170 protein-coding genes, 2 tRNA genes and 2 pseudogenes (1 of these 174 cut by a window edge) are annotated in these 172,572 nt (G+C 67.4%); 100 read left to right on the forward strand and 74 right to left on the reverse strand.

Features of this window, described 5'->3' with window-relative positions; translation table 11 throughout:
* Nucleotides 1-725: the 3' portion of an alpha/beta fold hydrolase gene (locus ACFQ9K_RS32015; RefSeq protein WP_378724687.1), read on the forward strand. It extends 181 nt beyond the left edge of the window; 725 of the gene's 906 nt are visible here — the last part of the coding sequence; its start codon lies beyond the left edge, outside the window; its stop codon occupies nt 723-725.
* Nucleotides 726-748: 23 nt separating this feature from the next.
* Here the strand turns inward: ACFQ9K_RS32015 and ACFQ9K_RS32020 are convergent, their stop codons facing one another.
* From ACFQ9K_RS32020 to ACFQ9K_RS32030, 3 genes are all read right to left on the reverse strand, one after another.
* The gene (locus ACFQ9K_RS32020) at nt 749-2,308 is read right to left on the reverse strand and encodes an FAD-dependent monooxygenase (protein ID WP_378724689.1); all 1,560 of its coding nucleotides are present in this window, start codon (nt 2,306-2,308) and stop codon (nt 749-751) included.
* Between the two features lie 55 nt (nt 2,309-2,363).
* Complete coding sequence (locus ACFQ9K_RS32025) at nt 2,364-2,978, reverse strand: TetR/AcrR family transcriptional regulator (RefSeq protein ID WP_378724691.1); 615 nt, start codon at nt 2,976-2,978, stop codon at nt 2,364-2,366.
* A 115-nt stretch (nt 2,979-3,093) separates the two neighbouring features.
* Nucleotides 3,094-3,435: a DUF1844 domain-containing protein gene (locus ACFQ9K_RS32030; RefSeq protein ID WP_378724692.1), complete on the reverse strand. Its 342-nt coding sequence runs from the start codon at nt 3,433-3,435 to the stop codon at nt 3,094-3,096.
* Between the two features lie 368 nt (nt 3,436-3,803).
* Between ACFQ9K_RS32030 and infC the strand changes: the two genes are divergently transcribed.
* The 4 genes from infC to ACFQ9K_RS32050 all read left to right on the forward strand — a co-directional run bounded on the left by infC (nt 3,804) and on the right by ACFQ9K_RS32050 (nt 6,121).
* A complete protein-coding gene (infC, locus tag ACFQ9K_RS32035; RefSeq protein WP_378724693.1) occupies nt 3,804-4,517 on the forward strand; it encodes a translation initiation factor IF-3 in 714 nt (237 codons plus the stop codon).
* A gap of 59 nt (nt 4,518-4,576) precedes the next feature.
* Nucleotides 4,577-4,771, forward strand: coding sequence for a 50S ribosomal protein L35 (gene rpmI / locus ACFQ9K_RS32040; protein ID WP_040689021.1), 195 nt, complete (start codon nt 4,577-4,579; stop codon nt 4,769-4,771).
* A gap of 133 nt (nt 4,772-4,904) precedes the next feature.
* Entirely contained in the window at nt 4,905-5,285 is a 381-nt protein-coding gene (gene rplT / locus ACFQ9K_RS32045; RefSeq protein WP_107655317.1) for a 50S ribosomal protein L20, read from the forward strand.
* Nucleotides 5,286-5,323: 38 nt separating this feature from the next.
* Entirely contained in the window at nt 5,324-6,121 is a 798-nt protein-coding gene (locus ACFQ9K_RS32050) for a TrmH family RNA methyltransferase (RefSeq protein WP_378724696.1), read from the forward strand.
* Between the two features lie 79 nt (nt 6,122-6,200).
* On the opposite strand, the gene ACFQ9K_RS32055 is transcribed toward ACFQ9K_RS32050, so the two are convergent.
* A complete protein-coding gene (locus tag ACFQ9K_RS32055) occupies nt 6,201-6,779 on the reverse strand; it encodes a TetR/AcrR family transcriptional regulator (protein WP_378724698.1) in 579 nt (192 codons plus the stop codon).
* Nucleotides 6,780-6,884: 105 nt separating this feature from the next.
* Between ACFQ9K_RS32055 and ACFQ9K_RS32060 the strand changes: the two genes are divergently transcribed.
* The 3 genes from ACFQ9K_RS32060 (at nt 6,885) to pheT (ending at nt 12,435) form a co-directional block, all read left to right on the forward strand.
* The gene (locus ACFQ9K_RS32060) at nt 6,885-8,312 is read left to right on the forward strand and encodes an MFS transporter (RefSeq protein WP_378724701.1); all 1,428 of its coding nucleotides are present in this window, start codon (nt 6,885-6,887) and stop codon (nt 8,310-8,312) included.
* Nucleotides 8,313-8,835: 523 nt separating this feature from the next.
* Nucleotides 8,836-9,897 carry a phenylalanine--tRNA ligase subunit alpha gene (gene pheS / locus ACFQ9K_RS32065; protein ID WP_378724703.1) on the forward strand — a complete coding sequence of 354 codons (1,062 nt, stop codon included), beginning with the start codon at nt 8,836-8,838 and terminating at the stop codon, nt 9,895-9,897.
* Between the two features lie 33 nt (nt 9,898-9,930).
* Nucleotides 9,931-12,435 (forward strand): phenylalanine--tRNA ligase subunit beta, encoded by a 2,505-nt coding sequence (pheT, locus tag ACFQ9K_RS32070; protein WP_378724705.1) that lies wholly within the window; start codon nt 9,931-9,933, stop codon nt 12,433-12,435.
* Between the two features lie 59 nt (nt 12,436-12,494).
* On the opposite strand, the gene ACFQ9K_RS32075 is transcribed toward pheT, so the two are convergent.
* Nucleotides 12,495-12,863 (reverse strand): hypothetical protein, encoded by a 369-nt coding sequence (locus ACFQ9K_RS32075; protein WP_378722641.1) that lies wholly within the window; start codon nt 12,861-12,863, stop codon nt 12,495-12,497.
* Between the two features lie 177 nt (nt 12,864-13,040).
* On the opposite strand from ACFQ9K_RS32075, the gene ACFQ9K_RS32080 reads away from it, so the two are divergent.
* From ACFQ9K_RS32080 to ACFQ9K_RS32130, 11 genes are all read left to right on the forward strand, one after another.
* On the forward strand, nt 13,041-13,463 hold the full coding sequence (locus ACFQ9K_RS32080) for a hypothetical protein (RefSeq protein WP_378722639.1): 423 nt from the start codon (nt 13,041-13,043) through the stop codon (nt 13,461-13,463).
* A gap of 34 nt (nt 13,464-13,497) precedes the next feature.
* Nucleotides 13,498-14,265 carry an alpha/beta hydrolase gene (locus tag ACFQ9K_RS32085; RefSeq protein ID WP_378722637.1) on the forward strand — a complete coding sequence of 256 codons (768 nt, stop codon included), beginning with the start codon at nt 13,498-13,500 and terminating at the stop codon, nt 14,263-14,265.
* 26 nt (nt 14,266-14,291) lie between these two features.
* Entirely contained in the window at nt 14,292-14,810 is a 519-nt protein-coding gene (locus ACFQ9K_RS32090) for a hypothetical protein (protein ID WP_378722636.1), read from the forward strand.
* A gap of 79 nt (nt 14,811-14,889) precedes the next feature.
* Nucleotides 14,890-15,912 (forward strand): hypothetical protein, encoded by a 1,023-nt coding sequence (locus ACFQ9K_RS32095; RefSeq protein WP_378722635.1) that lies wholly within the window; start codon nt 14,890-14,892, stop codon nt 15,910-15,912.
* A gap of 467 nt (nt 15,913-16,379) precedes the next feature.
* The gene (locus tag ACFQ9K_RS32100) at nt 16,380-19,085 is read left to right on the forward strand and encodes a nitrate- and nitrite sensing domain-containing protein (protein ID WP_378722634.1); all 2,706 of its coding nucleotides are present in this window, start codon (nt 16,380-16,382) and stop codon (nt 19,083-19,085) included.
* Between the two features lie 41 nt (nt 19,086-19,126).
* The gene (locus tag ACFQ9K_RS32105) at nt 19,127-19,510 is read left to right on the forward strand and encodes a roadblock/LC7 domain-containing protein (protein WP_378722643.1); all 384 of its coding nucleotides are present in this window, start codon (nt 19,127-19,129) and stop codon (nt 19,508-19,510) included.
* Between the two features lie 44 nt (nt 19,511-19,554).
* Nucleotides 19,555-19,953, forward strand: a complete 399-nt coding sequence (locus ACFQ9K_RS32110) for a DUF742 domain-containing protein (RefSeq protein ID WP_378722633.1) — start codon at nt 19,555-19,557, stop codon at nt 19,951-19,953.
* A gap of 49 nt (nt 19,954-20,002) precedes the next feature.
* Nucleotides 20,003-20,545, forward strand: a complete 543-nt coding sequence (locus ACFQ9K_RS32115; RefSeq protein ID WP_378722642.1) for an ATP/GTP-binding protein — start codon at nt 20,003-20,005, stop codon at nt 20,543-20,545.
* Nucleotides 20,546-20,630: 85 nt separating this feature from the next.
* Nucleotides 20,631-21,188 carry a sugar O-acetyltransferase gene (locus ACFQ9K_RS32120; protein ID WP_378722632.1) on the forward strand — a complete coding sequence of 186 codons (558 nt, stop codon included), beginning with the start codon at nt 20,631-20,633 and terminating at the stop codon, nt 21,186-21,188.
* 32 nt (nt 21,189-21,220) lie between these two features.
* Nucleotides 21,221-22,354: an AAA family ATPase gene (locus ACFQ9K_RS32125; RefSeq protein ID WP_378722631.1), complete on the forward strand. Its 1,134-nt coding sequence runs from the start codon at nt 21,221-21,223 to the stop codon at nt 22,352-22,354.
* Nucleotides 22,355-22,421: 67 nt separating this feature from the next.
* Entirely contained in the window at nt 22,422-22,841 is a 420-nt protein-coding gene (locus ACFQ9K_RS32130; RefSeq protein WP_378722630.1) for a VOC family protein, read from the forward strand.
* A gap of 39 nt (nt 22,842-22,880) precedes the next feature.
* Here ACFQ9K_RS32130 and ACFQ9K_RS32135 read toward each other — a convergent pair whose 3' ends face one another.
* A complete protein-coding gene (locus ACFQ9K_RS32135; RefSeq protein ID WP_378722628.1) occupies nt 22,881-23,378 on the reverse strand; it encodes a nitroreductase/quinone reductase family protein in 498 nt (165 codons plus the stop codon).
* 102 nt (nt 23,379-23,480) lie between these two features.
* On the opposite strand from ACFQ9K_RS32135, the gene ppc reads away from it, so the two are divergent.
* On the forward strand, nt 23,481-26,255 hold the full coding sequence (gene ppc / locus ACFQ9K_RS32140) for a phosphoenolpyruvate carboxylase (protein WP_378722627.1): 2,775 nt from the start codon (nt 23,481-23,483) through the stop codon (nt 26,253-26,255).
* A gap of 4 nt (nt 26,256-26,259) precedes the next feature.
* Here the strand turns inward: ppc and ACFQ9K_RS32145 are convergent, their stop codons facing one another.
* Nucleotides 26,260-27,159 carry a LysR family transcriptional regulator gene (locus ACFQ9K_RS32145; RefSeq protein WP_378722625.1) on the reverse strand — a complete coding sequence of 300 codons (900 nt, stop codon included), beginning with the start codon at nt 27,157-27,159 and terminating at the stop codon, nt 26,260-26,262.
* A gap of 71 nt (nt 27,160-27,230) precedes the next feature.
* Between ACFQ9K_RS32145 and ACFQ9K_RS32150 the strand changes: the two genes are divergently transcribed.
* From ACFQ9K_RS32150 to ACFQ9K_RS32180, 7 genes and pseudogenes are all read left to right on the forward strand, one after another.
* Nucleotides 27,231-29,012, forward strand: coding sequence for a gamma-glutamyltransferase family protein (locus ACFQ9K_RS32150; RefSeq protein ID WP_378722624.1), 1,782 nt, complete (start codon nt 27,231-27,233; stop codon nt 29,010-29,012).
* Nucleotides 29,013-29,175: 163 nt separating this feature from the next.
* On the forward strand, nt 29,176-30,807 hold the full coding sequence (locus tag ACFQ9K_RS32155) for an ABC transporter substrate-binding protein (RefSeq protein ID WP_378722623.1): 1,632 nt from the start codon (nt 29,176-29,178) through the stop codon (nt 30,805-30,807).
* 183 nt (nt 30,808-30,990) lie between these two features.
* Complete coding sequence (locus tag ACFQ9K_RS32160; RefSeq protein ID WP_378722622.1) at nt 30,991-32,622, forward strand: ABC transporter substrate-binding protein; 1,632 nt, start codon at nt 30,991-30,993, stop codon at nt 32,620-32,622.
* An 18-nt stretch (nt 32,623-32,640) separates the two neighbouring features.
* Nucleotides 32,641-33,585, forward strand: a complete 945-nt coding sequence (locus tag ACFQ9K_RS32165; RefSeq protein ID WP_378722621.1) for an ABC transporter permease — start codon at nt 32,641-32,643, stop codon at nt 33,583-33,585.
* On the forward strand, nt 33,582-34,496 hold the full coding sequence (locus ACFQ9K_RS32170; RefSeq protein ID WP_378722620.1) for an ABC transporter permease: 915 nt from the start codon (nt 33,582-33,584) through the stop codon (nt 34,494-34,496). The genes ACFQ9K_RS32165 and ACFQ9K_RS32170 overlap by 4 nt, the downstream gene beginning before the upstream one ends.
* Nucleotides 34,497-34,506: 10 nt before the next feature.
* Nucleotides 34,507-35,409: pseudogene (locus ACFQ9K_RS32175) on the forward strand (ABC transporter ATP-binding protein); the annotation flags it as partial.
* 12 nt (nt 35,410-35,421) lie between these two features.
* Nucleotides 35,422-37,116 (forward strand): ATP-binding cassette domain-containing protein, encoded by a 1,695-nt coding sequence (locus ACFQ9K_RS32180; protein ID WP_378984002.1) that lies wholly within the window; start codon nt 35,422-35,424, stop codon nt 37,114-37,116.
* A gap of 93 nt (nt 37,117-37,209) precedes the next feature.
* On the opposite strand, the gene ACFQ9K_RS32185 is transcribed toward ACFQ9K_RS32180, so the two are convergent.
* The 3 genes from ACFQ9K_RS32185 to ACFQ9K_RS32195 are packed head-to-tail and all read right to left on the reverse strand — an operon-like array spanning nt 37,210 to nt 39,430.
* Nucleotides 37,210-37,617, reverse strand: coding sequence for a RidA family protein (locus tag ACFQ9K_RS32185; protein WP_378725863.1), 408 nt, complete (start codon nt 37,615-37,617; stop codon nt 37,210-37,212).
* Between the two features lie 2 nt (nt 37,618-37,619).
* Entirely contained in the window at nt 37,620-38,390 is a 771-nt protein-coding gene (locus ACFQ9K_RS32190; protein ID WP_378725864.1) for an IclR family transcriptional regulator, read from the reverse strand.
* Entirely contained in the window at nt 38,387-39,430 is a 1,044-nt protein-coding gene (locus ACFQ9K_RS32195) for a sugar kinase (protein ID WP_378725865.1), read from the reverse strand. The genes ACFQ9K_RS32190 and ACFQ9K_RS32195 overlap by 4 nt, the downstream gene beginning before the upstream one ends.
* A 105-nt stretch (nt 39,431-39,535) precedes the next feature.
* Here ACFQ9K_RS32195 and ACFQ9K_RS32200 point away from each other — a divergent pair, with 105 nt between their 5' ends.
* From ACFQ9K_RS32200 to ACFQ9K_RS32220, 5 genes are all read left to right on the forward strand, one after another.
* The gene (locus tag ACFQ9K_RS32200; protein WP_378725867.1) at nt 39,536-40,870 is read left to right on the forward strand and encodes an amino acid deaminase; all 1,335 of its coding nucleotides are present in this window, start codon (nt 39,536-39,538) and stop codon (nt 40,868-40,870) included.
* Nucleotides 40,871-40,883: 13 nt separating this feature from the next.
* Complete coding sequence (locus tag ACFQ9K_RS32205; protein WP_378725869.1) at nt 40,884-42,497, forward strand: amidohydrolase family protein; 1,614 nt, start codon at nt 40,884-40,886, stop codon at nt 42,495-42,497.
* Nucleotides 42,494-43,114 carry a bifunctional 4-hydroxy-2-oxoglutarate aldolase/2-dehydro-3-deoxy-phosphogluconate aldolase gene (locus ACFQ9K_RS32210; protein ID WP_378725871.1) on the forward strand — a complete coding sequence of 207 codons (621 nt, stop codon included), beginning with the start codon at nt 42,494-42,496 and terminating at the stop codon, nt 43,112-43,114. The genes ACFQ9K_RS32205 and ACFQ9K_RS32210 overlap by 4 nt, the downstream gene beginning before the upstream one ends.
* A gap of 10 nt (nt 43,115-43,124) precedes the next feature.
* On the forward strand, nt 43,125-44,591 hold the full coding sequence (locus ACFQ9K_RS32215; protein WP_378725873.1) for a GntP family permease: 1,467 nt from the start codon (nt 43,125-43,127) through the stop codon (nt 44,589-44,591).
* A 195-nt stretch (nt 44,592-44,786) separates the two neighbouring features.
* Nucleotides 44,787-45,656: a helix-turn-helix transcriptional regulator gene (locus ACFQ9K_RS32220; RefSeq protein ID WP_378725875.1), complete on the forward strand. Its 870-nt coding sequence runs from the start codon at nt 44,787-44,789 to the stop codon at nt 45,654-45,656.
* An 8-nt stretch (nt 45,657-45,664) separates the two neighbouring features.
* Here ACFQ9K_RS32220 and ACFQ9K_RS32225 read toward each other — a convergent pair whose 3' ends face one another.
* Entirely contained in the window at nt 45,665-46,627 is a 963-nt protein-coding gene (locus ACFQ9K_RS32225; protein ID WP_378725877.1) for a helix-turn-helix transcriptional regulator, read from the reverse strand.
* A gap of 82 nt (nt 46,628-46,709) precedes the next feature.
* Nucleotides 46,710-47,678, reverse strand: a complete 969-nt coding sequence (locus ACFQ9K_RS32230) for a helix-turn-helix transcriptional regulator (RefSeq protein ID WP_378983980.1) — start codon at nt 47,676-47,678, stop codon at nt 46,710-46,712.
* Nucleotides 47,679-47,740: 62 nt separating this feature from the next.
* On the opposite strand from ACFQ9K_RS32230, the gene ACFQ9K_RS32235 reads away from it, so the two are divergent.
* Nucleotides 47,741-48,232: a pyridoxamine 5'-phosphate oxidase family protein gene (locus ACFQ9K_RS32235; protein WP_378719081.1), complete on the forward strand. Its 492-nt coding sequence runs from the start codon at nt 47,741-47,743 to the stop codon at nt 48,230-48,232.
* Between the two features lie 4 nt (nt 48,233-48,236).
* Here ACFQ9K_RS32235 and ACFQ9K_RS32240 read toward each other — a convergent pair whose 3' ends face one another.
* Nucleotides 48,237-49,139, reverse strand: coding sequence for a LysR substrate-binding domain-containing protein (locus ACFQ9K_RS32240; protein WP_378719080.1), 903 nt, complete (start codon nt 49,137-49,139; stop codon nt 48,237-48,239).
* 109 nt (nt 49,140-49,248) lie between these two features.
* Here ACFQ9K_RS32240 and ACFQ9K_RS32245 point away from each other — a divergent pair, with 109 nt between their 5' ends.
* On the forward strand, nt 49,249-49,956 hold the full coding sequence (locus ACFQ9K_RS32245; RefSeq protein WP_378719078.1) for an SDR family oxidoreductase: 708 nt from the start codon (nt 49,249-49,251) through the stop codon (nt 49,954-49,956).
* Between the two features lie 19 nt (nt 49,957-49,975).
* Here ACFQ9K_RS32245 and ACFQ9K_RS32250 read toward each other — a convergent pair whose 3' ends face one another.
* From ACFQ9K_RS32250 to ACFQ9K_RS32270, 5 genes are all read right to left on the reverse strand, one after another.
* Nucleotides 49,976-50,659 carry a Clp protease N-terminal domain-containing protein gene (locus ACFQ9K_RS32250; RefSeq protein WP_378719077.1) on the reverse strand — a complete coding sequence of 228 codons (684 nt, stop codon included), beginning with the start codon at nt 50,657-50,659 and terminating at the stop codon, nt 49,976-49,978.
* Nucleotides 50,660-50,780: 121 nt separating this feature from the next.
* Nucleotides 50,781-52,013 (reverse strand): RNA polymerase sigma factor, encoded by a 1,233-nt coding sequence (locus tag ACFQ9K_RS32255; RefSeq protein ID WP_378719075.1) that lies wholly within the window; start codon nt 52,011-52,013, stop codon nt 50,781-50,783.
* Nucleotides 52,014-52,355: a YciI family protein gene (locus ACFQ9K_RS32260; protein ID WP_378719072.1), complete on the reverse strand. Its 342-nt coding sequence runs from the start codon at nt 52,353-52,355 to the stop codon at nt 52,014-52,016.
* Nucleotides 52,356-52,476: 121 nt separating this feature from the next.
* Nucleotides 52,477-53,256, reverse strand: coding sequence for an isocitrate lyase/phosphoenolpyruvate mutase family protein (locus ACFQ9K_RS32265; RefSeq protein WP_378719071.1), 780 nt, complete (start codon nt 53,254-53,256; stop codon nt 52,477-52,479).
* A complete protein-coding gene (locus tag ACFQ9K_RS32270) occupies nt 53,253-53,942 on the reverse strand; it encodes a hypothetical protein (protein ID WP_378719068.1) in 690 nt (229 codons plus the stop codon). Before ACFQ9K_RS32270 ends, ACFQ9K_RS32265 begins: the two co-directional genes overlap by 4 nt.
* Nucleotides 53,943-54,006: 64 nt before the next feature.
* Here ACFQ9K_RS32270 and ACFQ9K_RS32275 point away from each other — a divergent pair, with 64 nt between their 5' ends.
* On the forward strand, nt 54,007-54,768 hold the full coding sequence (locus ACFQ9K_RS32275; RefSeq protein ID WP_378719066.1) for an ArsR/SmtB family transcription factor: 762 nt from the start codon (nt 54,007-54,009) through the stop codon (nt 54,766-54,768).
* Here ACFQ9K_RS32275 and ACFQ9K_RS32280 read toward each other — a convergent pair.
* Complete coding sequence (locus tag ACFQ9K_RS32280; protein WP_378719064.1) at nt 54,719-54,919, reverse strand: hypothetical protein; 201 nt, start codon at nt 54,917-54,919, stop codon at nt 54,719-54,721. The genes ACFQ9K_RS32275 and ACFQ9K_RS32280 overlap by 50 nt on opposite strands.
* Before the next feature lie 267 nt (nt 54,920-55,186).
* Here ACFQ9K_RS32280 and ACFQ9K_RS32285 point away from each other — a divergent pair, with 267 nt between their 5' ends.
* Nucleotides 55,187-55,546 (forward strand): hypothetical protein, encoded by a 360-nt coding sequence (locus tag ACFQ9K_RS32285; protein ID WP_378719062.1) that lies wholly within the window; start codon nt 55,187-55,189, stop codon nt 55,544-55,546.
* Between the two features lie 99 nt (nt 55,547-55,645).
* Here the strand turns inward: ACFQ9K_RS32285 and ACFQ9K_RS32290 are convergent, their stop codons facing one another.
* Nucleotides 55,646-56,389, reverse strand: coding sequence for a phosphotransferase (locus tag ACFQ9K_RS32290; protein ID WP_378719061.1), 744 nt, complete (start codon nt 56,387-56,389; stop codon nt 55,646-55,648).
* A 366-nt stretch (nt 56,390-56,755) separates the two neighbouring features.
* Here ACFQ9K_RS32290 and ACFQ9K_RS32295 point away from each other — a divergent pair, with 366 nt between their 5' ends.
* Complete coding sequence (locus tag ACFQ9K_RS32295; RefSeq protein WP_378719058.1) at nt 56,756-57,691, forward strand: hypothetical protein; 936 nt, start codon at nt 56,756-56,758, stop codon at nt 57,689-57,691.
* A 237-nt stretch (nt 57,692-57,928) separates the two neighbouring features.
* On the opposite strand, the gene ACFQ9K_RS32300 is transcribed toward ACFQ9K_RS32295, so the two are convergent.
* Nucleotides 57,929-58,504, reverse strand: coding sequence for a hypothetical protein (locus tag ACFQ9K_RS32300; RefSeq protein ID WP_378719057.1), 576 nt, complete (start codon nt 58,502-58,504; stop codon nt 57,929-57,931).
* Between the two features lie 271 nt (nt 58,505-58,775).
* Nucleotides 58,776-58,847: transfer RNA gene (locus ACFQ9K_RS32305), tRNA-Val, on the reverse strand.
* Between the two features lie 103 nt (nt 58,848-58,950).
* On the opposite strand from ACFQ9K_RS32305, the pseudogene ACFQ9K_RS32310 reads away from it, so the two are divergent.
* Nucleotides 58,951-59,151: pseudogene (locus tag ACFQ9K_RS32310) on the forward strand (hypothetical protein); the annotation flags it as partial.
* A 19-nt stretch (nt 59,152-59,170) separates the two neighbouring features.
* On the opposite strand, the gene ACFQ9K_RS32315 reads toward ACFQ9K_RS32310, so the two are convergent.
* Nucleotides 59,171-59,863, reverse strand: coding sequence for a winged helix-turn-helix transcriptional regulator (locus ACFQ9K_RS32315; RefSeq protein WP_378719055.1), 693 nt, complete (start codon nt 59,861-59,863; stop codon nt 59,171-59,173).
* Nucleotides 59,864-60,047: 184 nt separating this feature from the next.
* Here ACFQ9K_RS32315 and ACFQ9K_RS32320 point away from each other — a divergent pair, with 184 nt between their 5' ends.
* From ACFQ9K_RS32320 to ACFQ9K_RS32355, 8 genes are all read left to right on the forward strand, one after another.
* Nucleotides 60,048-60,854 (forward strand): alpha/beta fold hydrolase, encoded by an 807-nt coding sequence (locus ACFQ9K_RS32320; protein ID WP_378719090.1) that lies wholly within the window; start codon nt 60,048-60,050, stop codon nt 60,852-60,854.
* Nucleotides 60,855-61,017: 163 nt separating this feature from the next.
* Complete coding sequence (locus ACFQ9K_RS32325; protein ID WP_378719053.1) at nt 61,018-61,272, forward strand: hypothetical protein; 255 nt, start codon at nt 61,018-61,020, stop codon at nt 61,270-61,272.
* Between the two features lie 593 nt (nt 61,273-61,865).
* A complete protein-coding gene (locus tag ACFQ9K_RS32330) occupies nt 61,866-63,053 on the forward strand; it encodes a glycosyltransferase family 4 protein (RefSeq protein WP_378719052.1) in 1,188 nt (395 codons plus the stop codon).
* 193 nt (nt 63,054-63,246) lie between these two features.
* Nucleotides 63,247-63,627, forward strand: coding sequence for a hypothetical protein (locus tag ACFQ9K_RS32335; protein WP_378719051.1), 381 nt, complete (start codon nt 63,247-63,249; stop codon nt 63,625-63,627).
* A 110-nt stretch (nt 63,628-63,737) separates the two neighbouring features.
* Nucleotides 63,738-64,298 carry a hypothetical protein gene (locus ACFQ9K_RS32340; RefSeq protein WP_378719050.1) on the forward strand — a complete coding sequence of 187 codons (561 nt, stop codon included), beginning with the start codon at nt 63,738-63,740 and terminating at the stop codon, nt 64,296-64,298.
* Nucleotides 64,295-65,812, forward strand: a complete 1,518-nt coding sequence (locus ACFQ9K_RS32345) for a glycosyltransferase family 25 protein (protein WP_378719048.1) — start codon at nt 64,295-64,297, stop codon at nt 65,810-65,812. Before ACFQ9K_RS32340 ends, ACFQ9K_RS32345 begins: the two co-directional genes overlap by 4 nt.
* Nucleotides 65,813-66,238: 426 nt before the next feature.
* Nucleotides 66,239-66,409 carry a polymorphic toxin type 30 domain-containing protein gene (locus ACFQ9K_RS32350; RefSeq protein WP_378719087.1) on the forward strand — a complete coding sequence of 57 codons (171 nt, stop codon included), beginning with the start codon at nt 66,239-66,241 and terminating at the stop codon, nt 66,407-66,409.
* Between the two features lie 173 nt (nt 66,410-66,582).
* Nucleotides 66,583-66,921 carry a hypothetical protein gene (locus ACFQ9K_RS32355; protein ID WP_378719047.1) on the forward strand — a complete coding sequence of 113 codons (339 nt, stop codon included), beginning with the start codon at nt 66,583-66,585 and terminating at the stop codon, nt 66,919-66,921.
* A gap of 383 nt (nt 66,922-67,304) precedes the next feature.
* On the opposite strand, the gene ACFQ9K_RS32360 is transcribed toward ACFQ9K_RS32355, so the two are convergent.
* The gene (locus tag ACFQ9K_RS32360) at nt 67,305-67,874 is read right to left on the reverse strand and encodes a hypothetical protein (protein ID WP_378719046.1); all 570 of its coding nucleotides are present in this window, start codon (nt 67,872-67,874) and stop codon (nt 67,305-67,307) included.
* A gap of 263 nt (nt 67,875-68,137) precedes the next feature.
* A complete protein-coding gene (locus tag ACFQ9K_RS32365) occupies nt 68,138-68,614 on the reverse strand; it encodes a hypothetical protein (protein ID WP_378719045.1) in 477 nt (158 codons plus the stop codon).
* Here ACFQ9K_RS32365 and ACFQ9K_RS32370 point away from each other — a divergent pair.
* Nucleotides 68,596-68,922, forward strand: coding sequence for a DUF6193 family natural product biosynthesis protein (locus ACFQ9K_RS32370; protein WP_378719044.1), 327 nt, complete (start codon nt 68,596-68,598; stop codon nt 68,920-68,922). The two genes, ACFQ9K_RS32365 and ACFQ9K_RS32370, sit on opposite strands and share 19 nt — an antisense overlap.
* Before the next feature lie 215 nt (nt 68,923-69,137).
* Here ACFQ9K_RS32370 and sigJ read toward each other — a convergent pair whose 3' ends face one another.
* From sigJ to ACFQ9K_RS32390, 4 genes are all read right to left on the reverse strand, one after another.
* Nucleotides 69,138-70,058, reverse strand: coding sequence for an RNA polymerase sigma factor SigJ (gene sigJ / locus ACFQ9K_RS32375; RefSeq protein ID WP_378719043.1), 921 nt, complete (start codon nt 70,056-70,058; stop codon nt 69,138-69,140).
* Nucleotides 70,055-71,248: an NAD(P)/FAD-dependent oxidoreductase gene (locus ACFQ9K_RS32380; RefSeq protein ID WP_378719042.1), complete on the reverse strand. Its 1,194-nt coding sequence runs from the start codon at nt 71,246-71,248 to the stop codon at nt 70,055-70,057. The genes sigJ and ACFQ9K_RS32380 overlap by 4 nt, the downstream gene beginning before the upstream one ends.
* A 302-nt stretch (nt 71,249-71,550) precedes the next feature.
* Nucleotides 71,551-71,742, reverse strand: coding sequence for a hypothetical protein (locus tag ACFQ9K_RS32385; RefSeq protein ID WP_378719041.1), 192 nt, complete (start codon nt 71,740-71,742; stop codon nt 71,551-71,553).
* A gap of 428 nt (nt 71,743-72,170) precedes the next feature.
* Entirely contained in the window at nt 72,171-72,989 is an 819-nt protein-coding gene (locus ACFQ9K_RS32390; RefSeq protein ID WP_378719040.1) for a class I SAM-dependent methyltransferase, read from the reverse strand.
* 583 nt (nt 72,990-73,572) lie between these two features.
* On the opposite strand from ACFQ9K_RS32390, the gene ACFQ9K_RS32395 reads away from it, so the two are divergent.
* From ACFQ9K_RS32395 to ACFQ9K_RS32415, 5 genes are all read left to right on the forward strand, one after another.
* Nucleotides 73,573-74,151, forward strand: a complete 579-nt coding sequence (locus ACFQ9K_RS32395) for a hypothetical protein (RefSeq protein WP_378719039.1) — start codon at nt 73,573-73,575, stop codon at nt 74,149-74,151.
* Between the two features lie 353 nt (nt 74,152-74,504).
* A complete protein-coding gene (gene zomB, locus ACFQ9K_RS32400) occupies nt 74,505-76,406 on the forward strand; it encodes a flagellar motor control protein ZomB (RefSeq protein ID WP_378719085.1) in 1,902 nt (633 codons plus the stop codon).
* A gap of 170 nt (nt 76,407-76,576) precedes the next feature.
* Nucleotides 76,577-77,398, forward strand: a complete 822-nt coding sequence (locus tag ACFQ9K_RS32405; protein ID WP_378719037.1) for a CPBP family intramembrane glutamic endopeptidase — start codon at nt 76,577-76,579, stop codon at nt 77,396-77,398.
* A 30-nt stretch (nt 77,399-77,428) separates the two neighbouring features.
* Nucleotides 77,429-77,815 carry a MerR family transcriptional regulator gene (locus tag ACFQ9K_RS32410; protein WP_378719036.1) on the forward strand — a complete coding sequence of 129 codons (387 nt, stop codon included), beginning with the start codon at nt 77,429-77,431 and terminating at the stop codon, nt 77,813-77,815.
* Nucleotides 77,816-77,928: 113 nt separating this feature from the next.
* Nucleotides 77,929-78,852: an NADP-dependent oxidoreductase gene (locus tag ACFQ9K_RS32415; RefSeq protein ID WP_378719034.1), complete on the forward strand. Its 924-nt coding sequence runs from the start codon at nt 77,929-77,931 to the stop codon at nt 78,850-78,852.
* 49 nt (nt 78,853-78,901) lie between these two features.
* Here ACFQ9K_RS32415 and ACFQ9K_RS32420 read toward each other — a convergent pair whose 3' ends face one another.
* Both ACFQ9K_RS32420 and ACFQ9K_RS32425 read right to left on the reverse strand, forming a co-directional pair.
* Entirely contained in the window at nt 78,902-79,579 is a 678-nt protein-coding gene (locus ACFQ9K_RS32420; protein ID WP_378719033.1) for a VOC family protein, read from the reverse strand.
* A gap of 155 nt (nt 79,580-79,734) precedes the next feature.
* Entirely contained in the window at nt 79,735-79,944 is a 210-nt protein-coding gene (locus tag ACFQ9K_RS32425) for a hypothetical protein (RefSeq protein ID WP_378719032.1), read from the reverse strand.
* 194 nt (nt 79,945-80,138) lie between these two features.
* Here ACFQ9K_RS32425 and ACFQ9K_RS32430 point away from each other — a divergent pair, with 194 nt between their 5' ends.
* Nucleotides 80,139-80,615: a hypothetical protein gene (locus tag ACFQ9K_RS32430; RefSeq protein WP_378719031.1), complete on the forward strand. Its 477-nt coding sequence runs from the start codon at nt 80,139-80,141 to the stop codon at nt 80,613-80,615.
* A gap of 141 nt (nt 80,616-80,756) precedes the next feature.
* Here ACFQ9K_RS32430 and ACFQ9K_RS32435 read toward each other — a convergent pair whose 3' ends face one another.
* Nucleotides 80,757-81,647: a LysR family transcriptional regulator gene (locus ACFQ9K_RS32435; RefSeq protein ID WP_378719030.1), complete on the reverse strand. Its 891-nt coding sequence runs from the start codon at nt 81,645-81,647 to the stop codon at nt 80,757-80,759.
* A 125-nt stretch (nt 81,648-81,772) separates the two neighbouring features.
* Between ACFQ9K_RS32435 and ACFQ9K_RS32440 the strand changes: the two genes are divergently transcribed.
* Both ACFQ9K_RS32440 and ACFQ9K_RS32445 read left to right on the forward strand, forming a co-directional pair.
* Entirely contained in the window at nt 81,773-82,963 is a 1,191-nt protein-coding gene (locus ACFQ9K_RS32440; protein WP_378719028.1) for an NAD(P)/FAD-dependent oxidoreductase, read from the forward strand.
* A 6-nt stretch (nt 82,964-82,969) separates the two neighbouring features.
* Nucleotides 82,970-83,875, forward strand: coding sequence for a sigma-70 family RNA polymerase sigma factor (locus ACFQ9K_RS32445; RefSeq protein ID WP_378719027.1), 906 nt, complete (start codon nt 82,970-82,972; stop codon nt 83,873-83,875).
* On the opposite strand, the gene ACFQ9K_RS32450 is transcribed toward ACFQ9K_RS32445, so the two are convergent.
* Together ACFQ9K_RS32450 and ACFQ9K_RS32455 are read right to left on the reverse strand one after the other, a co-directional pair.
* Nucleotides 83,841-84,344, reverse strand: a complete 504-nt coding sequence (locus ACFQ9K_RS32450) for a hypothetical protein (RefSeq protein WP_378719026.1) — start codon at nt 84,342-84,344, stop codon at nt 83,841-83,843. The genes ACFQ9K_RS32445 and ACFQ9K_RS32450 overlap by 35 nt on opposite strands.
* Nucleotides 84,345-84,512: 168 nt before the next feature.
* The gene (locus ACFQ9K_RS32455) at nt 84,513-85,100 is read right to left on the reverse strand and encodes a TetR/AcrR family transcriptional regulator (protein WP_378719025.1); all 588 of its coding nucleotides are present in this window, start codon (nt 85,098-85,100) and stop codon (nt 84,513-84,515) included.
* A gap of 111 nt (nt 85,101-85,211) precedes the next feature.
* Here ACFQ9K_RS32455 and ACFQ9K_RS32460 point away from each other — a divergent pair, with 111 nt between their 5' ends.
* A complete protein-coding gene (locus tag ACFQ9K_RS32460; protein WP_378719023.1) occupies nt 85,212-86,297 on the forward strand; it encodes a Gfo/Idh/MocA family protein in 1,086 nt (361 codons plus the stop codon).
* A 192-nt stretch (nt 86,298-86,489) separates the two neighbouring features.
* Here ACFQ9K_RS32460 and ACFQ9K_RS32465 read toward each other — a convergent pair whose 3' ends face one another.
* Nucleotides 86,490-87,509 carry a GlxA family transcriptional regulator gene (locus tag ACFQ9K_RS32465; RefSeq protein WP_378719022.1) on the reverse strand — a complete coding sequence of 340 codons (1,020 nt, stop codon included), beginning with the start codon at nt 87,507-87,509 and terminating at the stop codon, nt 86,490-86,492.
* A 254-nt stretch (nt 87,510-87,763) separates the two neighbouring features.
* On the reverse strand, nt 87,764-88,114 hold the full coding sequence (locus ACFQ9K_RS32470; RefSeq protein ID WP_378719021.1) for a hypothetical protein: 351 nt from the start codon (nt 88,112-88,114) through the stop codon (nt 87,764-87,766).
* A 255-nt stretch (nt 88,115-88,369) separates the two neighbouring features.
* Between ACFQ9K_RS32470 and ACFQ9K_RS32475 the strand changes: the two genes are divergently transcribed.
* On the forward strand, nt 88,370-89,275 hold the full coding sequence (locus ACFQ9K_RS32475; protein WP_378719019.1) for an aldo/keto reductase: 906 nt from the start codon (nt 88,370-88,372) through the stop codon (nt 89,273-89,275).
* Between the two features lie 904 nt (nt 89,276-90,179).
* Here the strand turns inward: ACFQ9K_RS32475 and ACFQ9K_RS32480 are convergent.
* From ACFQ9K_RS32480 to ACFQ9K_RS32495, 4 genes are all read right to left on the reverse strand, one after another.
* Complete coding sequence (locus tag ACFQ9K_RS32480; protein ID WP_378719018.1) at nt 90,180-90,839, reverse strand: DUF4360 domain-containing protein; 660 nt, start codon at nt 90,837-90,839, stop codon at nt 90,180-90,182.
* 979 nt (nt 90,840-91,818) lie between these two features.
* Nucleotides 91,819-92,400: a dihydrofolate reductase family protein gene (locus tag ACFQ9K_RS32485; protein ID WP_378726180.1), complete on the reverse strand. Its 582-nt coding sequence runs from the start codon at nt 92,398-92,400 to the stop codon at nt 91,819-91,821.
* 63 nt (nt 92,401-92,463) lie between these two features.
* Nucleotides 92,464-93,303, reverse strand: a complete 840-nt coding sequence (locus ACFQ9K_RS32490; protein WP_378726182.1) for a helix-turn-helix domain-containing protein — start codon at nt 93,301-93,303, stop codon at nt 92,464-92,466.
* 435 nt (nt 93,304-93,738) lie between these two features.
* A tRNA-OTHER gene (locus tag ACFQ9K_RS32495) sits at nt 93,739-93,799 on the reverse strand.
* 382 nt (nt 93,800-94,181) lie between these two features.
* Between ACFQ9K_RS32495 and ACFQ9K_RS32500 the strand changes: the two genes are divergently transcribed.
* Entirely contained in the window at nt 94,182-94,628 is a 447-nt protein-coding gene (locus ACFQ9K_RS32500) for a hypothetical protein (protein ID WP_378726184.1), read from the forward strand.
* 402 nt (nt 94,629-95,030) lie between these two features.
* On the opposite strand, the gene ACFQ9K_RS32505 is transcribed toward ACFQ9K_RS32500, so the two are convergent.
* Nucleotides 95,031-95,585 carry a hypothetical protein gene (locus ACFQ9K_RS32505; RefSeq protein ID WP_378726186.1) on the reverse strand — a complete coding sequence of 185 codons (555 nt, stop codon included), beginning with the start codon at nt 95,583-95,585 and terminating at the stop codon, nt 95,031-95,033.
* A gap of 1,102 nt (nt 95,586-96,687) precedes the next feature.
* Here ACFQ9K_RS32505 and ACFQ9K_RS32510 point away from each other — a divergent pair.
* Nucleotides 96,688-96,846 (forward strand): hypothetical protein, encoded by a 159-nt coding sequence (locus ACFQ9K_RS32510; protein WP_378726188.1) that lies wholly within the window; start codon nt 96,688-96,690, stop codon nt 96,844-96,846.
* 331 nt (nt 96,847-97,177) lie between these two features.
* Here the strand turns inward: ACFQ9K_RS32510 and ACFQ9K_RS32515 are convergent, their stop codons facing one another.
* Entirely contained in the window at nt 97,178-97,543 is a 366-nt protein-coding gene (locus tag ACFQ9K_RS32515; protein WP_378726190.1) for a VOC family protein, read from the reverse strand.
* Between the two features lie 96 nt (nt 97,544-97,639).
* On the opposite strand from ACFQ9K_RS32515, the gene ACFQ9K_RS32520 reads away from it, so the two are divergent.
* Together ACFQ9K_RS32520 and ACFQ9K_RS32525 are read left to right on the forward strand one after the other, a co-directional pair.
* Nucleotides 97,640-98,605 (forward strand): helix-turn-helix transcriptional regulator, encoded by a 966-nt coding sequence (locus ACFQ9K_RS32520; protein ID WP_378726192.1) that lies wholly within the window; start codon nt 97,640-97,642, stop codon nt 98,603-98,605.
* A 120-nt stretch (nt 98,606-98,725) separates the two neighbouring features.
* Nucleotides 98,726-98,953, forward strand: coding sequence for a hypothetical protein (locus ACFQ9K_RS32525; RefSeq protein ID WP_378726194.1), 228 nt, complete (start codon nt 98,726-98,728; stop codon nt 98,951-98,953).
* Between the two features lie 223 nt (nt 98,954-99,176).
* On the opposite strand, the gene ACFQ9K_RS32530 is transcribed toward ACFQ9K_RS32525, so the two are convergent.
* The 3 genes from ACFQ9K_RS32530 to ACFQ9K_RS32540 all read right to left on the reverse strand — a co-directional run bounded on the left by ACFQ9K_RS32530 (nt 99,177) and on the right by ACFQ9K_RS32540 (nt 101,835).
* Complete coding sequence (locus ACFQ9K_RS32530) at nt 99,177-99,857, reverse strand: hypothetical protein (RefSeq protein WP_378726197.1); 681 nt, start codon at nt 99,855-99,857, stop codon at nt 99,177-99,179.
* A gap of 471 nt (nt 99,858-100,328) precedes the next feature.
* Nucleotides 100,329-100,892, reverse strand: coding sequence for a hypothetical protein (locus ACFQ9K_RS32535; RefSeq protein WP_378983987.1), 564 nt, complete (start codon nt 100,890-100,892; stop codon nt 100,329-100,331).
* 634 nt (nt 100,893-101,526) lie between these two features.
* The gene (locus ACFQ9K_RS32540) at nt 101,527-101,835 is read right to left on the reverse strand and encodes a hypothetical protein (RefSeq protein ID WP_378721542.1); all 309 of its coding nucleotides are present in this window, start codon (nt 101,833-101,835) and stop codon (nt 101,527-101,529) included.
* A gap of 208 nt (nt 101,836-102,043) precedes the next feature.
* On the opposite strand from ACFQ9K_RS32540, the gene ACFQ9K_RS32545 reads away from it, so the two are divergent.
* A complete protein-coding gene (locus ACFQ9K_RS32545; RefSeq protein WP_378721543.1) occupies nt 102,044-102,199 on the forward strand; it encodes a hypothetical protein in 156 nt (51 codons plus the stop codon).
* An 88-nt stretch (nt 102,200-102,287) separates the two neighbouring features.
* On the opposite strand, the gene ACFQ9K_RS32550 is transcribed toward ACFQ9K_RS32545, so the two are convergent.
* The 3 genes from ACFQ9K_RS32550 to ACFQ9K_RS32560 form a co-directional block, all read right to left on the reverse strand.
* The gene (locus ACFQ9K_RS32550) at nt 102,288-102,764 is read right to left on the reverse strand and encodes a DUF6228 family protein (RefSeq protein ID WP_378721545.1); all 477 of its coding nucleotides are present in this window, start codon (nt 102,762-102,764) and stop codon (nt 102,288-102,290) included.
* 206 nt (nt 102,765-102,970) lie between these two features.
* Nucleotides 102,971-103,240 (reverse strand): hydrophobin family protein, encoded by a 270-nt coding sequence (locus tag ACFQ9K_RS32555; protein ID WP_378721546.1) that lies wholly within the window; start codon nt 103,238-103,240, stop codon nt 102,971-102,973.
* Nucleotides 103,241-103,501: 261 nt separating this feature from the next.
* A complete protein-coding gene (locus tag ACFQ9K_RS32560; protein WP_378721548.1) occupies nt 103,502-104,068 on the reverse strand; it encodes a dienelactone hydrolase family protein in 567 nt (188 codons plus the stop codon).
* Nucleotides 104,069-104,161: 93 nt separating this feature from the next.
* Here ACFQ9K_RS32560 and ACFQ9K_RS32565 point away from each other — a divergent pair, with 93 nt between their 5' ends.
* Entirely contained in the window at nt 104,162-105,115 is a 954-nt protein-coding gene (locus ACFQ9K_RS32565) for an NAD(P)-dependent alcohol dehydrogenase (RefSeq protein ID WP_378721549.1), read from the forward strand.
* Between the two features lie 25 nt (nt 105,116-105,140).
* On the opposite strand, the gene ACFQ9K_RS32570 is transcribed toward ACFQ9K_RS32565, so the two are convergent.
* The 6 genes from ACFQ9K_RS32570 to ACFQ9K_RS32595 all read right to left on the reverse strand — a co-directional run bounded on the left by ACFQ9K_RS32570 (nt 105,141) and on the right by ACFQ9K_RS32595 (nt 111,679).
* Nucleotides 105,141-106,352: a cytochrome P450 gene (locus ACFQ9K_RS32570; protein ID WP_378721551.1), complete on the reverse strand. Its 1,212-nt coding sequence runs from the start codon at nt 106,350-106,352 to the stop codon at nt 105,141-105,143.
* A gap of 96 nt (nt 106,353-106,448) precedes the next feature.
* Nucleotides 106,449-107,411, reverse strand: coding sequence for a hypothetical protein (locus ACFQ9K_RS32575; protein WP_378721552.1), 963 nt, complete (start codon nt 107,409-107,411; stop codon nt 106,449-106,451).
* 36 nt (nt 107,412-107,447) lie between these two features.
* The gene (locus ACFQ9K_RS32580; protein ID WP_378721553.1) at nt 107,448-108,833 is read right to left on the reverse strand and encodes a cytochrome P450; all 1,386 of its coding nucleotides are present in this window, start codon (nt 108,831-108,833) and stop codon (nt 107,448-107,450) included.
* A gap of 22 nt (nt 108,834-108,855) precedes the next feature.
* Nucleotides 108,856-109,923 (reverse strand): polyprenyl synthetase family protein, encoded by a 1,068-nt coding sequence (locus tag ACFQ9K_RS32585; RefSeq protein ID WP_378721554.1) that lies wholly within the window; start codon nt 109,921-109,923, stop codon nt 108,856-108,858.
* A gap of 278 nt (nt 109,924-110,201) precedes the next feature.
* Nucleotides 110,202-111,113 (reverse strand): NAD(P)-dependent oxidoreductase, encoded by a 912-nt coding sequence (locus tag ACFQ9K_RS32590; RefSeq protein WP_378983990.1) that lies wholly within the window; start codon nt 111,111-111,113, stop codon nt 110,202-110,204.
* Entirely contained in the window at nt 111,110-111,679 is a 570-nt protein-coding gene (locus ACFQ9K_RS32595; protein ID WP_378721556.1) for an NADPH-dependent FMN reductase, read from the reverse strand. Before ACFQ9K_RS32595 ends, ACFQ9K_RS32590 begins: the two co-directional genes overlap by 4 nt.
* Nucleotides 111,680-111,776: 97 nt before the next feature.
* On the opposite strand from ACFQ9K_RS32595, the gene ACFQ9K_RS32600 reads away from it, so the two are divergent.
* Both ACFQ9K_RS32600 and ACFQ9K_RS32605 read left to right on the forward strand, forming a co-directional pair.
* Nucleotides 111,777-112,226 carry a MarR family winged helix-turn-helix transcriptional regulator gene (locus ACFQ9K_RS32600; RefSeq protein WP_378721557.1) on the forward strand — a complete coding sequence of 150 codons (450 nt, stop codon included), beginning with the start codon at nt 111,777-111,779 and terminating at the stop codon, nt 112,224-112,226.
* A gap of 65 nt (nt 112,227-112,291) precedes the next feature.
* Nucleotides 112,292-112,567 (forward strand): hypothetical protein, encoded by a 276-nt coding sequence (locus tag ACFQ9K_RS32605; protein WP_378721559.1) that lies wholly within the window; start codon nt 112,292-112,294, stop codon nt 112,565-112,567.
* A 24-nt stretch (nt 112,568-112,591) separates the two neighbouring features.
* Here ACFQ9K_RS32605 and ACFQ9K_RS32610 read toward each other — a convergent pair whose 3' ends face one another.
* A complete protein-coding gene (locus tag ACFQ9K_RS32610) occupies nt 112,592-113,476 on the reverse strand; it encodes an EamA family transporter (protein ID WP_378721560.1) in 885 nt (294 codons plus the stop codon).
* A 169-nt stretch (nt 113,477-113,645) separates the two neighbouring features.
* Here ACFQ9K_RS32610 and ACFQ9K_RS32615 point away from each other — a divergent pair, with 169 nt between their 5' ends.
* From ACFQ9K_RS32615 to ACFQ9K_RS32625, 3 genes are all read left to right on the forward strand, one after another.
* On the forward strand, nt 113,646-114,458 hold the full coding sequence (locus tag ACFQ9K_RS32615) for a MurR/RpiR family transcriptional regulator (protein WP_378721578.1): 813 nt from the start codon (nt 113,646-113,648) through the stop codon (nt 114,456-114,458).
* Between the two features lie 171 nt (nt 114,459-114,629).
* Nucleotides 114,630-115,499, forward strand: coding sequence for a sugar nucleotide-binding protein (locus tag ACFQ9K_RS32620; RefSeq protein WP_378721561.1), 870 nt, complete (start codon nt 114,630-114,632; stop codon nt 115,497-115,499).
* 165 nt (nt 115,500-115,664) lie between these two features.
* Nucleotides 115,665-116,216: a dihydrofolate reductase family protein gene (locus ACFQ9K_RS32625; RefSeq protein WP_378721562.1), complete on the forward strand. Its 552-nt coding sequence runs from the start codon at nt 115,665-115,667 to the stop codon at nt 116,214-116,216.
* Here ACFQ9K_RS32625 and ACFQ9K_RS32630 read toward each other — a convergent pair whose 3' ends face one another.
* A complete protein-coding gene (locus ACFQ9K_RS32630) occupies nt 116,217-116,687 on the reverse strand; it encodes a YfbM family protein (RefSeq protein WP_378721563.1) in 471 nt (156 codons plus the stop codon).
* 172 nt (nt 116,688-116,859) lie between these two features.
* Here ACFQ9K_RS32630 and argC point away from each other — a divergent pair, with 172 nt between their 5' ends.
* Genes argC through ACFQ9K_RS32660 form a run of 6 tightly spaced genes read left to right on the forward strand, consistent with a single transcriptional unit; the run spans nt 116,860 to nt 122,796 of the window.
* The gene (gene argC, locus ACFQ9K_RS32635) at nt 116,860-117,933 is read left to right on the forward strand and encodes an N-acetyl-gamma-glutamyl-phosphate reductase (RefSeq protein WP_378721564.1); all 1,074 of its coding nucleotides are present in this window, start codon (nt 116,860-116,862) and stop codon (nt 117,931-117,933) included.
* Nucleotides 117,930-119,150, forward strand: coding sequence for a bifunctional glutamate N-acetyltransferase/amino-acid acetyltransferase ArgJ (gene argJ / locus ACFQ9K_RS32640; protein WP_378721565.1), 1,221 nt, complete (start codon nt 117,930-117,932; stop codon nt 119,148-119,150). The genes argC and argJ overlap by 4 nt, the downstream gene beginning before the upstream one ends.
* Nucleotides 119,147-120,076 carry an acetylglutamate kinase gene (gene argB / locus ACFQ9K_RS32645; RefSeq protein ID WP_378721566.1) on the forward strand — a complete coding sequence of 310 codons (930 nt, stop codon included), beginning with the start codon at nt 119,147-119,149 and terminating at the stop codon, nt 120,074-120,076. The genes argJ and argB overlap by 4 nt, the downstream gene beginning before the upstream one ends.
* On the forward strand, nt 120,076-121,299 hold the full coding sequence (locus tag ACFQ9K_RS32650; protein WP_378721567.1) for an acetylornithine transaminase: 1,224 nt from the start codon (nt 120,076-120,078) through the stop codon (nt 121,297-121,299). Before argB ends, ACFQ9K_RS32650 begins: the two co-directional genes overlap by 1 nt.
* Complete coding sequence (gene argF, locus ACFQ9K_RS32655) at nt 121,296-122,252, forward strand: ornithine carbamoyltransferase (protein ID WP_378721568.1); 957 nt, start codon at nt 121,296-121,298, stop codon at nt 122,250-122,252. The genes ACFQ9K_RS32650 and argF overlap by 4 nt, the downstream gene beginning before the upstream one ends.
* 28 nt (nt 122,253-122,280) lie before the next feature.
* Nucleotides 122,281-122,796 carry an arginine repressor gene (locus ACFQ9K_RS32660; RefSeq protein ID WP_135236098.1) on the forward strand — a complete coding sequence of 172 codons (516 nt, stop codon included), beginning with the start codon at nt 122,281-122,283 and terminating at the stop codon, nt 122,794-122,796.
* Between the two features lie 6 nt (nt 122,797-122,802).
* Here the strand turns inward: ACFQ9K_RS32660 and ACFQ9K_RS32665 are convergent, their stop codons facing one another.
* Entirely contained in the window at nt 122,803-122,955 is a 153-nt protein-coding gene (locus tag ACFQ9K_RS32665; RefSeq protein WP_378721569.1) for a hypothetical protein, read from the reverse strand.
* A 258-nt stretch (nt 122,956-123,213) separates the two neighbouring features.
* Between ACFQ9K_RS32665 and ACFQ9K_RS32670 the strand changes: the two genes are divergently transcribed.
* The 3 genes from ACFQ9K_RS32670 (at nt 123,214) to argH (ending at nt 126,864) form a co-directional block, all read left to right on the forward strand.
* Complete coding sequence (locus tag ACFQ9K_RS32670) at nt 123,214-124,416, forward strand: argininosuccinate synthase (RefSeq protein ID WP_378721570.1); 1,203 nt, start codon at nt 123,214-123,216, stop codon at nt 124,414-124,416.
* A gap of 112 nt (nt 124,417-124,528) precedes the next feature.
* On the forward strand, nt 124,529-125,446 hold the full coding sequence (locus ACFQ9K_RS32675) for an SAM-dependent methyltransferase (RefSeq protein ID WP_378721571.1): 918 nt from the start codon (nt 124,529-124,531) through the stop codon (nt 125,444-125,446).
* Nucleotides 125,443-126,864, forward strand: coding sequence for an argininosuccinate lyase (gene argH / locus ACFQ9K_RS32680; protein ID WP_378721572.1), 1,422 nt, complete (start codon nt 125,443-125,445; stop codon nt 126,862-126,864). Before ACFQ9K_RS32675 ends, argH begins: the two co-directional genes overlap by 4 nt.
* Before the next feature lie 21 nt (nt 126,865-126,885).
* On the opposite strand, the gene ACFQ9K_RS32685 is transcribed toward argH, so the two are convergent.
* The gene (locus tag ACFQ9K_RS32685) at nt 126,886-127,557 is read right to left on the reverse strand and encodes a hypothetical protein (protein ID WP_378721573.1); all 672 of its coding nucleotides are present in this window, start codon (nt 127,555-127,557) and stop codon (nt 126,886-126,888) included.
* A 126-nt stretch (nt 127,558-127,683) separates the two neighbouring features.
* Between ACFQ9K_RS32685 and ACFQ9K_RS32690 the strand changes: the two genes are divergently transcribed.
* The 5 genes from ACFQ9K_RS32690 to ACFQ9K_RS32710 all read left to right on the forward strand — a co-directional run bounded on the left by ACFQ9K_RS32690 (nt 127,684) and on the right by ACFQ9K_RS32710 (nt 131,654).
* Entirely contained in the window at nt 127,684-128,007 is a 324-nt protein-coding gene (locus tag ACFQ9K_RS32690; protein WP_378721574.1) for a DMT family transporter, read from the forward strand.
* Between the two features lie 300 nt (nt 128,008-128,307).
* The gene (locus ACFQ9K_RS32695) at nt 128,308-129,114 is read left to right on the forward strand and encodes an ATP-binding cassette domain-containing protein (protein WP_378721575.1); all 807 of its coding nucleotides are present in this window, start codon (nt 128,308-128,310) and stop codon (nt 129,112-129,114) included.
* A gap of 43 nt (nt 129,115-129,157) precedes the next feature.
* On the forward strand, nt 129,158-130,216 hold the full coding sequence (locus ACFQ9K_RS32700) for an ABC transporter permease (protein WP_378721576.1): 1,059 nt from the start codon (nt 129,158-129,160) through the stop codon (nt 130,214-130,216).
* Between the two features lie 42 nt (nt 130,217-130,258).
* On the forward strand, nt 130,259-131,233 hold the full coding sequence (locus ACFQ9K_RS32705) for an ABC transporter substrate-binding protein (RefSeq protein WP_378721577.1): 975 nt from the start codon (nt 130,259-130,261) through the stop codon (nt 131,231-131,233).
* A 274-nt stretch (nt 131,234-131,507) separates the two neighbouring features.
* A complete protein-coding gene (locus tag ACFQ9K_RS32710) occupies nt 131,508-131,654 on the forward strand; it encodes a hypothetical protein (protein ID WP_378719845.1) in 147 nt (48 codons plus the stop codon).
* 105 nt (nt 131,655-131,759) lie between these two features.
* Here the strand turns inward: ACFQ9K_RS32710 and ilvA are convergent, their stop codons facing one another.
* Together ilvA and ACFQ9K_RS32720 are read right to left on the reverse strand one after the other, a co-directional pair.
* A complete protein-coding gene (gene ilvA, locus ACFQ9K_RS32715; protein ID WP_378719847.1) occupies nt 131,760-132,989 on the reverse strand; it encodes a threonine ammonia-lyase in 1,230 nt (409 codons plus the stop codon).
* Nucleotides 132,990-133,075: 86 nt separating this feature from the next.
* Nucleotides 133,076-134,245 (reverse strand): serine hydrolase domain-containing protein, encoded by a 1,170-nt coding sequence (locus tag ACFQ9K_RS32720; RefSeq protein WP_378719850.1) that lies wholly within the window; start codon nt 134,243-134,245, stop codon nt 133,076-133,078.
* Nucleotides 134,246-134,404: 159 nt separating this feature from the next.
* Between ACFQ9K_RS32720 and ACFQ9K_RS32725 the strand changes: the two genes are divergently transcribed.
* From ACFQ9K_RS32725 to ACFQ9K_RS32735, 3 genes are all read left to right on the forward strand, one after another.
* Nucleotides 134,405-135,127, forward strand: a complete 723-nt coding sequence (locus ACFQ9K_RS32725; protein WP_378719852.1) for a GntR family transcriptional regulator — start codon at nt 134,405-134,407, stop codon at nt 135,125-135,127.
* An 86-nt stretch (nt 135,128-135,213) separates the two neighbouring features.
* Nucleotides 135,214-136,722 carry an NCS1 family nucleobase:cation symporter-1 gene (locus tag ACFQ9K_RS32730; protein ID WP_378719853.1) on the forward strand — a complete coding sequence of 503 codons (1,509 nt, stop codon included), beginning with the start codon at nt 135,214-135,216 and terminating at the stop codon, nt 136,720-136,722.
* On the forward strand, nt 136,722-137,465 hold the full coding sequence (locus ACFQ9K_RS32735) for an aspartate/glutamate racemase family protein (protein WP_378719854.1): 744 nt from the start codon (nt 136,722-136,724) through the stop codon (nt 137,463-137,465). The genes ACFQ9K_RS32730 and ACFQ9K_RS32735 overlap by 1 nt, the downstream gene beginning before the upstream one ends.
* 66 nt (nt 137,466-137,531) lie before the next feature.
* Here the strand turns inward: ACFQ9K_RS32735 and ACFQ9K_RS32740 are convergent, their stop codons facing one another.
* Nucleotides 137,532-137,882, reverse strand: coding sequence for a hypothetical protein (locus ACFQ9K_RS32740; RefSeq protein ID WP_378983994.1), 351 nt, complete (start codon nt 137,880-137,882; stop codon nt 137,532-137,534).
* Between the two features lie 266 nt (nt 137,883-138,148).
* On the opposite strand from ACFQ9K_RS32740, the gene ACFQ9K_RS32745 reads away from it, so the two are divergent.
* Nucleotides 138,149-138,673 (forward strand): hypothetical protein, encoded by a 525-nt coding sequence (locus ACFQ9K_RS32745; RefSeq protein ID WP_378719858.1) that lies wholly within the window; start codon nt 138,149-138,151, stop codon nt 138,671-138,673.
* Here the strand turns inward: ACFQ9K_RS32745 and idi are convergent.
* The 4 genes from idi to ACFQ9K_RS32765 all read right to left on the reverse strand — a co-directional run bounded on the left by idi (nt 138,651) and on the right by ACFQ9K_RS32765 (nt 143,005).
* Nucleotides 138,651-139,223 carry an isopentenyl-diphosphate Delta-isomerase gene (gene idi / locus ACFQ9K_RS32750; protein WP_378719860.1) on the reverse strand — a complete coding sequence of 191 codons (573 nt, stop codon included), beginning with the start codon at nt 139,221-139,223 and terminating at the stop codon, nt 138,651-138,653. The genes ACFQ9K_RS32745 and idi overlap by 23 nt on opposite strands.
* Nucleotides 139,220-140,092 (reverse strand): geranyl diphosphate 2-C-methyltransferase, encoded by an 873-nt coding sequence (locus tag ACFQ9K_RS32755; protein WP_378719862.1) that lies wholly within the window; start codon nt 140,090-140,092, stop codon nt 139,220-139,222. The genes idi and ACFQ9K_RS32755 overlap by 4 nt, the downstream gene beginning before the upstream one ends.
* 82 nt (nt 140,093-140,174) lie before the next feature.
* Nucleotides 140,175-141,578: a family 2 encapsulin nanocompartment cargo protein terpene cyclase gene (locus ACFQ9K_RS32760; RefSeq protein ID WP_378719863.1), complete on the reverse strand. Its 1,404-nt coding sequence runs from the start codon at nt 141,576-141,578 to the stop codon at nt 140,175-140,177.
* Nucleotides 141,579-141,598: 20 nt separating this feature from the next.
* The gene (locus tag ACFQ9K_RS32765) at nt 141,599-143,005 is read right to left on the reverse strand and encodes a family 2B encapsulin nanocompartment shell protein (RefSeq protein WP_378719865.1); all 1,407 of its coding nucleotides are present in this window, start codon (nt 143,003-143,005) and stop codon (nt 141,599-141,601) included.
* A 490-nt stretch (nt 143,006-143,495) separates the two neighbouring features.
* Here ACFQ9K_RS32765 and ACFQ9K_RS32770 point away from each other — a divergent pair, with 490 nt between their 5' ends.
* Both ACFQ9K_RS32770 and ACFQ9K_RS32775 read left to right on the forward strand, forming a co-directional pair.
* Nucleotides 143,496-146,468 (forward strand): acyl-CoA synthetase, encoded by a 2,973-nt coding sequence (locus ACFQ9K_RS32770; protein WP_378719867.1) that lies wholly within the window; start codon nt 143,496-143,498, stop codon nt 146,466-146,468.
* Nucleotides 146,469-146,597: 129 nt separating this feature from the next.
* A complete protein-coding gene (locus tag ACFQ9K_RS32775; protein ID WP_378719869.1) occupies nt 146,598-147,206 on the forward strand; it encodes a class I SAM-dependent methyltransferase in 609 nt (202 codons plus the stop codon).
* Between the two features lie 27 nt (nt 147,207-147,233).
* On the opposite strand, the gene ACFQ9K_RS32780 is transcribed toward ACFQ9K_RS32775, so the two are convergent.
* Complete coding sequence (locus ACFQ9K_RS32780; RefSeq protein ID WP_378719871.1) at nt 147,234-148,472, reverse strand: alpha/beta hydrolase fold domain-containing protein; 1,239 nt, start codon at nt 148,470-148,472, stop codon at nt 147,234-147,236.
* 134 nt (nt 148,473-148,606) lie between these two features.
* Here ACFQ9K_RS32780 and ACFQ9K_RS32785 point away from each other — a divergent pair, with 134 nt between their 5' ends.
* A complete protein-coding gene (locus ACFQ9K_RS32785) occupies nt 148,607-149,149 on the forward strand; it encodes a dihydrofolate reductase family protein (RefSeq protein ID WP_378719873.1) in 543 nt (180 codons plus the stop codon).
* Nucleotides 149,150-149,269: 120 nt separating this feature from the next.
* Here the strand turns inward: ACFQ9K_RS32785 and aat are convergent, their stop codons facing one another.
* Genes aat through ACFQ9K_RS32800 form a run of 3 tightly spaced genes read right to left on the reverse strand, consistent with a single transcriptional unit; the run spans nt 149,270 to nt 152,295 of the window.
* Nucleotides 149,270-150,007, reverse strand: coding sequence for a leucyl/phenylalanyl-tRNA--protein transferase (gene aat, locus ACFQ9K_RS32790; RefSeq protein ID WP_378719875.1), 738 nt, complete (start codon nt 150,005-150,007; stop codon nt 149,270-149,272).
* A gap of 55 nt (nt 150,008-150,062) precedes the next feature.
* Nucleotides 150,063-151,202, reverse strand: coding sequence for a dTDP-4-amino-4,6-dideoxygalactose transaminase (rffA, locus tag ACFQ9K_RS32795; protein WP_378719876.1), 1,140 nt, complete (start codon nt 151,200-151,202; stop codon nt 150,063-150,065).
* Complete coding sequence (locus ACFQ9K_RS32800) at nt 151,192-152,295, reverse strand: glycosyltransferase (RefSeq protein WP_378719878.1); 1,104 nt, start codon at nt 152,293-152,295, stop codon at nt 151,192-151,194. The genes rffA and ACFQ9K_RS32800 overlap by 11 nt, the downstream gene beginning before the upstream one ends.
* Nucleotides 152,296-152,703: 408 nt before the next feature.
* Between ACFQ9K_RS32800 and ACFQ9K_RS32805 the strand changes: the two genes are divergently transcribed.
* The 4 genes from ACFQ9K_RS32805 to ACFQ9K_RS32820 all read left to right on the forward strand — a co-directional run bounded on the left by ACFQ9K_RS32805 (nt 152,704) and on the right by ACFQ9K_RS32820 (nt 159,544).
* On the forward strand, nt 152,704-154,890 hold the full coding sequence (locus ACFQ9K_RS32805; RefSeq protein WP_378719909.1) for a hypothetical protein: 2,187 nt from the start codon (nt 152,704-152,706) through the stop codon (nt 154,888-154,890).
* A 15-nt stretch (nt 154,891-154,905) separates the two neighbouring features.
* Nucleotides 154,906-157,152, forward strand: a complete 2,247-nt coding sequence (locus ACFQ9K_RS32810; protein ID WP_378719911.1) for a hypothetical protein — start codon at nt 154,906-154,908, stop codon at nt 157,150-157,152.
* A gap of 1,378 nt (nt 157,153-158,530) precedes the next feature.
* The gene (locus ACFQ9K_RS32815; RefSeq protein ID WP_378983999.1) at nt 158,531-159,307 is read left to right on the forward strand and encodes a GtrA family protein; all 777 of its coding nucleotides are present in this window, start codon (nt 158,531-158,533) and stop codon (nt 159,305-159,307) included.
* 9 nt (nt 159,308-159,316) lie between these two features.
* Nucleotides 159,317-159,544 (forward strand): Trm112 family protein, encoded by a 228-nt coding sequence (locus ACFQ9K_RS32820; RefSeq protein ID WP_378719882.1) that lies wholly within the window; start codon nt 159,317-159,319, stop codon nt 159,542-159,544.
* A 1,625-nt stretch (nt 159,545-161,169) separates the two neighbouring features.
* Here the strand turns inward: ACFQ9K_RS32820 and ACFQ9K_RS32825 are convergent.
* The 4 genes from ACFQ9K_RS32825 to ACFQ9K_RS32840 form a co-directional block, all read right to left on the reverse strand.
* A complete protein-coding gene (locus ACFQ9K_RS32825) occupies nt 161,170-161,811 on the reverse strand; it encodes a TetR family transcriptional regulator (protein ID WP_378719884.1) in 642 nt (213 codons plus the stop codon).
* Complete coding sequence (locus ACFQ9K_RS32830; protein WP_378719886.1) at nt 161,808-162,602, reverse strand: ABC transporter permease; 795 nt, start codon at nt 162,600-162,602, stop codon at nt 161,808-161,810. The genes ACFQ9K_RS32825 and ACFQ9K_RS32830 overlap by 4 nt, the downstream gene beginning before the upstream one ends.
* Nucleotides 162,603-162,654: 52 nt before the next feature.
* A complete protein-coding gene (locus tag ACFQ9K_RS32835) occupies nt 162,655-163,386 on the reverse strand; it encodes an ABC transporter ATP-binding protein (RefSeq protein ID WP_378719889.1) in 732 nt (243 codons plus the stop codon).
* Between the two features lie 166 nt (nt 163,387-163,552).
* Nucleotides 163,553-165,076 (reverse strand): multicopper oxidase family protein, encoded by a 1,524-nt coding sequence (locus ACFQ9K_RS32840; protein ID WP_378719891.1) that lies wholly within the window; start codon nt 165,074-165,076, stop codon nt 163,553-163,555.
* 224 nt (nt 165,077-165,300) lie between these two features.
* Here ACFQ9K_RS32840 and ACFQ9K_RS32845 point away from each other — a divergent pair, with 224 nt between their 5' ends.
* The 5 genes from ACFQ9K_RS32845 (at nt 165,301) to ACFQ9K_RS32865 (ending at nt 169,598) form a co-directional block, all read left to right on the forward strand.
* Entirely contained in the window at nt 165,301-166,500 is a 1,200-nt protein-coding gene (locus ACFQ9K_RS32845; RefSeq protein ID WP_378719894.1) for an NAD(P)/FAD-dependent oxidoreductase, read from the forward strand.
* A 4-nt stretch (nt 166,501-166,504) separates the two neighbouring features.
* Nucleotides 166,505-167,389 (forward strand): RNA polymerase sigma-70 factor, encoded by an 885-nt coding sequence (locus ACFQ9K_RS32850; protein ID WP_378719895.1) that lies wholly within the window; start codon nt 166,505-166,507, stop codon nt 167,387-167,389.
* Nucleotides 167,390-167,446: 57 nt separating this feature from the next.
* Entirely contained in the window at nt 167,447-168,595 is a 1,149-nt protein-coding gene (locus ACFQ9K_RS32855; RefSeq protein ID WP_378719897.1) for a low temperature requirement protein A, read from the forward strand.
* Between the two features lie 79 nt (nt 168,596-168,674).
* Nucleotides 168,675-168,956, forward strand: coding sequence for a DUF3761 domain-containing protein (locus tag ACFQ9K_RS32860; protein ID WP_378719900.1), 282 nt, complete (start codon nt 168,675-168,677; stop codon nt 168,954-168,956).
* A gap of 15 nt (nt 168,957-168,971) precedes the next feature.
* Nucleotides 168,972-169,598 carry a DNA-3-methyladenine glycosylase gene (locus ACFQ9K_RS32865; protein WP_378719902.1) on the forward strand — a complete coding sequence of 209 codons (627 nt, stop codon included), beginning with the start codon at nt 168,972-168,974 and terminating at the stop codon, nt 169,596-169,598.
* 124 nt (nt 169,599-169,722) lie between these two features.
* Here ACFQ9K_RS32865 and ACFQ9K_RS32870 read toward each other — a convergent pair whose 3' ends face one another.
* Nucleotides 169,723-170,049, reverse strand: a complete 327-nt coding sequence (locus tag ACFQ9K_RS32870; RefSeq protein ID WP_378719903.1) for a hypothetical protein — start codon at nt 170,047-170,049, stop codon at nt 169,723-169,725.
* A gap of 91 nt (nt 170,050-170,140) precedes the next feature.
* On the opposite strand from ACFQ9K_RS32870, the gene ACFQ9K_RS32875 reads away from it, so the two are divergent.
* Nucleotides 170,141-170,782, forward strand: a complete 642-nt coding sequence (locus tag ACFQ9K_RS32875; protein WP_378719905.1) for a TetR/AcrR family transcriptional regulator C-terminal domain-containing protein — start codon at nt 170,141-170,143, stop codon at nt 170,780-170,782.
* A gap of 82 nt (nt 170,783-170,864) precedes the next feature.
* Complete coding sequence (gene tyrS / locus ACFQ9K_RS32880) at nt 170,865-172,142, forward strand: tyrosine--tRNA ligase (RefSeq protein WP_378719907.1); 1,278 nt, start codon at nt 170,865-170,867, stop codon at nt 172,140-172,142.
* Nucleotides 172,143-172,572: the final 430 nt, after the last annotated feature.

Consider the following 172,572-nt stretch of genomic DNA (forward strand, 5'->3'; position numbering starts at 1 on the left):
TGGTCTCCGGCCCGGAAGACGCGCCGCCGCTGGTGCTGCTGCACGGCTCGGGCGCGAACACATCGATGTGGCGTGGCGACATCGGTTCCTGGGCAACGCATTTCCGTACCTACGCCGTCGACCTCGTCGGTGAACCCGGCGCCAGTGCGCCGTCCCGGCCGCCCCTGGACTCCGACCGGCTCGCGCTGTGGCTCGACGATGTGCTGGACGGCCTTGGCCTGGAAGACATCTCGGTCGTCGCCGCATCCCTCGGCGGTTGGGTCGCGGTGGACTACGCCATTCGCAGACCGGGCCGGATAACCCGGCTCGCCCTGCTCTGCCCGGGCGGCATCGGCGCGCAGACGATGGGCTGGCTGCCGAAAGCGTTGTTCCTGCGCCTCTTCGGACATCGCGGCGTCCGCCGCACCGCCGCCATCGTCACCGGCCTGGACGCCCCGATGTACCGGGTGGCCCTCGACGACGTGGTCCTGACCTTCACCGAGTTCAAACCGCGCACCGAACGCCTGCCCGTCTTCCCCGACGATGCCTTGCGCGGCCTGACCATGCCGCTGCTGGTGATCGTCGGCGCCCGCGACGTCATGCTCGACTCCGCGGTCACCGCCGACCGCGTCCGCCGCTGCGTCCCGAACGCGACAGTCCACGTCCTACCGGACGTCGGCCACGCAATCCTCGGCCAAACCGACACCGTCGCGAAATTCCTCCTCGACGAGCCGCCCACCCAGTAACCGCGCAACGCCGCGCCCATGCGCTATCCGTTGGCGGCGGCGGGCATCGGTGTGCCGAACCAGTGGGTCAGCGCTGTGTGCAGGCGGTCTGACGTGGACTGGTCGGTGTCGTCGGCGGCCCAGGCTACGTAGCCGTCCGGTCTGATCAGTAGTGCGGTGGCGGGTGCGTCGTTGCTGGTTGCGGTGATGACGTCTACTCGGTCGCGCCATGCTTTCGTGATATCGGGGAAGGTCGGGTTGCCGGTGAGCATGAGCAAGACAGGTCGTGCCTTGCGCATGAGTTCGGCGACTCGTTTTGTGCCGTCCGGGGTTTCGAGGGTCAGGTCGGGGACCATGCGGCCGGCGAGCGGGTGTGGGTCTCCGGTCTCGTAGCGAGTGTCGGAACCGGACATCAATCGGGCGATGTATTCGGTGTTCTCCGGTCGCTCCAACAGCTCGCCGAGCAGGGTGCGCAGCGCCGTGACTTCGGGTCCGGGCGCGAAGAGGGCGGTTTGGGCCAGCGAGCTCATCATTACCCGGACTCCGACCGGGTGCCGCTCGGAATGGTAGGTGTCCAGCAATCCGGCCGGCGCCCAGCCGTTGATCTCCGCGGCGAGCTTCCAACCCAGATTGGCCGCGTCTTGCAAGCCGAGGTTGAGGCCGGGGCCACCCATCCCGGAATGCACGTGCGCGGCGTCGCCGAGCAGGAACACATTACCCGCCCGGTATCGGTCGGCCTGCCGGGTGTTCTGATTCTCGATGCGGCGCAACGCATGTGGGCCCGGTCCGCGTGGCGCCTCCAGCGGCAGGTCGACGCCGAGCACCCGGTGCACACTGTCACGCAGTTCCGCGATGGTCATCGGGGTGCCCTCAGGCATCGCTTCGACGCCGAATTCCATGCTCGCGATGAGCGGCCGGCCGGGCTCCAGCTCCGCGAAGACGAACCCGCCGCGTTCTAGTCGGTTGTGTCCGGCGGGAAGTCGCCCGAACCCGGGAATTTCGATGCCGCCGTCACTGGTCCGCAACTCATCCGGAAGCCAGGCATGTCCGATCCGCACCACGCTGTCGGCCGCGGTGTAGCCGGGGAAATCGATGCCGACCTGTTTGCGGACGGAACTCTTGCCACCGTCGGCGCCGATCAGGTATCGAGCCCCGACGCGATAGTCACCGTGGGGCCCAGCGACCGTGATGTCGACACCGTCGTCGCGCTGGGTCAGCTCATCGAGGCGGTTTCCCCACCTGATGTCCACACCCAGCTCGGCTGCCCACTTTTCCAGCAGCCGAACGAGTTTCGGCTGCGGAATGCCGAGCAAGGTCATCGGATTGTCCGCCAGCTCGGCGAAGGACAGCGGCAGCCCGCTGAAGATATAGGCGGGCAGCGGCTGCGGCGCACCGGGCGCGCCGCCGAACTCGTGGTAGAGCCCACGCATGTCCAGCAGCCGAATCACCTGCCCGACAAGGCCGTTCGCCTTCGGCTGGTCGCTGGGCTCGGGTAGTTCGTCGAGCACGATGGCGTGCACTCCGCCCAGTGCGAGTTCGCCGGCGAGCATCAGCCCGTTGGGTCCGGCACCGGAAATGACTACGTCGACAGAGTTTTCGGGCATGACAAATACACCTCTTGTTCGATGGTGGGGTCAGTGCGGCGTCAGCGCGGTCAGGTCAGCGCGGAGGTTCGGGTAGTCCGGCAGTCACCTCGGCGAGGGCCTGACGGAGCAGCGTGGTGATGTGGACCGGCGGATCGGCATTGGCGTACGCCACCATGACCGCTTCGGCGATGGTGGCTACGGTGCCGGCGACCAGGCGCGGATAGATGTCGCGCAACGGGTCGGTGCCGGTGCGTTCGGCGATCAACTCGAGCCACTCGTCGGAGATCTCCCGGAACAAGGCGTGCCGCAGTTCCGGCACGTCGAACAGCTTTCGGATCTCGGCCAGTTGCGCCGGACTGGGCGGCGTGAACTGGGTGCGGTCGGCCTCCAGCGGCTCGAGCATTGCCGCGGTGATCGCGGTCCAGAGCGGTTCATCCGCCGGACGCTCCCGCAATATCGTGAGGCTGCGCCGGATTCGCATCGATTGCCGATAGACGATCGCGTCGTGCTTACCGGTGAAGTAGTTGTTGAACGTCCGCACCGACACTCCGGCCCGCGCCGCGATGTCCTCGCGGGTGACGTTCTCCAGCCCGCGCTCGAAGGCCAGTTCCAGCGCGGCGGTACTCAACGCCATGCGGGTGTCGAGCTTCTTGCGTTCGCGCAGTCCGAGCACTTCCTCCTCCGGCATGACCACAGCGTACCGAAAAAACGTGCCTGGTGGGAAAAATTTCCTACCGGGAAAAATTAACGGCAGCGCGACTGGTGAAGGCCGGGTCAGCGCTGCCGTGCGGCGTTGCGGGGGATCAGTAGACCGGTCCGGTGTACTTCTCGCCCGGTCCCTTGCCCGGCTCGTCGGGATGTGCCGACGCCTCCCGGAACGCCCGCTGCAACGACTGCAACCCCTCGCGAATCGGCCCGGCGTGCGGCCCGAGGTACTCCACCGACGCGGTGACCAGGCCGGCCAGTGCGGTGATCACCCGGCGCGCCTCGTCCAGATCGCGGCGCGCGCTGGTTTCCGGGTCCTCGTCCGCGAGCCCGAGCTTCTCCGCGGCCGAACTCATCAGCATCACCGCGGCCCGGCTGATCACCTCGACCGCGGGGATGTCGGCCAGTTCGCGCACGGAGTTGTCGAGCTCTTCTGTCATGCTCATCAGGCTAGCGACGCGGCCGGCGGCCACGGGAATCGGCCGAGCTCGACGCGCACGCACCGGGCCGATTCGGCGATAGCCGAACAGAATGTTAGACTTTCCGCTGACGACCGCCCCAGGTTGTGTCTTCTTCCAAGATTTCGAGCCCGGGGCTGATAAGTGGAGCCCGACTCCCACCGTTGCCGACGAGCGATCGTCAGGTCAAACGGTCCGGTCACCCGCCTTCTCGGAGGCGGGTTTCTTGTGCCGGGGTTCTCTCGCGAGAGCCGCGCATAAGATCGCACGCGAGGTTTTGGCGTGCGCCGACCGGTCGACTCGGGCCCCGCAGCGGAATACCGCTTCGGGGCTTTTGTGTTGAACAGGGGTTGCAGTTATTGCGCGCGGTCGTCCTGACGACACCGCTTGACCTAGGAGGCCCCATCAGCACTGAGACCCGCATCAACGATCGCATCCGTGTTCCCGAGGTCCGGCTCATCGGACCCAGCGGCGAGCAGGTTGGGATCGTGCGTGTTGAAGATGCACTACGCGTCGCCATGGAGGCAGATCTCGATCTCGTCGAGGTCGCTCCGGATGCACGTCCGCCGGTCTGCAAGATCATGGACTACGGCAAGTTCAAGTACGAGACGGCGCAGAAGGCGCGCGAGTCTCGGAAGAACCAGGTGCAAACCGTGATCAAGGAGCAGAAGCTCCGCCCGAAGATCGACGACCACGACTACGCGACCAAGAGGGGCCATGTCATGCGCTTCCTCGAGGCGGGGTCGAAGGTCAAGGTCACCATCATGTTCCGTGGACGTGAGCAGTCCAGGCCCGAACTGGGCTACCGGCTGCTGCAGCGCCTCGCGGCGGACGTGGCCGACTTGGGGTTCGTCGAGACCTCGGCCAAGCAGGACGGTCGCAACATGACCATGGTCCTCGCGCCCCACAAGGGTGCGAAGACGCGAGTGAAGGCACAGCAGGAGTCCGCAGCTCCGCGGCAGCAGCAGCCCGCTGCGCAGCCGAGCCCCGCGCCCGCTGGGACCGTCGCCGCAGACACGACGCCCGCCGCGGCTCCGGCCGAGCAGGCCGACCCGCCGCAGTAATACCGATAAGAGCCGGCGGTCCGTAAGGGCCGCCGGGACGAGACAGATTAGAGGAATCCATGCCGAAGATGAAGAGCCACAGCGGCGCCTCGAAGCGATTCAAGGTGTCGGGCCGAGGCAAGCTGCTTCGCCAGCAGGCGAACCGTCGCCACCTGCTCGAGCACAAGTCGACCCGCCGGACTCGTCGTCTGGATGGCACGGAGGCCGTCGCGTCCGTCGACGTCCCGCGCGTGAAGAGGCTGCTCGGTCTCTGAGAGACCAGCAGCGCTTGCTCGCCGGCCGCTCGAAAGAGCCCGCGAGCGAACCGCGTTCCGGATTCCGGACGCCGACCAACTGACCAACCTCCGGGTGCCGCATGCGCCCCCTAGATCGACAAAGGACTGACCCATGGCACGCGTCAAAAGGGCCGTCAACGCTCAGAAGAAGCGTCGTTCCATCCTCGAGGCATCCAAGGGCTACCGCGGCCAGCGCTCGCGCCTGTACCGCAAGGCCAAGGAACAGCAGCTGCACTCGCTCACCTACGCCTACCGGGACCGCCGGGCGCGCAAGGGTGACTTCCGCAAGCTCTGGATCGCCCGCATCAACGCCGCGGCGCGCCTGAACGACATCACCTACAACCGCTTCATCCAGGGCCTCAAGGCCGCTGGTGTCGAGGTGGACCGCAAGATCCTCGCCGAGCTCGCGGTGTCCGACGCCGAGGCGTTCGCCGGTCTCGTCGCGATCGCCAAGGCCGCCCTGCCCCAGGACGTCAACGCGCCCGCCGCGTAAGTCACCGGGTGACAAGCGAATACCTTTCGGAACGACCCGTGGACGCGCTCTCCGAGCGCAATCCGCGGGTCGTTTCGGCTGTCAAGCTGCAGCGCGGTGCGCAGCGGCGCAAGGCCGGGCAGTTCCTCGCCGAAGGCGCGAATTCCGTTGCTGCCGCGCTGGATACGGGGCGAGTGCAGGAGTTGTTCTACTCCGCGGGCGCCGCCGCGCGGGAGCACGAGCTGGTCTCCACCGCCGCGGGGATGGGCGTGCGGACCACGCTGGTCAGCGCTCGGGCCGCTCAGCAGCTCGGCGAAACCGTCACCGCGCCAGGACTTGTCGCGGTGTGCGCACTGATCGACGTGCCGCTGGCCGATGTGCTCGCGACGCGACCGCGGATGCTCGCCGTGCCGGTCGAGATGGCCGAACCCGGCAATGCCGGAACCCTCATCCGGGTCGCCGATTCCGTCGGCGCCGACGGGGTGGTGCTGGCCGGTGACTCGGTCGACCCGCACAACGGAAAGTGCGTGCGCGCCAGCGCGGGCAGCCTGTTCCACGTCCCGATCGCGCGCCATCGCGACGTCGGCGAGACGCTGGATTCCCTTGCGGCGGCGGGCATCACGATCCTGGCGACCGCCGCGAACGGCGAGGTCGACCTGGACGACGCCGACGAACTGTTCACCGGCCCGGTCGCCTGGCTGTTCGGCAACGAGGCGCACGGACTGGACCCCGCCGTCACCCAGCGCGCCGACCACCGCGTCCGCATCCCCATCCGCGGCCGCGCCGAAAGCCTGAACCTGGCCACCGCCGCCGCCATCTGCCTGTACGCGAATTCCCGCGTCCGCTACGCAAACTGACCAGCCGCACGCCCTCTGATTTCCCACACCCAAACTTGCCGCGCTGACACGCGTGCGTATGTCAGAAGTGGTGCGCGGGTTACTCAGGGGGTTGGGTGCAGTCGTTGAGGAGTTCGATTGCCCAGGGGGTTGGGGCTGCGTCTGGACCCGCCACCTGGATGGCGCTCAGGACGGTGAGGAGCATGCCGGTGGCCATGAATTCGCGCGTTTCGTGGATGCCCGCTCCGGTGAGGTCGCGCACCAGCTGGTAGATCTGGCCGAAGCGGGCGCGGACCTCGTCGCCGATCGCCGCCTCCCCGCTCGCCGCGAAGCCGTGCAGGAACAGCTGCAGCAGTTCCTTGTCGGCCAGGAAGATGGCGAAGCCGTGGCCGAGCGCGTGCAGCGCTACCTCCGGTGTCGCGTCGGGGGCCGCCTCGGCGCGGGCCGCCCGGAACACCTCTTCGATCCGATCGCACACCCGATGCAGCGCACTGATGAAAAGGTGCTGCTTGGTGCCGAACAGCCGGATCACGTACGGCTGGGAAACCCCTGCGCGCCTGGCGATTTCGTCGGTGCGAGTGGCGGCATAGCCGGATTCGGCGAAGGCGGAGACGGCTGCCCGTAACACCTGCTCGCCGCGCTCGGAGGCGCTCATCCGGACTCTGGTCGGACTCGACATCGTGCTCCATTCCGTTCGCCCCACCCCCTCCGGCATTGACATGTTATCAGTCGATGCATACTCTTCGGTCACTAGTTATCAGTCGATTACAACTAAGGGCCGGTCATGACCGAAACTCTCGAACCCGCCGCCGCGTCGGCGACCGTCGAGCCCACCGCACCCACGAGCGGCCGCGCGGTCGCGGCCGTCCTCGCCGCGGTCGGCATCCCGATGTTCATGGTCACGCTGGACAACCTGGTGGTGACCAACGCACTGCCGGTCATTCGCACCGAACTCGGCGCCTCGCTCTCGGACCTGCAGTGGTTCATCAACGCCTACACGCTGTCCTTCGCCTCGCTGCTGCTCACCGTCTCGGCGATCGGTGACCGGCTCGGCCGCCGCCGCGTCTTCCTGGCCGGCATCGCGCTGTTCACGGTCGCGTCGGCCGCGTGCGCGCTGGCCACCGAGCCGTGGATGTTGATCGCTGCCAGGGTGGTGCAGGGCTTCGGCGGCGCGGCGGTGATGCCGCTGTCGCTGACCCTGCTGTCGGCGGCCGTGCCGGAGCGGATGCGCAGCGCCGCGATCGGCATCTGGGGCGGCATCGCCGGACTGGGCGTCGCGGTCGGGCCGCTGGTCGGCGGGGCGGTGGTCGACGGGCTGAGCTGGCAGTGGATCTTCTGGCTGAACGTGCCCATCGGGCTCGTCATCGTGCCGTTCGCGGCCAGGGCGTTGCGCGAGTCGTACGGCGGCACCAGGCGACTCGACCCGATCGGCCTGGTGTTGTCGGCGAGCGGTGTGCTCGCGGTGGTGTGGGGCGTGATCCACGGCGCCGACGACGGCTGGACCTCGGGCACCGTGCTCGGCAGCCTGATCGGCGGCGCCGTGCTGCTGGCCGGTTTGATCGCGTGGGAGCTGCGCACGCCCGACCCGATGCTGCCGCTGCGCCTGTTCCGCTCGCGGGCCTACCGGATCAGCAATGCGACGAGCTTCACCTTCGCCATGGGCGTCTTCGGGTCGATCTTCTTGCTGGCGCAGTACTTCCAGGTGGTGCAGGGCTACAGCCCGCTGGAATCGGGCGTGCGGACCATGCCGTGGACGCTGGCGCCGATGGTGGTCGCGCCGATCTCGGGTCTGCTCGTCGACCGGATCGGCGCGCGCACGCTGCTCGCGTCCGGTCAGCTGCTGCTGGCGGTCGCGCTCGGCTGGATGGCGGCGATCACCACCGTCGATGTCGGCTACTCCGCGTTCGTCGGACCGTTTCTGCTCGCCGGGATCGGCATGGGCCTCACCCTGCCGCCCAGCGCGTCGGTCGTCATGGCCAGCGCCGCCGCGGACGATCGGGCGATGGCCTCCGGCACGAACAGCACCCTGCGGGAAGTCGGCGTCGCGCTGGGCATCGCCGTCCTCGCCTCCGTATTCGCTTCGCACGGTTCGTATCTGAGCCCGCAGGCCTACGTCGACGGCCTGGTCCCGGCGATCTGGGTCGGCGCCGCCATAGTCGCCGTGGGTGCCGTCTTCTCCGTCCTGCTGCCCGCCAAGATCACCCAAGCCTGATCCCGACCCGAACGCGCACCGGGGGAGTGCGCACCGAGGCCGACCGACTCCAGCAGCCGGTCGGCCTCGGCGGTGTCGAACGCAGGTCAGTTGTGCTGACGGGTTCGGCAGCCCGACACTCGGCGCTCGGAAGCCGACTGCGAATGTGCCCGGAGGATGTTCTCGTGGATTTCGGACCGGTGTCGCGGACGGCCCTACGCATTTCCTGCGGAACCTCGGTGCGGTGCGGTGCGCGCCGCCTCTCCTTCTATCTGCGCAAAGACTGCCAGCTGAACGGAAGCTCACAAGGCCGGCCGCGACAGTCGGCATAGGACTCGCCGACATGTCAGCACGTCGGCACGGCGCGGTCGGCACGGCAACCCGCCGCCGACCGAGCCGACCAGCGGCGCAACGGCGGTTCACCGGGCAGTGGGGAATCCGGGTGAATCGGAGATGACGCATCCCATAGGATTCCACCAGCAGCAATGTGGGTAGGGAACCAGCCGTACCCGCGAACCGATCCCCAGGGGAGAGTCGAACCATCGTGGCCGACGACAACGACGCAGTCGAGCAGAACGCGACGCTGACCGAGGAGGCACTGGCCGCCGCGGCGGCGGCCGCCGAGAAGGCGTTCGCCGCTGCCGCCGACCTGGATGCGCTCGCGGTCGCGAAAACCGAGCACCTCGGCGGCAAGGCGCCGCTCGCACTGGCGCAGCGCGCGCTGGGCAGCATCCCGAAGGCGGAGAAGGCCGAGGCGGGCAAGCGGGTCAATGTCGCCCGAGGGCGAGTGTCGGAGGCATTCGAGGCACGGCGCGCGGCGTTGCTCGCCGAGCGGGACGCGGCCGTGCTCGTCGCCGAGGCGATCGACGTGACGTTGCCCGCGCGCAGGCACCCGTTCGGCGCCCGGCATCCGATCACCGTCATCTCCGAGCAGGTCGCCGACGTGTTCGTCGCGATGGGCTGGGAGGTGGCCGAGGGCCCCGAGGTGGAGACCGAGCACTTCAACTTCGACGCGCTCAACTTCCTGCCCGACCACCCGGCCCGCACCATGCAGGACACCTTCCACATCGCGCCCGAGGGCTCGCGCCAGGTGCTGCGCACGCACACCTCCCCGGTGCAGGTGCGCTCGCTGCTGGAACGCGACCTGCCGATCTACGTCGTGTGCCCCGGGCGCACCTTTCGCACCGACGAGCTCGACGCCACGCACACCCCGGTGTTCTCCCAGGTCGAGGGCCTGGCCGTGGACAAGGGCCTGACCATGGCGCACCTGCGCGGCACGCTGGACGCGTTCGCCCGGGCACTGTTCGGCCCGGAGACGCGAACCCGCATGCGCCCCAACTACTTTCCGTTCACCGAGCCGTCCGCCGAGGTCGACGTGTGGTTCGCGGACAAGAAGGGCGGCGCGGGCTGGGTCGAGTGGGGCGGCTGCGGCATGGTGAACCCGAAGGTGCTGATCGCCAGCGGGATCGATCCCGAGGTGTACAGCGGGTTCGCGTTCGGCATGGGCCTGGAGCGGACCTTGCAGTTCCGCAACGGCATCCCGGACATGCGCGACATCGTCGAGGGCGACGTGCGCTTCACCCTGCCCTTCGGCATCCGGTCCTGACCCCACCCTTCGATCGAGAGAGCGAAACGTCAAGTGCGAGTAGCGCAATCCTGGCTGACCGACATCATCCAGCGCACCAACCCCGACTGGTCGGTGACGCCGGAGGAACTCGACGCGGGGTTCGTCCGTGTGGGTCTGGAGGTCGAGGAGGTCGACCGGCTGGAGCGGATCACCGGTGACATCGACAAGCCGCTGGTCGTCGGCCGGGTCGCCGAGATCACCGAGCTGACCGAGTTCAAGAAGCCGATCCGCTTCTGCAAGGTCGACGTGGGTAACCCCGATCTTCAGGAAATCGTCTGCGGCGCAACCAACTTCGCCGTCGGCGACCTGGTCGTCGTGGTACTGCCCGGCGGCGTGCTGCCCGGTGGCTTCGCGATCTCCTCGCGCAAGACCTACGGCCACGTCTCCAACGGCATGATCTGCTCGGTCGCCGAACTCGGGATCGGCAAGGATCACGCGGGCATCCTGGTGCTCGAGCCGGGCACCGCCGAGCCGGGCGCGGACGCGAACGAGCTGCTCGGCCTCGATGACACGGTCATCGAGCTCAACATCACCCCGGACCGCGGCTACTGCTTCTCGGTGCGCGGCCTGGCCCGCGAACTCGCCTGCGGCTTCGACCTCGACTACGCCGACCCGGCCGTGCGCACGCTTCCGGACGACGAGCCCGAAGCCTGGTCGATCACCCTCGAACCCGACTCCAAGTGCACCCGCTTCGCGGCCCGCCGGGTCACCGGCATCGACCCGAACGCGGTGAGCCCCTGGTGGTTACAGCGCAGGCTGCTGCTGTCCGGGGTGCGCCCGATCTCGCCGGCCGTCGACGTCACCAACTACGTGATGCTCGAACTCGGCCAGCCGCTGCACGCGTTCGACGCGGCGAAGCTGTCCGGCGGCCTGGTCGTGCGCACCGCGAACCAGGGCGAGACGCTGCGCACCCTCGACGAGGTCGAGCGCACCCTCGACGCCGAGGACGTGGTGATCGCCGACGATTCCGGCGTGATCTCGCTGGCCGGTGTGATGGGCGGTGCGACCACCGAGGTCGGCGCCGAAACGACGGACATCCTGCTCGAAGCCGCCACCTGGAACCCGCTGCTGGTCTACCGCACCTCGCGCAGGCACAAGCTGGTGTCCGAGGCGGGCAAGCGCTACGAGCGGGTGGTCGATCCGGAGATCAATGTCGCCGCGCTCGACCGCGCCGCCACCCTGCTGGCCGAAATCGCCGGTGGCACAGTCGAACCCGCGCTCTCCGACGTCCGGGTCCCGGTGCCGCCCGCGCCGCCGATCCGGATGGACATCGACCTGGCCGACCGCGTCGCCGGCGTCACCTACCCGACCGGCACCGCCGCCCGCCGCCTCGCCCAGATCGGCTGCACCGTCGAGGTCGCCGTGGACGAGACCACCGGGCACGGCCAGCTCGAGGTCACCCCGCCGAGCTGGCGGCCCGACCTGGCCCAGCCCGCCGACCTGGTCGAAGAGGTGCTGCGGCTGGAGGGGCTCGAGCAGATCCCGTCCGTGCTGCCCACCGCGCCCGCCGGGCGTGGCCTCACCGCCACCCAGCGTCGTCGCCGCGCGGTCGGCCGGGCGCTGGCCCTGGCCGGGGCCGTCGAGGTGCCCGCGTCGATCTTCATGTCCGGCAGCGTCTTCGACACCTGGGGGCTGGACGCCGACGACCCGCGCCGGACCACCACCCGGGTGCTGAACCCGCTCGACGCCGAGCGCGCCGAGCTGGCCACCACGCTGCTGCCCGCGCTGCTGGAAGTCGCTTCCCGCAACATCTCGCGGGGTGCGCGCGACCTCACCATCTACGGCATCGCGCAGGTGGTGCTCCCCGGTGACAACGTGCACCCGGTCGAGGCGCTGCCGGTGGACCGCCGTCCCACCGACGAGCAGATCGCCGACCTGCTCGACTCGCTGCCCGCGCAGCCGGTGCACGTCGCAGCCGTCCTCACCGGTCGCCGCGAACCGCGGGGACCCTGGGGTCCGGGTCGCCAGGCGGAGGCCGCCGACGCGTTCGCCCTCGCCGACGCGATCGCGGACGCGGCGGGCGTCACGATCGAGCGACGTCCGGCCGCGTACCTGCCGTGGCATCCGGGCCGGTGCGCCGAGCTGGTCGTCGACGGAAAGGTCGTCGGCCACGCGGGCGAACTGCACCCGGCCGTGCTGGAACGCTCCGGCCTGCCGCCGCGCACCTGCGCCGTCGAACTCGACCTCGACGCCCTGCCGCTGCTCGAATCCCGGCCCGCCCCAACGATTTCCCCGTTCCCGGCGGTGTTGCAGGACGTCTCGGTCAGCGTCGAGAAGACCACCCCCGCGGCGTCCGTGGAATCAGCCCTGCGCGCCGGCGGCGGCGAACTGCTCGAGGACATCGCCCTGTTCGACGTCTACGAGGGCGCCCAGGCGGGCGAGGGTCGCAAGTCCCTCACCTACGCCCTGCGCTTCCGCGCCATCGACCGCACCCTGACGGAGGACGAGGCGAGCGCCGCCCGCGACGCCGCGGTCGCCGCGGCCGCCGACGCGGTCGGCGCGGTCCTGCGCGGTTAGCCCGATCCGCGATCAGGCCCGGAAGCCGAAGCTTCCGGGCCTGATTCATGGAACGAGAGCTAGCTGGTGCGGCACGCCTGGTCGAGGGCCGACATGGCGTTCTGCAATTCCTGGTCCTGGAGCACGGCGCCGAGCTGGTCGTCCGATGCCGTGGCCGCCTTGTTCATGTACGGCACCGCGCCCGCGATGGCGGTCTTCACCGGGCCCTCGTCGGCGTTGGCCGCGGCCGCGTCCAACTTGCCTGCCGCGCTGCCGAAGGCCGCCTTCACCTCTGCCGCGGACCCGCCGCCGTTCGCCTTGGACGCATTGATTCCGGTGGTCAGCTCGTTGGCCGTCGCGCTGACGGACGCGCAGGTGTCCGCATCGCTCACGGCGCCCGCGGGCCCGGCTGCGGCGGTGAAGCCGGCGAGCGCCGTCACGAGAGTCACAGTCGCGAGAATCGTTGTCCGCATAAAAGACGTTCCCTTTCGTCGGTTGACAATCCCCGCCCTGTATACCCGTTCCGGCGGCGTCCGAAGCGGCCCGATTCCGGCGAGTCGCAGAGCTGCACGGTCGTGCAGATCGCTCAGGCCGGCTCGGGAAGCGCCCGCCGTTCAGTCGCCGAAATGCGCTCGACCACTGGTTTCTTCGCCGTCGCGACCAGCGCGGCACCGCCGGCGAGGACCGGAACCGCGTATGCCGACATCGCGGCGAAACCCAGCGACGTCCCCATGGCCAGCGTGAATACCGCGAGCAATCCGGCGGCACCCGCGGCCGGTTTCGACGATGTCCGCGCGGCGCACGCCCCGGTCTTCCAGCTCATCGACCCGGCCGACCGCCGGGCCCGGCTGGTCCGGCTGACCAGGCGTGGCTGGGCCGTCGTCGACGCGGGCGTCGGGGTGGTCGAGCGGTTCGACCGCCACCTGGACGAGATCGTCGGCGCCGATGAGATCGCCCGCCTGCGCGACACGCTGCTACGGATCATCGGCGGCGCGGGTTCCAGCTACGCCACCGGCGCGCAGGACCCGAAGGTCATGCGGGTCGAGTGACCAAAAGTGCCGGGGGAGGGGTAAGAACGACATCATGCGACATCCGGCGAGTCCGATCCTGAACGCGCTGACCTACCTGCCCGATCGGCGGATCGTGCAGACGCCCGCCGTGCTCGGCATGCGGTACACCGATCTGTCGATCAGCACGGCCGACGGCGAGACGCTGCACGGCTGGTGGGTGCCCGCGCCGAAGTCGATCGGGCACATCCTGTTCGCGCACGGCAACGCGGGCAATGTGGGCGATCGGATCGCCCTGTTCGCGCTGCTGGTCGAGGCGGGATTCGACGTGCTCGCGTTCGACTACCGCGGCTACGGGCGCAGCACCGGCCGCCCCACCGAGCACGGCACCTACCTGGACGCACGGGCGGCCAGGCGGGTGCTGCTCGAGCAACCCGGCGTCGATCCGAATCATGTTCTCTACCTTGGGAAGTCGCTCGGCGGCGGAGTCGTGACCGAACTCGCGCTCGCGCATCCGCCCGCCGGGCTGATGCTGATGTCCACCTTTTCCGGCCTGCGCGATGCCGCCAGATCCGTCTACCCCTTCCTGCCGAGCCCGCTCGTCCCCGACGCGTACCCGAACGAAAAACGCATCCGCTCCCTGCGCGTGCCGGTCCTGATCATGCACGGCGACCAGGACGAGCTCCTCCCCTTGCGGCACGCCGAACGCCTCTACGCCGCCGCCCGCGAACCGAAGAAACTGAAGGTCTTCCCGGGGGCGGGCCACAACGATCTGCTCATGGTGGGCGGCTCCACCTGGTTCGAGCTGGTGCGTGACTGGGCAGGCGCCATCGTCCTGGCGTGAGGTCCGCGCCTGCGTAGCCTGGTGCTATGACGGAAAACAGCGAGATCGCGGCCCGTTTGGCCGCACTGTCCGACCGCGAGCTGGCCGGCGTGCTGCTGGTCGCCACCGCGGAACGGCCAGGCTTCGAGGTCGTGCACGCCGCCCTGCTCGGGCTGCTGGAAACCGGTGATGCGACAACCATCGGCGGTGTGACTCCTGCCACGCCGCTCGCGCCGGTGCATGACGCGCCGCCGCTGCACGATGTATCCGGCCAGGTCGGAGGCGGTTCTGCGGTACCCGCGGTACCGGTACCGCCGACCGGTATCCCGGCGCCGACTGAGACAGGCGGATATTCGCCCTCCGGTGTCCCTACTTGGGGGTCAGTTCGCGATAAGGTCGAGCAGCGCTTCGGCACCGCGCAGGGCATGGGCGAGCTGGATCAGCAGACCCCGGCGGGCCGCAGCGTCGACGAGCAATGGGACGCGCGCGAGCGGGCAGCGCGTGAACGCCTGGACCAGATTCGGAAGTCGTTGCGCGGCAACGATACCGAAACACACGGACGGTAATCTGGCCGGGCGGCCTCGCGCATCCGTGCTCGCGAGCGCGCTGAGCGCACCGGACTACGACTGTGATGGGTGGAACACGATGACGGAGCCGCGCGAGATCGCCGAACGGCTACTCGATGCCCAGGTGGAATTCCTGCTCGCCGAGGTCACCGGCGAACGCTTCGCGGAAGTTGTTGCCCGCGATGTCGATTCGGTGCTCGGCGTCGCGGATACGCTGATCTTCCGGGACATCGTCGAGGTCGATCAGGCCAAGCAGACCGTCGCGACCATCATCGATCTGATCGGCGGCAGCCCGGTGATCGCCGACATGGTCGGGGTTTTCGCCGATTCGATCTACGACAACATCGCCGCCAATAACGACTACACCCTCGGCCAGGTGGTCGACCGCGAACCGGTCGAGGCGCTGCTGGAGAAGATCTTCGGCATGCACCAGGCGCAGGAGCGCATCCTGGACCGGCTCACCGAGAGCCCGCTGGTCGCCACCGTCGCGTCGAAGTTCGTGGACAAGCTGATCTCCGACTTCATGGAGGCGAACAAGCAGATCGCCGGCAAGATCCCCGGCGTCTCCTCGCTGATCTCCATGGGCCAGTCCGCGGCCAAGACCGCGAAGAAGGCGACGGAGAGCACCTTCATCGGCGACATGGCAGGCAAGGGTGCGGTGTTCGCGCTCAAGCGGACCAACAACGCGATCCGCGAAATGCTGCGGGACGCACCGGTCCACGACGCCGCCATGGAATTCTGGGATCTGCACGCCGACGAACCGGTCAGCGGCCTGCGCGATTATCTGTCGCAGAAGGACCTGAACGAGCTGGTGCTGATCTGCTACGAAATCGCGGTCACCACACGGGAGAAGGAATACTTCGGGCTGCTCGTCGACGAATGTGTCGAGGTGTTCTTCACCAAGTACGGCGATTACACCCTGGCGGCCATGTTGCCGGAGCTGGGACTGTCCGCCGCCGACATCAGCACCGAAATCTTGCGCTACGGCCCCGCGGTCATCGAGGGGGCCAAGCGAAACGGCGTGCTGTCCACGTTGATTCGGGAGCGGCTCGAGCCGTTCTACACCTCGGAGAAGGTACTCGCCATTCTCGGCGGCGCGTAACCCCCCACCCTTCGCTAGCTGAGCGGTTGCCGACTGTGCGCAGGTCACTGCGCGCGGCGGCGCGGGCGCGGTCGCGCGCACGAGGTGCGTGAACGACCGCGACTCGGCTACGATCCGTAGGCATTTCGGGCCGGCGCCCGGATGCCGACTGATCTCCTGATGACCCGGCCGGCCAGGTCGGGCTATTAAGTTCTGCTTCAACGTTGTACGACCTTTCTGTCCCGAACCGGACAGTGGGTGGCACCGGGTTGCAGCGTGGGTTGAAAAGTATGAACAAAGTTCCCTATTCGGGGTTCTCGAGTTGACGCCGGACCGGGCATATGGGATTTTGCTCGGAGACTTTCCGTGCGCTCGTCGTGGAGCTGTCACGGCCGGCTTTTCGGAGGAGTAGCAGGTTGGTGCGTTCACGTCTACGGCAACCAAAGCCCGGGGACACACCGGATCTCACTATTGCGGTTCCCTCCGCGTTGCCAAGCGGGAGAATTGCGGCCATCGCGCGGCCGCGCACCATCGGCGGTCAGCTGACCCGAATTCTGGCGCTCGCGCTGATTCTGGTGCTGGCCTTGCTGGGAGTGACTGTCTACCGCGAACTCTCGGACTACCGCGAGTCCAACGACACGGTGAAGGCCGTCTCGCTGGCGCTGAACGTGCAAGACCTCACCAACCAGATCCAGCGTGAGCTCGGTCTGAGCAACGGCCTGCTCGGCGGCGACAACCGCCTGCAGCAGCCGCTGCTCGATCAGCGCGGCAAGGTCGACGTCGCGCTCGGCTCGCTGACCAGCGCCGCGGCCGGGGATGCCCCTGGCGCGGACCAGGTTCGGGCGGCGCTCAGCCAGCTGAACCTGCTGGCGAACACGCGCACGCAGATCGACTCGCGCCGGGTCAGCCGCCAGGTGGTGTTCCAGTTCTACACCGACGCGGTCACCGCGCTGAACCGCCTCGCGCTCGGCCTCGACCAGGCCCGCGACCCGCAGATCCAGCGCGGTCTGCAGGCGCTGTACGCGCTCGGCGCGGCCAAGGAGGAGGTCGACAAGGAGCGAGGCTTCCTCAACGGCGTGTTCACCGCGGGCCGGTTCAACGGCGGCGAGTACGTGCAGTTCATGGAGATCCGCTCGACCAAGCTCGCGGGCTTCACCGCGTTCTCCCGCTACGCGACCAAGAGCCAGCAGTCCAAGCTGGACGCGGCGATGCTGAGCGAGAACGCCACCAAGGCAGACCAATCCGAGAGCATCGCGATCGCCTCCAGCGATGGGCCGCTGGTCCGCGAGGTCGACCCGATGACCTGGTGGACGCAGATGTCCAGCGTCCTCGACGAGCAGCGCGCCGTGCAGCAGGCCGTCGGCGACGACGTGCAGGCCCGCGCGGACAGCCTGCGCGCCGCCGCGGCCACCAAGCTGATCGGCTTCCTCGTCGCCGCGGCCATCGCCATCGCCGCGATGATCGCGCTGGTGATCACCTCGGTGCGGGCCATCGTGCGGCCGCTGGCCGCGCTGGCCGGCGAGGCCGACGACGTGGCCTCGCGCCGACTACCCCAGGTCATCGAGGCCTGGTCGCGGGCCGACGACAGCAGGCCGGAGGCGCCGATGCCGGTGCTGGCGCCCGCGGGTGCGAGTACCGAAATCGCCGCTCTGGCAGGCGCGCTCAACCGCGTGCAGACCACCGCCTTCGAGCTGGCCTCGCAGCAGGCGCTGGTGCGCCGCAACACCACGGAGTCGATGGCCAACCTGGCCCGGCGCAACCAGAACCTGGTGCGCCGCCAGCTCGGCCTGATCAGCGAGTTCGAACGCGAGGAACTCGATCCCAAGGGTCTGTCCAACCTGTTCGAGCTCGACCACCTGGCCACCCGCATGCGCCGCAACGCCGAAAGCCTGCTGGTGCTCGTCGGCGAGGCGAGCCCGCGCCGCTGGGCGCAGCCGATCGCGCTGAGCGACGTCATCCGGGCTGGCCTGTCCGAGGTCGACGATTACCGCCGGGTGGTGCTGCGCCGGGTGGACGACGTGATGATCACCGGCGCGGTGGTCAGCGAGCTGGCGCACATGCTGGCCGAGCTGATCGAGAACGGACTCGCCTTCTCCCCACCGGATCTCGAGGTCGAGATCTACGGCCGCCGGGTGCCGCACGGGTACCTGCTTGCCGTGGTCGACCACGGTGTCGGCATGCCGATGGACCAGCTGGCCCAGTCCAACGCCAGGCTGCGCGGCGAGCAGGACTTCATCGTCGCGCCGACCCGCTACCTCGGCCACTACGTGGTCGGTCGGCTGGCCGAGCGGCTCGGCATCGACGTCGAGCTCAATGTCTCGCCGGTCAGCGGCATCGTTGCCCGGATGTCGCTGCCGCTGGAAATTCTTGTCCAGGAACAAGATCGACGCCCGGCCGCGGTGCAGGCGAAGATCTCCGGCACCGGGCTGGAACGGTCATGGGGCGCCGATTCGGAGTCGAGCAGCGTGCCCGAACTGGAGCAGGCGCCGGATGCCAACGGCGCCATGAACTCTCCGGCCGTGCTCCGCGGCAACACCGCGCCCGAACCGATCCCGCCGAGCCCGCGCGGTCCCGCCCACGCGGCGCCTGCCCTCTCGTCGAGCGAGCAGAACGGCGCGGAACGCCGGGCCGAGGGACCGTGGACCGCGGCGCAGCGTGCGGTACCGCGCGAGGACCAGTACAACGGTCCGCAGCATGCCGCTCCGAGCGCACCCGCGCCCTCCGCGTACTCCCAATTCGTGTCCCCGCCAACGGTTTCCACGCCGCCACCGGCGGCTCCGGCGCAGTCGGGCAACCTGACCGACACCGGAACCTGGCGACTGCCCGATTCGCCGGACGGGCACTACGGTGTCGCCGAAAGCCTGTACAGCGGCAACGGATCGGCCACCGGGAACTCCGGCCAGCGCACCACGCGCAACGGACTTGTCAAGCGCAACAAGAAGTCTCGTACCGCGGGCACCGCGCCGGGCGCGGATCCGCGGCGCGACGCCAACGGTGCCACCGAACGTCCGGATCGGGCGCCGATTCCGGAACGCTCGCCGGAGGAAACCCGTAGCATGCTTTCGTCGTTCCGGGCCGGACACGAGCGCGGCGCCCCGCCGCCGCCGTCGACCACCCGTCCGTATGTCGGTGCCCGCGACCACGACACCCGCGCCGACGATCAGGCTCAGACCATCGCAGAGGAGAACCGGTGACCACTCACTTGCCGAGCGCCGACCCGCACACGTTCAACTGGATGCTCGCGAACTTCGTCCGGGAGACCGACGGTGTCCGCGACACCGTCGCGGTCTCCTCGGACGGTCTGCTCATCGCCATGTCGGACGGACTGGACCGCACCTCGGCGGACCGCCTCTCGGCGATGGTCTCGGGGCTGGCCAGCCTCGCCAAGAGCGCGTCACGCAGTTACTCCTTCGACGGACTCAAACTGATCATGATCGAGATGAAGCGGGGCTTCCTGCTCGTCTCGGCCATGGGTGACGGCAGCTGCCTCGGCGTCATCGCCGACGGCAGCTGCGATGTCGGCCTTGTCGGCTACGAAATGGCCGTGCTGGCCGAACGCGCCGGGTCGCTCCTTGACCCGGCGTTGATATCCGAGTTGCGAGAGACGTTGCGAAGATGAGAGATCCTGACCGGCCGAGGCTGCCGGACCCGCGGATGATCCCGATGAACCAGATGTTCGGGTGGTTCGATCCGGACCGCCCAGGCCAGCAAGAACCGCCGGCCGAAGAACTTGTCGACAGTGATGAACAGTTTGTGCGTCCCTTTGTCGTCACCGCGGGGCGCACTACGCCGTTGATGGACGGTTTGCGCATCGAGACCCTGGTGCAGGCGCCGCCGTCGGCGCTGTCCGCGCCGCTGCAATTCGAACAGCGCACCGTGGTGCAGTTGTGCCAGCAGCCCCATTCCATCGCCGAAATCGGTACCGCGCTGCGCGTTCCGGTCGGTGTAGCGAAGGTCGTCGTGAGCGATCTCGTCGCCGGTGGGTATGCGACCGTGCGCGAGGCCGATCAACTGTCCACCGCTGCCATCGAGAGGATCAGGGACCTTGTACGGGCACTCTGACATGAACACTGCGCCGCCACCGCCGACGATGCCGTCGTCGGTGAAGATCGTGATCAGCGGCGGATTCGGTGTCGGCAAGACCACCTTCATCGGCGCGATCTCCGAGATCGAACCGCTGGTCACCGAGGCCGCGATGACCGAGGTGTCGGTCGGCATCGACGACCCGGGCCGGCGCGCGGACAAGACGCAGACCACGGTCGCGCTCGATTTCGGCCGAATCACGTTGGACCGCTCGCTGATTCTGTACCTGTTCGGCACGCCCGGCCAGGACCGCTTCGTCTTCCTCTGGGACGACCTGGTGGACGGCGCGCTCGGCGCGGTGATCATGGTGGACACCAGCCGGATCGGCGACTGCTACCCGGTGCTGGACTACTTCGAGGAGAAGCAGACGCCGTTCGTGGTGGTAGTCAACCGCTTCGACAACGGCGTGCACTTCGACCTCGGCGAGGTGCGCGAGGCGCTGGAGCTCGACGACTGGATCCCGGTCCTGGAATGCGATGCGCGCAACCGTGAGTCGGTCAAAGACGTGCTCGTCGCCCTCCTGGAGCAGGTCCTGTTCCACCGACTATCGGTGCAGGGACTGCCTGCCTGACGTTCTCCTGGAACGGGACACGACCACGGCGGCCGTCGAAAAGCGGGGCCGGGTTGTGTCCCGTTCGGCGTCTAAGGTGGCGGGGGTGGGCGAGCAGAAGGAGCGGATGCTCCGCGGGGAGTTGTACCGGGACAACGATCCCGAGCTGAAGGCGGAGCGGGAACGCGCGCAGCGGTTGTGCGACGAGTTCAATCGCAGCGAGGCCGGGGACCGGGCGGGGCGGGAGGCGACGCTGCGGGCGCTGCTGGGGAAGTTCGGCGAGGGGTCCTGGATCAGGCCGCGATTCCAGTGCGACTACGGGTACCTGATCGAGATCGGCACGAACAGTTTCCTGAATTTCGATGCGATCCTGCTGGATTGCGCGCCGATCAGCATCGGCGACGACGTGTCGATCGGGCCGCGGTGTCAGTTGCTGACCGCGTTGCATCCGATGGAAGACCACGAATTGCGCAGGCAGCGCTGGGAGACGGCCGCGCCGATCCGGATCGGGAACAACGTGTGGTTCGGCGGCGGGGTGATCGTGTGCCCGGGGGTGACGGTCGGGGACGACACCGTGGTGGGCGCGGGCAGCGTGGTCACCAGGGATCTGCCGCCGAAGGTGTTCGCCGCGGGCAATCCGGCGCGGGTGATCCGCGAGCTGTGATCGCTGTCGTAGCGGATCGTTAGCCTGGGGTCATGTTGCGGACCCTGGCTGTCGAGAACTACCGGTCGTTGCGGCAGGTGATCATGCCGTTGGGCCGGCTCAATGTGGTGACCGGGGCGAATGGCAGCGGCAAATCCAGTCTGTACCGGACGCTGCGGCTGCTGGCCGACTTCTCCCGCAACGGGGCGATCGCCGCGCTGGCGCGGGAAGGGGGAGTGGCCTCCACCCTGTGGGCGGGTCCGGGTGGCAGCGGAATGTCCACCGGCGATTCGGCGGGCGTGCGGGTCGGGTTCGCCGGGGAAGACTTCGGGTACGCCGCCGAGCTGGGCATGCCGGTGCCCGATGCGACCTCGATGTTCAACCTCGATCCGGTGATCAAGGCCGAGGCGGTCTGGGCCGGACCGGTGCTGCGCCCCGCCACCCTGCTGGCCGACCGCGGCGGTCCGGTCGTGCGACTACGCGACGACGACGGCGGCTGGGCGATGGTGCCGCACGCACTGCGACCGTTCGACAGCATGCTCAGCGAGCTGGCCGATCCGCAGAGCGCGCCGGATCTGCTGGTGCTGCGCGAACGCATCCGATCCTGGCGGTTCTACGACCACCTGCGCACCGATGCCGACGCGCCCGCCCGATCACCGCAGATCGGCACCCGCACGACGGTGCTCGGCCACGACGGCGCCGACCTCGCCGCGGCCCTGCAAACCATCCGCGAGATCGGCGACGCGCACATCCTCACCCAGGCGATCGACCGCGCGTTCCCCGGCAGCGAGGTCGAGATCGTCGACCGCGACGGCAGATTCGAGCTCGCGCTCTATCAGCGCGGCCTGATCCGCCCGCTCGGCGGCGCCGAACTCTCCGACGGCACCCTGCGCTACCTGCTCCTGGTCGCCGCCCTCCTGACCCCGCGCCCACCCGAACTCCTGGTCCTCAACGAGCCGGAGACCAGCCTGCACCCCGAACTGCTCGCCCCGCTGGCCGAACTCATCGCCACCGTCGCGGCGGACACCCAGGTGGTGGTCGTCACGCACGCGCGGCCGCTGGTCACCGCGCTGACCGCGAGCGCGCCGGAGCTGCACACCGTCGAGCTGGTCAAGGACAACGGCGCGACGACCATCGCGGGCCAGGGCAGGCTCGATCAACCGCCCTGGTACTGGCCGAAACGCTAGCGGCCGATGATTTCGCCGCACCCCCGCCGTCAGTAGTGATGCCATGCCTACTTAAGGAGAACCAACAATGAGCAACGGCAAAGATCTCGCACTCACCCACGTCGCCATGCTCGTCGGCGATCAGGATCGGGCGCTCGAGTTCTATCGCGACGTGCTTGGCCTCGAGGTCCGTCAGGACATGCCGTTTCCCGGCGGGCGCTGGCTGACCGTCGGACCGGTCGGCCAGCCCGGCCTCGAATTCATTCTCGAGGTGCCGGAGATGAACCCGGACGCGGCGGCGCGCGAGGCGGCGCAGGCGCGGCTGAACAACGGCGCGGCGGGCACGTTGATCTTCACCGTCCAGTCGGCCGACGACACCTTCGCCCGGCTGCGCGACGCCGGCGTCGAGGTCACCCAGGAACCGATCAGCCAGCCGTACGGCATGCGCGACTGCGGCTTCCGCGATCCGTGGGGCAACCACCTCCGGTTCTCCGAGGTTCTCGGCTGAGTCAGCCGAAACCCGTTGACCCCCTGGGCTTCCCCGGGGTCAACTGGCGCGGCTGAGCACCGCGATGGGCAGCTTGCGCGAGGTGAGCGCCTGGTAGGTCGCGAAATCCGGGTACTGGGCCACCAGCTTGCGCCAGTACCCGGCGTGCTCGGCCGGATCGGTGATCACCCGCGCGGTCACCGCCCAGCTCTCCCGGCCGACCCGGGCCTGCCCGCCGCCCGCGGCGACCAGATTGCCCCACCAGGCCGGCGGTTTCGGGTTGCCGCCGTAGGACCCGGTGACCAGCAGATCGTCGCCGTCGCGGACCAGCATCAGGATCACCGGGCGCGGCTCGCCGGTCTTGCGTCCGGGCACGGTCAGCTGGAATACCGGGCGGCCCATGAACTTTCCGAGCACCGTGCCGTCGAAACGTTGATACACCGCGTTGTGCAGCCGGCTCTGCCAGCGGCTGATCGCGTTCAGCCTGGTGGTGCCGAAATGCGCGAACCGGCCGCTGAGGCTGAGCGCGGCGGGACTGTCGGGGGTGTTCTCGGCCATGGTCGTCCTCCCGTGTGCTGCGATGCCGTTGGACGGCCCGCGGCGACACGGTGTGGGCGGCGTCGCATACCAACGGGGACCGGACGGCAATACTGTCTGATCATGGGTGAATCGACGAGCGAGACGCAACACGACGACGCCATCCGGCCGCTACGCGACGACATCCGGTTTCTCGGCGGGGTACTCGGCGACGCCATCCGCGACCACGAGGGTCCCGAGGTATTCGACCTCATCGAGCGGGTGCGCATCGAGGCCTTCCGGGTGCGCCGGGCCGAGGTGGAGCGCAGCGCCGTGGCCGAGATGCTCGACGGGGTCGACATCGCGGTGGCACTGCCGCTGATCCGTGCGTTCAGCTATTTCGTGCTGCTGGCCAACCTGGCCGAGGACATCCAGCGTGATCGCCGGCGCAAGGCGCACGAGGCGGCCGGTGAGCCGCCGCAGGATTCGTCGCTGGCCGCCACCTATCGCAAGCTCGACGCGGCGGCGCTGGACGGCGCCGAGGTCGCCGACCTGCTGGCCGACGCGCTGGTCTCGCCGGTGATCACCGCGCACCCCACGGAAACTCGCCGCCGCACGGTCTTCGACAGCCAGACCCGGATCACCGAACTGATGCGGCTGCGTCAGCGCTACACCGAAACCGACCGCGAGCGAGCCGAATTCGAGCAGCAGATCCGCAGGCAGGTGCTCAGCCTGTGGCGCACCGCGCTGATCCGGTTGCAGCGCTTGCGGATCCAGGACGAGATCTCGGTCGGCCTGCGCTACTACGACATCACCCTGTTCGACGTGATCCCGGCGATCAACGCCGAGGTGCGCGCGGCGCTGCGCTCGCGCTGGCCCGGTGCCGAACTGCTGCCCCGGCCGATCCTGCGCCCCGGCTCCTGGATCGGCGGCGACCGCGACGGAAATCCCTACGTCACCGCGGATGTCGTGCGCCAGGCCGGACACCAGGCGGCGACGGTCGCCTTCTCCCGCTACCTGCGCGAACTGGTGGAGCTGGAGAAGGCGCTGGCCCTCTCGGCGCGGCTCGTTCAGGTGACACCCGAGGTGGCCGCCCTGGCCGAGGCCGGATACCCCGATCCCGCCACCCATGCCGACGAGCCGTATCGCCGTGCGCTGCACACCATTCGAGGCAGGCTGACCGCGACCGCGCGGCGCGCCCTCGGTGAGATCCCGCCGGACGGACTCGAGCTCGGCGCGGAACCGTACCCGACCCCGCAGGCCGTGCTCGACGACCTCGACGCGGTGGACGCCTCCCTGCGCCGCAGCGGCGACGACCTGCTCGCCGATGACCGGCTCGCCGCGCTGCGCCACGCCATCGAGACCTTCGGCTTCCACCTCCAGGGCCTGGACATGCGGCAGAACTCGGAGGTGCACGAGCAGGTCGTCGCGGAGCTGTTCGCCTGGGCGGGAGTGCATCCGGACTACGCGAACCTGTCCGAGCCGGAGCGCGTTGCGCTGCTCGCCGAGGAACTGCGCACCCGTCGCCCGCTGCTCGGGCCGCACGCCAGGCTGAGCGAACTGGCCCGCAAGGAGGTCGATATCGTCTGCGCCGCACGCGATGTCGTCGACACGTTCGGCATCGAAGCGGTGCCCAACTACATCATCAGCATGTGCACCTCGGTCAGCGACATGCTGGAGGCGGCGCTGCTGCTGAAGGAGGGCGGCCTGCTCGATCCCGGCGAGCCGGATGGTCCGCCGCACTGCTCGGTGGGCATCGTCCCGCTGTTCGAGACCATCGAGGACCTCGGCGCCGGAGCGGCGACCTTGGCTGCCGCACTGGATGTTCCGGTGTACCGCGACCTGGTCGCCGCGCGCGGGATGCGGCAGGAGGTCATGCTCGGATACTCCGACTCCAACAAGGACGGCGGCTACCTCGCGGCCAACTGGGCGCTGTACCGGGCCGAACTCGACCTGGTCGAGGTGGCCCGCAAGGCCGGCATCCGGTTGCGGCTCTTCCACGGTCGCGGCGGCACCGTCGGTCGTGGCGGCGGCCGCAGCTACGACGCCATTCTCGCCCAGCCGGCCGGCGCCGTGCGCGGCTCGCTGCGGCTGACCGAGCAGGGCGAGGTGATCGCCGCCAAGTACGCCGAACCCGGTGCGGCGCATCGCAACCTGGAATCCCTCATCGCGGGCACCCTGGAGTCCACGCTGCTCGACGTGGAGGGTCTCGGCGCGGACGCGGAACCGTCCTACGAACTCATGGACGAACTCGCCGACCGGGCCCGCGCCGCCTACGCCCGCCTGGTGCACGAAACACCGGGATTCGTCGAGTATTTCCGCCAGTCCACCCCGGTGGCCGAGGTCGGCGACCTGAACATCGGCAGCAGGCCCGCCTCGCGCAAGCCGACCAACTCGGTCTCGGACCTGCGCGCCATCCCGTGGGTGATGTCCTGGAGCCAGGCCAGGGTGATGCTGCCCGGCTGGTACGGCACCGGCACGGCGCTGGAGGAATGGATCGGCGGCGATCCCGAACGCCTCGCGACGCTGACCGACCTGTATCGGCGCTGGCCGTTCCTGCGCACCGTGCTGTCGAACCTGGCGCAGGTGATGGCCAAGAGCGACCTCGACATCGCCGCTCGCTACGCCGAGCTGGTCGAGGACGTGGCGCTGCGCGAGCAGATCTTCGGCATGATCCGCGACGAGCACGCCAGGACCATCCGGATGCACGCCGCGATCACCGGCAACGATCACCTGCTCGCCGACAACCCGTCGCTGGCCGAGTCGATCCACAACCGCTTCCCGTACCTGGAGCCGCTGAACCAGATGCAGGTGGAGCTGCTGCGCAGGCTGCGCGCGGGCGACGATTCGGAGCTGGTGAAGCGCGGCATCCTGCTGACCATGAACGGCCTGGCCACCGCGCTGCGCAACTCGGGCTAGCGGGTCACCGTGCCGCGCGCGCCCGTTCGGCCTGGGCGAGCGTGGTGGCGACGAACGCCTGCGCCGCGGCGGTCAACGGGCCGCCGCGGTGCACCAGCCACTGCGGCAGCTTCTCCGGCGGATCGAACCGATAGACCTCGGCCCCCGCGCGCAGGGCCAGGTCGTGCCAGCCGTCCGGCATCAGCCCGGAGCCGATGCCGCGCAGCACCATCGGCAGCACCACGCTGCGGTCGCCGACCTCGGCCGCGATGTGCAGATCGCCGACGGTGGCGGCGAGCCGGTCGAAGCGCGCCCGGACCGCGGTGGCCGGCTGGGTGATGACAAAGCTCATGCCGCGCAGGTCTTCTGGCGTGACTGTGCCATCGGTGCCGATCTTCGTGCCCGGGGGAGCGACGAGCAGGAACTGTTCGTCGCGCAGGTGATGGGCCACCAGACCGCGCCCCGCGGGGCGTTCCGCGCTACCGCAAACCCCGGCCTCGCAGCGCCCGCGCAACACCATGGCGACCACCTCGGCGGCGGACAGTGCCGACCAGGTGCCGACCGTCAGCCCCGGGTGATGCTCGCGCAGTTCGGCGATGGTGCTGATCACCGGCTCCAGCGTGGAGGATGAGGTGGCCGCCACATCCACCCGCCCGACCACGCCCTCGCCGACCGCCTGCGCGGCCGCCCGCAGCGCGTCCAGATCCCGCAGCACCTGCCGCGCCCGGTCGGCCATGAACTCGCCCGCGTTGCTGAGCACCGCGTTGCGCCCGACCCGGTGAAACAGCGCCACCCCGAGCTCGCGCTCCAGCTTGCCGATCGCCCGCGACAGCGACGGCTGGGCTACCCGCAACGCCCGCGCGGCATGGGTGAACCCGCCGTGCTCGACGATGGCGACGAAGTACTCGAGCTGCCTGCGTTCCATAACCATAGGCTATCGGTTTGGTGCCATAGATGTCTTGGACGTACGTACCGCTCTAAGGCGATACTCGGCAGGTGTTCACCACGCGTCCTACCTTGCAGGGCACCTTCGGGATGGTGTCGTCAACCCACTGGCTCGCCTCGGCCGCCGCGATGGCGGTGCTCGAGAACGACGGTAACGCGTTCGACGCGGCGGTCGCCGCGGGGTTCGTGTTGCACGTGGTCGAGCCGCATCTGAACGGCCCGGCCGGCGAGGTGCCGATCATTCTCGCACCCGCGGGCCTGCCGCCGCGCGTGCTGTGCGGCCAGGGGCCCGCCCCGGCCGGCGCCACCATCGCCCGCTACAACGCGCTCGGCCTGGACCTGGTGCCCGGCACCGGTCCGCTCGCCGCCGCGGTCCCCGGCGCGTTCGACGCCTGGATGGTGCTGCTGCGCGACCACGGCACGAAGCGGCTGTCCGAGGTGCTGTCCTACGCGATCGGCAACGCCGAGCGCGGCCACCCTGCGGTGGAGCGGGTCGGCGAGACCGTCGAGACGGTCGCCGAGCTGTTCGAGAACGAATGGACCACCTCCGCCGAGCTGTACCTGAAGGACGGAAAGGCCCCTGCCGCAGGCGCATTGCTGCGCAATCCGGTGCTCGCCGCGACCTGGCGCAGGTTGATCGCCGAGGCCGAGGCCGCGAGCTCCGACCGGGACGGGCAGATCGAGGCCGCGCGGCGGATCTGGCGTGCGGGGTTCATCGCCGACGCGCTGGCCGCCGCCGCCGCGCGCCCGACCATGGACACCTCCGGCGAACGTCACGTCGGCTGGCTGACCGGTGACGATCTCGCGAATTTCAGTGCGACGTACGAGAATCCGGTCACCTACACGTGGAACGGCTGGACCGTCGCGAAGCCTGGCCTGTGGAGCCAGGGGCCGGTCCTGCTGCAACAACTCGCGCTGCTGCCGGAGCGGCTGGAATACGGCACGCCGGAGTACTACCACACGCTGATCGAGGGCTCGAAGCTCGCGATGGCCGACCGGGAGGCGTGGTACGGCGACAGCACCCAGGTCTCGCTGTCGACCCTGCTTTCCCCCTGGTACAACGCGCAGCGCAGCGCGCTGATCGGACCGCAGGCCTCCTACGAACTGCGCCCCGGCAGCCCGGACGGCCAGCGGCCGCGGCTGAGCGGCTACGTACAGACCAATTCCGTTGGGGCCGTTGATGCCGCGGTGGGCGCGGGCGAGCCGACGGTGGCCACCTCCGGTGCCACCCGCGGCGACACCTGCCAGCTCGATATCGTCGATCGCTGGGGCAACATGATCGCGGCGACGCCCAGTGGTGGCTGGCTGCAATCGAATCCGGTGGTCCCCGAGCTCGGCTTCCCGCTCGGCACCCGACTACAGATGTCCTGGCTGGAGCCGGGACTGCCCAACTCGCTCGCGCCGGGCCGCCGCCCGCGCACCACGCTCAGCCCGTCGCTGGCGCTGCGCGACGGTGAGGCGGTGATGGCATTCGGTACGCCGGGCGGCGATCAACAGGATCAGTGGAGCCTGCATTTCTTCCTTGCGGTCGCGCTGCGCGAGAAAGTGCGGGGCGGACTCGATCTGCAAGGCGCCATCGATGCCCCGAACTGGCATCAGGAAAGTTTCCCCGGCTCGTTCTATCCGCGGGCGATGAGCCCGGGTGCGGTGATCGTGGAGTCGCGCATCGGCACCGAGGTGATCGCCGACCTGGAGCGACGCGGACACAGCGTGACCGTGGGCCCGCCGTGGTCGGAAGGCCGCTTGTGCGCGGTGGCTCGGGACCGGGAGAACGGTGTACTTTCAGCTGGAGCCAATCCACGGGGCATGCAGGGCTACGCCGCGGGACGATAACTGAACGACTGAAATGGAGAATAGCGGTCCGGTTACGCCGGACCGCTATTTGTCGTGTCATTTGGAAGTTCTCGCCGATTCGCGTGATGTCGTGCGCAAGAACATTCTACGAAAAGGAATACCCGGCGAGAAAAGTGCGAAACGTTGAAGTATCTTGTAGCGCATGCTCGCTCGCTTCACACGGATGCTGGTGCTCGGCGTCACCGCCGTCGCCATCGCTTCCTGCGCACCGGTACAGCACCCCGCTGGGACCGCAACGCACACAGATGATTACGGCACACCCGTGGGATCGCAGCCGGTACGTGAGGGCGGCGACCTGGTGATGGGCCTTTCCTCCGAACCGGACAAGCTCGACCCGACCACCTCCAGCTCCCTCTACACGCGTTACGTCATGAACTCGATCTGCGAGAAGCTCTATGACAACGACGCGTCCGGAAATCTGGTGCCGCAGTTGGCTACTGCGATGCCTACCGTCTCCGAGGACGGCCTGACCGTCACCATCCCGGTGCGTACCGGAATCAAGTTCGCCGACGGCGCCCCGTTCGACGCGGCCGCCGTGCAGACCAGCCTCCAGCGGCACTTCAGCATGAAAACCTCGCAGCGGACCAGCGAAATGGGTCCGGTCGCTTCGATCGAGACCGCCGATCCGACGCACGTTGTGATTCGCTACAAAAAGCCCTTCGCGCCGATCACCGCCGCGCTCGCCGACCGCGCCGGAATGATCATGTCCCCGGTCGAACTCGCGAAGGACGAGGGCAAGAACTTCGCCGATCACCCGGTGTGCGTCGGACCGTTCAAGTTCGTCAAGCGCATTCCGCAGACCTCGATCATCGTCGAACGCGATCCGCTGTACTACGACGCGAAGAAGGTGCACCTCGACACGGTCACCTACCGCATCATGATCGACGCCAATATTCGCGCGTCGAACCTGCGCTCCGGTGACATCCAGGTCGCCGACACCATCTCCCCGCAGGACGTCGACGCGCTGGCCAAGAACCCGGATCTGCGCCTGCTGCAATCGGGATCGCTCGGTTTCCAGGGCATCTACCTCAATATCGGCAACGTCGACGGCGTCGGCAAGCCGGCCAAGCCGATCGATACCCCGCTGGCGAAGAACGCGAAGATCCGCGAGGCGCTCTCGCTGAGCGTCGACCGGCAGACCCTGGTCAACACGGTATTCAACAACTGGTACGAGCCCGCGTGTTCGGGGATCGTGCCGAAGAGCACCTATGCCACCCCGGCCGGAATCGCGTGCCCCACGTACGATCCGCAGAAGTCGAAGCAATTGCTCATCGAGGCCGGCGTGCAGCTGCCGTACCCGATCACCATGCAGGTCACCAATTCCCAGGATCAGCTCCGGTACGCCCAGGCGTTGCAGGCCAACGTCGCCGAGGGCGGATTCGACCTGAAGATCGTGCCCACCGAATACTCGACCCTGCTGGACGTGCAGAAGCGCGGCACCTACGAGGCGCTGTTCCTCGGCTGGTCCGGCCGGCTCGACCCGGACGCCAATATCACCCGATTCATGACCACCGGTTCGGGCGGTAACTACGGCGGTTTCAGTTCGCCTAAACTCGACGACTTGCTCGCCAAGGCCGCGCGCACCACCGATACCGCGCAGCGCGCCGAACTCTATGGGCAGTCGACAAAGGTGATCCAAGAGGAGAACCCGTACATCTACACCTACCGAATCCGCGTGCTGACCGTGCACACCGCGCGGGTGACCGGCATCGAGGCGTATGCCGACGGTGTGGTCCGCCTCGGTAAGGCCGCCTTCACGGACGAGAAGAGCTGAATAGGCGCGCGGTAGCGCAATAGCCGAACACCGACGAGGAATAGCGGTCCGGATTCGCCGGACCGCTATTTTCCGTATCGATTTCCGGTCGCCGTGATTTCTACCGGTGGCGGCTAAGAGAACAATGTACAAAAAGAAACGGTGGTGGCGAAAAATGCACCGTGTTGAAGTATGTTGTAGCGCATGCTCGTTCGCTCCACTCGGATGGCGGTCCTCGGTGTCGTCGCCGCCGTCCTCGCTGCCTGCGCACCGACGCAACACGCCACCCCGCCCGCGACGCACGTCGACGATTACGGCACGCCCATCGGTACGCAGCCGGTGCGTGAGGGCGGTGACCTGGTGATGGGCCTGTCGAACGAACCCGACAAGCTCGATCCGACCACCTCCAGCTCGCTCTACATGCGTTACGTGATGAGCACGATCTGCGAGAAGCTCTACGACAACGATGCCTCCGGAAATCTGGTGCCGCAGTTGGCCACCGCGCTGCCGGACATCTCGTCGGACGGGCTCACCGTCACCATTCCCGTACGCAGCGGGATCCAGTTCGCCGACGGCACCCAGTTCAACGCCGCCGCGGTCGAGACCAGCCTGCAGCGGCACTGGAAGATGGAGGGTTCCCAGCGTACCGGCGAGATGGGCCCGATCGACGAGATCGAGGCCGTCGACTCGACGCACGTGACGATCAGGTACCGGGAGCCGTTCGCGCCGCTCACCGCCGCGCTCGCCGACCGCGCCGGGATGATCATGTCGCCGGCCGCGCTCAAGGAGTCGGAGAAGAACTTCGGCGATCACCCGGTATGTGTCGGGCCGTTCAAGTTCGTCAAGCGGGTCCCGAACACCTCGATCCAGGTGGCGCGCGACCCGCTGTACTACGACGCGAAGAACGTGCACTTCGATTCGATCACCTATCGGATCATGCCGGACGCCAAGACCAGGTCGGCGAACCTGCGCTCCGGTGACATCCAGGTCGGCGACACGATGTCCCCGATGGACATCGACAGCCTGGTGAAGTTGCCGCAGCTGCGAGTCCTGCAATCGGGATCGTTCGGTTTCCAGGGCCTGTATCTCAATATCGGCAACGTCGACGGCGCGGGTAAACCGGTCAAGCCGATCAACACCGCCATCGCCAAGGACGCCAGGGTGCGGCTGGCGTTCTCGCTGGCCACCGATCGGGAGACCCTGGTCAAGAAGGTGTTCAACAACTGGTACGACCCGGCCTGCACGCCGATCGCGCCGCGTACCTCGTACGCGACGCAGGCGAGCACCGCCTGCCCGCTCTTCGATCCGCAGCGATCCAAGGCGCTGCTCGAGGAGGCCGGCGTGCAGCTGCCGTACCCGGTCACCATGCAGGTCACCAACACTCAGGACTACCTCCAGTACGCCGAAGCGCTGCGGGACAGCGTCGCGCAAGGCGGGTTCGATCTGCGGATCGTGCCGACCGAGTACTCGGCCATGCTGGACGCGCAGAAGCGCGGCACCTACGAGGCCCTGCTGCTCGGCTGGTCGGGCCGGCTGGACCCGGACGGCAACACCGCCCGGTTCCTGACCACCGGCTCGAGCGGTAACTACAGCGGATACAACTCCCGGGAACTGGACGAGATCCTCGGCTGGGCCGCACACAGTACGAGCGCCGCGCAACGCGGTGCGCTTTATGAGCAGGCGGTGCGGTTCATCGCGCGGGAAAACCCGTTCATCTACACCTACCGGCTGCGTAACTTGACCGTGCACTCGACATGGGTGACGGGCATCGAGGTGTATGCCGACGGCGCTGTCCGGCTCGGCAAGGCCGCGTTCGTCGCGGATCGGAAGGGCTGAAAAACCATGTTGCAGTATGTGTTTCACCGTCTGTGGCAGTCCGCTGTCACGTTGGTGCTCGCCTCGATCGTGGTCTTCATCGGGGTGCGCGCGCTGCCCGGTGACCCCGCCACGACCATGGCGGGCGAGCAGGCCGACCCCGCGGCCATCGCCGCCGTGCGCGCCGATCTCGGGCTGGACCAGTCGCTGCCGGTGCAGTACTTCCAGTTCGTCTGGCACGCGCTGACCGGCGACTTCGGCCGGTCCATCCGCACCGGAACCCCGGTGATCGACATGATCGGCACCACGCTGCCGGTGACCGTGCAGCTCGCGGTGTACGCGATGATCATCGCGGTGCTGGCCGGCGTGATCGGCGGCGTCATCGCGGCGGTCTACCGCGGCCGCTGGCCCGAGTGGGTGGCCAACGGGTTCTCGCTGGCCGCGCTGTCGGTGCCCACGTTCTGGGTCGGCATCCTCGCGGTGCTGTATCTCTCGGTGCAGCTCAACTGGTTCCCGGCCTCGGGCTACGTCTCGCCGTTCGAGCATCCGCTGCGCGGCCTCTACTTCCTCACCCTGCCCGCGATCATCCTCGGCCTCGCGCACGCGGCGGTGGTGCAGCGTCAGACCCGCTCGTCCATGGTGGAGACGCTGACCGCCGACTTCGTCCGCACGGCCAGGGCCAAGGGCCTGAGCCGCCCCGCGGTGATCTTCCGCTTCGGCCTGCGCAACAGCCTGATCGTGGTCACCACGATCGTCGGCCTGCAACTCGGCGGGCTCATCGCCGGCGCGGTGGTCACCGAGCGCATCTTCAGCCTGCCCGGCATGGGCAAGCTGACCCTCGACTCGGTGTTCACCAGGGACTACCCGGTGATCCAGGCGGTCATCATGGTGATCGCCACCGCCTACATCGTGATCAACCTGCTGGTCGATGTGCTGTACACGGTGATCGACCCGCGCGTGCGAGTGTCCGGGAGGGCGCAGTGACCATTACCGATACTCCGGCCGTCGAGACCAGTCCCGGCGTCGAGAACAAGCCGCTCGAGACCCCGCCGCTGACCGCGGTGCGCGGGCGGGTGCTGCGCCAGCTGTGGCGCAACCCGCTCGGCATGGTCGGCGCGGTGCTGCTGCTGATCGTGATCTTCGTCGGCGTGTTCGCGCCGCTGCTGGCGCCCTACTCGCCGAGCGAGGTGCACTTCTCCACCCCGTTCCAGCAGCCGGGCACCGTCGGATTCCTGCTGGGCACCGACGATCTGGGCCGCGACATCCTCTCCCGCGTGCTCTACGGCACCCGCGCCTCGCTCGAGGTCGGCGTGCTGTCGGTGCTGTGCGCGGTGTTGATCGGCGTGCCGCTCGGCCTGCTCGCCGGGTACTGGCGCACGCTGGACATGATCCTGTCCCGCCTGTCCGACGTGCTGCTCGCCTTCCCGTTCATCATCCTCGCGGTCGGGCTGACCGCGATCAACGGCGGCGGTCTGGCCGACGCCGCCATCGCGCTCGGCATCGCCCAGGTGCCGATCATGATGCGGGTGGTGCGCGCGGAAACGTTGCGGCTCAAGGAAACCGACTTCGTGCTCGCCGCGACCACGATGGACGTGCCGTCCTGGCGCATCCTCGGCGAGCACATCCTGCCCAACTCGCTGGCCCCGATCATCGTGCAGGCCACGGTGATCATGCCGACCGCGGTGATCGGCGAGGCGATCCTGTCCTTCCTCGGACTCGGCATCAAGCCGCCCGCGCCCAGCCTGGGCATCATGCTGTCCGACGCACAGCAGTACCTGCTCCGCACGCCGTGGCCGGGCATCTTCCCCGGTGTGGCGCTCGCGATCATCTGCTTGGGATTCAACCTCTTCGGCGACGCCCTGCGGGACGCGCTCGACCCGAAGACACGGCGCTGAAGGAGCCCGAATGAGTACAGTTTCGCAAGGCGATTCAACCAGGGGCGGCGCTCGGGTGGCAGGCGGTCCGGAACCACTCTTGGAGATCAGCGATCTGCGCGTGTCCTTCGGCGCGGTGAACGCCGTCAAGGGCGCGGACCTGGTCGTGCAGCCGGGGGAGCGGGTCGCGGTGGTCGGCGCCTCCGGATCCGGCAAATCCACACTGGCCCATGCGATCATCGGCCTGCTGCCCGGCTCGGGCGCGGTGACCGGCGGCAGCATCCGGTGGCGCGGCGAGGACATCACGAACGCCGAGGAGAAGCGGCTGCGCGCGTTGCGCGGCAAGGAGATCGGTCTGGTCCCGCAGGACCCGATGTCGAACCTGAACCCGGTGTCCCGGGTCGGGCGGCAGGTCTCGGAAACCCTGCTGGCACACAAGATCTGCTCGCGCGGCGAGGCGAAGGAGCGGGCCATCGAGCTGCTCGGCCAGGCCGGGTTGCCCGAGCCCGCGCGGCGGGCGCGGCAGTACCCGCACGAGTTCTCCGGCGGTATGCGCCAGCGGGCGCTGATCGCCATCGGTCTGGCCTGCCGACCGGATCTGCTGATCGCCGACGAGCCGACGTCGGCGCTGGATGTGACCGTGCAGCGGCAGATTCTGGATCATCTGGAGAAGCTGACCCAGGAGCTGGGTACCGCGCTGCTGCTGGTGACGCACGACCTCGGGCTGGCCGCGGAGCGCGCGGATCGGGTCGTGGTGATGTCGGACGGACGGATCGTCGAGTCCGGTCCGGCTCGGCAGGTGCTGACCGATCCGCAGGAGGAGTACACGCGGCGGTTGGTCGCGGCGGCGCCGGCGTTGATCGCGCCGCGCCGGGCCGATCCCGATGTGGTGGACGAGGTGCTCGAGGAGCAGGCCGCGGTCGGCGCGGAGGCGGCCGTCGAGACGGTGGTTGCCGAGACCGCCGTCGCCGAGCCGGCCGCTGACGAAAAGCCCGCCGGCGGTGCGGATGCCGAGGAGAAGGCGGTCGAGGGCAGCGTCGTCGATGAGGGCGACGCTGCCGCGGAGAAGGCTGCCGAGGAGGAGGCTGCCGCGGAGAAGGCGGTCGAGGAGAAGGCCGTCGAGGGTGGCGCCGCCGTCGCGGCCGCCGCAAATGGCAAGTCCGCCAAGGGCACCGAGAAGGTTGTCGCCGAAGCGGCCGAGGCCGAGGTTGCCGAGAAGTCCGCCGCCGCCAAGGCTTCCGCCGAGGACGTCGTCGCGGAGCAGGCGGCCGAGAGCACATCGGCCACTACGACGGACAAGGCCGCTGCCGAGGAGACCGACGGCAAGTCGTCCGGCACGGGAACCGCCGACGAGAAGACCGCCGGCACGGATGCCGTCGCCGAGAAGGCGGACGGCAAGTCGGCCGAGGCGGAGGTCGCGGACGGTCAGGCTGTCGTCGAGAAGGCCGATGACAAGCCGACCGAACCGGGGGCCGCCGAGGATAAGGCCGCCGACGATAAGGCCGATAGCGAGTTGGCCGCCGACAAGGCTGCCGATGCGAAGGCTGACGGCGAGTCGGCCGAGGAGAAGGTCGCCGACGCGAAGGCCGACGGTGAGCCGTCTGTCGAGGAGAACGCAGCCGGCGACGAGATCGCCGACAAGGCAGTCGATTCCACGCCGCAGACCGCCGTTGCCGAGGGTGGCGAGAAGTCGGCCGACAACAAGGCCGCCGAGCCGAAGATGTCCGCCGAGCAGGTCGCCGAGGCCGAGACCGCGATTGCGGAGCCGGCCAAGGCGGCTCCGATCCTCGAGGTCTCCGGCATCAGCAAGGAGTACAAGATTCGCGGTCGCGGCGGCGTGCTGCGCGCGGTCGACAACGTGTCGTTCTCGATCGCCCGCGGCCGCACCACGGCGATCGTCGGCGAGTCCGGCTCGGGCAAGACCACGACCGCGCGGATGGTGCTCGGCCTGGTGTCCGCCACCTCCGGCACGATCAAGCTGAACGGTGTCGACATGGTCGGCCTCAGCGGTGCGCCGTTGCGCGCGGCGCGGTTGTCGATGCAGCCGGTGTTCCAGGACCCGTACGCGTCGCTGGATCCGATGTGGACGGTCGAGCGGTTGATCGCGGAACCGTTGCGCGCCTTCGGGATCGGTGATCGTGCGGCGCGCCGCAAGCGGGTTTCCGAACTGCTGGAGCAGGTCGCGCTGCCCGCCGCCATGGCGCACCGCTACCCGAACGAGCTGTCCGGCGGCCAGCGCCAGCGGGTCGCGATCGCCAGGGCGCTGGCCATCGAGCCGCAGCTCGTGGTGTGCGACGAGGCGGTGTCCGCGCTGGATGTGCTGGTGCAGGACCAGATTCTGACGCTGCTCGCCTCGTTGCAGGAGCGGCTCGGCGTCAGCTACCTGTTCATCTCGCACGACCTCGCGGTGGTTCGTGCGCTGGCGCACGACGTCGTGGTGATGCGGGACGGCCGAGTGGTGGAGCAGGGTCCGGTCGAGGAGGTCCTCACCGCGCCCGCCGACCAGTACACGCGCCAACTGCTGGACGCGATCCCCGGAACGGGCGTTCTCGGCGGTGCCGTGCCGGACAAGGCCGACAAGAGCGACGAAGCCGACGAGGTCGAGGCTTCCGTCGACAGTGAACTGGCTGCGAAAGTCTAGGGCCCGCAGCCGAACCCAGGCCCCGCGTCGTGGCTGACTACACGGCGCGGCACCAGCCGCCCCGGCCTTCCGGCCGGGGCGGCTGCTTCGTCTCTACTCCGTGACGATCGCGATCGCGTCGATCTCGACCAGCATCTCCGCCCGCGGCAGCCCCGTGAAAACGGTGGTGCGGCTGGGCAATACGTCACCGGTGGTGTTGGCGTCGACGAACTCCCCGTAGGCCTCGTTCATCGCGCCGAAGTCGTCGCGGGTGGTCAGGTAGACGCGCAGCATCACCACATCGTCGAACGTCGCCCCGCTCGCGTCGACGATCGCCTTCACATTCTGCAGCGTGCGGATGGTCTGCGCCGCAGCGTCGCCCGGGTACAGGTACTCGTTGGTGATCGGGTCCACCGGACCCTGCCCAGAGACCTGCACGAACGGTCCCTTGCGCACGCCCTGGGAGAACGTGTGCGCGGGTGCGGGCGCGTCGGTGGTGCGGACGGCGATCTTCTCACTCATGGTCAGCCTTTCGTGGGGGTGGTTGCGCGGCCGGGAATCCAGCCGAGCTCGGCGGAGATGGCGTCGGCGGCCGCGCGAACCCGCGGCAGCTCGGCCAGCACCTGGTCGTGGTCGAGCAACATGTCCGGCACCGACATGGAGACCGCGGCGACCACCGCGCCGGTGCCGTTGCGCACCGGGACACCGATGCAGTTGACGAAGCTCTCGTGCTCCTCGTGGTCCTCCGCATAGCCCAGCGCGGCAACCTTTTCCAGTTCGATCAGGTAGCGCTCGGGGGTGCGGATGGTCCGCTCGGTGAACGGATGGAAGTCGATCTTCTCGGCGATGGCCCGCCACTCCGCGCGGGGCAGCGCCGAGATGAGCACCTTGCCGACGGCGGTGCAGTGCAGCGGCGCCGGGCGGCCGATCCTGGAGTACATGCGCACGCTCTGGGTCGCGTCGAGCTTGTCGATGTAGACGACGTCGCCGGATTCGTAGGTGGCGAGATGGATCGTCTGCTTGGTATCGGCGTTCAACGCGCTCAGGTGCGGCCGCGCGAGGGTGCGCACGTCGCGCTGCTCCAGGGTGCGATTGGCCAGCTCGAACAGCCGCGACCCGAGCACGTACCGGTGCTGGCTGTCGTGGGTGACGAAGCGCTGGGCCTCCATCGTCTGCAACAACCGCAGCACCGTCGACTTGTGCACGCCGAGCTGGGTGGCCAGCTGGTCGAGCGAGCGCGAATCTTCGCCCAGCGCGACGAGAATGGTCAACGCGCGCGACAAACTCTGACTCATGAGGCCACCTCCTGGATGACACTGTCGTTGTAATGCAGCCCGGCCCAGTCGATTTCGTCCAGCACGGCCAGGCGTTCCAGGATCGCGGTCGCGGGCAGTTCGGCTCCGTCGCCGGTTCCGGTCAATGCCGCCGCCGCGCAGAGATGCCCGAATCGCAAGCGCTGCACCAGCGGCCGGCCGTGCAGCAGTGCGGCGAGATAGCCGCCGGCGAACGCGTCGCCCGCGCCGATCCGCTCGGTGATCTCCAGCCCGAGCGCGGGCACCTCGACGCGTTCGGCGCCGGCGAATCCGGTGACCGTGTGCGCGTCGTTCTTGACGATCAGCTGCGCGGGTTCGGGGAACCGGGCGCGCAGTTCGTCGGCGTCGTCGGTGCCGAAGACCGCGCCCGCCTCGTCCGCGCCGAGGAAGACCACGTCGCTGCCGCGCACATGCCGGGCGAGCACCTCGGCGGCGAGTTCGCCGCGGCCTGCCCACAATGCGGGTCGGAAGTTCAGGTCGAAACTGACCAGCCTGCCGTTGCGGGGCAGCGCGAGCAGTGCCTCGGTGAGCCCGGTCGCCGACGCGGACAGCGCGGTGGTGATCCCGGTGAAGTGCACCAGGTCGCAGTGCGCGAGCAGATCCGCCGCCGCGGTCGCCGCGAGATCGGCGGGCGAGAGCGCGCTGGCCGCCGAGCCGGTCCGGTAGTAGAGCATGCGACTGGCCCGCTCGGCCAGATCGGTGGCCTTGCCCGAGCCGCTCCCGCGTTCCTTGACGTACACCGCGGTCGGCCTGCCCGGATCGGTGACCACCGCCGACACGTCGACGCCGTGCGCGGCCAGGTGCGCGACGAGATAGCGGCCGAAGCCGTCGTCGCCGACCCTGGACAGCCAGGCGGTGTCGACCCCCAGCTGGCGCAGCACGGTGGCCACGTTCGCCTCCGCGCCGCCCGCGGTCCGTTCGAAGATCTCCGACTCCTCCAGCGGTCCCGGCTGCGCCACCAGCACCGCGAGTCCCTCGCCGACAGTTACCGCCCGTGAGCGGGTCGACGTAGGCCACGTCACACCGATCTCCTTCCTGTGCTTGCGGCCACCGGCCATCCCGTGCAGAATAACCACACGAAACACGATGCGCAACAAGCATTGCAAAATATGCAATAGCAAGAGGCTATGCATAATGAGGTGCACTCGCTGGGAAGGAATGCCGTGGCGATCGACGAAGACGTCGTAGCAGGACTCGGAGACCGGACGATCGGTCCCGAGCACAAAGGGCTGCCGCCCGCTGCCTGGGGTCGCACCGTGCGCGAATTCCTCGCCACCGCACCGAATCTCGACCAGTTCGAGACGCCGCTGCTGACCATCGACCGGTCCGCGGTGGACGCGAACGTCGCCCGCATGGCGGACTGGGCGCGCGCGGCGGGCGTGCAGCTCGCCCCGCACGGCAAGACCACCATGTCGCCCCAGCTGTGGGCGCAGCAGCTGGCAGCGGGATGCTGGGGCATCACCCTCGCCACCATCTGGCAGGTGCAGGTGGCGCGCTCGTTCGGGGTCGCTCGGATACTGCTGGCCAACGCGCTGGTCGATCCGGTCGGATTGCACTGGGTCGCCGCCGAATCGGCGAAGGACCCGGACTTCGAGTTCGTCTGCTGGGCGGACAGTGTCGAGACCGTGGAGTTGATGGACGAGCACCTGCGCTCCGCGCCCGGCCCGGCGCAGGTCCGGGTGCTCGTCGAACTCGGTGGGCCGCATGGACGTACCGGTGCGCGCACCGTCGAGCAGGCGCACGCCGTCGCCGCGGCAATCGTCGACGCGCAGCGGCTGACGCTGGCCGGAGTCGGCGGGTACGAGGGGGCGCTGGCGCACGACCGGACCGCCGAGGGGGTCGACACCGTGCGGCACTACCTCGATGAACTCGCCCGCCTGCATCGGGAAATCGCCGCCGCCGGGCAGTATTCGGACGGCGCGATCGTGACCGCCGGCGGCAGTGCCTACCCGGACCTGGTCGTCGAGCGGCTGGCCGGCCTGGCCGACGAGCAAGGCGCACAGGGTGTTCCGACCTCGGTGGTGCTGCGTTCCGGGGCGTACATCATCCACGACGACGGGTTCTACGCGGGCATCTCCCCGTTCGCCGCGTCGCGCAGTGACCATCCGCTGCGCTCGGCCATGCACGGTTGGGCGCGCGCCGTCTCCCGTCCGGAGCCGGGATTGGCGCTGCTGGACGCGGGCAAGCGCGACCTGCCCTACGACGAGGGGCTGCCGGTGCCGCAATTCGTTGCCGGAAAAGGCGGTTCGGCCCTGGACCCGGCGGCGACGGTCTCGGCGCTCAACGACCAGCACACCTTCCTGCGGCTGCCCGAGGGCAGCGAGCTCGCGGTCGGCGCGGTCGTGCGATTGGGTCTGTCGCACCCGTGCACCGCGTTCGACAAGTGGCGGCTCATTCCGGTGATCGATGACGCCGACGCCGAGTCGCCGCGGGTCGTCGACCTGCTGCACACGTTCTTCTGACGAGCCGAAGACCATGACGGACTTACTCTTTCGCGACATCGACATCATCGATGGCACCGGGTCGCCGCGGTTCCGCGGTGACGTGCTGGTCGATCGGGGGCGCATCGCCCGGATCGCCGAGCCCGGCAGCATCGCCGACGCCGGCCGGATCATCGACGCGGGGCCCGGTGCGGTGCTGTGCCCCGGCTTCATCGACATGCACGCCCACTCGGATCTGCATCTGCTCACCGAGCCGGGGCATTTCCCGAAGATCAGCCAGGGCATCACCACCGAGCTGATCGGGCAGGACGGGCTGTCCTACGCGCCGATCGACGACGCCACCCTCGCGGTGGTGCGCCGCCAGATCGCCGGGTGGAACGGCAATCCCGCCGATCTCGATTTCTCCTGGCGGACCGTCGGGGAGTACCTCGACCGGCTCGACCGCGGAATCACCCCCAACGCGGCCTATCTCGTGCCGCAGGGCACCTTGCGGTTGCTCGTGGTCGGCTCGGAGCAGCGTGCCGCGACGGCGGCGGAGATCCACCGGATGCAGGAACTGCTCGCGCAGGGGCTGCGCGAGGGCGCGGTCGGGATGTCGAGCGGGTTGACCTACACGCCCGGAATGTATGCCGACACCGGGGAATTGGCGGCGCTGTGCACGGTGGTCGCCGAATTCGGCGGGTTCTATGCGCCGCATACCCGCTCCTACGGTGCGGGTGCGCTCGAGGCGTACGCGGAGATGATCGAGCTGGCCAAGGCCACCGGGTGCGCGCTGCACCTCACGCACGCCACGATGAACTTTCACGTGAATGCCGGGCGCGCACCGGAATTCCTGGCGCTGATCGACGCGGCGCGGGCCGAGGGGTGCGACATCACCCTGGACACCTACCCGTATCTGCCTGGTGCGACCACGCTTTCGGCCTTGCTGCCGAGCTGGGCGATGTCCGGCGGACCGGACGCGGCGCTGGCGCGCCTCGACGACGACCGGACGCGGGCGCGAATCACGCTGGACGTGAACGTGAACGGGTCCGACGGCTGTCACGGCGTGACCGTCGAATGGGAGACCATTCAGATCAGCGGTGTCGCCAACCCGGAACTCGACGGATACGTCGGCAAGCGGTTGAACGAGATCGCCGCCGAACGGGAAATGGCGCCGGTCGAGGTGTTCTTCGATCTGCTGCGCCGGGATCAGTTCGCGACCAGCATCCTGCAGCACGTCGGGCACGAGGAGAACGTGCGTGCGATCATGGTGCACCCTGGGCACATGGGCGGCAGCGACGCGCTGCTCGCGCCGGCCCGGCCGCATCCGCGGGCCTGGGGCACCTTCCCGCGCTACCTCGGGCACTACGTGCGCGAACTGGGCGTGCTCGAACTCGAGGACTGCGTGCACCATCTGACCGGCAGGCCCGCCGATCGGTTGCGGTTGCGTGATCGCGGGCTCGTCTTCACCGGGTATGCCGCGGATCTGGTCGTGTTCGACCCGGCGACCGTCGTGGACACCGCGACGTTCGACAACCCGAAACAGCAGGCGCGCGGCATCCGGCACGTGCTCGTCAACGGTGAGTTCGCCATCGAGAACGGCGCGCCCACCGGCAATCTCGCCGGACGTGCGCTGCGCATGGACGCCTCACGGAAGGAGACATATTGACCACGGCCCTAGAGGTGATCCGTGCCGATCGCGTGCTGAGCGTGGTCCGGGCACCGGAGATCCCCGATCCGGTCGCGCTCGCCCAAGCGCTGGCGTCGTCCGGGATCCGGGCGCTGGAGCTCACCTTCACCACGCCCGGTGTGCTCGGCTATCTCGCCGCGGCGAGCGCCGCCGAGGGCGCCGTGGTCGGGGTCGGCACCGTGCTGACCGGCGAACAAGCCGAGGCCGCCATCGACAGCGGCGCCCAGTTCCTGGTCACGCCGGGGCTGCGCGCCGACGTCGCGGAGGTCGCCGCCCGGCACGACATTCCGGTCGTGATGGGCGCTTTCACGCCGAGCGAGGTGCTCACCGCGCTGGATCTCGGCGCGGCCGCGGTGAAGATCTTCCCCGCCAGGGCCCTCGGCCCCGGCTACCTGAAGGACCTGCGTGGTCCGTTCCCCGACCTGGCGCTCATCCCTTCCGGGGGCGTCAATGCGGGTAATGCCGCCGAATTCCTCGCTGCGGGCGCGATTGCCGTCACCGCGGGAACCGACGTCGTTTCCCCTTCCGATGTCGCCGCGGGCCGTTGGTCCGATATCGCTTCCCGCGCGGCGTCGTTCGTTCGATCCATGAATTGAGAGGTCCACCATGGGCGCTACCGTTGATTGGCTGCGCACTACCACCCCGGGGCTGCTCGTGCTCTGCGGGCTCGCGATCGCGGTTTTGCTGTTCGCCATCATCAAGGTCAAGCTGGAGCCGTTCATCGCGCTGCTGCTCACCGGTCTGGCGCTGGCCCTCGCCGCCGGGCTACCGGTGTCGAAGATCGTCGGCACGGCGATCAAGGCCGGTGACTCCATCCTGGAGACCGGATTCGGTGGCATCCTCGGGCATATCGCCGTGATCATCGGCCTCGGCACGGTGCTCGGCGCGATCCTCGAACGATCCGGCGGCGCCGACGTTCTGACCGGCAAGCTGCTGAATCTGTTCGGCGAGAAGGGCGCCCCGGTCGCCATGGGCCTGCTCGGGCTCATCTTCGGCATCCCGGTGTTCTTCGACATCGGCATCTTCGTGCTCGCGCCGCTGATCTACGTGGCCGCCAAGCGCGGCGGCCGGTCGCTGGTGCTCTACGCCATGCCGATGCTGGCCGGGTTGTCCATGACGCACGCGTTCCTGCCCCCGCACCCGGGTCCGGTGGCGCTGGGCGGCCTGCTCGGGGTGAGCCTCGGCTGGCTGATCCTGATGGGATTCGTCTGCGGCATACCGGGATTCATCGCCGCCGGCATCGTCTGGGGCAGCTACATCGGCAAGCGAATCCAGGTCGAGGTGCCGGACGAGTTTCTCGTGCGCAAGGACGAGGAGAAGGAGACCGCTCCCGATGAGGGGGAGCGGGTTTCCGACGGTTCCGGCGGCGTCGCGACCAAGCGGCCCGTGACGACCACGCCGCCGTCGGTCGGGCTGATCGGCGCGATCATCGCCATCCCGCTGGTGCTGATCCTCGGCGCGACCTTCGGTACTCAGCTGCTGGACAAGAACTCTCAGCTGCTTCAGGTGCTGACCTTCTTCGGCACGCCCGCGGTGGCGCTGCTCATCGCGGTACTCATCGCCTTCTACGTGCTCGGCGTCCGGCGCGGGTCCACCGTGCAGGAGCTCAGCGAGCTCACCGCGGAGTCGTTGCGCCCGGTCGGCATGCTGCTGCTGGTGGTCGGCGCGGGTGCGTTCTTCGGCAAGGTCATCTCCGCCACCGGGATCGGCACCGCGCTCGCCGACACCATGTCCGCGGCGGGGCTTCCGGTGATCGTTCTCGCCTACATCATCAGCTGCGGTCTGCGGATCGCGCAGGGTTCGGCCACCGTCGCCATCGTCACCACCGGTGGCATCGTGGCGCCGCTGGTGACCGGGCACGATTACTCGCAGATGTCGATCGCGCTGATCGCCATGGCGATCGCGGCGGGGTCGATCATCCTCAGCCACGTCAACGACGGCGGGTTCTGGATCATCGCGAAGTTCTTCAACATGACGGTGAAGCAGACGCTGCAAACCTGGACCGTCCTCGAAACCATCCTGTCGGTGGTGAGTTTCGCGGTCGCTGCGGTGTTGTTCGCCATCGTCAGCTAGCGGTAGGTCCTTCGAAACCCCGCGGGGCCGGACAACTGGTGGTCATTGCCCGTCGAGACAGTCGACGAGCGCGGCCGTCGAGTCCGGCCCCGCATCGGTGTCTCCGTTCGCGCGCGAGCCGCTGAACCCGCTGGTCGCGGTGCGGGGTACCGGCAGGACCTCCTTCTGCTCGTGGACAGGGCCTACGGTGGAGGAGTGGCCACGAGAGATCCGCGCACCGAGATCAAGGAGTTCTTGCGCTCGCGTCGGGCGCGGATCGCGCCTGAGCGGGCCGGACTGCCCGCCTACGGCGGCAACCGCCGGGTCGCGGGTCTGCGCCGCGAGGAGGTAGCGCTGCTGGCGGGGGTATCGGTCGACTACTACGTGCGGATGGAACGCGGCAGCCTGTCCGGCGCCTCCGACGGGGTGCTCGACGCGGTGGCCGCCGCCTTGCAACTCGACGAGGCCGAGCGCGACCACCTGTTCCACCTGGCGCGGCAGTCGAAGGCGCCCAGCGGTTCGCGTCGGCGGCGCAGCGCCGGGCCGGTGCGTCCGGCGCTGCAGCGGGTGCTCGACGCCATCACCGATGCGCCGGCGTGGATCTGTACCGGACGTTTCGACGTGCTGGCCACGAATCACCTTGCCCGCGCGCTCTATGCACCGGTGCTGGCCGACCCGCGACGACCGGCCAACACCGCGCGGTTCGTGTATCTGAATCCTGAAGCGGCACAAGCGTTCTTCGTCGACTACGACCGGATCGCCCGCGATGTGGCCGCGAAGCTGCGGATGGAGGCCGGCCGCGATCCGCACGACGCGGAGCTGATCGCCCTGGTCGGCGAATTATCCACCCGCAGTGAACTATTCCGGCAGCGGTGGGCCTCCCAGGATGTCCGGCTGCATCGTTCCGGACGCAAGCGTCTGCACCACCCGGTGGTGGGCCGGCTCGACCTGGACGTCGAGTCGATGGACCTGTCCGCCGAACCCGGCCTGATCCTGAACGTCTACACCGCGCCCGCCGGCACGGCGACCGCGGACGGCCTGGCCGTATTGGCGTCGTGGGCGGCCAGCCAGGAGACGTCGCGGTAGCGGAGAACTCAGGGGAATCGGCTGAGGGCGTTGTGACAGCGGGCGGCTTGGGTGCGCAGGGCGGTGGCCAGTTGCGGTGAGCCGGCGAGCAGGGTGAAGTCGAGGTCTACCGCGGTGATCATCCAGGCGAGGGCTTCCGGGGACTCGGCGCCCAGGTGGAGGTGGCAGCTGGTGGGGTCGACGGGTTCGAGGACGCCCATGCCCGGCCAGACGTTGGGCGCGGCGGTTTCGGCGGAGGCGTGCAGCAGGACGGTGGCGCGGTGCGGCCAGGCGCGGGTGGAGAGTTGGTGGGAAAGGTAGGTCGCGACATCGCCTTCGGGTGGGTCGCGGGGCGGGAAGCGGGGGCCGGTGGGGGTGCGTGGCGTGATCCGGTCGGCGCGGAAGGTGCGCCAGTCGGCACGGTCGGCGTCCCAGGCGACCAGGTACCAGCGGCGGCTGAAGTGGACCAGGGTGTGGGGTTCGACGGTGCGGACGGTGGTGGTGCCGTCGTGGGCGCGGTAGTCGAAGCGGAGACGTTCATGGCGCTGGCAGGCCTCGGCGATGGCCATCAGGGTGTCCGGTTCGACGGGGCTGCCGGGGGCCGCGACGCGGAGGGTGGCGCCGCGCAGGGTACGGACTCGGTGGCGCAGCCGCGGGGGCAGCACCTGCTCCAGCTTGGTGAGTGCGCGCAGGGAGGATTCTTCGATGCCCGCCACGGTTCCGTCGGATGCGCTGCGCAGGCCGACCGCGACCGCGACCGCCTCGTCGTCATCGAGCAGCAGCGGCGGAAGTGCCGCGCCGGCGCCGAGGCGGTAGCCTGCGGTGCCCTGGGTGGCGTTCACCGGATAGCCGAGTTCGCGGAGGCGATCGACGTCCCTGCGCACGGTCCGCCCGGTGACGTTGAGTCGTTCGGCCAGTTCGGCGCCGGTCCAGTCGCGGTGGGTTTGCAGCAGGGCGAGCAGTTTGAGCAGCCGCGCCGAGGTTTCCAGCATGTGATCCAGAATGGCAGATGGTTAGGAACAGATCTGTCCTAAGTGCGCGGCCCTGAACCGACCCGTTCCTTGCCCGCGGTCGTCAGCCGTTGTAGCGGGCATGCATCCGGGCGGCGGTCTGCGCCATGTGTGCCCGGAGTTCGGGCGGATCGAGTACCTCGCAGTGTTCGCCGAACGGGAGGATGGCATGGGCGAGGACCTCGTAGGACTCGGAGGGGAGGGTCAGTTCGACCCATCCGTCGGCGTCGGGTTCGGTCGCCGAGGCCAGTGCCTCGGCGACCGCGACGGGTTCGTGCCACAGGCGGAGCATGCGCAGGTGGGTGGCCGGCATCCGGCAGCGGGCGCGGACCCGCAGCATCGAGAGCGCGAAATCGTCCGCCGAACTGGACCAGTGCGCGGCCAGGTCGAAATCGCCAGGGCGGGTGAAGGATTCGGCGCTCGGTTCGGCGGAGCGGATTCGGCTCACCCGGTAGGAACGGATCGCCGCCCCGTCTCGGGCGACCAGATACCAGGTGCCTGCCTTCAGCACGAGGCCGAGCGGGTCGAGGCGGCGATCCACGATCTTGTCTTTGCGTCCGTATCGAATCCGCAATCGCCGGTCGTGCCAGAGCGCGTCGGCGACGATGTTCAGCGTGGGTGTCTCGTCTGGCGGGTGGAACCAGCCGGGGGCATCGATGTGTACTCGCTCGGCGATTCTGGTCGCGCGGCCGCGCAATTCGGGCGGCAGCGCGGCGAGCACCTTGAGCTGGGCGGTGGCGAGCACCGTACCGAGCCCCAGATCGGCTGCGGCGCCGGGCAATCCGGCCAGCAGAACGGCATCGGCCTCCTCGGTCGTGAGCCCGGTCAACCGGGTGCGGTAGCCGTCGACCAGCTGCACGCCGCCCGCCCGGCCCTGTTCGCTGTACACCGGCACCCCGGCCGCGGACAGCGCCTCGACGTCCCGATACACGGTGCGCACCGACACCTCGAGCTCCTTGGCCAGCTCGCCGGCCGTGGTCCGCCCGCGCGTTTGCAGGATCAGCAGCAACTGCACCAGCCGGCTCGCTCGCATAGAACGAGATTAGCCGCGAAATATGACAGAAGATGTCAAGGATCGACCGTATCTTCGGCGATATGACCACGTGGAGTGAATTCGCCGCAGAAGCACCGCGCATCGCCGACCTCTTCGTGCGCAGGCACACCGCCACCGGCAACCTGTGCATGCTCGGCACCCTCCGCTCGGACGGGTTCCCGCGGATCAGCCCGGTGGAACCGCGGTTCTTCGAGGGCATGCTGGTGATCTCGGGCATGCCCGGCACGACCAAGTTCCGCGATCTGGCCCGCGATCCGCGGTTCTGCCTGCACACCGCGACCGTCGACACGAAGGTCAGCGACGGCGACGCGAAGCTGTTCGGCACCGTCGTCGACCTGCCGGACCCGCAGGTGCACGCGCGGTTCGCGCAGCAACTGTTCGACGACACCGGGTTCGATATTCGCGGGCGGGAGTTCGACCACTTCTACGTAGCGGACTTGAGCAGCGCTTCCACGGTCGAGGTCGTCGATGACCACCTCGACATCACCATCTGGAAGCCGGGTCAGGGCGAACGGGTCGTACGCAAGCACTGAGCGTTCAGCGCCGGGGCGTGAGCTGAGCCGCGATCGCCACCGGGACCGGGACGCCGCGTTTGCGCACCTCGTGTTGAAACCGTTGCACCAGTGGGTCGTTCGGCGTGGTGGTCAGGCACACGACGTCGCGGAAGAGCGGCGGGTGCAGGCTGCGTACGACGCCGGGAAAGGTCGCCGACAGCGCGGAGGTCGGCACGAGCGCGGCACCGAGACCGGCGGCGGCGAGTTGGGCCGCGGTGTTCGCCTGCCTGGTGCGGGTCGCGGCGGTGAGCGTGACGCCGCGGTCGGCGGCGATCTCGTCGAGCCAGGCGCCGAGGCCGTTGTCCGGGTGGTAGTGCACCATCGGTTCGGCGGCAATGTCGTTGAGGGTCAACGGGTTCGCGGTGTCCACCGCGGCGAGTGCGACGACGATCTCCTCGCGGCCGATCACCTCCAGGTGGCCGTCCCAGCGCGTCGGGCGCGGTCCGATGCCGAGGTCCGCGGTACCCGCCCGCACCAGTTCCGACAGTGCGTCGGCACTCGACATCTCGGTCAGCGTGACGTGCACGTCGGGATGTCGCCGCCGCCACCCGCGCAATACCGGCGCGAGCAACCCCGCGGTCATGCTCTCGGCGCAGGCGAGGCGCAGCTGCCCCTGCGCGCCGGCCGCGACGGCTCGCCCGGTGGACACCACGCGCTCGGCCGCGGCCAGCGCCGCCCGCGCGTCCGCCACGATCGCCCGCCCCGCGGCCGTCGCTCGCACCCCGCGCGGCAATCGCTGCACCACCGGCGTGCCGATCTCCCGCTCCAGCGCCACGAGCTGATGCGACAGCGCGGGCTGCGACATGTGCAGCCGCGCCGCCGCCTCGGTCACCGAGCCGAAGTCGAGCACGGCCACGAGACATTCGAGCGCGCGCAGGGTTGCCATTCGCAAACCCTATCGGAAAGCCATAAACAATCGATATTGCGACGGGATTGTCCGGTGGAACGGCCGCGTTGGCACTCGGTGTAGGTCAACGACAACCGAGGAGACAGCCATGACAGGCGCGCTGGACGGCAAGAGATTGGTCATCATCGGCGGCAGTTCCGGCATCGGACGGCAGATCGCCGCCGACGCGATCGCCGCGGGCGCGACGGTCGTACTGGCCGGGCGGAACCCGGACGCGTTCGCCGATCTCGGCGATCGCGCGAGCGCCGCGGCCGTCGATCTGGGTGACGAGGAATCGATCGCCCGGCTGGCGGCGCGGGTCGGCGAGGTCGACTACCTGGTGTCCGTCGCCGCCGCGCACGCCAACGGACCGGTGACCGGCCTGGACCGGGCCGCGGTGACGCGGGCGTTCGACGCCAAGGTGATCGGACCGATCATGCTGGCCAAGCACTTCGGGCCGCGCCTGCGCGAAGGCGGTGCGGTCCTGCTGTTCTCCGGCTTCGCGGCGTGGCGGCCCGCACCCGAACGTGCGGTGATGGCGACGACCAACGGTGCGGTGAGCTTCCTCGCCCAGGCGCTCGCGGTGGAACTCGCGCCGATCCGGGTCAACGCGATATCGCCGGGCATCGTCGACTCCGGCGTGTGGGATCGCCTGGGGGAGGCGAAGAACGACTTTCTCGCCGGTGTCGCCGCGGCCAATCCCGCGCGCCGCGTTGGCAATCCGGCCGACATTTCGGCGGCCGCGTTGCTCACCCTCACCAATCCATTCGTGACCGGCACGACAGTGCATGTCGACGGCGGCGGCCGCCTGGCGTGAAATCCGTTCGGTGAGCGGGTTATTTCGCGCGTGGCAGCCGGTTGCGTATTTCGGCGGCCAACTGCTGGGGGTCGATGCCGAGCGCTTGTAGCGCGGGATGGACGACCTCGTCCTCCTGCACGAGGAGCCCGAGCAGCACGTGCCCGGTATCGACGCCGACGCCGGTGGATGCGCGCGCTTCGAGATTGGCGCGGGCCAGGGCCTGCTGGGCTTTGGTCGTGAAGTGCGGGGTGATCGAGGGCGCCTGGTAGGTCGCGCCGACGCGCAGCGCCCGCCGCAGCTTCTCGTGCGTCAACCCGAGCGCGGTGACGGCGGTCCCGATCGGGGTTTCGGGATCGTCGTCGGCGGTCCTGGTCAGGGCGAGCAGCAGGTCGCTCGGTTCGATGTGCGCGTGGTTGAGCGCCCTGGCTTCGCGCAGGCTGTTCTCCATCGCCTTTCGGGCCTGCTTGGTGAACGGGATGTGCCCGGATGCGCTGTGCTCCGCGGTCCCCGGCGGCAGCGCGATCTGTGCCTTGGCCGTCGGCGGATCGATTCCCAGCTCGGTCAGCGCGCGGGCGGTGGTGGCCGCGGAACCGATCTCGCAGGCGCGCAGGACGGCGAGCAGCATGTGTTCCGCGCCGATGTAGTCGTGGCCGCGCTCGCGCGCCTCTTCCTGGGTCAGGACGATTACCCGGCGGGCTTGATCGGAGAATCTCTCGAACACAGCGACCCCCTTTCGGCCATCGGCCGCTGATTTCGATGGTAGTCAACAATGCGCGGTGGCTGGTCGATATGCACCGGTCGAGTGCAGGAAACGCGGCGTGAACGGCGTGGTTGCGCGGAATTCATTCCCGTGCGGTCAGCGATGCGCGGCGCCGGGCGAGGAAGGCGCGTTCGGCGGCGTTTCTGGTACGGGTGATCGCCGCGTCGAACGCCGCGGCGGCTTCCGTTGCGCGGCCGAGGCGTTCGAGCAGGTCGGCTCGAATCGCGTGGAACAGGTAGTACTTTTCCAGGCCGAGACCGTCGAGCAGCGCGAGTGCGGTTGCGGGGCCGTCGACTTCGGCCACGGCGACGGCGCGGTGGAGTGCGACGACCGGGCTCGGCGTGTGAGCGGTCAGTTGGTCGTAGAGTCGCACGATCTGCGGCCAGTCGGTGGCGGCGGCGGTCGGCGCGTCCGTGTGCACGGCGTTGATCGCGGCCTGGATTTGATACGGCCCAGGTTGGTTGCGGCGCAAGCATTCTCGGACGATCGCGTGCCCTTCCGCGATGTGCTTGCGATCCCATCGGGTGCGGTCCTGCTCGGGCAGCGGCACCAGGGATCCATCCGCCGCGGTGCGGGCCGGGCGGCGGGCCTCGGTCAGCAGCATCAACGCGAGCAAGCCCGCGGCCTCCGGCTCAGCGGGCAGGAGGTCGGTGAGCAGGCGGCCGAGGCGAATCGCCTCGGCGCACAAGTCCGCTCGGACGAGCCGGTCGCCGGACGTCGCCGTGTGCCCCTCGGTGAAGATCAGATAGACGACCGCGAGCACGGTCTGCAACCGCGCAGGCAGCTCGGCGTCGGCGGGTACGCGGTAGGGGATGCGGGCGTCGCGGATCTTGCCCTTGGCGCGGACAATCCGTTGCGCCATGGTCGATTCCGTGGTCAGGAAGGCGCGGGCGATCTCCGGTGTGGTCAGCCCGCCGAGGAGCCGCAGGGTGAGCGCCACCTGTGCCGGGCGGGCCAGCGCGGGGTGGCAGCAGGTGAAGATCAGCCGCAGTCGGTCGTCGCGCACCGCACCCTCCGGTTCGGCCGGTTCGTCGTTGGCGTGCAGCAATGCCGCCTGTGCGTAGCGGTCGGCGCGGGAGGCCTCGCGGCGGAGCCGATCGATCGCGCGGTTGCGGGCGGTGGTGATGATCCAGCCGGGCGGGCTCGGCGGCAGCCCGTCCGCAGGCCAGCGCAGCACGGCCGCGGTGAACGCGTCCTGCACCGCGTCTTCGGCGATTCCGATATCGCCGAAGACGCGGATCAGGCCGGCGACCGCGCGACCGTAGTGTTCGGTGAACACCGCCTCGATGACCGCGGCGGTCACGGGTTCGGCCATCTAGCTGTCCCGGAGCGGGCGGACCTCGATCGGCAGCGTGATCGCCTTGGTCAGCCGGCGACCCCACGCCAGCGCCTCGTCCAGATCGGCGGCCTGGATGATGGTGAATCCGCCGATGTGTTCCTTGCCCTCGACGTACGGGCCGTCGGTGATCAGGACGTCGTCGCCCTTGGCGTGCACCACGGTCGCGGTGCTCGGCGCGTGCAGCCCCGCCGCGAATACCCAGGCTCCGGCGGCGCGCAGGTCGGCGTTGACCGCATCGAGGTCGCGCAGGATCTCGTCGATATTGTCCGGCACGCCTTCGCCGTCGGGCTGGTAGATGCTGAGCAGATACTGCGGCATCGTGATTCTCCTCATCCGTGCTGGTAGGTGGCGATGGTGACGCTCGTTTGCCGGGCGTCACCTACTACACGAACAACACCCCATCAAATCGACACGGGTCGGATGGTGAGTACCCGGGCGGTCAGGCGGGGTTGGTCAGGGCCTGGATTTCGGTGTAGGGCGGGGCGGCGACGGGGATCGGATGGTCGTGGCGGACCGCGCGGGCGGTGTCGAGCGCCACGGTCAGGGCGGCTCGGTAGAGGAGGGAGCCGGTGCTCACCCGGCGGACGCCGAGGTCGGTGAGGGTGGCGAGGGAGGGACCGGCGGGGGAGTAGAGGATGTTGATCGGCAGGGGGATGGCGGTGACGAGTTGGGTGATGCCTTCGGGGTCGGTCAGCCCGGGGACGAAGATGCCGTCGGCGCCCGCGGCGACGTAGCGCTCGGCGCGGGTGAGGGTGCGGGCGATGTCGTCTTTCACCCAGTAGGTGTCGACCCTGGCGTTGAGGAACAGGTCGGGCACGCGCTGTTTGATCGCGGTGATCAGCTCGGCCTGGTGCTCCGGGTCGGCCAGGGTGTTTTCCGCACGGCCGTCCTCCAGGTTGATGCCCGCGATCCCCAGGTCCGCCAGCTGGGCGGCGTATTCGGCCACCGCGGTGGGGTTTTCGCTGAAACCGCCCTCGATGTCGACGGTGACCGGGACGGGCAGGCCGGCGAGCAGGGTGGCCAGTGCGCGGGTCGTTTCGCCGGTCACGCCGGTGCCGTCGGGCAGGCCGGCGGCCACGGCGACGCCGAGACTGGTGGTGCCGATCGCCGGAAAGCCTTCGGCGGCAAGCAGTGCCGCGGAACCGTAGTCCCACGCGTTCGGCAGGACCAGCGGTCGGTCGCCGTGATGTAGTTCGTGGAATAGCTTCGTCTTGTTCATTCGGACCCCTCGATGATTCCGGTGGCGGTGGCGATGGCGTGCGCTCGGCCGGGGCAGGCATGCGGGCCTGCCCCGAAACCTAGTCCAGGGTGGCGCAGGTCGAGTTCGACGAGCTCGCCGTCGACGACTCGTCTGGTCGACCGCAGCGGTGGGTTCTCGTCCATGGTTCGTTCGATGAGCTGTTCCGCGGTGCCCGGTGCGTTCAGTTGTCGCGCGTTGGCGACCAAGGCGCTCGTCGCGGCGCAGGCCTGAACCAGCAGGCAGATCCGGGCCGCCGTGACGTCGTCGGCGGCGCCGCCGCAGGCCGCGACCAGTTCGATGACCGCGTCGTCGGCCGCCGGATTGTCCGGCTCGAACGGCTGATAGTGCGCGGCGACCAAGGCGACCGCGTCCACGGAAATATCGTGCAGGCCAAGAGCTTCCGCGAGGGCACGGACGTGTGGCAGCGGCCCGTCGGCGGTCCGCGCGCGCTCCCGCAGGTCGGCGGGGGAGAGTCGATCGAGTTCCGCGGTGACCAACGCGCGCAGCCGCCGATGCTCGGAACCGGTGCTGAAGCGCGGCACGTGCGCGCGCAACCAGGCGATGCCTACCGGCGCGTCCACGGCGGGTACGGCGGGTACCGGTGCGTCGATCAAGGTCGCGCGCACCTGATCGGGGTCGGTGATCAGCGGAACTGTCCGATTCATGCGGTGACCGTAACTCCCGGACGTTTCGGTGGCCGCCGAAACGTTCGCCCACCATCATGGGGTGATGTCATCCAGAGGAGCCGAGCTGGCCGGCCTGGCCGCGTTGCTCGCCGACCGCACCCGCGCCGACATGTGTCTCGCGCTGGTCGACGGCCGCGCCTGGACGGCGGGCGAGCTGGCTCGGCACGCCGGGGTGGCCGCGTCGACCGCCACCGAACATCTCAACCGCCTGCTCGACGGCGGGCTGCTCGTCGAACGCAGGCAGGGCAGGCATCGCTATGTGCAGCTCGCGGGCCCGCAGGTGGCCGAGCTGCTGGAGTCCATGGTCACCCACCTCGACCCGCCCCGCCCGGCCGTGACCAATCTCCGAACCGCTACTGTCGCTGCGGCTTTGGCGCGCGGCCGGACCTGCTACGACCATCTGGCCGGCCGCCTCGGCGTGGCCATCACCGACGCGATGACCGCGCGTTCCCTGCTCGATCAGAACGGTGGTTTCGCGCTCACCGAGGCCGGCCTGTCCTGGCTGACCGGACCCCTGGGTGTCCGCCCCGCCGATATGCGCGCCACCCGTCGCCCGCTGGCCCGCGCCTGTCTCGACTGGACCGAACGCCGCACTCACCTCGGCGGCGCCGCCGGCGCGCACCTCTGCCGCCGCCTGCACGAACTCGACTGGATCGCCCGCGTCGGCACCGGCCGCGCCATCCGCGTCACCCCGAAGGGCGAGTCCGGCCTGCACGCGCTGCTCGGCATCGAGCCGCCCGACCTCGAGCCGGCGCCTACGCCGGATCCCGCAACTGCCGGAGCCGGTAGGCGACCCGCGAGATGATCCCCGCCATCATCCGGGCCGCCGATTCCAACCGATCCAGCAACTCGACCAACTCCTCCTCGGTGGCCCGCGAAACGTCCAGCCCGCGCAGCGCGGCCACCGCACGCTCCAGCGCGCTGACCTGCTCCTCAAAGGCTGTGTTCGAACGCATGTTCTAATGATAGCGCATCTACTGCGTCATCAAACTCCTCCGCTGACACGCCCGATACAGATCGAAGAGCGTTCGCCCCGAATTGAGTCCTTAGGGACGACTCAGCGCGGCACCGTCGGAGCTAGCGCAGTCGGTCAAGCTCGCATGTCGGCAGTAGAGGATGTTCTGCGCGGCAGTCGTTCTCGCCGCACACAACATGCGCGCGGCGGCATAGGCGGACGCTTGAACCGATCGCCGAATCTCCCTGAGCTACGGCATGATCGGTGGATGGAGTTCCAGCTGACAGTGTCGGCGCCTGCTGGCAGCCACCGGTTCGTCGTCGTGATCGAGCCAGAGGCGATGCACTATGAGTTCCCGAGAGAAGGCAAGGTTCTTCTGACATTCCGCGGGCCCGATTCGATGGCCGCCGAGCTGTCTCACTATCCGGATGCCGTGGTCATCTGGCGGCCAGCGGATACGCAGGTCTACGCCACGACGGTCGATGGGCGTTGTGAGCAGATCGCGGGATTCGACGATAATCCGGCGCCCGGCCTCGATGCCGGCGGAAAGCCTCTGGATCGGCCCGCGAAGGAACTGCTCGAACAACTCTTCTACAACCGATCCGCTCCGAGTGATCCGCACGGTTGAGCAATCCCACCTCGGCTTCACGATCGAATCGGCGCTGTCACTTGCACACGGCACTCGGCACTATTGGATGTTCTGCGCGGCAGAAGCGGACGCGGCTCTTCACAGCTGAATTCGCCTTGCCTGAGCTCTGAGTACGTCGACTTCGCGCCCCGGCGAGGTGGGGTCGAATCCGTGATCGATCAGCCAGCGCACGCCGCGCAGACTTCGTACCGACCACCAAGCCCGGATCACGTCGAGGTCCACACCGATGCCATAGCCTGACACCACATCATCGACGCGCCCGGGATGACCGAGTGTCAATGTGGCGAGGTCATACATAGCGTCCCCCTGAGCCGCCTCGGACCAATCGATCACGCCAGTGATGGCGTCCCCCTGAACGAATACGTGCTCCACCTGCAAATCCCCGTGTGTAAACGCTGGTATCCACGGCCGGAGCGCGACCTCAGCGATCCGGCGGTTGCACGCGATGACATCAGCGGGCAAGACGTTGTTCTCGCTCAACCACGCGCATTCGGCATCGAGTTCAGCCGCGAGGTGCTCGGGAGGGCGAGCGGGCCGCGCCGGCAACGGCGCTTCATGCAGTATTCGAAGCGCCGACCCGGCCGCTGCCCACGCCGCCGAGGATGCGGACGACGGTTCCCCGAGCCGGCCGAGCGCGGTCCCAGGTAGAGCGGCGATAGCGAGCACAGAGGGCTTGCGCCACAAGATCTTCGGTGTCGGTATCGGCGCAGCCGTCATCGCCGCAACCTCTGCGTCGATGCGCGCCTGATCGCTGTCGATCTTCAGAAACGTGTCACCGACCCGCACGGTTGCGCGTTGTTGATGAGCGACAACGATCTCCACAGCTTCCACGCTGGCTATTCTCCCGCGACGAGGGAGGATGCCCGACATCCTCGAACTGCCCGATATTCGGCACGATCGGACATTCTGTGCGGCAGTCGATCTCGCCGCTGAGAACACCCGCCCAGCGGCATTTCCGTGCGTTGGAGTCCCGCGGATCTGCTCCTGTCCGGCCCGGCACCGGGTCGGCGCTACCTGGAACATCGTTCACGGCCTCATCGCGTGCCGGTTGATGGCTTGGATAGGCGCTGCCGAAGAGATGACCTACTCGTCATTTCCTCGGCAGCTCGTATCCGAACAGGTACAGAATCGGAGGGTGGAGCAGCGAAAAGTGTTGCGGCGCGGGTGGGTTCGCCGGATGATCGACGGGTGAGCACAGAGAGGGAGGCTGCCACGCCGGCGGATCTGTCGTGGCTGCGGCGATCGCGCGGCGTGATCTTCGTGGCGCAACTGCTGGTCAGCCTGCCGCTGGTGGTGGTGACGGTACTGCTGCTGGCGTGGCTCGACCGGACGTTGGGGTGGCCGCAGTGGATTCTTCCGGTGGCCTGGCTGATCTGGTGCGTGATCGCCCGCTACCGGCCTGTCCGGGTCCGGTTTGCCTCGCGGCTGCGCTCACCGACAGCCGAGGAGGCCGCGCTGCTCACTCCAATATGGACGACGGTCGCGCGCGCGGCTGGGGTGGACGGCGCGAAGTATCCGTTGGTGGTGCTCGGCGATTCCATGAGAACGGGTCTGTTTCTCCGCCCGCGGGCGGAGATCGAAGTGGACGGCAAGGACTTGATCGAACCGGCGCCTCGTGGCCTGTCCATGCGGTGCGCCTGGGGACTGGGCCTGCTCCTGATCGGCCCGTGGCTCACCCGTCGGCTGCCGGCCCTGTACAGCAGGCCAGCCTCGGTCATGGCGGGGTTGGCCGCGGCGGTGGTAGCGGCGGGGACGGTCGTGGCCTCGGCCGTAACAGCTCGTGGCAGGGCCAACATGGAGGACGGCGTGTCCAAAGTGCACTTCGTGGTTGCGGAGATCCTGACGATCGGGGCCATCGCCGGGCCGTTGCTGCTCGTGATCGGCCTGCCGGGTGCCGTGGTGATCACGATGGCGTGTGTCCTGGACTCCTACGGGAAGGAGTTTCTGGGGCTTTACAGCCTTATCGTCGCCGATCGCGTCGCGGTCTGCCTCGGCTACGGCCGGGAACTGCGCGACGACCTGGCAGTGCATCCTAAACAGGATCGCTTCCGGCGTGCCAATCCGTGGATCCGCGGCCGCCTCTGGCATCTGGATCGGCGAATGTCTACCGAGACAGTCGCATAACTGACCCGCCGTGTCGTCACGGAGGCGGTTGGGCGTGCGTACTGCGTGACGATCTACCGCCAGATCGCTTCCACGACATAGGCTCGCTCGGCGTCATCGAGCGCGTGCGCGGCGGAAATGCCATGCCAGCGCGCGAGACAGGGCGGTCGAGACAGGACGCGATGCCATCGGAGCGCGCTCGCCGGTACGCCAGTCCAGAGCCGCAGCGCACCGCCGACGAGCAGCGCGGCGCGCGGCTTAGCGCGGGCAACGGCCAGTAAGCTCGCTGTCGGCGGTGGCGGCAGGGCCACATCGACCAAGATTCTTCATCCGGCGAAAGGTGCCGTCAACGCTCCCATGACGCCACCCGCCGGTGCGCTGCGCCAGGTGACGACCGCATACCGATGCTCGGTGCTGATACAGCACGACCGCAGCGACGTTCGGGCTCTGCTGGGCGGTGGTCACTTTTACCTCGTCGGCGACCAGCTCTCCGACGATGTCACGGTTGCTCTCGTCGCGTTTGCTCAAGCCCACTACGACGTGCAGGGTGCCGTCCTCGCTGGTTCGGATGCTGCGTACTTTGATCTCCGCAGTTTTGAACTTTCCATCACACACCGTGTTCCCAAAACCATCGGACTCGTCCTTCTGGTCGTTGATCAGGTGGACGTATATGTACCTGACCTGCTCGCAGGCATAACCAACGGTGACATAAGTGGACTCACCTTTTTTGGTGACCGGGCCGATTTTGTTGATTCCGGTCAGGGCGTTGGCAGGTGCGGCAGCCAACAGTCCGGCCGCACAGAGGGCAACGGTGTAGGCGCTGAGGCCGGCCATGGGCCTACTGCTGAGAGTCAGCACAACAAGTAATCGTTGCCGCTGGTACTCCCGGATGGGACCAAGTGCGTTTCGCGTGGCATGTCGCAGCGAACCAGGCGTTCGGCTGCCCGTGTCAGCCGGGCCGACTGTGCGCGAGCCGACTCGCTCATCGGCAACGGCGGACGTCCGGGACGGGTCAGTTCGGCACGGCCGGTTGATCTTCCGCCGCGCCGCGCTGGCCGCTTCGGTCAGCGCGGAAGCGGCATTATCGTGCGTTGGAAGTTCGGGGCCACGGAGGCGGGGTTCGAACCCGCGACCTCCCACGTGTCGTGCCGGTGATCTACCGCTGATCTACTCCATGGCCGTCCGCAAGTCTACGGATGTGGGCAAGAGGGCGAGACAAATACGGGCCGTGCGTATTCCGGCTGCCCAGCGCGGACAACCTCGGGCGAGCTGAATGCGGCATGAGCGTGCGTTTGTCGAAGCCGGTCCGCACCCACTTGGGTGCGCGGTGGGCTGTTCGATGTCTCGCCGGGACCGATCCGACGCACACTGCCGTGGTGGCAATCGACGGGGTGGAAGTAGCGCGGCAGCTGATTATCCAGGACTTCCCGCGTGCGCGGGCAGCATGGTTAGGTGGCAGCGTAGCTCTCGGAACAGCAACGGCGACTTCCGATTTGGATATCACAGTACTGTTGTCTGGTTCACCGGCGCCGGATACCGCACGGCTGCGGGAAAGCAGCGCAGCAGTGCGGCGAGTCGCGCGGTATCGCCCGCCACCTCGGTGTCTGCCCGCTCGACGGCGTCGTGCAGCGCCGCACCGGCGAACACCAGATCGCGCAATGTCGCCGCCTCCGGCACGGTCAGCCACGCCTCGGGTTCGGCGTGCTCACCACGGTCCAACTCAAGGCGCCCGCCCGCAACGGTGATGCGGAACCGATCACCCGCGACGTCCAGCTGGCAGCGCAGCGACAGCTCGCCCGCCAGTGCCGGATCGAAGGTCGCGCGCAGAGCGAACAGCAGCGCGTCGACGCTCAGTTCCGCCGCGCCGTCCTCGGGCAGCGGTGCGCGGCTGCCCCAGTGGGCGAGCGCGCGGAGCACGGGCTCCAGTTCCTGCCCGCGCTCAGTGAGTTCATACACGGCGGCGGGCGCAGGCGGTCCCAGGCGCCTTCGCCGCACCAGGCCGTCGGCTTCGAGCTCGCGCAGCCGCTGCGCGAGGACGTTCTGGCTCATCTGCGGCAGCCCGCGGTGCAGGTCGGAGAAGCGCTTCGGACCGAAGACCAGCTCCCGCACGACGAGCAACGCCCACCGCTCGCCGACCGCATTCAGCGCTCGCGCGATGCCGCAGGGGTCGTCGAACAGCCGCTTCTTGCTCATTCACCCGATTGTACTTGCACAACAGGTGTGGATGCTCCTAAATTAGGAGTGTGAACGTGGCCTCCGTCGACGGAACCGTCATCGGCTACACACGGCACGGCGACGGGGCCCCGGGTGGTCCTTGGTCGACATACTCCGACGGTGACGATCACGCATCGAGAAATGGAGAGAAGCAGTGAACGAGATGACACTTCGTGTGACGTCCGCCGACGGTACGAGGATCGCCTACGACCGGAAAGGCGCTGGCCCGGCGGTGATCCTCGTCGGCGGGACCCTAGACGACGGCGCTGAGAACGCGCCGCTGGCCCGGCTCCTTGCCAACCATTTCACGGTCTACAACTACGCACGACGCGGTCGGGGCGACAGCGGCGATACACCGCCGTACGCCGTGGCGCGGGAGGTGGAAGACCTCGACGCGCTGATTGCGACAGCCGGCGGCTCGGCTCACGTGTACGGCGCCTCATCTGGCGGCGCCCTCGCGCTGGAGGCAGCAGCGGCAGGTTCGGCGATCGACAAGATCGCGGTGTGGGATGTGCCGTACGTGATCGGGGACGATCTGTGGCCGAGGTTCAACCAGTACATCGCGGACACCCACGAGGCATACAAAGCCGGCCAGGACGAGGAGCTCCTGGAACTGTTCATGAGGCTTACCGGCGGACCCGACGCGGACATCGCGGCTGGCAAACAGCACCCGCTCTGGGCCTGGTCCGTCGCGCTCGCCCACACGCTCGTCAAGGACGCCATGGTCCTCAATGACTACAAGATCCCGACAAACCGACTTGCCCGCATCACTCAGTCGGTCCTGGCGACCACTGAGGGTCCGACCACCCAGCCCCAGTTCGCAGGCCTCCCGACCGACTTCTTCGACCGCGCCGCGAAAGCGATAATTGCTGCCATCCCCCAGACCGAACGACACACGCTCGACGGACAGGGACATGTCGTCGACCCCGAACTCATGGCCCGTGTACTGAAGACGTTCTTCAACCAGTAACCCGCCGACTGATCAGGTCGCTACCGTGGGTCGCTTCGGAACGCAGGCCCATCGGCCACGTCAGCATCGGTCGGCGAGCGGCGACTCCTGAGTTCCGGCAGTCCACTCGCTTGGCTGCCACCGGCCACGGGTGCCCGACCGGTTGGTGTTCTGGGGAATCTTGATGGCCATCGAGTTCCAACGCGTGCGTTCGAGAACAGGACTCCTCGCGAATCTCGAATCGCTGCCCTGGCCGTTCCCAGAGAGTGTTCAGGTATTGATCCACGATGAAGAAGATGACTGCTTCGGTCTGTGGATGCTCCACGATGGCAAGTTGGTCGAGATAGAACTCCCTCGTACACAACGACACTATGCACCAGCCCCACTGTCTGATGAGTTCGCTCCGGAGCCGGGCATCCTGGTGCGGACGGATTTCTGACCCCGCAGCTTGATCTCTGTCCCGAAGGACATGAGCGATCCGCGACCCGCGTGGTAGCGGAACGAGATCCTGTGTAGCAACGGACTACGCGCAGGCACACACTCGCAACTCGGCAGTTGCGGACGTGCGCGAGATCGCTCGCGCGGGACAACGATCGTGCTCACACGAACGCTCGCGCAGCGGCTACTTAGCATTGGCGGCAGGGCCCGTTCCCGGCCAGGATCGGGCCCAGGTGCCCGGCGGGAGGCTCTCCAGCGGCTGCCTACCTGACTTTGGCGTGGCTCTTTAATGGCTTGCGTCCCACCGGGTGCCGTGCGGGCGTGGCTGAAAAGGGGAGCCATTATCGCTCACTCACCCCGACTGAAGTCAGCATGGGTTAGCGCAGGATAAATACGGCCGTATGCCGATGCGCAGAGACTGGTTTCAGGTGGACGCAGGCGACATCTGGCCCATCCGGCCTGGCCGTAGGTCCGAATACTTGACGGGATCTTGGCCTGGTGGCTGGTATCAACCCGGTCTGACCCGCACCAGGTTTATGTTCGCGCTCTGCTCTTCTCGCGGGCACCAACTAATCCTGAATATCAAGGAGGGCCGTGCATCTCGCGTTGTTGACACCCGAGTGGTGGTACGAGTCCAGTCCCGGCGGGATCGCCACCTACTGCCATACCCTGGCCGCTCAAGCGGCGAGCCTGGGCAACGACGTCACTGTGTTCACGGCCGGCCGGGGCACTACACCTGCCTCGACCGACCGGGTTCGTGTCATCACGGTCGTCGCCGCTTCACCGACTCCTCGGGGCTACGCCGAAGCGTTCCGCGATGCTGTGAACGCCTGGATCCAGCAGGGCCATCGCCTCGACTATGTCGAGGCCGCAGATTACCTGGGCTTCGCCGCTCTGCTCGATGAGTCGGTTCGGGTGGGGACTCGCCTGCACACGCCCTACACCTATCTGCTGGCACGCAGAGGCAGTGCAGAGAGCGCGTCCGACCGCGAAGTGCTCGACCTGGAGAAAATGCAGATTGATCGTTCGGCTCTGGTGACCAGCCCCACCGTGTGGCTGGCCGAGGTCGCCACCCGGTTGTGGGATTTGCCGTATCAGCCCTCAGTGATCCCCAACCCGATCCAGCTCCCGACGGTCGCCCAGGACACGTCGCCGGATCCGCATATGGACACCGACTCGCCATTGCGCGTGCTGTACTTCGGCCACTTGGCTGAGCACAAAGGTGTGTTCACACTCGCGCACGCGCTGCGGAGCTGGTTCGACCAGGGCGCGGACGCGACGGTGAGCTTCGTCAGCCAAGAAGCGCCATGGAAGAGCGTGGCCGAATCGCGGATGCGGCAGATCCTGGGCCGCCACGCGGAACCACCCCTATGCCGGTTCCTCCCGGAACAACGCGGCGAGCAGTTGCAGCGCACGATCGCCGCCGCAGACCTGGTTGTACTGCCGTCGCACGCCGAAGCTTTCGGCTACACGGTGGTCGAGGCGATGGCACACGCCAAACCTGTCATCTCCACCACCGGCGCCGGCTCTGCCGAGATCATCGACCACGGCAGTACGGGGTTCCTCGTCGCTCCCGGCGACGCTGGCGCCCTGACCGACATTCTCGCCGAGGTCAGCACCGACCGTGCTGCGCTGACCGCGATCGGACAGCGTGCGCAGGCGTCCCTGACGCGGTACTCGAGCCAACAGACCACCGCTCGTCTCCTTGACCTTTACACGCACGCGATCGATGCGGGACGGAGTACCTCTCGATCGCGGAAGGGATTGCCGACGCACCGCTGATCTCAGTCCGGAAGTTTCAGCCACATCGATGGCACGGCACCGGACGGTGCATGTGTCGGATGTGCCGGAAGACTTGCCGCGTGATGCGCGGTTCCATCCGGAAGGTACACGGCTACGAATACTGGTTCGGTAGAGCGACCACCAGCGAGGACCTGCCTTCGAGGAAGGCCCTCGGGCAACGAAAGGACAGTCGATGAATCGAACAGATCTGGGCAAGCGAATCGCAGCCTTGGCAGGTACTGCGGCTGCGGTCACCGTGGCCGGAGGAATGCTTCCGGCGGCCGCGAACGCTGCCAGTGGAGAAGTCACAGTCACCACTAATATCGGGAATGTGACTTACAAGATCGCCGAACATGAGGGTGACGGTCGCTGCATCGGTATTGATATCTTTTCGCCGGAGCCTACCGATGTAGCTATCAAGAACGAAACCGACAAGCCGCTGAAATACTACGCGGACAGTTTTGACTGCGGAAAAACGAGCAAGAAGCAATCGGTTGACGCTCGGAAACTTGAGCCCGGAGAAGCAAAAGACGAAAAAGTGCAATATGGGTTCTCTTTCGTTGTTCCCAAGTAAGAAGCCTCTCGGCTGTTAATTATCAGCGAGGACCGAACACGCCTGATCGGCCCGTAGGTGGATCGGGTGCCGCTCTGTCACGAGTGATGGTGGAATGGGAGTCGGGTCGGATGATTGCAACGCTGGCGTCTCCATTGTGCAGTTTCCGTGACTTCCTCGGTGTTGAGGCAGCGGACCGCCTGCTCGAACAGTTCACGGCGGCTCTGGCCGGACCAGACCGCCCGGAGCCGGATGGTGTCGGAGACCTGGCCACGGCTGTAGATCAGGTCACCGGCACGGTCTGCGATCTCTTGGGCGTGGCGTCTTCCGATCGTCCCAGGCTGACGTTCTCCGTACAGACCGGTGACGATCAAGGTCGACCAGACGCAAACGAGGCCACCTCGGCGGCCGGCTCACCGCAGGTGGCTTTCTTGTACTGGCTCTATGCCAGACCTCAGCGATTCTGCGGTGGAGCGTTGCGTGTCTACGATGTCGCCATCCGCGATGGGCAGCCGGCACTAGATGCCGGATATCGAGACTGCCCGGTCGAACATGACAGCATTGTCTTCTTCCCCGCCTGCTTCTGGTCCGAGCTTCGCCCGGCGAGACGACTTGCCGGGCGGGGGCCGGTGAACTCTCAGTCCGCGGATCCATCAGGCGCCCGTTTTGCGATCCGCGGGTGGATCGCATGACCAACCTAGAAGCATCTGGCGCCTCGACCGCGGCGGTAGCCGTACCCGCAACTATTCGCCCGCTGCTCACCGTCGGGATCGTCATCGATGATGGGCAACTCCCCCGAAACATGCTCGCTGTGGGCGACATCGGCCACATCGAGCAGCTCGAAATCCTGTTGGTCACGAGCTCGGCACAATGTCAACCCGTCTTCGACGCAATATCCGCACAGTTTCGCCGAACCGGGGACATTCGGGTTCGAGTTCTGCCCTGGCAGCCTGGGACCGCGGCGTTGAATGCGATCTTCACCTGCGCTCAGGCTGACTGGGTCGTGTATCTGCGGCCAGGGACCCGCCTCGAGAGTGGGGCACTCAGTGACCTAGTGAAGTTCACCACGAAAAATCCTCACTGCCTCGATCTTCTCCAAGGTCCGATGAGGGGAACCACGCTGGGTCAGGACCTCGTCCAGTTGGACCCGGTATGGCATCAGGGAAAGTTCGGCGTTCCCGGCGGCGATCTTCGCGCCATCTCACCCTTCGACGCCCCGGTGGAGATTGGGCTGCACCACCTCGATGTATTCGCCTGCCGCAAAGCATGCTGGCCTGGAATCCATCCCCGGCTGGGCATGAGCGAGGGACCTGCCGGCTACCTGCATAAAAAGTTCCGGGCGCGGGGAGGACGTACGTTATGCCTGCCATTTCTACGGTGGAGCAATACGGCCGATGATCGTCCGGAGGGCCTAGCCTGGGAAACGACACAATTCTTCGAATATCTACTGTGTTGGGAAGACAACGGTGAAGCCGTCGAGCCGATTCTCGACCATTACACCGAAGGACGCGGAGCCCCCTGGCTCGACCACCACCTTGCCCACTGGCACGCAGCGCGCAACAGCCCCTTCGATGCCTTCGATGCTATTGTCTGCATCAACTCCGACCGCCAACCCGACCGATGGACTCGCATCAATGCGCGCTTCGCCTCTTTAAATATCTCGGACAAGGTCCAGCGCCTGCCCGCGACTCTGACACCGGAGCGGTATCCAATCGGCTGTGCCCTGTCCCACCGACGCATTATAGAAAAAGCCCGCAAAAAAGGCCTCGACAGCGTCTTGGTCTTTGAGGACGACGCTGTGTTCCTGCACGGTGCGATCTGGGTGTTGCGTCACAGTGTCCGCGAACTGATGAAACTGCCCTGGAAACTGTTTTACCTGGGCGGTTTCTACTCCGACCAAATGAACCCTCTTGGCATCGACAGCCCAGTACCAGGGGCAGCGTTCCTGCGCCACGCGCGTGGTTTGGTCACCACCCACGCCATCGCCTATCACCAGCGAGTCTTCGATCAGATCCTCGATGAACTACCTGCTGATCCTGAATCCATGGGCGATTTCCTCGCCGGCCACGGAGGTCACGTCGACGTCTACTACGCCGAGACGTTCACCGAGGGCGTGTACCGATGTACTCCCACCATCGCCAGCCAGGAAAGCTACATCCATTTGGAGCATCCAGACCTGCGCGACCAGTTCCCAATAACTCCATGACCCGCTCGAACGCCGTCAATGACCAGCAGAGGTCAAGCCGATCACAGCATCCCACTGTCGGTGACGATTTCCGGACGTCTAGTCCGGCGGCCGGATGACGGGCCATTGGAGAACACGCACGTCGGCAATACAGGATGTTCTGCGCGGCAGTCGATCTCGCCGCTGAGAACGCCCGCGCAGCGGCATTTGCGGACATTCGGTCTTATGAAACCTGCTGGTGATCGCTGGACCGCGAGAGAAGAGTTCGACTCGACTTGGTGAACACCGCTCCCACATGTTCGCTCTCGCAAACCTTGCTGCTGAGCCTGACACGCCGGCGTCCCGCGCCCGTGGGTGGGCCTCGACATCGCCACCGCCCTCATCGGCGGCGAAGGCGCTGGTGCGGCCCGGCTGTTCCTCCGTGCCGGTGACGAAGCCGCAGAGGGAATGGGTGCCAGCATCAAACAACCGTCAGGAACCGCACAGAGCCCGAACCCGTTGGAGATAGTTCCCGGCGACGCATCTGTCCGCATATTGACGCCAAGCCAGTATGGAGGTGTGCAAGAAGGTATCGAATACAGCTGGAGAAATGAGGGCGGTCAGAAGATGCGACTATGAATTCACGGACCCGATGGCACCGCACCCGACGGCTCCAACTCTGCTGTTTGGCCTACCTATAGACTTCAGGTCGGCGGCCGATAACCCCAATAGCCCGAACTATGATTTCGGCGGAGCAATGCAACTCACATACCGTGGCCTGAAGACTTACCGCTGCTATGGAAGGAATGCATATGCAAATACGAACAGTTGAGTTTATCTCCTTGCTTAGGAAGCTGCTCAGCGAATCCGCAGAAACTCGCGCTCGGGCCAGCGACGCCACAACCGACTGGGTCAGCGAATACTCTCGCCAACAAGCCCACACGGTAGTGTCGATATTGCTCTGGCTGGCCGAGCAGGAATCGGACGAAAACGCGCTTGAAACCGAACTGAACGCCGCCGCTGAACTTGCCGGAAACAGAGAAATAGATCGGGAAACTTTGCTAGCAACTACGGCCATAGACCCGCGCAAGCTGACCGGATCTTCGATTGAGCACTACGACTATCTTATTTCACTACTCGACACCGCCTAGTATCACGAGGACGGTCGGACCGCCGCCGTCACTACCGCATGGAACGCGGCATCCTCAGCTGAACAGGCCAAAGCCACGCTGTCGATCAGAGGCCAGTAGCGGGGACGCGGACTCGGGACCGCCTGAGCCCGCAGGCATTACAGCGCGTCGGTCAGTTGTCGCCGGGGTGCATTGGTTGATCTCGACCCGTTGAGCTTCCGGTGACCCGCGCTGGCCGAACGGCCAGCGCGGGGAGCGGACATGCGGGGATGTTGACCAGCATCGAACTCCGTCCGCCCTGCGGTAGTAAGCATCTGTTCACCAGGGGCGGAACCCTCTAATTGTTGATCGACCCGACGTCAGCGTGAAGATCTACGGCGCCTCGTTTGCCCGCGGCACCTCGGTCAGGGCGCGGGTTTGATAAACCACTGGTAGCCCAGGGCGTCGGCGTAGGACAACGGCACCCGGTCAAGGACGGGGGTGCCCTGTGTGCCGCTCAGTAGGAAGTCACCATCTTTGATCACGACCGCGCCCTTGGGCGCGCCTTTCGGCGCGGCTTCTACTGTCAGATGGGCAGCGGTCTTGCAATCACCCGCAACATACCGGCTGATCGGACTTCCGGGTCCCGTATGCGTATCTCCGTTTTCTGACGACTCGGTCTTCTTCTCTTCTTTCCATTGCAGGCAGTCGCCCAGTTCGACGTTGCGGAAGGCGAGACTGCCGTCATCGAGCTTCTGAGCGGTCCACTTGTCTCCTTCGCTGTTACAACCGCCATCCCCGGCCAGCCGGCCGGACGGTTCGCCCTCGTAAGGCACCAATTCCCTGATGCAGGCCCCGGTGTTGCCCTTGTAGAGGGCTGGTGTGAATACGAACGGACCTTTCGGAACGAGATCAGCTGCCGAGGCGGGCCCAGCAAGCACCGCACCCGCCGCACACGCGGCCAGGACGGCAGACATCACGACGATCTTGCGCACGAGCAGTCAACTCCCTCTATGTCGTAGAGCACGGAGCGAAATCACCGTACGGCCGGGTATTCGTTCCACTCGGCAGCGGCGGATGGGACGGCGAGCCTGGCACTTCGGTGATGCTCAGCCGGGCTGGAGTCGGGATTCGCTGCATCGTTCACTTATCGGAGGTCAGCGTCGGACGACACCAACATCTGCTCATCGGCATGAGGGTGTGTTCGGCCGAGCCTCACGGCCTGATCAGCAGGCACTGAAAACGAGCTACTCCCATCTCAATTCGATGGCATTTCCTCAGTCCGGAGCTTGGTCTGGCTTTGTGGGTGGATGCTGGCGGCGGCACGGGTAACTTGGACGGCATGGGGGAATCGCCGTACTAGGACCTGGTCGACGCAGGTGGCCTCAGGGCCGTACTTCAGGCCGCGTGTCCCGACTGCGATATCGATATGAACGACGCTCCAGGCGCCTTCGGCGGCTTCGTGGCCACGGTCAGCAAGCGCGATCGCGCCGTGTACGTCATACCGCTTGTAGGCGAACGCCTGTTCCGCGTGCGGCACAAGCTGCGGGCGACGTATCTGAGCTGGCTCGCTACGACCGAGCTGGCGGAGGTCACCGGATCTGCTGCGGCCTGGCTCGGCGGCGCCACCGCGCGGGAGCTGGCCGCTGCGTGGCCGTTCGCCGACTTCGTCGACATCGCCGACGCGTACGACAGTGGCGATCGAATCGAGTTCGCGTGGCAGATGTCCGCGCATACGGGCAGCACGGCCTGGGCGAGTTCATCGAGGCAGCGATGCGGGAGCCGCGGTTGCGGCGGATGTACCCGTTCACGTCGATGTGGTGGATGTCGTTTCGGCCGACCGCGGACGAGTACCGGGTGCCCGGACCGTGGGTGCGGTCGGCTGGCGACGGACGGTTCACGGTCGTTGCGGATCGGCGCGTGGAACCCGACATCACGTACGACGCCGCTGAGGCGGTCCGGGTGTGCCTGGCCGAGATGGACCGCCTCGGCGTGCCGTCGCACGAGGAGCTCCATAGCCGTCCGCCCCAACCGGACGTGTAGTTAGGTTCGTCTCAGAACGATGGCCAATTGGCCATCGAGTGGCCAATTCTGAGATTTGACCACGACTTTGAGACCCTACAGCGCCATGTAGGGTCCTGAAAGTCATGGCGGACCGCCAGCTGGCTGACCTGGCCGTTTCCGGGTTGGTCTCACGTCGCTGGCCGACCGACCTCCACTGGGCGGTTCGCTCGATAAGCGGCCATGTGCGGGTGGGGTTATGGGGTGGGTGTTTCGGTGCGGCTGATTGCGCGTGGGATGTCGAGGGCGGCCAGTTTGTCGGGGTTGCGGATGCCGTAGCCGTTGATGATCTTGTCGTCGGCGATGTCGAAGACGAGCAGGGCTTCGAGTTTGTCGTCAACGTAGCAGGCGAGTGCTGGTTGGCTGTTGCAGTTCACCGTCTCGATTCGTACCTGGGGTCGCCGCTGCGCGTATCGGAAGACCGCCATGAGAATCGTGCCCACCCGGTCGGCGCCGGCCATGACCAGTTCCGGCAGCGCGGTCACCTTGCCACCGCTGTCGGTGGTCCAGGTGATCTCGGGTGCGAGCAGCGACAGCAAGCCCTCCATGTCCCCGGTGGTCGCGGCGGTGATGAAGCGTTCGGTGACCGCGGCGGTCCGGGCGGTGTCCACGGGGGCGTAGCGCTTGCGCCGGGCCTGCACGTGGTTGCGGGCGCGGCGTGCCGTCTGATGCGCGGCGTCGACGGATTGGCCTGTCGCGGAGGCGATTTCGTCGTAGTCGAAGCCGAATACCTCGCGCAGCACGAAGACCGCCCGCTCGAGCGGAGTGAGCGATTCCAGCACCACCAGCATCCCCATCGAGACCGACTCGGTGAGTACCACATCGCTCGAGGCGTCGCCGTCGGCGAGCAGTAGCGGCTCGGGCAACCACGGGCCGACGTATTCCTCGCGGCGACTTGCGCTGGCCCGCAACACATTCAGCGCCTGGCGGGTGACCAGTTGGGCCAGATAGGATTTGGTGTCACGCACGGTGGTCAGGTCCACCCGTCGCCAGCGCAGATAGCTGTCCTGTAGCACGTCGTCGGCTTCGGTTGCCGAGCCGAGGATTTCGTAGGCGATGGTGAACAGCAGCGGTCGCAGGTGCACGAAACGCTCGGTGTGCTCGTCGAGGGAAGTCACGGCGCCACGATTCCCTGTGGCTCGGCTGCCCGCAAATCTTTGCGTTTGCCCAGGCCAAGGAAGGTGGGGATCGCGCCGGGCTTGCGGGCCTCCTTGCGGATGGTCTCGATCGGCCCTGCGAGACCCACTCGCTCCTTGATCTGCCCGGCGACCCGCCCGCCGAGGTACATCGGTACAGGTGTGTCGTCACGACGGCTGAACTGCATCACACCTGCGCGGCTACCCAAACCCAAGGTGCACGCCGCGAAGGCCACGTCCAGCACGCTGGGTTGCGACCCCGCGATGCGGGCCAGCACGTTGCCCGCCGCCTGCGCCCCCAAAGGCTGTGCGGCATAACAGCTCATCCGCAGCGGCCGGCCCGAGGGCGCGACCGCGTCCCCGGCGGCGACGATGCGATCATCGTCGATACTGGTCAACGTCTCGTCGGTCAGCAACCGGCCCAGTTCGTCGGTGCGCAGCCCACTGCGCACCGCCAGCTCGGGCACCCCGAATCCGGCGGTCCAGATCGTGAGCGCGCTGGGCAGCACATCGCCGTCGGCCAACACGACTCCGTCGCGTCGCACCTCGCGCACCCGCGCCTGCTCGCGCACCTCGACTCCGTTGTCCGCCAGCCACTTCGCCACCGACCGCCGGGCCGGGTTCGAGAAGTTCCCGGCCAAGCTGCCGCCGCTTACGAGCGTGACGGTGCGACCCTGCTCGACGAGTTCGGCGGCGGTCTCGATGCCGGTGAGCCCGCCCCCGACGACCACGATCGGCGCCTGCGCGGGCAATTCCCCCAAGGCGGCGCGCAGCCGCTGTGCGTGTTCGTATTCGGCTATCGGATAAGCGAACTCGGCCGCGCCGGGCACCGACGCGGGCACCGCGGCGGTGCTGCCGACCGCGTAGACCACATACTCGTACCCGAGCGTGCGGCCCGAACCCAATTCCACTGTGCGCGCGGCGGTATCGATACGGACGGCATGGTCCACGATCAACCGCACCCCCGCGCCGAGCAGCGTCTCGTAACCGATCGCGGCCTCATGAGTACCGGCGGCGAACTGGTGCAGTCGCATCCGTTCGACGAACTCCGGACGCGGGTTGACCAACGTGATCTCGACATCGCGACGTAGGCGCAGCCGATTGGCCGCCACGGTGCCGGCGTAACCGCCGCCGATGACGACCACTTTGGTGCGGGAATTGATGTCAGTCATACCCCCAAGACACCCGCCACCCCGCAGATCTGACAGCAAGTGACGCCCGTCACCTTCCCGCACCGCGCGAGCATCCGCATGCGGCCCGACCCAGGACGGATCGCGAAGCGCGGACGTCGGCATTGCCGCGCGTTCTCCGGGGCGGCCCGACACAACGGACTCACCATCGCAGCCTGCCATCGGGTTGACGCAAGACACGCGTCTACTGTGTCATCCCCTCGCCAGGTCACGACCGAACGTCTGCCAGACCGATCCTGGCAGACGCCCGACAGTCGACCTCGCCAAATACTTCTGTCCCGCTCCTAGTTAGGGCGATTGGCATTCTCCCACTCGATCACGTCGTGGACGCATTTCTTGAAGGCGTCGTAGTCTTTCGACTTCTCGGAGCACTTCGCGATTGCGACGGCGTCGATCGCGGTGGCGGGGCCCGCCAGCACGACACCCCCCGCGACGAGGACGGCCAGCGCGGCGGTGGTGCCCGGAACCTTGCGCATTCGATCTCCCTTCCAGATTCATGGACCCGTCCGCGACGAACAAACCCCTGGAAACTCCGGGTGTTCATCATCGGTGGTCGGGTTGCCAAACCAGTAGTTGCCGTCCAGCATTCGTCACCGGCACTATTCGCGGATGGAACCAACCACGGGTGGCGTGTCGACCCACCGCGTCCGCCGGTCCCATCCACTCCTCGACACGCCGACCTCGAGCGCCACACACCCGGTCCCCCGGTAACCTCCAGCCAAACCGTTCGCCGTTGCCGAAACCTAACTTGCCTTCACATGCTGCCAAGGGGTTGACGCAAGACACGCATCCGTTGGTTCGATTGGCGTCCGGAATCGGCAGCGACCAAACGCCCTACCGGTCGGGGCGGACTTTGTCAGTGATCGTGGAGGGGTGGGGGTTGCCGGACGTGACCTGCGCTCGCTCAGGTGACTCGTGCGGTCACCAGGGTCTCGAAGGTATAGGGCCGGACGCCATCGGTGCGGTCGGCGAAGTAGCGCTGCCGGAGGTCTGCACCGGTGGGATGGTCCATGACCTTCAGCCCGCAGCGGCTGACCAACCGCTCGATCTCGGATACCGGCCAGCCCGGCTGAAGAGGCTCGCCGACCGAGGCCGCGATCGGCGTGTAGATCCGGGCGAACTCCGTGCTCGCGTCATCTAGTGCGGCATCCTCGGCCCGGTAGGAGAACACCACCTCGGACCCGGGCGCAGCCGCCGCGATTGTGCGCAACGTCGACTCGATCGCCTGTGCCGTCAGATAGGGAGCGACGCCCGTCCAGCAGAACATCGTCGGCTGCGCCCAGTCGAACCCGGCCGTGCCCAGTGTGTCCCGAACCGATTCGGCCTCGAAATCGGTCGGCACGAATACCTGCGAGTCGCTGAGCGGCAGACCGAGCTCGCGGACCCGGTCGAGCTTCCAGGCATGGGAGGCGGGGTGATCAACCTCGAACACCGTCAGCGAGCCGAGCAGATCCGGCCGCCGCCACGCGAACGAGTCAAGCCCCGCGCCGAGAATCACGTACTGCGTGAAGGCGCCGGCAATCAATCGATCCTCGACATACCGGCTGCGGGTGCAGACCGCCGCGCGCGATTGGCGACGGACCGCGTCGGGGAACAGCGGATCGAACCGATCTCGCAGCTGCTCCCACACCGGGCCGACAAGCACCAGGGCCAGCACGTCGTCCAGTACCCACGGCGCCGCCGTCTCCAGTCGAAACAATCCACGCGACACGGCCGCGAACATCGCAGTCCTGCTTGGCGCGCTCTCCATACGTCCCTCCTAGCCCGCCGGAAACCCCGCACGCCGCCCCGCTCACCCGCCCCGCGCACTTCCCAGAATGCGCCGTAAGCGCCCGGACCGCCACCGTCAAATACACCCGCCCGCCAAGATCCCTCCCCACCGGGACGCACCAAACGGCCGTGAGCCCCCGCATCCCAACCGCGCGCACACCACCACCCCGGGACGCCACCAGCACCGAGGCGGACGAACATCCGGCATTCACACGCGCGCTGTCACCGCCCCGGCCAAGGGCTCGGGGGCGATCATTCTGCTGTGTTGAAGACCGTTGCCCACTAAGTCGATCACCGTGTTCGCGCCGAAATCGGTGCTCACCGGTAGCGGGTCGACGTCGCGCGAGTCGCGGCATTCTCCGGACGGGCCGGTGACGGAGGGCGAAATAGATTACAGCTCAACGAGATCCGGCCGGCGGATGATGGCGCTAGGCTGGCGGGCGAGTTCCGGAGATGGATTGCGCGAGTTAGGTCGGCCGTTGGTAAAGCAGACAATTGCCGCGCCGGGTAGGCAGGGAGGCACGGCCACGGGTGGAGTGCCGCGCCGTCAGCTGATCGCCTGGTTGCTCGCGGTCGCCGCACTGTTGGTGGCGGCCCCCACGGCAGTATTGGCGATCTACCATTCGAACCGTTTCTATCGGCTCCAGGTGGTACCCGGTTGGGTTCCGCTGGTGTGCCTGATCGCAACGGCGGCGCTGCTTGTTCTCTCCTCGAGGAAGGGTTGGCGGCGCACGTGGGTCTGGTTCGTGGCCGCCGCAGTCCTGGCCTCGGAGTTGGTGCCTGTCCTCGGGCTGACGATGGCGTGGGCGGCTTTCGGTTCGGATGACAGGGCGGTCGTGACCGTTGCGATCAGTGCGGACGGTCGTCACGATGTCGTCACGCACAACGTGAATGCCGTGATCGACACCCTCTGCGGCGTCAGGCTGCGGGAGCGCGACGGCCTCTTCGGCAGGCAAGCCGAGGTGTGGACGGCGCCTGAGGGTGAGCGATGTCCGAAGAGTGTGTCCTTCACGGGAAACACGACGATCCGCATCGTCGATGCGCGCGGCCGGGAAATCACGGTGCACTTCGACGCCGACCGGATGCAGTTGACGCAACTCGTGCCACCGCTGTGACTCGAATCTGCGTTGCTCGGCTACCGCGTGCCGACGGGTCGCCGGCCGGACGTTCGTTCGGCGGCCGGCTGAAAGCGGTTGCGTGCGAGGGATCATCGACGTAGAGCCGGTCGGTGGGGAGACCCCAAGATTGCTGGGTCGTCGCTCATCGGTTCGCGCGGTATGGTTCGCCCGTACCAGATGAGGGGGATCCAGTGAGTTACCTTTTCGAGCGGGCCGGACAGCGTGGTGGTCTCGTGCCCGACGGCCGCCTACTGAGCGAGGTATCGGTCGGAATCCGGCCGCCTGCGGCCGGTTCTGCGCGTCGTGGCGTTCGGCTCGCATAGGTGACGCTGACCATCTCGCCCGACCTGGTGGTGGGCGAAGAACTTGTTGCTGTGCCGACGCGGCGACGGTCCCGCGCTGTCTTCATCAGCGGAATGGTGTTCACCGCTGCGCTTTTCGCGATCGGTGGCTGGCAGCGGCGCTGGATCGCCGACGACGGCTTGACTGTGTTGCGGACGGTGCGGAACCTGTTGGCGGGCAATGGCCCGGTGTTCAATGCGGGGGAGCGCGTCGAGGTCAATACCAGTACCGCCTGGACTTACCTCATCTGGTTCTTCAGCTGGCTGACGCAGGCGCGGCTGGAGTACGTGGTGCTGGGTATCGCGTTGACGCTGTCGGTGGCGGCCATCGTTTTCGCGATGCTGGGCACGGCCCGGCTGTGGGGTGGTGGGGTCCGATTGCTGCTTCCGGCAGGCGCGCTCGTCTATATCGCGGTGCCCCCGGCTCGCGACTATGCCACATCGGGTCTGGAGTCGAGCCTGGTCATCTGCTGGATTGCGGTGCTGTGGTGGGGGCTGATCCGGTGGAGTCGCGCCCAAAAGACGGGCTTGGCAAGCATTCTCGGTCTGTCCTTCGTCGCGGGTTCGGCGCCGCTGATCCGGCCGGAGCTCACGCTGGTCGGCACGCTGGCGTTGCTCATGATCTGCGGCGCGCCACAGCCGGGAATCCGGTTGCGGCCGTGGATCTTCCGTGCGCTGATCGCGGCGACGGCGGGGCTGGTGCCGGTGGCCTATCAAATCTGGCGCATGGGCTATTACGCGCTGCCGTATCCGAATACAGCCGTGGCCAAAGACGCGGGCGGCGCGAAATGGCGCCAGGGTCTGGTCTATCTGTGGAATCTGGTTGGGCCGTACTGGCTGTGGGTGCCGCTGCTGGTGCTGGGCGTTGCGGCCGTGCTGGCGGTGCGATCCCGACGAAACGATGTTCAGGCCGCTGTGCTGTCCGAATTCGAGACGAAACCGGATGTGCGCGAACGTCTTCGCCGATTCCGCGAGTGGCTGCGGACGCCGGCCGCGGTAGTCGCCCTCATGCTGTGCAGCGGTGCCTTGCTGACCGTCTACGAGATCCGGGTCGGCGGCGACTTCATGCACGGTCGCATGCTGCTGCCACCGCTGTTCTGCGTGCTGCTGCCCGTCATGGTGCTGCCGCTGAAGTTGCCGGCCGCGCGGGCGGATTCGCGGCGCACCGGCCGCGCCGTTCCGGTCGGGGCAGCGGCGTTGGCCGTGACCGCGGGCTGGGCGCTGCTGGCGGCGAACGCCACCGCCCTCGACAACGGCCGCTCGATCAGCGCGGCCGGTATCGCGGACGAGCGTCTCTATTACGTGCAGAGCACCGGTCATGAGCACCCGCTGCGCGCCGAGGACTACCTGGACTACCCGCGGATGCGCGCCATGATCGGCGATCTCGCCCGAAATCCGAACGGTGGCCTGCTCATCAATTCGCCGTCCTGGAACTGGCAGCTCGTCCCGCTGCCGGCGCCCGTCCCGAACGGTGGCGCCGGGCATACCGTGTACTTCATCAACCTCGGCATGATCAGCATGAACGTGCCCCTCGACGTCCGGGTCCTCGATCCGATGGGCCTGTCGTATCCGCTTGCCGCACATACGTTCCGGTTCCCGAACGCCCGCATCGGCCACGACAAGAACCTCGACTCGGACTGGGCGGTCGTGGACGCGGGCATGGTGAACGAATATCCAGGGCTGCCCTGGTTCATCGACGAGGGCTGGGTCACCCGCATCCGAACCGCCATGAACTGCCCGGCAACGCGGGACTTGCTGGCCTCCACCCGCGCCCCACTCACCGCCGACCGCGTTCAACGCAACATCCACCAGTCACTGCGATACGCCAAATATCGCATCGACCGAGTGCCGGAGTTCGAGATCGAACGATGCCGGGTGATCGACCGCGGCAACTCCGAGGTACCGAGGTGACCGGATCGCTGACGGAGGATGTGAAAGTCGAGTTGACCCAGGGCTGCCATTCGATCTGCACCTCGATGCGCCGGCACCGCGGCACGGCGAGCCCGTTCCACGCGGTATGTGCGGATGTTGCCGCGACGTCCGGAAGTTCGGTGTGATTTCGTATGGGGCAATCTGGTGCGATGGGTAGTGAAGTGGCTTTCGGTCGGCGTCCGCTGCTGTACCTGACGTTGGTCACCACGATGTCGTTGCCCTTCTTCGTCTTGGGCGCCTTCGTGGACAGTGTGCGGGTGGGGGCGCTGGAATTGCCTGCCAGCGCGGCGATGTTCCTGGTGCCGGTACTCGCGGCGGTGTTCCTTGTCCGCCGGGGCGAAGGCAAAAAGGCGGTCTGGGCGCTGCTGCGGCGCGCGTTCGACTGGTCGGTCGCACCACGCAAGGTTTGGTACCTCGTGGCGGCAGGGGTGCCCGTAGTCGCCGGAACAGCTGCCTACGGGATCGCCCGGGCGTTGGACGCGGTGGGGGAGAGTATCCCAATTGCCTTGGCGGCGTTGCCTTTCGTGCTGATCGCGACGTTGTTCTCGGCGGCCTGCGAGGAACTGGGCTGGACTGGCTACGCGACCGATCCGCTGCAACGGCGTTGGGGCCAGGTGTGGGCGGGTGTTGCCCTCGGAATCTATTGGGCGGTCTGGCATCTGGTGCCGCTCGCCCAGGTCGGGCACGGGTTCTGGTGGATCTCCGGATGGTTCGTCGGGACCGTAGCCGCGCGAGTACTGATCGTCTGGCTGTACAACCGAACCAGTCGGGGAGTCCTGGCCGCGATTCTGTTTCACTCCATGCTCAATGTAACCGCCGTGGTGACACCGGATTACAGCAAGCCGATCGTCCCTGTTCTCGGCGGGGCGCTGCTGACCCTGGCCGCAGTCCTGGCGTATGTTGCCCGTCCGCTGGGCAACCGGGCGGCGCCCGATCCGCGCCCGCGTCGCCACCGGCGCATGGGGGTCTGACCTGGAGTGCGCGGGCGTAGGCTCTCGGGGATGCGGATCGGCGAGCTGTCCAAGCGCACAGGCGTGAGTCAGCGCTCACTGCGGTACTACGAGGAGCAGGGCCTGCTCACGAGCTCGCGCTCCGAGGCCGGGCAGCGGCACTATTCCGACGCCGAGGTCGAGCGCGTGGCGCTGATCCGGCAGCTGTTCGCCGCGGGGATGTCCAGCCGGGTGATCGCATCTGTGCTGCCGTGCGTGGAGTCACCCGGTGACCAGGGCACCGTGGAGATGGCGTTCGAGACGATGACGCGCGAGCGCGACCGGATCGACGCCGACATCGCACATCTGATCCAGACGCGGAATGCGCTCGACGTGCTGATCGAAGCCAATGTCCAGCATCGGACGAAGCTTTCCACCGCCTCGGAAGCGGTCGCGTAGCCGGCCAGGCGCTGTGACCTGCCTCTCATCCAGTTGCCCCTGACATGGATGTGAGGGGTGAGGATGGCCGCAGTGCCCGGAACCACCCGGGCCGGTCACTCGAGAGGCGAAAAATGGGGCAGGCGTGGGGTTTCGGCAGATACGGCGGGCCCGAGGTGCAAGAGTTCTTCGATCGCCCCGATCCCGATCCGGGGCGCGGTGAGGTACTGATCCGGGTCGACGTCGCCGGGGTGAATCCCCTCGATTATCTGCTGCGCGCGGGTCTGGTCCCCGGACTCGACGGCGGCCGTCCGTTTCCGCGGGTGCTTGGCATGGAGGCGGCGGGCACCGTGCTCGCGCTGGGCGCGGACGTCGCCGGGCTCGAGATCGGCGACGCGGTTTTCGGTTTCGCACTCACCGGTGGCGGCACCTACGCCGAGACGACGGTGCTCGCCGCGGACAACACGGCACGCATTCCGGCGGGTTTGTCCGCGGCGGTCGCGGCAACGCTGCCGGTGGCCGGGACGACCGCGGTGGATGTGCTCGACCAGCTCGATCTTCCGGCCGGTGCGACGATCCTGGTCAACGGGGTGGGTGGCGGGGTCGGCCGCGTGGTTGCCCGGCTGGCCCGCGCCCGCGAGCTGCGAGTGCTCGGCACCGGGAGCGCCGCCAAGCGGGAGCCCGCGGAGGCCATCGGGGTGCGGTTCGTCGACTACACCGCGGGCGACGTCGTCGTTGCGGTACGCGAGCTGGCCCCGGACGGCGTCGACGGGATCGTCGACCTGGTCGGAGGCACCGCACTGCGGACGGTCGCCGCGCTGGCCCGGAACGCCCGCGACGTCGTCGCCGTGGGCGATGCGTCGGTGTCCGATTTCGGTGGACGTTTCGTCGAACGTCGCCTCGACCGCGAGAACCTCGAGCGGTCCGCCCAACTGGCCCTCGACGGAGTCCTAGCATCGGTGATCACCGCGGTCCATCCGCTCGCCGATGCCCCGGCCGCCCTGGCCGCCGTCGAGAACGGTCACGCTTCGGGGAAGGTTGTCATCGAGGTGACCTGATCCGAATATCACAGCGGTCGGATATCGCGACTGGACGGATTCGGCCCCGTCAGAACATGTCCTGACCAACCGGGCTGCGCCGGATCACGATCTCCTCGCCATCGCCGGTACGCACAGCGACCGCGTGCAGTCCCGGTTCACCGGGCACGAACCGCAGCGGTAAGTGGTCGAATGTCTCCGTGCCGATGTGGCTGCGGAACAGGTCGGGGTCACCAGCCACCTCCAACCAGGCCACTCCGGCCGCGATTCGGTCACCGACAACGGCGCGGCGAGCGGGGTTCTTGTCTGGATCGTCCCGGTAGTACCAGTTCGGCAGGCCCTGCTGCCGAGCCCGCCGAACCACCTGCCCGACAGGCGTGCTGGTGACCACCCGTTGCGTGCCGTCCGGTTCCGTCCGTCCTGGAACAACCTGGACCTCGCTGCCCAGCCGCCGAGCGACCTGCTCCAGATCATCGCGGGTGTCTGCGCGCAGACACCAGAACATCCAATGGTCGGCGCCGTCGCTGGTAGCACGCCTGAACCAGGACGACGCGGGGTCGGTGGCCGCCTCGACAGCGCTCTCCACTTCCAGGTAGGTGTCCGCGCCCAACGGGAATATCCAGTTGCGCACGCCACCACCGGGGAACACCCCGCCTGCATAGTTGCCGAAGCCGGTCTGCTCGGCCAGCCTGCGTACGCCGTCGTCGAGATCGCTTACCCCGAGCGCGAAGTGGTCCAGATGAAGCACAGCTGCCGGCCTCCAATTCGAGTGAGCAAGTCGTCGCTCTATCACGTTACCCAGCAGTGGGTTTCGAGTCGTTGTCCAGCGGCATGGTGGTGTTGCGAATGCGGCAGGGCAGCCGGGCCGAGTCCACGACGAGCCCCCTTGTTCATGAGCGATATCTAGCTCAGTTCGGCGAGTGTCTTGCCGAGCGCGGCGGCGTTGGCGGAATCGAACCAGGTGGTGCGGATACGGTGGTTGCTTCCGTTCGGTGTCTCGTGGTCGGAGGCAAGTTGACGCAGCGAACGGGTTTCATCGGCCAGTGCGCGGCCCACGGCTTGGAAGAGGCCGCGGACGTGTCGGTCGCCGCGGCGGACGGCGATGATCACCACCTCGGCACAGTCCACGACCTCCTGATCGGCGGCGCATATCCGCACGCTCTGGTGAGCCCGAGCCCGAGGCCGGAGTCGAAGTCGTGGTGTGGCAGCACGACCGGCACGAGTCGGCCGCGGCCGAGGGACGGTGCCGCGCGGGACAGAGGAACTGGTGGGTGTGGGGTTCGCCGGTGGGCTGCGATGATCCGGGCATGGAATTCGAGCTCGATCCACCTCGCGGTGTCGGCCCGCTGCACGTCGGGATGATGCGCGCGGACGCGGTTGCCGCCTTGCGATCGCTATGCCTCGCCGATGACATAGTCGAGTCCGACGGCAGCAGACCGCACATTGTCCGGCCGAGCGGCTTGATGATCCGGATCGAGTGCAGTGACGATCGCCTGCTCTCGGTCGAGCTCGGCCGGCCCGAAACCGATGCGGATACCGTGCGGTTCCAGGGGATTGATGTCTTCGCCCGGCCGGCGCGCGAGGTGGTCGACCGGCTGGGGGAGCGCGTTTCGATCGAACCGGCGGACGACGATCCTGCCTCGTTCGTCGCCCCAGACCTGCTGCTCAGCCTCTGGCGTCCGTTCGAGGCCGACGACGACCCGGACGAGGAGGAGGGGTTCTACTTCAGTGCGGTGCTGCTGGCCGCCCCTGGCTACTACGACGCCCCGGTTCGAACCGCCTAGTGCTCGGCTCCCATCGAGCCTCGCATCAACGAATTCCACTCGGCGGCCGCATGATTCAACCCGCGTAAGATCCGTCCGCGCCCATCGAACCGCTATATGAGCGGGTGAAGCTGGACCCCAGCGTCGCCGACTTCGGTTGTCTCACAGTTGGATCGGCCCGAATTCGGCGGCGACGCGGGCCAGGGCTCGGATCGCGGGGCTGTCGGAGCTGGAGCGCCAGGTCAGCGCCCATTGCAGTTCGGGGGCGTCGGGCATGGGCAGGAAGACGAGGCCAGGAGGGCTGTTGTAGCGGGCGGCGATCTCGCCCAGCGGGTGGACGCACTGGCCGGACGCGACCAGGGAGATGATCTCGTGGAAGGTGCGGGCCATCGGCCCGCGGGGGATGCGCCGGCCCTGCGGTGTGCGGGTGGGGACCATGGCCGAAACCCAGTATTCGGGGGCATCGGGACCGAAGTCGACGACGCTGTTGTCGGCGAGGTCTTCCAGGGAGGCGAAGCCGCGTCGCGCCAGCGGATGATCGGCGGCGACGGCCAGCACGCGGCGGCCGGTGTAGACGGTGGGGCCGACGGTGAGATCGGGTTCGACGACGGGCAACCACAGCACGTTCACATCGTGGTCCCCGGTGCGCAGTGCGGTGAACGGGTCGGCGCCGTTGATCTCGCCGAAGGTGACGTCGCTACCGGGATAGCGGGTGCGGAACGCGTCCATCAGCGGCCGCATTTCGTGTCCGGCGTGCCCGAATACCCCGATCTTCAGGGTCTGGCCCGCGCTCAGCCCCGCCGCTTCGGCGCGGGCCAGTGCGGCTTGGAGCAGATCGTGGACCTGCTGTAGGTCTTCGCGCAGGCGCCGACCCACCACCGTCAGCTGGACGCGGCGACTGGTGCGTTCGAACAGTGCCGTGCCGATGCGGCGTTCCTGTGCGCGGATGGCCTGGCTGACGCGGGCCTGGGAGATATGCAGGCGCTCGGCGGTGCGGCCGAAGTGCAACTCCTCGGCCAGCGTCAGGAAGATCTCGATATCGCGTAGCTCCACACATAACTCCAGGGTTATCAATCAGTGCACGAAGCTTACGTTGATCAATCCCCGGCCCGCCGCGAGGCTTAGTTCGGCACCGGGATCCGGTGCCCGAAACCCGCACCGAGCGAAGGAAAGTCAGCATGAACAACAAGCACGAAGTCGTCGTGGTCGGCGGTGGCTACGCCGGTGTCATGGCAGCCAATCGCCTGACCCAGCGCGACGATGTCAGCGTGACCGTGATCAACCCCCGCCAGGCCTTCGTCCCGCGGCTGCGGTTGCACCAGTTGGTGGGCGAGACCCACGAGGCGGTCGTGGATTACCGGGACATCCTGGCCGAGCAGGTCGAGCTGGTGGTCGACAGCGTGACCCGGATCGACCCCGCCGCCCGGACGGTGGCGCTCGCCGGCGGCGGCAGTATCGCCTACGACTACCTGATCTACGCCGTGGGCAGCGGCGTCCCCACGCCGCCGGTGCCGGGTGCGGCCGAATTCGCCTACCCGGTAGCGACTTTGGAGGCCGCGCAACGGCTGCGGTCGGCGCTCCTCGATACGCCCATGACGGCGGCGGTGACGGTGATCGGCGGCGGTCCGACCGGCGTCGAGACCGCCGCCGAACTGGCCGAGCGAGGCCGCAGGGTCACCCTGGTCTGCGGGAATGCTCTCGTTCCCTACCTGCACCCGAAGGCGCGGCGCACGGCCCACAAGTATCTCGCTGGGCTGGGGGTGACCGTCATCGAGGGCGCCGATGCCGCCGTCACCGAGGTGACGCGGGACACCGTGCGACTCGCAGACGGCCGCATGCTGACCAGTGACCTCACGATCTGGACGGCCGGCTTCGGAGTGCCCGATCTCGCCGAGCGCAGCGGGCTGAGCGCCGACGCCGCCGGTCGCCTGCTCACCGACGAGACGCTGACCAGTGTCGACGATGAACGTATCGTCGCCGCGGGCGACTGCTCGGCGCCGTCGGATCTGCCGTTCCGGATGAGCGCCTACGTCGCGTACTGCCTGGGCGCACACGCCGCCGACACACTGCTGGCCCGGATCGCGGGGGAGCGGCCCCGGCCCGTCGACCTGGCATTCCCCGCGATGTGCCTCAGCTTCGGCCGGGACGCGGGGATCTACCAGCTGGGCCACAAGGATGAGACCGCCATGCGGGTGTTTTTCGGCGGGGCGCTGGGCAAGAAGCTCAAGGAGATCGCTTGCCAGGCAGGTATCAAGCACCTGGCGGTGGAGGCGAAAAAGCCTGGCTCCCATCGGTGGTTCAAGGACGGCAAGTACCGCCCGGCGCGGTTGCGGGCTCAGCGCGGCGACACCGCGGTACCGGTCGCATAGCGCGGCATGGACGCCACTGCCGAGTTCCTCGCGCATCGCAACCTGCTCTTCACCATCGCCCACGCGATGCTGGGATCCACGGCCGATGCCGAGAACATCCTGCGGGAGACCTGGCTGCATTGGCAGCACACCGATTGCGGCCAGGTCGGCGACCCACGTACCTATCTGGTGCGAATCCTCACCCGCCGGTCCGTGCACCGGCTGCGGTCCAGCGAACACCGCGGCGAATCCGCTACCCGCCGATGGCTGCCGACGGTGCTACCGACGCCTCCGGACGCCGCCGCCCGTGTCGAACTGGCCGAGCGGATGTCGATGGCCTTGCTAGCGGCACTGGAGACGCTCGCGCCGACCGAGCGCGCCGTGTATCTGCTGCGTGAGTCGTTCGACCTCGGTTACGACGAGATCGCCGACGCGGTCGGCATGACCCCCGCCGAGGTCCGTCGGATCGCGTATCGCGCCCGCCGCCACGTCACCGTCCGCCGTCCGCAGCGGGCGGTGGCCGCGGACCGGGCGCGGGCGGCGGCGGATTCGGTGCGGCGCGCACTGAACACTGCGGACGTGCGGGTCCTGCTCGACGTGCTGGCTCCCGACGTCGTCTTCGTCAGCGACGGAGGCGCCGACGGGTCCGCGATGCGGCCGATCACCGGAGCCGACAAGGTCGCCCAATTCCTTGTCGGCGGGCGGCCGGCGTCGTTCGCGTGCGAACCGGTCACCGTCGACGGCCTCGCTGCCCTGGCCGTTCAGGTCGGCCCCGAGCTCGAGGGCACCCTGGCGATCAGCGTCGACGGGGACCGCATCGCCGGGTTCTACTTCGTCCGCGATCGCGCACCCCAGTCGGGAGAAGGTAGAGATCGCTGCCGCACCCGTCGAGCCCGAACTATGGACCCGCCGAATCGGGACGGCGCTCGATAACCCGCATCCCGCCACCCGTTCCGAGGAACCACCAGCCGGGCGGTGGGTCGGCCTGGAATCGGCCGTCCACCAAGGCGATAAAACCATCGGCGACTTCAAGGATCCGATTCAGTCCTATCCCGCCTTTGGTGTTCGAAAAGCCTTGTGAGACAGCAGTATCGGGCAGGATAATCCACTGCCGCAACCGTTCCTCGGTGACATCACCGGCGGCGACGGCAGCACCACGCGCAGCGCGGGCATACTCGCTGATCCAGCTACGCTGCCGCTCGGTCTCGAACGTGACACCCACGCCGAGGTCCGTGATGGCCGCGGCGACACGCCAGTCTTCGACTGTCGCGGCCAGCCACGCATCGGGTACTCGGTCGCCGCTGTCGATCTGTTCGACGAGGTAGGCGAGCCACACACCGAAAGCATCGGCCACGGCCCAGAAGCCACGGCCGTCGATGTTCACGAAGGTCGTCCGGCTCATGTCCGTACCATCTCACGAGCGCTATGCGTCGCCCGGTTCCCACGCCACGGCACAATCGGTAGAACAGTGCGTTCGGCTTGCCGAAATGGGCTCGGCCGTTGACCTTCGGTTCCAGCGATGGCCGGTCGATGCGGGAAGCGGCAAGCGCGGTCTGGCAAGCTGCGCCCACTACGTGCCTTCGTTCAAGAGGGCGCGCAGCGCCGAGCCGGCGATCTGGCGGAGCTGGGCGCGGCTGCGACCGGCTGCGGCTTGGACGGCGATGCCGTCGGAGATGGTGTGGACGAGGGCGGCCAAGGCGGCCGGTTCGTGGCCGGGGGGCAGGTCGGTGGCCCGTTCGAGCCGTCGGCGCAGCGCCGTCTCGGCGGCCTTTCGTACCCGGACGGTGTCCTGACGTACCGTGTGCGCGTCGGGACCACCGGCTTGAACGGTCTTGACGCACAGGCAACCGTGGGGTGTGTTCTTACCCGCGGTCAGGTCGACAGCTCCTTGGATCAGCCGCTCGAGGACCTCGCGGCCGGTCGGCGCGGCCAGAGCGTCGGCGGCGTAGGCGCCGGGACCCTCGAGGTAGCGGGTCACGACCTTGCCGAACAGTTCCTCCTTGTTTCCGAAGGCGGCGTAGAGGCTCGGCTTGTTGATGCCCATCGCCGCGGTCAGGTCGGTCAGCGAGGTGCCCTCGAAACCGTTTCGCCAGAACACTTCCAGCGCGCGGTCCAGGGCAGTGTCGGCGTCGAACGAACGGGGGCGTCCGCCGGGCATGCCGTCCTCCGTATCTCCTGGTTTTTTACCTATCGGTACATTACCTCTTGTGCGGCGGCGGCGCGCCCTCTAGTTTCATACCGTAAGGTACATAACTAAGGAGTGGCGCACATGATCCGAGTCGGAGTCATCGGAGCGAGCGGCTGGGCGGACACCTCGCACCTGCCCGCGCTAGCCGCCCTCGAGGCATTCGAGGTGACCGCGGTCGCGACCACCGAACAGGCCAGCGCGGATCGGGTCGCGGCAGCGCACGGGGTCCGGCACGCGTTCGCCGACGCGGGTGAGCTCGCCGCGCACCCCGAGGTCGATCTGGTGGTGGTGTCGGTGAAGGCCCCCGGGCATGCCGCCGCGATCAGGTCGGCGCTGGACGCCGGCAAACACGTTGTGTCCGAGTGGCCGCTGGGCATCGACGCAGACGAAGCGGCCGAGCTGACCGAAGCCGCGGTCGACGCCGGCGTCGCGCACGCGGTCGTCCTGCAGGGTCACCACTCTCCCAGTGCAGGCTTCGTCGCGGACCTGCTGGCCGACGGCCGGATCGGCACGCTCGAATCGGTCGCCCTGGTGGCCGAGGGCGCCCCGTTCGGCGGCAGCCGGATTTGGCCGGACCTGGAGTTCAGCCTGCGACCGTCGGGGGGAACCAACATTCTGACCATCATGGCCGGTCACTTCCTGGCCGCGCTCGAACGAGTCGCGGGCTCACTGACGGAAGTCTCCGCCCGGCTGCCCCGCACCCACGACCGTGTGCTCATCGCCGGGACGGACCGGACCGCACTCAACGCCACGCCGAGCCACGTGCTGCTGCACGGCCAACTCGCCAGCGGCGCCACCGCTTCCGTCGCGGTACACGGCGGCAATGGACCCGCCCGGTACGGGTTCCGCCTCGAAATCATCGGCAGCGAAGCGACCTTGACCGCCACCCCCGCCCAGCCCGGGACCTTCATTCACTGGGCCGACTGGAACATCCAGATCGGCGACGAGTCACTGACTGTGCCCGACACCTACCGCACCGTCCCCGCGGGCATCCAGTCCGTCCCACAGGAAAACATCGCGGCCCTCTACCAGGAGGTCGCTCGAGCCATCGCAGAAGCCAGACAACCGCATCCCAGCTTCGAGACCGCCCTGCGGCACCACCGGCTCCTCGCCGCCATCGAACAGTCCGCGGCCGAAGGCGTTAGCCACGGTATGCCAATTCGATAGCGGGCAATCCGAACGGGCAGTTGCTCCGAATGCTTGGTGGCGCATCGTTTCGCGCGAGCGACGCGATGTGCCGGTTCGGATACGAGCGTCGCTGAGGTGCGGTGCCTTCTGCACTTCAGCGACGCGCCACCGCACCCCATTGCGGCCCACAGTCCACGCTCGAGGCGAGATCAGAACCCGCAGGTGCCGAGATCACGCCACCACTTGCGCTGTCTCGGGCCGCGTGCCTCGCACCGAACCGAACTGGCTGCGGTACTCGCCCGGGGTCAGTTCGACGAGTTTGGTGAAGTGATAGCGCAATGCCGATTCGGAGCCGAAGCCGCTGGCCTCGGCGATGCGCTGCACGGTCCAGGTGGTGCGTTGCAACAGCTCTTGGGCGCGTCGTATGCGGGCTCGCTGCAGCCATTCGATCGGGGGGATGCCAAGTGCGTCGCGGCATTGCCTGGCGAAGGTGCGCACGCTCATTCCGGCGTGCTGGGCGAGCATGGTGACCGTCAGAGTCTCGGCGAGCCGGTCTTCGGCCCAGTACAGGGTGTCTACCAGGGAGCGGGCAGGCTCGGGCACATCCCAGCCCGCACGCTGGGCTTGATCGCCGTCACGGCGGATCGGCGCGACCAGGAACCGGGCCACCTCGGTCGCCAGCGCTGAGCCATGATCATTCTCGATCAGATGCAGCAGCAGATCCATGGCCGCCGTGCCGCCACCGGAGGTGAACATCTCGCCGTCGGCGACGAACAACCGGTCGGGATGGATGTGAATCTCCGGATAGTCGGTGGCGAGTTGCTCGGCCCAGTGCCAATGCGTCGTCGCTTGACGACCATCGAGCAAACCGGTTGCGGCCACGAGAAAAGTGCCCAAGCACAACGCGACGATGCGGGCACCGTTGGCTCGCGCGCGCAAGATGACCGCGGCGATCTCGGGCGGTGGGGCATAAATCGTCGGAGCGGCGGGCACGACTATTGTGTGCGCCGATTCCGCCCACGCCAGCGGCCGATCCGGGACCAGGGAGAAACTGGTGGCGCGCCCTGTGCTGGTCGTCGTCGGCCCAGCCGGTCCGGCCACGGCGACCTCGTAGAGTTCGGCGCCTGCGTAATCGTTCACCGAGGCGAACACCTGCACCGCCAACGCCACCTCGAACACGCCGATATTGTCGAAGCTCAGCACCGCGACGCGGTGCGCACCCTCGGCCGCCGGCACAACCTCTTCTTGCATCGGACAACACCTTTCGGATCAGCGCCAAGCCGCGGTGTGCGCGCCGCGATTCGATCGAACTAGTCAGGCGAACTTGCGCGGCGCTTGCACCATCGCGCCAGGGTCCGGGCAGACCGGCGGCGTCCTGGCCTCGGGACCCGTACGACGAGCATCGAACCGGCGGCACACCGCCATCCAGCTCTCACCGCCGCGGCCAACCGCGAACACATCGTGCGGTCCGTACCGACGCTCGCATCGGCCGCTGGCAAGACCGGTCAGGCCAGCTGCACTGTGACAGTGACACGGCCCTTCTCGTCGCGACGGGCCACCGCATGGCCGGCGCGCTCGGTGCCGTCCACTTCGAGGCTGATCGGTCCGCCGTCGCCGGAGAAGTTGCGCCACCACGACTTCGCGTCGGGTATCTGCACGGTGATGGTGACGACGTCGCCCGTGCGCCGATAAGCGACCGGAGTGCTGAACGTGCGATTGGAGCGCCGCCCGGTGTAGGTCACGACAGTGAGCCACCGCCGGACCAGATGTCCCAGGCGCGGCGACTGCCGCGCCTTCTCGGCGCAGGCGTTGACCCGGTCGACGGCGGCCTGGGGGAGCGGTCCTGAATAGCCCACGTGCTTCTCCTCATCGTCTCGACCGCGAGCCTAGCCGCGAAGTGGACCTGCGTCATCCGTCGCGCTTGCTCCGAAACCCGATGCACACCAACCTATTCCGACACCAGACCCAGCCCGCCGTCGAACCGGGTCCGCGGCCCGCCGGACGACCGGTATCGGCGATCTCCGATGCCGGCGTTGTCGTGGCCTGATGTTGAACATTTGTGACCGATAGCAGGGCAGCGCGGGGACGGCCGAGCGTTCGAGAATTCGATCATGACGGATGCACTGACCAGGATCGGTACCGCGGGCGAAGTCCAACTCGGCGACAAGAAGGTGTTCCGCATGGCATTCGGGGCCATGCACCTGGGCGATCCCCGGATCTGGGGTCCGCCGGCGGACCGGGACCACTCGATCCGATTGGCCCGGCGCGCCATCGAACTCGGTGTGAACCACATCGACACCGCCGACAGCTACGGTCTCGGAACCGTCGAGGACATCCTGCGTGAAGCCCTGTACCCGTACCCGGAGCACCTGCTCATCGCCACGAAGGTCGGGCAGGTGCAGCCACGCCCCCTCGAGTGGGTGCCGGTCGGCCACCCAGCCCTGCTGCGACACCAGTGCGAAATGAGCCTGCGCCGGCTGGGCGTGCAGCAGATCGACCTGCTCTACCTGCACCGCGCCGACCCGAATGTGCCTTTCGCCGACCAAGTGGGCGTGATGCGCGAGTTGCAGCAGGAGGGCAAGATCGCGCACTTCGGGCTCTCGGAGGTGACGGTGGAGCAGATCGAGACTGCCCGGTCGATCATCGACGTCGCCGCCGTCGAGAACATCTACAACCTGACCGTCCGCGGCTGGGACGCCGTCGTCGACTACTGCACCCTCGAACGCATCCCGTTCGTGGCCTGGTGGCCGGTCATGAGCGGTGCGCTCGCGCAGCCCGGCGGGGTGGTCGCCGAGATCGCGGCGCAAACCGGATCGTCGCCCGCCCAGGTCGCCCTGGCTTGGTTGCTGGCCCGCTCCGACCTGCTCTGCCCCATCCCCGGCACGTCCTCGATCGCCCATCTCGAGGAGAACGTCGCAGCGGCCGCGCTGCGCCTGACCGACGAGCAGATCGCCACCCTCACCGCCACAGTCACCTCGCACCGCGACTTCACCGCACCGTTCGCCTACGACGAGTGATCGGCGGCATCGGACTCTTGTCACCGGAACCCCGGTCAGGTGGTATCGAAATTCGGTTCTAGCCGTAGCAACAGACCCGAATAAGGATTGTGTCGTCGGGCAGAGTCGCCAGGTAGTGTGCGATGCCGCCCGGTGGTATCGGGCAGTCGGCTTGGTCCTTGCCGGACGTGGTCTCGGTCCAATCCCTATGTCGGCAAATGCCACTCCACTCGACCCACCAACCGTCCTGGGTGAGTACGTCGGGCTCTGACAGGCTGTGTGTCGCGATGTTCAGCAAGGACTTCGGGCCGCCCGCGCACTCGCCTCGCGTGGGGAGCAGCACGATGCCGAATTGGTTGGGGCCGTCGTGAATCAGTCGAGGATCGTCCTCATGACCCGGTCGGACGTAGAACCCGGCTCCTCCTCCGTCATCGCGAATCTGCCACGTGTCCCACATATTTCGCTCCGGGGACCCTTGCCGCATCTCGAATGGAGCGAGAGCTCGCGTGATCGCGGCTTCCACGTCATCGATCGCGTCCGGCGGCAGGCAGATCGTCACCCAGCGTTGCACCGAACCACATCCCTCCCGCCGTACCACGCGCCCAAGGTTACCTCTCGGAATCGGCGAGCACGGATTTCCGACCGCTGTGACCAATCCACCAGAACAGCTCCCTGTCATCGGCATGATGGTGCGTGCGCACGATCATTTGGCCGACAGTCGAAACCGCGCGGGTCGGTCTACAGCGGCCCGCGCCTTAGCTGCGAGTGCCCGTCGAACCACAGGTAATTGCATCTGGTCCGCCAGCACTACGGCGACGATCAGATCGCGGCGCTGATCGCCATGATCAACGCCGCCAACCCGGCTCGCCGTGATCTGCGTCGGGAGGGAGGTTCCTACCAGTCCGGCGTGTTCGACTGCCTGGAATCAGCACTTCTTCCAAGCAAAGTGATAAGTGGTATTGACGCTGCCGTCCGGGGAATTCATCGTAATAGAGCTGGTGGTCTCGTTCGGATTCGAGGTGCCCGCATAGACTCGCAACTGCGTATTTATATTGAAATTTCGATTTTCTCCGCAGGGCAGGTAAACGATCTCCCCGGCCTCGGGTTTGTCCGTCGCCTGCCAGACGTCATTGAGTGGACCCTTGAAGGTGTGGTCGGCGAAGTCGGTCGACGAGTCGCCCTGGAAGTAGTACCTTGCCGCTTCCAGTGCGGTCGCGCCCTGTTCCAGATGCGCGAAGCCACGGTAGTCCGCCTGCGCAATCCCGTAGGTGAACCCTTGCGGGACATGAACTTTCAGGTTGAGCTGGCAGTTCTTGCGGAAGTCGTACGGCCTGGCGCCCACGCCTACCCGCGCGGTGTACCGACTGGAGGTGACCGTAAAAGCCGTGTTGTCGGGCAGGACCTCGACCGCCGCGGTACCCTGCGGACAACCGGATCCATTGACCGTCACGACGTCGATGACGACCTTGTCCGGCGGCACGGGTATGGCCTGATCCGGTATCGGCGCACCAGAAGCCAGTGAACCCGATATCGGTGTCGCGAATGCGAATACAGCAGCACTGAGGACGGCAAGTTTCTTGCACATGAGTTCCCTCACAATGGGCAGAGCAATGGGTTTACCCTCACTGTAATCTTTGACACCCGTCCGGAATCCCCAGCGGAAGTGGGGAGCATTGAGAAACCTCTAAGCTGACAATCTGGCCGGACATCACGATCGATTGCGCTGGTCTGCGAGTTCGAATTCAGGTGACCACCAAGCGAATTGACACCGCACGCCGCCGAACTGGACCTCAACAAAGACCGCCGTCCCGTCCTCGGCGGGAGGCTGCCGCCCCAGCCTCGCCGTAGCTCCCGAGTCACCCGACACGTGCGCCGACGTTTTATGTGATGCATACGAACCATCACATAATCGGCCGGAGCGGACGTCGCGAAGCCCTGCCGGCCGACCTATTTGGACTGCTGACCAATACGCGCCATGCGGCATGCGCGGATGCTCAACTCCGGCAAGCCAGTGCGGCCGGGAGGGCGGGTTGATATTGATCGTTCGACACTCCCATCCGGAATGAAGGCCGGTTACGAATACGTCCGAACGTTGACTCGGGTACACCGATCCAGCGCTGACCGCTCTCCCGTACCTACAACCCAACGCGGTTTGAAGGAGAAGCTTCAATGATCTCAATACAGCGAAGCATCACTGCAGCGCTTCTCGGCGCGGCAGTCATTGCCTCGGCGAGCGTTGCGATACAGCCGGCTCAGGCGCAATCGCCGAAGAGCGGCTCGCGCGCCTGCACCGACAAGAATGGGGTCGTTCTTGGGCGGGCGGGCGGCTGTCCCGACGGCTATGCCCAAATCGGGGCCGCGAAGTTGCCACCGAATCATATTTGCTGCGTAGAGGAGGAATGAGAAGGCCAGCGAACTGCTGACCCGATCAGCCGGCGGTTTGTGACACCTTCCGGGCACGCTTGTGCCGCCGGCGCCGGCGGGCTCTGGAAGTTTGTGTCCGGCTGGCTCGTCGTCGACGACGAGCCAGCCGAACACACTGGAAGCGGTGCGGGAACAGACGGTCAACGGCGAACGCGATAGCGCAGGTGAAGCACCCGGTTACCCTGAATCACCACGTCAGGTTCCTCCAGCAGGTGCTGCGCGTGGACCGACCCGAAGTAGCGCTTGCCAGACCCGAACACGACAGGTACGACGTCCATGCGCACCTCGTCGATCAGGCCCGCGGCGAGCACCTGGCCACCGACGTCGCCGGCGGCGACCTCGACTATGCGCTCACCCGCAAGCTCCTGCGCCTTGGCCACGGCTGCGTCGACGCCGTCGACGAAGTGAAACGGCGCCTCGGGATCCCAGCCATCGGGCGCCGGGCGGTGCGTCACGACCACCACGTGTTCGATCCCACTCGGCGGCTTCCCCTCCCAGCCGTCGGTCAAGTCGAAGACGTGGCGGCCGACGAGTGTCGCCCCGATCTGGTCCCAGTACCGCCGGGTGTAGTCGTAGGACGTCTGCGACACCTTTACCGCGCCGCTCTCGTCCAACGGGACGTCACCACTGGACAACCAGTCGAACAGCGGTCCGGGCTGGTCATTCTCGTCCGCGACGAAGCCGTCCACCGACACCGAGCTGTACATCACCACCTTGCCCACGGGGCCTCCTTTGTTTGGGTGCCCCGAAATTAGCGTGTTGTGAGCTGGCGGTCTTGTAAGAAATCAATCGGCCGGCAGCGGCCAGCTGTCCAGCACGTGGCCGGGGTGTTCGCGCAGGAATCGCCGCCGGACTTCGACGTACCGGGTCGGCGTGAGCCCGGTGAACGCCCGGAACTCGTGGCCGAAGTGGGCCTGGTCGAAGTAGCCTGCGCCACCGGCGAGTTCGCCCCAGTCGATCGGTCCGGCGGGGTTGATCGCGAACACGGTGGCGGCGAAGCGGTAGGTGCGGGCCATCCGCTTGGGCGTGACGCCGATGAGCTCCTTGAACCGCTGTGCCAGATGCGTGTTGCTGACACCGGCTGCCACGCTCAGGTCGCCGATCGTCATCGCTCCGCTGGTCGCCGCGATGACGCTGCTCGTATGGCGGACCAGCCCCAGACCGGCGGTCTCGCACAGCCGTCGCATCAACTCCTGCTCGAGCAGCGTCAGCATCTCGTGCGGTCCGTCCGCCGTGGCCAGCCGGTCTCGCAGCTCGGCAGTGGCGGGCCTGCCCCAAACCTGCTCTACCGTCACCGGCCGATCACGCAGCTCGGCCGCAGGCATCGACAGGAACGGTGCCAGCCCCCACGGCTTGAAGTGCACGCCGACGGACCGGGTCCGGAGTGGGTAGCCGAACTCCAACGCGCGGGTGGGCATGGTGACCACGCAGCCGTCGGCGTAGTCTGCCGTCTCGATGTCGGTGCCGGCGCGGATGCGCAGCGGTGCCCCGAGGTTGACGATGAACAACGCTGCGGGCATCGGCGGCAGCGTCAGCCGGGCGTACGGCGGCACACCCTCCAGGTAGTAAAGGTCGTCGATCAGCCCGTCCAGTGGCGGTCGCGGCACTCTGGACACGTACTCCACGCCCATAGCATCGCCGATGCCCGCCGACACCGCACGCCGGGATGTTCCGCCGCGCCGCCGCCGGGCATCGAGCTGACGCCGATCCCGGACGAGCGCCCGGCCACGGACCTTTGCGTGGGATACGCGCGCTGCGTGCGAGATGTAGGATTCTCGGCCCTGCCACGCGGCCCGCCAACACCCTGAACTCGGCCTTTGCGTATGTCCAGCAGAGCGTCCCGAAATGCACTGCTGGACAATTGATCACGAGGAACTGATGTAGGTGACCTCTCGACGGATGCCTACACCAGTTCCTCGTGATCAATCGACCAGCAACCGAGTAGATGGCAGCCGAACCAAACGCCCGCATCGCGGCAACACCAGATGTTCTGCGCGGCAGTAGATCTCGCCGCGCAGAACGCCCGCCCAGCGGCAATATCGTGCGTAGGAAGTTCGGGTCCATGGAGGCGGGGTTCGAACCCGCGACCTCCCACGTGTCGTGCCGGTGATCTACTCCATGGCCGTCCGCAATTCTACGGATGTGGGCAAGAGGGCGAGACAAATACGAGCGGTGCGTATTCCGGCTGCCCAGCGCGGACAACCTCGGGCGAGCTGAATGCGGCAGTTGAGTGCGTTCATCGACTGGTGTCGCGACCTTGGGATCGCGCGCTCCGCAGCAGAAGCGGACGTTGCCGTGCGAACCTTCCGATGCCGTGACGGAAGGTATGCGGGTCGACACCGCGCAGCCGAGGTATTTGCCGGACAAACGATCGATTCACGACGTCGGGTGCAGTTGGTCCGGATGGTCAATATCCATGAGACGCTGACACTTTGGGACTGGAGCGGCGGCGTCATGTCGAGTGCATGACTGCTCAGGACACTCTTTGAAGGAGCATCGGGAAATGGCCGACGTAAATGACATCCTGCTCAAGCAGATGGAGCTCGAACGTGCGCAAGCTCTGCACGTCGAGAATCAGCGCGCCACGCTTTCAAACATGATCCTTGTGTTATCAGCCGCCGGTCTCGGTTTCCTGGCACAGCGTGGCTTGGGAACTTCCTCTCTGGCTGTAACCATCCCACTCATCGGCCTAGGGTGGTACGGCGCGCTTTCGACAGCCCGGCTCTACGAACGGTTTCTGCATCACTATGACCTGCAAGTTGCGATGCAGGTCAGGCTCGATGCCCAGCTTCCTGAGCTTCAACTGATCGAAACGATCCAGCAGACTAACGCCGGTCACGATGTCCGCCATCCTCGTATCAGGAGAATTCGGCTCCATATCCTCTGGGAGTCGCTGCACCTGGCGATCGCCGGTATCGGGCTCATCCTGACTGCTATCGCTTTGTTCTGAGGTGACGCACATACCTCAGCCAGGAGCTTGCCGATGTCGAACCTCAGATCCGGTCGCCGTGCGTGGCGGCCACACCAACACCCGGCACGTGAATGTCGAGGATCGTTCGCGCGCACATCGGCAATATCGGATGTTCTGCGCGGCAGTCGATCTCGCCGCGCAGAGCACTCGCCAGGGACAGATGCGAACGTTCGCCACGCGCGAGTCGCGGCTATCTCACTCGCATCGACTGAAGCCGGTATGCGGGGCTGTCGGCCGCACTGCTCAGAGATCGGCTACTGATGGCACGGTTCGTTGTGCTGGTATTGCCAAAGTCTGTCAGCTCACTCGATCGCGGCCGCACCGCTGCCGTGTTGCCGCCACTACAGGCTTGCGCCTGGCCGCTGTCCAGGATCGCTCCACTTACTGCTCTGAAGTGAGCCGCGGGATCTCTACAGGGTCCAATTCGCTCGTCCCAACAACCTTCTGCAACGCTACGACAGCTTTTTCTTCCGCCTCCGCTGCCTGATCGGCAAGCGTCACATCCGTTGGCTTCTTCGAAGCCTCGCGGGCGTAGTAGATGGCGGCTCGGGCGGCTTCGTGGGCGGCTTGGGTGACTTCGTTCGTGGTGCTGATCATGTTGGCAGCGAGGTTGGCGGTAGCGAGGGCGGCGGCGGTTGCGGCGGTTGCGGTGGCGGCGGCGTCGGCCTCGAGGGCACCCTCGCGGGTCTCATCGGGGGACGTGTTGAGATGGAAGTGCACGGCGGCGGTCGTGGCGCGGACGGAGGCACTGACAGCGCGCTGACACGCTTGAACGATGAACGGTTTTTCCTTCTCGTTCTCGGCTTTCGCGCCTGTACAGTACGTCGTTCCCCACAGCGGTTCCGCAGACACGACGGGCACCGTGCCGAGTTTGCCGCACAGTACCGCCGTAGCCACGACCAATACCGAGCCGATTCCTCGTAGACGAGTACCCATGCCAACCTCCTGTGATGACGACGAAACATATGCCGACCGATCCCACCGAAAGAACACAACCGGTCCCAAGAACCTATTCGGAACCAAGCTCGCCACGGATGGGACACGCGGACGCCGCTACGCACGCTCATCGGCAGGAGCGGACGTAGCTGATGCGGCTTCGGCGGTTGGTCCCGGTCGAGAATCTGGCCTCGGTGGACCGACGAACATCGCCGTGACCGAACGAACGCTCGAGGGCCAGCTATTCGGAGAACTAGGGGGGAATGCGCGCGTGGCGGTCAGCCGCCCTGCTTGTGGCGTCGACTCTCTGCGACTTTGGCGTCGCAATCGACACGGGTCGTCTTTTGCGACGGCGGCGTGAGCCGCCTACCGTCAGGGTCGTAGCACATGCAGAACGACTTCCCGGTCGGCGTCGCCGGGAAGCATTGCAGAGACGAGTAGTCACCATTAGCCCAGCACTGCACGATCAGTTCGGAGCTCGCATCCGGATCTTCACGCTGGAGGGCTTGACGGCGTTCCGCTTGGCAATCGGTCTCAGCGGCGGCTTTCGAGCGGGGAGCCGCAGACGCACCGACTGCGGGTGTGAGCAAAATAGCCGCAGCCACTCCGAGCACAGCGACGACACAACGCGACCGAGATCCGTACATCGAGCCTCCTGGTCTGACGAGCTTCTCGAAATCAGGGCCCGCGCGAACTCGACACCGAGACTCGCGGTGCAATTTGCTGTCGACTACCTATTCGGAGCCGCACTCCAGCCAGATGTCCCCAACTACAAACAGGCCGAACCAGCCTGGATCAACCCCGCCGGGCCAGCTCGGGATGTAGAACCTTTCGGTCGAGCCTCGGTCGCGTCTGTGCGCACGTTGGTAGTACCGGATGTTCTGCGCGGCAGTAGATCTCGCTACGTAGAATGCCCGCCCCGCGGCATGATCGGATGAATGCCTTATCCGAAAGCGCCTCGGCCAGGTAGGTCAAAGTGCTTCTGCGGTCCCGGGCCCCAGCTCGGTTACGCCATCCGTCAGAGGGTTAGGCGATGGTAAACGCCGTAATATGGGTCTGACTGTCACGGCGTAGCCATACGAGCGAACTGCGGAGGCGAAGAATGACCGACGAGGAAATCATCGTCTCGTTCGCCCTGACCAGACTGGATAACGCGAACAGCGACCTCGACCTGGAAGACGTTGCCGCTCTGGTGGTACGCCGCCTGACCCCTGATCAGATTGCTCGACCTCGCCACCCGCAACCTGGCTACTCGAAATGAGTTACGGGGAGCGTTGTTCGAGTCTGCGGTCGAGCATGTGCTCAGGACCGTCCTGACTGCCCGAGGGTCTGTCGACTAGCGGATCGCCCCGGCAACAGCGGGCCGGACCACCTCATGCCATCCGTCACTGGCCTGACAACCGATCTCCGGCAGTATCGGATGTTCTGCGCGGCAGTCGATCTCGCCGCGCAGAACGCCAGCTCAGCGACCTGAGTGGACGCTTCACCCAGCTGAAGTCAGGTCCTGGGTGTATCCGTGTGGAATCGGGCTGTTCCGGTCATCGTGTGTGGCCGGCCCTTCGATACCTAGAAGCGTGGCAGGGGCGTGCGGCTCAGTCCACCGGGGAGACCCGGATGAGGTTGCCGTCGGGGTCGGCGATCACGAATGTGCGGCCGAAGACAGCGTCGTGTGGTTTCTCCACGACATGGACTCCCTTCGAAGCCCAACTCGTGAATATCTCGTCGATTGCGGATGGTGGTCCCGGCACCATCAGTCCGACCTCGCTCGTGCGCGAGGTGCTCGGGACCGCGTGTTCGCGGTAGCCCGTCCACAGCGCGAACAGGACGCCGGGGGCCACCTCGAAGGCAACGTAGTGGGGACTGATGAAGGCCGGTTCGATCTCGAACAGGTCGCTGTAGAAGGCGGTGGCGGCCTGGGTATCGCGGACGCCGATCAGGAACAGGTTCGGTGCGGGCATGGAGCGCTCCTCAACTCGATGATTTCTCGGGACCGCTGCATCTGATCGCTTCATCGCGACAGAACCTGTCACCTTTTTCTGCCAACATTGGTCAGCGTGAAGGCTTCGAGGCTGTTTCACCTCTTGCTGCTCCTGCAGACCCGTCAGCGCATGACGACCATCGAGCTCGCCGAGCGTCTGGAAGTGTCTCGGCGGACTGTGCTGCGCGATGTCGAGGCGCTCTCGACAGCAGGTGTGCCGGTCTATGCCGAACGCGGGCGGAACGGCGGGATCGTCTTGCTCCCCGGGGCACGGCTCAACGCATCCCATCTGGAACCACCAGAGCTGGAGGCTCTCTCCGTAGCCGGTCTGGACCGCGCGCATCTCGAGCGTATGGGCCTGTCTGCGGTGTGGGAGTCGGCCGCGCGCAAGATCGCCGCCCGACAGGCTGCAGCACCTGAGTCGTCGACCCTGCTGCGACTGGCGGACCTGGTGCTGGTGGACAGCACCGCGTGGTTTGCCGACTCAGAGGCAGCGGTCGATGTCTCGGATCTGGCCTCGGCCCTTCGGCACCGGCGACGGCTGCGAATCCGGTACCGGCGCAGCGCCGAGGGGCAGGCCTCGACGCGGGTGGTCGACCCGTATGGGATCGTGGCCAAATCAGGCCGCTGGTATCTCATCGCCGATGACCAGGGGCATGGTCGGCTGTTCGCTCTGGAACGACTCACGGCCTACGAACAACTCGACGCACCAGCTGCTCTCCGGCCAGCCGAAACCCTCCGCACCAGATGGGCGGCGTTGAAGGAACGCACCGAGCGGCCAGGTCCGGTGAGCGTCACCGTCCGCCTGCCAGAAAATGGCCTCGACCTGGCGCGGCGCATACTCGGCAACCGCATCCACGATGTCTGCGACGCGGAAGAGGGTTGGTGCACCGTCGTCGTCCGCTATCCCGACATCGAGTCAGTGCGTCAGCTCCTCCAGTTCGGCGACCACATCGAGATACTCACCCCAGAGGCAGCCCGCGAACGCATCAAACAGCTCGCCACAGTCCTGGCTGAAAAACACTCACCCCCGGCCTCGTGACTGCTGACCGGAACGCCCTGCCCGATCAACGTCTCCGATCGATCCGGCTAGCAGAGGTCCCACACCCCCCGGAACGCGGCAATAGCGTGTGTTCGTCCTCTAGTGCCATAGGTTCGCGCCATGAGGGTGCGCATCCAAGCTGGCGACAAGCCGATGACCGTGAATTTCGAGATCCAGGGCGACGAGCGACATCTCGCAGCGCGCGACTACCTGATCGTGGAGTACGAGCGCGCCGATGGCCTCGCAGACGACGTTCATGTGGAACACGGCCAGGAAGGCATCACCGTCTACCTGCCGTTGAGCCGATGGCGAGTGTGGTCGTCCGCTGGAGACGAGATCACTCCCTAACCGGCGCCGCTGGCCGGTGCGGTCAGCGCGCAACGCGGCGATACCGGATGTTCTGCGCGGCAGTCGATCTCGCCGCGCAGAACACGCGCGCAGCGGCACGTGCGCACGTCCGATGAGGGGCGGAATCGGCCTCTAGCATTGACGGTCGGCCTGTAGTTGCTGCCGCGCCGAAGCTGCCCGTTCAGGTGTCGACGCGAGGGCTCAGGTCAATGAATGGACAGAGTTATTCCGACGACTTCACAAGTGGGCTGCCTTCCTTCTTGTAGACACCCAAAGCCTCCTTCTTGTCATTCTCACTGAATGCCCTCACCTTAGTCTTCAAGAAATTCGCCAAACCCGCTGCGGTCGTGCAACAGTCCTTGATGTCACCCTTTTTCGAGGTGATGACATCGGTGACAGTTTCCGCGTACCTAATCAAGTCTCCACATATTTTTGATCGCGTTGTCGGGTTGTATTTGCTGTCGCCATAAAGCTTCTGCCGTGCGGTGTCTTCCGCGCTTCCGCCACCCTTCAGAGCATACGGGCTGTACGAGCGTTCAATGTCGACCTGCCGGGAATACCACGCCTGCGTGCGCTCCTTCGAGCCGAGGCCGTCACGCTCGTAGGGTTTCGGGTCAGCCACGTTGACATTGGCGAAGTCAACCTTGATGGCATCACCATGGTCTTTGAAAATCTTGCCGTTGTCATCGACGACGACGGGTCCGATATATTCGGGCTCGTCGTCGAGCGGAATGACGACGACATCGAGGTCACCCTTGTCCTTGCACCGAAAATTCAGCACCCCTGCCGCGATGTTATTTTCCGTAGCCTCGTCATAGTCAACGGCGTGCGCCGCTGGGGCACCAAGAAAAACTGTTGCGGTCAGGGTGAGCGCGGCGAGCAGGCTACCTCTTATCGCTAGCACGTTCGGCTTCTCCTCATCTGTGTTGGCATCCAGGTCTACGGCTTCTGATTGATGTTCGTTGCCGGAGGCGGAGCGGATGGAAAGAAAATGCGGTGAGCGGGTCCCGCGGCCGATCGAAAAGGAGCGGTGGTGTCGTCGAGCTCGCCGATCCCGACGTGTGCAACCGGCTGGCTCGTCGCGTGGGACGAGCCAGCTCTACGCCTTCGATTCGGCATGAGCGGATATGACGACGGCCCCGAGATCTCCTGGGGCCGTTGATCTTCGGTCAGGTCTCGCAGCCGCGGCCGACCGAGCGATCAGCGGCATGTGCGGATACTTGCGTTGTCCGAAGCCGGCGGGGACAGTCTTCTTGTCGTAGAGGTAGGTGTGTAGCCGGACGGCAAGTCCAACCGATGATCGGGGCCTGCCCGCAGATCGCTGCTAGGCAGGTCACCGATTCTCGGAATTCGTTAACGCTTGGTCGACTCCATGTCAGATCTGGTCGATTGTGAAAGGTTCAGGCACGGCTACTTGCCAGGCGGCACCGTCGCCCAAGTTGTCCGGCAGTGATTGGCTAGCCGCCGTTTCCGCCTCTGCTGCCTTGTTTGCTAGCTTCACATCGGTCGGGTTCTTCGCTGCCCGCTGGGCAGCGAATTTTGCACGGTTGGCCAATTCGGCAATAGCGCGCCACCCTGGGCCTTTATCTCCGGTGACGCCGGTAGTGATTATCAGGGCAGCTTGCTTGGCGGCGTCCGCGGCTGCCGATGCCGCATCGGCGGCCGTAGTAGCGTCTGCGGCGCGAGTAGCCGCAGCGTCTGCTCTTTGACGGAATCTCTTGTCTCCGGGCGCGGCAATCGAGGTGCGATTGGCTGCACCGTAGGCACGCTGACACGCCTGTATCACCAGGGCCTTCTCTGCCTGTGAGGCTTTGTCTCCCGAACAGTTGCTTCCCCATGGAGTTGCCGCTGCGTACGCGGGTGTCGCGCTGAAGCCTACCCCCATACAGGTCGCTGCGACGGTAACCAGCGACATCAAACCACGCAAACCAAGTTTCACATTAAGCCTCCGAATTCATTCGGCCCTTCCGGGGAGCGATTCCGATGACGATCAACACGACGGTGTCGACCTAACCCCACACACGATTCTGGAGGTGGCTACGTCGAACTTCACCATACGATGTCGTATTCGTTCCACGCGGTAGCTACGGATGGGGCAGCGTGCCCAGCTATCAAGGCCACAGCTCCAATGGACGACATGAACGGATCTGAGAGTCGTGCCTCCAGTCGCAGCCGAGGCGGATGGACCAGTCCGAAGCTCGCGAACTCGGCCAGTCCGATCTGACATCTGTGTTCGGCCGAGCCTTGGTCCGAACGGACTTGTAAGCAGCAGACGCGGACGTTCGCATCAACCGCCGGAGACGGCCGCGTGGACGAAATCACGCTCCTGAATTCCGCCGGGTCAAACACTAAGCCGACTCGCCCGTCCAGTCAGACTAGGCCTATACCAGCCGCCGAGTTTGGGCAGTCGCCTACGGGGCGAAACTGCCCGTGACCAACGATCCTATGAAAACTGACGGTGAGGATTGGTGAGCAGCGTCGAGTGCCGGTGGGTGCTCGCACGACCACGGATCACCCTGGCTCTGGTCCTGATTCAGCCGCCGCGCGGTCGACCCAACGTCCCGAGACCGCGGCTAGCGCCCGCCATTACCTTGGCACTCGTACCCCTTGGTGGTCATCTTCCACTTGCCGCCGTCTTCCTCGCACTCCTTCTTTTCCTTTGCGTCCTTGGCTGCCTTGTCCTTGGCTGCCTTGTCCGCGGCGGCTTGCTCGCCTGCCAGCTCCGTCTCATAGCAGCCCTTGAACGCTTCATAGGTTGCCGACGTCGGTATGCAGGTTTCCACAGGGCCGGCGTAGGCCGCCGGAGCGACGGCTACCCACCCCGCAGCCGTCAGAATGGCAGCGGCGAGCAAAACATTGATTCGAGCACGACCAATGCGCATGCGGTTTCCCATCCGTTGCAGGTGGACCAGCCAGGCTGGTTCACAGTATGTCCATGTATTCGGATCAGAAGGTGATTCCGGATGGGTGTGTCACACCGGGTCGGCTACTCGGGTTCAACGACCCCACCGAGGCACGAGTCAGCCACCCTGGCCACCGGTTCGGGCTGTTTCCCGGCATTCAGGGCCTCGGGCGGGGCATAGGTCGAGGATGAAGCAGATCGCGCCGAGCGGTACGCCGGGATTCTCGAAGTCGTCGCTGGCGATCATCACACGATCGAATTGTCTGAACACGATGCCCTCTCACTCTGGTGGCGACCTGATCGAGCTGGAGTCCAGGAATGGCGAAGTGCCGACGACCTTGTGACACGCGCTTCGGCAGAAACGGGCGTCGACTCGATCGGGGACGCGGGCCGGTCGGAAGGATTCGTGAGCGGCGGTAGCGGATATCAGGCCTACTGGCGGTATTCGGTGCCGGCGGGCAGAAGGAACCGATCGATGGCCGCCGCGAACTGGCGCAACTGCTCACCGGCTTCCAGATGCGTGACCGCCGTCGCGGTCCAGGAAAGGGATCCACTTGGCTTACGGCTCAGGTGCCAGTCGAGCCGAACATGTCCCCAGGTCGAGTGCCGCGCCTCGATCCGCAACTCATCGTCCATGCTGTCCCACGTCCGGATCCCTTGCCAGCCAATGAAATCCCGTTCCAAGGTGCTGAAAAAACTCGGTAACGAGCGACCGGCCACATAATCGAGCATCAGTCCACGCATCGACGCCACCATTCCATCGGCAGACAACTCCACACATACTGCTACGTGGTCGTCACTGGACGGCTCCGTGCGATGCCACAGTCGAACCCGAGTCCCGAGCGAATGATCCACGATCTCGACCGCTTCGCCCCGGTCGACCATCTCGCTGTGGAATTCGCAGGTCATCGGGCGAGAATAGCCTGCTCACCTGCGCCTGCCGCACAGCGGAGAGCGATATCCACGCGACCGCCATTGTGTACGCCATTTGCGTGCATTGGGAGGCAGTGCCCGTCCGGAAGGGGCATGGATCCAAAAAGATCCGCGAAAGGGTTTGTGGCGTGCGTCGCCGTGGCATCCGGGGTGGACACGCCCACATTGGTGCGGACGGTGCCTCAGGCGGGGAAGTCGGACTCTTCGGCGGGACGGCAGTCGAGACCGATGCGCCCGGTCAGGCCTTGCAGGTTGACGGGGACCAGTCCGCTGAGCAGGGTTCCGCTGTTATCCGACTCCGCGCTCTGAATAGAGTTGCACGCAACGAGTTTCGCGCCTCGTCGTTGTGCCTCCGCGACGGCGTCGCGGTAGCTCGTGCCCGGCGGCACCGGGTCGACGGCGAGTGTGACCGTGCCGTACTCGTCGCCGTTCGCGTAACCCAAAGCAGTCATGGTGCTCACCTATTCGTCCGATGGGCGTTGGAATCAGATCGATCAGCGTGCAGGGGTCAGCTGACGCACTAATTTCAGCACGACCAGACGTTGTGCCGCAGTCGATCTCGTCCGATTGATCACCCGACCATGGGGGCGGGCTCACCGGCATCGCGCCGGAACGTAGTGTCGACCAACGGGTTTGAACGGACGAGCGACGCCAGGCTCGCGGCTTGACCGGTTGCTCTCCGCGGTCTGGTCCACAGCGGGGATGGCGTGGATCTATTCCCGGTCGAGGTCGGCCAGGAAATCGGCAGCGCTCTGCCAGGTGAGCTCGGTGGCTCCGTGGTCGAAATCAGGCAGGGTGTCGTCGGTGTAGAAGTGTCCTGCGCCAGGGTATGTGTGAACCGTTGCCGTGGTTCCGCGGTGGTGGGCGGTGGCACGCCAGGCGGCCAGCTGTTCTGCCGATACGAACGTGTCGGGTGCGGCGATGTGTACCTGCACGCTTGCGCGGGTTTCGGCCGGAATGTCGGCGAGGGCGTGGATCAGCAGCACGCCCGCGGCGGCGGGCCGAACGGGCAGTAGGTCCTGAATCACGCCGCACCCCATGGAAAACCCCGCCAGCGCGGTGGCGTCGGGAAGCCCGGCCAGCGCTTCGTGTGCGCGCGCGACGATCGTGTCCCACCCGATGCGGTCTTTCAGTGCGAACCCCGCTGCCAGCGTCGAAGCGACCTGTCCCGCGTACAAATCCGGGACGTGCACCTCATGCCCGAGAGCCCGCAGTCGCTCCCCGGCCTGCGCCTCGACGCTTCGCAAACCGTAGACCGAATGGAACAGCACGATCGTCACCACTACTCCATCATCGCCGATGCCACTACCTGCCCAACCGACTAAAGTCGGCCCTGTGTCAGGCTGTCGCTCCATTCTCGGTGCTGGAATCGCATGAGGGCAGTCGTGTACGACCGCTACGGCGGTCCCGAGGTGCTCTCGATCGCCGAGGTCCCAACGCCTTCCCCAGGGCCGAAACAGGTGCTCGTCCAGGTGCACGCGACGTCGATCAACCTCTCCGACTGGGAAACCCTGCGGGGGACGCCGCTGTATTCACGCATCGGCGGGCTCCGGGCACCCAGGCGCCCGGTTCTCGGATCCGATATCGCCGGACGGGTCGAAGCCGTCGGCGCCGAGGTCACCCTGTTCGCGCCGGGTGACGAGGTCTATGGCGACAATCTGATGCGCAAAGGCGGGTTCGCGGAGTATGCGGTGGTTCCTGAATCGGCGTTGGCGCAGAAACCCGCGTCGCTGAGCTTCGCCGAGGCGTCGACGCTGCCGCAGGCGGGGGCGATCGCCCTCCAGGGCACGGCCGACGTCGCCGCCGGCATGTCGGTGCTGATCAACGGAGCGGGCGGCGGGTCCGGAGCGTTCGCGATCCAGTTGGCCAAGCGTGCCGGGGCTCATGTGACCGGGGTGGACAACGCCGCGAAACTGGCGTTCATGCGCACGCTCGGCGCTGACGAGGTCATCGACTATCGCGCCGAGGACTTCACCCGAACGGGACCGTACGACCGGGTGCTCGACCTCGTTGCCGATCGGTCGGTCTTCGCCTATCGCAGGTCGGTCACGCGTGGCGGCCGGTACCGCTGCGTCGGCGGCACCACGCGCGCGTTGCTCCGGGTGACGACCGTCGGAGCGGTCGCCGGAATGGTGACCGGCCGCAGGCTCGGGGTTCTCGCGGTGCAGGAAGGGCCTGCGCATTTCACACCGCTCGCGGAGTCGTGTGTCGCGGGACGGATCGATATCCACATCGACCGCACTTTCCCCCTGGACGAGACCGCGCACGCGCTGGCCCACGTCGGCGCGGGACGCGCGCTGGGCAAAGTCGTCGTCGAGATCCGCTGACCGGCGTACGCGGATTCCTTCGGGTTCACCACGTCACCGGGAGTTCGTGCACCCCGTACACGACCATGTCGTGCTTGAACTCGAGCTCGTCCAGCGCAACCGCGAGCCGTAGCGTCGGAATCCGCCGGTAGAGCGTGCGATAGACCACCTGCAGTTCGAGCCGCGCGAGCGCCTGGCCGAGGCACTGGTGGATGCCGTAGCCGAACGCGAGGTGGTGGCGCGCCTCGCGGGTCACGTCGAGCCGGTCGGCGTCGGGGAACCGCGCCGGATCGCGGTTGGCCACGTGGTCCGCGGTGATCAGCCCGTCGCCCTTGCGGATCCGCTGCCCGCCGACCTCCAGATCCGCCAGTGCCACGCGCCGCCGTCCGCTGTGCGAGATGGTGAGGTAGCGCAGCAGCTCCTCGACCGCGTTCGCCACCAGTGCGTCGTCACCGTCGCGGACGGCGGCGAGTTGATCCGGATGCTCCAGCAGCGCGGCGGTGCCCAGGGCGATCATGTTGGCCGTCGTCTCGTGCCCGGCTACCAGCAACAGCAGCCCCATAGACGCCGCCTGCACGACCGTCACCGCGCCGGCCGCGACCTGTTCTGTCGCGAGCCGACTCAGTAGGTCGTCGCCGGGGTCGGCGAGCTTGTCCCGGACCAGTCCGCCGAGGTAGTCGAGCAGTGTTTTCATCGCGGCGCGTGATTCGGCCGCGGGCGCATGACTCGCGGTCAGCACCTTGCCCATCCGGTGGAAGAAGGCCCGGTCGGCGTACGGCACGCCGAGCAGTTCACAGATCACCAGCGAGGGCACCGGAAGCGCGAACGCTTCCACCAGGTCGGCCGGTTTCGGGCCCGCGAGCAGATCATCGATCAGGTCGTCGACGATCTGCTGGATCCGCGGCCGCAACCGTTCTATCTTCCGCACGGTGAAGTCGGCGGTGAGCAGCCCGCGCTGCGCGGCATGTTCCGGGTTGTCCATGGTGATGAACAACCTCGCTTGGCCGGGACCGGCCTTGAGGCCCGGCGCCTGCGCCGGATACCCGTCCCGGGTCGAATCGGCGCTGACGCGCGGGTCGGCCAGCAGCGCGCGAACGTCCGCGTGCCTGGTGAACAGCCACGGTTCGCTGTCGTCCCAGATCCGCACCTTGGACACCGGCTCCTCCTGCTGCCTGCGGCCGAGCTCGGGTGGCGGGTCGAACGGGCAGCGCCCGCGGGGCATCGGGTATTGGCGTGCTCCGGACCGAACCTCCGACATCGCAGTCCTCCTACAGAAATTCACCGAACGATTGTTGTGGCACATACGAAACTGGAAACGGCATTCCCGATGACCTGCACGACGTGGTTCGTACTTCTATTCGGCGTATCGGGCGCTTTCGAGGTGGATGTCGTAGGTGGCCTTCACCACGGTCTGGACTCCGGTGAGGAACCGCAGGGCGCGGTCGATCTGGTCGAGGTCGGCGTCGAGTGCGCGCAATGCCGCCGGCAGGGTCTCGGTGGCGTCGACCAGGGCGAGGATATTGTGGTTCGCGATCTCGATCGCGCGGGCCGTCGCGTCTGCACGGGTGAGCCCGGTCGATCGTTCCAGGACGGCTACCGCATTCTCCGTATCGCCGCAGCGGAGTTCCTTGTCGTAGGAGAAGACGTCGTTGATCATGATGATGATGTCCAACGCCGCCCGGCGCAGGCGAAGCATCGCCGGGCTGGTGTGCACTACCGGCGACAGTTCGCAATCGTCGGTCAGTTCGATGAAATCCAGCAGCGGGTCGGACACTATGTCGAGTCGCCGATGGGCGAGGTAGTCCTCGATGCTGGTGGATCCGCCCGTCGCGCGAGCGGCGGAGTGATGGGCGAAACCGGTAAGGCCCGCGGCGAAGTGCTCGCTGAATCGATGGAACCAGATCGCCGACGCGCTGCTCCGGAATCGGCGCATCATGTCGGCGAGCGCCCGAGCCAACGGCGCCTCGGGTGTTTCTTCGAAAGCCGCTGGCGCGCAGATGATCTCGATCATGCCCTCGACCGAGGCCGCCACCGCCCCGGGCAACGCGCCCAGCTGGCCGTTGAATTCGTCGTCGTAGAGAAAGCCCCAGCAATTCCAGTCGGTGACCAGGGCCAGCTCGTCGACACCGGCGTGTGGATAGAGACGGCCGATGATGAGCGGGAGGTCGGCACCGATGTCCGCGGTCGCCGCAGGGGCGATTCCCATGGCGTCGATCCAGTCCCGATGCGGTTTACGGACCAGCTCTGTTCGCGGGTTGCGGGCGCTGGGGAAGGGAATGTGCAAACCGTCGACTGCTTGTCCTGCGTCCACCGACATTGTGGTTCTCCAATTCTATTCGGGCAGCTCGGATGGTTACAGGGATCGGCGCGCCGTAACACGGAGGCGAAGGTGGCGGGGGGTCAAGGTCGCTTTGACCGCAGGCGCGAGCGATTGACCCGGAAGCGGCGTCAGGCGCCACTGGCCGACAATAGCGATCAATGCCATCGTCGCCTGGGTGATGGCAACGCGGTCGCCGATGCACTTGCGGGCTCCGGCACTGAACGGAATGAAGGCGGTTCGATCAGGCTTGGTGCCTCGCCAGCGCAGCGGATCGAAACGATCGGGATCGTCGTACAAATCCGGTCTGCGGTGAATGATGTAGGGACTGTAGGCCAGCGTGGTCCCGGCCGGAATCCGGAAGCGGCCCAGCAAGGTCTCCTTCGTGGCTGTGCGGGTGAGCAGCCAGGCCGGCGGATAAAGCCGGAGAGTCTCGTTGACGACATGACTCGCCATTTCCATGTCGGCCAGACGCTCGAAAGTCATCGGTTCACCGGCCAGGACGTCCTGGATTTCCTGATGAAGCCGGTCCTGAATTTCGGGGTGCCGGGCAAGCAGGTGCAGAGCCCAGGCGACGGTGCTCGCGGTCGTCTCCGTCCCGGCGCCGAAGAAGGTGGTGATCTGGTCGACCAGTTCGATATCCGTCAGCCGATCGCCGCTGTCCGGGTGTTCCGTGGAATCGACGGCCTCCTGCAGGAAGGCCAGTAGGTCGCTGTGGTCGGTGTCGTCCGCACGACGTCGGCGGACGGCGTCGGTCACCGCACTGCGCAACCGTTTGTTCGCCTGGTCGAAGCGCCGGTTTCCCAGCAGGGCGAACTGGTTGAGGAACGGGGGCGTGATCATTCGCCGGAACGCTCCCTCCACCACCGTGACCAAATCGGCAATGATCTGTTCCGACGTCTCCGGCAGGGTGTTGGCGAACATTGTCAGCACGGCCGTGCCTGCTGTCATCGTCATCAATTCCCTGTCGACGTCGACGACTTGGTCGTCCTGCCAGGAACTCGCTGTTTCTGTCGCCGCGCGCGCGAACACCGCGCCGAATTCGGGGAGCCGGTCCGGATGAAAGGCCGCCTGGCACAGACGACGCTGACGTCGATGCTTGCTGTGCGGGCAGGTGATCAAACCGTCACCGATCACCTCGGCGGCTTTGTCCATCACCGGTCCGCCCTTGTCGTAGGTGCTGTCCTCCAACAGCACCTGCCGGGTGAGCAGCGGATCGCACACCACCACCATCGGAAGAGTCCCGATTCGTATCGTCGTCACATCGCCGTATGCGGGAAGTGCCGAGATGAACGCCAACGGGTCCCGCAGCAGCGCCAACGAATGTCCGACTATCGGCAGCGCTCCCGGAACAGTCGGAATCGCCTGATTTTCCACACCGCCGTTCAGCAGTTCTCGGTGCTGGCTGAATACTGCTCGCATCGTGCCTCGGACTCCTAACGAATTATCGGTTGCGGTCGACAGCCGACGAACCAAGAATTCGCAGCTCGTATGGGTTGATGAAACTGGGCAGTGCCGCCATGGCCGCGAGTCGATGCCGCTCGGCCAGTTGCCGTGCCGCGGTCACTCCGCCCGCTTGCTCGACCAACTCGGCAACGCGAGCCAAGTCGGCCTTGCTCAGCGCTCGGTCATCGAAATACAGAGCTGCCAGCTCGGCCGCCGCGGGATGGTCCGATTCGAGCGCCGCGATAATCGGAAGAGTTTGTTTTCGCCGCGTGAGATCGCTGCCAGGTGTTTTTCCGGTAGTCGCCGCATCGCCCCAGATGCCGAGCAGGTCGTCGATGATTTGGAATGCGATGCCCGTCTCCCGGCCATAAGTCGCCAAGGCCGCCACGGTGGCGTCGTCGGCCCCGGCGTACAACCCGCCCAGCGCACACGCGGCACCGAGCAACGCGCCGGTCTTGCCGGATGCCATCAGCAGGTAGTCGGCGACATCGACGCCGCCGCCATGCTCGCAGGCGCAGTCGAAATGCTGACCCGCGCACAGGTCCAGGGCCGTCGAGGCCAGCAGCGCGACCGCTTGGACCCCGACACGGTTCGGACCATCAATGAGGACGCGAGTCGCCAAGGCATGCAACGCATCACCCAGAAGCACGGCGTCACTGACACCCCACACGCGCCACACCGTCGCCCGGCCCCGACGCAGATGGTCGCCATCCATCACATCGTCGTGAATCAGCGTGAAATTGTGCAGCAGCTCCACCGCTGCCGCCGCCGGCGCCGCCACCGCGGCGTCGGCCCCCCACGCCCGCGCCGACGCGAAAGTCACCGCGGCACGCAACCCCTTCCCTAGCGTCGAGCCGGTAGGACGGCCCTCGACGTCCCACCACCCGAAGTGATATCCGGCCATTCGTCGCAGCGGGGGCGCGAGCCCGTCGACCGCCTCGCGCAACAGCGGCTCGACCTGTTGGCGTGCGGTGTCGAGGAGCGCACCGGCATCCAGTTCCGGTGCGTCATTCCGCGAGCGCTGCCCGCCCACCTGAAAGCGCATACGCGCCGGCACCGAGGTCATATTGATTTCCTATCGAGTTTTATCGTAGGCCAAATGACTTGACTGAGGATCAAGTCAATCGTTCTAGTCGCAGTGGAAGTTGTCAAGGTGAATGAGACCAACGCAACCGAGGCTCGGACCTGGGGGAGAGGCTCCGGGTGTTGGCGATGTCCGGAGCCTCTCGGCATGGTGTCGCCGCCGGAGACCGCCGGTAGTGGCGGCAGCTTCGACGTGGAAATGGTGGCTACCAGGTCGACGGGCGCGATGTCGACGCGATGGTGGTAGCGGTCGGTGGCTGCTCAGCGAGGTCGGCCGGTGGACCGTTGCCGGGTGACCTCGGCGACGCTCGCCCAGTCGAGATCCGCGCCGATCTGCTCGACCGCGGTCGCGAACACGTCCTGCAGGGCCGGTCCGGTCGGCAGGTCGACGCCGAGCTCGTCGGCGGTGGACAGTGCGAGGTTCAGGTCCTTCAAACCCAGGGTGGTGGTGAACCCTGGCGGCGTGTAAGTGCCCGTCGCGATCGCGTTGCCGTAGCCGTTGTACACCACGCCCGGGAAGATCGAATCGTTGATCATCTCGACGAACCGTCCCGTGTTCAGCTCGGCGTGCTGCAGCAGGGTGATCGACTCGGACAGTGCCTGCAATGCGTGCAGGATCAGATAGTTGACCGCGATCTTCGCCGTCGGGGCGGCGTCCACGGCGTCGCCGAAGTCCCACACCCGACGGCCGAGTGTGGCGAGCATCGGCGCTGCTGCGGCGCGCAGGTCCGGGTCACCCGAGACCAGCACGGCGAGCTTCCCGGCGACCACCGCCTCGGGTCGGCCGATCACCGGGGCGCTGAGGTAGCCCCCGCCGGCCGCGGCGAACTCGCGCGCCGCAGCCGGGCTGATGGTCGCGTGATTGATGTGCACGAAACCCGCTGGCGCGGAGCGGATCCGGTCCGCGGTGAAGACCTGACGCACCGCCGCCTCGGTGCTCAGCATCGAGAAGACCGTTCCGGTGGCGATCGCGTCCTCGGGCCGGTCGGCGCGCGTCGCGCCGCGCGCGAGCAGGTCGTCTGCCTTGGCCGCGTTCCGGCTCCACACGGTGACGTCGTAACCGGCATCGAGCAGTCGGCCCGCGAGGGCGCCGCCCATCTTCCCGACTCCGATGAAGCCCACCTGGCGAGTTGTCATGCTTGTTTCTCCGTTCTCCGCAGGGACTGCGGTCATGAGTTGGTGTCGAGTGCGCGCGACATTTCCGCGCCGAGCTTGCGCAGTAGTGCCCGGTTCGGGTCGAGCGTGGCGTCGAGGTCACGCAGCTGCCCGTTTTCGTCCACGTCCTGCTCGGCGATGACGGCTCCGACGCGGGTGTCGAGCGGTCGCATGTGCAGCCCGCGCAGGACGCCGATGAGCTGTTCGGCGCCCCGGTTGCCGCCGTGGGTGCCGTAGGTCAGCACGCCCGCGGGCCGGTCGCGCCATTCCCAGTAGAGGTAGTCCAGTGCGTTCTTCAGGACCCCCGGGTAGCCCCAGTTGTATTGCGGGAAGACGAAAAGGAAGCCGTGGTAGCTCTGTACGAGCCGGCTCCAGGCCCGGGTGTGTTCATGCTCGTACTGCTGCAGCGCGGCCCGGCGGGGTTCGTCCAGGAACGGCAGCCCGACCTCGGCGAGATCGAGCAGGTCATAGTCGAGATCGCCCTTCTCCCGCAGCGCGTCGCGTGCCCAGGTGGCTATACCGGCGCAGATACGGGCGGGGCGGGTGCTGCCGATGACGACCGCGACGCGTTGCTTGTCCGGCACAGGACCACCTATCCCCAATTGTTCGTCCCACATACTGTTCGTGACACGAACCAAAATAGTTGGTATCGCGAACCGAATCAAGCTAACCTGGCCCACTGTGACCACTGACGCACCCGACCCGCCGGACCTGGTCGACGGGCTGATCCAGCTGTCGTTCATCCTGCAGGCGGTTCTGGGCCGCCTCGCCGGCGAACAGGGGCTATCGGTCACCCAGTTGCGCATGCTCGCGGTGCTCGACGACCGCGAGATCGGAATGCAGCAGCTGGCCGGCATCCTGGAACTGGAGAAGTCCAGCGTCACCGGCCTGGTCGATCGGGCCGAGCGGCGCGGCCTGGTGCGCCGAATCGCTGTCCCCGGAAACCGGCGTGCTGTCCATGTCACCGTCACCGCCGCAGGCCGGGCCGTCGTGCATCTGGTGCGCGAGGCGGTCCGAACCGAGATCGGCGATCTGACAAGCACTTTGAGCGACCGGCAGCAGGGATCGTTCCGTCGATCGATCGAAACGCTGATCCTGCATTACGTCACCCAGCACGCCATTCCGGTCTGAGCGCCCGCCGCGGGGCGGTCCGGCGACCCAGCGGAGGAACAACTGCATCGCCGAAGATCCCGGTGTTGGCTACCTTCAGCCGGGTGATCTATCCGGGCGGTGATTCGGCGTCGCGAGTGGCGCAGTTGGCCGAAGGTGATCTGGCCTGCGCGCGGGACGCTGCGCCCGACCGGATCGGGTTGTTGGTCGAGACTCTGATCGCGGTGTGGGAGGCCACGCGGGCGCCAGGAATCGCGCAGCGATTCGTGTACTGGGCGTGCCCGGACGCTTCTGCTCCCGAGGAGATGTTCCGCGTCAGTCCGCTGGTACGGCAAGCGCTTCGACGGATCGGCCACGTCTAGTTGGTCTTCCGTGGCGATACGCCTCTACGGGGAGGCTATGGCGATACCCACGATTCCGGATAGGACGATTACCGCGCCGAGGAGGCGGCGCGCCGGGTTCGGTTCACCGAGTACTCGCCACGCGACCAGTCCGCTGATGACGATGCTCAGTTCGCGGACGGGGGCGACCACGCTGATCGGCGTTGTCCGCATCGCGAACAACACCAGGAGGTAGCCCAGCGGTGAGAGCACTGCGACGATCAGTATCTCGCGGCGATAGTCGGACCAGAGGCGCGCGACATCGTGTGTGCGGGCGAGCGCGTGCGGTGTGAGTATCGCGCTCTGCACCAGGCAACCGGCGGTGAAGTACAGGATCGGCGGCATTCCGATCGTGGTGACCGCGTGGGCGTCCCAAAGGGTGTATCCGGCAATCGCTGCACCCGTCAGCACGCCGTAGGCCACGCTGGCGGTGATGGGCTTGCCCTCGGCCGCCGGACCGGCGCTGATCACGACCACGCCGATAACGACTGCGGCAACTCCGATCAACCCGACGACCCCCGGACGCTCCCCGAACAGCAGCACGGCTACGACCACCGACACCAACGGCCCGGTGCCTCTGGCCAACGGATACACCACGGACATGTCGCCCACGGCATAGCCGCGTTGCAGAACGATGCCGTAGCCGACATGCAGTACGGCGGTCCCGACCGAGGCAACGGCCCACCACAACTGCGGCCGCACGTCTTCGACCAGCAGATCACCGATCGCGAATGGCACACACAGGGCAGCCGAAATCGTGTAGTACCACCAGACGAAGATCGCGCCGCCGGCGCCGACCCGCTTGGCGGCGAAGTTCCAGGCGGCGTGCAGGACAGCGGCGGACAACAGCATCGCAAGTGAGAGGGCTTGCACGACAGCCTTTCCCGTCACGGCTCCTGCGGTTCGACGCATGCGCAGACGACCACTCCCACCACCGTGGGAAACTCAGTTTCAAGATGAAGCTAGCATATGAAACATGGTTTCCGATGCTGGCGTCAGCCACCAAACCGCCAGGCGCACAGATGTTCCTGGCGGCTTGCGCGCCGCACTCGCTGCCCTGATGCCCGGGCTGCGTCCCAGCGACGCGAAGGTGTTGCGCTTGGTGCTCAGCGACGCGGCGTTCGTGCAATCAGCCACCACCAACGAAGTTGCCGAGCGAGCCGGAGTCTCGCCGGCCACCATCGTTCGCGCAGCGCGTGCCGCAGGCTTTCAGGGGTTCGGCGAGCTCAAACACGCGCTCGTGAAAGATCTTGCGCTGCGCCCTGATTCAGGCCCGCCGGAGAAACTGACCGACAGGTCCACGGTGGACGAGATCTGCGAGCTGGTGCTGACCAGCCACGCCGACAGCATCAGTGCCGCGCGTGCCACGCTCGATACGGAGGCGATCGGCCGCGCCGCCGCGCTATTGACTCCTGCCGACACGATTCTCGTCTTCGGCGTGGGGACTTCGGCCGCGTCCGCCGCCGACGCCGCTTACCGGTGGACGGCCATCGGATATCGCGTCAGCGCCCCTCGGGACGTCCGCACGGCACAGCTTCAAGCGCGATTGCTGAACCCGAACTCAACGCTGGTAGCGATCAGCCACAGTGGGCACAGCGCCGAGACCCTCTCTGTGGTCGATGCCGCCGCGAGTGCCGGGGCGAGCATCGTGGCGATCACCAGCTTCGCCTCCTCCCCGCTCGCCGACCGGGCCACCGCGCTACTCGTCGCGGGAGGACCCGACCTCGGTCTGCACATGGCCGCCGCGAGTAGCCGACTCGCTCACCTGGCGGTCGTCGACATCCTCCACGCCGCGATCAGCCTGGCGAATCTGCCCCGGGCCCGCCGCGCCCTCGATATCGCCGCTGAGATCACGGAAACCCGCAGCCTCTGATCGGCCGCTACCCGAAACCGTCACCTGCTCGCCGATCGCTCGATTCGCGCCGGATGATCGATGGCAAAGGGTGGCGAAGCGGTTGATCGAGTCTGGGCCGATGTAATACCGTGCGGGGGTATCGATCAGGCCGGTTGCCTGAACGGTTGCTGCAAACAGTGAGGAGATTTCGTGCGAGTACTACTGATCGGAGCGAGCGGGTATGTGGGTTCCGCTGTCGCCGAACACTTGTCGTCCCTGGGCGACGACATCGTGGCACTCGGGCGGCCCGGCGCCGACACCGGCGCGAGTGGGTATGCGACCCGCACGGGTGATCTCGCCGATCCCGCGTCGCTGACCGACGCGGTCACCTCCGATATCGACGCCGTCGTCAACCTGGCGACTCCCAGCGGCGACGCCGCGGTGGACGCGGCCGCGGTCGCCGCGCTCACCGATCCGCTGCGCGGTACCGGCAGGCCGTTCGTCTACACCAGCGGAGTCTGGGTGCTGGGCGCGACCGACGGTGCCGACGAAACCTCGCCCACCAACCCGATTCCCATCGTCGGGTACCGTCCCGAGATCGAACGCCAGGTCCTCGCGCTCGCCGAGGCGGGCGTCCGCGCGGCCGTCATCCGCCCCGGCATCGTCCACGGCCGCGGCGGCGGAATCCCGGCTCTGCTGGTCGATCTGGCCCGCAAGCACGAGGCGCCGGTGATCGTCGCCGACGACTCGGTCGTGTGGCCCATGGTGCATGTCGACGACCTGGCCGACCTGTTCGCGAAGGTCGTGCACGCGGCTGCGGCGGGTTCGATCTGGCACGGTGTCAGCCAGCCCGCGGTCCCGGTCGCCGACTTGGCCACGGCCGCGGCCCAGGTGGCCGGGGTCACCGGCGCCACGAAGGTCTGGCCACTCGAGGAAGCCCGGGCCGAGCTGGGCGCGCCCTTCGCCGACGCCCTTGCGCTGAGCCAGACCATCACCGGGCAGGCCGGAATCGAACAGCTGAACTGGAAACCCGAAGGCCCCGAAGTCATCTCGGATCTCACCAACGGGTCCTATCGCTGACCGACGGTTGCCGCGAAGGCAAGCCTGTTGCATTTCCGAACGGGCTTGCCTGGCAAGGGCTTTCGTTGAAGTCGACGCCTGCTGCCCGGGGTGGGCCGAGGCGCATCCGTCACTGTCGCCGGTGTCCACCGATGAGTTTCGCGTGCGGAGGAGGTCTGCCTGGTCATGAGGAAATTGATCTACGGGTTCACCGTGTCTTTGGACGGCTACATCAATGACCGTGACGGGAGCATCGACTGGTCCGACCCGGACGACGAACTGCACCAGTTCCATAATGATCGCTATCGCTCGCTCGAGCTCTCGCTGCACGGCCGTCGCCTGTACGAGCTGATGGCCGAGTACTGGCCGCACGTGCCCGCGGATGTGCCGCCGGTCCAGCGGGAGTTCGCCGGACTCTGGACGGCGAAGCCGAAGGTCGTGTTCTCCCGGACGCTCACCGAGGTCCACTGGAACAGCACCCTGGTCAGCGAGAACGCGGTCGAGGAGGTGCGCAGACTCAAGGCGGGCGGCGACGGTGTCATGGAGGTCGGCGGCGCGAGCCTCGCGGCCTCGTTGATGCCGCACGGTCTCATCGATGAGTATCAGATGTTCATCGCGCCGGTAGTGCTCGGCGGCGGCACCCCGTTCTTCCCCGCGCTGGACAAGCGCATCCACCTTCGGTTGGCCGAGACGAAGCAGTTCGACGCCGTGACGTGGCAGCGCTATCTCGTCGACTGACTACCCGAAGCTCATGATCGCGGCGGAGCGGGACTTGGCGGCGAACTCGAAGAAACGGATCAGTTCGGCGTAGTTGAGGCTGAGGTATCCCAGGCCGAGTTCGTCGCCGTCGCGGACCCAGATATTCGGGTAGACGCCGGAGTCGTCCATGTCTTCGGCGTCGAAATGTTCGGCCAGCGTGGCGAACGGGGTGACGCGTAGTTGCTCGGCGGTGGCGCCGACCAGGTCGGCGGACCAGGCATAGAGCATGCGGTCTTCGTCGATCAGCTCGCCGTCGGCGAACAGGTCGACGCCGATGTGGGCGTGCTCGAACAGGTACTCGAGGCCGCCCCATGCCTTGTCGATATAACCGCTGGGTTCGCCGCGGGTGTTCGGGCGGGCATCGATGATGGCGCTCGCGTCGTACGGGGCGGCCTTGATCCTTGCCAGCTCCGCACTCGTCACCCGAGTGAACGAGACCACCATGCCCATCTGCCAACCCCGATCGCCGTCTCGTGCAGTGCCTTTCGGAGCAGGGTAGCGGTGACGTCCGACAAGTCGCGCTCCTCCGTCGAGCGGGCCACCCGCACCGCTCCGTAGCATCGGGGGACACCGCACCACCCCACGTGGTGAATGAGCTTGCATGGTCGTGCATAATCATCACATGGTTGATTCGGTGCACGCGCCGGAGCCGGACGGGCCTGCGTTGCGGGTTGCGGTGGCCGGGGCGAGTGGGTACGCGGGCGGGGAAGTGTTGCGGCTGCTGCTGGGGCATCCGGCGTATCGCGCCGGGCGCCTCGAGCTCGGGGCGCTGACCGCGGGGGCGAACGCGGGCAGCCTGCTCGGGGAGTTGCAGCCGCATCTGCTGCCCCTCGCCGATCGGGTGCTCGCGCCGACGAGTGTCGAGGAATTGGCCGGGCACGATGTGGTGTTCCTCGGCCTGCCGCACGGCCAGTCCGCGGCGATCGCGCGGCAGCTGCCCGAGTCGACCGTGATCATCGATTGCGGCGCCGACTTCCGGCTGACCGACGCGGCGGCGTGGGCGAAGTACTACGGCAGCGAGCACGCGGGCAGCTGGCCGTACGGCCTGCCCGAGCTGCCCGGCGGCCGGGAGAAGCTGCGCGGCGCGAGCCGGATCGCGGTGCCCGGCTGTTATCCGACCGTGGCCAGCCTCGCGCTCGCCCCCGCCATCGCGGCCGGCATCGTCGAACCGCGGGTCAATGTCGTCGCGGTGAGCGGAACGTCGGGGGCCGGCCGCAAGCTCGATGTGGGGCTGCTCGGTTCCGAGGTGATGGGTTCGGCGCGGGCCTACGGCATCGCGGGCGCGCACCGGCACACCCCCGAGATCACCCAGAACCTTTCCGCGGCGGGCGGACTCGACGTCGCCGTCTCGTTCACCCCGGTGCTCGCGCCGATGCCGCGCGGCATCCTGGCGACCTGCACGGCGCCGACCACCGTCGACCCCGCGCAGGCACGCGCGGTCTACGAAAAGGCATACGCCGAAGAGCCTTTCGTGCACCTGCTGCCGGAAGGCGTACTGCCGCAGACCGGTTCGGTGCTCGGTTCCAACGCCGTCACCCTGCAGGTGGCGGTGGACGCCGACGCGGGCCTGCTCGTGGTAATCGGCGCGATCGACAACTTGACCAAGGGCACCGCGGGCGCCGCGGTGCAATCCATGAACCTGGCCGTCGGATTCGACGAGACCGCAGGACTTTCCACCGTAGGAGTGGCACCGTGACGACATCCGCCTCGATCGAAACCGGCAAGCTGGTGCGGAACCAGGGCGTGACCGGCCCGCTCGGTTTCCGTGCGGCCGGCATCGCCGCGGGCATCAAGGCGAGCGGAAAGCCCGACCTCGCCCTGGTTTTCAACGAGGGCCCGGACTACGCGGCCGCCGGCGTGTTCACCCGCAACAAGGTGAAGGCCGCCCCGGTGCTGTGGTCGCAGCAGGTGCTCTCCGGCGGCCGTCTGCGCGCGGTGATCCTCAACTCCGGCGGCGCCAACGCGTGTACCGGTCCTGCCGGTTTCCAGGACACGCACCAGACCGCCGAGGAACTCGCTGCCGCACTGAGCAACTGGGGCTCCGAGACCGGCGCCGGCGAGATCGCCGTCTGCTCGACCGGCCTGATCGGCGACCGCCTGCCGATGGACAAGCTGGTGCCCGCGATCACCGAGATCGTGCACGAGATGGGCGGCGGCCTCTCCGGCGGCCTCGACGCGGCCCACGCCATCATGACCACCGACACGGTGCCGAAGGAGGCCGCGTTCCACCACCGGGACAAGTGGAACGTCGGCGGTATGGCCAAGGGCGCCGGCATGCTGGCCCCCTCGCTGGCCACCATGCTCGTGGTACTGACCACCGACGCCGCCGTCACCGCCGACCAGCTGGATCGGGCGCTGCGCAACGCGACCGGCCGCACCTTCGACCGGCTCGATGTCGACGGTTCGTGCTCGACCAACGACACCGTGCTGCTGCTCGCCAACGGCGCGAGCGAGGTCACCCCGAGCCAGGCCGACCTCGACGCCGCCGTGCTCGCGGTCTGCGACGACCTTGCCGCGCAACTGATGTCGGACGCCGAGGGGGTCACCAAGCGGGTGCTGGTGACGGTCACCGGCGCGGTGAGCGAAGCGGAGGCGGTGGCCGCGGCCCGCACCGTCGCCCGCGACAGCCTGGTGAAGACGGCGCTGTTCGGCTCCGACCCGAACTGGGGCCGGGTGCTCGCCGCGGTCGGCATGGCCCCGGTGACCCTGGATCCGAATCGGATCTCGGTGTCGTTCAACGGAAGCCCGGTCTGCGTCGACGGCGTCGGCGCGCCCGGCGCCCGCGACGTCGACCTGTCCGGGATGGACATCGAGGTGCGCATCGACCTGAATGTCGGTGACGCGCAGGCCACTATCCGCACCACCGACCTCTCGCACGGCTACGTCGAAGAGAATTCGGCCTACAGCTCATGACCGGCCAACTCCGCCACGAACTCTCGGCGCTGGACAAGGCGCACGTCCTGGCCGACGCGCTGCCCTGGTTGCAGAAGTTCCGGGACAAGATCGTGGTGGTGAAGTTCGGCGGCAACGCCATGGTCGACCCGGAGCTCGAGCGCGCCTTCGCCGCCGACATGGCCTTCCTGCGCACGGTCGGCGTGCACCCGGTGGTGGTGCACGGCGGCGGCCCGCAGATCAGCGCGATGCTGAAGCGGCTCGGCCTGGAAGGCGAGTTCCGCGGCGGCTTCCGGGTGACCACCCCGGAGGTGATGGATGTCGTGCGGATGGTGTTGTTCGGCCAGGTCGGGCGGGAATTGGTCGGGCTGATCAACGCACACGGCCCGTACGCGGTCGGCATCTCCGGCGAGGACGCGAACCTGTTCACCGCCACCCGCCGCACCGTCGAGGTGGACGGCGTGCCGACCGACATCGGCCTGGTCGGCGACGTCACCTCGGTGAACCCGGACGCGGTGCTCGATCTGATCGGCGCGGGCCGCATCCCGGTGGTGTCCACCATCGCGCCGGACGCGGACGGCGTGGTGCACAACATCAACGCCGACACCGCGGCCGCGGCGCTCGCCCAGGGCATCGGCGCCGAGAAGCTGGTCGTGCTGACCGATGTCGAGGGTCTCTACACCGACTGGCCCGACCGCAGCTCGCTGATCACCCGCATCGATACGGCGGCGCTGGCCGAGTTGCTGCCCCGCCTGGACGCGGGCATGGTGCCCAAGATGGAGGCCTGCCTGCGCGCTGTGCAGGGCGGGGTGCCGACCGCGCACGTCATCGACGGTCGCGTGCCGCACGCCATGCTGCTGGAACTGTTCACCGGAGAAGGAATCGGAACGATGGTGACGCCCGCCCCGTCCTCGAATGGGGTTGGCTCGCTGGACGGAACGAAATAATGAGCACAGACCAAGACCTTCAGACGCGGTGGAGCGCCGCGATGATGAACAACTACGGCACCCCGAAGCTCGCGCTGGTGCGCGGCGCCGGCGCGGTGGTCTACGACGCGGATGGCAACCGCTACGTCGACTTCCTCGGCGGCATCGCGGTCAACAGCCTCGGCCACGCGCACCCGGCCATCCTGGCCGCGGTCACCGAGCAGCTCGGCACGCTCGGGCACACCTCGAACCTCTACATCAACCAGCCGACCGTCGAGCTGGCCGAGCGGCTGCTGGCGCACTTCGGCGACGGTTCCTCGGAGGCGGGCCACAGCGGCCGCGCGTTCTTCTGCAACTCGGGCACCGAGGCCAACGAGGCCGCGTTCAAGATCGCGCGGCTGACCGGGCGGCGCAAGATCGTCGCCTGCGAGGAGGCGTTCCACGGCCGGACCATGGGCGCGCTCGCGCTCACCGGGCAGGCGGCCAAGCGCACGCCGTTCGAGCCGATGCCGGCCGGCGTCGTGCACGTGCCCTACGGCGACGCCGCGGCGCTGGCAGCCGTGGTGGACGAGGACACCGCCGCGGTGTTCCTGGAACCGATGATGGGCGAGAGCGGCGTCGTCGTCCCGCCGATCGACTACCTGGCCAAGGCCCGCGAGATCACCAGCAGGCACGGCGCGCTGCTGATCCTCGACGAGGTGCAGACCGGCATCGGCCGGACCGGAAAGTTCTACGCGCACCAGGCCGTCGGCATCGTGCCCGACGTGATCACGCTGGCCAAGGGGCTCGGCGGCGGGCTGCCGATCGGCGCGGTGCTGGCCACCGGCCGCGCCGCCGAACTGCTCACCCCTGGCCTGCACGGCACCACCTTCGGTGGCAACCCGGTCTGCGCGGCGGCCGCGCTCGCGGTGCTGCGCACCATCGATGACGAGGGGCTGCTCGCGCATGTCGAGTCGGTCGGCAAGCGGCTCGCCGACGGCATCGAACTGCTGGAGCATCCGCTGATCGATCACGTGCGCGGAGCCGGGCTGCTGCTCGGCGTGGTGCTCACCGACGACGCGTCCGCGCACGTCGAGGCGCGCGCCAGGGCGGCGGGCTACCTGGTGAATCCGGCCAAGCCCAACGTGATCCGGCTCGCGCCGCCGCTGATCCTCACCGAAACCCAGGCCGACAACTTCGTCGCCGATCTGCCGGGAATTCTGGACGCGGCGACCCTAGATGCGAAGGAGGCTGCGGCGCAATGACTTCAGCACAGCACGCGGTACGGCACTTCCTCCGCGACGACGATGTGAGCCCGGCCGAGCAGGCCGAGATCCTCACCCTCGCGGCCGAACTCAAGCAGGCGCCGTTCTCCCGGCGCCCGCTGGAGGGGCCGCGCGGCGTCGGGGTGATCTTCGAGAAGAACTCCACCCGCACCCGGTTCTCCTTCGAGGTGGGCATCGCCCAGCTCGGCGGGCACGCGGTGGTGGTGGACGGGCGCGACACCCAACTCGGCCGCGAGGAGACCCTCGGCGACACCGGAACGGTGCTCTCGCGCTACGTGGACGCGATCGTGTGGCGCACCTTCGAGCAGTCTCGGCTCGACGAAATGTCCTTGACCGCAACGGTTCCGGTGGTGAACGCGCTGTCCAACGAGTTCCACCCGTGTCAGGTGCTCGCCGACTTGCAGACGCTGGTCGAGCGCAAGGGAAACCTGGCCGGGCGCAACCTCACCTACTTCGGTGACGGCGCGAACAACATGGCGCACTCGCTGCTGCTCGGCGGCGTGACGGCGGGCCTGAACGTAACCATCGCCGCGCCGGCGGGTTTCGAGCCGCTGCCGTGGATCCTGGAGGCCGCCCGCAAGCGGGCCGCCGACACCGGCGCCACCATCACGCTGACCGGTGATCCGATCGCCGCGGCCGACGGCGCGGACGCGCTGGTGACCGACACCTGGACCTCGATGGGGCAGGAGAACGACGGTCTCGACCGGGTCGGCCCGTTTCGTCCGTTCCAGGTGAACGCCGAACTGCTCGCGCACGCGCAACCGGACGCCGTCGTGCTGCACTGCCTGCCCGCGCATCGCGGCGAAGAGGTCACCGACGAGGTTCTCGACGGTCCGCACAGCGTCGTGTGGGACGAGGCGGAGAATCGGTTGCACGCGCAGAAGGCGCTGCTGGTGTGGTTGCTGGCCAAGCGAAATGGTGGTTTGTCGTGATGGAGTGCGACCGATGTGAGGTGCTGTCGTGAGCGTGGCGCATCCGGAACAGGGGAAAACCGGGCCGGAGATCGCGCGCACCCGCGCGGGCCGGCAGTCCCGCATCGTCGAACTGCTGACCGCCCACGCGGTCCGCAGCCAGACCGAGCTGGCCGCACTGCTGGCCGCCGAGGGCATCGAGACCACCCAGGCCACGCTCTCGCGTGATCTGGACGAGCTCGGCGCGGTGAAGCTGCGCGCCGCCGACGGCGGCGCGGGCGTCTACGTGGTCCCCGAGGACGGCAACCCCATCCGCGGCGTCATCGGCGGCACCGATCGGCTGGCCAAGCTGCTCGGCGATCTATTGGTATCCACCGACCACAGCGGCAACATCGCGGTGCTGCGCACCCCGCCCGGCGCCGCGCACTACCTGGCCAGCGCCCTGGACCGCGCCGCCCTGCCCTACATCGTCGGCACCATCGCGGGCGACGACACCATCGCCGTCATCGCCCGGGAACCGCTCACCGGCGCCGAGCTGGCGGCGAAGATCGAGGAGATCGCCTGACCCTGGTCAGGAGAACGGGTACTGGCCGGCGCCGCCACCTGGGCCTTTGCCCGGCGTGGCCACGTTGATGAGGTCTTGGACGAGGTCGACTACGGCCCGGCCGATGTTGAGGACATCGTTGCCGAGGGTGCTGAATTCTTGCGCGATGAGGTGCAGCATGGCGTCCGTCCTTCTACCCGCTCGAAGATTCCGCTCTTCAGGGTCGCACATGGGGGTGGGCGCGCCAAGGGGGTTATTCGCTTGATGGGCAGTGACTTTCGCGAGCGATCGGGGGTTGTGCCGGGCTGGACCGGACCCCCGTTGTGAATGGGCTTGCATCATCGTGCATAATCATTTGTAGGACGTGCGGGCCGCTGCGGCGGGAAGCCGGTCCGTACTCGGAGCACACAGGCATCGAAAACAAGGAGCACACAGACCATGTCCGAACGCGTCGTACTCGCCTACTCGGGTGGGCTGGACACCTCCGTGGCGATCAGCTGGATTGCCAAGGAGACCGGTTCCGAGGTGGTGGCCGTGGCCATCGACCTCGGCCAGGGCGGCGAGGACATGAACGTGGTGCGCCAGCGAGCCCTGGACTGCGGTGCGGTCGAGGCGATCGTGGTCGACGCGCGCGACGAGTTCGCCAACGACTACTGCCTGCCGACCATCCAGGCCAACGCCCTGTACATGGGCCGCTACCCGCTGGTGTCGGCGATCAGCCGCCCGCTCATCGTCAAGCACCTGGTCGAGGCGGCCAAGTTCCACGGCGCCAGCACCGTCGCGCACGGCTGCACCGGCAAGGGCAACGACCAGGTCCGCTTCGAGGTCGGCATCGGCGCGCTCGCGCCGGACCTGAACGTGATCGCCCCGGTCCGCGACTACGCGTGGACCAGGGAGAAGGCCATCGCCTTCGCCGAGGAGAACTCGCTGCCGATCAACGTGACCAAGAAGTCGCCGTTCTCCATCGACCAGAACGTGTGGGGGCGCGCGGTGGAAACCGGCTTCCTCGAGGATCTCTGGAACGCGCCGACCAAGGACGTCTACGACTACACCGCCGACGCGACGGTCAACTTCGAGGCGCCCGACGAACTGATCATCACCTTCGAGAAGGGCGTGCCGGTCGCCATCGACGGCCGCCCGGTCAGCGTGCTCGAGGCGATCGTCGAGCTGAACCACCGGGCCGGCCGCCAAGGCGTCGGCCGGCTCGACATGGTCGAGGACCGGCTCGTCGGCATCAAGAGCCGGGAGATCTACGAGGCGCCCGGCGCCATCGCGCTGATCACCGCGCACCAGGAGCTGGAGGCGGTCACCGTCGAGCGCGAGCTGGGCCGGTACAAGCGGCAGGTCGAGCAGCGCTGGGGCGAGCTGGTCTACGACGGCCTGTGGTTCTCCCCGCTCAAGCGCGCGCTGGACGCGTTCGTCGGCGAGACCCAGGAGCACGTCTCCGGCGAGATCCGGATGGTGCTGCACGGCGGCAACGCGGTGGTCAACGGCCGGCGCTCGGAGCAGTCGCTCTACGACTTCAACCTGGCCACCTACGACGAGGGCGACACCTTCGACCAGTCGCTGGCCAAGGGCTTCGTGCAGATCCACGGCCTGTCGTCCAAGGTCGCCGCGCGCCGGGACCTGAACCAGAAGTAAGGCGCGACGTCCAGCCTTCCGGGGTGGGCCGCCGGCGATCGGCGGCCCACTCAGGAAGCAGTCGTAGTCTCAGGGGCGGTCGAGGAATCGGCTCGACTCGAAGGGAGCGACGATGCGGACCGAAGACGACAGCTGGGACATCGTGAGCAGTGTGGGCGCGACCGCCCTCGGCGTCGCGGCGCTGCGCGCGGGCGAAAGCCGGCGGGCGGACGCGCTGTTCCACGATCCGTACGCCGAGCTGATGGTGAGCGCGGTCGGTTCGGCCGCGTGGACCCGGCTGAGCCGGAGCGATATCGGCGAGATCGACCAGTCGCTGGTGCGCTCCTACGGCGCGCTCGGCGATCTGCTGGTCGCCCGCACCTGCTACTTCGATGACTACCTCGACACGGCGGCCGCGGCGGGCCTGCGGCAGATCGTCATCGTGGCCGCCGGTCTGGACGCCAGGGCCTACCGCCTCGACTGGCCCTCCGGCACTACGATTTTCGAACTGGATCAGCCGAAGGTATTGCAGTTCAAGGCATCCGCGCTCGCCGCGCGCGAGCCCGCCGCCGACCGCCGCGAGGTGCCGGTGGACCTGCGCGAGGACTGGCCGACGGCCCTGCGCGACAAAGGTTTCGACCCCGAGATCCCGACCGCCTGGCTGGTCGAGGGGCTGCTGCGCTACCTCCCGGCGGACGCGCAGGATCGGCTCCTGACCGCCATCGGGGCGCTCAGCGCGCCGGGCAGTCGGGTGGCGCTCAACATGACCAAGGACGACCGCGCGCCGTCGCGATACGAGCAGGAAGACGGCCGCGACCGGCTGCTCGCCACCCTCGACATCGATCTGGACGTGAACGCGCTCTGGTACCCGATCGAGGGGCGCAGCGATCCCGTCGACTGGTTCACCGACCAGGGCTGGACCGCCGTGCGCACCGACCCGGTCGCCGTGCTCACCGAGCGCGGCCGCCGGGTGCCCGGCGAGGTCGCCGAGCAAATGCACTCCCACCTACTGATGACCGCAATCCGACCCGGAGGAGACAGCACACCATGACGCAGAGCGGCAGCACCAACACCGGGGCGCTCTGGGGCGGGCGCTTCGCGTCCGGACCGGCCGAGGCGATGGCGGCGCTGAGCAAGTCGACGCACTTCGACTGGGTGCTCGCGCCATACGATGTGCGCGCGTCCAAAGCGCACGCACGGGTGCTGCACAAGGCCGGTCTGCTGTCCGAGAGTGACCTGGCCGGCATGCTCGCCGGGCTGGATCGGCTTGCCGCGGACGTGGATTCGGGTGCGTTCGCGCCCGCCGACTCCGACGAGGACGTGCACGGCGCGCTGGAGCGCGGCCTGATCGACCGGGTCGGCGCCGAACTCGGCGGGCGGCTGCGCGCCGGACGATCCCGTAATGACCAGGTGGCCACGCTGTTCCGGATGTGGCTGCGCGACGGCGTGCGCCGGGTCGCCGCCGGCGTGCTCGACGTGGTCGACGCGCTGGTCGCGCAGGCGAGCGCGCATCCGGACGCGGTGATGCCGGGCAAGACGCACCTGCAGGCCGCGCAGCCCGTGCTGCTCGCACACCATCTGCTCGCGCACGCGCATCCGCTGCTGCGCGACATCGACCGGCTGCGCGACTTCGACAAGCGGGCGGCGGTGTCGCCGTACGGTTCCGGCGCGCTGGCCGGTTCCTCGCTCGGCCTCGATCCCGAGGCGATCGCCGCCGAGCTGGATTTCGATGCCGCCGCGGCGAATTCGATCGATGCCACCTCCGCGCGGGACTTCGCCGCCGAGGCCGCGTTCGTGCTCGCCATGATCGGCGTCGATCTGAGCCGTCTGGCCGAAGAGGTGATCCTCTGGAGCACACCGGAATTCGGATACATCACGCTCGCGGACGCCTGGTCCACCGGGTCCTCGATCATGCCGCAGAAGAAGAACCCGGACGTTTCCGAACTCACCCGCGGCAAGGCGGGCCGGCTCATCGGCAACCTCACCGGGCTGCTCGCCACGTTGAAGGCGCAGCCGCTGGCCTACAACCGGGACCTGCAGGAGGACAAGGAGCCGCTGTTCGACTCGGTCGCGCAGCTGGAGTTGTTGCTGCCCGCCATCGCCGGTCTGGTCGGCACGCTGACCTTCCACACCGATCGCATGGCCGAACTCGCGCCCGCCGGGTTCACCCTCGCGACCGATATCGCCGAATGGCTGGTCCGCCAGGGTGTTCCGTTCCGGGTGGCACACGAGGCCGCGGGCGCCTGTGTCCGCGCGGCCGAGGCGCGCGGCGTCGGCCTCGACGAGCTCACCGACGCGGAGTTCGCCGCCATCGATCCGGCGCTCACGCCCAAGGTGCGCGAGGTCCTCACCGTGCACGGCTCCATCGCCTCCCGCAACGCCCGCGGCGGCACCGCAGGCACCCAGGTCGCCGTCCAGCTCACCGAAATCGGCACCACCACAGCCCAACTTCGCGCCTGGCTCGCCTGAGCCACCGCGGCCGCCGCCGACTCAGCGGGGGAGTAGGTCCGCTATGCGGAGCAGGGGGGCGGCCAGGGCCGGGATCGCGGCGGGGGACGGCAGGGCGCCTGCGCGGTAGGTGAGTAGTTCGTGGTTGCCGAGGCTCCAGTGCGGGACCTCGCCGGACAGGTGGGCGTCGATCAGTGGCTTGCCGATGAGCCAACGGGCGTAGTCGGGTTCGCTGGTGCGGACGCGGTAGCGGGAATCGAACTCGTGGTTGCCGGTGGCGGTGGGTTTGTCGCCGAATACCGCGCGCGAGAGCTGTGCGAGCGGGCCGCGGGGGACGACCGCGATCGGCGGATACGGCCGGTCCAGGTGCACGACGACGACGCTGTAGTGGTGCGTCGTGACCTTTTTCGATCGATTGTTGTCCGAGTCGTAGGTAACGCGCGTCGTCTGATAGTTGTAGTCCGCCACGGTTACCCACCGGCCGCCCAGTCGACCGGTCATCGCCAGCCCGAGTCTGCCCTTGTCGCCGCCGGGCAGCCGGGCCGTCCAGTCGGCGTGGGCGTTCTGCGTGCAGGTCCAGTTGTTGGCTGTGGTCCACTCCCACAGCGCATTCCGGCGTCGACGATCGTCGCGCACCGGCACCAGGACAAGCGCGGCCGGCGCGACGATCGCCAGTCCCACACATGCGTAGACACCGAACTCCACCGCGTCCATGACCGATCCCCCCACTCGTTGTCGTCGGTCGTCGAAGCAACGGCTCGATCCCCGTGTTCCCCCACGCCGCTTCCGGTCCGACAGCGCGCCTGTCTCCTATTCTGCGCCACTCGATACGCTGCCGCCATGACCTTGCTTCTGCTGGCCATTGCCATCGCGTCCGAGGTGACCGCCACCGTCTCGCTGAAGATCTCCGACGGATTCACCAAGGTCATTCCGTCGATCCTGGTCGTGCTCGGCTACGGCAGCGCCTTCTGGTTCCTCTCCCAGGCGTTGAAGCGCGGCATGCAAATCGGTGTCGCCTACGGCATCTGGTCCGCGGTCGGCGTCGCGGCCATCGCGATCATCGGCGCGCTGTTCCTCGACGAACGCCTGACGCTGATCCAGGTGGGCGGCGTCGCCCTGGTCATCATCGGCGTGCTCGCCCTCGAACTCGGCGGCCAGCATTGATCGAACGGCGCGCTTCGCCTACGGTGACGTAACGTCATGCATTACCGTTTGATGCGAACTGCCCATCAATGGTTTCGCGGAATCTCGACGACTTTCAGCGATGACACCGAGCGATTGCCGATGCCCTACCGGATGGGACGCCCGTTCGGGTATTGAGTGCATTGTTTTCTCGGCGCGCAAACCGGGATTGCATTGCGTCGTCCGCATTTTGCCGAATATGTCCCACGGGACGATGGGGCGAACGTAGCATCGCGGGATGGACTGGACGTTTGCTCAGCTGTGCGCGCACGGATGTGGCCGATGACCTCGGACGATGCCGTGAAACCGGCCGAACCCGCGGGTGTTTCCGCCGCGGTGCTGCGGGCCGAGGGGTTGGTGAAGCGCTATGGCGGGGTCGAGGCGTTACGTGGCGCCAACTTCGAGGTGAGCGCCGGTGAAGTCGTCGCGTTGATCGGCGACAACGGCGCGGGTAAATCGACTCTGGTGAAATGCCTTTCCGGCGCCGAGCAGCCGGATTCCGGGCGGATTTTGCTGGACGGCAAGCAGGTGGTGCTGAATACGCCGACAGCCGCGCGCAAACTCGGCGTGGAGACGGTGTATCAGGACCTCGCCGTGGCCCCCGATCTGGACCCGGCCGCGAACCTGTTCCTCGGCCGGGAGCTGGTGCGCAAGGGTTTGCCGGGCAAGCTCGGCATGCTGGATCGCACCGCGATGAGAGCCCAAGCGGTGGAACACTTCCGGCGCCTCGGCGTCACCTTGCAGAGCGCGGACGTGCCGATCGGCTCGCTGTCCGGCGGACAGCGGCAGAGCGTCGCGGTGGCCAGGGCGGTGATGTGGGCGAGCAAGGTCGTGTTCATGGACGAGCCGACCGCCGCGCTCGGCGTGGTGCAGCGCGAGCGGGTGCTCGACGTGATCCGCCGGGTCGCCGATCAGGGCATCGCGGTGGTACTGATCAGCCACAATATGCCCGAGGTCCTGGCGGTCGCGGACCGCATCGAGGTGCTTCGGCTCGGCCGGCGGGTGGCCCGGTTCACCGCCGCCGAGGCCACGCTCGAGCAGTTGGTGGGCGCCATGACCGGCGCGTTGTCACAGGAGGGGGCGGCGTGAGACATCCGTGCCCCGCGACGTCGAAATTCGTTGAGGTGCAGGCATGAGTGAGGTCAAGTCCGTCGGTGTCGACGGGAACGGCATCGACGGCGGTTCGGAGTTACCCGAACGCACCGTCCTGCAACGGCTTCTCGGCGCGAGCACGGTGTGGATCGGCGTCGTGCTGGTCGCCCTGTGCATCGTGTTCAGCGTGCTGCGCCCGGATGCGTTCCCGACCCGCTTCACCTTTCAGACGCTGCTGATCGAAACCTCGGTGCTGCTGGTGCTTTCGGTGGGGATGACGTTCGTGATCATCACCTCCGGCATCGATCTCTCGGTCGGCATGGTGCTGATCTTCTCCGGCGTGATCGGCGCGAAGTCGATGGAGTGGCTCAGCCCGGATCAGGACGCGACCAACGCGGGCTGGGGCATCATCGCGGTCGGCTTCCTGCTTTCCATTGCGGGCGGCGGCGTTTGGGGCCTGATCAACGGATTGCTGGTGGCCAAGGCCAAGATTCCGCCGCTGATCGTCACGCTCGGCTCGTTCGGCGCCGCCCTCGGCGCGGCCCAGCTGATCACCGGCGGCGTGGACACCCGGACGGTGCCCGAAAACCTGCGCGACACCCTCGGTTTCGGCACCACACTGGGCGGCGTTCCGAATCTGGTGCTGGTCGCCACGGTGGTGACCGTGCTGGCCGCCTGGGTGCTGCACACCACCCGCTTCGGCCGCTACACCTACGCCATCGGCTCCAACGAGGAGGCCGCCCGCCGCTCCGGCATCGCGGTCACCCGGCATCTGGTGACGGTCTATCTGCTCACCGGCGTGCTGGCCGGCCTGGCCGGCTTCATGAACCTGGCCTACTTCGGCACCACCACGATCGGCGGGCACACCACCGACAACCTGGACGCCATCGCCGGCGTGGTGATCGGCGGCACCAGCCTGTTCGGCGGGGTCGGGTCGATCGTCGGCACGGTGATCGGCGTGTTCATTCCGTCGGTGCTGAAGAAGGGGTTCGTCATCGCGCAGGTGCCGGTGTTCTGGCAGCCGATCGCGGTGAGCGTGGTGCTGGTCGCGGCGGTCTGGTTCGACCAGCTCCGCCGCCGGGCCCGCGATCGGAAATAGGAATTCGACAGTGGAACAACACAATACGGCGGAGGTAGCCAAATGAGGGTGGCGAAGCGGACAGCGGTGGTGATCGGCGCGATGGTGTCGGTCGGCGCGCTGCTGGTGTCCTGTAGCGGGCAGGTGAGCAACTCGGGTAGCGGCGACAGCAAGAAGCTGGTGCTGATTCCGGGTGTCGCCGACGAGCCGTTCTACATCTCGATGCAGTGCGGCGCGCAGGACGAGGCGACGAAGCTCGGCTACAAGCTGGACACGCAGGCGCCGACCAAGTTCGACGCCGGGTCGCAGACCCCGGTGCTGACCGGCGTGGTCGCGAACAAGCCGGGCGGCATCCTGATCGCGCCGACCCACGCCACCGCCATGGCGAACCCGATCAAGCAGGCCAAGGACGCGGGCATCAAGATCGTCGAGGTGGATACCGCGCTCGACGATACGTCCGTTGCGCTGTCGTCCATTTCGTCGGACAACAAGAAGGGCGGCGCGCTCGCGGCGCAGACCCTGGCGAAGCTGGTCGGGGACAAGGGCCCGGTGCTGGTGATCAACACCAAGGCGGGCACGTCCACCACCGACGCGCGGGCGCAGGGCTTCGAGGACGCGGTGAAGAGCTTCCCCGGCATCACCTCGCTGGGCGTGCAATACAACAACAACGAGGCGGCACAGGCGGCCTCGATCGTCACCGCGACGCTGGCCGCGCATCCGGACCTGGCCGGCATCTTCGCGACCAACCTCAGCTCGGCCGAGGGTGCGGCCACCGGCCTGCGCAACGCGAACAAGCTCGGCCAGGTCAAGCTGGTCGGCTTCGACGCGAGCCCCAAGCAGGTCGAGGACCTGAAAGCCGGTACGGTGCAAGCGCTTATCGCCCAGGACCCGGCGGGCATCGGCGCCAAGGGAGTCGATCAGGCGGCCGCGGCGATCGAGGGCAAGCCGGTCACCCGCAACATCCAGACCGACATGATCGCCATCACGCAGGCCGACATGGACGCCAACTCGAAGTACTTCTACAAGCGGAAGTGCTGACGGTTACCCGATGAGGGGCCGACCGGGCGCACCACGCGCCCGGTCGGCACGGGTGTGAGCCCCGCGCAGAAGCGGGTCTTCAGCAAATATCCGGAAACACCCAAAGCGGACCATCCATGACTTATCATGATTCGCGGCGCCCCTCTGCTGGGCGGCCGTGCACCTCGTCCTTGATCAGGTGAGGTGGCCTCTACCCGGTTCTCTGCTTTATGGCACTTCGAGCCTTCATGCGGCTCGACAGCTACCGGAAGTAACGAACAGAAGGAGAAGAGGAATGATCGGATCGATCGTAGGCAACACTCTGGCAATGTTCATGGCCGCCGTCCTGGCTGTCGCTTTTCCGATCGGCGGGTCCGTCATGGACGCCGTGCTGCTGCCGATGGCCGCCATCGTGAGCCCCATGTTGTTCCTGGGTAGCTGACCGGCCCGCGTCCGCGCGGGTGATCCAGTGTGCGTTCGGATGTTCGGCGGGACCTCGCCGTGTGCGGATCGAGTCGGGTGCGATCCGCGCCCGGCGAGGTCGCCGTCAGTCCTCCACCCGGACGGAGTACTCCGCGTTGGCGAGCGCGTTCAGGACGTCGTCGCGGTGGTTCGGGCCGCGCGTCTCCAAGGTGAGCGAGACCTCCACCTCGCCGAGGGCCAGGCGGGTGCCGGTGCGGGCGTGCGCCACGTCGACCACGCTGGCGCCGGTCTTGCCGACCACCCCGAGCAGCGCGCTCAGCCCGCCCGGCCGATCCGAAATCGTCACCCGCACATCGAGATAACGTCCCGCCGCGCTGAGCCCGTGGCCGATCAGCCGGGTGAGCAGCAGCGGATCGATATTGCCGCCGGACAGCACCGCGCACACCGGACCCGTCAGGTCCAGTTCCGTTGCGGTACAACTCATCAACGCCGCGACCGCCGCCGCGCCCGCCGGCTCGACGATCAGCTTGGCCCGCTCCAGGCACAGCAGCAACGCCTTGGACAGCGAGTCCTCGTCCACGGTCAGCATCGCCGAAACATGCTCGGCCACATGCACGAACGGCACCTGACCCGGCAGCCCGACCGCGATACCGTCGGCCATCGTCGACATCCGCCCGACCCGCACCGGCTTGCCCGCCGCCAGCGAATCCGGCCAGGCCGCCGCCTCCTTCGCCTGTACCCCGATCACCCGCACCCGCGGGGCCAGCTGATGCAGCGCCACCGCGATGCCGGCCAGCAGCCCGCCGCCGCCGGTCGGCACCAGCACCGTGCCGACGTCGGGGATCTGCTCCAGAATCTCCAGCGCCACCGTCGCCTGCCCGGCCACGACGTCCGGGTGGTCGAACGGATGGATCAGCGTCGCCCCCGTACGCTCGGCGAGGTCCTTGGCCGCGTCCAGCGCGTCCTCGATGGTCTCGCCGACCTGCCGCACCTCGGCGCCGTAGGCCTTGGTCGCCGCCAGCTTGGGCAGCGAGGCGCCCACCGGCATGAAAACCGTCGAGCTGATGCCGAGCGAGGTGGCCGCCCAGGCCACCCCCTGCGCGTGGTTGCCCGCGCTGGCCGCGACCACTCCGCGGGCGCGGTCCGCGGCGGGCAGATTGGCGATCCGGTTATAGGCGCCGCGCGGTTTGAACGACCCGGTTCGCTGTAAGTTCTCGCACTTCAGCCACACCTCGGTGCCCGCGCGCTCGGACAGCACGCGCGACGCCACGATGGGCGTCTTCCGGATCACCGGCGCGAGCAAGTCCGCGGCAGCGGCAATTCGTTCCATCCCGACCAACTCCATGCCGCACATGCTGCCACTCTCGGCCCGAAACGTCCGACGATTCTCGACCGGGTGTCTCGCCCCCAAGACGCTCGGCGACCCGAGCCGGCCCTCGGTCAGGTGGCTTTCGCGAGGTTGTGGGCGAGGGTGCCGAGGCGGGCCAGGCGGGCATCGCCGAGGGGAGTGAGGCGCCCGCCGAGCCGGTTGGTGACGAAGCCGAGGGACATGCCGGTGGCGGGATCGGCGAAGGCGCCGGAGCCGCCGAGGCCGAAGTGGCCGAAGGCGGAGATCGGGTCCGATCTGGAGGGTTTCATCGGGACGGCGTGGTAGCCGAGCGCCCACGGGACGCGCAGGGCGAGAACGTAATCCGGGGTGAAGATCTGGCGCTGGGTTACCGATGCGATGGTTTCCGGGCGGAGCAGCCGGTAGCCGTCGAGTTCGCCGCCGTTGGCGAGCGCGCCGTAGAGGCGGGCCAGCGCTCGGGCGGAGAATACGCCGTTGAGGCCGGGCATCACCGAATCATGCAGGCGGGGATCGGAAACCAGGTCGGCGAAGCCCTCGGGGGTGGTGTCCATGGCGGCGGCGAGCCTGGTCCTGCCGAGCAGCCGGGAGCTGTTCTCCCAGCTCATTCCCGCGACGGTCAGGCGGGGGAAGTTGGTCGCGATGCGGTCGCGTTCGGCGTCCGGGACGCGGAACCAGAGTTCTTCGGCGGCAAGCGGTTCGGCGATCTCGGTGCGCAGCACCTCGGTGAACTCGGTGCCGGTGATCCGGCGCACCAGCTCGGCGACCAAGTGCCCGAAGGTGATTCCGTGATACCCGCTGGTTACCAGGCGACGCGGGTCCGGTTCGGCCGCGGCCAGCGCCGCGGTCACCGCCGCGTCGTCGAAGAATCGGTCGTACGGGCCGGGCAACAGGCCGCGCAGGCGATGCAAACCCGCTCGGTGACTGAGCAATTCGCGCACGGTGATGCGGTCCTTGCCCGCGGCGGCGAAGGCGGGCCAGTACGTCGCGACGGGCTCGTCGTACGCGACCGCGTCGCGCTCGGCCAGCCGGTGCAGCAGCGTGCTGGCCACGCCCTTGCCGGTCGAGTACGCCATGGCGACGGTGTCACGCGCCCACGGGACCCCGGGGCGCGCGTAGCCGGCCCAGACGTCCACCACCGGCTCGCCGTGCAGGTAGACCGCGAGTGCCCCGCCGCCGTCGCCTGGTCGCCGGAAGAGCCGGTCGAACTCGGCGACCAGGGTCGCGAACCGGCGGTCTACGAACTGTGCTGCCGAAACGGTCATCGGGAACTCTCTGTAGTACGGGTCCGGTCCAGAATTACACGGATGTGCCGAAACACCGCACCGGACCGCTCGTGCGACCGGTTGGTTCTGTCCGAATACGTTTCCTGAGCGTCACATGCCTGACCGTAACCGCAACACGCCTGGCCTAGCGTGTTGCGCATGCCCCCGAGACGACGTTCGGCGCTGCTCGCGAGGTTGGTTGTCGACGCACCCGGCCGACCGCAGGTGATTCTCGGCGAATTGCGCCGGGTGATCCTGGACGGCGCCGTGCCGCCGTGCACCGTCATCCCGCTGCGCGAGGTGGCCGAGCTGTTCGGGGTGAGTCACATCCCGGTCCGGGAGGCGCTGAAGACGCTGATCGGGGAGGGTCTGGTCACCCACGAACCGCACGGCGGCTACGCGGTGGCCCAGCTGACCGCCGCCGAACTGCGCGAGATGTACATCGTGCGCGAGACCCTGGAGAACGCCTCGCTGGCCGCGGCCGCGCTCCACGCGAACGCCGCCGACCGAGCCGCGCTGATCGAGGTGAACGCGCTGCTCGAGCAGGCGATCCGGGACGACGATCCGGCCGCCTACCATCGCCAATCGCGCAACTTCCACGTCGCGCTGACCAAGCCGTCGCGCATGTTCCGGCTGCTGCACATGCTGGAATCGGCATGGAACGTCACCGAGCCGGTGCAGTCGATGGTGCACATCAGCCGCGGCGACCGAGTGCGGCTGCACACCGACCACGCGCTCATGATGGACGCGTTCCTGGCCCGCGACGTCGATCGCCTGCTGCTCATCGCCGAACGCCATCACCGCAGGTTGGAGACGGTCATCGCGACCCTGCCGACGGACACCGGCCTGCTCGCGCCGGAAGATATATCTGCCGCGCAATAGCCGGGCAATAACGGCGCAACGGGCGGGCAATGGCGCATCCCTACCGTCGGTTCGATCACAGTTTCACCTCCCGGATGGGAAACACCATGACCGAAACCATCGCGGCACCGAGCGTCGCAGCACCCCCGCCTGTCGCCATCCCCGACACCGTGCCGTCGAATTACGATCCACGGCTCACCAATGCCGACCTCGCACCCCTGCGCAAGCAGACCTGGGGTTCGTACAACATCTTCGCCTTCTGGATGTCGGACGTGCACAGCGTCGGCGGCTACGTCACCGCGGGCAGCCTGTTCGCGCTCGGCCTGGCCAGCTGGCAGGTGCTGGCGGCCCTGCTGATCGGCATCACCATCGTCTACTTCTTCTGCAATCTGGTGGCGAAGCCGAGCCAGGTGACCGGTGTGCCGTATCCGGTCATGTGCCGCAGTGCCTTCGGGGTGATCGGCGCCAATATCCCGGCCATCATTCGCGGGTTGATCGCGGTGGCCTGGTACGGGATTCAGACGTTCCTGGCTTCGGCGGCGCTGGATGTCGTTCTGGTGAAGCTGTTTCCGGGCCTGGCCCCCTATGCGGTGGTCGACGACTACGGCTTCCTCGGTCTTTCACTGCTCGGCTGGGGGAGTTATCTGGCGCTGTGGGTGGTGCAGGCGTGCGTGTTCTGGCGCGGTATGGAATCCATCCGCAAGTTCATCGACTTCTGCGGGCCCGCGGTCTACGTGGTGATGTTCCTGCTCTGCGGATACCTGATCGCGAAAGCCGGTTGGAGTGCCATCGATCTGAAGCTCGGCGACGTGAAGTACACCGGCTGGGACTCGCTGCCGGTGATGCTCGGCGCCATCGCGCTGGTGGTGTCCTACTTCTCCGGCCCGATGCTGAACTTCGGCGACTTCTCCCGCTACGGAAAGACTTTCGCCGCCGTGCGGCGCGGGAACCTGCTCGGCCTGCCGGTCAACTTCCTGCTGTTCTCGCTGCTCGTGGTGATCACCGCCTCGCTGACCGTTCCGGTGTACGGCGAGCTGATCACCGACCCGGTCGCGACGGTCGCGCGCATCGACAGCACGTTCGCGATCGTGTTGGGCGCGTTGACCTTCACCGTCGCCACCATTGGCATCAATATCGTGGCGAACTTCATCTCGCCGGCCTTCGACTTCTCGCACGTGAACCCGCAGCGGATCAGCTGGCGGGCCGGCGGCATGATCGCGGCGGTCGGTTCGGTGCTGATCACCCCGTGGAACCTCTACAACAACCCCGAGGTCATCCACTACACGCTCGAGGTGCTCGGCGCGTTCATCGGTCCGCTGTTCGGCGTGCTCATCGCCGACTACTACCTGGTGCGCAAGCAGCACGTGGTGGTAGACGACCTGTTCACCCTGTCGAAGACCGGAAGTTATTGGTATAGCAAGGGATACAACCCGGCGGCGGTGCTCGCCACCGCGATCGGCGCCGTGGTCGCGGTGATCCCGGTGCTGGCCAAGGACGTCGCCGGCATGTACACCGCGGCGCAGTACAGCTGGTTCATCGGCTGCGCCCTCGGCTTCGCCGTCTACTACGTGCTGGCCACCCGAACGAGGTTGGCGGTGCAGGGAGTACCCGCCTGATGCGTATCCGTGTGGTCAACCCGAACACGACCCGGGCGATGACCGACACGATCGAGGAGTGTGCCAGGGCCGTCGCCGGTCCCGGCACACTGCTCGACGCGGTGACCGCCGAGATGGGACCCGCGTCGATCGAGAGCCACTACGACGAAGCCCTCAGCGTCCCAGGGATTCTCGCCGCCATCCGGCGCGGGGAGGAGGCGGGTGTGGACGGGTACGTGATCGCCTGCTTCGGCGATCCGGGACTGGACGCCGCGCGAGAACTGGCCGGGGGACCGGTCATCGGGATCGCCGAGGCGGCGATGGCGACGGCCAGTCATCTCGGTCGTGGGTTCAGCGTCGTCACGACCCTGAGCCGGACCATCGGACGCGCCGGTGATCTAGTGGAACGATATGGACGGCAACGGTTTTGCCTCGGCATCCACGCCTGCGAGCTGCCCGTCCTCGCCCTGGACTCGGACCCGGATGCCCGCAAGATCGTCACCGAGGCCTGTCGGCAGGCGGTCGACACCGACGGCTCGGACGCGATCGTGCTCGGCTGCGCGGGCATGGCGGACCTGTGCGCGCACATCCGCGAGGAAATCGGAGTCCCGGTCATCGACGGCGTAGCCGCCGCCACCCTGACCGTCCAATCCCTGATCACCCTCGCCCTGCGCAAATCCGGCCGAGGCGAATTCGCCACCCCACCCCCCAAGCCCTACACCGGCCTGCTGCGCGGCTTCGGTGGATTCCCGCACCATGCCTGATTTCCCGCACCGAGAATCGCATGCGAAATTCGGTGCGGGAACCAGCAGGCGTGCGGCGGTGGTGGGTCAGGCGGCGACGGCGGTGCGGAGGGTGTGCAGGGTGAGGTCGAGGTCGTCGACGTCGACGACCAACCGGGTGAAGGGGGCGCCGTCCAGTTCGATGCGGACGGCGCGGCCGTCGAATCTGGTGTCCCAGAACTCTTTCCGGCCCTTGCCGCGGAAGGTGCCTGCCGCGATGACGCCGGGGAAGAAGGTGCCCGGCGCGCGTACCCACGGCGGGCGCAGGTCCACTTCGGCCCGCACCACCTGGGTGATGTCGGAGAGATCGAAGGTGATGTGCTCACGCAGGGCGAGGACCTGATGCCCACCGACCACCTTGATCGTCACGGTCGTCCCCGTGACCTCGATTTCGACCATCGCGCACCTCGCTTCGCCGACAACTCCTACGCACCTCACAATGCCGGGCGGACCTGGTCATAGCCTGTGCCGTTCCTATGATTTCTCTCAGGGTTTCAAACATGACTTTACGTAGATATGCGCATCTATCGATGTGATTGCCCTATGGCTCACGACTCGATTCCGAGTGTGTCGGAATCAAAACAGCATAGACGGTATGGGATTCTTCCCCTGCTCGTGCTCCACCCGTTCCTGCAGGTACACCGCCCGCGAGAAGAGGTGCCGGAGTGTTGATGCTCGGGAAGATCGCCACCGCTACCGCCGTAGCCGCGGCATTGCTCGTCCCGTTCGATATCCCCGTCGCGTCCGCGCTGCCGCCCGCGGGCACCTGCGCGAACGGCGACTTCCGCTGGACCGCCGTGGACGGCGCGATCGACATGACCCCGCACGTGCTCACCTTCACCTCGGTCGGCACGCTGCGCGACTGTTCCGGCGGACCCGCGGGCATCACCGGCGGCACCTTCACCGGCACGCACATCGCGACCTCGGACTGCATGCGCCCGGCGGACGGCCCGATCACCGTGGACGTGCTCTGGTCGAACGGCGAGACGAGCAGGCTGTGGGGACCGTGGCCGGTCACCATGCAGCAGCCGACGACCGGCACCCTGGAGGTGGTGGACGGGCTCGGTCAGGGCAGCCGGGTCCGGATCACCGCCGACTACGAGATGATGACGCCGGCCATGGTCGGCGGCTGCCTCGGTCCCGGCGTGCGCACCGGCGTCGGCAGGCTCAGCGCCGCCACGTTTCAGTGAGCGCCCGCTCGGCCAGCTCGAGCACACCGGCCAGCCACGGCGTGTAGGCGTCCGGCTCGGCGGCCATCGCCGCGCGTAGCGCGTCGGGCGCCATCCAGGCATAGTCGGCGACCTCGTCCGGGTTCGGGCGCGGGGCGCCTGTGGTGAGCCGGCCGACGAGCACGTGGTCCCATTCGGATTCGACCCGGCCGGTCGACGGGTCCTCGGCGCGATAGCGGTACACGCCGACCTCGGTGAAGGTGGTGGCCAGGCCCATCTCCTCGGCGAGGCGCACCGCGGCCGCCGCCGCGACCGGCTCGCCCGGCGCGGGATGGCCGCAGCAGGTGTTGGCCCAGCGCGACGGGAAGCGGGTCTTCACCGCGGCCCGCTGCTGCAACAACACCCGCCCGGTGTCGTCGAACAGCAGCACCGAGAACGCGCGGTGCAGCTGGCCGGGCGCCTGATGGGCCTGCGCCACCGGGCAGGTGCCGATCGCGTGCCCCGCGTCATCGACCAGTTCGACGGGCAGGGCTTCGCGATCGGTGAAGGCCGGGAGAGCGGTGTCGGTCACCTGCCCACCTTATCGGCGGCGATCAGCAGGTACTGGAAGCTGCCCTCCCGGTACGCGGTCAGGAACGGCTGCTCGACACCCGTCGCGAGCTCGGATTTCGTGCGCAGCTCCCAGTACGGGATGGTGGCCGCGGTGAGGTCGGTCACGTCGACCGGGACCAGGTTGTTCTCCGCCATCGCGCGGAAGTATTCGCTGCGCGGATGGATCATGCAGCCGTAGTGCGCGTCGATCCAGCTGACCGAGGACGAGCGGCCGCCGGTCACGTCGTTGGAGCAGCCGGTGATGCAGACATAGCGCCCGCCCGGCTCGAGCAGCCGGGAGAACTCGTGGAACAGGTCGAACAGATCGACGTACATGGTGGTCTCGTTGGTCCAGATGCCGCGCATCGACCACGGCTCGAAACCGGTCTCCAGCATGTTCCGGAAGTGGAAGCGCACCTTGTGGTCCACCCCGCGCTCGGTGGCCTGCTCGTTGGCGAACCGGACCTGGTACTCGGAGATGGTGACGCCGTCGACCTGGCAGCCGAAGCGCTGGTTCGCCATGAAACTCGTGCCGCCCCGGCCGGATCCGCCGTCCATCAGGCGCTGGTCCGGGTAAACGGTGCCGAGCTGATCGAGCAGCAGCTGCGCCTGCGCGGTCTCCAGCCGGTGCAACTCCTTGACGATGCGCTCCTGCCTGGTCTCCTCCGGGCCGGTCAGCACCGAGAGGTCGGGGGCGCCGATGCCGTAGTGGTGGTGGTAAAGCCCGTCCACCTCACCGAGTTTCGTGTTGACCCGGTCATCGTTCGGGTTGTTGTTCCAGTACGCGGCAACGGCCTTCTGGTAGCTGGTCTGAAGCACGGCATCGGTGTCCGGATTGAGAATGGTCATGCCAATTCACCCTCTCTCGTTGCAGCACTGGATATTTCGTCGGCGGTGGTCACCGCCGTCGAGGAATCGCGACTTCGGCGAGCTACCGGTCGGAGTACCGTTTGCTCTCCGCGTGCCAGGCGCGGCTGCCGCCGAGCCAGGCCCACACGCCGGTGAGGAACCGGCGTAGTTCGGCGGAGCCGGTGGCGGCCAACGGGGCCGCTTCGAGCTCGAAGCGATGCATCAGTTCGTCGTGCAACTCGGCGGTGCGCAGCACCGCCTCGCGCCGGGTGCAGCCTTCCTCCGCGACCAGGACCGTCGGCAGGTTGAATTCCGCTCCGTCCGAACGGTCTTCGCGGGCCATCGAGTAGAGGTCGTTGACCAGCTGACTGGCCAGCGCGGCGGTGGGGATGACCCGGCGTACCCGGGGATCGGTGTACTCGGCGGCCTGGAGTTCGTAGCCGCCGGCGATATCGATCAGTGCCATGCACGGCAAGAAGCTGTGCGGCTGCCGGTTGGTGAGGTACTCCCAGGCCTGCGGTGTGCGCCCGGCTTGCCGCCAGCCCGCCTCGGCGCCGAGCGCGATGAACCAGCCCGCGATCTCGCTGCGCAGCCGAGCTAATTGCGCCGGCGTGGAGAACCGGCTCAGGTGCGCGAGGCCGCTGCGGAACGCCCGCACGACCGGGTCCGCCTGCAACGCCCGCTCGATCCGGGCGGCATAGCGAGCGGGCAGGTGCACGGGATCGATTGCGGCGGCAGCGAGTTCGAGTCGCGGTCCGAGCTCGGCCGCGGCACTCGACGGCGTGCCGTCGGAGGCGACATCGCTGGCCCCGGCGTCACAGTAGTAGTCGTCCACCGCCCATTCGGCGACCGCGCATTTCGCCGCGGCGGTGAGCCGATCCGGGTCGTCGCAGTCGGGGTGGGCGAGCATGATCAACCGCCCGAATCCGGCGTCACGGAGATCGTCCAGCCGTCCTTCGTACAGGCCGATCGAAGTGGCCCAAGCGAGGATTCGCTCGTTCACGATGGCGGCCAACGCGGGGTCGTCGCGCATCGGCGGGGGACAGTAGAGCGAGGGGATCGCCGACTCCTCGGTGCTGCACCGCGTCGACGCCGTACCCAAACCGGTTGGGCCAGTTGGTATGCGGCCTTCGGCGGTCGGGGATGCCTGGTTGGTCGCGGGGGTGGCGAGCAGACCCGACGAGCTCGTCGAGCCGGTCGTCACCGGCGGTGGCGCCGATGCGGTCGACGAGATGTACTGCGGGACAGTGGATCCGGACGGATCGATGGGCGGGTCGATCGGTAGTGTCGCAGTCCCAAGCCCGCGCGGGCCGAGGATGCGGGGCCGGGCGGGTGTGCTCGGGGGTGCGGAGCCGGGTACCGCCGGCGTCGGGGAATCGTTGTGCGCCAACCGTCGTGGGGCGCTACCGCTCAGGTCGGACAGGAGGGCGGCGACGGCGGTGGCGACCTCGTGGGTCGCGGGCAGGGCCAGGGTACGGGACAGCATCGACACGGCTCATCACCTCGTCAGTCGGTTTGCCGGGCGACCAGGACGTTGTCGAGCGCGCCGAGTGCGTCCGGTACCAGTACGGCGGCGGAGTAGTAGCAGCTGACCAGGTAGGAGATGATCGACTGGTCGTCGATGCCCTTGAAGCGGACGTTGAGGCTCGGCTCGTATTCGTCGGGCAGGCCGGTCTGGTGCAGGCCGATCACGCCCTGGTCCTTCTCGCCGAGGCGCATGGCGAGGATCGACGTGGTCTGTGTGCCGCTGACCGGAATCTTGCCGCAGGGGAAGATCGGTACGCCGCGCCAGGCGGGTACGCGGTGTCCGTCGACGTCGACCGGGTCCGGGTACAGGCCACGCCTGCTGCATTCGCGGCCGAACGCGGCGATCGCTTTCGGGTGTGCCAGAAAGAGTTTCGTGCTGCGCCGCATGCTGAGCAGCTCGTCCATGTCGTCCGGGGTGGGCGGGCCGGACTCGGTGTAGATGCGCTGCTTGAGGTCGCAGTTGTGCAGCAGTCCGAAGTCGGGATTGTTGACCAGGTCGTGCTCGCGGCGTTCGTAGAGCGCCTCGATGGTCAGCCGCAGCTGCTGTTCGACCTGATCCATCGGGTCGTTGAACAGATCGGCGACGCGGGTGTGCACCCGCAGCACGCTCTGCGCGAGGCTCAGCTCGTATTCGCGCGGCGCGGCGTCGTAGTCGACGAACGTTCCGGCGAGCAGCGGCTCGCCCACATGGCCGGAGGTGATCTCGATCGCGGCCTCGCCCTTGGCGTTCTGCGGCCGGGCCGGCGCCCCGGCCACTCTGGACAGTTGCTCGCGTAGCCGTGGTGCGTTGCCGAGCAGGTCGTGCAGGGCCTGGCGGGGGAGCACCAGAAGGGTTGTCCTGGTGACGGTTTTGACGGTGACCGGCCAGACCGCGTGCGGGTCGGTGAGGATTCGATCGCCGAAGTAGTTACCGCCAGCCAGAATGCCGAGCATGGTGCGTTCGTTGTATTCGCCGGTGCCGTTCTGAGTCAGCTTGCCGTGCACGACCAAAACGACCTGATGCATCGGAGTGCCGAATTCCGCGACGATGCTGCCCGGCACCAGATCGTGTTGCTGGAATCGTTGCGCGAGGGCGTGCAGCACCTCCTCGTCGTCGAAATCCCGCAGGGCGGGCAGCTCCCGCAATTCCGCCGGAATGACGCGGGCCTGCGGACCGTCCACGTCGAATTCGACCTCGCCGTTGCCGAGGGTGTGGGTGAGCCGCCGGTTGACCCGGTAGACGCCGCCTTTGACCTGCGTCCACGGCAGCATGCGGGTGAGCCAGCGGGAGCTGATGCCCTGCATCTGGGGTTCGGATTTGGTGGTGTGCGCCAGCTTGGCCGCGGCCGAGGTGCTGAGGCTCTTGCGGTGGTTGTTTTCCGTTTGGACCGGCATTTCGATAGTCATGCGTTGTCCTCACCTCGAGAGGGTCACCCCGTAATGCGGCGACGGCTATTCTGCACAGCAAAACAAACGGGCGATACGGCCCGTTGAACCAGTCACTCGAGCGAAATGGCTTACGCGACAGTGCGTTCCAGACGGCATCGATCTTAGGTCGGACAGCGGGCCGCACGCAGCGAAACGGCGGATGCCGCCGCGGATGGTAACGACACGCTGCCGATCGAATCGCCGGGACATAACGTCCGGGCGGGAATCGCCGGAAACCCGGACGGATCGCCGCCCGGTAGCTACCGTGCGCGGCGGATCCGTCGATATTCGGTCACTGACCCTGCATTACGTGCATGGATCGGGTCACAGCGGACACATAATGGACACACGATGTGGGAAGCTCATCTGAAACATCGCCGCGTACTTCTTGGGGACCGAAGGGTATCCCTCCGGTGGAGTACGCGGAGGCGGATGAGGGTTACGTTCTAGGGTAGGGCCAGGAGCGATCTTGAAGTTCAGTGCGAAGGATTTGGTCGGATCGGTGCAGCGGTTGATGGCGACCGCGCAGAACGGCCTCGAGGTCATCCGCTTCGGCGGGCTGACCCACGATGTCGAGTCGTCCCCGTTCGAGGTGGTCGAGCGGAGGCGGATGTACCGGCTGCGGCATTACTTCCCCGACGACACCACGCCGGGGCGTCCCGTCGCGCTGCTGGTGCCGCCGCTGATGGTGAATGCCGACATCTGGGACGTGAACGTCGAGGACGGCGCCGTCGGCATCCTGCAGCGCGGCGGAATCGACTGCTGGGTGGTCGATTTCGGCTCACCGGCGAGCGAAGAGGGCGGCTGGGAGCGTGACCTGGCCGACCACGTCCTCGCGGTCAGCAGCGCGATCGACGCGGTGACCGAGGCGACCGGCAGCGCCGTGCACCTGATGGGCTACTCCCAGGGCGGCATGTTCGCCTACCAGGTCGCCGCCTACCGGTACGGCAAGGGCGTGCAGAGCATCGTGACCTTCGGCAGCCCGGTCGACGTGGTCGCGGGCATGCCGTTCGGGCTGCCCTACGGGATGGTCTCCGACGTCGCCGACTTCCTGGCCGACCACGTGGTCACCCGGCTGCCGATCACCGACTCCATGGTGCGCATCGGCTTCCAGCTGCTCGACCCGATGAAGACGGCCAAGGCTCGGATCGACTTCCTGCGCCAGCTGCACGACCGGGAGGCGTTGCTGCCGAAGGAGCGCCAGCGCCGGTTCCTGAACAACGACGGCTGGGTCGGCTACGCCGGACCGGCCGCCGCCGATCTGCTCAAGCAGTTCGTCGCGCACAACCGGTTGATGCTGGGCGGCTTCGTGATTCGCGATCAGCCGGTCTCGCTCGCCGAGTTGAAGTGCCCGATCCTGGCGTTCGTCGGCGAGGTCGACGACATCGGCCAGCCCGCCGCGGTGCGCGGCATCGTGCGGGCCGCGCCGAACGCGGAGGTGTACGAGGCGAACCTGGTCGCCGGGCACTTCGGCCTGGTGGCGGGCAGCACGGCGACCAATCACACCTGGCCGCTGGTGCGGCAGTGGATCGACTGGCTCGACCGGGACGCGGTGCTGCCGCCGGAGATCCACCCGATGGCCGAGCATGTGGACAGCAACCGGCCGCGCTCGGCGGCCACCCGGATGGTGCACACGGCCGCGACGCTGGCCGAGGCCGGTGCGGGCGTCGGCAAGGCGCTGGAAGGCATCGCGAGCAATACCGTGCGCGGCTCGGTCGAACTGGCCGGCGAGGCGGCGCGGGCGCTGCCGCGGCTGACCCGGCTCGGCATGATTCAGCCGCACACCCGGATCTCGCTGGGGCGGTTGATCGCCGAGCAGGGCCGGCAGGCGCCGTTGAAGGATCTGTTCCTGTTCGAGGATCGGGTGCACACCAACGCCGCGGTGAACGTGCGCATCGACAATGTGGTGCGCGGGCTCATCTCGGTCGGCATCCGCCCGGCGATGCGGGTCGGCGTGATCATGGAGACCCGGCCCAGCGCGCTGGCGACGGTGGCCGCGCTGTCCCGGCTCGGCGCGGTGGCGGTGCTGCTCGCGCCGGGCAGCGAGTTGGCCCGTGCGCTCGAGCTCACCGGCGTGGACACGGTGGTCGCGGATCCGGAGAACCTGCGGCAAGCGGCCTCGACCGGCGCGCGGGTGCTGGTGCTCGGCGGCGGCGATTCCCGTCAGCTCGGTATTCCGTTGAGCGACCGGGTGATCGACCTCGAGCAGATCGATCCGGCGCAGGTGCGGCTGCCCGGCTGGTACCGGCCCGATCCCGGTTTGGCGCGCGAGCTGGCGTTCGTGCTGGTCACCGGCACCGGTGACCGGCTGGAGACCAAGTTCATCAGCAATCATCGCTGGGCGCTGTCCGCGTTCGGCACCGCGACCACCGCCGACCTGAACCGCAGGGACACGGTGTATTGCCTTGCGCCGCTGCATCATTCGTCCGGACTACTAGTGAGCCTCGGTGGCGCGATCGCGGGCGGCAGCCGGATCGCGCTGGCGCGTTCGCTGGATCCGGCGCAGTTCGCCGAGGAGGTGCACCGCTACGGCGTCACCGTGGTCACCTACACCTGGACGATGTTGCGCGACATCCTCGACGCGGAGGTGTTCCCGGCCGGGCATCGGCATCCGATCCGGTTGTTCATCGGCTCCGGCATGCCCGCGGGGCTGTGGCGGCGCACGACCGAGCAGTTCGATCCGGCTCGGGTGCTGGAGTTCTACGCCTCCATCGAGGGCGACGTGGTGCTGGCCAATGTGAAGGGCGTGAAGCGCGGCTGCAAGGGCAGGCCGGTGCCGGGCACCGCCAGGGTCGAGCTGGTCGCCTACGACCCGATCGCCGGGGAGATCCTGGTCGACGGTTCGGGGTATGCCCGGCGCTGTGCGGACAACGAGGTCGGCTTGCTGATCGGCAAGGCCTCGGAGGGGGTGGACATCTCCGCGGGCGGGTTGCGCGGGGTGTTCGCGCCGGGTGACTCGTGGATGCCGACGGAGAATCTGTTCCGGCGCGACAGCGACGGGGATTACTGGCTGGTCGATCGCAAGGACACGGTGATTCACACGCCGCGCGGGCCGGTGTACGGGCAGCCGATCGTCGACGTGCTCAACGACATCACCGCGATCGACATGGAGGTGGCCTACGGCCTCCAGGTCGGGGAGCACGCGGAGCCTGCGGGTGAGCACTGCATCGCCGTTGCCGCGGTGAGCGTGCGCAAGGGTTTCCGGCTGGAGCCGAAGGACGTGACCGAGGCGCTGCGGGCGCTCGAACCCAGCAAGCGGCCCGATCTGGTCTACGTGGTGGACGAGATCCCGCGCAGTTCGTCCTATCGCCCGTCCACGCGGGCGGTGCAGGCGGCGGGACGTCCGGCGCCCGGCCCGGACACCTGGTGGTTCAACCGGGCCTCCGACGCGTACGAGATCCTCACCGAGGACGACGCGGTGCGGATCCTCGGCGACCGCTGACGCAGTGAATCGAGTTGTCGAGCGGCCGGATTCACCGGTTCGGCCGCTCGACCCGGTCGTGCGTGCGGGTGTCCCGCGCCGTACCATCCGACGCTGACGTTGCTGCCCGATTTGTCAGGAGTACTTGGTGTGAGTACGAGCCTCATCTATCGCAACGCCACCCTCTACGAGCTGCTGATCCGCGCGCTCTACGGCCGGTACTACACGGCTCGCTATCGAGCCGTCGCGGCCCTCGTGCCCGAGGGGGCCAGCGTGGTCGACCTGTGCTGCGGGCCCGCGACGCTCTACACCCGCTACCTGCGGCAGAAGTCGGTCGACTACACCGGCCTCGATCGCAACGACCGGTTCGTCGCGCGGCTGACCGAGGCGGGCGCGCGCGGCGAGGTCTGGAACCTGGCCGCCGCCGACCCGCTCCCCGAGGCCGACTACGTCCTGATGCAGGCCAGCCTCTACCACTTTCTCCCCGAAGCCACCCCCGTGCTCGACCGCATGCTCGCCGCCGCCCGCAAACAGGTGATCATCGCCGAACCGGTCCGCAACATGGCCAGCAGCGACAACCGCGTCCTCGCCGCCATCGGGCAGCGTTTCACCAACGCCGGCGACGGCGTCCAAGCCCACCGCTTCACCGAAACCACCCTCGACGAGTTCTTCCGCCCCTACCGATCTCAGGTGGCTCACCGAGAACTGATCGCCGGCGGCCGCGAAAAGCTCTACGTCCTCGACGCCAACTCCCGCTAGCCGTACACCCTGGTCTTCCCCGAACGGTCACGCCGAAGGGATCGCGGCCGTCGCTTCCGGAGCGGCCGCGAGGAACCGGCCGCCGCGTTCGAGGGCTTCGGCGGCTTCGGGGAGGAAGCTCCAGAAGAGGTGGAAAGTGTGCGTCGGGGATCGGTACAGGTCGAGGTTCGCGGTGACACCGGCGGCGCGGGCGTGTTCGACCAGGAGCCGGGCCTCGGGGAGGACGCTGTCGCCGGTGGCGGCCTGGACGAGGATCTCGGGTAGGCCGGACAGGTCGGTCCGCAGGGGCGTGAGCAGTGGGTCGTCGGCGGGGTGTCCGGCCAGATAGAAGTCGGCGAATCGAGCGGCGTCCTGGGGTGTGAAGACCAGGGGAGCGTCCTCGGCCCGGGTCTGGGCCGCACCGGTGAGGTCGATCCATGGGCACATCAACAACATTCGGCCCGGCATCGGCAGCCGGCGTTCGCGCAGGGCGAGCGTCATCGACAACGCCAGTCCCGCACCGGACGAATCGCCCGCGACGCTCACCGTTTCCGGCGCTGCTCCGGCGTCCAAGACGGACAGGTAAGCGCGCAACGCATCTTCCAGCGCCGCGGGAAACGGGTGCTCGGGCGCGAGACGGTATTCGGGGACGAGGACAGGACGTCGAGTTACGGCCGCCAGCGCACCGGCGAGATGCCGATACCCGAACGAGGATCCGGCGACGTGACCGCCGCCGTGCAGGAACAGCACGGGTGCGCTCGCCGGATCCACTCCGGCGGGCACGGACAGCAGCGACGGGACACCGCCGGCATTGACCGCCCGCAGGTGCACGTCGGTCGGCGGCGCGAACTGCGCGTGCAGTTGCTCGACGGCGGCGCGGATCTCGGCCAGCTCTGCGCCGGTTCGGTTGAGATCGACGAACAGTTCCCACAGCCGAGTCAGCCGCTCGGCGTGCTCGCCACCGACCGAGCGGGTCAGGGCGACCGCGTCGTCGAGTTCGCCGAGTACCCGCCGTGCGCGGGCGAGGAAGGCGCTGCCCGCGACGGTGAGCTCGACGCGATGGGTCGAGCGCCGCAGCAGATCACAGCCGATCAGGCGTTCCAGGCTGCGGATCTGCCTGCTCAATGCCGGTTGGGTGATGTAGAGCCGGTCCGCGGCGCGACTGAAGTTCAGCTCGTCGGCCACCGCGACGAACGCCCGCAGGTGACGTAATTCGATCGCGTCGGGCGCCGCCGTCATCTTCAGTACCGCCGCATCGGTCGGGTTGCCGAGCCGCGCACTGTCCATGTCGAACAGTCTTGCCCATCGATAGCCCGCGGGTTATGCCATTACGGGTAGTCGCTTATGCCGATTCGGCCATTCCTTCCGCCGTTCCCGCTCAGCACGATCGGAGGGACAGAACCGAACCGAAAGGCACTCCGATGCGCAACGTCGTCCTCTACGAACTGATGTCCCTCGACGGGTTCGCCGACGACCCCGGGCGAAGTGACTGGATGGGCGGCGCCGACGAACGGCTCGTCGACAACCTCGGCCGCATCATCGCCGGCCAGGACACTGTCCTGCTCGGCCGGCGCACCTTCGACGCGTGGTCGGTCGACTGGCCGGAATCGACGATGCAACCATTCGCCGATTTCATCAACCACACGCCGAAACTCGTCTTCGCCGGCGAACCCCTCACCCGGGAATGGACGGCGACCACCCGCGTCACCGAACCTGCCGAATCCGTTGTGGCCGAACTGAAACGGGAATCCGGCGGCGATATCGGCGTGCACGGCAGTCTGGATCTGGCCCGATCCCTGCTCGCCGCTCATCTTGTCGACGAGCTGCGTCTGGTCGTAGCGCCCAATCTCGCCGGTCGAGGGCGGCGATTGTTCGCCGACGACGGCACACTCCAGCGATTCGAGCTGCGTGCGAGCGATCGATCCGGCCAGTGCCTCCTGCTCCACTACAGCAAACGGGACTGATGGATTCCCGTCTGTCGTTCGACCCGGCCACGTCAGGTGCGTCACGGGTGGCTGGTCCGACACTCCCGGCCGATCAAACCCGCACGCACCGACCGAACCGATCGCCTTTCCCCGGCTCGCTCACGCCGGTAAGTGGTTGGGGGAGTTGGGGACTGGGATTTCAAAATGCCAGGGGGCGGGATGGGTGGGGTGGGCGGCGGCCTGGGTGTGTAGGTGCAGGTAGTCCGGGCGGGGGAGGTCGATGGCGCCGAGCGAGGTGAGGTGGGGGGAGGAGACCTGGCAGTCGATGAGGGGGAAATCCCAGGCGGTCAGTTGGGCGCAGAGCCAGTACAGGGCGATTTTGGAGGTGTCGCGGGCGCGGGAGAACATGGACTCGCCGGCGAAGGAGCGGCCGCGGGCGACGCCGTAGAGTCCGCCGACCAGGTCGCCGGCGCGCCACACCTCGACCGAGTGCGCATGCCCGAGATGGTGCAGCCGCAGGTAGGCCGCCATCATGTCGGATCCGATCCAGGTCCCGGACTCCCGGTCCCGCGGTCCGGCGCAATGCGCCATCACCTCGGCGAAGGCGCGATCCATGGTCACCGCGTAGTCGGCATTGGCGACAGCCCGGCGATAAGACCTGCTCACCCGCAGCTCGGCCGGCACCAGAATGCTGCGCGGGTCCGGGCAGTACCAGTGGATGATCTCCCCCGGGTTGTACCAGGGAAAGATGCCCGCCGAATACGCGTCCAGCAGCCGCTGCGGCGACAGATCCCCGCCCAGAGCGACCAGTCCGGACGGATCCGCGAGCTCGACCGCCGGGAAAGGCTGATCGGGATCGCCCAGATACATCCGCATCAGGTCACTGGCGTCGGTCACCCACCAGACCTTACCGACCCCGAACGAACCCCTCGGTGGCTAGCCGAGTGAGGGTTCAGACGGTGAAGTCGGTTACCGCCTCGATGACCCGCCCGATCTGCTCGTCGGTGAGGTCCGGCCAAAGCGGTAGGCGGACAACGGTTCCGGAGAACTTCGCGCTGCGCACGCAGGGATGCGGGGTGCGGCCCAATTTGAGGCCGGCCGGGCTCGAGTCCAGCGGGACGTAGTGGAACGGGGCGACGATGCCGCGGGCGCGCAGGTGCGCGATCAGGTCGTCGCGGCGTTCCTCGGTGGGGGTGCGCAAGTAGTACAGGTGGGCGGTGTGTTCCCGGTCGGCGGGCACCGTCATCAGCTGAACGTCGTTGCGCGCGGCCCACTCCGGGAGCTCGGCGGCGTAGGCGTCCCACACGCGATGCCGGCCGGCCTGGATGGTGTCGAATTCGTCGAGCTGCGCGTCGAGCACCGCGGCGTTCAACTCGCTGGGCAGGTAGCTGGAGCCGATGTCCTGCCAGGAGTACTTGTCCACCGCGCCGCGCAGGAACCGGGCCCGGTCGGTGCCCTTCTCCCGGATGATCTCCGCGCGCGCCATCAGGATCTCGTCGGTGAGCAGCAGCGCGCCGCCCTCGCCGCAGTGCACGTTCTTGGTGTCGTGGAAGCTGAGCGTGCCCAGGCTGCCGAGGGTGCCCAGCGGGCGGCCCCGCCAGCGGCCGCCGAGCCCGTGCGCGTTGTCCTCGACGATGGCGAAGCCGTGCGTATTGGCCAGGGCGAGCAGCTGATCCATCTCCGCCGCGACGCCGCCGTAGTGGATGACCACCACGGCCTTGGTGCGCTCGGTGATCGCGGCCGCCACCGACTCCGGGTCCAGGTTGCCGGTGGCCAGGTCGATATCGGCGAACACGCAGGTGGCCCCGCGCAACGCCATGGCGGTCGCGGTGGAGGTGAACGCGAAGCTCGGCACGATCACTTCGTCATCGTGGCCCAGCTCCAGCAGCAGGCCGGCCATCTCCAGCGCGGAGGTGCACGAGGTGGTCAGCAGCGCATGCGGCGCCCCGGTGATGACCTTCAGCTTCTCGGTCGCCGTCGCGGTGAACGGCCCGTCGCCGTGGCTCTGGTCGGAGCCGAGCACCGCCTCGAGATTGGCCAGTTCGCGGCGGGCCCGGAACGGGCGGCTGAAAATGATGCGGTCAGTGCTCAACCCGGTCGTTCCCCTTGTTCGCGGTGGTCGTGGTCAGTTCCCGGGCATCGTCCGGGTGGTCGATCGGCGCGTCCGGCCGCGGCGTCGGTGAATCGACGGTCAGATAGAGCGGCTTACCGACGAGGATATGCAACGCCACCCCGAGGTATTCGGCGATGAGACCGAGCGAGAACAGGATCGCCCCGGAGACCAGCAGCAGCACGACGATCATCGAGGCCCAACCCTCGGGCGCCCAGTTGTCGGTGGTGAGCGCCTCGTAGACGATGACGCCGGCCAGCACGCCGCCGCCGAGGCCGAGCGTCACGCCGAGCAGGCTGACCAGGCGCAGGCCGCGAGTTCCGCTGCACAGCACCATCTTCCAGAACAGCGAGAACAGCCTGCGGTAGTTGTAACCGGACTCCTCCCGGCCCTCGGCGCGCAGCACCACCGGCACCTGCGCGACGGTGCCGACCACCCAGGTCAGCGCGACATCGAGATACACGCCGTTGGACGCGACCTCGGCCAGCTGCCGTCCGATCGCGCCGCGGATCAGCCGGTAGCTTTCGAAGCGGGTCGAATCCGGGAACGCGAACAGCGTCGCCAGCACCAGCTTCGCGCCGCGCGAGGTGAGGTTGCGCAGGAAGCCGTGCGGACGGGTGTTGCTCGGCTTCGAATAGACCAGCTCGGCGCGCTCGGTGAGCGCGGCGTCGAGGAAGGTGCCGATGAATCGAGGATCGTGCTGGCCGTCCTCGTCCATGGTGACGATCCAGTCGCCGCCGGCCGCGGACATGCCCGCGATCGTCGCGGCGTCCTGGCCGAAGTTGCGGCTCAACCAGATGGTGCGCACCTCGGGATAGGTCTGCTCGAGTTCTTGCAGCACCACGTCGGATCGGTCCGGGCCGCGGTCGTGCACCAGGATGATCTCGCTGACCTGGAAGGTGGTGCCGCCGGGCGTCCGGGTGGGCCGGGTCAGCTCGTGCAGTTCGGCGACCAGACCGCCGATGGTGTCCTCGCCACGATAGATCGGCACCACCACGGAAATGGCGTGTGACCGAGACGGTCCGCCGTTCGAGGCGACCGCGGCGGGGCGGGGCGTGCGGGAAGGAATCGGCATCAGCTGGATCGACTTTCGATGACGGTGCGTGCCGGTGTCCCCCGCAGGACAGCAGGGCCCGAGCCGCCCAGAACTCTAGCATGGTGCGGGTTTCGGAATCGGGGGCTGGATCTCACCGTGGTTACGCGAGCTGCCGCCTCCGGGCCTTCCGCTGCCGCCATGTGCATCCCCCCATCATCATCGCGTCGGCAGCCGGATGCCAAGCGCCACACTGCTGTGTAGGGTTTGGAACTCGTGACGGATAGTGCAGTGTCGAGGGTGACGCGCCCGGGGTCCGCCGAGGTCAACGGGGGTGACCCGGCCGAGGCGGAAGTTCCGGCCGGAACCGTCGCTGCCGACGCCGCCGGCCCGGTCGATTCCGCTTCGCGCCGCGACGTCTACCGCTGGGGCCTGATCACCGCCGTCGGCGTGGTCCTCGGCTACGCCGCGGTGCTGCTGGCCAACGCCAGGCACTTCTACACCGACGACACCGAATCCCAGTACACCGGCCTGTGGGTCGGCCTCGGCCGCGCGCTGCGCGACGGTACGTTCCCGGTGCTGGTGCCCGAGCGCTGGATGTCGGGCAACAACACGATGGACGACGCGGGCCTGTTCAACCCGCCGCAGCTGCTGATCGATCTGATCGCGCCGTCGGTCGACAACATGGCGCTCTACGCCACCGTGGTCAAACTGATCTTCGCGATCATCGCCGCGCTCGGCGTCTACCGGATCTGCCTCGTCTACGGCGGCAAGCCCGCCTGGTCCGCGGTGGCGGGTGTGGCGTTCCCGCTGTCCGGCTTCTTCCTGTTCTTCGACGAGGCCAGCTGGATGACCGCGCTGACCGGCACCGCGTGGCTGGTGCACGCGTGGGCGTCGTCGGTGCGCTACACGCGCGGGCCCGGCGGGAGCGGTCAACCCGGAGGCGGCAGCCTGCGTAACCACGTAGCGCAGAGCGGACACGGCGGGCCGATCCCGGTCTTCATCTATCTCTATCTGACCATCTCGACGCAGTACATCTTCCCGGCGGTCGAGGCGGCGCTGATGCTGCTCGCGGTCGCGGTGGGGGAGGTCATCTATCGACGCCAGTGGTGGCCGGTGGTGCGGCTGGCGGTCGTCGGCGGGTGCGCCGGGCTCGCGGGCCTGCTGACGTTCCTGCCGAGCATGCTCTCGGCGAAGGTGACCTGGCGCGGCACCATGGAGATCATCAACGATCAGTTCCTGACCGTGCCGTGGTCGGAGTCGTTGAATGCCAGCCTGCCGAGCACTCATCCGGCGTTCACCTCCTGGTGGGGGTACGTGCAGCCGATGCCGGTGGTCTATATCGCCTGGTTCCTGATTCCGGCGCTCGCGTTCATCGACTGGCGCCGGGCGAGGCAGAGCTGGCGGGAACTGTCCGGGGTCGCGTTCTTCGCGGTCGTGATGCTGATGTGGGCGGCCGGGCCGGGGTCCATCGGTCCGCTGCGCTGGCCGGTCCGGGTGCTGCCGATGCTGGCCATCGGGCTGCTGGTGCTGGTGTGCGTGCTGCTCGCGCGCTACGGCACGACCAAGGATCTGCGCAGTCGCGTTATCGCCGCGGGCGTGCTGATCCTGCTGCTGTGGGTGCGGTCGTTCTCCGCCGATCCGCACGACGTGATCTGGCATGTGCTCGCCGCCCTCGCGGTCGCCGCGCTCGGCGCCGCGGTGCTGTGGCTGGATCGGGTCAAGGGGATCGCCGCGGCGTGCGTGCTGGTGATCGTCGCGATGTTCCCGATCGCGTTCTTCCAGGTGCAGGCCGCGCAGCCGACGCCGATGACCTGGAACCTGCCGACCAACCGCTCCGACGCGAAGGCCGCGTTCCCGGACTTCCCCGGCACCACACTGCAACTCGCCGAGCGCGGACTGGTCCAGCCGCAGGACAAGAGCCTCGACGGCGCGTACGGCTCCCTGGTTTTCGGCAACTACGCCAAGTCGCTGGAGTTGACCTACGTCAACGGCTACACCCCCACCGGGCACTTCTACTTCGGTGAACTGCTCTGCATGCGCTGGGACAGCAGCGTCTGCCCGGACGCGTTCCGGCGGATGTTCACCCCGGAGCCGACCACCGGCCGCAACCTGGCCGATCTGATGCTGCTGGACCGGATCGTGTTGCAGCGCGCCCTGTTCCCGGACGCGCGCAACCAGCCCGCGCCCGACGGCTGGAAGTGGGTCGACTACCCCGGCCACGAGCGGTTCATCTCGGTGCTCGAACGCGTCGACGGGCCGATCTCGACGGTGAACGGCCGGATCGCCGCGGCCAAGAACGTGACCGCGAAGTCGATCGCGGAGACCGACACCACCAGCCGGGTGCGGGTCAGCTCGCCGGACGGCGGCCGGGTGGTGTTCGCCCGGCTCGGCTGGCCCGGCTATCGGGTGACTATCGACGGCAAGCAGATTCCGATCACCACCGTGGCCAAATCGTTTGTCGCCGTGGATATCCCCGCCGGCACGCAGAACGCCGAACTGGTCCTGACCTGGCGTCCTCCTGGTTGGAAGGTCGGCATCGCCGCGCTGGCCGCCGGTGTGGTCGGCACCGGTGTGCTGCAATGGCTGTACGTGCGGTCGCGGCGGCGTGCCAAGGTGCCGTCCGCCGCCATGTAGGGTCTGGAACTCGTGGTGGAAAGCAGCGCCCTCGCCCGGCGGGACGTGTACAAGTGGGGCCTCATAACCGCGCTCGGCGTGGTGGCCGGATACGGTGCCGTCCTGCTGGCCAACGTCCGGCATTTCTACACCGACGACACCGAGTCGCAGTACGCCCCGCTGTGGGTGATGCTCGGGAATCGCCTGCGGGACGGGCAATTCCCGGCGATGGTCCCCGAACATTGGATGGCCGGTAACTACGCCATCGAAGAGGCGGGCCTGCTCAATCCGCCGCAGCTGCTGATCGATCTGATCGCGCCCTCGGTGGACAACGTCGCGCTCTACGCGACCATCGTCAAGCTGATCTTCGCGATCGTGCTCGGGCTCGGCGTGTATCGGGTCTGCCTGGAGTACGGGGCCAGTGCGCCCTGGTCGGCGGTGGCCGGCGTGGCGATTCCGTTCACCGGGTGGCTGCTGTTCTTCGACGAGGCCAGTTGGTACACCGCGTTTGTCGGGACGGCGTGGTTGGTGCACGCGTGGGCCTCGGGTGTCCGCTATGCGCGGGGGCGCAGCGGGCCGATTCCGACCTTCGTGTTCCTGTATCTGGCGATCTCGGTGCAATACATCTTCCCCGCGGTGGAGGCCGGTCTGATGATCGGTGCGGTGGCCGTCGGCGAGGTTGTCTACCAACGCAAGTGGATGCCGTCGTTGCGGTTGCTCGCGGTGTCGGCGTGCGCCGCGCTGGCCGGACTGGCGACCTATCTGCCGAGCATTCTGTCCGCGAAGGTGACCTGGCGCGGGACCGCGCAGATCAACAACGATCAGTTCCTGACCGTGCCGTGGTCGGAGTCGTTGAACGCCAGTCTGCCGAGCACGTTGCCGGCGTACAGCTCCTGGTGGGGCTACGTGCAGCCGATGCCGGTGGTGTACATCGCCTGGTTCCTGATTCCGGCGCTGGCGTTCATCGACTGGCACAAGGCGCGGGAGAACTGGCGCGAGTTCACCGCGATCGCGCTCGTCGCGATCATGGGGTTGATGTGGACCGCAGGGCCGGGCACCATCGGTCCGCTGCGCTGGCCCGCGCGGGTGTTGCCGATGGTGGCGCTCGGGCTGCTGGTGCTGGTGTGCGTGCTGCTCGGGCGATACGCGAGCTTCGGCAGTTGGCGGCGGCGCGGTGTCGCGGCGGGTGTGCTGATCGGGTTGCTGTTCGTGCGGTCGTTCTCGGCGGCGCCGCGGGAACTGGGTTGGCATGTGCTGGCCGCGGTTTCGGTGGCCGCGCTCGGTGCGGCGGTGGTGTGGCTCGCGCGGACCAGGGGGATGGTGGCGGCCTGTGCGCTGACGATCGTCGCGGTGTTCCCGATCGCCTACGTGCAGGTGTGGGCCGCGCAGCCGACGCCGATGAGCTGGAACCTGCCGGAGAATCGGTCGGAGATGAAGGCGGCGTTCCCCGACTTTCCGGGCACCACACTGCAACTCGCCGATCGCGGCCCGATTCCGCCGGCCGAGAAGAACCTGAAGGGGGCCTACGGGTCCTTGGTGTTCGGCAACTACGCCAAGGATCTGGAGCTGACCTACGTCAGTGGGTACACGCCCAACGGGCACTTCTGGTTCGGCGAGATGCTCTGCATGCGGTGGGACACCAGTGTGTGCCCCGACGCGTTCCGGCGGGCGTTCGAGGTCGAGCCGACCACCGGACGGACGATCGTCGACCTGATGAAGGTCGATCGGGTGGTGTTGCAGCGGTCGATGTATCCCGACGCGCGCAACCAGCCCGCGCCGGACGGCTGGAAGTGGGTCGACTACCCAGGGCACGAGCAGCAGATCTCGGTGCTGGAGCGGGCGAACGGGCTGATCTCGACGCGCAACGGGCGGGTCGCGGCCACGTCCGGAGTCGTGGCGACGTCCGTTTCGGAATCGGATATGGACAGTCGGGTCCGGGTGAACTCGGACAACGGCGGTCAGGTCGTCTTCGCCCGCCTCGGCTGGCCCGGCTATCGGGCAACCCTCGACGGCCGCGATATTCCGATCAGGGTTGTCGCGAAAACCTTTGTCGCGCTGGATATCCCCGCCGGAACCAAGAACGGCGACCTGCAACTGAGCTGGCGCCCACCCGGCTGGAAGATCGGCGCAGCCTCGATCCTCCTCGCCCTCCTCGGCCTCGGCGCCCTGCAATGGGCATTCCTGCGAACCCGCCGCGAGAACGACGACCCGACCTCCCCGACCCCCATCGACACCGCCAAACCCACCACCCCACACCCGGACTTGGTCGACGCGAAGAGCTGAGGTCGCGGAGGGCCACGCCTGGGTCTGCACGGGAGCCAGCTGCGATCGCGTCCACCGTCGCCGGCCGAACCATCCGTTGGTTATGCAGTCCCGCCTCGCAGAGCCGCACTACTTCTGACTTCTGGCACCGGGAATCGCATGCGAATCTCGGTGCGGGGAATCAAGAGCCGTGCGGCTGTGGGTGGCGGTGCGTGTGTTCCGGGGGACGCTGTTGCGTTGGAGCTTCCTGGACCGCAGGCAGCACCGGGCGAACTTTGCTGTCGAAGGACATCGAGCGGGTCGCAGCGGTGCTGCCCGTGCTCGAGAGTGTGGTGGTGCGACTATCAACTCCATTCCGGGCGCGCAGAGCCGCCGCGCGTAACTGCACTACTTCTGACTTCCCGCACCGGGAATCGCATGCGAATCTCGGTGCGGGAAATCAAGAACCGTGCGTCTTTGGGCAGCAGTCCGCGTGGACCGGGACGGCGCTGCTGCGCTGAAGCTCGCGTCAGGGCATAACCGTTGTCGGCTGGGCGTCCGTCCTGATAGATGCGGGGCATGGCTTGCACAGCCGCACTACTCCTGATTTCTGGCACCGGGATTTGCATGCGAATCCTGGTGCGGGGAATCAGAAGTAGTGCGGGTGGATAGTGGTGCGGGCGGATGGGGCGGACGTTGCTGCACGGGCACGTTCTTCGAGGGCGTGAACTGTGGTCGCTGGGCGGTCCATCCTGATGGATGCGGAAGGCTGGCCGTTGGTGGCGGTGCGTATGGTCCCGTGCGACGCTGCAGCGCTGGAGCTTCCTGTGATCGCGTCAACCGCAGGCAAACCTTCTTGTCGAAGGGGGTCGAGCGCGGCCGTAGCGGTGCCGCTGTCGATCGAGAGCGTGGCGGCGTTGCGAGCATCGACCCCGGTCCGGGTGTACAGAGCGGCCTCGTGTTGCCGCACTACTTCTGATTTCTGGCACCGGGATTTGCATGCGAATCCCGGTGCGGGGAATCAGAAGTAGTGCGGCTGTGGGTAGCGGGTGCGCGCGGATGGCGGATGCTGAACGGGGGCCTGCTTCGATGGCGTGAACTTTGGTCGGTGGGCGGTCCATGCTGATCGGTGGGTGGCAGGGTTCGTGGAGCCGCACATCTACTGATTTCTCGCACAGGGAATTGCATGCGAGAACCGGTGCGGGGAGGTCAGAAGGTGTGCGGCGGGTGGGCTGGTTCGTCGGGGGAGGTGGGGGATCTGGTGGGTGTTGGGTGCGCCCGTCGATCGGGTGGGGCGGTGGGGCGATAGAGTGCCTGCGCGACTGGAGGTGGGCGGCTGATGGGTTTCAACGGTGAGCGAAGTGGGGCGTCCGCGGGTGGCGATGGGGTGGCGCCGACGGTGACGCGAGATGTGCGGTCGTTGGCCGGTGGCGATGGGGCGGGCGTGCGTGGCGCGGGTCTTGATGGTTCGGGCTCGGTGACAGAGTCGTTTGGGTCAGCGAATGACCATGAGGTTCGGCATTCGTCGGCGGAAGCGGTGGTTCGCGAGCGTGATGCCGATGCGTCGCGCTCGGATGCGGTTGGTCCGGCTCGTGATCTCGATGCGCCGCGTTCGGGAGCGGATGTGGCGGGTCCGGCCCGTGACCTCGATATGTCGCGTTCAGGGGTGGATGCGGTTGGTTCGGCCCGTGAATTCGATATGTCGCGTTCAGCCGCGGGGTCGGTTGATTTGGCGCACGAACTCGATGCGACCGAACCGGCGAAACCCGGACCGTTGTTGCGGCTTGTACAGCGGCAGGAAGTTGCGTTCGCCGCGGTCGGCGGGTTCAACACCGCGCTCGGGATCGGGCTGACGATTGTCTGGCTGGCGGTGCTCGGCGACAACGTGCCGCCGTCGGTCGCGGTGGCCGCCGCCTATGCGGTCAGCATCGTCATCGCGTTCGTACTGCATCGCACGTTGGTGTTCCGGGTGCGCGGGCACCTGGTGCGCGACTTCGTCCGGTTCGTCGCGGTCAATTCCGGTGGGCTGCTGCTGAATATGGCGCTGCTCGAGCTGGCCGTCTCGGTCTGGCACTTCCCGGACAAGCCGGCCGCGGTCGTGGTGATGGCCCTGGTCGCCGTCGCCAGCTACTTCGGCCACCGGCACATCTCCTTCCGGCGCCGACCACCGGTCGAACCGGACCACGTCGTCGGGTAGGTTTTGCTCATGCCGGAGCACACCTTGGACGCCACGCTGTTGAGCCTGCTGGCCTGCCCCCAGGACAAGGGCCCGCTACTGCTGGTCCGCGCCACCGAGGGCCCCGTCCTCTACAACCCCCGCCTGCGCCGCGCCTACCCCATCGACAACGGCATCCCCGTGCTGCTCATCGACGAGGCCCGCGACGTCTCCGACGAAGAACACAACGACTTCATCGAGCAGCCGGTAGAAGCCTGACCCGCTAGCCCGCGCATGTCGCTATGCCCCCTGCGGCATGGTCCGCTCGAAGTATGTCCAAGCGTCGCCCGCCTGACGATTCGCGCGGCCGCCCTGCAGCGAGTTGGTCTGCGTGAAATGGGCTGGCCCGCGTCAATCGCCCGCGCCAGCGAGGACGTGCAAAGTCTCGACCAGACAAGCAACAGTGGTCGGACTGTGCAAGCGCCCAAGCAGTTCCCTCTAGCCGCACCCACATCCCCCGAACAGCCGACCGCCTTGTCCCGCTGTCGAACGGGACACCACCGCGGCATCACTCGACCTTCGCCGCATCCACGCCCCGCTCGGCGCAACGGAAGGGTCTCGGCGTTGTCCAGCGGGACGTGGCTGTGGCTCCACTCGAACTTCGCAGCTTCCACGCCCCGCTCGGCGAAACGGGCGGGTCTCGGCGTTGTCCAGCGGGACGTGGCTGTGGCTCCACTCGGCTTTTGCCGCGCCCATGTCCCATCCGGCATAGCGATTCCGGCCGGTGGCTCACAAGCGGCCAGGTCGGCGATTTCATTCGCGGCGGTGCATTAGCGGTTCCCCTGTCCGGTTGCCGCAATGTCCCGATCGGCGCAGCGATTCGGGCTCGGTGTTGTCGAGCGGGACGTGAGCGTGACTCCACTCGGCGTGTGCCGCGAACAGGTTCCGTTCGTTGTTGTCTGGCGGTGGAGCTGTCGAAGGGGATGTGGCTGTGAGTCCACTCGGCCTTCACCGTTGAGCAGAGGACCGTCCGGCAAAGCGGTCCTAGCGGGGCTTCGCGAGCATCTATGGCAACGGTTCATTAGAACAGGACCCAACAACAGTTCCGCCACTCGTCCTTCACAATGTCCCGCTCGGCGCAACGATTCGGACTCTGCGTTGTCGAACGGGACGTGGCTGCGGCAGCACTCGGCATTGCCGCGGCCATGTCCCGTTCGGCGCCACGGGCTGGGCTGGGGGTTGTCGGGGGGAAGGTAATTGTGAGCCTTGTCTGCGTTTGTCGGGCGTATGTCTCGCTTGGGGCGTGGATCGGCGGTGGTGTTGTCGAGGGGATGTGATGGTGAGTCGGTCGACTTTTGTTGCGGCCGTGTCCGGTTGGCGCAGCGGTTCAATTGCGGGTTTGCGAAACATCTCGCTCGGTGTGGAGCGATTGTTGAGCGGGACATGTGGGGCTACTCGGTCTTCGGCCGCGGCAGGATGGCGTTCGGCGCAGCGATCCTGGCGCGGCCTCGGGAGCGGAAGCCGACGGCAGGTTCATTCGAGCAGGACGACACAGCAGGCCCGCTGGTCGTTCGCCTCAATGTCCCGCTCGGCGTAGCGATTCGGACTCTGCGTTGCTGTACGGGACATGGCTGCGGGTCTACTCGAACTTTGTCGCCGCTATGTCCCGTTCGTGTGCGCGGGCCGCTTGTATGGGTGCTGGGCGGGAACTGGCTGTGGTTTTTGTCGGCTGGTGGCGCGAACATGTCCCGTTCGGTGTCACCTGACGGGGTGGGGTGTCGTCGAGTGGGACGTGATTGTGGAGCTACTCGGCATTTGTCGCGTCCATGTACCGTTCGGCGCACCGGAACTGTCGTGGTGTCGGCGGGTGGGACGTGGGGGTGCGGCTTATGCGCTGTTCGGCTTCAGTCGGGTTTTGCCGGGGGAGTGGTTATTTCGCCGGTTAGGTAGCGTTGGAGGGTGGGGGCTATTGCGGTGATCAGGGTTTCGGCTTCGGTGGAGGCCATGGGTTCTATGCCGATTACCTTGCGGGCCATCAGGAGGCCGATCATTTGGGAGCCCAGGAGGGATACGCGGAGGCGGCCGTCGTCTTCGGGGGTGGCGATGCGCTGGCGGACTCGTTCCATGACGACCTCCAGGATGAAGGCGCGGGCTAGGGAGTTGTCGCCGCCGCCGATGATGCTGCGGACCATGGCGACTATGCCTGGGCCGGCGGGGGAGTCCCAGACCCCGAGCACCCCGCGCAGGATGGTTTCGCCGAGTTGGTCGAGGGGGGCGGCGTCGACGGCCGCCAGGGTGATCTCGGGGTTCACCGGAAGCTGGACGACCGCGCCGAACAATTGCTGTTTGGTGCCGAAGTAGTGGTGCACCAACGCGGGATCGACGCCGGCGTCCGAGGCGACGGCGCGGATGGAGGTCTTGTCGAAGCCCACCTCGGAGAACCGCGCCCGGGCCGCGGCGAGGATCGCCTCGCGCGCGCCGGACTGGCCCGGTCTGCGCCCGGAGCGGGCGGGGCGATCCTCGGCCGGAGATCCGTTCGCCGTCACGGGGTGCGCCGCCGTAACGTCGCCGCGCCGAGGCACAGGGCGACCACCGCGAAGCCGGCGACCACCGCCAGGTCGCGCCACATTGCGCCGGTGGCGTTCGTGTGCGTCGAAACCTGTTGCAGCGCATCGACGGCGTAACTCAGCGGCAGCACATTGCTGATCGCCTCCAGCCAGCCGGGCAGTTCCCCGCGCGGAACGAGCAAGCCGCACAGGAAGATCTGCGGCGCCACCACCACCGGCATGAACTGAACCGCCTGAAACTCGGTGCGCGCGAACGCACTTGCCAGCAGACCGAGCGCGACACCGCAGACCGCGTCGACCACCGCGATCAGCACCACCCAGCCGGGATTTCCCGCCGAGTCGAGGCCGAGCAGACCGAACGACACCAGACACGCCACCACCGCCTGCGCCGCCGCGGCCAGCGAGAACGCCGTGCCGTAGCCACCGAGCAGGTCGAGTTTGCCCAACGGCGTGGTGAGCAGCCGCTCCAGCGTGCCTGAGGTGCGTTCGCGCTGCATGGCGATGGCGGTGATCAGGAACATCACGATGAACGGCAGGATGCCGAGCATGCTGATGCCCACTCGGTCGAACAGCGACACCGGGTTGAACGGGTTGGCCGGGGTGTCCTTGTAGATGAAGTACAGCAACGTCATCAGCAGCGCGGGGACCACCACGATCATCGCGACGGTGCGGTGATCGTTGCGGAGCTGGCGCAGGATGCGGGTGGTGGTCGCGATATACGGACGAAGGGACGGAGTCCGCCGGACGGGCGGCTCGAGGATGGTGGTCATGGTTCCTGCCTGAGTTCTATGTCGTTGCGGCGGTTCGGATCTCGGTGCGTGGTCAGGCGGCATGCGCCTTCGTGATCAGCGAGAGGAACGCGCGTTCGAGATTCTGCTCGCCCGTCTCGGCGCGCAGTTCGCCCGGGCTCAGCTGAGCCAGCAGGTGCCCGTCGCGCATCAACAGCAGCCGATCGCAGTGTTCGGCCTCGTCCATCACGTGGCTGGACACCAGCAAAGTGGTTCCGTTGCCCGCCAATTCCCGGAACTGCTGCCAAAGGTCCACGCGCAGTACCGGATCCAGCCCGACCGTCGGCTCGTCGAGAATCAACAGCTCCGGCTGAGCGACCAGCGCACACGCCAACGAGGCGCGGGTCTGCTGCCCGCCGGACAGCTGATCGCCGCGCTGGAAGGCGTGTTCGGTCAGGCCGACCGCGTTGATCGCGTCGTCGGTGGCGACACGCTCGCGACCGTAGAGCGCGGCGAAGTACGCGACGTTCTCGTGCACGCTGATATCGGCGTAGATGCTCGGCGCCTGCGTGACGTAACCGATCCGCCGCCGCAGTTCCGCCGACCCCGCGGGCCGGCCCAGCGCCGAGATGTCCCCGGACTCGACGATCTGCGTCCCGACGATGCTGCGCATCAGCGTGGTCTTGCCGCAGCCCGACGGCCCGAGCAGGCCGGTGATCGAACCGCGCGGAATCGTCAGCGAGACGTCGTGCAGGACCTCGCGTCCGCCGCGCCGCACCGTCAGGTTCTGCACCTCGACAGCAGGTGATGAGGTGTTTTGCGACATGGTCGCCTCAATTCATCGAGTGTTGAATTCACTGTGCGATGAATTTAGCGCGAGTATGCCGTAACGGCAAGAGGTGAATGCTGAACTACGGCGTGTCGAATCGGCCTGCGCCTCGACCCGGGTCGGCTCGGCGGGATCGACCGCTCGCGTCACTGCGTCCGCCCGGTCAATGCCCGTGATGCGTGGGCATGGTCCCGGCCGATCCGCCCGGCTCGACGACCACGAATTGGCCCATCATTCCCTGGTCCTCATGCCACAGCAGATGGCAGTGATACATGTACGGCGTGTTCGGATCGGCGGGTCCGTCGAAGCGCATGGCCAGTTTCACCGTGGCGTTCGGCGGAAGAAAGACGGTGTCCTTCGGGCCGGCGAGCTCGGCGGGCGGCGGTCCGTCGTTGCGCGCGAGCACGCGGAACTGCACGTCGTGGATGTGGAAGTTGTGCGGCATGCCGTCGTTGTTGTGCACGGTCCAGGTCTCGGCGGTACCGCGAGTGACGGTGAGATCGATCCGGTCCATCGCCATCGGCTTGCCGTTGATGCCGGCGAGATTGAGGTCGAAGCGGCGTTCCAGCACCGAGTCCGAACCGTCGGGAGTCGACGGATGGGCGAGTGCCGCAGGCAATTCCGGCGACGGACGCAGGGTATCGGCGGCGCGGAGTTCGAGGATGTCGAAGGTGTCGTCGCCGCCGGCGAACCGCTGTCCCCAGAAATCGAGACCGGCGTCGAGTTTGTTGCCGCGCAACACCGTTCGCTCGCCGGGGTGTACCCGCACGACGATCTCGGCGCGCTCACCGGGCGACAACTGCACCCGATCCAGGGCGAGCGGACGTTCCATCAGCCCGCCGTCGGTCGCGATGAGCGAGAACTGGCGCTCGTCGGCGAAGCCGAACGTGTAGATCCGCGCCGTCGAGGCATTGAGCAGGCGCAGCCGCACCAACTCGTCACCGACGTCGCGATACGGCGTCAGCGTGCCGTTGACCATCGTCCGATCGCCGAGAAAGCCGATATCGCGGAAGATCGCGTGCGCCGAATCGAACTTGCTCCCTGTGAATTTCACGTCCTGGACGATGACCGGCAGATCGTCGACGCCGTAGTTCTTCGGCAGCGGCAGCGCGTCGGACACCTCGTCGTCGAGCAGGAACATCCCGGCGAGCCCGCGCCGCACATGCTGCTCGGTCGCCCCGTGCGGATGCGGGTGGTACCAGAGCGTCGCGGCGGGTTGGTCCACGGTCCACTGCGGATTCCAGGTGCCGCCCGCCGGAACCATCTGGTGCGGACCGCCATCCATCGCCGCGGGCACATGCATGCCGTGCCAGTGCACCGTCGACGCCTCGGGCAGTTGATTGCGCACCGCCACCGCGACCTTCTCGCCGCGCCTGGCCCGCAAGGTCGGACCGAGGTAGCTGCCGTTGAACCCCCAGGTATCCGTCGCCTGGCCCGGCGTGAATTCCGTTCGCCCCGAACGCATATCGAGCTGGAACTCGCGCGTCCCATCCGGCCGCACCAGTGCTTGCGCGAGTGGCGGAATGGCGAGCTCGTTGCTGAATTCCGCACTGCCGACCGTGGATACGGCCGCGTTCACATACACCAGGGTGACGCCACCCCCGATCGCGACCGCGAACAGCGCCACGAACACGCCAAGACCGAGAAACAACCGCCGCCATCTGCGCGACCGGGAAACCGAAACCATCCGCTGACGGTAGGAATCGGCACCCCCGCAGCACATCCGGGAGCGTCCCCATTTCCTCCCCGGTCCAACCCTTGCTTCCGGTGCAGGCAGGCCAGGGTGTCCGCCGGAAAAGTCCTGTTCACGCTACGTGATTCAGCTCACAGCGGCGCAATGTCACGTCTGCCCGGGGTCGTTTGTCCCATGGTCGTCACCAACCCCGGTGACCGGACCAACGGAGCAGCACCATGAACACCGAACAGCGCATCGTCATCCTCGGCGCCGGCTACACCGGCCTGCTCACCGCGGCGCGCCTTGCTCGCCGCACCCGCAAACTGAACGCCAGGATCACGCTGGTCAACCCGTCGCCACGGTTCATCGAACGCCTGCGCATGCACCAGATCGCCGCCGGCCAGGAACTCGCCGACCATCGCATCGCCGACATCCTGACCGGCACCGGCGTCGAATTCGTCCAGGGCTGGGCCACTTCCATCGATCCGGAGGCCCAGCAGGTGGTGATCGATGACGCGCGGACCCTGCCCTACGACGAACTGGTCTACGCCCTCGGCAGCAGCACCGACACCACCCTCGTCCCCGGCGTCGCCGACCACGCCTGGACCCTCAACGACCCACGTACCGCGCACCAGTTCGCCGGAAAGCTGAATGCCCTTGCGGCCCAGCGCGGTACGGTCGCGGTCTGCGGTGGCGGCCTGACCGGCATCGAGGCCGCGGCCGAGATCGCCGACGAGCACCCGGGTTTGCGGGTCACCCTGATCAGCACCGGCGAGCCCGGCGCGATGATGGGCGACAAAGCCCGCGCCTACCTGCACCGCACACTCGACCGCCTCGGCGTCACCCGCGAGACCGGCCGGGCCGTCACCAAGGTGCTACCCGACGCGGTCGAGTTGGCCGACGGCACAATGGTTCCCGCCGACCTGACCCTCTGGACCGCCGGCGTCCGCGTCTCGCCACTGGCCGCGCGGTCGGGCATCGAAACCGACGCCCGCGGGCTGATCGTGGTCGACGAGACCCTGCGCTCGCTCTCCCACCCGAACATCTACGCGATCGGCGACGCGGCCGCGATCCGCATGCCGTGGGGCCAGATCCACGGCACCTGCCAGAGCGGCCTGCCGACCGCCGCGTACACCGCCGACACCATCGCCCGGCGGCTGCGCGGAAAGTCGGTGCGCCCCTTCCGCTTCGGCTACTTCCACCAGCCGGTGAGCCTCGGTCGCCGCGACGGCGTCATCCAGTTCACCAAGTCGGACGACACCCCCGCCCGCTGCTACCTGACCGGTCGCATGGCGGTCGCGTACAAGGAATCGGTCAGCTCCAGCCCGGTCCCGGTCGCCCGGTTCAGCCGCCGGATGAACGTCCCGGTCAAGCTGAGGGCCGGTCGCCCGGCCCTGACCTGCGCGGTTCAGCCGGAGCCCGGTTTGGGAGCATGATCCGATGGTCGACGTAACTGCCCAGCAAGATCCCTTTCTCGAACACCGGCGGCTGCTGTTCGCCACCGCGTACCGGATGCTGGGCACCGTCACCGACGCCGAGGACATCCTCCAGGACACCTGGCTCAAATGGCATGACACCGATCAGTCGACGGTGCGGCACCCGAAGTCCTATCTGGTCCGCACCGTCACCAACCTCTCCCTGAACCGGCTCACCTCCGCCCAGGCCATCCGCGAGAACTACGTCGGCCCTTGGCTTCCCGAACCGCTGCGCACCACCCCCAACATCGCCGAGGAGACCGAATTGGCCGACATCGTCTCCACCGCGATGCTGGTCGTGCTGGAAACCCTGAGCCCCGTCGAACGCGCCGTCTTCCTCTTGCGCGAGGTGTTCGGCTACACGCACGCCGAGATCGCCGACACCCTCGACCGCCCCGAACCGACCATCCGGCAGATCGCCCACCGCGCCCGCACCCACGTGCAGGCCCGCCGCCCGCGGTTCGACACCGACAAGGCCGAACGCGACCACATCACCGCCCGGTTCATGGCCGCCTGCGCCGGCGGCGACCTCAACGCGCTGATGGATCTGCTCGCCCCCGACGTCACCCTGTGGAACGACGGCGGCGGCGTGGTCACGGCCGCGCGCCGCCCGCTGCACGGCCCGGACCACGTGGCCCGCTGGTTGCTCGGCGTGTTCGCCAAGCCGGTGTCCGCGGGTGTCGAACTCGAATCCGCCTACATCAACGGCGAACTCGGCACGCTGGCCTGCCAGGGCGGGAATCCGGGGGGCGCGTTCACCTACGACATCGTCGACGGCCGCATCCAGAACCTGCGGTTCCAGGTGAACCCGGGCAAGCTCAAAGGGCTCTATACCGAACCGCTCGGCTGACGCGACGCGCCCACCCTCCGGCGGGCGTGGACGGCGTGTCCGATTTAGGCTCCTGCGGTGACCAACGAGAACGCGACCCCGTCCGCCGACGGGGGACAGCTGCGGGCGTCAACGCTGGAACTCTTCTTCGATCTAGTGTTCGTCTTCACCATCACCCAGCTCACCCATGTCTTCACCCATCACCCCGGCTGGCCTGCGCTGGGGCAGGTGGCCTTGCTGTTCGGCGTGATCTGGTGGATGTACAGCGGATTCGTCTTCCTCACCAACGAGGTGGCGCCGAGCAGTTCGGCCCGGCGCACCTGGCTGCTGGTCGGCATGTTCGGCTTCTTCGTGGTGTCACTGGCCATTCCGGACGCCTTCCACGGCACCGGCGTGGCCTTCGGTGTCGGCTACTTCGTGATCACCGCGGTGCACACGGCGCTGTTCTACAGCAACGGCGGCGAGTCCGCCGTGCTCGCGATCAAGCGGATCGCGCCGCTCAATACCCTCGCCGCCGGGTTGGTGCTGGCCGGTGGATTCGTGCACGGCTGGCATCAGTACGCGTTCTGGGGTGCGGCGCTCGCGGTGCAGGTGGTGAGCCCGTATCTGGTCGACACCGGCGACTTCCGGATCCGGGCCAGCCATTTCTGTGAGCGGCACGGGCTGGTGGTCATCGTCGCGATCGGCGAGTCGATCGTCGCCATCGGCGTGGGCCTGGCGGGGGAGAAGATCACGGTGCCGCTCATCGCGACCGTGGCGCTGGGATTGTGCCTCGCCTACGTGCTGTGGTGGGCGTACTTCGGCATCGATGACGAGCGCGGCGAACACGCGCTCGCGGCGGTGCCGGAGCGGGAGCGTTCCCGGCCCGCGGTGCTCGCATACGGATACTCGCTGTACGTCCTGCTCGTCGGCATCATCGTGACCGCGGCGGGCATTCAGTTGAGCATCGCGCACGGCAACGAACCCGCGTCCGTCGCGACCGCCGCCGCGTTGTCCGGCGGGGTCGCGCTGTATTTCCTCGGCCAGTTCTGCTTCCGCCGGGCGCTGCGGTTGCCGCGGGCGTGGAGCCGGCTGGTCGCCGCCGCCGCGGTCGCCGCGACCACGCCGATCGGGGTGGTGTGGGTGTCGTGGGGGCAGCTGGCGGCGCTGGTCGCGGTGGGTTATGCCGCCGTCATCATCGATGATCTGATCACCTTGCGCAGTGGTCAGCACAGCTCCTACGTGTAGGTCATCCGACCGATACCGGCGCACCGCGCGCCCGCGCTAGGTTCATTGCGAATATCATTCTGTCGCAAGGAATTTCGCAATGAGAACGAAACCTCTGCTCGGGCTGTTCGCGGCCGTCGTCGGCATCGGCGCCCTGGTGTCCGCGCCCGCGGCGGCGACGCCGGTGCTGCACACGGCGTGTCCGGCGAGTCAGTACGAGAACATCGACAAGAAGTGTGTGCCGCGCCCGCAGCAGGCCTCGACCCCGCCGGACGGGGCGACCGCGAAGTGCAAGGACGGCACCTACAGTTCCAGCCTGACTCGCAAAGGCACTTGCTCCGGGCACAAGGGAGTCGAGCAGTGGCTGGTCGATCTACCGTAGCCGCCGTCTTGGACAATGGCGGCTGTGTGTGCCGATGAACTAGCCGTCGAACCGCCCGTCGCCGCCCGCCGACTGCTGGGGGCAACCCTCTGGTCGGGCGCGGTCGGCGTGCGGATCGTCGAGGTCGAGGCCTACGGGGGTGATCCCGCCGGGCCGTGGCCGGATCCCGCGTCGCACTCCGGGCGCGGGCGGACCAAGCGGAACACGGTGATGTTCGGGCCCGCGGGGGTGCTGTACGTGTATCTCAGCTACGGGATGCATACCTGCGTCAACGTGACGAGCGGGCCGGACGGGATCGCCAGCGCCGCGCTGATCCGGTCGGGCGAGGTGATCGCGGGGTTGGACGAGGCGCGGGCGCGGCGGACGGCCGCGCGGTCCGATGCCGACTTGGCCAGGGGGCCGGGCAATCTCGGCAGTGCGCTGGGAATCACGTTGAGCGACTACGGAACCCCGCTGTTCGATGCGAAATCGGCGATCCGGCTGGAACTCGGCAAGGCCGTTCCCGCGAGGCAGATTGCCAGCGGTCCGCGGGTGGGGGTGAGCACCGCGGCGGATCTGGCGTGGCGGTTCTGGTTGCCGTCCTCGCCGGCGGTGTCGACGTACCGGCGCAGTCCGCGGGCGCCGCGCGCCGAGGCGTCCTGAGCGATTCCGCTATCTCGCCGGGGTAGTCGAGCCTTCCGGCGGCGTCGGCCTGCTGGTGCGCGGCTGAGCGGGCCGGTCGCGGTCGATCGCCGTGTGCCGGCCGACGCGACCCAGGCGTGCGGGGTCAGTCCGTAATCGGTTGGGCGAGGTCGTCTTCCGCGACCACCTGGTACACGGCGTTCAAGGTCGGTTCGCCCACCAGGTCTTTGATGCGTTCGTATCGGCGTTCCTCGATCGGTGCGATGCGCTCCATCCACACCGGGATGTCGGCCGGCTCGGCGTGCTCGATCAGGGCGAGGGTGAACAGTTCGCGGGGGTCGTCGAGGTTCAGCGCGCTGAGTACGCGGGTGCGTGGGTCGCCGGGCACGGTCTCGTCGGGGATCCATGCCTTGCGGAAAGTGGCGTAGTCGACGCCGTCGTTGAGGCGGCGAGACATGGCGGCGATCAGCATCTTCGGGGGCCTTTCAGATTTATCTTGCAGTGCAAGATAAACCTAGCCACAGTTTTCTTGCAGTGCAAGAAAAATCTGCGAGGATGGTCGCGTGGTTGATCGAAGGTCCCGCCCGCGTGCCGGGCTCACCAGGGAGAAGATCCTGGACGCGGCGATCGCTTTCGTCGGCGAACACGGGCTCACCGCCCTGTCGACTCGCAAGCTCGGTGCGGCGATGGGCGTCGACGGGATGAGTCTGTACCACTACGTGCCGAGCAAGGCCGCGTTGCTGGACGGGATGGTCGAGCGGCTGCTCGAGCGGTCGATGGCGGGGTTGCTGCCCGCGGACGATCGGCCGTGGCCCGATGCCGTGACCGCGATGGCGCACGGGCTCCGGGCGACGCTGCTCGCCCACCCGGCGGCCGTGAGCATCCTCGCGACCAGGCCGGTCAATTCGCCCGGCGCCTATCGGATCCTGGAATCCGGCCTGGCGGTGATGTGTGATCAGGGTGTGCCGCTCGGGCGGGCGATGGATGTGATCAACGCGGTGATGACCTTCGTCATCGGACACACCCTCGCCGAAGCCGGGACCACACCCGGCCACGAACGGGCGGATGCCGCGCAGGCGGCGGCGGACCCGCAGGCGTACCCATTGCTGGCCGAATCCCTGGCCACGGGTGCGGGTCTCGACTTCGAATCCCGGTTCGCCGCGACCGTGCGGATTCTCGTTCGCGGCTTCGCCGCCGACGGGTAAACCGTTCGACGCGGGGCGGCTGACCTCGACACACTGAGGTGCAGTCCAACCACCTACTACCCGTGCGGAAAGATGGGACACCGTGAGCGGCGACATCATCGACGAATTGACCTGGCGCGGACTGATCGCGCAATCCACCGACCTGGACGCCCTGCGTGCGGCCCTGGACGCGGGACGGTTGACCGTCTATGCCGGTTTCGATCCCACCGGGCCCAGCCTGCACGCCGGCCACCTGGTTCCCCTGCTCGCGCTGAAGCGGTTCCAGCGCGCGGGCAATCGGCCGATCGTGCTGGCCGGCGGCGCCACCGGACTCATCGGCGATCCGCGCGACGTCGGCGAGCGCACCATGAACTCGACCGATACCGTGCAGGAATGGGCCGGGCGCATCCGTTCGCAGCTGCAACGGTTCGTCGACCTGGACGACCCGACGACCGGTGCGGTGATCGCGAACAACATGGACTGGACCGGGCAGTTGTCCGCCGTCGACTTCCTGCGGGACATCGGCAAGCACTTCTCGGTGAACGTCATGCTGGCTCGCGACACCATCAAGCGGCGGCTCGACGGGGAGGGCATCTCCTACACCGAGTTCAGCTACATGCTGTTGCAGGCGAACGACTACTTGCAGCTGCGGCGTCAGTACGACTGCACGTTGCAGGTCGGCGGCTCCGATCAGTGGGGCAACATCATCGCCGGCGTCGAACTCAACCGGCGGGTCGACGGCGCGTCCGTGCACGCGCTCACCGTTCCGCTGGTGACCTCGGCCGACGGCAAGAAGTTCGGCAAGTCGACCGGCGGCGGCAGCCTGTGGCTCGATCCGGAAATGACCAGCCCGTACGCCTGGTACCAGTACTTCGTGAACACGGCCGACGCCGATGTCATGCGGTACCTGCGCTGGTTCACCTTCCTGTCGAAGGACGAACTGGCCGAGCTCGAGCAGGCCACCGCCGAGCGGGCGCACGCGCGGGAAGCGCAGCGCAAGCTGGCGGCGGAGATGACCACGCTGGTGCACGGCGAGGCGAATACGAGCGCGGTGCAGTTGGCGAGTCAGGCGTTGTTCGGGCGCGGCGAGCTCCGCGACTTGGACGAGCCGACGCTGGGGGCCGCGCTGCGTGAGGCCGCGGTGGCCGAGCTGGGTGCGGGGGAGCCGAGCACGATCGTCGATCTGCTCGTCGCCACCGGACTGAGCGAAAGTCGCGGTGCGGCCCGGCGCGCGGTGAACGAGGGCGGCGCCTCGGTGAACAACGAGCGGGTCTCGGATCTGGAATGGACGCCTGCCGACAGTGACTACCTGCACGGACGCTGGCTGGTGCTGCGGCGCGGGAAGAAGAACCTCGCCGGGGTACTGCGGGCAGGTGCATGAAGATCGCGGTGGCTTGAATCACATCCTTGTGATTCAAGCTTCCGTTCGGGTCGGGCGCACGGCTCTGACCTGGGGAAACACCGGCTCGAACAGCGGATTTGACTCTGCGTTATCCGCCGCGTAACTTAGTTCGAGTCAGAGCGACACGGACACCGACCCGGAGCCGAGAAGCCCAGCGGAAACGCTGAGCGGATGGACTGGGAAACGAGGTAGTACGAGAGCGCCTGGCCGTCAGATAGAAACCTAAGGTGATCACACGGACTTGACTCTGTGGGAGATGCCGTTTAGGCTGGAACAGTTGCCTCACGGACGAACCGGTTAGCGCCGGGGATGAAGTGTGTGCGTGTGTTCTTTGAGAACTCAATAGTGTGTCGATGAATGTCAGTGCCAATATGTTTATTGGTTCCGGCTTCTCATACCCCCCGGTTGA

This window comes from Nocardia sp. NPDC056564, assembly GCF_042793755.1.
GTDB lineage: Bacteria > Actinomycetota > Actinomycetes > Mycobacteriales > Mycobacteriaceae > Nocardia.

Bases quoted from the DNA above. Each gene is read 5' to 3' on its own strand.
- ACFQ9K_RS32630 (WP_378721563.1), bottom strand. From the start codon at position 116,687: ATGGGCATGGTGGTCTCGTTCACTCGGGTGACGAGTGCGGAGCTGGCA.
- ACFQ9K_RS32155 (WP_378722623.1), top strand. From the start codon at position 29,176: ATGCTCGCTCGCTTCACACGGATGCTGGTGCTCGGCGTCACCGCCGTC.
- ACFQ9K_RS32500 (WP_378726184.1), top strand. From the start codon at position 94,182: ATGGCCGACGTAAATGACATCCTGCTCAAGCAGATGGAGCTCGAACGT.
- ACFQ9K_RS32410 (WP_378719036.1), top strand. From the start codon at position 77,429: ATGCGGATCGGCGAGCTGTCCAAGCGCACAGGCGTGAGTCAGCGCTCA.
- ACFQ9K_RS32020 (WP_378724689.1), bottom strand. From the start codon at position 2,308: ATGCCCGAAAACTCTGTCGACGTAGTCATTTCCGGTGCCGGACCCAAC.
- ACFQ9K_RS32380 (WP_378719042.1), bottom strand. From the start codon at position 71,248: ATGACTGACATCAATTCCCGCACCAAAGTGGTCGTCATCGGCGGCGGT.
- ACFQ9K_RS32550 (WP_378721545.1), bottom strand. From the start codon at position 102,764: ATGACCTGCGAATTCCACAGCGAGATGGTCGACCGGGGCGAAGCGGTC.
- ACFQ9K_RS32720 (WP_378719850.1), bottom strand. From the start codon at position 134,245: ATGACCGTTTCGGCAGCACAGTTCGTAGACCGCCGGTTCGCGACCCTG.
- ACFQ9K_RS32540 (WP_378721542.1), bottom strand. From the start codon at position 101,835: ATGCGCATTGGTCGTGCTCGAATCAATGTTTTGCTCGCCGCTGCCATT.
- ACFQ9K_RS32285 (WP_378719062.1), top strand. From the start codon at position 55,187: ATGGAGTTCCAGCTGACAGTGTCGGCGCCTGCTGGCAGCCACCGGTTC.
- ACFQ9K_RS32800 (WP_378719878.1), bottom strand. From the start codon at position 152,295: ATGCCGATTCCTTCCCGCACGCCCCGCCCCGCCGCGGTCGCCTCGAAC.
- ACFQ9K_RS32095 (WP_378722635.1), top strand. From the start codon at position 14,890: ATGACGGAGCCGCGCGAGATCGCCGAACGGCTACTCGATGCCCAGGTG.
- ACFQ9K_RS32865 (WP_378719902.1), top strand. From the start codon at position 168,972: ATGGCGGCTGTGTGTGCCGATGAACTAGCCGTCGAACCGCCCGTCGCC.
- ACFQ9K_RS32510 (WP_378726188.1), top strand. From the start codon at position 96,688: ATGACCGACGAGGAAATCATCGTCTCGTTCGCCCTGACCAGACTGGAT.
- argB (WP_378721566.1), top strand. From the start codon at position 119,147: ATGACCGGCCAACTCCGCCACGAACTCTCGGCGCTGGACAAGGCGCAC.
- ACFQ9K_RS32730 (WP_378719853.1), top strand. From the start codon at position 135,214: ATGACCGAAACCATCGCGGCACCGAGCGTCGCAGCACCCCCGCCTGTC.
- ACFQ9K_RS32690 (WP_378721574.1), top strand. From the start codon at position 127,684: ATGACCTTGCTTCTGCTGGCCATTGCCATCGCGTCCGAGGTGACCGCC.
- ACFQ9K_RS32615 (WP_378721578.1), top strand. From the start codon at position 113,646: ATGCCCGGGCTGCGTCCCAGCGACGCGAAGGTGTTGCGCTTGGTGCTC.
- ACFQ9K_RS32785 (WP_378719873.1), top strand. From the start codon at position 148,607: ATGCGCAACGTCGTCCTCTACGAACTGATGTCCCTCGACGGGTTCGCC.
- ACFQ9K_RS32230 (WP_378983980.1), bottom strand. From the start codon at position 47,678: ATGCGAGCGAGCCGGCTGGTGCAGTTGCTGCTGATCCTGCAAACGCGC.
- ACFQ9K_RS32665 (WP_378721569.1), bottom strand. From the start codon at position 122,955: ATGCTGCACCTCATCGCGCAAGAATTCAGCACCCTCGGCAACGATGTC.
- ACFQ9K_RS32650 (WP_378721567.1), top strand. From the start codon at position 120,076: ATGAGCACAGACCAAGACCTTCAGACGCGGTGGAGCGCCGCGATGATG.
- ACFQ9K_RS32085 (WP_378722637.1), top strand. From the start codon at position 13,498: ATGCGACATCCGGCGAGTCCGATCCTGAACGCGCTGACCTACCTGCCC.
- ppc (WP_378722627.1), top strand. From the start codon at position 23,481: ATGGGTGAATCGACGAGCGAGACGCAACACGACGACGCCATCCGGCCG.
- ACFQ9K_RS32090 (WP_378722636.1), top strand. From the start codon at position 14,292: ATGACGGAAAACAGCGAGATCGCGGCCCGTTTGGCCGCACTGTCCGAC.
- argH (WP_378721572.1), top strand. From the start codon at position 125,443: ATGACGCAGAGCGGCAGCACCAACACCGGGGCGCTCTGGGGCGGGCGC.
- ACFQ9K_RS32570 (WP_378721551.1), bottom strand. From the start codon at position 106,352: ATGTCGGAGGTTCGGTCCGGAGCACGCCAATACCCGATGCCCCGCGGG.
- ACFQ9K_RS32845 (WP_378719894.1), top strand. From the start codon at position 165,301: ATGAACACCGAACAGCGCATCGTCATCCTCGGCGCCGGCTACACCGGC.
- ACFQ9K_RS32190 (WP_378725864.1), bottom strand. From the start codon at position 38,390: ATGAGTCAGAGTTTGTCGCGCGCGTTGACCATTCTCGTCGCGCTGGGC.
- ACFQ9K_RS32705 (WP_378721577.1), top strand. From the start codon at position 130,259: ATGAGGGTGGCGAAGCGGACAGCGGTGGTGATCGGCGCGATGGTGTCG.
- ACFQ9K_RS32320 (WP_378719090.1), top strand. From the start codon at position 60,048: ATGACACTTCGTGTGACGTCCGCCGACGGTACGAGGATCGCCTACGAC.
- ACFQ9K_RS32215 (WP_378725873.1), top strand. From the start codon at position 43,125: ATGGGCGCTACCGTTGATTGGCTGCGCACTACCACCCCGGGGCTGCTC.
- ACFQ9K_RS32270 (WP_378719068.1), bottom strand. From the start codon at position 53,942: ATGAATCGGACAGTTCCGCTGATCACCGACCCCGATCAGGTGCGCGCG.
- ACFQ9K_RS32415 (WP_378719034.1), top strand. From the start codon at position 77,929: ATGGGGCAGGCGTGGGGTTTCGGCAGATACGGCGGGCCCGAGGTGCAA.
- ACFQ9K_RS32575 (WP_378721552.1), bottom strand. From the start codon at position 107,411: ATGTCGGTGGACGCAGGACAAGCAGTCGACGGTTTGCACATTCCCTTC.
- ACFQ9K_RS32340 (WP_378719050.1), top strand. From the start codon at position 63,738: ATGATTGCAACGCTGGCGTCTCCATTGTGCAGTTTCCGTGACTTCCTC.
- ACFQ9K_RS32385 (WP_378719041.1), bottom strand. From the start codon at position 71,742: ATGCGCAAGGTTCCGGGCACCACCGCCGCGCTGGCCGTCCTCGTCGCG.
- ACFQ9K_RS32315 (WP_378719055.1), bottom strand. From the start codon at position 59,863: ATGAGCAAGAAGCGGCTGTTCGACGACCCCTGCGGCATCGCGCGAGCG.
- ACFQ9K_RS32515 (WP_378726190.1), bottom strand. From the start codon at position 97,543: ATGCCCGCACCGAACCTGTTCCTGATCGGCGTCCGCGATACCCAGGCC.
- ACFQ9K_RS32860 (WP_378719900.1), top strand. From the start codon at position 168,675: ATGAGAACGAAACCTCTGCTCGGGCTGTTCGCGGCCGTCGTCGGCATC.
- ACFQ9K_RS32475 (WP_378719019.1), top strand. From the start codon at position 88,370: ATGACGGATGCACTGACCAGGATCGGTACCGCGGGCGAAGTCCAACTC.
- ACFQ9K_RS32765 (WP_378719865.1), bottom strand. From the start codon at position 143,005: ATGACTATCGAAATGCCGGTCCAAACGGAAAACAACCACCGCAAGAGC.
- ACFQ9K_RS32145 (WP_378722625.1), bottom strand. From the start codon at position 27,159: ATGGAACGCAGGCAGCTCGAGTACTTCGTCGCCATCGTCGAGCACGGC.
- ACFQ9K_RS32060 (WP_378724701.1), top strand. From the start codon at position 6,885: ATGACCGAAACTCTCGAACCCGCCGCCGCGTCGGCGACCGTCGAGCCC.
- ACFQ9K_RS32080 (WP_378722639.1), top strand. From the start codon at position 13,041: ATGCGCTCGACCACTGGTTTCTTCGCCGTCGCGACCAGCGCGGCACCG.
- ACFQ9K_RS32700 (WP_378721576.1), top strand. From the start codon at position 129,158: ATGAGTGAGGTCAAGTCCGTCGGTGTCGACGGGAACGGCATCGACGGC.
- ACFQ9K_RS32445 (WP_378719027.1), top strand. From the start codon at position 82,970: ATGGACGCCACTGCCGAGTTCCTCGCGCATCGCAACCTGCTCTTCACC.
- ACFQ9K_RS32225 (WP_378725877.1), bottom strand. From the start codon at position 46,627: ATGCTGGAAACCTCGGCGCGGCTGCTCAAACTGCTCGCCCTGCTGCAA.
- rplT (WP_107655317.1), top strand. From the start codon at position 4,905: ATGGCACGCGTCAAAAGGGCCGTCAACGCTCAGAAGAAGCGTCGTTCC.
- ACFQ9K_RS32280 (WP_378719064.1), bottom strand. From the start codon at position 54,919: ATGCGTTCGAACACAGCCTTTGAGGAGCAGGTCAGCGCGCTGGAGCGT.
- ACFQ9K_RS32110 (WP_378722633.1), top strand. From the start codon at position 19,555: ATGAACCAGATGTTCGGGTGGTTCGATCCGGACCGCCCAGGCCAGCAA.
- ACFQ9K_RS32185 (WP_378725863.1), bottom strand. From the start codon at position 37,617: ATGAGTGAGAAGATCGCCGTCCGCACCACCGACGCGCCCGCACCCGCG.
- ACFQ9K_RS32440 (WP_378719028.1), top strand. From the start codon at position 81,773: ATGAACAACAAGCACGAAGTCGTCGTGGTCGGCGGTGGCTACGCCGGT.
- ACFQ9K_RS32565 (WP_378721549.1), top strand. From the start codon at position 104,162: ATGAGGGCAGTCGTGTACGACCGCTACGGCGGTCCCGAGGTGCTCTCG.
- ACFQ9K_RS32390 (WP_378719040.1), bottom strand. From the start codon at position 72,989: ATGTTCGCGGCCGTGTCGCGTGGATTGTTTCGACTGGAGACGGCGGCG.
- ACFQ9K_RS32780 (WP_378719871.1), bottom strand. From the start codon at position 148,472: ATGGACAGTGCGCGGCTCGGCAACCCGACCGATGCGGCGGTACTGAAG.
- ACFQ9K_RS32335 (WP_378719051.1), top strand. From the start codon at position 63,247: ATGAATCGAACAGATCTGGGCAAGCGAATCGCAGCCTTGGCAGGTACT.
- ACFQ9K_RS32695 (WP_378721575.1), top strand. From the start codon at position 128,308: ATGACCTCGGACGATGCCGTGAAACCGGCCGAACCCGCGGGTGTTTCC.
- ACFQ9K_RS32755 (WP_378719862.1), bottom strand. From the start codon at position 140,092: ATGACCATTCTCAATCCGGACACCGATGCCGTGCTTCAGACCAGCTAC.
- ACFQ9K_RS32870 (WP_378719903.1), bottom strand. From the start codon at position 170,049: ATGCTGATCGCCGCCATGTCTCGCCGCCTCAACGACGGCGTCGACTAC.
- ACFQ9K_RS32025 (WP_378724691.1), bottom strand. From the start codon at position 2,978: ATGCCGGAGGAGGAAGTGCTCGGACTGCGCGAACGCAAGAAGCTCGAC.
- ACFQ9K_RS32835 (WP_378719889.1), bottom strand. From the start codon at position 163,386: ATGTCGCAAAACACCTCATCACCTGCTGTCGAGGTGCAGAACCTGACG.
- ACFQ9K_RS32710 (WP_378719845.1), top strand. From the start codon at position 131,508: ATGATCGGATCGATCGTAGGCAACACTCTGGCAATGTTCATGGCCGCC.
- ACFQ9K_RS32405 (WP_378719037.1), top strand. From the start codon at position 76,577: ATGGGTAGTGAAGTGGCTTTCGGTCGGCGTCCGCTGCTGTACCTGACG.
- ACFQ9K_RS32135 (WP_378722628.1), bottom strand. From the start codon at position 23,378: ATGGCCGAGAACACCCCCGACAGTCCCGCCGCGCTCAGCCTCAGCGGC.
- ACFQ9K_RS32460 (WP_378719023.1), top strand. From the start codon at position 85,212: ATGATCCGAGTCGGAGTCATCGGAGCGAGCGGCTGGGCGGACACCTCG.
- ACFQ9K_RS32260 (WP_378719072.1), bottom strand. From the start codon at position 52,355: ATGCCGCAGTATCTGCTCAGCATCTACCAGCCCGACGGCGAAGGCGTG.
- ACFQ9K_RS32245 (WP_378719078.1), top strand. From the start codon at position 49,249: ATGACAGGCGCGCTGGACGGCAAGAGATTGGTCATCATCGGCGGCAGT.
- ACFQ9K_RS32740 (WP_378983994.1), bottom strand. From the start codon at position 137,882: ATGGTCGAAATCGAGGTCACGGGGACGACCGTGACGATCAAGGTGGTC.
- ilvA (WP_378719847.1), bottom strand. From the start codon at position 132,989: ATGTGCGGCATGGAGTTGGTCGGGATGGAACGAATTGCCGCTGCCGCG.
- ACFQ9K_RS32830 (WP_378719886.1), bottom strand. From the start codon at position 162,602: ATGACCACCATCCTCGAGCCGCCCGTCCGGCGGACTCCGTCCCTTCGT.
- argF (WP_378721568.1), top strand. From the start codon at position 121,296: ATGACTTCAGCACAGCACGCGGTACGGCACTTCCTCCGCGACGACGAT.
- ACFQ9K_RS32820 (WP_378719882.1), top strand. From the start codon at position 159,317: ATGCCGGAGCACACCTTGGACGCCACGCTGTTGAGCCTGCTGGCCTGC.
- ACFQ9K_RS32365 (WP_378719045.1), bottom strand. From the start codon at position 68,614: ATGCGCGGACATCTGCCACGCGAACTCGATTCGATCGCCACTGTCGTA.
- ACFQ9K_RS32760 (WP_378719863.1), bottom strand. From the start codon at position 141,578: ATGCTGTCCCGTACCCTGGCCCTGCCCGCGACCCACGAGGTCGCCACC.
- ACFQ9K_RS32300 (WP_378719057.1), bottom strand. From the start codon at position 58,504: ATGGCCGGCCTCAGCGCCTACACCGTTGCCCTCTGTGCGGCCGGACTG.
- ACFQ9K_RS32240 (WP_378719080.1), bottom strand. From the start codon at position 49,139: ATGGCAACCCTGCGCGCGCTCGAATGTCTCGTGGCCGTGCTCGACTTC.
- ACFQ9K_RS32350 (WP_378719087.1), top strand. From the start codon at position 66,239: ATGGGTGCCAGCATCAAACAACCGTCAGGAACCGCACAGAGCCCGAAC.
- ACFQ9K_RS32545 (WP_378721543.1), top strand. From the start codon at position 102,044: ATGAAGCAGATCGCGCCGAGCGGTACGCCGGGATTCTCGAAGTCGTCG.
- ACFQ9K_RS32465 (WP_378719022.1), bottom strand. From the start codon at position 87,509: ATGCAAGAAGAGGTTGTGCCGGCGGCCGAGGGTGCGCACCGCGTCGCG.
- ACFQ9K_RS32200 (WP_378725867.1), top strand. From the start codon at position 39,536: ATGCATAATGAGGTGCACTCGCTGGGAAGGAATGCCGTGGCGATCGAC.
- ACFQ9K_RS32850 (WP_378719895.1), top strand. From the start codon at position 166,505: ATGGTCGACGTAACTGCCCAGCAAGATCCCTTTCTCGAACACCGGCGG.
- ACFQ9K_RS32625 (WP_378721562.1), top strand. From the start codon at position 115,665: ATGAGGAAATTGATCTACGGGTTCACCGTGTCTTTGGACGGCTACATC.
- ACFQ9K_RS32355 (WP_378719047.1), top strand. From the start codon at position 66,583: ATGCAAATACGAACAGTTGAGTTTATCTCCTTGCTTAGGAAGCTGCTC.
- ACFQ9K_RS32125 (WP_378722631.1), top strand. From the start codon at position 21,221: ATGTTGCGGACCCTGGCTGTCGAGAACTACCGGTCGTTGCGGCAGGTG.
- ACFQ9K_RS32670 (WP_378721570.1), top strand. From the start codon at position 123,214: ATGTCCGAACGCGTCGTACTCGCCTACTCGGGTGGGCTGGACACCTCC.
- ACFQ9K_RS32205 (WP_378725869.1), top strand. From the start codon at position 40,884: ATGACGGACTTACTCTTTCGCGACATCGACATCATCGATGGCACCGGG.
- ACFQ9K_RS32160 (WP_378722622.1), top strand. From the start codon at position 30,991: ATGCTCGTTCGCTCCACTCGGATGGCGGTCCTCGGTGTCGTCGCCGCC.
- ACFQ9K_RS32840 (WP_378719891.1), bottom strand. From the start codon at position 165,076: ATGGTTTCGGTTTCCCGGTCGCGCAGATGGCGGCGGTTGTTTCTCGGT.
- ACFQ9K_RS32735 (WP_378719854.1), top strand. From the start codon at position 136,722: ATGCGTATCCGTGTGGTCAACCCGAACACGACCCGGGCGATGACCGAC.
- ACFQ9K_RS32580 (WP_378721553.1), bottom strand. From the start codon at position 108,833: ATGCGAGCAGTATTCAGCCAGCACCGAGAACTGCTGAACGGCGGTGTG.
- ACFQ9K_RS32455 (WP_378719025.1), bottom strand. From the start codon at position 85,100: ATGCCCGGCGGACGCCCCCGTTCGTTCGACGCCGACACTGCCCTGGAC.
- ACFQ9K_RS32590 (WP_378983990.1), bottom strand. From the start codon at position 111,113: ATGACCGCAGTCCCTGCGGAGAACGGAGAAACAAGCATGACAACTCGC.
- ACFQ9K_RS32030 (WP_378724692.1), bottom strand. From the start codon at position 3,435: ATGACAGAAGAGCTCGACAACTCCGTGCGCGAACTGGCCGACATCCCC.
- ACFQ9K_RS32345 (WP_378719048.1), top strand. From the start codon at position 64,295: ATGACCAACCTAGAAGCATCTGGCGCCTCGACCGCGGCGGTAGCCGTA.
- rpmI (WP_040689021.1), top strand. From the start codon at position 4,577: ATGCCGAAGATGAAGAGCCACAGCGGCGCCTCGAAGCGATTCAAGGTG.
- ACFQ9K_RS32675 (WP_378721571.1), top strand. From the start codon at position 124,529: ATGCGGACCGAAGACGACAGCTGGGACATCGTGAGCAGTGTGGGCGCG.
- ACFQ9K_RS32685 (WP_378721573.1), bottom strand. From the start codon at position 127,557: ATGGACGCGGTGGAGTTCGGTGTCTACGCATGTGTGGGACTGGCGATC.
- ACFQ9K_RS32525 (WP_378726194.1), top strand. From the start codon at position 98,726: ATGAGGGTGCGCATCCAAGCTGGCGACAAGCCGATGACCGTGAATTTC.
- ACFQ9K_RS32555 (WP_378721546.1), bottom strand. From the start codon at position 103,240: ATGACTGCTTTGGGTTACGCGAACGGCGACGAGTACGGCACGGTCACA.
- ACFQ9K_RS32480 (WP_378719018.1), bottom strand. From the start codon at position 90,839: ATGTGCAAGAAACTTGCCGTCCTCAGTGCTGCTGTATTCGCATTCGCG.
- ACFQ9K_RS32265 (WP_378719071.1), bottom strand. From the start codon at position 53,256: ATGAACAAGACGAAGCTATTCCACGAACTACATCACGGCGACCGACCG.
- ACFQ9K_RS32450 (WP_378719026.1), bottom strand. From the start codon at position 84,344: ATGAGCCGGACGACCTTCGTGAACATCGACGGCCGTGGCTTCTGGGCC.
- ACFQ9K_RS32130 (WP_378722630.1), top strand. From the start codon at position 22,422: ATGAGCAACGGCAAAGATCTCGCACTCACCCACGTCGCCATGCTCGTC.
- ACFQ9K_RS32235 (WP_378719081.1), top strand. From the start codon at position 47,741: ATGACCACGTGGAGTGAATTCGCCGCAGAAGCACCGCGCATCGCCGAC.
- ACFQ9K_RS32105 (WP_378722643.1), top strand. From the start codon at position 19,127: ATGCTCGCGAACTTCGTCCGGGAGACCGACGGTGTCCGCGACACCGTC.
- ACFQ9K_RS32505 (WP_378726186.1), bottom strand. From the start codon at position 95,585: ATGGGTACTCGTCTACGAGGAATCGGCTCGGTATTGGTCGTGGCTACG.
- ACFQ9K_RS32430 (WP_378719031.1), top strand. From the start codon at position 80,139: ATGGAATTCGAGCTCGATCCACCTCGCGGTGTCGGCCCGCTGCACGTC.
- ACFQ9K_RS32255 (WP_378719075.1), bottom strand. From the start codon at position 52,013: ATGGCCGAACCCGTGACCGCCGCGGTCATCGAGGCGGTGTTCACCGAA.
- ACFQ9K_RS32585 (WP_378721554.1), bottom strand. From the start codon at position 109,923: ATGACCTCGGTGCCGGCGCGTATGCGCTTTCAGGTGGGCGGGCAGCGC.
- ACFQ9K_RS32055 (WP_378724698.1), bottom strand. From the start codon at position 6,779: ATGTCGAGTCCGACCAGAGTCCGGATGAGCGCCTCCGAGCGCGGCGAG.
- ACFQ9K_RS32325 (WP_378719053.1), top strand. From the start codon at position 61,018: ATGGCCATCGAGTTCCAACGCGTGCGTTCGAGAACAGGACTCCTCGCG.
- argC (WP_378721564.1), top strand. From the start codon at position 116,860: ATGGTTGATTCGGTGCACGCGCCGGAGCCGGACGGGCCTGCGTTGCGG.
- ACFQ9K_RS32275 (WP_378719066.1), top strand. From the start codon at position 54,007: ATGTCATCCAGAGGAGCCGAGCTGGCCGGCCTGGCCGCGTTGCTCGCC.
- ACFQ9K_RS32725 (WP_378719852.1), top strand. From the start codon at position 134,405: ATGCCCCCGAGACGACGTTCGGCGCTGCTCGCGAGGTTGGTTGTCGAC.